Below are 230,686 nucleotides of genomic sequence, written 5' to 3'. Positions count from 1 at the left end.
TGGCGAATGGTGCAGGTACCAAGACTACGGCTATTTTAACCGATATGAACCAAGTATTGGCTTCATCGGCAGGTAATGCGTTAGAGGTGCGTGAAGCCATACGCTTTTTAACTGGTGAATATCGTAACCCTCGCTTATTTGAGGTAACCATGGCCTCGTGTATTGAGATGTTACTGTTGGCTAAATTAGCCAACGATCCTCAAGACGCACGTACCAAGTTACAAGCCGTGCTCGATAACGGACAAGCGGCAGAAAGGTTTGGAAAAATGGTGGCAGGACTGGGTGGCCCTCATGACTTGATTGAAAATTATCAACGTTATTTAGACAAAGCGCAGGTGATCAAACCGGTTTATGCTGAGCAAAGCGGTGTCGTCTCTGCTATGGATACCCGCGCGATTGGTATGGCGGTCGTCAGTATGGGCGGTGGACGACGAGTGGCAACTGATGCCATCGATTATGCCGTAGGTTTTGATCAATTTATCCGTTTAGGTGAAAGAGCAGACCACACCACACCACTGGCGGTGATTCATGCCCGCAGTGAAGCACAATGGCATTCTGCTGCGAAAGTACTTCAACAAGCCGTTAAGATTGGCGGCAATTATCAAGAAACTCCGGAAATCTATCGTCAAATTCGACCTGAAGATGTGTAACTCCGGTGAGGAAAAATAATGAAAAGAACATTTATATTAGTTTTAGACTCCTTTGGTATTGGTGCGGCACCTGATGCTGAAAAATTTGGTGATGTTGGCGCTGATACTTTAGGTCATATTGCCGAGCAGTGCCAACAAGGCAAAGCCGATAATGCCGATCGCCAAGGGCCTTTATGTTTACCTAATCTCTCCAAGTTAGGGTTAGCGATGGCACACAAAGAAGCTACAGGACAATTTGCCCCAGGGTTGGATCAACGCGCGGACATTATCGGTGCTTATGGACACGCCGCTGAACTCTCTTCTGGTAAAGATACCCCATCAGGGCATTGGGAAATTGCGGGTGTACCCGTGTTGTTCGAATGGGGCTATTTTAGTGATAAAGAAAACAGCTTCCCTACCGAGCTAACCGATCGCATTTTAAAGCGTGCTGGTTTGGCGGGATTTCTTGGTAATTGCCACGCATCAGGGACGCAAGTGCTTGATGATCTTGGGGAAGAGCATATGGCGACGGGTAAGCCAATTTTCTATACCTCAGCCGATTCAGTATTTCAAATTGCTTGTCATGAAGAGACATTTGGTTTAGATCGTCTGCTTGAATTGTGCCAAATTGCTCGTGAAGAGTTAGCCGATTACAACATTGGTCGGGTGATCGCTCGTCCGTTTGTTGGTGCAGGTAAAGGACAATTTGAACGGACTGGTAACCGCCGCGATCTTTCCGTCGAGCCACCTTCAGCAACCGTATTACAGAAATTAGTTGAAGAAAAACAAGGACAAGTGGTTTCGATTGGTAAAATTGCTGATATTTACGCTAACTGTGGAATTACTAAGAAAGTGAAAGCGACAGGCATTCCTGCACTGTTTGATGCCACGGTGGAGCAAATTCAGCAAGCGGGTGATAACACCATCGTCTTTACCAATTTTGTTGATTTTGATTCAGCTTATGGGCATCGTCGTGATGTGGCCGGTTATGCGGCGGCACTGGAATACTTTGATCGACGTTTACCTGAAATTCTTGCCCAGATGCAAGCTGATGATCTGCTAATACTCACTGCGGATCATGGTTGTGATCCTACTTGGATGGGAACAGATCATACGCGAGAGCACATTCCGGTACTGGTCTTTGGCCAAAAAGTGGCTCCAGGGACATTAGGTTTGCGAGAAACCTTTGCTGATATCGGACAAAGCATTGCGCATTATTTTGGCCTATCTGCGATGGATTACGGAAAAAACTTTTTATAATTATTAATAACAGATAAAAAGTGAACGAAGGCTCAGCTCAATCGGTTGGTTGAGTTGAGCAAAAAACGTTACTAGCGAGATTTTGCCTAATTTATGCTAAGGTCAACAGACCCTAGGGTGGGTTAGAAAAACGCAACATAGGAAAATAAAAATATGGCAACTCCACATATTAATGCTCAGTTGGGTGATTTTGCAGACGTTGTACTTATGCCAGGGGATCCACTACGGGCCAAGTTCATTGCAGAAACTTTTCTTGAAGAGGTCGTACAAGTATGTGACGTCCGTAATATGTTTGGTTATACCGGAACCTACAAAGGTCGCAAAGTCTCAGTGATGGGCCACGGCATGGGGATCCCTTCTTGCTCTATTTATGTGACTGAGCTGATTAAAGACTTTGGGGTCAAAAAAATTATTCGTGTCGGCAGCTGTGGTGCCGTTAACGAAGGAATTAAAGTGCGTGATGTCGTTATCGGTATGGGCGCGTGTACGGATTCGAAAGTGAATCGTATTCGTTTCAAAGATCATGACTTTGCTGCTATTGCAGATTACAAAATGGTCAAAGCGGCCGAAGAAGCGGCGAAAGCTCGCGGTATTGATGTGAAGGTCGGTAATTTATTCTCTGCTGAACTGTTTTATACCCCAGATCCTGACATGTTTGAGGTGATGGATAAATATGGTATTGTCGGAGTTGAGATGGAAGCGGCTGGGATCTATGGCGTTGCAGCGGAATATGGCGCTAAAGCACTCGCGATTTGTACCGTGTCTGATCACATTAAAACCGGTGAACAAACTACCTCTGAAGAGCGTCAAACCACCTTTAATGAAATGATTGAAATCGCATTAGATTCGATTCTTATTGGTGACCAAGTGAACTTTTAATTAAGCGATTAAGTTTGAGATGGAAAAGTTAAGCCTCAGCGAAGCGCTGGGGCTTTTTAGTGGGTCTGTTTCAGTAACCAGTTTTCACTCACTGATTTTGACTTTAATTGGTGACGTAATAGTAAGGTGATCAATACACCACTAATAAAACTCATCAGTAACATCAAATACATATAACGATCACTTTTACGATAATGATGATCGGAAATAGCAGTCACTTTACCTGTTTCAAAGGTAAGGCGAACAAAACCAATGATATTCCCATCATGCAGGACTGGCTCTACCAATTGTTGTCGGCCAATACTTGCTGTTTGTAAAGGCGTATCTAACCCTAATACTTCGCGAGCACTGAGTGCGGCATCACTGGCTGCCAGTTTCACACCTTCCGCATCATAAATGGTTGCATCAAAAACTAAACGTTCCTGCGCGAGTTGGTTGGTGAGGGCTAACAAACGCTCTTGATCTTGTTCGGCCAACATCGCACTTGCAGAAAGAGAGGCTTGGTTGATCAATACCTTGGTTAATGTCTCCAGTTGTTTAGCCTGAATACGTTCATTGCCTTTACTAATGACCACGCTATTTTGAATGGTGACCAAAAACATCACGATCAATAACAGCATGACGAAACCGCGTAATACGACACGAAATGAAAAAAGTGAGCCATCCATAGACAGTTAACCTGAAAAAATCACACTTAACCCATATTGAGACTTGCGTTTTCAAATTGCAATAGGGTAACGTCTTGCAATCATAACAAAGGAAAGTGGACATGGACGCTGTAAAAACGTTACGCATTAGAAAACATACCTCCTTGCTGAATCGTCTTCCTGAAACACGCTTTGCAACACAATTGGATAAAAAAAAGGCCAATTGGATCGTCTTTGCTGAACAGTTAACGCCACAGCAATTTGAAGATATCGATTTTTTCACAGGGCAATACACTGCCATTGTTGAAACATGGAAAGTGGGGCCTTATGAGGTTGCACTCATGGCGGGAGAACTTTCGATTGAGCATCAAACCATCTTGCAAAATTTAAAGCTCGATTATGCGCGCATTGATGAAGTGCCCGATCTTTCTAAACCCGGCTTGATCGTTTTTGATATGGATTCAACCGCGATTCAAATAGAGTGCATTGATGAAATTGCTAAACTGGCCGGCGTCGGTGATGAAGTGGCGCAAGTGACGGAACGAGCAATGCAGGGAGAGCTGGATTTTGAACAAAGTTTACGGCAACGGGTTGGCAAGTTACGTGGGGCTGACGCGGCTATTTTAGCCTCCGTGCGTGATCATCTCCCTTTAATGCCAGAACTGCCCGAATTGATTCACACACTACAACAATTAGGCTGGAAAACGGCAATTGCTTCCGGTGGTTTTACCTATTTTTCCGATCACCTCCAGCAGCAACTTGGCTTTGATTATGCACAATCAAATCAGTTGGAAATCGTCGATGGAAAACTGACAGGTCAAGTCATTGGTCAGGTGGTTGGCGCTCAAACCAAAGCCGATATTTTACTTGAGCTTACCGAGACATTTGCTCTTGAGCAGCATAACACGGTTGCTGTTGGTGATGGTGCGAATGATTTGTTGATGATGAAAACGGCTGGGCTTGGAATTGCCTACCATGCCAAACCGAAAGTGGAGGCACAAGCTCAAACAGCGATACGCCATAGTAATTTGGGAGGAGTGCTGTGTATTTTGTCTGCGGGCTTAGTAAAACAGCAAAAAGTCAGTTGGAAAGCGCAGCCATCCATCGATACTGATTAAAAAATCATAACGAGCACAGAGAGAAGCTCGTTATGATAAAAACAGAAGAGGTGTTATGGCTTGATTTCTAAACGAGTCAAAACCTCTTCTGTTATATCAGCAAGCTCTCCATAACCCACGATCGAACCGATCTCTTTTTCCAAATTTTTTGCTTGGCTTAAATTAATTAAAGCCAGCTCATTGAGATCACTTTGTAATAAAGTCGTGAACGGATCAAAAACAGGAGCTGCACAAATTCGAAGAACGTAAAGTTCTCCCATTTCTTTACCTTTGCGGATAAATTCAACTCGTTCTTTTAGTGAATCAAACTCATGCAACAGACGAGACTCAACGGATTGAATACGGTCGGCAAATTTAACCGCTGCGATATACACTTCATGATAATGAGCTTCTGCTTTCTCGATTCGGCGCATTGGTGAGGCAAGTAATGTGTTGGTATGGCCTTTAAAAATAGGTTCAAGAGACAAATGATCACTCTCTCCAAGTTTGGCGAGCAAGGTCAGGTGAGGGGGGAGTGGGTAGTTAACACCAATGACTTTAGGTCTTAGGTTAACGCCGACTTTATCGACAAATATCGGAGAACTGACCATTTTATCGAGCAAGATATTATGTAGCCCTTCAAGGAGAGCGGGGCTTGGTAATTGTTCTTTTTGCGGTAGCAACTTATCTTGATTATGTTCGATAATACTATTAAAAAAGGCGATGCTTTTCATTGTTGCCGAATTTTCCTCAATCATGAGTTGTAAGCGTCGTCCTTCTGGACCAATACGAATGACCTGATAGGGAAGAGCATCGAGCGGTAAGTTGGAGTCATACAGCTTAAGTTCATGGTAGTTAATCTGAACTTTGTCGCCCGCTTTAAGCGCGACCGGTTTATCAAGAATAATGCTTAAGCCTCGTTTAGAGAGATCAACCGTAACGCCTTCGGCAATCACCTGTTTTTGCATTTTTAATTGCAATGGGGTACGAAAACGGTACCTCGGTTCTTTACGTCGTGAGCGAGCATCAAAGTAGATTCCCATCGGTTTACCAACCACTTGACGTGTGTGGCGAAATGCATTTAATTCATTGGCAGCGAGTTTAGGCTTTTCAACCAGTAAATAATCGGTTGCTGCACTGGCATCAGCAATCTCTTGTAGTATTCCGCAGTGCGTCAGTTGATTTGAATGTTCAGCCAGTTCTTTGGCATGTAGTGCTAGCTCTTGGCGTTCTTGATTGGAGAGTTCAAACATGGTGAGCTGAAACGCCTTCCAACTCTCCTTTTTGGCCCCAACATGCCAAAATAGTTTTCGATGAGCGGGGTGCGCCTCGGGCATCATCATCGAAAAAAATAAGGTTTTATCTTGGTGTTGATGTTTAAACGCATACAGTACGTTTCCGCTATCGGCAACCCCAGGTTGGGTGAGTAAGGACATCCGAGAGCGATTAAAAACACTGCCTAGCATTTGTTGGTTACGTTCGTCATGCCAATATTGCCATGTCGGTTGATTATGCTCTGTTAGAAGTACCAGTTTTAAATCATTACCACTAAAAAAGAGGGGGAGGTTACAGGTGTGCTTAAGATAAGTATGTTCGTATCCCCTTGTTCGGGCTCGAATAATTTTATCTTGATTGTCGTGACGAGCTTTTTGATGATTGCTGGCTAAAACCTCATTAATGATATTTTCAACAAGAGTTGTTTCGGTCAGCTTTAACGTTCGTAGAAACTTGACGGCGTCATTATCATAAGAGTCATCAATAGCCAGAATTCGATACTCTACCGTTTCGGTTATGCCGGGTATGGTTAACGTTTTTTCAAGTTCGCTAAAACGAACTTGAATCACTTGGCCTAGTTTGTAGTTAAATGCCGCTGGAACTTTAAATTTCCCCCCAGAGGCCGATAAGTCAACGCTGATACCATGCAGAAACTGATCATTGAGGGTTATTTGAACCTGTGTAGCTAGCTTTAAACGATTTTCTTGCCGTTGTAGGTCGTAACCAAGTGTTATTGCTTCGACCTGAAAAGAGGCACTAGTGGCGGATGAGGATTTTGATCCGTCATTCCGTTGTTTCATCACTCGGAAATTATTATGCGTATTGTAGAGGTTTTCCCAAACGCCTTCCGTATAGCCACCAAACTTTTTAATGCCTTTGTGGTAAGCATTAAACGCAACATCATCAAGCCAATGTTTACGGCCATCTAAATCATATTCTCGGCACTCTCCCTGCACTTTTCCTCGTAAGTCGATGATTTTTGAACAAGGAGCCATTACTCTGTTGAGCTCCATCTTAACTAAAAGTTTGACAGAAGGAGGTTGACCATCTGTTATCTGAGATAGTAGGTACTCAAAATCGGGTGAGTGGTACACCGGAATGAGTTGTTCAGCGAAAGAGAGGATTTCGGATTGCTGCATACGTTTCTAGTAAAGTGAATCTCTGTTAGAGTGAGCCGCTACTGATTTATCGGCGTTACTGCTTTAATCTTTAGAGGTTTATGTGAGTAACATAACTATGATGTTAGTCTATAGTGCAGTGATTTAACTTTTTCATAAACCTTTTAGTTCACAGTTCAGATAAGTTTTGAGGATTCATGGCAAAAGCGAAACGCGCTTATGTGTGTAACGAATGTGGGGCAGATTTTCCACGCTGGCAGGGGCAGTGTAATGCATGTGGGGCCTGGAATACCATTTCTGAAGTACGCTTAGCGGCTTCTCCTCAGGTGGCTCGTCATGAGCGCTTGATGGGGTATGCAGGCGGTGCGGCGGAAACACAAGTACAAACTCTATCGGAGATTGATCTTCAGGAAGTTCCCCGCTTTAGTAGTGGTTTTAAAGAGTTTGATCGAGTTTTAGGTGGTGGCGTTGTACCCGGAGCGGCCATTTTAATCGGCGGAAATCCTGGAGCCGGTAAGTCAACATTGCTACTACAAACCATGTGTTTGCTTTCTGCTCAGATGCCCACGTTATACGTGACAGGAGAGGAGTCATTACAACAAGTCGCGATGCGCGCAGCTCGGCTTGGATTACCGAAGGAGCATTTAAAAATGCTCTCTGAAACCAATGTTGATCGCGTTTGTCAGATCGCCGAAAAAGAGCAACCTCGCATCATGGTGATTGATTCAATCCAAGTGATGCATGTCGCTGATGTTCAGTCTTCTCCTGGCAGTGTTGCTCAAGTTCGAGAGTCGGCAACAGCCTTGACACGTTACGCGAAACAAAATAATGTCGCGGTGTTTATTGTTGGCCATGTCACCAAAGATGGTACTCTGGCAGGTCCAAAAGTACTGGAGCACATTATCGATTGCTCTGTGCTTCTTGATGGTGGTGCTGATAGCCGCTTTCGAACTTTGCGAAGTCATAAAAACCGCTTTGGGGCGGTTAATGAGCTGGGCGTGTTTGCTATGACCGGGCAAGGCTTGCGAGAAGTGAGCAATCCTTCAGCAATCTTTTTATCTCGCGGAGAAGAAGCAACCTCAGGGAGTTCTGTCATGGTGGTTTGGGAAGGAACTCGCCCACTATTGGTTGAAATTCAAGCATTGGTGGATTATTCCCAGTTAGCAAATCCTAGACGAGTCGCGGTTGGCTTAGAGCAAAACCGGCTGTCACTCTTGTTAGCGGTATTACATAAACATGGTGGCTTACAAATGGCCGATCAGGACGTGTTTGTAAATGTTGTTGGTGGGGTGAAGGTGACAGAAACCAGTGCTGACCTTGCCTTACTGATGGCCTTGCTATCGAGTTTTCGGGATAAGCCTTTACCTAAAGATGTGGTCGTGTTCGGTGAAGTTGGCTTGGCTGGTGAAATACGTCCTGTTCCAAGCGGACAAGAGCGGCTTAATGAGGCTTTTAAACATGGTTTTACGAAAGCAATTGTGCCTATTGCTAACATGCCCAAAAATGGAATTACTGGTATGCAGATACATGGCGTGAGAAAGTTATCGGAAGCGATTAGTGCTTTTGATGAACTTTAAATCTGGGCTACACGACCAATCAGCAGGATTTTCTTAATGGTGGTGTGTGATGGCGAAGTAAATTTCACCGATCTTTACTCGCGTCTTTCGCCGCTATCACCTATATTTCATCAGCAATAGACAATCATTAACTATTTTTTTTCAGCAAGCGTAAGCAGGGCTATCAGTCTTGACAGATTGTGATATACTCTGCGCGCACTTTATACCTTATTAACAGAGTAAGACAATGACCGACTTATCAAAATACAGAAACATTGGTATTTTTGCTCACGTAGATGCGGGGAAAACTACCTCTACCGAGCGTATCCTAAAGCTAACTGGTAAAATCCATAAAATGGGTGACAGTCACGACGGTACGACCACCACTGACTTTATGGAACAGGAAGCTGAACGTGGTATTACTATCCAGTCGGCTGCGACTACTTGTTTCTGGAAAGATCACCGCCTAAACATCATCGATACTCCTGGACACGTAGACTTCACTATTGAAGTTTATCGTTCTTTGAAAGTTCTTGACGGTGGTATCGGTGTATTCTGTGGTTCTGGTGGTGTTGAACCTCAATCAGAAACCAACTGGCGTTATGCTGATGACTCACACGTATCACGGATTATTTTCGTCAATAAACTGGACCGTATGGGTGCAGATTTCTACCGTGTCGTTGATCAAGTGAAGAATGTTCTTGGCGCTACACCACTTGTGATGACTCTACCTATCGGTATCGAAGACGATTTCAAAGGCGTAGTCGATGTACTGAGCCAAAAAGCATACATTTGGGATGATTCAGGCTTACCAGAAAACTACGAAGTTACTGATATTCCAGCTGATATGGTTGAGAAAGCGGCTGAATACCGTGAGCTGTTGATTGAAACTGCTGTTGAGATGGATGATGAACTCATGATGGCTTACATGGAAGGTGAAGAACCTTCTCTAGAAGACATCAAACGTTGTATTCGTAAAGGTACTCGTGATCTAGCATTCTTCCCAACTTACTGTGGTTCTGCTTACAAAAACAAAGGTATGCAGCTTATCCTAGATGCAGTTGTTGATTACCTACCATCGCCAACTGAAGTTGATCCTCAGCCTCTGACTGATCCTGAAACGGGTGAAGCAACAGGTAAAGTTGCGACAGTCTCTGCTGATGAGCCACTACGCGCGCTTGCGTTTAAGATCATGGATGACCGTTTTGGTGCCTTGACCTTTATCCGTATCTACTCAGGTAAGATGAAAAAAGGCGACACCATTCTTAACAGTGCTACAGGTAAAACTGAACGTATCGGCCGTATGGTTGAAATGCACGCTGACCAACGTAACGAAATTGATTCTGCGCAAGCGGGTGACATCATCGCTGTTGTTGGCATGAAGAACGTTCAAACTGGTCACACTCTTTGTGATCCAAAGCACGAATGTACGCTAGAACCAATGATCTTCCCAGATCCAGTTATCTCTATCGCGGTTAAGCCTAAAGATAAAAATGGTTCAGAGAAAATGGGTATTGCGATCGGTAAAATGGTTGCAGAAGATCCATCATTCCAAGTTGAAACTGACGAAGATTCAGGCGAAACCATCCTTAAAGGTATGGGTGAACTTCACCTAGATATCAAAGTTGATATCCTGAAACGTACTTATGGTGTTGAGCTAGAAGTCGGTGCACCGCAAGTTGCTTATCGTGAGACAATCACCAAAGCGGTTGAAGATAGCTACACACACAAGAAACAGTCTGGTGGTTCTGGTCAGTTCGGTAAGATTGATTACCGTATCAAGCCTGGTGAACTAAATTCTGGTTTCACTTTCAAATCAACGGTTGTTGGTGGTAACGTTCCTAAGGAATTCTGGCCAGCAATCGAAAAAGGTTTTGCAGGCATGATGCAAGAGGGTGTTCTTGCTGGCTTCCCAACTCTGGACGTTGAAGTTGAACTATTTGATGGTGGCTTCCACGCAGTGGACTCATCTGCAATCGCATTTGAAATCGCGGCGAAAGGTGCATTCCGTCAATCTATGCCTAAAGCGGGCCCACAACTTCTTGAGCCTATCATGAAAGTTGACGTGTTCACTCCAGACGATCACGTCGGTGACGTTATCGGTGACTTAAACCGTCGTCGCGGTATGATCAAAGACCAAGAAGCGGGTGTAACTGGCGTTCGTGTTAAAGCTGACGTTCCACTATCTGAAATGTTTGGTTATATCGGTACGCTACGTACAATGACATCTGGTCGTGGTCAGTTCTCTATGGAGTTCTCACACTACGCACCATGTCCAGCTAACGTTGCTGAAGCCGTGATTGCTGACGTTAAAGCGAAAAAAGAGAAGAAGTAATTCTTTAATTTAGATGCTTAAAAAGCCCCATCAGTAAAGCTGATGGGGCTTTTTTATGGAGCTGATTTTGTTATTCGATGCTAAACCTAAATTTCTGCTTTATTATCGAGCCAACAATAAGATTATTAGTTTCTCGTTTGCACGTTATTTTTCCCAGACGATCAATTGATCTTTTGGCCAGTTTTGTCCGACTTCATGATATTTTTGTTCTAATACGTGCCGTTTTATTTTTAAAGTTGGCGTCAGAATACCATTATCAATACTCCAAGGATCTTTAATCATCAACACCCCTTTTATCTGTTCATGAGATTCAAGTTGCGCATTGATTTTATCGATCACTTTTTTTGTGCTTCTTTCATAGCGAGCTTTATCAAAATGAGGAAAGTTGTGAGGCACAACGAGTAAAATGGGGGCTGGTAAACCAAGACCGATCAAACAGAGCATTTCTACCCGGCTGTATTCAAAGAGTTTATTTTCAATCGGTACTGGAGAGACAAATTTTCCTTTTGCTGTTTTAAAGGTATCTTTAATTCGGCCTTGGATAGTTAAGTAGCCATCAGCATCAATATTTCCTTTATCACCCGTGTGTAGCCAACCGTCACTATCAAATGCTTCCTTCGTCGCGGTATCATTTTTGTAGTATCCAGAGAACACTCCTTTGCTATGCACCAGTATTTCTCCTTCATCGGTAATTTTTAGACGAATACCTGGGCCGGAGTGACCAACCGTGCCTATTTTATCGGCTCTAAAAGGATAATTAAGTGTGCTATAAGCAAAAGACTCTGTCATCCCCCAAGCTTCAGTGATACTGAGTCCAACACTGTGATACCACTTAAGTAATGCAGGCGAGACGGGGGCTGAACCACAACCGAGTACCCGAGCTTTGTTTAAACCAAGCCCATCGGCTAATTTTCGTTTGATTAAGCTATTTACTAACGGAATTTTGAGTAAAATATCGAGTTTTCTCTGTGGCAATTTATCTTGAATGCGTTGCTGAAACAGAGTCCATAGCCTAGGTACGGAGATAAATAGCGTTGGACGCTGCATTTTTACATCTTCAATAAACGTATCTAAGGATTCAGGAAATGCGGTTAAGACACCGCCTTGAATTGAGGTACCAAAGACATAAACTCGTTCGGTAATATGAGCGAGTGGGAGGTAGGAAAACAGCCTATCTTCTTTTTCAATGCCAATCTGGTTGATCAATTGTTGTACTGACCAAGAAAAAGCACCATAGGTGAGCATAGCTCCTTTTGGCAAGCCTGATGTGCCGGATGTGTATACCAAAGACATCAGTTTATCATCGTAATGTTGTGGTCGTTCTTCACTGGGTAAATGTTGCTTTATTAAGTCATGATATTGATATTGGCATTGAGGAGCAGAAGGATAGGGTAACGCAATACTGAGTAAATCAGGCATCTCCTCTAATACTTGGGTTGTGGCTTTCGCATCATCAAGTTTACCGGCAATTAATATTTTACTTTCACTGTGACGGATACAATATTCAATGGTATCAGAGCCTGCTGTAGGAAAAATTGGAACACTGACATAATCGCCGAGCATCATCGCTAGATCGCAGATAAACCATTCAGCACAGTTTTTAGAGATTAATGCTATTTTATCTCCAGGTTCCGCGCCTAAAGCTCGCAATGCTGAAACAAGCCTTAATGCGCTATCAGCGACTTGAGAAAATGTGAACTCAACAAATTCGCGATTGATAATTTGTCGGAGATACACATCGTGAGGACGAGTTTGTGCCCAAGTTAAAATCATTTCATTGGGTGGCGGGAGAGCACAAGTTGTTTGGCTTAACTTGTTAGGATGGTTCATTCTCTAACTCCATGTTTGATTTGTTATATTTATGTTAATTAACTATAAATGTAGCACAGGAGTCAGAGGATGTTAGTGGAATTAACTCACATTTATTGCCTATGGCCGATTTTTATAATTTAAATAAAAGTATTATTTTTTTAACAACAGACCCTAGTTATCGATCTTGCGGATCGACTTCTGGATAAGCTTCAATGACCCGTTTAATATAATCCTGATGATAACGCAGTGCATTAACGCAATGTTTATCTAATTTACCAGCGTTCACCATTTTCTCTAATTCTAATAAGGCAAAAGGGATCGACCACGCTTGTTTATAAGGCCGATGATTGGTTAAGGCATCAAAAATATTGGCAACAGCAATAATCCGAGCCGAGATAGGAATGGATTCTTCAGTTAATCCATAAGGGTAGCCACTGCCATCAAGAAACTCATGGTGATAAGCCACAATTTCTTTAAGAATAGACACGCTAGGATGTTCTGGCGAGCCGATCTCATCAATGATTTGGTTAATGATCTCAATCCCCTTCTCTACATGCTGATTTAATAACACTCGTTCATCATGACCTAGAGCGCTCGGTTTATTTAAAAGTTGGCTTGGAACTGACAGTTTTCCGATGTCATGGCATTTAGAAAATTGGCTAATATGTTCGATCAGTTCATCATCTAATTGATAAATACTCGCCACTTCTAAAGCTATTACCCGAGCAAAACGGCTGATCCGCTCTTTGTGTGCTCTAGACTCTTGCCAATGTTCAACTGATTTTTCATTCATCTCAGTGGCAGCAGTGATCAGTGAATGGACTAAATCATATTCAGAGCTAACGACAAAACGAATGATGTCAATAAAAGGTTTGAGAGTGGTATATTTTTCCGGATTAAAAGCATTTTTTTCACAAGAATTAAGAAAGATAAACCCAATAAAGGTTTGCGCGTGATAAACAGGTAAGGCCAAAGAGGACTGAAAACCTTGTGCGATTAACCAACGGTTATGCGGATGGGTCGAATTGAGTTCGTGCGGTAGGTCATTAATATAACGAACTTCTCCGGATTCAATACACTGCCTTAGTGAAGGTAAGTCATTCAAAACGCAAGAGTAATGGGCGAGTTCAAGGCCGTTTAATGTGCTACCCGCGTATGTTTTTAATTCATCATGCTCGGCATCGTATAGCGCAAAAGAGAGGCGTGCAATCATTGGATCGTGGGTGATGATCCGCTGATGAATATGAGACAATTGATGATTTAACGTTCCAGCAATAGCAAAGAAGTCATGTAAATCGTTATTCTCCATATCGGTGCCATCCTTCTTGTTGGTGCGATTATTTTCTATTTTATGCCGTTCAACTAGGGGTATACCCTTCCTACTTGAAGCTGCAGGGGGGCTACGTTCGTTCACCCCAATTACATAGCTTGCCTATCTTCATGGAGATTATGAGAACCATCCGTGGCTCTCACTAAAGGCCAGCCTACGGCTGTTCAAATTTTCCCAGATAAATTTGTCACTCACTTGCTGCCTACCTGCAACGCCAAGTTGTTTGGGTATAGTCGCTTATTTTAGTTTAGGCGATAAAATGAGAACTAACCGATCTACTCAGCAAAAATTCCCTTCTTTTTACCCAATTAATGCCAACCCTAATCCACAGAGAAGATAAAAACCAACGAGGCCAAGAATTGGCCAGCGGGCGATCTTCCATAATCCATAGCCGATAATCAGTAAAGCTGCGTCTATCGGCACTAAAACCGAACTGATGAAAACCGGTTGATAGAGTGCGGCAAGTAATAGCCCGACTACAGCAGCGTTCACTCCGCTTAGTGCACCAGAAACTAAGGGCTGGTTAGATAATGTTTGCCAATTTTTTAATACACTCAGTAAGAGTAAAAAACCCGGCAGAAAAATGGCAGCGGTTGCGATAAGCGATCCCCAAATAGGAGCGTCGGGAAATAGATGACCGCCTAAATACGTTGCGAGTGTAAACATTGGCCCAGGTACCGCTTGAGCCGCAGCATAGCCAGTTAAAAACGTATCGGTAGAGATTTGGTCTGCGAGTAAACCTTGCAATAGAGGCATCACCACATGCCCACCACCAAACACTAAGCTGCCAGCATAAAAAAACGTTTCAAATAAGGCTAGGATAGGTTGATCCTGAGTTAGCCAAGGAAGCCCAATGAAGAGAGCAGCGAAAAGTAGCATCGGCCACCAGTTAAGGCTAAATTTAGTTGAATTAAAAGATGAGTGTGGTTTTTGTAGCCAGCCCATGCCGACCATAGCGGCAAATATCAATATGCCAATTTGGGAGAAAATTCCAGGAAAGAGTAGTAAAGTGACCGCACTGATTAAGCATAGGCTATGAGTTAAATTACGGCGACAAAAGCTTTGATACATTCCCCAAGTAGCATCGGCGACCACCAGTACGGCGAGTAATTTTAAACCGTGGATCAGGTGATCAAACAGTGGATGGTTAAGCCATTGTTGACTAACGACGCCTAATAATAGCATTAAAAATATGGAAGGAAGCGTAAAGCCAAGAAAAGCAAGACTGGCACCGATTAATCCCCCACGCTGATAACCAATAGCAAAACCAACTTGGCTTGACCCTGGCCCAGGTAAAAACTGACTTAAAGCAACCAGTTGAGCGTACTGTTGATCGCTTAGCCACTGACGTTGAGCCACAAAGGTTTGGCGAAAATAGCCAATATGAGCGGCGGGGCCACCAAAACAGATCCAGCCTAAAATAAAAAAAGTTTTAAATATTTCCCACATAAGGCATTCCTTTATTCACGTGAGACGATACCAATGGGTCTACTTATTCAATCAATGAACAACGATCCTTGCGTGGCTGGCATGGTTCTCCCGAAATCAGCAAACCTATTCTGTGGTAACTCACTGATTCGTTAGAAACCGTAAACGACGTAAAATCCAAAATTCTAGAATGAAAATGGCGACTAAACTGCCACAAAATAATGCAAATGCGAACGGTGATTCTGTTCCAGGTATTCCCCCCACATTGACGCCTAGCAAGCCAGTTAAAAAGCTAGTGGGTAAAAAAATAGCGGCAATAACTGAAAAAAGGTAAGTATTTTGATTCATTCTTTCTGCGTGATATTGACGAAGTTCACCCTTGATAATTTCGAGTTCACTCAGAAAAAAGTCTAATGTTTCATTGATACGAATGATGGTATTGACACTATGACGCAAACGTAGCTGTTTTGTGGTTGCGAGTAAACTGCTTGAGGATTGATAATCATCGATAGCGTATTGTTGAGGTTTAATAAAGCGTTTTATTTTCAGTAAAGCTTTATGGGTTTCGATCAGTGGGAGGCTTAGTTCTGTTTCGTCATCAAATAAGGTGATCTTCTCTTCTACTGAATCGAGGTAATCATCAATATTTTTGTTCAGCCCATCAATAATGGATAGGATTAGGTCGGCGAGGTTTTTAGGGCCATTTCCCTTGGTTAATAAGTCATGTATTTCAGTAAGGGTTTTTGATGGAATTTTCCTGCTGGTGATCAAAGCGCCTTGATAATAGAGCATACGAATACTTATCATATCGGAAGGATCGGCGTGTTTATTGAGATTGATTCCGCGTAAAATCAGTAAAAAGTTTTGCTCATCATACTGTTCAAATAATGGGCGGGTGTCTTCGGCCAGTAAACTGTCGACGATAGAAGGTGGAATGGTATTATCGAGTAACCAGCTGCGCAGCCCTTCTTTATCGCGTTGGCAGTGATACCAGTGATTTGCTTTAATTGCTTGAGGCATCTGTCGGGAACACGATATCGGATGAGGACTGAATTCCCAGTGAGCGATAAGATCATCCATCTCTCTTTCCTTTTGTAAAAATAAACCCAAGTACTTTTATAAAGGAGTCCTTGGGTCAGAGTCAAACATGGTTATATCAAACATGGTTATATCAAACATGGTTATGTTAAACATGATTATCTCAGTTTAACTTGAAGTTGCCCCAGTGGTTGCAACTCCAAGCCTTCAGCGGTGAGATAAGACGTTTAAAAGCCACGCATCTGAATACGACGTAAAAACTCAGTCATGATTCGGTCGTACAGTAACTCACCAAGAAAAGCATCTTCAACGTGATGATCAATACTGGGGTTGTCGTTCACCTCAATCACATACACTTGGCCATCAATCTCTTTAAGGTCGACACCATAGAATCCGCTACCGATCAGGTTTGCCGCCTTGACCGCAATGTCGACAACTGGTTTTGGTACTTGTTTTAAGTCCAGTGTTTCGAAGCCACCAGAAGAGACTCTGCCACTACTATGGTGTTGATAAATCTGCCAATGGCCACGGCTCATCATATATTTACAAGCATAAATCGCCTGGCGATTTATAACCCCGATTTGCCAATCAAAATCAGTCGGCATAAAGGCTTGAGCTAAAATCAAGGCACTTTTTTTAAACAACGTATTTGCTTCTTTTTCTAGCTCTTGCTCATCGCGTACTTTGACTACGCCTCGTGAGAAGGCACCGTCTGGAATTTTTAACACCATTGGAAAATCAAGCTGCCCCATCAGGTAGCTTTTCCATTGCGTATCAAAGCCTTGCACGATGACACTTTTGGGTGCAGGAACGTGATTACGCTGTAATAACTCGGTTAAAAAAACCTTATTAGTACATTTCATGATCGACTCAGAGTCATCCATCACAATTAATCCCATTTTTTCTGCTGTTTTGGCAAAACGATAGGTGTAGTTACTAATATTGGTGGTGGCTCGAATAAATAACCCATCAAATTCGCCAAGTCGGGAGAGATCGTCTGGAGAGAGTCGTTCTAAGTTCATTCCTAACCGATTGGCGGCTCGGCGGAAATGTTTTAACGCTGAGGCATCGGAGGGGGGCATTTTTTCCTCTTCATCCACCAACATAGCGATATCGTATCGGTATTTTTTTTCTTGTTTCGGTTTTCGCCAAATTTTGCTCGAGAAAAGTTCTAGCGATTCAATAAAAAAATCCTGTTCGCTATCTTGTAAGTCTTGGAAAGGGAAGGGGGCAATCTTATGGATTTGCCATTGACCGTGAATTTTATTCATATCCAGTTCTATAACGGGCACCATAAATTGTTCAAACAAACGTTGAGCCAGTTTCTCTAGCCCTTTTTCTGGTGTACGGCCAAAATAGATTTTACAATGAATTGCCTCAATATTTTTACATAGCTTATTGAGTTTAACCAATCCAGATGAAAGTAAGAAAGGTTGGTTAATGTCATTAATCGCCATCACCCTCGGAATCACTCGATGACCTCGGGCTTCGGCTAATAAAGAGCAGTAATACCCAGTACTCATATAATCGTAATCGCGACATAAATTGACCACTTGTACGCTACGCTGGGTCGATTTCCATTCTGCTTCTAGGTATTGGTCAACGCTAACTACTTGTTCTGAAGGGAAATATTGTTGCCAATCACTGGCTTGATCGGTCACGATTAAAAGGTTTGCCATGGCTATATTCTTCCTAAATCAATAGGTCTATGATTGAAACACAATCTTACCAACCACTTTTTCATCCAATGAGGACGTCGTATGGACTTTCGTCTTGCGAAAAGTGCTGATCTCGCTGCGCTTAATGCGTTAGAACAACAGCTGTTTGAGGGAGACAAAATTTCTCCGCGTCAAATGAAGCGTTTTTTACACTCCAGTCACTCGGTACTCTTTGTCGCCGATTCTGGTGACCAGTTAGCTGGTTATGCTTTGCTACTATTTCATCAAGGTACACAGCTCTCAAGGTTGTATTCGATTGCCGTTAAACCCGATTTCAGAGGCCGGAGGATTGCTCAAATGCTGGTTGAGCAATGCGAGCGTGCCGCTCTTGATCAAGGCTTTACTACATTACGGCTAGAAGTGCGTGAAGACAATATACCCGCGATAAAATTGTATGAAAGAATGGGTTATCAAACCTTGAAATGTTTGATCCATTATTATGATGATTTATGTGATGGACGCCGGATGCAAAAGCGCTTAATTCCACACGGGCCGAAAGTTTTGCTCCCGATGCCGCTTTATGTACAAACGACGCCATTTACCTGTGGAGCGGCTTGTTTATTGATGAGCTTCTCTGGTTTGGATGCTTGTTTTCAACCCAGTCGAACACAAGAGCTGCAATTGTGGCGTGAAGCTACCACGATTTTTATGGCGGCAGGTCACGGTGGTTGTAGTGGGCAAGGTTTAGCATTAGCAGCGGCAAAACGCGGGTTTCATGTTGAGTTGTGGAGTCAGTCACAAGGCATTCCTTTTATCGACAGCGTTCGAGATGCGAATAAAAAAACCGTAATAGAGTTAGTTCACCAAGACTTTTGTCAGCAACTCCATGAGCAAGCGGTTGATATTATTGATGCACCACCGAGTCAGTCGCAATTCGAAGTGTGGATCAATCAGGGTGCTTGTGTTTTATTGCTTATTAGTACCTATCGTTTTGATGGGAAAAAGGAACCCCATTGGATAGTACTGAGCGGCATGAGTGAGAAGTTTTTCTTTTTCCACGATCCCCATGCTGAGTCTGAGCAGCATGCGATAGGGTCGGCTTATGTGCCTGTGGGGAAAAAAGCCTTATCGCAAATTATAGGCTTTGGCAAACAAAAACAGATTGCTTGTGTTGTGATCAGTCGAGCTAAGAGCGATCAGCAAACGACTGGCAATATATAGGGCCAGAGAACACCGGCCCTAGTCATGAGTGAGTTAATGTTATTAATTATATAACAAAATCAATTAGTTATTACTATGTAGTTCGCTATTGAGTTGCACGGCAGATTTGTTCGCTAAGCATTCCACTTGACCGGTTTGTGAGTTACGACGGAAAAGTAGATCAGAAACCCCAGCCAGTTCACGAGCTTTGATGGTTTCGACTTCATTGCCTTCTTTATCTAGCATACGAACTTTGGTTCCAGCGGTGACATAAAGGCCGGACTCAATGGTGCAGCGATCACCTAATGGGAAGCCAAGGCCAGCATTGGCACCGAGCAGAGAGTTTTCACCAATAGACACCACGACTTTTCCTCCACCAGAGAGCGTGCCCATAATCGAAGCACCACCACCGATATCGGAGCCATTGCCGACCATCACACCAGCCGAGATACGCCCTTCAACCATGCTTACTCCGGTAGTTCCGGCATTAAAGTTGATAAAACCTTCGTGCATAACCGTGGTTCCCTCGCCAACGTGAGCGCCTAGGCGAACGCGAGCGGTATCAGCAATACGAACCCCGGCAGGGACAATGTAATCAACCATTTTCGGGAATTTATCTACACAATCGACACTCAATGAACGCCCCGCTAAACGAGCATCAATTTGGCGTTCTGCCAGTTCAGGAAGGTCAATTGGCCCTTCGTTGGTCCACGCAATATTATGTAGCAAACCAAAAATACCTTCGAGCACTGTGCCATGAGGCTGGACTAGGCGGTGTGAAATGAGTTGAAGTTTTAAGAAGCCTTCAGCCACGGTTTGTGGTTTATCATCCGTGGCGAGAATCACCAATACTAACGGCTGAGTAGATTTTGCCGCTTTATCGGCCAAGGCAGCATTAGCCGCTTGACCATTGGCCGCAAAAGCATTAGCTAATTGGGCGCTTTGTTCTGCTGATATTTCTAAAGCTTGGTTGCCTTGTTGATAGCCTGAAATGTTCGCCAAAGCACTAACGAGCGCATCACTTGGGTTAAGAACAGGATGAGGGAAAAATGCCTCAATAATTTTTCCGTTACGATTTTTTGTGGCCGTACCAAAGCCAAGGGCAAAATTCGCCATGTGAGTTCTCCATAAATAAGGGCTTAATTCCATCATATTGTTGATGACTTAATGTGGCCACTCATACATTGGTTAATGTTGACTAACTTTGTTGGTGAGCGGCGTTATTGCGATGTTAAAAGATATCTTAAAGAGAGTCTGAACGGGAAGAAAGGGGGGATGATTGATCCGTCTGTAGACCGATACCTTTTGTCTTTTTAACGATAGATATGTCTTGTTAGATAGAAAAACCGCTGCGAGGCAACGGTTTAACAGGCTTAAGCGGCATCATCGACGGGTTCATCGCTCTTGACTGCTTTCGGTTTTTTCGGTGGAGTGGGTTTACGTTTTGCACCCAGAGCGATTAACACCTCTTCTTTATTTTGTGCCAAGAAAAGAGCGAGTTCTTCTTGCTTGCTTTCTTCGTCGATCAGAGCGCTTTTACCTAACAGCTCAAATAACTCATCTGCCATATCCAGCATTTTGTCATAAGCGTCAGCTTCGGCTTTCGAGGTAAATGTCATTTTCTCTTCTCCGTTGCGCTCCACCACGTACTTAACGATGACGGCCATGGTTCATCCTCTACATTGTGCTAAAAAAATTACTGGCTTTTTATACAGTTTTTGTGGAGTAAAGTCCAGATAAGCCACTAAAATTGAGAGGTCAGCCGGGCCACTGGTGACAAAACGCGATAAAGTTTTTTAGTAGTGGATTTTGGTATTTTTCTTTATGAACCAGTACCCAAAATCGACGTTTCATATCCAGTGGTACGTTCAATAGACGAACTCGCCCATCGTTGAGTGCACATTGTGCGGCTAATTGTGACAGGCACCCTAGCCCCAGACCCGCAGACACACTATTGATCAATGCCTCGGTAGTATTGAGTTCGAAACTTTCTTGCCATTGCTCAATGCGAGGCGCAATCACCCGCATAAAAAACTCTCGAGAGCCAGAGCCAGATTCGCGTAATACCCACTGGCTTTGTTCAAAATCAGCGACACGAATATCGGCTTTCTTAACCAGTGGATGCGAAGGAGAGCAAATAATGCACATTTGATCATGGGCAAACTCTTTGGCCAGCAATTCAGGGTGTAATGTTTTTCCTTCGATTAAGGCGACATCAAGTTCGTAATCGACTAATTTTTGGCAAATCAGTGCCGTATTGGAGATAAACAAACTTTGCGCATAATGATCAAATTGCTGTCGAAAAGCACTTAATAAGTAGGGAGCAACTTGATTTCCAATTGTATCACTGGCTCCAATTCGTAACTGACCAGAGAGGGTGCTGTCTTCATCAAAGAGATGATGAAGATCTTTTGCTCGGCCCAGCAGCTCATCAGCGAAAGGAAGTAGCTTGTGGCCTTCTTGGTTGAGAATTAGTCGATTATTAACTCTATCGAACAATGCATGCCCTAATTGCTTTTCCAATTCAGCTAACGCCATGCTCACGGCCGCTTTGGAAAGAAATAATGACTCAGCGGCTGCGGTCAAAGTTTTATGCTGGGTAATCATCATAAAGACGTTGAGTTGCTTTAGTGAAATAGGGAAACTCATAGGCGTTTACTTTTATTGAACGTTTGTTATAAATAATTAGATATATTCAAACATTAAGCAAGCGTATTATGCCGTCAATTAGCAATGGTGTTGTGTATTGAGGTCGATATGATTCAAGCAGCAAAAACAAAAGTGATGGGAGCGCCAACCCCCATGGCAGGTTTGGCTCTCGGTATTGCCAGCTTAGGTTGGAGCTGGGAAAATGCGGCGGATTTACATGGGGTCGGCCAGTGGTCTGGTGCGGCAATTGCCAGTGTTTTATTGTTGATTTTGGCGATGAAGTTTTTATGGCATAACCATGCATTACGAGAAGATTTAGCGCATCCAGTGGTCGGTAGTGTGGTACCGACATTTGCTATGGCGTCTATGGTGGTGTCACATTCCGTCGGGCAGTTTTTTCCTATGGCGGGGGATAGCCTTTGGTTATTGGCAGTAGTGTTACATGTGATTTTTTTGGTCAGTTTTACTTACCATCGCGCCAAAGCATTTGAACTACACCATATGGTGCCCAGTTGGTTTGTGCCTCCTGTGGGGATTATTGTGGCAGATGTTTCTTTTTCAGGAAACCCAGCACTAGCACCGATTGCCCAAGGTGCCCTGCTGTTTGGTATGGTGGTTTATGCTGTCATGTTACCGATGATGATTTATCGCTTTATGTTCACGCATGAAGTACCTGATGCGGCCAAACCAACTTTAGCAATTTTAGCTGCACCTGCAAGCTTATCGTTAGCGGGCTACTTAACCGTAACCGCTGAACCATCGCCAGTCATTATTGCGCTGCTGTTTGGAATAGCGGTTTTAATGACAGCCATCATTTACTTGGCTTTTACTCAGTTGCTGCGTTTGCCCTTCAGTCCAGGTTATGCAGCGTTTACTTTCCCAATGGTTATCGGTGCAACAGCACTATTTAAAATGACCCATTGGATGGAAAAGGTTTCTGTCGCGCCACATTATATTGAACAGGTACATCTGTTGGCTGTTGGTGAGTTAATGATCGCTACTTTGGTTGTGGGTTATGTCGCATTGCGCTATCTGATGTTTTATCTTCCCGCTCGAACTGTGGTCAGTCAGGCCTAATTTTAATGGTTTAGGTCAGGAACATTATTCAGTTAAATGCACTTATGCTACTCTGCTCTTTACCAAGGGCTACGTAGTGTGAGTGCATTGTGTTTACGGTTTACCACTCTAATCATATCGAAACACTAAAAATTCTTTTAGTGCATCTGATCAAAAATGATCCGCTCAATCATCCTTTTCGTAAAGAACATATTTTGGTGCAAAGCACAGGGATGTCTCAATGGCTCAAAATGGCGTTAGCCAAAGAGATGGGGGTCGCGGCTAACATTGAATTTCCGCTTCCCGCCAGTTTTATTTGGCAGATGTTTACGACAATTATTCCCCATGTTCCAACGCGCAGTGTTTTTAACAAGCAAACCATGAGTTGGAAGTTAATGCGCTTATTGCCAGACTTACTTGATTTGCCAGCTTTTGCACCACTACGTCGTTATTTAACTGAGGATTCAGATCAAGCTAAACGTTATCAATTGGCTGAAAAAATTGCCGATATTTTTGACGGTTATCTGGTTTACCGTCCAGATTGGATCGCCGCTTGGGAGGCGGATCAAACTGTTGCAGAAATCGAAGACGAGCATCCTTGGCAGCCTATCTTATGGAAAGCCTTGTACGATGACACCCTTGCTCAAGGTCAATCTCATTATCATCGAGCCAATCTTTACCAAACTTTTATTGATCAACTGCAAAGTGGTCACATTCCGCTCGAACAATTGCCGAAGCGGTTATTTATTTTTGGTATCTCTTCTTTACCTCCTCGTTATTTAGATGCTCTAAAAGCTATCGGTGAACATATTGATGTGCACTTGATGTTTACTAACCCTTGTCAGCATTATTGGGGAGAGATCCGAGATCACCACTATCTTTCTCGACTTGAAACGCAACGACGAAAAAAAATAGCGCTGGCTGAGCAACAATTGATGGTGAGTGGTGAGGCATCCCCATTGAAAGGAAATATCAGTGACTATTTAAGTGACGATCTCCATACACAGCAAGCCATAGGGCACAGTTTGCTGGCATCTTTAGGAAAATTGGGAAGAGATAATCTGTTTTTACTAGAGCAGAGCCAGAATGAAGAGTTGGAACTTTTTATTGATATTCCGCGCGATAGCTTGTTGCATCATATTCAGGCGGATATTTTACACCTACAAGAGCATCATAATGATCAGTGGTTAGCCAGTAGTGAACATAAACCCGCGCTTGAACACGGTGATGATTCACTGACTCTGCACCTGTGTCATAGCCCGATGCGAGAGGTTGAAGTGTTGCACGATCAACTATTGGCAATGTTTGATCGTGATCCATCACTTAAGCCGCGAGATGTGATTGTAATGGTTGCGGATATTGATGCTTATAGCCCATACATACAAGCGGTGTTTGGCAATGCGCCGGGAGAGCGGTTTATTCCTTATTCGATTTCTGATCGTGCTAGTACTCAAGAAAGCCCGATACTGCATGCTTTCATGCAGTGGGTATCTTTGCCCCTGTCCCGTTGTTTAGCTTCTGAGTTGTTAGAGTTATTAGAAACGCCTGCGGTATTGGCGCGCTTTGATATCAGTGAAGAAGAGTTTGCTATTGCTAAGCATTGGGTGGAAGAAAGCGGCATTCGCTGGGGGTTGAATGGTGAAACGGCGCAAGAGTTTGACTTACCCGCCACGGAACAAAATACGTGGCAGTTTGGTATTCAACGTATGTTACTCGGTTATGCGATGTCAAGCAGTGCGAGCATTGTTGATGTGGGTGAGATGCCGCTTGCCCCTTACAATGAAGTGCAAGGTATGAGTGCTGAATTAGCGGGTAAGTTAGCCCATTTTATCCAAACGGTCAGTGAGTATCGTTGGCGTTTAGCCCAAACTCAATCGATTACGGAGTGGCGCGAGACCCTTTCACAATTATTAGCGGATGGTTTTTGGGTCGACATTTCCGCTGAAATCGCTTTACAGTCGATCCATGAAACCTTAGCAGTGCTACAAGACACACTACAGGAGGCGGGTTATCAACAAGCTATTGCACCGGCCATCCTTCGTCAATATCTGCACAATCAATTATCAAGTATACGTGTTAGCCCTCGGTTTTTAGCCGGTCAAGTTAATTTTTGTACCCTAATGCCGATGCGTTCTATCCCTTTTAATGTAGTCTGTTTACTTGGTATGAATGACGGTGTTTATCCCCGTACCATGCCAGCAGAAGGGTTTGATTTGATGCGCCGACGGATCCGGCCGGGTGATCGTTCTCGACGTGATGATGATCGTTATCTGTTTTTAGAGGCAATTTTATCGGCACAACAGCGGCTTTATATCAGCTACGTTGGTCGCTCAATACAGGACAACAGTATCAAAGCACCTTCAGTTCTGGTGAGTGAACTATTGGAATATTGCCAGCAAAACTACTGTTTGCAGGGGGACGAAACCTTACCTAGCGATGAATCGGGTGAAAAGTTATTAACTCAATTGACGCTACAACATGCCATGGTTCCATTTAGTCCGCAGGCTTTTGAGGGGCAAATGAAAAGCTATGCCAAAGAGTGGTTACCCGCCGCATTGCGACAAGGCTCTACGAGTTTAGCTTTTAACCAGCCAGTTGACGATTATCTGCTGGGAGTGAGTTATCCTCTTGAGTTAGATTGGGTTGAACTGCAACGTTTTTGGCGCTTACCCGTGCGCTATTTTTTTCAACGCCGATTAAAAGTCACTTTTGAGGCTCCGCTCAATGTACTTAAAGATGAGGAGCCTTTCGCGTTAAATGGTTTGGCGAGTTATCAGTTACGCGATGAGTTATTGGCGACGTTACTTAATCAGCCACAGTCGTTGGCAAGGGAAGAAGTATTAAACGTGTTTGCCGCTCAGCAACGTGCGCAAGGACGTTTGCCAATCGGCGCTTTTGGTGCTTTAGAGTTAGAGACGAATCGTGTTCAAGCGGAAGCTTTATTCGATTGCATTCATACGTTATGTCAACAGCCACAGCCTGATGTTGAAATATCCATGACATTGCATCCATTCGGCGCGGATAAACCGATATGGTTAACGGGGTGGCTGACGCAAGTGTATCAATCGGGTTTGGTGCGCTATCGTAGCGGAGCGATTCGCGCACAAGATCTCCTCGCCGCTTGGCTTGATCACTTAGTTTTTGCTGCCATGGGCTATCAAGCTGTCACGCACCTGATTGGTTATGATCGTAAAGAGGGAGTCACTCACTATTGTTTTCCAATTTTGGCAGAGACTACCGAGGCCCAAACGCGATTAACAGAATTAGTATCCTTATATTATCAAGGGATGACCGCACCTTTACCTTACTTTCCTAAAACGGCTTTAGCGGCGGTGGAAGCCGGATTTAGCCGTGGGAAATGGGTTGAGGATGAACAAAAAGCGCTGAAAAAAATGGCAGATACTTTTAACGAGAGTTACTCCTCACCAGGTGAAGGAAGTAATGATTACATTGCTCGAATTTGGCCTGAATGGAATGATGAACTGGCCAAACAGGTGCGCTTATTGGCCAGCTTGGTGATTCAACCAGCAAGGTTATCGCGGCAAGATAGCGCGGATCAAAAAGAGTAAGGTGGCCGCCAGTAAATCATTATTAGTGTAGGGCGTTTGCTGTACGGCCACAGGTCAGAGGGACCAGAATGGTTGAGAAGTTGTTAGCTGTACTCCATTAATGCGGCGCAGTGTAATCGGTTGCTATGCACTGCACCGTGAGTCAGCTCTCATATCTTTCGGTACTCAGGCGTTTCAGCTTGAGCAGATAGAAGAATTCAATCCAGATCACATTCGTATTCATAGATATCTCAAAGCAGAGTAGCAGAGTAAATGATGAGTAATATCGACACTATTGTCCCGCTCCCGTTAGATACTTTAACGTTTCCTTTGCATGGAGCAAGGTTAATTGAAGCTTCGGCGGGTACAGGAAAAACCTTTACCATTGCCGGGTTATATTTGCGACTACTTTTAGGACACGGCACTCTGCAGACTCGGCACAACCAAGCGTTGACCGTAGACCAGATTTTAGTGGTGACCTTTACCGAAGCGGCGACCGCTGAGTTAAGAGATCGAATTCGTCGTCGTATTCATGAGGCTCGTATCGCTTTTAGCCGTGGTAGTAGTCATGATCCGGTCGTTAAACCGTTACTTGAACAGATCACCGATCATGCTTTTGCTGCTCAGCTTCTATTGAATGCTGAGCGACAGATGGATCAAGCGGCGATCTATACCATCCATGGTTTTTGTCAGCGTATGTTGACCCAGAATGCGTTTGAATCAGGAATGCGTTTTGATCATGAATTTATTACCGATGAAAGCCAATTAAAAGCGCAAGTCGTGGCCGACTACTGGCGGCGACAATTTTACCCACTTCCGATTAACCTTGCTGGAGAAATTCGCCGTTTATGGCCTTCACCTCAAGCCTTACTAGATAGCATTGGCCGATATTTAAGTGGTGAAGCCCTTTGTTTTATTCCCCCCATGATGAGTGACGATCTTGCCGCATTACATCAGAGTCAGTTGGCAAAAATAGAAGCGGTGAAACAGCAATGGCGAGCCGTTGAACAAGACATTGAGACGATCATTAGCCATTCAGATGTGAATAAACGGAGCTATACAAAAAAATCGTTACCGGAATGGATTAAGCGCGTTTCCTCTTGGGCGGCTAGTGCGACAATCACTTATGATATTCCCGATGTATTGAGTCGTTTTTCTCAATCGGTTCTTATTGAAAAAACGCCGAAAGGAAATGCACCTCATCATCCATTATTTGTCACTATTGACTCTTTTCTTGCTCAACCGGTCGGTTTACAGGGGCCTTTGATGGCTCATGCCATAACGGTTTGTCGACAGTTATTATCTAACGCAAAATCGAGCCAGCAATGGCTCTCTTTTGATGATTTATTGAGCCAATTATCAGCTTCCCTTGCGCAAGATGAACAAGGGATATTAGCAGAGCGAATTCGTCAGTTGTATCCGGTGGCGATGATTGATGAGTTCCAAGACACTGATCCATTGCAGTACCATATTTTTAGCCACGTCTATTTGGCGCATCCGACCTGCGGTTGGTTTATGATCGGTGATCCTAAACAGGCTATTTATGCCTTTCGTGGTGCTGATATTTTTACCTATATTACCGCAAGAAATCAGGTTACAGCTCATTACACATTAGGTACTAACTGGCGTTCTAGCGCGCAAATGGTGGCAGCGGTGAACCAGTTATTTACTCAGCCAGATAGCCCTTTTATTTATGATAAAGACATTCCCTTTTACCCGGTACAGGCTAGCCCGAAAGCGTCGCAAAAGCAGTGGTTTTTAGCAGGGCAAGTTCAGCCAGCATTAACATATTGGTATCAGCAGGCTGATGCACCGGTGAGTAAAGGGGACTACCAAAAAATCATGGCGGACGCGACTGCCAGTCAGATTCAGAAACTATTAACAGCCGCTCAGCAGGGAGAGGCTTATTTTGAGCTACATCGAGCTATCGAACCGGCAAACATTGCGGTACTCGTGCGTACTGGCAGTGAAGGGCGTTTAATTCAACAAGCGTTGGCACAGCAAGGCATTGCCAGTGTTTATCTTTCAAATCGAGACAGCGTTTTTAGCAGTGTGGTTGCCGCAGATATTCAGCGCTTGTTGCTGGCTGTTTTACATCCAGAAGATGAAAAAGCGTTACGTAGTGCACTCGCTTCCCCCCTGTTCGCCCTGAATGCCGCTCAGTTAGATTTACTCAATAATGATGAAAATGAGTGGGAAACGGTACAACATGAATTCAAGTATTATCGAAAGCTTTGGCAAGAGCGTGGTGTGCTACCCATGTTACGCTCAGTATTGAGCCAGCGACATATAGCAGAACGCTGGCTTGCTGAGACCCATGGTGAGCGGCAACTGACCGATTTTATGCACTTGAGTGAGTTACTGCAACAAGCGACTCAAATGCTTGAAAGTGATCATGGTTTATTGCGCTGGTTCGCTCAATCGATCGAGGATGCTCAAGCGGGCAGTAGCCATGATGATGCGATGTTGCGCCTTGAATCAGAGCGAAACCTGGTGCAAATCGTCACCATTCATAAATCGAAAGGGCTTGAATATGACTTGGTTTTTTTACCTTTTGCCTTGAGCTATCGGGTTGCGCAAGAAGGAAAATATTATGACCTGACCAGCGGTAAAACCGTACTTGATATGATGAAAAGTGATGCCGCCTTACAGCAAGCTGATAAAGAACGATTAGCGGAAGATTTGCGCCTTATCTATGTCGCGCTAACTCGCGCCGTTTATGGCTGCTTTGTTGGCGTTGCACCGCTGCGTAATGGACGTTCAACCAAAGAGCCGACCGGGGTACATTTAAGTGCTCTAGGATATTTATTGCAAAACGGGCAACTGGGAGACATTGCTACCTTGACTCGCGTCCTATCTCAGCAGGTGACGCTTAATTCTGTGGTGGTCACCGACCCTCCAGAGCCGCAACTTGAACCTTTTAGTCCATTCAATGTGTCACAACCAGAGCTTAGTGCTGAAACGTTACAAGTTTCGATTGACCGTTCATGGCGTGTAACCAGCTATTCTGGATTACTAAAGCAAGGGACACCTCGACAAGAAGGTGTACTTGAACCGATAGGGTTTGATATTGATTCGGCCGGAGAGCAAGATGAGCGTTTGCTGACTGACGGCAGTGAACGCAGCATTTTTACTTTTCCTCGTGGTGCCACTCCCGGTACCTTTTTACACGCGATCTTCGAAGATGTTGAGTTTACTGAGTCAGCATATAGTGAGAACAATCGAATGACGATTGAAAGCTTAATGGCGCGTTATCAAATTGAGCCTGAGTGGCTTGAGGTCTTGCAAAACCTGGTTGAAACGGTGTTAAGTACCCCGTTGGATGGTCAAGCGTTATCTCTTAACCAAATGGCCCCAACACAGCGCTTAACGGAGATGGAGTTTCTCTTACCGATTGAACTATTAACCGCCCCAGAACTCAATCGAATGGCGCATCGTTATGATCCATTATCTGCTCAAGCGGGGGAGTTGGGATTTTATCCAGTGCAAGGTATGTTGAAAGGGTTTATCGACTTAGTTTTTGAATATAAAGGTAAATACTATCTATTAGACTGGAAATCAAACCATTTGGGAGATGAGCGGCAGGCCTATCAAGGCGAGTCGCTTGAGCGGGCGATGGTTGAGCATCGCTATGATCTGCAATATCAGTTATACACATTAGCGCTGCATCGTTTTTTGCGTAGCCGTTTAGCCGATTATGATTATCAGGTTCATTTTGGGGGCGTGTATTATCTCTTTTTACGCGGCATGGATGGGCAATCGCCCTGTGGCGTGTTTTATGCCAAACCGAGTTTTGAATTTATTCAGTCTCTAGAGCGAGCGATTGATGGTCAGACTGCATTACCGCCGGTTAATGACTTAGGACAGATGGAGTTTGATTTATGATTGAGCAGCCATTAATTCAATTAATGCAATGGGTTAAACAGGGTACGTTGCGTCAGCTTGATTATCAATTTGCACGATTTATGCTTGGGTGCGTGAAAAAGCAGGCTTTATCTAGCCAGCAGCAACAGATGTTATTGTTCATTAGTGCTGCCATCAGTGCCGAATTAGGCCGAGGACATATCTGCTTGCCTTTATTTGACCAGTGTGGTCAAAAAACAGCCTTAGCCAGTAAGCTTGGCTTGCATGGCAACTTGGGCGAGGCCGTTAACGAACTGTGGTATTCGATTGACTGGCAAGCGCTGGTCACGCAATGTTCAATCATCGGTGCCCAACAGGATGTTGTGCCGTTAATTTTTGATGGACGGCGTTTATATCTACATCGGTACTGGCAGTATGAAGCGACGTTGGCTGAATATTTACAAAGCTTTGGTACACCAATGAGCTTAAAGCTTCCCATGGTTCAAAACCTTAAGTCGTGTTTAGATGAGTTATTTGCCCGAAACTACCAAGCGCTCTTTATGGCGTTACAGGATCAACATGATTCTTCGGTAATTCGCCAACGTTTGGTTTGTGATTGGTTAGATGTGGTGGAAGAAGAGGCGCTTGATTGGCAAGCAATTGACGCGGTATTGGTTCGCGCTCAAAGAGCTAGTGATCTGGTCTTATTGGATGAATTAGTCCCAGAGCGTTGCTGCATAAATTGGCAGAAGGTGGCGGCGGCCATTGCCCTGACTCGTCGGTTTGCCGTTATTTCAGGCGGGCCGGGAACCGGGAAAACGACCACCGTAACTAAACTACTGGCCGCTTTAGTTCGTCAAGCTCATCAACAAGGTAAAACACCACTGATTAAATTAGTGGCACCAACGGGCAAAGCGGCCGCTCGTTTAACCGAATCGATTGGACAAGCGGTGGCAAAATTAGCCATTGATCCTGCTCTGAAAGCTCGAATACCGACCGAATCGAGTACGTTACATCGATTGCTTGGTGCTATTCCACAAAGTGCTGAATTTCGTCATCACCGTAAAAATCCATTACATGTGGATATATTGGTGGTAGATGAAGCCTCCATGGTCGATTTACCCATGATGAGTAAATTAGTCGAAGCCTTACCTATACATGCACAGCTCATTCTACTGGGGGATAAAGATCAACTTGCTTCAGTAGAGGCCGGAGCAGTATTGGGCGATATTTGCAGTTTTGTATCACAAGGATATTCAATGTCTCAGCGCCAGCGATTGGCTGAGCTGACCGGATTTTCCTGTTTAACTTCTTACTCGACCCGAGCGTTGACTCATCCGTTGGCCGATAGTTTATGTATGCTGCAAAAAAGTTATCGTTTTGATGCCCGATCAGGGATCGGGCAACTGGCCAAAGCGATCAACTGTGGTGATGTTGAAAAACTTCATCAGGTTTGGCAGCAAGGCTTTTGTGATATTGAGCATTTTCCGATCACCAGTGACAATTACCGACATCTATTGCAGACCTTGGTGGAGGCTTACTCGGGCTATTTACAGCGGATGAATCAGTCGTACAGCGATCCATTAGGCCAGCCAGAATCAATGCAGCACAAAGCACAAGCCGTTTTAACAGCCTTTAGCCGTTGTCGATTATTATGTGCCGTACGAGAGGGACAGTTTGGTGTCCAAGGCCTGAACTTACGTATTGAACGCGCACTAGCGGCGCAAAAACAGATTCAATACCAAGATGAACAATGGTATGCCGGGCGACCAATTATGATTAGCCAAAATGATCATGCTCTCGGGTTGTATAACGGTGATATTGGTGTCTGCTTGCCCGATGACAATGATCCTAATCGGCGACTCAAGGTTTATTTTGAGTTACCAAATGGCCAGATAAAAGCCGTATTACCGAGCCGAGTTCCTGCCCATGAAACCGCCTATGCGATGACGATTCATAAATCGCAAGGCAGTGAATTTGATTTCACGCTATTAATTTTACCTCCAAATGTTAGCCCTATCATGACGCGTGAGCTTATTTACACCGCAGTAACGCGAGCAAAACAACGCCTAGCACTTTATGCCGATATGGCCGTACTCAAACGATGTATTACAGTAAAAACAGAGCGCGCCAGTGGTTTGGTCGAACGGTTAATGCAAGCGGAAGATTAACCGTTGATAGCCTTGCTTGAGAAGTAATAGGGATTGATTAAGCTTGTAGAGCTTTTGTGAAGGTAATATTGCGGATTTTATAGCGTTCTTTTGATTCTAATAAAAAGCGTTGTAGATTTTCACAGACAGGAAAGACACAATGAACATCTAAACCTTCTAAAAAATGGTTATCTGCCATATCCCAAAAGCTTTGCAGCGAGTTACAAATTACGGTTTTCATAGATATTATGCTCTTAATTACTGGTACGAGTAGTAAAAGCCATCCATGCGACGTCTAAATCATCTATTTAGACTAGCCTATCCATCTCTTTTTTTTGCTGTTTTGTATGAGTGGATAATGTGTCCTATTGGTGTGAAAAAGTAGATCTAAATCACATCGAAGCGAATTGTACACAGTTGCATAAGCATTGCAAGTGATCATTTTATGTACAGAGTATCTAGAGCGACAAAATTAAGATCTTAGAGCGTCGTTGATAGTTATACAGGCTTTGTTTGGCCATCGGTAAGCGTTCAACTCCCACCTCAATGAATCCTTGCTCTCTAAACCAGTGTAGGCTATGCGTCGTTAATACGAATAAATGATGAATACCCATTTTTTTTGCTTGATTTTTCATATGGTTGAGTAGTAATAAACCCCGGTCGCCATCTCGATATTCAGGGTGAATCGCGACACAGGCCATTTCAGCCATTCCTTCGTTAGAGTAAGGGTAAAGTGCAGCACAGCCAATCAATAAGCTATCTTTTTCAATAATAGTAAATTGATGAATCTCTTGCTCAAGTTGCTCGCGAGAGCGACGGACTAAAATACCTTGTTCTTCAAGTGGGCGAATTAAATCAAAAATACCGCCAATATCATCAATCTGTGCTTGACGAACTTGTTCTGCACTGGCCATGACAATTTGTGTGCCGATCCCATCAAAAGAAAATAGCTCTTGGATTAAAGCGCCGTCTTCTTTGTAGCTAATTAAATGGCTACGCGGAACTCCTGCTCGGCAAGCGGTAATGGCTGCACGTAAAAAACGTAGGGTACCGGTTGAATCTTCATGAGGAGCGTGGGTGGTTTCTAATTGTGTCATTAAGGTTTCGACTTCGCTGGGAAATAGCTCGGCGATAGAATTTCCCTGCGGGTCAATAATCCCTTGTTCTGCACAAAAGCCAATTAACTTATCGGCTTTTAATCGAATAGCAACTTGTGTGGCCACTTCTTCAGAAAGGAGATTAAAGCATTCGCCAGTCACTGAGCTAGCGATGGGGCCCAATAATACGATTGAACCTTGATTGAGTGTTCGGTTAATTCCGTCAATATCAATACGACGGATGCGGCCACTGTGACAATAATCGATGCCATCATCGATCCCCAAAGGCTGAGAGATAACAAAATTACCGCTCACGACATTGAGTTGTGTACCGGCCATTGGGGTATTGTTTAAGCTCATTGAAAGCCGAGCAGTAATCGCCAGTTGCAACTGCCCTGCCGCCTGCATGACCAAACTGAGCGCTTCTTCATCCGTGATCCGAATGCCTTTATGGTAAGGTGTTGTGCGTTGGTGAGTGGCTAAGATTTGATTGATTTGTGGTCGCGCGCCATGCACGAGGACTATTTTGATCCCAAGGCTATGCAGTAGCGCAATATCACTAATTATATTGGAAAAGTTTTTATCGGCAATCGCTTCACCACCTAACATGATGACCATGATTTTTCCACGATGCGCATTCACGTAAGGCGCTGACTGTCTAAACCCTTTCACGAGGGCGGTACTGCGAATTTTCATAGTGAGCACTTGGTTTATTAATTATGCTTAAATAATGACTTTTTATTCACTCGTAAGCAAGTGTTTTTCCTCCCAATGTGAGGGACCTTGTGAGCGGCAGCTAAGTTCATTTATTTTTCAAATCATTTCGCTGCAAATGATTTATCCGCTAACATTATGGCTGTGCTTTTATGGGCATGATTTGTGGCTTTTATGTATACTAATTAAGCATGGTTTTTGTTTTTCTTATTTCAATTATCAATTGGTTGATGCCGGCATGCTCGCGGTGGTTGTACCCAAAGAGGGCTATGTATTGAAAAAACAAATAAAGTTATTGAAAAAACACAAAAGTCTTGAACGATTGCTGATGCTGGTGGCGTTGCTAGGAACACTTGGCGCTATCTTACTCTACAGCAATCTATGGGGGCGTATTTCGGAGCAATTTCAACCAGCAAAGAGCGAGATTCATGGCGTCTGGATTGAGCAAAATGTTGCCCCCTATGCAGCCCAGCATATCGAAATACGCGATGAGGCAATTATGATGAATGGGCATCTGGTTGCGACTCATTACTCATATAATGGCCGTCTATTAACGTTTTATGTTGGCGATCAAAAGGTCGAGTATCAAATGTTGAATGCAGCCAGTACCGAAATGAAGCTGATGTCATCTCATCACTATAAGCCTATTTTTCAATTGTCAGGAAAACATAAAAAACCACTTCGCTAACGATTCTGTCATTGCTCTTCGCAGAGGAGTTTGTCATGCTTTTCGTTCATACCCAAGATGGATAGATCCCAGTGATAAAACGTTTTTTTTCTTACGCTATGTTGGCACTCTTATTTGGTTGTGCACAACCCACAGATCGAGCGCAGCAGTATTTGGATGATCAATTGCCACAAATTTTAAATAAAGTGGATGCTGTTACTTCTAATTCTCCTCGTGATTTCAGTGCGTTTGCCGAACAAAGTGAACAAGTCGTCACTCGTTCTGCCGCTATGGCGGCCATTTATCAATCATTGTATGAAAAGCTGAATGAATGGGTTTTGCAAAGTGGTGATCCGGCTGAGCTGGCCCAGTTTGGCGTCCAAATGGCACAGCTGGGAGGCGGTGATAAGCAAGGTAACGTGTTATTTACCGGGTATTTTTCTCCAGTCATGGAGCTTCGTCATCGTCCGGATGAGGTGTTTCGTTACCCCGTTTACGCATTACCAGAGTGCGGTGATGAGTGTCCAACCCGCGCTGACATATACGCAGGTGCTTTAGAAGGGCAAGGGCTAGAGCTTGGGTATGCTGCTAACTTAATTGATCCGTTTATTATGGAAGTGCAAGGAAGTGGTTTTGTTCATTTTGAGGATGACGATACGCTAGAATATTTTGCTTATGCTGGGAAAAATAACCGAGCGTATGTCAGTATTGGACGCGTTTTGATTGAGCGTGGTTTGGTGAAACGGGCCGATATGTCTTTAAAAGCGATTAAAGAATGGGTACTTGCCAATGATGAAGCGACGGTGAAAGAGCTGTTAGAGCAGAACCCGTCCTATGTTTTTTTCCGGCCGAATGCAGCCGCGCCAGTAACCGGCAGTGCTGGGATTCCATTATTACCGCTGGCATCGGTGGCGGGTGACAGAACCCTATTCCCCATGGGCACGCCAATTTTAGCTGAAGTTCCACTATTAAATGCTGATGGCACTTGGTCGGGAACACACCAACTGAGGCTATTGATCGTGCTTGATACCGGCGGTGCGGTAAAACAAAACCATCTCGATTTATACCATGGCATGGGCCCAAGAGCTGGAATAGAAGCGGGTCATTACAAGCATTTTGGCCGCGTGTGGAAATTAGGTTTAGATAACTCGCCCACTCAAGCGCCTTGGTCGCTGCCTCCTGAAAAGCGGGAGTAGCTTGCGAAACTAGACTTTTGAGTAAAGAGTACGTATAAATCGCACTCTTTCTTTTTGGCTTTTATAGTGGTGGAAGCTTGTTATGCGTGAACTCGAAACGCCTGCCTCAGACAGTTATAACCAACGTTTTGGTGGAACCCGTCGATTATATGGTCACAGTGAAGTGGAAATTTTACGTGCTGCACATGTGTGTGTGATTGGTATTGGTGGGGTCGGTTCATGGGCTGTGGAAGCGCTGGCACGTTCTGGTATCGGTGCATTAACTTTGATTGATATGGACGATGTGTGTGTCACGAATATTAATCGACAAATTCATGCCATGAACGGTACGGTCGGGCAGAGCAAAATTGAAGTGATGGCGGATCGTGTTCAACGGATTAACCCTGAATGTCAAATCCATTTGATTGATGATTTTATCAGCCCTGACAATCAGCATCTTTATTTGAGTAAAGATTTTGATTACGTACTCGATGCGATTGATAGCTTACCGGCTAAAGCATCGTTGCTGGCTTATTGCCGCAGCCATAAAATAAAAGTGATCACCGTCGGTGGTGCGGGTGGGCAGACGGATCCCACGCAAATTAAAGTGGCAGATTTAACCAAGACGATTCAAGATCCTTTAGCGAAAAAACTCAAAGACCGTTTGCGTCGCCATCATCATTTTCCAACCAATCCGGCCCGTAAATTTGGTATTGAGTGCGTTTTTTCGACCGAACAGCTTAAATATCCTCAAGCGGATGGTTCGGTTTGTGCGGTAAAATCAACCGCGGAAGGCCCCAAGCGTATGGACTGCGCCAGTGGTTTTGGCGCTGCTACGGTGGTAACGGCCAGTTTTGGTTTTGTCGCAGTTGCTCGTATCATTGAGAAATTGATTCAAAAGCATCGCGCTTAATCGATTGAATTATTTTTATTTTTTATTATTAACCCGCTGATTTTTATCATTGGAGATAGAGCATGCTTTTTCCTTCTCACCCCTTTGGTTCAGAGATTACCAGTGATGATGTCCTGGTTGTGATGCAGACCCTACAAGGCTGGGAAGCGCGTTATCGACAGTTGATCCTGTGGGGGAAGCTGTTACCTGCTATGCCAGAAGCATTAAAGAGTGAGCAAGTGAGTGTCGCAGGGTGCGAGAGCCAGGTTTGGTTAGTCAGTCAACAGCAAGAGGGGGTATGGCATTTTTGTGCTGATTCAGATGCTCGTATTGTGCGGGGGCTGATTGCTTTATTGCTGGCTGCTTTTGAGGGCAAAACCAAAGAGCAGATCCTCAGTTTTGATATTGATGGTTATTTCTCCCAACTTGGCTTATTGGCTCATTTAAGCCCATCTCGGGGAAATGGTTTAAAAGCCATGGCGGATAAAATCTTGCAAGATCTAGGATAACCCCGCCCTAAATCTTGCCCAATTATCCTACAATATTTCAACGGCTTTATGGAGTGCATGGATAAATTGCTCTACATCTTGTTCGTTGTTGTATATTCCAAATGAAATGCGTACCGTACCTTGTAAGCCAAATGCTTCCATGAGCGGGTGTGCACAGTGATGGCCCGCTCGTACCGCAATCCCTTGTTGATCCAATAAGGTAGCAACATCTTGATGATGCACGCCCTGTAAAATAAAACTGATAATGCTGGATTGGGGTTGGTAGCCAATCACCTTGACATCCTCTATTTCACAGAGCGCCGCATAGGTTTTGCTCTGTAACTCATGCAGATGTTGTAACACCGCAGGCTTAGGAAAAGCTTGATACCACTCAATCGCACAGGCGAGCGCTAATGCGCCAGCCACATTGGGCGTTCCCGCTTCAAATTTTCCCGGTAGGTCGGCATAAGTCGTGCCGGAAAAAGAGACTTTATCCACCATCTTTCCGCCGCCATGCCAAGGCGGCATCGAGTTTAATAAGTCGGTTTTGCCATACAGCACTCCAATTCCGGTTGGGGCGTACAGTTTATGGCCGGAGAACACATAGAAATCGGCATTAAGTTCAGTAACATCCACCTTCTCATGGACAATGCCTTGCGCCCCATCGACTACCACAATGGCACCAATATCATGGGCCGCTTTAATCACTGACTCGATTGGATTACGTGCTCCTGTCACATTGGTCACATGAGCCAGTGAGACGATTTTACATTGCGGCGTAAGTTTTTGATAAAAAGCGTTTAAATCAAATTCTCCTTGCTCAGTCATTGGGATTTTGACCACTTTAGCTCCCGTTTGCTGGGCAACCATTTGCCAAGGCACGATATTGGCGTGATGCTCTGTTTCACAAAGCAGTATTTCGTCTCTCGGAAGTAACGTATTACGAGCATAGCTTTGGGCTATCAGATTGAGCGCTTCAGTCGCGCCTCGTGTCCAAATGATATTGCAGCTCTGCTTTGCGCCGATAAACTCTGCGACACAGTGTCGTGCGGCTTCGAACTGTGAAGTGGCTTGAGCCGTTAAGGCGTGGCTTCCCCGATGAACATTGGCATTATGTGTTGCATAATAATGGCTCAAGGTATCAATCACGCATTGTGGTTTTTGAGTGGTGGCCGCGCTGTCTAAATAAACCAGCGGTGCTTGATTGATCTGCTGTGTTAATGCGGGAAATTGCCCACGGATGGCGGTGATATCTAACATAGGAAATTATTCTTCGCTTAATTTTTCGTAGTGCAGTTGAGGAAGGGGAACTAAAGGAAGTGCAACTTGTTTTGCCACCGCTTTTCCTGATAGTTGAGCAATAATTTCTATCGCAAATTCGAGTGCGCTACCCGGCCCTTGGCTCGTCAGTAAGTTATGGTTAACATCAAAGGTCACTCGCCGGTTACGCCAGCGATCTTGAGAAATCTGATTTTGAAAACTGGGGTAAGCGGTCATGATCGCCTTAGGGTATAACTGATGATGCTCTAAAACCACGGCAGGTGAGGCACAAATGGCGGCCACCAGACGACCATCGTATTTTTGCTGTCTAAGAATTTCGACTAACAAGGTACTATCGCGTAATACTTCCGCTCCCTTGAGCCCACCTGGGAGAACAACAGCGGAAAATTCTTCATCGGCCACATCAACCAGTTGGCACTCGGCTGTCAGTATAATCCCCCGAGATCCAAGCACGTTTAATTGGCCTGAAAAATCGGCGCTGGCGATAATCACTTCATAATCGGCACGACGTAAAATATCAATGATGGTGACCGCTTCTAGTTCTTCTGTTCCAGGAGCAATCGGGACCAATATGCGTTTTTTCATGACGGTATCCAACTTGTTTCTATTGAGCGAATGTGCTGATACAACTTCAGATGCGTTGGCATCATCAGCCCATGCTGCTGAGCTTTTTGCACCACATAGCCAGTGATAAAGTCTATCTCGGTTTGGCGACGATAAACAACATCTTGCTGCATGGAGGAGTAATTTTTTGCCGTTGCTGTGATGACTTGATCAATCGTGTGGGTTAATTCCATTTTATGGCAGGGTATCTGTTCGGCTTGCATGACAGGGATGAGTTCATCGATAAGTTGTTCAATGATTGAGCGATAATGAGGTTGTGCAAGCTCTCCATTGCGGCATTGATGAATCGCGGTGAGTGGGTTGATCACACAATTGATCGCCAGTTTGTGCCACAGCGCGTGAGTAATGGTGTGATTCCAAGTGACAGTGGGTAGTGCGTTATCCAACACTTGTGCTAAAAAAGAACACGGTTCGCCGAGCGGATTATAGGCTCCAAGTTGGGTTATGCCTTGTCCGGTATGCATTACATGGTGAGGTGTTTTTTTCTGAGCGCCGTGTGTTGTGGTGGCGAGAATAACAGGATGTGGGCTGATGTATTTGTCCAAGGTATCCAGCGCTCCCATGCCATTATGCATAAAAATGAGCATGGTCTCTGGCGCTAAGTGAGGAAGTAACGGCGTCAAGGCTTGAGCAACTTGCCATGCTTTAACGGTGATCAATACCGCATCAGCATCAGACAGGGTGGCAGGTTGGTTATAAGCATAAGAGATCGCTGGGTCATCATCTTGAGCGATTGACCACTGCTGACAAGGTTGCGTTCCCCATAGCGCGACACGATGGCCAGAACGTTGTAATTGGTAAGCCCATAAACTGCCAATGGCTCCAGGGCCGAGGATTATTATATTCATCATCTCTTCATAAACATATGTTCTATTCATAGCGAATGAAAATGCTATTTTACCTTCATTATCTATTTCATATCACAGAAGTTAATTGAATTTTCCTTTAAATTACATCAACTATGTGACTTTAAGCTAAATAAGGAAATAAAGTTATGCGATGTAACCGTCTTCTACTTGCCAGTAGTATTGCGCTAGCACTACTGGGATGCAGCCAAAGTGATATCCAGCCCTCTAAAGACAGCGTTTTTGATCTCACTATTGCCCATATTAACGACACACATTCTAGTTTTGATCCTGTCCGTTCTAGTTTTTACATTAATAACCAGCGCGTGTATAACGAATTTGGCGGGCACCCTCGTATTCTAACTAAAGCGAATGAGTATCGAGCAGAAGCGGAAAAACAAAACAACAGCATGTTATTTCTGCATGGTGGCGATGCTTGGCAAGGAAGCGCTTACTTCAAAATCAATGAAGGTGCAATGAATGCAGACATTCTCAGTCGTATGGGGATCGATGCGATGGCATTAGGCAATCATGAATTTGATTTAAACAACAAAAAACTCAATGAGTTTTTAAATCAGATCAATTTCCCCGTACTGGCCGCTAACATTGATGCGAGTATGGATAACGATCTCAAAGATCAAACCAATTTAAAACCTTATGTTATTTATGCTTTTGATGGATTTAACAAGCAACGCATTGATGACGTAAAGCAGCTACCTAAAGACAAACCTCTTGTGGCGGTATTTGGTATCGCGTTGGATGACATGCCGAATATTGCCCCGAATACCGGTGATCTGCAATTTTTTGATATGGTCACTTCAGCTCAAGCTACGGTCAATGAGCTGCAATCGTTAGGGGTGAATAATATTATTGCGGTCACCCATGTCGGGAATGCCGTTGATCTAGATATTGCTAGTAAAGTGGATGGTATTGATCTGATTGTTGGTGGGCACTCACACACTTTGTTGGGAGATTTTACCAATTTAGGATTAAGTAATAATGGCATTTATGCCCAGTTAGTGACCAACCCTAACGGTGCCAGTAAAACCTGTGTCGTACAAGCCGGAGAATTCGCTCAAGCGATTGGGAAAACGAAGGTAAGTTTTGATGCTCAAGGTGAATTAGTTTCGTGTGCAGGACAGAATACCTTACTCAGTAATGATGAATTTTATCATCAAGCGAATCGCCAAACCGAAAGCGCGTTCAGTGACAGCGAAAAAAGCAAAGCCATTCGTTTTATCGAGCGTCAACGTAACATTGCCATTGCCGCCGAACAGGCGCAGTTGAGAAAGCATATTGATTCGCACTATAAACCGGCCGTCGAGCAAGCTTATGGTGAGGTGATTGCCAATGTGCCACAGGAAATTCGTCATGCTCGTCGACCTGGCGATAATAATTCAGATCAGCACGGTTCTCGGGTTGCTCCGATTGTTGCCTTAGGGCAATATTATTGGGCTGCCAGTGATGAAGTGGCTCAAGTCACTGGCATGAAAGTCGATTTTGCTTTAACGGGAGCGGGTGGAATTCGCACCAATATTAGTGAAGGTGAATATCGAGAAGGGGATGTAACGCTTGAAATGCTGCCTTTCGCTAACTTTATGTCGGTTGTGCCAGTGAAAGGCTCGGTGATTAAGGCGTTGATTAGCAAAACGGTCACTGACACATTACCACCAAGTGCGCATGCCGGAAAGTTCCCTTACGGCGGAAACTTGCGTTATGTGTTTGATGAAACGGTTGCACATCAAAAAGGTCAATTATCGCAGATCGAAGTCAATACCGGTTCGTTAGAGCAGCCAGTCTGGACCCCATTGCAGGACGACCAAACCTATAATGTGGCGATGAATAGCTATAATGCCACGGGGAATGATGGTTGGACACCACTGTTTGACGCGCAAAAAACAGAAACCGGTCGAGTGGATTTAGCCTACGTGAATGGAAAATTAACCGCCTTCCCAGTTAGCCATATCGAAGAAGTTGACGGACGCTATCAAGTTCGTTACCAATCTCAACCGCTTAACTGTAAGGCTGAGCATGTGTTGTGTAATACCGATGCGCGTGCCGTCGTGAAATATATTGCTGAACAGCAGCCTATTTTACAAGCATTAGATTATCCGGTCGTGACACTCAATCGAATAAAATAATCACGTAATTTACTCATTAAATAAAAGTGACTGATTAAATAAAAAGCGCCTTTTCTGTATCAGAGAGGCGCTTTTTTATAACGAGCAAAAAATAATCTGCTATTTATTAAATCATTTTTCTTGATGCTGTTATCAATCAATAGTTGAGTATTGGTCATTATTTTGTTCATGAAATAAACGATACGCGACCAAATGAACTGTCTACTTTTTATTGCCATTTGAAAATTTAATATGAGTATTGTTGCGCTTATTTTTGTTACTAAATTTCAATAAAATCAAAGGGAAACGTTTGCTTTTTACTGCTAATTTTTTATTGATGAGAGCTTTATCACGATATTAAGAAAACTTTATCAATTTTGAACTTTATTTTCTTTAGTTAACACATTGTATTTAAAGGGTTTTGTTGTTTCTTGCTTCAGGGTTGTATTTTTTTTGAGCTTTTTATATGAATTTTGATCACAAAAAATAAATATTAATAAGGTTAAAATTGCATTTCATTGTGATGAGACACTCATTTTGTAAGAACCTCTCTTTATAGCAAGGAAAATGGCATGCGAGTAATAAACTCCCGAAAATCAGTGCTACCTTTGGCACTGTCCGCTGTATTTTTAGCTTTACCTATGATGAGCCAAGCAGCTCGAGTTTATAACGCCGAAAATGGCGATTATATGGATGTATTTGGTGAAGTTGGTGTTGGTGGCTATTTCGGCAATAAAACCAAATATAAACAATACCACTCAGATGATTCTTTTATTGATGACACATTCGCTACATTCGGCTCGAAAGGCCGTGTGAGCATTTTTGATTACCGTATCGAATTAGATTACGAGCGTGAAAATTGGCGCGGTGGTACAGGTGATATGGTGCTGCATATCGATAAAGCTTGGCTGGGTTATCGATATAGCCCTTACCACTATGTGGAATTTGGTTTAACGGATACTGCATTTGATGATTATGATGCTTACGGTGATTTAACATTTGATACCGGTGCGGAGACGGGAGAAGCCGGCGACCAAGCTAAAACCATAAAATATGAAGGTAACTATCAGAAGTTTGCCGTAGGGGTTTCTTACAGCTATAAAGGTGAATCTTCATCAGGCCAAGCTCAAGGCAATATTACCAATGGCTATGTGGGTTACTTTGGTGATGAATTTTCAATGGTGCTTGGTGCAGAGCGTCGTAATGGCTCTTCTGGTGAGTCGAAATATGGTTTGTTTAAACTGTACGGTGTTGGATTACGCTATGCGGTGACTGAACAATTGTTACTTGGCCTAAATGGCTTTATTGAATATGAAGAAATCGGTGAGTGTACGACCACTTCCGATCCTTGGGTCGATCCGGCGATTAAAGTCTGTAATCGCTATCAAGAATTTAAGAACCAAGGCGGTTTAGCTTCTTTCCAATATAGCTTGAATGAGCGTTGGGATGTGGTTGGTTCAGTTAACTATGAAGCCTATAAAGATTGGGATAGAGGAAGCCAGCAGTGGGGCGGCGATGTCGAGCTATGGGAAGCGATGGGACGCAGTCGTAGCTTCCAAACTATTGGGGTACGTTATAAACCGAGTCGCGCTTCTGTGATTGAAGTGGAAGGCAATATCGGTGAAGCCTACCAAGATGTTTATGCCAAAGCGAAAGTCTTTTTCTAACCGGCTCTGTGAAGAATCAAGGATATACTTATGAAACATAAAATGTCTCTCCTGGCATTAGCGGTTGGTAGCTCATTGGCCGCCCCCGCGTTTGCCGATATTAATGATATTGTCATTGCACGTTATCTTGAAGGATCGGGCTTTAATAAAGCGATTGAAATTACCAATGTGGGTAGTGATGCGCATACTTTTGAAAATACCGCCTTATATATGGATGGCAATGGTGGTTCCTACTTTCAAGAAATTAACCGCCTCAATGGTGTTACATTGGCTGCCGGAGCTTCAATTGTTATCCACCATAAAGATCTGAATGCGGATATTGCATCGACTATTCCTGCTGGTGCCAAACTTAAAGTGGCTGATGTGAGCTTTAATGGTGATGATGCCTTATTTATTGCTTATCCGATTACCCCATCTTGTGGTGATGAATCTGATTGCAAAATTGATGATGAGGCAAAGAAAACTGAATATCGCAGCAAAACGCATGATATTGTCGGCATCTCTGGTGAAGAATGGGGCAAAGATCAGACCTTCGTACGCAATACCGGCAATGAGTCTAAACCAAGTGCGGTCTTTAAAGCGGATGAGTGGAATTCATCGGCCAAAGATTCACCAGAAGGTTTAGGCTCTGGATTATCCGGCGCAATTATTCCTCCAGAACCGGAAGTCGGTGTTTGTGAAGGACAGACTCTGACACCAACGTATGCGATTCAGGGTGATGGCTGGCATTCACCTATGGTGGATGTCGAGAATAAAAAATACATCAGCGATGGCGAGTATTTTGTTCAAGGTGTGGTGGTGGCAGCAACCACTGGCTTGACCAAAGGTTATTACATCCAAGATAAAGATGGTGATGGCAACGCTAAAACCTCTGATGGGCTACTGGTGACCTTTTCAGGGGCAAAAGACGAGCATGTAGGGCAAACCTTATGTTTCCAAGGTCGAGTTGAAGAGTTTTATGGCCGTACTCAGCTGAAAACCACCGTCAATAAATTCCAAGTGATGGACGCAACGGTCAATAAAATCGCTCCAACCCCTATTACTGTGATTCCTGAATTGGACACTGAAGATGGAAAATTGTCCTTCCGTGCAACACTAGAGCGTTATGAAGGGATGTTAGTTACTTTGCCGGAAGATATGAATTCTGAGCTAGAGGGTAAACAAGATATGCGGGTCAGCCGCACCTTTAGTTTTGATTATGCTCCGCGAAGAAGCAACATGGTGATTGCCTATGAACGGCCCAATATGCATCCGAACCAGTTAGCCGCCGCTGGCTCTGAAGCGTCAAAAGCCGCAATACGTGAAAACCAAGACCGCCGAGTGTTTGTTGAAAGTGATGCAAAAGCGGATAGTGAGATTCCTTACTTCCCAGCTTGGAATGCCAATCCAAACGCCAACGCAATCCGTGTCAATGACAGTGTTGTGGATATGCGCGGTGTCTTAGATTATAGCTATAATGAATACCGATTGATTTTGCCAGAAAGCAGTGATTTTATTGTCACAAAAGCAAACTTTAAATCAAATAATAGTGCGCGACAAAACAAACCGAGTTTACAAACTAAGGTGGCTGCCGATGAGTTTGTATTACGCGTGGGCTCGAAAAACGTATTAAACTTTTTCAACTCGCCATTTAAAGGGGACTATAACTCTCATGGATTAAATCGTGGCGCAGAAAGCCAAGTGGAATTTGAGCTGCAAAAAGCCAAATTAGTTGAAGCGCTATATGGCATGAATGCTGATGTTGTCGGCTTGATGGAAGTAGAAAATAACGGTTTTGGTCACTATGGTGCGATTAAAGAGTTGGTTGATGCGCTGAACGATAAGTATACTGAAGATCGTTATTCCAAAAGACATTATGACAACTACGTAGGCAATCGCTATACCTTTGTTGCTTTTGATACCAATGGTGATCGAATGATCACGGCAGAAGATACCGTAGGTTCTGATGCGATTACTACCGGTTTGATTTATCGTCCGAGTAAGGTGACCTTGGAAGAGGTGGATATTATTCCTATGCCACGTCAAGAAGCCCCCGCATTGACAGACGATAATGGTAATGTGATCACCAATAGTAAAGGCGAATTGATCGGCAGTGGTCGAGCTTACCAACGTGATTCGTTAACGGGAACCTTCTTAGTACATAATACCGGTAAAAAACTAACGGTTTCAGTCAACCATTTAAAATCAAAAGGTTCGGCGTGTTGGGAAGATTTCCAAGTTAAGGATAATAACAACAATCCTATTGATGTCGATAAGCAAGGTAACTGCGAGAACTTCCGTGTTGCAGGGGCCGTTCAATTAGGTGAACAATTAGCTAAACGTTATCCAGATAATGATCGTATCATTATGGGGGACTTAAACTCGTATGCTAAAGAAGATCCTATGCTCGTTTTGACCAGCAATCCGACAAATAAAGTATTGACGGCGGCTCGTGATACTTGGATTGGTAATCAACCTCAATTTGGTTCTAATGGTGCTGTGATTACTCGTTCTTTTGGGTATACCAATGCGGTACACATGATGGATGAGAAGAAAGGTCGCCAGCCAAGCTGGAGTTACTCTTACAACGATGAAATTGGCTCGTTAGACCATATGTTGGTTAGCCCTGGTTTGAAATCACGCGTGGTGGATGCAATTGACTGGAACATTAACAGTTCAGAAACTCCGCTGTTTGATTATCAAAAACGAAATGCTGGTGACAATCCTGGTATTTTCCACGGTACTGATAAAGATTACAGTGCGCCCAAAGTCACCGCCTTCCGTTCATCGGATCATGATCCTGTGATTATGGCGTTATCGTATAAATATGCTGAACCAGGTTCACAGCCAGTGCGCTTTACCATTGATAGTAGCCGAGTCGATATTCCATTTGTTGTCAATGCCGATGCTAAAAAAGACGATAAAGCTTATTTAGTCATCACGAGCGGTTTGAAATCAAATGATAAACCTCAGATCCCTGTGGTTGGCTTGAAAAAAGATGGCCTTCAAACGGTAAGTTTTAACGTGGCGAATTTACCACGTGGTGAATACACCGTTCGCATGTATCTAATGCGTCAAGATGTTGAAGATGATCAAGCCGTTACGAAAGCCAATGACGCTGAAGTAACTTGGTCTGAAGTGGCTGGTTCTAGTAAAGAAATGACGATTGAAGTTGCTAAAACCGATGGTATCAGTACGGGTAAAGTTGCTGTGCCAAGCTATGATGGCTCAGGTTCAGGTGGCTCACTGGGTGGCTTTGGCCTCTTGTCTTTACTGACATTTGGCTGGTTACGTCGCTCTCGCCGTACACACTAACTGAGTAATCTTGTTATTTATAAGCCGCTCTTGGATAGAGCGGCTTTTTCTATTTATGCGGCATAGAGGCTGAGGAGCTTTGGTTTTGTCTTTTTCCGCTATATGATGAGTCCATGGTTCGCACAATTGTAAGCATTCATGTCTCAGCTTGTTGATAAAAAAACCTTTTTAAGTATTTTTACGATTGTTTTTTTGCCGATGTTTTTAGCGGCGGTGGATCAAACATTATTAGCAACGGCAACCCCTGCAATCGTCAGTGATCTGGGAGATATGCAGCTTTCTTCATGGATTGCAGTGGGCTATATGTTGGCGGGGGCGGCCTCGGTTCCTATTTACGGCTGGCTGGGCGATCAATACGGTCGTAAGAAAATGCTGACGATTGCGTTAATCATTTTTGGTGGGGGCTCGGTGGTGAGTGCGCTGGCTGGTCACATGCAATGGCTGGTAGCAGGGCGAATTATTCAAGGGTTGGGCAGTGGGGGGTTAATGAGCCTATCACAAGCCTTAATTGGGGAGTTAGTGGCTCCGCGCCAACGTGCACGCTTCCAAGGTTATTTTTCTTCCTTATTTGCTTTAGCCAGTATTGGTGGGCCGGTGATGGGAGGCGTGATCGTCACTTATTTAACCTGGCATTGGTTATTTTGGATTAACCTACCTTTGATTGGCGTTGCGATTTATCGTTTATCGAAATTGACTTCAACCGTGAATAAGGCGCAGAAAACCGAAATTGATTTTTTCGGACTAATCCTATTTCCGAGTTTAATGACGGTGATTATTTATTGGTTGTCTGCGGGAGGGCACTATTTTGCGTGGGGCTCTTTACTTAGCCTGACCTTACTCGGGGTGTTTCTCGGGTTACTACTGGTGTTCATCTGGCAACAACACTCGGTGAAACATTCGTTTTTACCTTTAGCACTTTTAGTGCGCAAAGAAATTTATATTCCTCTTATTTCGACTTTTTTATTTGCGGCTTGTTTGTTTGCTTTGGTGTTTTTCCTACCTATTTTTTTACAAGTTGGGCTAGGGGTGAATGCCGCGAGAGCGGGGCTACTGTTAATGCCACTTTCTGCAGGAATAATCAGTGGTTCTTATATCACAGGCAAAACCATTGCCTACACGGGAGTACCGAAGTGGTTACCTGTGGTGGGGATGTCGATCACTGGTTTGGGCTTTTTTCTGCTCGCCATGATAGATCCTACACCTTATTGGGTTAGTGGACTGGCATGTTGTTGTGGGCTGGGGCTAGGTTCGGTGATGCCTTCAACGCAAGTGCTGATTCAAACCCTCGCTGGCAGAGAGAGTTTAGGACGAATCACTTCAATGGCAGCCCTGTCACGTTCACTGGGGGCATCAGTAGGAACGGCGGTATTTGGCAGTTTGATTTACTCACAAATCCCCGGTTTTAATGCACAAAGTTCGTTGCAAACATTATTAGATACCCCACAATCGGTGATTATTCACGCTTTTCAAACGGGGTATTTATTGGCGGCAGGTTTGGCATTTTTATGTGTGCTGAATGCGCTGCGTGCACCGCACATTCAATTGGATGATTATAGTTAGCTGGATAAAATAAACCCCAGAACGTTATGTCTGGGGCTTTTATTAAGCAAGGCCTTGAATCACGACGAATTTTTCTAATAGCTGTTCTTCGGTTTCAATATGCTCGGGGTCAGTGATAATGCAATTGGTGATAGGACAAACCGATTGACACGTTGGCTTGTCGTAATGCCCTTTGCATTCAGTACATAAATCGGGGTTGATCTGATAAAGATCATCCCCCATCGAAATCGCATGGTTTGGGCATTCCGGTTCACACATGTCACAATTAGTGCATTTGGCTGTGATCAAAAGCGCCATAATTATTTACCTGTTGGATTACGCGTATCTTGACCGACGTTTAAGTTGCGCATCAGTAGAGCATAGTCAAGGTTCAAATCGTCTGGTACCGGAATAAACACAAAGTGACCGTTACCTTTTGCATCATCAATAGATTCGGCTTTACGGTTTTCCATACTTTCAAGGGTAAAGACGACATTGCCTTTCGGTGTCATCAATTCTAGGCTATCACCGACGCAGAATTTGTTCTTCACTTCAACTTCAGCCAGGTGGCCACGACGTTTTCCGGTAAACTCACCGACAAACTGTTGGCTGTCAGAGACCGAGTAACCATAGTCGTAATTTTGATAAGCATCATGGGTATGGCGGCGCAAGAAACCTTCGGTATAACCGCGATGCGCTAAGCTCTCAAGGGTTCCCATTAAACTTTCATCAAATGGTTTGCCGGCTACCGCATCATCAATCGCTTTGCGATACACTTGCGCCGTCCGAGCGCAGTAGTAGAACGACTTGGTACGGCCTTCAATTTTTAAAGAATGCACGCCCATTTGAGTTAAGCGCTCAACGTGTTGTACTGCGCGTAAGTCTTTCGAGTTCATGATGTAAGTACCATGTTCATCTTCATAGGCGGCCATTTTTTCATCTGGACGATGGCTTTCTGAAAGCAGAACCACTTCATCACTTGGCTTACCTAACCCAATGGTATTGTCTGGGCGTTCGCTCTGCACTTCAATCGGTTGAGCCGCGTTGGGATCGAATTGTTCAACAATTTGTCCAGTCTCATCTTCTTTGCCTTGCTCAACTTTGTATTCCCAACGGCAAGCATTGGTGCAAGTGCCTTGGTTTGGATCGCGTTTATTGATGTAACCCGAAAGAAGGCAGCGACCAGAATAGGCCATGCACAGTGCGCCATGAACAAAAATTTCGATCTCCATCTCTGGGCATTTTTCACGAATCTCTTCAATTTCTTCTAAAGAGAGTTCACGCGATAAAATCACCCGTTCAACCCCTTGAGTTGACCAAAATTTCACGGTTGCCCAGTTGACGGCATTGGCTTGTACCGAGAGGTGAATCGCCATTTCTGGGAAGGCTTCTCTAACCATCATAATCAGGCCGGGATCAGACATAATTAATGCATCTGGGCCCATATCAATGACCGGCTTTAAGTCACGAATAAAGGTTTTTAATTTGGAGTTATGGGGCTGAATATTACATACCACATAGAACTTCTTACCTTGAGCATGCGCTTCGTTAATGCCGATTTGTAGGTTTTCGTGGTTAAATTCGTTATTACGCACCCGTAAGCTATAGCGAGGCTGGCCCGCATAGACGGCATCAGCACCATAGGCAAAGGCATAACGCATATTTTTAAGGCTACCCGCTGGTGACAGTAGCTCTGGAACGAAGGGGGTTTTTATACTCATCATTTGTTTCTCAATCTGATCTCAAGTCAGGCCAATACCACCTGATGGTATTGGAAAAGGCGCAAATTTTACGCTAAAAAGCATAGCCTGACTATAGTTCGCGAGAGAAAGCGAGCGAATAAAGAAAAATCATCACAAAGGAGAGGCTCTTGGTTGCAAGAGCCTGAATTGACATTAAGCGTCAGCGTGAGGAAGCCCGCCGAGTACGTCAAATAAATTAGGAAGAAATACCGAAAATTCACCACACATTAATGAGAAATCGGCATCAAAGCGAGCGGCTTGATCGTCTCTGGGGATATCTTCATTTTGATCTTTCAGCTCATCACTGAAGGCTAAGCGTTTTAAGCTACAGTCGTCTGCTAGAATAAAGCTAATTCTATCTTGCCAGTTGAGCGCAAGTTTAGTGACTACTTTGTTGGCCTGAATATGGCTGAGGATCTCATCACTCGATAGCTCTTGTTTCTTACAACGAATGGTCGCACCATCATCAAGAATGGATTTTAGCTCAGCTTCATCAAGTAAGTTAAAGCCCTGTGGCAAGTTGCCTTCTTTAACCCATTGAGTCATGGTGGTTTCCACCGCAACTTCAGGGATCGCAGGCACCACCGGTAAACTGCCCATGGTTTTACGCAGTAGTGCTAGCACGTCTTCGGCTTTTTTATAACTACTCGCATCAACGAGAACTAGGCCCGCTTTAGGCATAATTAAAACGTACGTATAGTGGCTACGGCTAAACGCTCGCGGCAGCAGATCGATGACGATCTCTTCTTTTAAGTTGTCTTTTTCTTTTTTCTTCAGTGGGCGGCCTTCTTCGACCTCCAGACTTTCAACTTTGGCACTTAACGACTCTTTGATCACCGATGCGGGTAACATTTTTTCTTCTTTTTTCGCACAGATCAAAATGCGATCTTCACTAACATGGGTCATCATGTCGCCATGTTTACCCAGTGCATGGACCCAGCCAAATTTTTGTTTATCTTGGCTGGAGCAGGGGGTAAAACGAAACTCGGCCAGTTGCTGTTCCAGTTGATCGGCATTGAACTGGATATCACGATTCACACGATAAACCATACAGTTTTTAAACCACATATTACCCTTCTTTCTCTTGTTGAAAATTTTGTCATCATAGGGGATTTTCAACTTAAAGTCTTACCGAATTGTGAAAAAACCACAGAGGATTGGTTTTGTGTCACATGGAACTGAATTGGTGACGTTTATATTAAAATTTGTTTGCAATGGTCACAAAAGTGTCATAAATATTTCCCATAATGCATAATGTTGATTAATAACAAAGGTTATTTAATTATGTCGAGAAGGATTCTGGTGGTTGAAGACGAAGCGCCGATTCGTGAAATGCTGTGCTTTGTTCTTGAACAAAAAGGCTATCAGGCGGTGGAAGCAGAAGATTACGATACCGCGGTCAGTAAATTAGCCGAACCGTTTCCAGACCTTGTGCTGCTTGACTGGATGTTACCGGGGGGCAGCGGTATAAACTTTATTAAACACATGAAGCGAGAAGAGCTTACCCGAAATATTCCGGTTGTGATGTTAACGGCGCGTGGTGAAGAAGAAGATAAAGTTCGTGGTTTGGAAGTGGGCGCAGATGATTACATCACCAAACCTTTTTCACCTAAAGAGCTTGTGGCTCGGTTAAAAGCGGTCATTCGCCGAGTTACGCCAACGGCGTTGGAAGAGGTGATTGATGTGCAAGGGCTGAAGTTAGATCCGGTTTCGCATCGGGTGACCGCCAATGATCAGCCGTTGGAGATGGGGCCAACAGAATTTAAGATGCTACACTTTTTTATGACCCACCAAGAGCGGGTGTATAGCCGTGAGCAATTGCTGAATAACATCTGGGGCACGAATGTCTATGTGGAAGATAGAACGGTCGATGTGCATATTCGGCGTTTACGTAAAGCGTTGGAAGAGGCGGGGCACGATAAACTGATTCAAACGGTACGTGGCGCAGGTTATCGTTTTTCAATAAAAGCTTAATAAGATCAACGATGGAGTATTATGGTTGAGCGTTTGACTTGGAAGAAGCTGGCTTGGGAGCTGGCTTTTTTTTATCTGCCTTGGGTGGTGGTCGGGTGGTTTTTTGGCCATATGCCTTGGTTGCTGCTGGCGGCAACAGTGTTGCAACTGGTTTGGCATTTGCACAACCAAGTGCGTTTTTCTGCTTGGTTATGGGATGAGAAGCGCTTAACCCCTCCCTCGGGGTCTGGTAACTGGGAATCGCTGTTTAATGGCATTTACCGTTTGCAGCAACGTCAGCGCAAAAAACGCAAAGAACTCACCAATTTAATTCGTCGTTTTCGCAATGGGGCTGAATCATTACCTGATGCCGTGGTGGTTTTTCGTTCGGAAGGCAATATTGTGTGGTGTAACCGCTTAGCGCAGTATCTGCTTGGCTTTCGTTGGCCAGATGATGCAGGGCAGCCAATCACCAACTTGATTCGTACGCCCGATTTCATTAAATATTTAACAAAAGATGACTTTTCTGAACCGCTGACTATGCGTTCTCCCCTTAATGTCGAGCGATCACTTGAATTGCGTATTGTCCCTTATACCGAAGGAGAACATTTGATGGTGGTGCGTGATGTGACTCAGTTAAAGCAATTAGAGGGCATGCGGCGCAACTTTTTTGCTAACGTTTCTCATGAATTACGCACGCCGATGACGGTTTTGCAAGGGTATTTGGAGATGACCGAAGATCCCGATTTACTGGTTGGGCCGATGTGGACTAAAGCGCATGGTGTGATGACTGAACAGTTGAATCGAATGTCGAGTTTGGTGAATCAATTGCTGACTTTATCGAAAATAGAAGCTTCGCCCATTCATGAATTAGATCAAGTGGTCGATGTGCCTACGATGCTCGAAGTGCTGGAAAAAGAAGCGGTAAGTTTAAGTGGAGAGCATGCTCACAAGATTCATTTTGTGGTCGACAAGCAATTAAAAGTATTGGCAGATGACGATCAGCTACGCAGTGCGATATCTAACTTAGTGTATAACGCGGTGAAATATACCCCACCGGGTGCTGAAATCAATGTGCGCTGGTTTGAAAGTTCACAGGGGGCTTGTCTTGAAGTGCAAGACACGGGTGAAGGTATTGAGCCACAACATTTGCACCGCTTAACTGAGCGTTTTTATCGGGTCGATAAAGCACGTTCTCGTGATACCGGAGGCAGTGGCTTAGGGTTGGCAATTGTGAAGCATGCATTATCTCACCATGATTCGCATTTAGATATTCACAGTGAAGTGGGGGTCGGAAGCCGTTTTTCTTTTGTTTTACCGAAGCGCTTGGTGGTGCGATGAGATTGGGTCGATTACTGATATTGGTTTTTTTGAGCCTGCAAACTAGTCTGGGGTATGGTCAGGAGCTGACTAGCTATCAGAAAACAAGCGGGGTTGCTGGGAGTTTACTGTCGGTCGGATCTGATACTTTAGCGGGGGTGATGACCTTATGGGTAGAAGAGTTTAATCGGTTATATCCGAATGTTAATGCGCAAGTACAAGCCTCCGGATCCTCTACCGCGCCCCCTGCATTAACCGAAGGAACGGCACAATTTGGCCCCATGAGCCGCCCAATGCGAAATCGAGAAATTGAGGCGTTTGAGCGAGCCTACGGATACCAACCGACCGAGTTACGGGTGGCCATTGACGCGGTGGGTCTATTTGTTCATCGTGATAATCCAATCGAAGGGCTTAACTTTGCTCAGCTTGACCGTATTTTTTCCAGTACCTTACGCTGTGGTGCGAGTCAATCGGTAGAAAATTGGTCACAGTTAGGGCTTTCTTTTCCTTGGGCTAAGCGTCGTATGCAACTATTTGGACGTAATTCAGTGTCTGGAACCTACGGCTACTTTAAACAACAAGCTTTGTGTGGTGGGGATTTTAAAGCAAATGTGAATGAGCAACCCGGTTCGGCATCGGTTGTGCAGGCGGTGGCTTCATCGATCAATACACTTGGTTATTCAGGCGTTGGATATCGCGTTTCTGGCGTGAGGTTAATTCCTGTTGCTCGGCAGGGGCGTGACTATGTTGATCCGACGCTCGATAATATTTTATCCGGTCGTTATCCGCTCTCACGTTACTTGTATGTGTATATTAATAAGCATCCAGCACGCCCTTTAACCCCAGTTGAACGTGAATTTATTCGTTTTATTTTTTCCAAACAAGGGCAAGCATTAGTCAGTAAAGATGGTTACTTACCGATTTCTGCTCAGTTGGCTGAACAAGAGTTGGCGAAAGTCGGTATTAAGTAGTCGGTGTGCTGTTGCTCCTTTAAAAGGTTAGAGTCCAGCCAACGTGACGCCAATATGCCTGCTCACAAATTAGATCGGCGTGCAGAAGTTTATTGTTTTCTAACCAGTGGTTTTCAGTGCTGGATAACTGCCATTCACCATCGTCAACAATTAAATGCAGATCCGGGAGTGGATCATCATTTCGCTGACCATTAACCACAATGGCTAAACGTAAAACCTGAATTAAGCCAATAATATGATTTTTCTTAAATAAGCTAAACTCACTCATTTCTCCCAATTTGAGCGCTTTACGTTGAAAACGGGCTAGCGTAGCGAGTACACGTTGTTGCTCACTATTAAACCCAGGCATATTGGTGTGCTGTAAGATATAAGCTGAGTGGCGGTGAAACGCTTGTAAATTGATGCTTAACCCGACTTCATGCAACAAGGCTGCCCATTCCAAAAGAGAAAATAGCTCACTGTTATGTTTTAAGCCTAAACTCTCGCTCACTTGAGCGAGAAACTCTTTGGCATAGCCTTTGACTTTAGCGGCATGCTCTAAGTCGACTAGGTGTTTGCTGGCAAGATGTTCGGTGGTACGAAGCCGGATATCGGTGTATTTAAAGCGCTCTTCCATTTCATACAGTAGGCCTTCGCGCAATGCGCCATCGGAAAAATTCATTGCTTTCATGTTCAAGGCGCTAAAAATGGCGGTTAAGATAGCAACCCCTGCGGCAAATACCGGTTTTCTATCCTCGGTGAGGCCTTCCAATTGAATTTCATCAATATGGTGCCACTCACATAGTTTATCGGTCAGTTTATTTAATCGTTGCTGGGTGATGACGCCATCTTCGGCACCTAACCCGGCCAACACTTCATTGATGGCTTTGATGGTTCCTGATGAGCCAAACGCGACTTGCCAGCCTTTTTTGCGGTATTTACTGGCGATAGATTCGAGTTTTTGCTCTGCGGCTAGAATCGCTTGAGCAAATTTTTTCTTGGAAAGCTTACCATTGGTAAAAAAACGCTCGGTATAGCTGACACACCCCATTTGTTTACTATTGACTAACTCTGCTTCAAAGCCCTTTCCTATCACCAGCTCTGTGCTTCCTCCACCAATATCTATGACTAACATTGAGTCAGCTTGGGGTTGAGTATGGGCGACACCGAGATAAATCAGGCGAGCTTCTTCACTACCAGGGATGATTTCGATCGGGAATGGGATCACATCACGGGCACGCTGTAAAAAAAGGTGTGCGTTATTGGCTTGGCGAAGCGTATGGGTTGCAGCAATGCGTACATTATCAGAAGTAAAGCCTTGCAGGCGTTCAGCAAACATGGCTAAACACTCAAGCCCTCGCTCCATGGCAGCATGATCTAAGTTTTTTTGTTCATCGAGGCCAGCGGCTAAACGAACACGTTGTTTATGGCGACTGATCAGTTGCAAATCTTGCTCGACGACTTTTGCGACCACCATATGAAAACTATTTGAGCCTAGATCAATCGCAGCGATTTCACGGCTTGTTGGTGGTTCTAAGACGTTATCTAGTGGTGCTGTATTCATGCTGCTCTAGGTGTCCTTTGCTTTTGCGCGTCTCTCTTTCTATCTGTTTAAGATAGTCATAAATTGCTAATTGTGAGCGAATTTTCTTACGATTGCCCCGTTTGACATAGCGATTGCTCATTTCTTTGTCGATAACGCGAGCTTTTACCGTATCGGTAAACTGGATATTGAGGATATCGATAATTCGCTGTTTTAAGCGAGCATCTCGCACTGGAGCGGTCACCTCGATTCTATGATCGAGGTTACGCGTCATCCAGTCAGCGGATGAAATATAGACTAATGGATTCCCCTCGTTGTGAGTAATGAGCACTCGCGGGTGTTCTAAGAAGCGATCAACAATACTGATGATAGAGATGTTATCACTGACACCCGTGACACCGGGAACGAGTGAACACATTCCTCGAATAATCATTTTAATGTGAACACCAGAGCTACTTGCACCATACAGTTTATTGATCAATCCCTTATCGACTAAGTTATTCACTTTAATGATAATTTCGGCTTTTTTGCCTTGTTTAGCATTGGCGATTTCGGCATCAATTAATCGATACAACTGCGTTCGGCTATTGCGTGGAGAAACTAACAAATGGTTAAATTTAACTGGGCGAAATGGATTTTCAATATAACCAAAGACGTTACGGACTTCAGTGGTGAGTTCTTTATCTGCGGTAAGTAGCGAGAAGTCAGTATAAATACGTGCGGTTTTTTCATGAAAATTTCCGGTGCCAATATGGGCGTAGCGGATGAGTTCTTTCTCTTCCCGACGAGTAATCAACAGTAATTTAGCGTGAATTTTCATCCCTGGGACACCAAAGATGACGTTAACTCCTGCTTCTGTGAGTACGCGAGACCACTCAATATTGGCTTCTTCATCAAACCGAGCTTGTAGTTCGACCACCACCACGACGCGTTTTCCATTATGTACGGCATCAATTAATGAGTTCATTAATCGTGAATCTTTTGCGACGCGATAAATATTAATTTTTATGCTGATGACCTTCGGGTCAAAGGAGGCTTGCCGCACGAGTTCAGTGATGTGTTCAAAGGTATGATAAGGGTAGTGCAGTAAAATATCTTGCGCTCGAATTGCATCAAAGGCATTGAGATACCCATCGAAATCGGCACATTTTAGCGGCGGTAAAGGGCGGTTTTCTAGGTAGTCACGTCCGACATTCGGGAAGGCAATGAAGTCTTTAAAGTTATGGTAGCGACCACCGGGTAATAGACTATCATAATGGGATATTTTCAGTTTTTCACATAGGAAGTTGAGCATCGCCTGTGGCATTTCTCGCTCATAGACAAAGCGCACAGGCATGGCGGTTAAGCGTTGGCTTAACCCTTCGGAAAGCTGCTCTAATAAACTGTATTCGACTTCTCGACTTAAATCGTACTCCGCATCACGAGTCATTTTCATCGCATAGCCCGCGAGGGTATCGTAGTCGAAAAAACCACGGAAAATGTCGTCTAAACAGTAGCGGATGATATTATCTAATAAAATAATCGTTTTGCGCCCTTTGCCTTTTTGCTCGGGTACCATAACAAAACGAGGCAGATGATCGGTCGGGATTTCAATAAGCGCATAGCTTGAGTGTTCACCTTTTTTAAGGTCCACAGCAATATAGGCGTATTCATCTTTTAGAAATTGTAAAACATCAATATCGTCGCGCATCAGCAAAGGCGTAATATGAGGTAGTACCTGTTTATAAAAATATTTACTGATCCACCGTTGTTGAACACTATCGAGCTGGGTTTCATTGACTAAAAAAATTCGTCGCCGAGCCATTTCGAGAATGATGTCATTATAGAGGTTGTCAAAGTCTTGATTGAGTTTAAAGGCTTTATTTTGCATCCGTGTTAACAAATGCTTTGAGGTGTCTTTCACCCCTTGTTCTCGGTGGATTAAAATGCGCCTTTTAACATCTGAGAAACGTACCTTGTAAAATTCATCTAAGTTATTGGAGAATATGCCTAAAAACCGAATTCTTTCGACTAAAGGAACGCTTTTATCTGCGGCTTCTTGTAAGACGCGTTCATTAAACGAGAGCCAACTTAACTCTTTATCGATATACAGCTTTTCCGTGCTCATTCATCTTGTCCTTCACGACGGTTCGTTACTTTTATTTTATGCAAACTAAGTAAGTTATATGACACATTTATTGCAAAACACGTTAGTATGTAGAGTTGTTTTATTTTCAGTCGGTTATTGTGATCTGTAATATAATTGTCACGTATTTGAAATAGAATTTTGTTGTTAAACCGCAATGATATCCCAGCAACTTGGCGTTGCAGGTTGGTGACAAGTGAGCCAATTGCCATAAGCGAGATAATGAAGCAATGGAAGAACATGAACGTCGCTAACCGCTTTAGCTGCAAGTCCAAAAGGTGTCATCCATGATTGCCCCTAAACGTGTGTCACTCTGGTGTTTAGCCAGTGAAATAAAAAAGGATTGATGATATTCATGGCTTACGTCGAATTCTCATTACAAGAACGCGATCGTAAACGGTTGATTAAAGACCGTATGATTCGCTTCGCTGTAACGTGTGGCGGTGTCAGTGTATTAGGGGCGTTGATCTTAATTTTTGTCTATCTAGCCTTGGTGGCGCTACCTTTGTTTGGTGACGCAAAGCTTCAGCCGAATGTTGCTCGACAGGCGCTGGCTAATATTGAACCTCAAATCTTAGCGATTGATGATTACGGTGAGCATTTTTTTGTCGTTGGTCAACAAGGGCAAAGCCAATTTTGGTCACTGCAGCCATCAAACGAGCCGGTTTGGGCGCAAACCTTACCGTTTACTCCGCAATGGATTGTGCCGGGAAACCCTCAAGAAGGTTGGTTTTTAACCGTAGACAGTCAGTATCAACCTCAAATTGCTCGTCCTCTTTTCCATTATTCGGTCGAAAAACAAGGGCGAAGATTTACTCCTCAACTTGAGTTTCGAGCGATTCCTGAAGGGATGACTGTTGCACCCACCGAGCAGAAGATTCGTTTATTGAGTTTTGCGGTAACACAAGCGAATACCTATTTTGCAAGTTATCTCAGTGATGGCCGAGTGATGGTTCGTTCGGTGTCAGCAGGCTCAACGTTAGTTCAAGAAGCCGTATTAGCGCAGCGTTACTCACATCTTGATCAGTTAATGATGACTCCGGACGGAAAAACACTGTATCTACGCCAGGGCGCTTTATTATCGGTTATTCAACAAGAAGGGCCACATTATCGATTACGTGAACAGGTGGATCTGAGTCAAGCTCAAACGGAGCTTACCGTGTCAACGATGACCTTGTTATCCGGTGCTTATTCGTTATTGGTTACTTATGATAATGGCTTGGTGAGTCAATGGTTTGATGTATTAGAGAATGGAAAAAGGGCGTTAACATCGATTCGTCATTTTGATTTAGCTCCTCATATCCAGTTGCTGCTACCGGACACCAACCGCAAAGGGTTTTATACCTTTTATCCTAATGGCACACTGCAGAGCCATTATACAACCAGTGAAAAATTGGTGTTATTTGAGCGTGTATTACCACAGGCTCCTCGCCTTGCCGCGATGTCAAATAACGAGCGTTATTTGATCATGTTTAGTTCAGGAAGTGTACAAGTTGCCAAAGTTGATAATCCTCATCCGGAAATTTCGTTTCATTCGTTATGGCGTAAAGTTTGGTATGAAAGTTATCCTGAGCCTGAGTTTATTTGGCAATCCACTTCAGCCGATAATGATTTTGAAGCCAAATTAAGCTTGGTGCCAATTGCTTTTGGCACACTAAAAGCCGCTTTTTATGCGATGCTTTTTGCGGTGCCGATTGCGGTATTGGCTGCTATTTATACCGCATATTTTATGGCACCGTCTATGCGCCGTGTGGTCAAGCCGACGATTGAACTGATGGAAGCATTACCCACCGTGATCATCGGTTTTTTAGCGGGGTTATGGCTTGCACCTATTATTGAAAACCATCTGACAGCGGTCGTATTGCTGCTGATCATATTACCTTTATCGACCGTGTTGATAGGGCTGATTGGCGCTTGGATACCTAAGCGTTTGGTCGGCCGAGGGCTAGCGGCATGGCATGCTTTAGTTTTGATGCCGTGCTTGTTGGCGATCATGAGTTTGACTTTAGCCTATAGCCAAGAGTTAGAGCAGCTCTTGTTTGCCGGTGATATTTTACTTTATTTGCAAGAACGTGGGATGGGGTTTGACCAGCGTAATGCGCTTGTGGTGGGGATGGCGATGGGGTTTGCGGTGATCCCGACGATTTTTACCATTGCTGAAGATGCGATTTTCTCTGTTCCTAAGCATTTATCGGATGGATCGTTAGCATTAGGAGCGACTGCTTGGCAAACCTTACTTCGGGTGGTGCTTTTAACGGCAAGCCCCGGGATTTTTTCTGCGGTCATGATGGGATTGGGCAGAGCGGTTGGTGAAACGATGATCGTGTTGATGGCGACCGGGAATACTCCTATTTTAGACTGGAATATTTTGCAAGGAATGCGCACCTTATCGGCTAATATTGCGGTTGAATTGCCGGAGTCTGAAGTTGCGAGTTCCCATTACCGAATTTTATTCTTATCCGCTTTATTGTTATTTCTGTTTACTTTTGTAGTTAACTCATTAGCTGAGTGGGTGCGTCAGCGCTTACGCACCCGCTATCGCTCTTTATGATCAGGAGGCGTGATGAAAGTGTTACAGGCATTTAAAACTGGCACGCCCTGGATATGGTTAACCGGCGGTGCGGTGAGTATTAGCCTAATTTCTGTTTTGATGCTTTTATTGTTGATTGGCTGGAAAGGGTTAAATTATTTTTGGCCTGCTCCTCTCTATCAATGGCAAACTGAACAAAGGCAACGTTTGATTGGGCAATTGTATGCGAGTGAAGCCGTTTCTATTAACCATTTGCATCAACTGGGTATCGCCGCAGGTGATGAGGAGCGACCGGTACAACGGCTGAACATTAAGGTGGCTAATCGTGAACGTTATGATGCGGATTTTATTTCAATTTTAGACAGTAAGCTTTCTGCACCGATCCAGCCTTCGGGTTGGTTAGTGATGGAGCGTACACGTGATGGACAGTTTTTTGGTAAGCCGGTCGGTTTTGAGCCAGAAGATACTCAGCATCCGATTGAGGTTGTTGATTGGTTAGCTCAAGCATTTGCAGAGGCTCAACAAATCAGAGCACAAATTGATCATCTCGTTCATCAATCGATTCGTCCGCTTGGTCATCAATTGGAAGGGTTGCGTATCAAAAAGCAACAAGCACTTAAGCAACCTAAAAATGGACAAGAGGTAGCTACTCTTTCACAGCAAATTCAGCAAGTTGAACGTGACTTGTTCGATGCTGAACAGACGTTAGATCAACGGCGTCAGCAGTTGGATAGCCAAGCCTTATTGGTAGAAGAGATGGGGGGGGAAATCGTTCGTATTCCACTCAGTCATATTTTGGATTACTGGTATCCAAACGATATGAATCATGGGCAAAAACTGCGTCAGTGGGGAAAACAATTATGGCGCTTTTTATCGGATAATCCGCGAGAGTCTAATTCGGAAGGTGGAGTTTTCCCAGCCATTTTTGGAACCGTATTATTGGTGTTGCTAATGTCTATTATTGTCATGCCATTGGGAGTGATTGCAGCCGTTTATTTACACGAATATGCGCAAGATAATCCGTTTACCCGCTTGATTCGTGTTGCCGTAATTAACCTAGCGGGAGTTCCTTCAATTGTGTATGGGGTATTTGGTTTAGGTTTTTTTGTTTATACCATTGGCTCGAGCATCGATAATCTATTTTATTCTGATCGCCTTCCTGCTCCCACTTTTGGTACGCCGGGGCTATTATGGGCCTCGCTCACCTTAGCGGTATTGACTCTACCTGTGGTGATTGTGACAACCGAAGAAGGTTTAACCCGTATTCCAGCATCTGTTCGTCACGGATCGTTAGCGTTAGGCGCAACCCAGTTTGAGACGATTTGGCGTATCGTGTTACCGATGGCAAGCCCTGCGATCATCACCGGATTGATTCTAGCGATTGCCCGTGCCGCAGGAGAGGTTGCCCCATTGATGTTAGTCGGCGCGGTAAAATTGGCTTCGAATTTACCAGTGGATGGTGAATTTCCCTTTGTGCATTTAGAGCGAAAGTTTATGCATTTAGGTTTTCATATTTATGATGTAGGGTTTCAAACGACCAACATTGAAGCGGCTCGCCCTTTAGTGTATGCCACCGCCTTTCTATTGGTGACCGTGGTGGTGAGTTTAAACTTAACCGCGATACACATTCGCAATAATTTACGAGAGAAATACCGAACGTTAGGACAAGATTAAGCATGTTTTCTGCCACTCAAACATTAGGTTATCAGCCTCCTTTGGATGTGAATAACTTAACCGATCAGCAAACCGCCATTGCTATTGAAGGGTTGAGTTTGTATTACCAGCAAGCGCAGGCGTTAAACGATATTTCGATGCGTATTCCCAAAGGGCAAGTCACGGCTTTTATCGGCCCATCCGGTTGTGGAAAATCGACTTTACTGCGCTGCATCAATCGAATGAATGATTTGGTTGAAGGTTGTCGTATCGAAGGAGCGGTGAGATTGCATGGCAAAAATGTTTATGCCCCGAATGTCGATGTCCCGGCTTTGCGTCGTCGGGTTGGTATGGTGTTTCAGCGGCCTAATCCTTTCCCGAAGTCTATTTATGAAAATGTGATTTATGGGTTACGCTTACAAGGGATCAAAAATAGTCGTATTCTTGATGATGCTGCGGAGCATGCGTTACGATCCGCGGCGTTATGGGATGAGGTGAAGCATCGTTTGGACGAGAATGCCTTTGGGTTATCGGGGGGGCAACAGCAGCGATTAGTCATTGCACGAGCGATTGCTATTGAGCCTGAGGTGTTGTTACTGGATGAGCCGACTTCTGCGTTAGACCCGATCTCAACTTTAACAATTGAAGAATTGATCCACGAATTAAAAAACAAATATACCGTAGTGATTGTGACGCATAATATGCAACAAGCTGCTAGAGTCAGCGATCATACGGCATTTATTCACATGGGCAAACTTATCGAATATTCCGATACGGACTCGATCTTTACTTCGCCATTGAAAAAACAAACCGAAGACTACATTACGGGCCGATACGGGTAATTGAGCATCAGATAGGAAGTAAATATGCAGCTAGGACGACACATCTCTGGGCAATTTAATATCGAACTGGAGTCGATTCGTACCCATGTGCTAACCATGGGAGGGCTGGTCGAGCAACAGTTGTCTTTTGCTATGCAAGCGCTGCATAAGGATGATGTTGATCTAGCCCGTAAAGTGGTCAGTGAAGATCATAAAGTCAATGAAATGGAAGTGTCGATTGATGAAGCCTGCACTCGAATTATTGCTAAGCGCCAGCCGACAGCGAAAGATCTCCGGTTGATTATGGCCATTATTAAAACGATCACTGACCTAGAGCGGATTGGTGATGTCGCGACCAAGATGGCTTATGTGGTCATTGAAAGTCCAAATATTAAACAGCGTCAATTCCAAGTTTCTTTAGAACCGCTTTGTCGTCAAGCGATAGCAATGTTGCACCAAGTGCTTGATGCTTTTGCGCGAATGGATGTAGAGGCCGCGGCAGAGGTATATAAACAAGACGATAAATTGGATAAAGAATATGAAGCGGTCATTCGTCAATTAATGACTTATATGATGGAGGATCCAAAAAATATTCCTCATATTTTACAGGTCATGTGGTCTGCTCGCGCGATTGAGCGGGTTGGGGATCGCTGCCAGAATATTTGTGAATACATCATCTATTTTGTAAAAGGCAAAGATGTTCGCCATTTGGGCGAACAATCGATAGATGATGCTCTGCGTTAAAGCGCCTGAAGTTGCTTAGCCACTTCAGCGATCGCTTGTGAATTGGTGACTGGGATAACAAAATCATCAATATCAGCTTGTCCCATCTTTGCGTGGGTCGTCTGAAGTTGCATGCAACTGGCGCGAGTCGTTTTACCGGATAAATGCACTTCTTGTACGCCAGTGTGTTGGATAATCCGAGCCACGTTTTTTGCATGGAGTCCCGCTCCGGCCATAATTTTTATACGACCTTGAGCTAGCGTTACCATATCGGCTAGGGTGTCAATGCCATCTTCAACTTGAGCTGCGAGACCAGAGGTTAAGACCCGTTCAAAACCGAGTTCAATGATCGTGCTCAATGCTTGCTGAACATTAACACATTGATCGATTGCTCGATGAAAAGTGATACCTAACCCACGTTGCTTGGCATGTTGAACTAGCCGAGCATTGTGCTCATGATGGATTTCACCTTGCGCGGTTAATACACCAAACACCACCCCTTGTAGCCCTGCATTGGCTGCGGCATCGATATCATCCAACATCACAGCGATCTCTTCTTGATTATAAAGAAAATCACCTTGGCGGGGACGAATCATGGCATAGATAGGAATCTCAGATATTCTGGCACTCTGTATCATCAATCCATAACTCGGGGTTAATCCGCCCAAGGCTAAGGAAGAGCAAAGCTCAATACGCGTTGCGCCGCCTTGAATGGCATAGTGCAATGATTCTACATTATCAATACAAACTTCGAGTTGATAGTTCATGGCCTGTCTCATCCGTTTTTAGGAGGCAGAATTTTAACAGCCATGTTCTCACAAGTCTGTCTCTTAAAGAGCCGAATCGAGGTAAAGTTATCGGTTTTGTTTTTCCTCATTATGTTCTTCACCAGCATAAAAAGCCCAAAGCAAATGGCTTTGGGCTTTGAGGACTTTACTTAATAACTGATTGGCGTTGCGTTATCGCTTTATTATATGTCCAACCATTAACCCGAGTTGAGCACGGGTTATCTGTTTGTGGGATTATTTTTTACCCAAGTCGTCAGTGTGTTCAGAAAGGTAAGCTGCGACGCCTGCAGGGCTGTCTTTCATGCCTGCTTTACCTTCTTCCCACTGGGCTGGGCATACTTCACCGTGTTTTTGGTGGAAATTTAACGCGTCAACCATGCGTAGCATTTCGTCGATGTTACGACCTAGAGGAAGATCGTTGACGACTTGGTGACGAACCACACCGTCTTCGTCGATAAGGAATGAACCGCGGAAAGCAACACCGGCTTCAGGATGTTCAACATCGTATGCTTTAACGATTTCGTGTTTAACGTCAGCAACCAGTGGGTATTTCACTTGGCCAATGCCGCCATTTTCGATAGCAGTGTTACGCCATGCGTTATGTGAGAATTGAGAATCGATAGAGACACCGATTACTTCAACGCCTTTGGCTTGGAAGTCTTCAAAACGCTTATCAAACGCGATCAGCTCTGAAGGACAAACAAAAGTGAAATCAAGTGGATAGAAGAAAACAACGGCTTTCTTACCTTTAGTAAACTCTGCGAAGTTGAATGTATCAACGATTTCACCGTTACCAAGAACAGCTGCAGCAGTAAAATCAGGGGCTTGACGACCTACGAGTACCATTTTTTGCTCCTAAGAATGATGATCAATGCTAGACAACACCAGATTGTGTTATCCAGTCCTTGTGTATTCGAGACAAACTATAGTACAGAGTGTAGTATGAAAAAAAGCGAATTAAATAGATTAAGTTAATCGAAAAAAACGATTGAATAAGAACGTGGAAATTATGAATAAGTGGCCAAGTTTAAAGCAGTTACATTACCTAATCACCTTACACGAAACGCGACATTTTAGCGAAGCGGCAGCACGTTGTTTTGTTAGCCAATCGACTTTAAGCAAGGGCATTCAAAATTTAGAAGCATTAATTGGTTGTCCCTTGTATGAAAAGCAGGATAAGAAAAGCCCTTTGGTTTTTACTCATGCCGGTGAGTTGGTGGTGAAACGGGGGCGGGAGTTACTCGCAAAAGGGAAAGATCTTTTAGAACTAGGGCAACAGTGCCAAAACGGCCCGATGGAAGGACAATTAAAGTTAGGCTGTATTCCTACTATTGCTCCTTTTTTACTGTGTGATCTGGTTCAAGAGCTTAATATTCGTTATCCCAAGCTTCATCTATTGCTGCGCGAAGACACTACAGCTCACCTTCTCCATGCATTACGTTTAGGTGAGCTAGATGTATTGATTCTCGCGTTACCGATTGATATTGGCCAAATGGAGAGCCGTATTGTTGGACGAGATCCTTTTCGAATGGTGATTAGTCGTCAACAAGCAGACGGTATTCGAGTTCCCATTAAGTATGATGATTTGCCGGATGAATCGGTTTTTTTACTAGAGCATGAGCATTGTTTAACTGAGCATGCGGTATCGGCTTGTCAATTAACAGATAAAGAGAAGATCAATCCATTTACCGCTACCAGTTTACACACATTAGTACAAATGGTGGCTAACGGACTTGGTACAACTTTTATTCCACAAATGGCCATTGATCATGGTTTGTTAGAGAATCAAAATTTGGTTGTTATTGATCCGCCGGGTCAACAAGCTTATCGCGAAATTGGTCTGGTATGGCGGCCGAGTTCATCTCGTCACCTTACTTTTGAGCAATTAGCGGATGTGGTGGCAGAGCTATTATAGCGTTTAGTCGTAGGCAAAATTTTGCCATTAACCAATATAAGTGCGCTGTTGTAGTGCGCTTTTTTAGTATTTTATACTATTGGTGACCGTTTGATTGTCAAATTTTACAGTAATAAATTTTTGAAGCTTTCATAAAATAGTAAAAATTCACACCGTTAATTTTACATAAATAACAGACATCCCTGTTTAAACCTGCTGATATTTTCTCTCTCTCACTCCTGCTGTCATTGAGATTATTCAACTCAGCCACCTTCTGCTTGTCTGTTTTAAGCCTTTTTATTCTGCTTTCTTTTGGTAATTAAATTACGTAATAAGTTACATTTTTAATCGGTTGGGTGTGATCAGGGTTGAAACGGAATAAAACTTCGAATTTAACCAATTGATAACTTTTACTCTTTTATAGTAAAGCCTTATAGGGTAAGGTTTAAATCAAGTTTTAATACTAATGTCTAGCTTGGGATGGCTTGTGTTTTGGTCAATTTTAAGAGACGGTATAAAGACTAAAACAGCCTAGAATAAGAAATATCAAAAGCAATAATTTGTAGTTTTAAAGTTACAAATGTATTTTGCCAACTCAATAAGGAAAATGGTTATGCTTGCTCAAACTTCAGAGACGTCACAATTACACGATCAACATCCCAATTCCGAAGCTCGGCTTGAGGTGGTGGGGACTTTGTCTCCTGAGCATCAGGCTATTTTCCCACCAGCAGCTCAAACCTTCTTAACCGCGTTATGTGGGCAATTTGCTTCACGAGTGGACACTTTACTGAGCGAGCGAGAGCGTCAGCAATCGTGGATTGATCAAGGTAATCTGCCGGATTTTTTAGCTCAAACACAAGAGATTCGCGAAGGGAGCTGGAAAATTCTTGGTATACCCCAAGATCTCCAAGATCGCCGAGTGGAAATTACCGGACCGACTGAACGCAAGATGGTGATTAACGCGTTAAATGCCAACGTGAAAGTATTTATGGCCGACTTTGAAGATTCTATGGCACCCGCTTGGGATAAGATATTGGATGGCCAGGTGAATTTACGTGATGCCGTCAATGGAACGATCAGTTATAGCAATCCAGATAATGGCAAGGTGTACCAATTAACAGGGCATCCAGCGGTGTTAATTTGTCGGGTGCGAGGATTGCATCTGAAAGAAAAACATGTCTCTTTTGCAGGGCAAGCGATTCCAGGTTCTTTATTTGATTTTGCGTTGTACTTCTTCAATAACTATCAAGCTTTACTCAAAAAAGGCAGTGGCCCTTACTTCTATCTTCCTAAGCTACAAGCATACCAAGAAGCACAGTGGTGGAGTGAGGTATTCCATTTTACAGAAGATTATTTTGGTTTAGATACTGGGACGATTAAAGCCACCGTGTTAATTGAAACCTTACCTGCTGTTTTTCAGATGGATGAAATTCTCTTTGCTCTCAAAGAACATATTGTTGGGCTTAATTGTGGGCGTTGGGATTATATCTTTAGCTATATCAAAACGTTGAAAAAACACCCTGATCGTATATTGCCCGATCGTCAAGTGGTGACGATGGATAAGCCATTTTTAAATGCTTATTCGCGACTCTTGATCTATACCTGTCATCGACGAGGTGCGTTGGCAATGGGAGGGATGGCTGCCTTCATTCCAGCAAAAGATCCGGCAGTCAATGCGCAAGTGTTGGAAAAAATACGGCATGACAAAATGCTGGAAGCGGAAAATGGTCATGATGGTACTTGGGTCGCTCACCCTGGCCTTGCTGATACGGCAATGGAGGTTTTTAATCATGTTTTGGGTGAGCGAGATAATCAGTTGGATGTCACTCGAATGTCTGATGCCCCAATCCATGCCGAGGATCTGCTTCAGCCTTGTGATGGCCCCCGAAGTGAAGATGGAATGCGGCATAACATTCGGGTTGCGCTGCAATACATCGAAGCTTGGATTTCAGGCAATGGTTGTGTCCCAATCTATGGCTTAATGGAAGATGCGGCAACCGCTGAAATTTCCCGAGCCTCTATTTGGCAATGGATTCAACACGGAAAAACTTTAGATAACGGACAGGTGGTAACGAAAGACTTGTTCCGTACTTATCTCGCGCAAGAAATTGAAGTCGTGAAAGCCGAAATAGGCGAGGAACGTTTTACTCATGGACGCTTTACGGAAGCGGCTGACTTGATGGAGCGTTTAACCACCAGCGATGAGTTAAGCAACTTTTTAACCATACCGGGTTATGACTACTTAGCTTAGCCATCTTCGCTTAGTCATCACATGAACACTTAACGTGAAACACAATCTTCAAAATCAGCCAGCATGGATCTGATGGCGAAAAGGAAGCAACAGACGTGGATATTGTAGCCACCTATTACAAGAGGGATAGATTATGACATTGACTCGCCGCCAACAAATTGAAGCACTAGAAAAAGAGTGGGCAACCAACCCGCGTTGGAAAAACGTTAAACGAACCTACAGTGCGGAAGACGTAGTGAATTTACGGGGATCGGTGACTCCAGCTAATACCATTGCGCAGCGTGGAGCGGATAAACTTTGGTCACTGGTAAATGGTGACGCTAAAAAAGGTTATGTGAATTGTCTAGGTGCATTGACTGGTGGACAAGCGGTTCAGCAAGCCAAAGCGGGAATTGAAGCGATTTATCTTTCAGGATGGCAAGTGGCGGCAGATAATAATACCGCAGGTACCATGTATCCTGATCAATCGTTATATCCGGTTGATTCGGTACCGAGTGTGGTTAAACGGATCAATAACGCTTTTCGTCGTGCAGACCAAATACAGTGGTCAAATGGTAAATCGCCTCAGGATGAAGGTGGAATCGATTATTTTCTTCCTATCGTTGCTGATGCTGAAGCGGGGTTTGGTGGGGTACTCAATGCTTACGAATTGATGAAATCGATGATCGAGGCGGGAGCGGCAGGTGTCCATTTTGAAGATCAATTAGCATCGGTGAAGAAGTGTGGCCATATGGGCGGAAAAGTACTGGTTCCGACTCAAGAGGCAGTTCAAAAATTGATCGCTGCACGTTTAGCGGCAGATGTATCCGGCACCACGACACTCGTGATTGCACGAACGGATGCCAATGCAGCAGATCTTCTGACTTCGGATTGCGACCCTTATGATGCGGATTTTATTGTCGGAGAGCGTACCGCTGAAGGTTTCTATCGGGTCAGAGCTGGGATTGATCAAGCGATTTCTCGCGGGCTTGCGTACGCGCCTTATGCCGATTTAGTGTGGTGTGAAACAGCGAAACCGGATCTCGAAGAAGCTCGTAAATTTGCAGAGGCGATTCTTGCACAATATCCTGAACAACTATTGGCTTATAACTGTTCTCCTTCCTTTAACTGGGAAAAGAACTTAGACGCTGAGACGATTGCGAAATTCCAGCAAGAGTTGGCGGATATGGGCTATAAATATCAGTTTATTACTTTGGCTGGGATTCATAACATGTGGTTTAACATGTTTGAACTGGCTCATGCTTATGCACAAGGCGAAGGAATGCGCCACTATGTGGAAATGGTACAACGCAAAGAGTTTGCAGCGGCAGAAAAAGGCTATACGTTTGTTGCTCATCAGCAAGAGGTAGGAACTGGATACTTTGATAAGATGACCAATACGATTCAAGGAGGGGCATCTTCTGTCACAGCGCTAACTGGGTCGACTGAAGAAGATCAATTTTAATGGTATTCAAAGAGAGTACGCTTTAATCATCTGAAAAGATGACGATACTCACTGCTGTTGCGACACAATTTGAGCGGCGAGAGCCGCTCTTTTCTTGCTCAGAGAAGCGGTATATTGTCTAACCGTTGAATGAGCGTTTAACTGGCATTAAATGTAATCGCGAAAGGCCAACAGACCTTAGAGGAGATTATCTTCCATACTTTCATCCAACTCGATTTCATCAGGCTCTGCATCCTCTTGCAATTCAAGGAGATTAATTGCAATGGTTACAAAGTCGCTATCGGTGATGATTCCCACTAATTCACCTTTTGATACCACAGGTAAGCAGCCAACTTTATGCCTTTGCATATATTTGGCGCTCTCTTTTAAACCCGCTTGAGGCGCAACTGACATCACTCCAGTATGCATTACTTGATAGATAGGGGTTTCTTCCGTGTATGAAGCCTCAGTTTGTTGGTTATATAAACTCGATTCTTGGGCCGAGAGGACGTCTCGATGTGTGACCACGCCGAGTAGTTTACGGTTGGCATCAACAATGGGAATATGACGAATATCCAAAGCCTCCATCATATGCCGAGCATCACCCAGAGTGTGTGTACGCAACAAGGTGTGTGGGTTGCGTGTCATCATGTCTTCAACCTTGATCATAACCAACTCCTTTTTCTATTTTTTATCGTTAAGCCTGTTTTTATCTGTAAGCACGTATCTGTAAGCACGGTAGTATAACGATGCTTTGTCTGTTGAACATTTATCCTCTAGCTAAACTATAGTGTTTTTATTGCAAAATATCTGAGAGTTCAGTCTGTTTTTATCAGCAAGCAACAGAGAGTCGCTGGTCACTTTTGATTACACTCTATTGCTTGGTTTATTGATCAACAGGTTGTACAAGCCTGTATCTTAATACCGCTAAGGTATATACTGTCGCGCCGCGAAATAAACCATCGCTAATTTAACGAACTAAGAAAGAGTCATGCAAGTTTCAGATTTTTATTTTGATCTCCCGGATGAGTTGATCGCTCGTTATCCGAAGGAGCAAAGAACCTCAAGCCGTCTTTTACGCTTAGATGGTAATACGGGATCTCTGGTAGATGGCACATTTACCGATGTTTTACACTACGTAGAGCCGGGGGATTTGCTGGTATTTAACAATACGCGAGTCATTCCTGCTCGAATGTTTGGCCGTAAAGTCACCGGTGGCAAAATAGAAGTGTTGGTTGAGCGAATGTTGGATGAACATTCTATTTTAGCCCATGTACGTAGCTCTAAGCCCCCCAAACCCGGAGCTGAACTTTATTTGGGAGAGCAAGATGAATACCATGCAACCATGATCGCTCGCCATGATGCGTTGTTTGAGATTCATTTTAGTGCGCAAACGCCGGTATTAGAAATCCTTAACCATATTGGTCATATGCCGCTTCCTCCTTATATTGATCGTCCGGATGAAGAGGCGGATAAAGAGCGCTATCAAACGGTTTATAACCAAAAACCGGGAGCCGTCGCGGCACCAACCGCTGGTTTACATTTTGACCAAGCTTTGCTTGAGCAAATTAAAGCCAAAGGGGTTGAATTTGCCTATGTGACCTTGCATGTAGGGGCTGGGACATTCCAACCGGTGCGGGTAGAAAACATCCAGGATCACCATATGCATGCCGAATATGTCGAAGTACCACAAGAGGTGGTTGAAGCGATTGCGGCGACAAAGGCCCGAGGAGGGCGGATCATCGCGGTTGGCACCACATCAGTACGTTCATTGGAAAGTGCAGCGCAAGATGCATTGAAGAAGGGAACGGCACTGGTTCCTTTTTTTGGTGATACGGATATATTTATTTTCCCTGGATACCAATATCAGCTCGTCGACGGTTTGATCACCAATTTTCATTTACCAGAATCAACTTTAATTATGTTAGTCAGCGCTTTTGCTGGCTATGAACATACCATGGCTGCCTATCGACATGCTGTAGCGCAAAAATATCGCTTCTTTAGTTATGGTGATGCCATGTTTATTGATAAAAAATTGGACTAATTTTGTCCTGAACTTTTAGACCGTCAGACTGTTTCTCTGACATTGGAGGCTTTGTGAAATTAACGTTTGAGCTAAAAAAGAAGAATGGCAATGCGCGCCGAGGTCAATTGACTTTTGAACGTGGCACCGTGCAAACCCCTGCGTTTATGCCAGTCGGTACTTATGGTACGGTGAAGGGAATGACTCCAGAAGAAGTCGCAGATACAGGGGCTGAAATTCTATTGGGTAACACATTCCATTTATGGCTTCGTCCAGGACAAGAAGTGATGAAAATGCATGGGGACTTGCATGATTTTATGAACTGGAAAGGCCCGATTTTGACTGACTCGGGCGGTTTCCAAGTGTTTAGTTTGGGAGATATTCGTAAGATTACCGAGGAAGGGGTTCATTTTCGTAACCCAGTCAATGGTTCGAAAATTTTTATGGATGCAGAAAAATCCATGGAAATTCAAAAGGATTTAGGGTCTGATATTGTTATGATTTTTGACGAATGTACCCCTTATCCGGCTACTCATGACGAAGCGAAAAAGTCGATGGAAATGTCTTTGCGTTGGGCGCAGCGTTCTCGAGATCACTTTGATAAACTAGAAAATCCGAATTCACTATTTGGGATTGTTCAAGGTGGCGTCTATGAGGATTTACGCGATGTTTCTGTGAAAGGGTTAACGGAAATCGGTTTTGATGGTTATGCCGTGGGCGGTTTAGCAGTTGGAGAACCTAAACAAGATATGCATCGAATCCTTGAGCACACGTGTCCGCAGCTTCCTGAAGATAAGCCCCGTTACTTGATGGGTGTCGGTAAACCGGAAGATTTAGTAGAAGGCGTTCGCCGTGGGATTGACATGTTTGACTGCGTTATGCCGACCCGAAATGCCCGTAATGGTCACTTATTTGTGACTGGTGGTGTGATCAAGATCCGTAATGCGGCACATAAAACCGATACAACCCCTCTCGATCCGCATTGTGACTGTTACACTTGCAAAAATTATTCTAAATCGTACTTACACCATTTGGATCGCTGTAATGAGATTCTCGGTGCGCGTTTGAATACCATCCATAACTTGCGCTACTACCAGCGCCTAATGGCGAGTATTCGCAGTGCGATTGATGAAGATCGCTTTGAGCAGTTTGTGGTGGAGTTTTACGCACGTCGTGAACGTGACGTTCCCCCGTTACAAACTGAACAAGTATAATTGTGTACACCGAGATCAATTTATCCTTATCATGGCTTGAATTTATCTTGGTGTATCCCAATACCAATAATATTACAAACAATAACTTAGAGGACGTTTCTCAATGAGTCTAATTTCTGTCGCTCATGCAGCAGGTGAAGGTACATCACAAGGTGGTGGTTTCGAAATGCTGATCATGCTTGGTATGTTTGCGGTGATTTTCTATTTTATGATTTTCCGCCCACAGTCTAAACGTGTTAAAGAGCATAAAAACTTGATGGCCTCTATGGCGAAAGGAGATGAAGTGCTCACCAGTGGTGGGTTGGTTGGCAAAATCACTAAAATTGCTGATGATAATGACTTTATTTCAATTGAATTGAATCACGCCAATGAAGTTGTGATCAAAAAAGACTTCGTCACTGCAGTGTTACCTAAAGGTACGCTTAAATCTCTGTAAAACAGCTAGAGGATCCTCGCTGTGTTAAACCGTTATCCGTTATGGAAGTATTTAATGGTCGTGTTTGCCATTGCCATTTCCGCTTTATATGCACTTCCAAATCTGTACGGTGAAGATCCGGCTATTCAAATTACAGGGGCGCGAGGCGCCTCTGTAGATATGTCAACGCTGGATGCTGTCACTCAGGCGCTCGATAAAGCGCATCTTTCTCATAAATCCATTGCTCTTGAAAATGGTTCCATTCTTGTCCGCTTTAATGATACCGATACGCAGATCAGCGCACGCGATATGATTAATGAGGCGCTTGGTAGCGATACTATTGTAGCTTTAAACCTCGCCCCTTCGACACCGAGTTGGCTGGAGTCAATTGGTGCTGCTCCGATGAAGTTGGGGCTTGACCTTCGTGGTGGTGTTCACTTCCTGATGGAAGTAGATATGGACGCTGCGATGGACAAACTGGTCAACCAACAAGAAGAGGCATTTCGTAGTGAGCTTCGTGATGAAAAAATTCGTTATCGAGCTATCCGCGCACAAGCCGACTCGGTTGAGTTGATTTTGCGCGATGCCGATCAACTGACTCAAGCGAAGCAACTTCTCGAGCCGAACCATCGCGATATGACGTTTGTGACTTCAGAAAATGATGGCCGTTTTGTGCTACAAGCTAAGTTTACTGAAGCGCGTTTACAAGAGATTCGTAATTACGCGGTTGAGCAAAATATCACTATTTTACGTAACCGAGTGAATGAGCTAGGGGTTGCAGAACCTTTGGTTCAGCGCCAAGGTGCAACACGTATTGTGGTAGAACTGCCCGGTGTACAAGATACAGCTCGAGCCAAAGAAATCTTAGGTGCGACGGCGACGCTTGAATTCCGCGAAGTCGATTCTAGTGCTGATCTTGCCGCAGCAGCAGCAGGGCGTGTGCCAGCTGGGAGCGAGGTGAAACTTGACCGAGATGGTCGCCCAGTCGTATTAAAAAGACGGGTAATTTTAGGCGGTTCAAGTATTACTGATGCGAGTTCTAGTACCGATGAATATGGTCGTCCTCAGGTGAATATTTCTCTTGATAGTGAAGGCGGCAGTAAAATGGCCGCATTTTCAAGAAATAATATTGGCAAGCTAATGGCGACCGTCTTTGCTGAATATAAAGACAGTGGCGAACGTCATGCCGATGGTAAAGTCATTCTTGAAAAACACGAAGAGGTGATTAACCAAGCGACGATTCAGTCGGCATTAGGTCGCAACTTCCGAATTACCGGAATTGATTCTGTTTCAGAAGCGCATAACTTAGCGCTGCTACTGCGTGCTGGTGCCTTGATCGCACCGATTTCGATTGTCGAAGAGCGAACGATTGGTCCTTCAATGGGGCAGCAAAACATTGATATGGGCATTCAAGCCTGTGTTTGGGGTTTGTTGGCGGTGATGATCTTTACCGCGCTTTACTATCGTAAATTTGGCTTAATTGCTAACGTGGCTTTGGTTTCAAACCTTGTGTTAATTATCGGTGTGATGTCGATGATTCCGGGCGCAACCATGACCTTACCGGGTATTGCGGGTATCGTTTTAACGGTCGGTATGGCGGTGGATGCAAACGTACTTATCTTCGAGCGTATTCGAGAAGAGCTACGGGAAGGTCGTAATCCTCAGCAAGCGATTCACCAAGGGTATGCGAATGCCTTTAGTACCATTGCGGATGCTAACATTACTACGCTAATCACAGCGATTATCTTGTTTGCTGTGGGTACTGGCGCGATTAAAGGTTTTGCGGTGACGCTGTCTATCGGTATTTTAACCTCCATGTTTACTGCAATTATTGGCACTCGTTGTATTGTCAATTTATTGTATGGCGGTAAACGTATCAACAAATTGTCGATCTAAGGCTAGGAATCATTATGTTTCAAATTCTTAAAGCAGAGAAAACGATCGACTTTATGCGTTGGTCGAAACTTACGTTTCTCTTATCATTATTAATGGTTGGAGCCTCGATTTTTACCTTAGCGACGAAGGGATTAAATTGGGGGTTAGATTTCACAGGGGGAACTCTGATTGAGGTGGGTTTTGAGCAGCCCGCACATTTAGACCAAATTCGTGATGCACTAGAGGCGAAGGGTTTTGGCGATGCCACGGTGCAAAACTTTGGTTCAGCACGCGATGTCATGGTTCGTTTACGCCCACGGGAAGGTATTGCTGGCGAAACGCTGGGTAATCAAATCCTCAGTGCGATTGAAGAAGGTACTGGTGAGCATGTCGACATGCGACGTATTGAATTCGTTGGGCCGAATGTTGGCGATGAACTCGCAGAGGCGGGAGGATTGGCAATCCTCGCTTCATTGATCTGTATTTTGCTTTATGTCTCGATGCGTTTTGAGTGGCGTCTTGCGTCTGGTGCGGTACTTTCACTTGCTCACGATGTGATGATTACGCTCGGTATTTTCTCGTTCCTTCAAATCGAAATTGATCTGACCATTGTGGCGGCGTTGCTAACGGTCGTTGGTTATTCATTGAATGATACCATCGTTGTATTTGACCGGATTCGAGAAAACTTTCGCAAACTCCGTAAAGGTGAACCCGTAGAGGTTATTAATAACTCGATTACTCAGACGTTAAGTCGAACCTTAATTACCTCTGGGACGACCTTATTTGTTGTTATTGCTCTGTTTGTCCAAGGTGGGGCGAATATTCATGGTTTTGCGACGGCGTTGTTGCTCGGTATTACCGTGGGGACTTATTCCTCCATCTATGTTGCTTCTGCCTTATCCTTGAAGCTAGGGATTACGCGTGAACATCTTCTACCTCAGCAGGTAGAAAAAGAAGGTGCACAACTCGATGAGTTACCGTAATCGAGCATAACAGATAACGATAAAAAAACCGCTGACTTGTGCAGCGGTTTTTTGTTATAGCCTTCGGTGTCGTTATTTTAAAATCGCACTATTACCATTGTCTCGGATATGCTGAAGCAGAGCCTTCACGCCTCGTGGACTTGAGCCAACGATATTACCTGATTGCATGTAGTTAGTACCGCCTGCGAAATCAGTCAAAATTGCCCCCGCTTCACGAGCAATCAATTCGCCAGCGGCCATGTCCCATGGTTTTAATCCAAGCTCAAAATAGCCATCAACACGGTTTGAGGCTAGGTAGCAAAGATCCAATGCTGCAGAGCCTGTACGACGAAAATCAGCACACTCGACAAAGAGTGAAGAAACGATGTTGATATAAGATTCTGAATGTTGTTTTTGCTTAAATGGGAAACCGGTGGCGAGTACAGCACCTTGGAGATCTTTTAGCGGTTTAACGCGAATACGAGCATTATTTAATTGAGCACCAGAGCCACGTTGAGCAGTAAATAACTCATTTAACATCGGGTCATAAACACATGCCACTTCAGTTCTGCCTTTCATGCGTACCGCAATTGAAACAGCGAAATGTGGTAAACCTTTCACAAAGTTAGTGGTGCCATCCAGTGGGTCGATGATCCATTGTACGTCTTTATCTTTACCTTCGATAAGACCGCTTTCTTCTGCCACGATACAGTGTTCAGGATAAGAGCTTTGAATGGTGGCAATGATCATTGCTTCGGCTTCTTTGTCTACATTAGTAACAAAGTCATTGGTGCCTTTTTGAATGGATTCAATTTTGTCAGCATTTTCTAGAGATTTAGCAATATGATTGCCTGCTTTTCGCGCTGCGCGAATAGCAATATTTAGCATAGGATGCATACGAGTTTCCCAACGGATGTTAAAGAACGAAAAAGCGGAGCGGAGTATAGCAAAACTACGACAAAAAGGAAGTGGTTATTTTTTGCTCGACCAATGCATAAAGAGAGAAAGGGTCTGACCATTTTAGTCAAGTTTATGTTAGGCTATGGCGATTAAATCTAAGCGACTTGATGCCTTTTCTGCTGGTATGTGTTGCAGATGTGGCTGTTCTTCAATTATCGCGTTTATCGATGCTGATAAAAATCGCGTTATTCATCATCGAACAGTAACTTGAAGTGAGATGCATCACTAAATCAATTCGTGGATTAAAAAGTTGTTTAGGTATATTCAATAGGCTCTGTTCATCTTATGTTAGATAATGTAAAAGTCGTTTTAGTTGGAACTTCTCATTCTGGAAATATTGGTTCAGCTGCTAGAGCTATGAAAGTGATGGGATTGAGTCAACTGGTTTTGGTTGATCCGCAATGTGAAATTGATGCCCAAGCAATGGCTTTAGCGGCCGGAGCGAGTGATATAGCACTCAACGCAAAGGTGACCAAAACCTTGAGTGAAGCCGTCGAGGATTGTCCGTTAGTCGTGGGAAGTAGTGCACGTTCTCGAACCTTAGAATGGCCGATGCTCACACCTCGTCAGTGTGGTAAAAAATTTGCAATTGAAGGAAAAAACCACTCGGTTGCCGTCGTTTTTGGGCGTGAACGGACAGGGTTAACCAATGAAGAGCTGCAACGTTGCCATTATCATGTGTGTATCCCTGCCAACCCTGAATACAGCTCATTGAATTTAGCAATGGCCGTTCAAACGATATGCTATGAGATTCGCGTCGCTTATTTAACTCAACAGCAAACACAGTTTTCTCCGCCGAGTGAGGTGGATTACCCTCGACATAAAGAGCTGGAAATGTTTTATCAGCATTTAGAAACTGTGCTGTTAACAACCGATTTTATCTCTCTTCAACAACCGGGTCAGGTGATGAATAAGTTGCGACGTTTATTTAGTCGAGCGCGTCCTGAATCTCAAGAAATTAATATTTTAAGAGGAATTCTGACCGCAGTAGAAAAGTCGTTAATCGATAAGTCGCAATGATTATGACCACTAAATTGAAGGGGTTAAATACCTGACTAAATTGGTCAACTAAATACTTGACCAATTTAGTCAGGTATGAAAGAATGTATTCTACATAGTCAATGTGGATACAGTGTGATATGAGACTTACATCTAAAGGAAGATACGCGGTGACAGCCATGTTAGATGTGGCTCTACATTCGCAGCAAACCCCAGTACCATTAGCGGATATTTCTGAACGGCAAGGCATTTCGCTGTCGTATTTAGAGCAGCTATTTTCTAAATTGCGTAAAGCAGGCTTGGTTGCTAGTGTCCGAGGCCCTGGCGGCGGTTATCGATTAGGTGCTGATGCCGACACCATTTCAATTGGTATTGTAATTGCTGCGGTTGATGAGTCGGTTGATGCGACAAAATGTAGCGGTAGAGGTGATTGCCAAGGTGGCATGCGCTGTCTTACCCACACATTATGGCGTGATTTAAGCTCACGTATTAGTGACTTCTTAAATAACATCACTCTTGGTGAGTTAATGATGGATAATGAAGTCTTACAAATTTCCGACCGACAAGGTATGGACCTTTCGGTTAACCAAGGGTTCGGCCATAAAAATTCTAAATCTGTCACGATTGGTGCCGCCCCCCTTGGCCTTAACGTTCGCTCATAGCGGCAATGTTTTACACTGGAGTAGAAAATGAAACTGCCTATTTATTTAGACTATTCAGCAACATGCCCTGTAGATCCTCGGGTTGCTGAAAAGATGGTTCAGTACATGACGATGGATGGAACGTTTGGTAACCCAGCGTCGCGATCGCATCGTTATGGCTGGCAGGCAGAAGAGGCTGTCGATACGGCTCGTGAGCAAATCGCTGATCTATTGAATGCGGATCCGCGTGAAATTGTTTTTACGTCCGGTGCAACCGAATCTGATAATTTAGCGATTAAAGGTGCTGCGCATTTTTATGCAAAGCAAGGTAAGCATATTATTACATGTAAAACCGAGCATAAGGCAGTTCTTGATACCACTCGCCAATTGGAACGTGAAGGGTTTGAAGTTACTTACCTTGAGCCGGAAAGTAACGGCTTAATCGATATAAATAAATTAGCTGAAGCCATGCGTGATGACACAATTCTTGTGTCGATTATGCATGTTAATAATGAAATTGGCGTGATTCAAGATATTGCTGCCATTGGTGAGTTATGTCGCTCACGGAAAATCATTTTTCATGTCGACGCTGCTCAATCAGCAGGTAAAATTGCCATTGATGTTCAGGCGATGAAAGTTGATTTAATTTCATTATCAGCACATAAAATTTATGGCCCCAAAGGGATTGGCGCATTATATATTCGTCGCAAACCACGCATTCGACTTGAAGCGCAAATGCACGGTGGCGGTCATGAACGTGGTTTTCGTTCGGGAACCTTACCAACCCATCAAATCGTTGGTATGGGCGAAGCGTTCCGTATTGCCAAGCTAGAGATGAAGCAAGACTATGATCATGCAAAGACGCTTCGTGAACGGTTATTGAATGGTGTGAAAGAGATGGAAGCGGTAACCATTAATGGTGATCTCGACCAGCGAGTTCCTCATAACCTCAATATCAGTTTTGCCTTTGTCGAAGGTGAATCCTTGTTAATGGCATTAAAAGATCTAGCGGTATCTTCTGGTAGTGCGTGTACTTCTGCCAGCTTAGAACCTTCCTACGTCTTACGTGCCTTAGGTTTAGATGATGAATTAGCACACAGCTCTATTCGTTTCTCATTCGGTCGTTTTACGACAGAAGAAGAGATAGACTACGCGATCGAATTAATTCGTGTCGCGGTAAATAAACTACGCGACATGTCTCCTCTATGGGATATGTATAAAGAAGGAGTGGATTTAAACAGTGTTGAGTGGGCTCATCACTAATTATTCCACCAGTATAGAGGATGCGAGGTAACTATCATGGCATACAGCGAAAAAGTTATTGATCACTACGAGAATCCACGTAACGTTGGTTCTTTTGATAAAGAAGATCCATCCATCGGGAGCGGTATGGTTGGTGCCCCCGCCTGTGGTGATGTGATGCGACTGCAAATCAAAGTGTCTCCTGAAGGCATTATTGAAGATGCAAAATTTAAAACTTATGGATGCGGTAGTGCTATCGCATCGAGTTCCTTAGTCACTGAATGGGTCAAAGGGAAATCAATCGATGAAGCGGCATCGATTAAAAATGCCGAAATCGCAGAAGAGTTAGAACTACCACCGGTAAAAGTGCATTGTTCTATTTTAGCTGAAGATGCGATTAAAGCGGCCGTTGCCGATTATAAGAAAAAACACCAATAGTCATTTATTTAGGAGCAGAGTTTCTGCTCCTACTCTTTTATTCATTGACCAGCAAGGTTGTAGTATGGCCATAACGTTAACAGAAACCGCAGCAAATCGAGTTCAATCATTTCTAGATAGCCGAGGAAAAGGGCTCGGTTTACGCTTAGGAGTGAAAACGACAGGATGCTCAGGTATGGCGTATGTGCTCGAATTTGTTGATGAGCTAAACGAAGATGATCAAGTTTTCGAAGATCACGGAGTCAAAGTGATTATTGATGCGAAAAGTTTAGTCTATCTAGATGGCACTGAACTTGATTATAAAAAAGAAGGCTTGAATGAAGGCTTTGAATTCAATAATCCGAATGCAAAAAGTGAATGTGGTTGTGGGGAAAGCTTCAATGTTTAATGGCAGACACCGTTAGTTTGATCATCAATAAGTCATCAGATACTTTTTTAGGGCATAAGAGAAACGCCATCCATTGATCCAGCGTTAGCGACGGTAGAAGGACCAAAAACTAATGAATTATTTTGAACTATTTGGGCTACCAACTCAGTATCAACTGGATGGTAGCCTTCTTTCTTCTCAGTTCCGTGAGTTGCAAAAACGATTTCACCCAGATAATTTTGCAACCGCATCTGAGCGTGATCGTCTGATGGCGGTACAAAAAGCGACCGAAATTAACGATGCTTATCAAGTATTGAAAAATCCAATTGCTCGTGCTGAATATTTGCTAACGCAATATGACATAACCTTAGCCGGAGAACAGCAAACCTTGCAAGACGCCCACTTTTTGATGGAACAAATGGAACTAAGGGAAGAGCTGGAATTATTAGCACAAGCTCCCAATGAAGATGCACTATGGGCTTTTGAAACCCAAGTTACACAGTCTTATCAAGCGCATTTACAACAGGTCGAGCTTGAACTAAATAGCGAACAGTGGCAGCAGGCCGCTGATACTGTCCGTAAATTAAAATTTATTGCCAAATTAAAAACTGAAATAGAACGAGTCGAAGAAAAACTGCTCGGCTAATTCAAATAAAAGGACCGATCCATGGCATTACTTCAAATTGCAGAACCCGGTCAAAGTTCGGCCCCTCACCAACATAAATTGGCCGCGGGGATCGACTTGGGGACAACTAACTCTCTAGTCGCCTCTGTTCGAAGCGGCATTGCGACGCCTTTAGCCGATGAACAAGGCCGGAAGATTCTACCTTCGGTTGTGCATTACGCTCATGAACAGACGTTGGTTGGTGATGTTGCGCGTGAGCATGCAGAGCATGATCCTGCGCATACCATCATCTCGGTGAAACGTCTGATTGGTCGTTCGCTAAAAGATATCGAAACCCGTTATACCCAATTGCCTTATCACTTTAAATCGAGTGAACAAGGTTTACCTATGATTCAAACCCCACAAGGGGATAAAAATCCGATTCAAGTCTCTGCCGACATTTTGAAAAAGCTCGCTGAGCGAGCACAGAATCACTTAGGTGGTGAACTGGCAGGGGTAGTGATTACGGTTCCAGCATACTTTGATGATGCTCAGCGGGCAGGCACCAAAGACGCGGCCAATCTCGCTGGATTACACGTTTTACGCCTACTCAATGAGCCGACCGCTGCGGCAATCGCTTATGGGCTAGACTCTGGCCAAGAAGGCGTTATTGCCGTTTATGATTTAGGTGGTGGAACCTTTGATATTTCGATTTTACGCTTATCAAAAGGTGTGTTCGAAGTCTTAGCAACGGGGGGCGATTCCGCTTTAGGTGGTGATGATTTCGACCACCTTATTGCCGAATATTTGCAAACCGAAATTGGCTTATCCGCACCACTGAGTGCGGATAGACGCCGAGTGTTGCTCGATACCGCAACGCAAGCAAAAATCGCCTTAACTGAGCAAGATAAAACCAATATCGAAGTTTTCGGTTGGCAAGGAGAGCTAACGCGCAGCACGTTAAATGAGTTGATCCAACCACTGATCAAAAAAACGCTACTGTCGTGTCGTCGGGCATTGAAAGATGCTCAGGTCAGTGCGAAAGAGGTCTTGCAAGTGGTCATGGTTGGTGGATCAACCCGTACACCATTAGTTCGAGAATTAGTGGGGGAATTTTTTGGTCGCCCCCCTCTTACCGAGATTAACCCGGATGAAGTGGTCTCGATTGGCGCTGCGATTCAAGCTGACATATTAGTCGGTAATAAACCCGATGCAGAAATGTTGCTATTGGATGTTATTCCCCTCTCATTAGGCATTGAAACCATGGGGGGATTGGTGGAAAAAATCATTCCACGGAATACCACCATTCCGGTTGCTCGCGCCCAAGAATTTACCACATTTAAGGATGGACAAACGGCCATGAGCGTCCATATCGTGCAAGGAGAGCGTGAGTTGGTGGATGACTGTCGGTCACTCGCTCGATTTTCATTAAAAGGCATTCCCCCAATGACTGCTGGTGCGGCTCACATTCGAGTGACCTACCAAGTGGATGCGGACGGCTTACTCTCTGTCACCGCTATGGAAAAAAGCACAGGGGTTCAAGCTGAAATACAAGTTAAGCCTTCCTACGGCTTAAGCGATACCGAAGTGGCTGAAATGCTAAAAGAGTCGATGGCTTATGCTAAAGAAGACATGCAAACCCGGGCTCTGGTTGAACAAAAAGTTGAAGCGGATCGGGTGATTGAGGGCTTAATTGCCGCGATGCAAGCCGATGGTGACGAGCTATTGACAGCTCAAGAGCGTGAAACATTACTTGTCGCCATAGAATCGCTCATTGAACTTCGCAATGGCGACGACGCTGATGCCATTGAGCAAGGGATTAAAGAGACGGATAAAGTGAGCCAAGCGTTTGCTTCCCGTCGTATGGATAAATCCATTCGAGCGGCATTAGCTGGCCACTCTGTTGATGAAATTTGAGAGAAAAAATATGCCGAAAATTATCGTATTGCCTCATGATACTTTATGCCCCGATGGTGCGGTTTTGGATGCCAATCGTGGTGACAGTGTGCTTGATGTAGCCTTAAAAAATGGTATTCATATTGAACATGCTTGTGAGAAATCTTGTGCTTGTACTACCTGTCATGTCGTTATCCGTGAAGGGTTTGATTCTTTAGATGAGAGTGACGAGCTTGAAGATGATATGTTAGATAAAGCTTGGGGGTTAGAGCCCGAATCTCGTTTGAGTTGCCAAGCAAAAGTGGCTGATGAAGATTTAGTGATCGAAATTCCCAAATATTCACTGAATCACGCGAAAGAAGATCATTAATTTATGCTCATTCCCTCATTTTTTATCTAAAGGGGATGAATTACACTAGGGAGCTTGTTATGAAATGGACAGACTCACGGGACATTGCCATTGAACTTTGTGAACAATATCCTGATGTCGAACCTCAAAATGTACGCTTTACTGATCTACACCAATGGATTTTAGATTTGGATGATTTTAATGATGATCCTGATCGTTCAAATGAAAAAATTCTTGAAGCTATTATCCTGTGTTGGATGGATGAGCGAGATTAAAATCCACGCTCAAATTTGAGTCGAGTGAGTATGCTAAAAAGCGGGCCTGATGGTCCGTTTTTTTATCAAGTAACCACTTTTTACAGAAAAAGTACCTTTAAAAGTGAATCATTTGGTATGGTCGAGAATATAGTCCAGTGATTGGCTAAAGCGATCATATCGCCAAACGACTTGGAGCGGCAGGTTCTCGGCCAGTGAGTTTATCCCTATCAGCATAGACCGACTATATGATTGGATAAACAAACCCAGCCCACATCACTGCATCTGCAAGTTAAAATGGTATAAAGAGTATTTGGAATAACATCATATAAAAAGACAAGGAGAAACCATGTCTACACCAATGTCGGTACGAATTAGTTTAGAACCAGCCCTGCCTCAGTGGGGAGAAAAAGCACTGATTTCATTTTCCGAACAAGCTGCTGTCATCCATCTTACGACAGCCAATGATATTGACAGCATTCAACGTGCGGCGCGTAAATTTGATAATCAAGGATTACGCCATCTATCTTTACAAGGCAATGAGTGGACGCTTGAAACCATTTGGGCATTCTATCAAGGCTATCGTGATGCGAAGAAGAAGAATGTACTGGAATGGAGCGAGCTAGAAAAAACCGCACAAACAGAGTTGCAAGCTCGTATTAAAGTTGCCGATTGGACACGAGACATCATCAATAAAAGCGCAGAAGAGGTCGCCCCGCGTCAACTGGCGACCATGGCCGCAGAATTTATCAAATCATTAGCGCCAGAGCAGGTTTCTTATCGTATCGTCAAAGATAAAGATCTATTAACGGAAGGCTGGGAAGGTATTTTTGCAGTAGGCCGAGGCTCAGAACGCACCTCTGCAATGTTACAATTAGATTTTAACCCGACAGGTGATGAGAATGCGCCAGTTTTCGCTTGTCTCGTCGGGAAGGGAATTACATTTGATTCAGGTGGTTACAGCTTAAAACCATCGAATTTTATGTCTGCCATGAAATCAGATATGGGGGGAGCGGCGACCATCACAGGGGCTCTTGGGCTGGCGATGATGCGAGGCGTAAATAAAAGAATTAAGCTGATTTTATGCTGTGCTGAAAATATGGTTTCTGGACGAGCGCTGAAATTAGGTGATGTGATTACTTATAAAAATGGTAAAACGGTAGAAATCATGAATACCGATGCCGAAGGACGCTTGGTTTTGGCTGATGGGCTTATTTATGCCTCAGAACAAAAACCTACGCTCATTATTGATTGTGCGACGCTGACCGGAGCGGCGAAAAATGCGTTAGGTAATGATTACCATGCCATGCTTAGCTTTGATGAGTCATTAGCGCATCAAGCTCTTAATGCCGCTAAAGAAGAGCACGAAGGCTTATGGCCTTTGCCTTTAGCTGAATTTCACCGTGATATGCTACCGTCTAATTTTGCCGATTTATCTAACATCTCATCGGGCGATTACTCACCAGGAGCGAGTACCGCAGCGGCATTCTTATCTTATTTTGTTGATAATTATCAACAAGGATGGTTGCATTTTGACTGTGCTGGAACTTATCGTAAATCGGCGAGTGACAAATGGCCCGCTGGAGCAACCGCGATGGGAGTTAAAACGCTTGCACGGCTACTAGTAGAACAGGCGAAATAATTTTTCATCTTCCTATCATAAAGGAAATAGAAGCCTATTAAGTTAGGCTTCTTATAACGATAAGAACTAGAAGGATATTTAATGGCTCTTGAAAAAACATTTTCTATTATTAAACCGGATGCAGTAAAGCGTAACTTAATTGGTGAAATTTATCACCGTATTGAGCAAGCAGGGCTACGGATCATTGCCGCTAAAATGGTGCACTTAACCGAGCAGCAAGCGAGTGGTTTTTATGCTGAGCATGAGGGCAAACCCTTTTTTGCTGAATTGAAAAAATTCATGACATCAGGCCCGATCATGGTTCAGGTACTTGAGGGAGAAAATGCGATTTCTCGCTATCGAGAGTTAATGGGAACCACTAACCCAGAAGATGCTGCTTGTGGTACGCTACGAGCTGATTATGCCTTGAGTATGCGTTATAACTCGGTGCATGGCAGTGATAGCCCAGAGTCAGCGGCGCGTGAAATCGAGTTTTTCTTTCCTGAAAGTGAAATTTGCTTACGATTAGATTCTTGATTTTTTAATCGTTTTATTTAAAGGCCCTCGGTGTAATCGGGCCTTTTGTGTGTATCAGGTTTAGTCAACAGGCCCTAGGGATAACGTGTCAAACACCTACTTATGGCAAGGTTTTTCGGCTCTTGTCGCGACTGCATAAAGGCTGTACAATTCGCGCCCTTAATTCTTGTTCCATCTCTGAGAGGCCACATGACCATGCAAAAAGTCAATCTACTCGATTTTGATCGTAAAGGCTTACGTACCTACTTTGCTGAAGAGTTAGGTGAAAAAGCTTTTCGTGCCGATCAAGTCATGAAGTGGATCTATCACTTTGGTTGTGATGACTTTGAAAAAATGACCAATATCAACAAGACATTACGCGAGAAATTACAAGCAAATTGCGAAATTAAAGCCCCTTATGTCTCTCAGGCTCAGCACTCTAATGATGGAACGATAAAATGGGCGATGCGTGTTGGAGATCAAGATGTTGAAACCGTCTATATCCCAGAGGAAGACCGTGCCACCTTGTGTGTCTCCTCTCAAGTTGGCTGTGCATTAGAATGTAAATTCTGTTCAACGGCTCAGCAAGGTTTTAACCGAAATCTACGTGTATCTGAAATTATTGGCCAAGTTTGGCGGGCTGCGCGTGAAATCGGTTTAGAAAAAGAAACAGGCCGACGTCCTATTACCAATGTGGTGATGATGGGGATGGGGGAACCTCTGTTGAACATGAAAAACCTGATCCCAGCGTTAGAAATTATGTTAGATGATCTAGGTTTTGGGTTATCAAAACGCCGTGTCACCGTCTCGACCTCTGGTGTGGTGTCTGGACTCGATCAAATGACGGGACAAATTGACGTCGCCTTAGCGATTTCTTTACATGCTCCCAATGATCAATTGCGTAGCGATATTATGCCGATCAATGATCGGTGGAATATCCAAGATTTCTTGGCATCAGTTCGTCGTTATATTGCTTCATCCAATGCTAACCGTGGCAAAGTAACGGTAGAGTATGTCTTGCTTGATCATGTTAATGACGGCACCGAGCACGCGCATGAACTGGCTCAATTAATGAAAGATACGCCTTGTAAGATCAACTTAATCCCGTTTAACCCTTATCCTGGTTCGCCTTATAAAAAACCAAGCAATTCAAGGATTGATCGTTTCCAAAAAACGCTGATGCAATATGAACATACGGTAACAGTCCGTAAAACGCGAGGCGATGATATTGATGCTGCATGTGGACAATTAGTGGGAGAGGTTATCGACCGAACTAAGCGGACAAAATTGAAGGCACAGGCAGAGCAAATGATTCCAGTCAAAGCAATTTAATCTATGAGATAAGGCAGATTCAGTTCTGCCTTATCGGGAATACCGATGTCCCAATAAGTCCAATGATCATCCTCTTATTTTAACATTGACCCTGTTTGGGGCGTGTTTTTGTTACGTTTTCATGTCAATTTAACGAAAAATATTGACCTGGCTGTAATTTCTTTCCCAAATCAATGTTGTTTAGCGCTTAATATCCATTAGAATGATTTCTAACACTGCGTTCGAGTTTAATATCGAATAGAATATACGTGATATCCCAATCGCTTGGGGATTAGGACAACGCTTATTCGCCCTATTGATTAAAATATGGTGAGCTATTTAGCAAAGTCATTGCTTGCAAGTGAAAAAGGATCATTAAATTTTCCCTGTTCAAGTTACGCTTGCTTTACGCAACGAACAATCAATATAAAAACAAGCCAAAGCACGTGACGTGAACAAGAACATAAGAGATTAGTACTGCGGATGAACACAGAACAAGACAACAGCATCGACAATAAGCCATTAATACAACCGGGAACTTTACTGAAACAGAAGCGTGAGGCATTAGGGCTTAGCCAAAAGCAGATCGCTGATCGTTTGCGTTTGCGGGTCGCTATTATTCGCAATATCGAAGAGAATCAGTTTGATTCTGATTTAGTCTCGACTTTTATTCGTGGTTATCTGCGCTCTTATGCGAGAGCCGTGGGTGTTAATGAACTCGATATTATGGATGCTTATGAAGCCAATTGTGCAAGCGAGCCTCAAGAACAAAAAATGCAGAGTTTTTCTCGCAAGACCAAGCGCGCTAAACACGATAATCGCATTATGACCATTACTTGGATTATTGTTTTGGTGATTATTGGTATGTCTTCACTCTGGTGGTGGCAAAACAATCAGCAAGACAGCTTGTTACCAGCCAATAATCTCCCCATTAACTCAAATGAAATCGATACTGCACCACCAGTGGTTGAGGCGAGTTCTGAATTTGCTACGGTAAGCGAATTAACTCAAGCGCAAGAGCAAGAGGCATCAACGAGTGATATTGAAGCGATTGAGCCTGTTGAACCCATTGCTTCCATTGAGGATGACGCTGAAGCTCAAGTTATTGCTGATCAAACGATAGCCGCTGTAGAAACGGTGCCCAATAATCTACTTACAATGCATTTTTCTGCAGATTGTTGGATTCAAGTTAAAGATGCCACGGGGAAAACGTTATCGACCGGAATAAAAAAAGCCGGTCAAACCGTCAATTTACAGGGAGAAACACCCCTACAAGTTATTCTTGGTGCGCCTGAGGGCGTTTCCGTTACATTTGCGAGTGAACCTATCGACCTTTCTGGGTATACTTCAGGTAAAGTAGCTAGATTCACCTTACCTTAGACAATATTATGCAATACGAGTCTCCTATCAAACGTCGCCCATCGACACGTATTTATGTGGGTGATGTACCCATTGGCGATGGTGCCCCCATCGCCGTACAATCCATGACTAACACCAGAACAACGGATGTAGCAGCCACGGTTGCTCAGATCAAAGCGTTGGAAAAAGTAGGCGCTGATATCGTACGGGTATCGGTTCCGACAATGGATGCCGCAGAAGCATTTAGGCTGATTAAACAACAAGTCTCGGTTCCTTTAGTGGCTGACATTCATTTCGATTACCGTATTGCGCTAAAAGTCGCAGAGTACGGTGTCGACTGCTTGCGAATTAATCCTGGTAACATTGGCAACGAGGATCGGATTCGTTCGGTGGTTGATTGTGCCCGTGATAAAGGCATCCCAATTCGCATTGGCGTAAATGGTGGATCGCTAGAAAAAGAGATCCAGATGAAATATGGCGAGCCAACTCCTGAAGCTCTCGTCGAGTCGGCAATGCGCCATGTGGATATTCTTGATCGGCTAAACTTCGATCAATTCAAAGTTAGTGTAAAGGCCTCGGATGTTTTTCTCGCTGTTGATTCCTATCGATTACTCGCGACCAAAATTGACCAGCCGCTGCATTTAGGCATTACGGAAGCCGGTGGTGCTCGTGCCGGTTCAGTCAAGTCGGCGGTTGGCTTAGGTATGTTACTCGCGGAGGGGATTGGTGACACGCTACGTATTTCTTTAGCGGCTAATCCAGTTGAAGAGATCAAAGTGGGGTTTGATATTCTTAAATCTTTACGTATCCGCTCTCGAGGGATTAACTTCATCGCTTGTCCTAGCTGTTCTCGTCAAGAGTTTGATGTGATTGGCACCGTCAATGCACTTGAACAGCGATTAGAAGATGTTTTAACTCCGATGGATGTTTCCATTATTGGCTGTGTAGTCAATGGCCCCGGAGAAGCAGAAGTTTCTCATTTAGGGCTTGCGGGTAGTAATAAAAAAAGTGCCTTTTATGAAGATGGCGTGCGTCAAAAAGAGCGTTTTGATAACGATGATCTCGTTGCTCAACTTGAAGCCAAAATTCGCGCCAAAGCCGCTCAATTAGATGCAAACAATCGCATCGATATTCAGCAACTCGAACAAGATTAATCTCAACGATATTACGGTAAGTACAGTGGCAAAGACTATTCAAGCAATTCGAGGTATGAACGACTGCCTCCCAACTCAGTCTCCGCTTTGGCAAAAAGTGGAAGGCGTAGTAAAAAACGTGATCAGCGCATACGGCTACAGTGAAGTGCGTATGCCGATCGTTGAGATGACGCATCTATTTAGCCGCGCGATTGGCGAAGTGACCGATGTGGTTGAAAAAGAGATGTACACTTTTGAAGATCGCAATGGGGATAGCTTAACGCTGCGTCCAGAGGGAACGGCTGGTTGTGTTCGTTCTGGGATTGAAAATGGCCTACTGTATAACCAAGAACAACGCTTATGGTACATGGGGCCAATGTTCCGTCACGAGCGGCCACAAAAGGGTCGTTATCGTCAATTTCATCAATGCGGTGTGGAAGTCTTTGGTATTGATGGGCCAGATGTCGATGCGGAACTGATCATGATGACTGCGCGTTTATGGCGTGAACTCGGCATTGCTAATCATGTTCGTTTGGAACTGAACTCGATCGGCTCATTAGAGGCCCGAGCGAATTATCGTAGTGCATTAATTGATTATTTAGAGCAATACCAAGCCATCTTAGATGATGATTGTAAACGCCGTATGTACACCAACCCCTTGCGTGTTTTAGATACAAAGAATCCAGAGGTACAAGCGGTATTAGGTGATGCGCCTAAGCTTTCTGACTATCTGGATTTCGATTCTAAACAACATTTTGCAGGGTTATGTGAACTTCTTGACGCAGCTGGTATCGAATATACCGTCAATGAACGTTTGGTCCGTGGGTTGGATTATTATAATCGAACCGTATTTGAATGGATCACAGAAAGTTTAGGGGCGCAGGGCACGGTGTGTGGTGGTGGCCGCTATGATGGACTGGTTGAGCAACTTGGTGGAAAACCAACCCCGGCGGTGGGTTTCGCGATGGGGCTTGAGCGCTTGGTATTGATGATGGAAACGTTGGGCAATACAGACGTTCGTCGTCAGGTCGATGTTTATGTTGTCACTGCGGGTGAAGGCACCATGATGGCGGGTATGAAACTGGCTGAGCATTTGCGTGAACAGTTGCCAGGACTACGAGTCATGAATCACTGTGGTGGTGGTAGCTTTAAAAAACAATTTAAGCGTGCTGATAAAGTCGGTGCAGCGGTTGCGTTGGTTTTAGGTGAAAATGAAGTCCTAGAGCAAACCGTTGTGCTAAAAGATTTACTTGGTGGGGAACAAACCACCTTCTCTCAAAATGAGATTGCAAGCCAGTTGGCGCATCTTATCGAACAACACTAATTTTTGAGATTTCTGATTTTAAGAGGACAGGAAGTGGAACTCTACGATACCGAAGAACAACAAGTTGAAGCAATCAAAGATTGGTGGAAAGAAAACGGTAAAGCGGTCATTTTAGGTGCCGTTATTGGTTTAGGTGGACTGTTTGGTTGGCGTTATTACCAGCAGTCTGTGATTGCTGGGCAAGAAGCAGCTTCAGAAAACTACACCCAGGTTATGCAGAACTTAGCGCAAAAAGGCGTTGAGGCTGAATCAGACATACAGCGTTTTATTGCAAGCCACAATCAATCGGAATATGCCGTGTTAGCTGCCATGCAGTTAGCTAAAATACAGGTTGAAGCCGGTCATTTGGATGAAGCATTAGCGCAACTTGAATGGGCTAAAAATACGACCCAAGATGCCGCGCTAAAACCACTGTTGAGCTATCGTGTTGCTCGCTTACAGGCAGAGCAAGGGCAAAGTGATGATGCTCTGGCTGAGCTTGCCACAATAAAAGAGCAAAGTTGGGCTGGGCGAGTGGCTGAGCTACGTGGTGATATCGCTTTGCGTATGGGTGACAAAGACACAGCTTATACTGCTTATACTGAAGCTCAGCAAGCGAGTGACGCGAGCCAAACCTTGCAAATAAAACTGGATGATCTAGCCAGATAAGGGCATGACTTGATGAAGAAAATGTTCAACAAAGTGCTTTTGTCAGCGGCCATGTTAGGAGCATTGGTCGGGTGCTCAGGCGAAGAAGAAAATATCATCATGGCTCCTCTTCCGCTGGTTAAGAGTGAATTTACCCCACAATCCGTGTGGCGCAGTTCGATCGGAGATGGGGTGGGGCATTATTTTTCAAACCTTGCTCCAGAATACGCTTACGATAAGATTTTTGTCGCCAACCGTGAAGGGGAAGTGAAAGCGCTGAATCCTGAAAATGGGCAGCCATTCTGGCGCGTTCGTCTTCAAGGTGACGTTCCTGCTCGTCTTTCTGGCGGTATCACTGCCGCTTATGGACAACTATTTATTGGCAGTGAGAATGGCGAAGTCATTGCGTTGGATGCTGAGAGTGGCAATGTTAATTGGCGGGCAAATATCGAAGGTGAAGTGCTGGCTCCGGTAGCCGCGGATAATAATTTTATTATCGCCAATAGCAGCCGAGGAATCTTAGTGGCTTTAGATGCTAGCACGGGCGAACAAAAGTGGACCATAAGTACCGATGTACCAAGCCTCACGTTACGTGGTGATAGCCAACCTGTCACAACATCAGGCGGAGTTTTTTGGGGCACACCGAGTGGCCGTCTTGCGGCTGCAATTGTTGAACGAGGCCAACTGATTTGGCAGTTACCGGTCGGGCAGCCTAAAGGCGCAACAGAAATCGATCGACTTGTGGATGTGGATGCAGCACCACTGATTATTGGTGCTAACTTATACACGATCGGCTTTAATGGCCAATTGATGGCTATTGATTTACGTTCAGGAAATCCGCTATGGAAACGTAACTATTCATCAACAACCAACATGGCCAGTGATGGTAGTCGCTTATTTTTGATTACTGATAAAGATCATGTTGTTGCTGTCGATGCGCGAAGCGGTACCGAATTGTGGAGCAATAAGCAGTTAGAACATCGTTTATTAACGGCACCTAAAATTATTGATGGTTATGTGGTTGTTGGGGACAGCGAAGGCTATTTACATTGGTTTGATCGTGGCAGTGGTGAATTTGTCGCACAACAACTCATTCATAAAAGTGGTTTTGCAGTCGGACCGTTGGCTTTAGATGACGGATACCTAGTGATCACACGGGATGGTAAAATAAAGAAACTGACGATCCGTCAATAAATCGTGATACAATTCATAGTTGGCTCCTAGCTGGAAACAGTTGGGAGCCGTTTTGTTGAAATAAACCTTGAGTTTATATACCCAAATGACTTGTGAATACTAAGCTTAATTACAAAGTCGCGAAGTTATTTCAGTATAATTACATAAGAAAAGAATCATTAGTGAGGTTGTTATGATACCTGTTGTTGCTCTTGTTGGGCGTCCTAATGTAGGTAAATCGACGCTATTTAACCGACTCACCCGTACACGAGATGCACTGGTAGCGGACTTTCCTGGTTTAACACGTGATCGAAAATACGGTCAAGCTAAGTTAGGTGAACATGAATTTATTGTGATTGATACTGGTGGTATTGATGGCAGTGAAGAAGGTGTAGAAACCAAGATGGCGCAGCAATCGTTAGCGGCGATTGATGAAGCGGATGTCGTCCTATTTATGGTTGATGGCCGTGCTGGACTGACGGTTGCTGATGAAGCCATTGCCCAGCATTTACGTCGAATTGAAAAGCATGCCATTTTAGTGGTCAATAAAGTTGACGGTATTGATGCGGATTCCGCTAGCGCGGAATTTTGGCAGTTAGGCATGGGCCAGCAAATGTACCATATTGCGGCAGCACATGGCCGTGGTGTGGGAGCATTGATTGATCGAGTTTTGAGTCCTTTAGCTGAGCAGATGCTTGAGCAAGGTGGTGAACTAGAAGATTTAACTCAATTTGAAGACCATGAGCCAGAGCAAGTTGATTATACCGAAGAAGAAGCGGAAGCGGTCTATCAACGTTTGCAAGATCAACCCATTAAGTTAGCGATCATTGGACGACCTAATGTGGGGAAATCGACCTTAACCAATCGTATTTTGGGGGAGGAGCGAGTGGTGGTTTATGACATGCCAGGTACCACGAGAGACTCGATTTATATTCCCATGCAGCGTGATGAGCGTGAATATGTACTGATCGATACCGCGGGAGTTCGCCGCCGCAAACGTATTAATGAAACGGTAGAAAAATTTTCTGTCGTCAAAACCTTAAAAGCAATAGAAGATGCTAACGTTGTTCTACTTGTTGTCGATGCTCGAGAAAATATCTCTGATCAAGATCTAAGCTTGCTAGGGTTTGCGCTTAATGCTGGGCGCTCTATCGTCATTGCTGTCAATAAATGGGATGGGTTGACCACTGATATTAAAGAGCAAGTGAAGAAAGAGTTGGATCGTCGTTTAGGCTTTGTCGATTTTGCTCGTATTCACTTTATTTCTGCTTTACATGGAACGGGTGTTGGACACTTGTTTGAGTCCGTACAAGAAGCTTATCGATCTGCGACCACTCGTGTGGGTACATCAGTACTGACACGCATTATGAAGATGGCAACCGATGATCACCAACCGCCTTTAATCCGTGGTCGACGCGTGAAGCTCAAATATGCTCATGCTGGTGGATATAATCCACCGATTATTGTTATTCACGGTAACCAAGTGAATGACTTACCAGATTCGTATAAACGTTATTTAATGAACTACTACCGTAAATCATTAGATATTATGGGAACTCCGATTCGAATTCAGTTCCAAAATAGTGAAAACCCATTTGAGACCAAATCAAATAAATTGACTTTATCCCAAGAGCGTAAACGTAAACGCTTAATGAATATGGTCAAAGATCGTCGTAAATAAACCTTAAAAACCCAAGCATTGTGCTTGGGTTTTTCTTTATCTTTTCTTAGTTCTTGCCTTACACCTCTCTGTTTTGTACTGTTTTGATCGCTGCTTTTATTTTCCTTATTCAGGTGGCAGCGTGACTTTGGGCACCTGCCTACGATTCACCTATTTGTCATATTTTTCCTAGTGAGATCACTTAATGATCGTTTTATTAAATTCTAATAATTGGAGTATTTTTGTTTTAATTGGTTTTTTTATCTGTTTAAAATCCAAATGCAGAATATGTAACTTATGCTTTCGGTGTGTGGTGATATAAATGTTCTTTTTGCTGGTGATCGCTGATCATGCTGAAGAAAGCAAAAGATCAGCCTATGATCGCTTCTATTTGGGCGGGGAGATCATTTTCAGCGCCAATGTACGATCTAAATCCGTTCGATTTGTACTCTTAAGCTATAGCTATTATGATTCAAGAAAAAATAGCATCGGAAATAAACCATGAATGAATTATGTCCGCAGTGTGCGGATACATTAAAGTGGGATGGCCAGTATCACTGCGTGAGTTGTCAGGTTCACTATAAAAAAATAGCGCATTGTCCTGATTGTGATCAAGAGTTAGCAAAACTCCAAGCATGTGGCGCTGCTAACTACTTTTGTAATCGGTGCAATGAGTTGAAATCTAAATCGCGGGTTCGTGCTGAATTTCAGAAAATCGACTAATTTACTGTGGAATGTATCGCTTCTTGTGCAAGTCGTGTCACAAGTTTATCGCCCGTTTTGACTTCATCTGCACGGCGGATCACTTTTCCTTGCTCATTTTGAGTGATTGAATAACCACGCGATAAAGTGGCTAATGGGCTGACGGTATGCAGTTTGTCAATCAGTAGCGTATAACGATGACGAGAGGTAACGAGGGCTCGTTCCATTGCGGCTGTTAATTGGCGTTCGCATAAATTCAAGCGGTATTTTTGAGCTTGTAGCTGCTTTTCTGGAGACAGTCGTTGCAGATGATGGTATGAGTTTACAACCTGTTGATGCGCGGTCGACAAACGGCGTTGGATGGCTCTTTCTAAACGAAAGTTTAGCTCGTCTAATTGTTGTTGTTGACGTTGTAACCGATGAATCGGGTGGTGCTTATCCAACTGATGTTGTCGCTGTTTAAGGCCGGTGTATTGCTGAGTTAAATAGTAGCGCATGCCACTTGCTAATTTATGTTGATAATTAGCAAATGTTTGTTTTTTATGGCTATTATCTCGACTAACCATTTCAGCGGCCGCTGACGGAGTTGGGGCTCGCATGTCTGCAACGAAATCTGCAATCGTGACATCAATTTCATGCCCAACGGCACTAATAACCGGAATTTCACTCGCCGCAATAGTTCGAGCCACGATTTCATGATTAAAGCACCATAAATCTTCTAACGAGCCACCACCGCGTCCCACGATCAATACATCACATTCTGCGCGAGAATTAGCACAGCCAATGGCCTGAGCAATACTGATTGCAGCTTCACTACCTTGCACTATGGTCGGATAAATAATGATCGGCAGGCTTGGATCGCGGCGTTTCAGCACCTGCAAAATATCGTGCAGAGCAGCTCCGGTTTTTGAGGTGATCACGCCCACACAGCGCGGGTGTTCTGGCAGTGGTTTTTTGAGTGATTGCGCAAATAACCCTTCTGCGGCCAGTTGCATTTTGAGTTGTTCAAATTCTTGTTGTAGCCGTCCATCGCCTTCAGGCTGCATGCTTTCAATGATAATTTGATAATCACCACGAGGCTCATACAAAGAGAGCCTAGCTTTGACTAACACTTGTTGGCCGTTCTGAGGCTTAAAACGAACAAGACGGTTATTCCCTTTGAACATGGCACATTTCACTTGGGCGCGATTATCTTTCAGGCTTAAATACCAGTGGCCAGAAACAGGTGCAGAAAAATTAGAAATTTCGCCGATTAACCATATAACGCCCATCTCATTTTCGAGCAACAACCGGACTTCTGCATTTAGGCGGGAAACAGTATAAATATTTTGATTAGTCAAGGAGGGCACCGCTAATTGAACCAGACGTGAGTATGGAAATTAGCGGCAATATAATACATAGCAAGGGGTGGATTGCAAATTAAAATTAAAAAAATGAGTGGTCAATCGATTGCTCTGGGCGTATAATCCGTCCGCAATATCAAATCTAAATCCCTTTATTATGCGAAACGATAAAGTGGATTTAATACTCTTTAACATCTATGTTGTGAGATATTGCAAATGCTACGAATTGCTAAAGAAGCACTAACCTTCGATGACGTTTTACTCGTTCCTGCACACTCTACTGTTCTGCCGAACACAGCCGATCTTCGCACTCGACTTACCAAAAACATCACGCTAAATATTCCTATGATTTCAGCGTCTATGGATACAGTAACAGAAGCGCGCCTAGCAATTGCTCTTGCACAAGAAGGTGGTTTGGGCTTTATCCATAAAAATATGTCCATTGAACAGCAAGCTGAAGAAGTCCGCCAAGTTAAGATCTTTGAAGCGGGTATCGTCACCAACCCAGTTACAGTTCGTCCAGATGCAACGATTGCCGATGTCATGAGCTTAACCAAAAAACATGGTTTTGCTGGCTTCCCTGTGGTGTCTGAAAATCACGAATTGGTTGGCATCATTACCGGGCGAGACGTTCGTTTTGTGACAGACCTTTCTAAATCGGTTTCAGATGTGATGACACCGAAAGATCGCCTAGCAACGATTAAAGAAGGCGCTTCTCGTGAAGACGTTCAAGAACGGATGCATAAAGCGCGTGTTGAAAAAGTTCTTGTCGTCAATGACGATTTCCAATTAACCGGTATGATCACGGCAAAAGATTTCTATAAAGCAGAAAGTAAACCCAATGCTTGTAAAGATGAGCAAGGTCGCTTACGGGTTGGTGCAGCTGTTGGAGCCGCTCCTGGCAATGAAGAGCGCGTGAAAGCGTTAGTGGAAGCTGGCGTGGATGTCTTACTGATCGATTCTTCTCATGGTCATTCTGAAGGTGTACTGCAACGTATTCGTGAAACTCGAGCGGCTTATCCTGATCTCGATATTATCGGTGGTAATGTCGCAACAGCGGAAGGTGCTCGCGCATTGATTGAAGCTGGTGTTAGTGCGGTTAAAGTGGGTATTGGCCCTGGGTCTATCTGTACCACACGTATTGTGACTGGGGTTGGTGTTCCTCAAGTGACTGCCATTGCCGATGCGGCGGGTGTTGCCAATGAGTATGGTATCCCTGTTATTGCTGATGGTGGCATTCGTTTCTCGGGTGATATTTCAAAAGCGATTGCTGCCGGCGCATCTTGTGTGATGGTTGGCTCCATGTTTGCTGGCACCGAAGAAGCACCCGGTGAAGTGATCCTGTATCAAGGTCGTTCTTATAAAGCTTACCGTGGCATGGGATCGCTTGGTGCGATGTCTAAAGGCTCTTCTGATCGTTACTTCCAAACCGATAATGCGGCAGACAAATTAGTTCCTGAAGGTATTGAAGGCCGTATTGCTTATAAAGGCCTCCTTAAAGAGATCGTCCATCAACAGATGGGGGGGCTTCGTTCATGCATGGGGCTAACCGGATCGGCAAGTATTGAAGCACTGCGTACGCAAGCACAATTTGTCCGTATTTCAGGAGCGGGCATGAAAGAGTCTCACGTCCATGACGTACAGATTTCAAAAGAAGCCCCTAATTATCGTATGGGTTAAACGTAAACGTTTGCTTTTTTCCTTGATGACCTATCGAGAGGCGGGTAGACTCGCCTCCGTTTCTTAATTTAGCTGATAAGATTGCTTAATAATGACCAAGAATATTCATGATCAACGAATCCTTATTCTAGACTTCGGTTCTCAATATACTCAACTGGTAGCTCGTCGTGTCCGTGAAATCGGGGTGTACTGCGAATTATGGAGCTGGGATGTCGCAGCAGCCGATATTCGAGAGTTTAACCCTGACGGCATTATTTTGTCTGGTGGCCCTGAAAGCGTAACTGAGCTTAACTCACCTCGCGCACCTCAATATGTATTTGATTCAGGCGTGCCAGTCTTTGGTGTGTGCTATGGCATGCAAACCATGGCTGAGCAGTTGGGGGGCCGCGTGGCTAGCTCAAACGAGCGTGAGTTCGGCTACGCACAAGTTAATGTTTCAGGCCAGTCGGCACTATTTAAAGATCTTGAAGCAATTCAAGATGTTTGGATGAGTCACGGTGATAAAGTGGTGGAAATTCCAGCCGATTTCGTAAAAATTGGTGAAACCGAAACTTGCCCATACGCAGCAATGGCCAATGAAGAGAAGAAATACTATGGGGTTCAGTTCCACCCAGAAGTAACGCATACTAAAAATGGCCTAAAAATGCTCGAGAATTTTGTACTCGATATTTGTGGTTGTGAGCGACTATGGACTTCTGAATCCATCATTGAAGATGCGATTGCCCGTATTAAAGCGCAAGTGGGTGATGATGAAGTGATCCTCGGCCTTTCTGGTGGGGTCGATTCTTCTGTCGTTGCGATGCTAGTCCACCGTGCGATTGGCGATAAACTGACTTGTGTCTTCGTCGACAACGGCCTACTACGTCTCAATGAAGGCCAACAAGTGATGGACATGTTTGGCAATAAATTTGGCCTAAACATCATCAAAGTGGATGCGGAAGAACGCTTCCTATCAGCTTTAGAAGGCAAAGCAGATCCTGAAGAGAAACGTAAAACCATTGGCCATGTTTTTGTTGAAGTCTTTGATGAACAAGCTAAAAAACTTAAAAATGCCAAATGGTTAGCACAAGGCACGATTTATCCAGATGTAATTGAGTCAGCTGCATCAAAAACGGGTAAAGCGCATGTCATCAAATCACATCACAACGTAGGTGGTTTACCTGACGACATGGAAATGGGGCTAGTTGAGCCATTACGCGAACTGTTTAAAGATGAAGTGCGTAAGATTGGCCTAGAGCTTGGTTTGCCATACAACATGCTTTATCGTCATCCATTCCCAGGGCCAGGCCTTGGTGTGCGTGTACTGGGCGAAATTAAGAAAGAGTATTGCGATTTGCTACGTCGTGCTGACGCTATCTTTATTGAAGAGCTGCACAATGCCGATTTGTACAATAAAGTATCGCAAGCGTTTACCGTTTTCTTACCCGTGCGCTCGGTTGGCGTAATGGGTGATGGCCGTAAATACGACTGGGTTGTGTCACTACGTGCAGTTGAAACGATCGACTTTATGACCGCTCATTGGGCGCATTTACCTTATGATTTCTTAGGTAAGGTGTCGAATCGAATCATCAATGAAGTCGATGGCATTTCTCGCGTGGTGTATGACATCTCCGGTAAGCCACCTGCGACCATTGAGTGGGAGTAGGCTTAGTTGTAAAAACTAGCCAAGTCCTTATAAAATAAAAATGCCAGTCAGTATTATTGACTGGCATTTTTTATGGTTGTATCAGTTCACAGCGATGAAGGCGTTCTATTTTGGGAGATAGAGGCAGCACAACACCGGATACGGCCAGAAGATAAAAGCGATTGCCGTTAAAATGGAGGTATTCCCAAACAGGTTGGCTGGGCGTGCTTATAAGGACATGATGAGATCGGTCGATCAAATAGACAAAATGAGCGCTGGCCGTTTGGCCGACGCAAGTAATTAGAAAGCACACGGGCCGGTTATGGCGATCACACTGATTATTGTGAAGCTGTAACTAGTTTCTGGACATAAGTTTGCTATCGATTTTACTAAATTAGTAAAGCGTGCATTACCTCAACTGAGGTAAAGCCTTTTGATTCCACCGCATCAAAAGCTCATATATAACTATCGGGTACTTAGCAAACGAGGGGCTTATGACACTTTCACAACTTCTTTTTGACTTAAGTAACTAGGTGCCTCTAATATGAGGTGAGCTATCAATTCGTTTCATAATAACTTTACTTGATTAGTTTCCTTTGAATAACGAATTTTTCCACCGACTATTGATATAAAAATGAATAAGAGTGTTTTTAAGATCCTTTTCAATCTAACGAAAAAACAACCTTGGCTTGAAGATAAAGTTGATGAATTACAAGAGCTTCTGTTTTCAGATTGTAATTCGGAAGAGGAACGAGAGCTGATTCTTGAACTACTAGAGAGGTTCACGCATGTTTCTTACGAAAGATTCAGCGAACTAATAAATATGTTAGTTGAAGATATTGCAACAGATCCTAACTTGGAAGATAAGACGACTCAAGTTGTAGCAATGACTGGTGACTATAGTTCGGATAGCGCACAGTTTGTTACTTATGCTCTAAAAGCGCCATTTGAAAAAATGAAGTGGCGAGAACATATCACCGTCACTAATTTTCAACGCGCATATAAAGAGTTCAACAGGCACGGAAAGAAGCACACCAATATAGTGCTAGTGGATGAGTTTGTCGGTAGTGGTAAAACGATTGTTGGTAGGGTCAATACACTCAAAAAACTCTTTAACGACAATGGTGTTACAAATATTAAGATTTACGTAAAAGTCATTGCAGCATCAAGCATTGGAGTCAAGAAGGCTAAAGAGTCTGATGTAGACTTAACGTCATATCTTGTTTTAGAACAAGGTATATCTGAGCATAATGATGCGGCTGAAACAGCAAGAAAATTAGCACTGATGGATAGGTTAGAGAGTATATTATCAACATCCTATAAGAATAGAGCGCTGCCATGTCGAGGCTATGGCGGTACAGAGTCTTTGTACACAAGGGATGACGGTAATACACCAAATAGTGTTTTTCCTATCTTTTGGTGGCCATTTTTCAAAGATAACACTGCACGCGAAACACTGCTTATTCGCGCTATGGGAGATGCATGATGACGAAGCTTAAACCGATGGAGATTAAAGCACTAAACGCCTTATGGAAATCAGCCAAAGGTCTTGATGCATTTAGCTTTTTTCGGCGTCTAGATTTTTCTTTTACGGATTACTCTAAAACAGTTCGATCTCTCTGTGACAAAGCCTTAATAAAAGAAGCCGCCGATGATTTCTTTTTAATCACTCCAGATGGTATTGCATGTCTCACCCAAAAAAGTTTACAACAAAAAGAACGACCGTGGAGGACTGTTCCTGATAGGTTTTTATCGAAGAAGGTCTCCACATCTGACTTTTATGTTCCAAGTCTTTGTTTATTAGACGAGAAGACTTTTAAAACGCACTAGTTTCATATACATTAGTGTCTGGCTTGTAGAAGCTAGTACGTTGGAGTGTAGTCGCTCTCAGGTTAAGGTTGGCGTTAACCACTTACTTACGATTTTCGAAAAGATAAAAATCGTAAGTAAGCGTGAATAGCTTCGCTATTCTTACGGCATTTAAATCTCACATATTTCGCGAGCGAAATCTGCAAGATTTAAATGTAGGTGCGTAGTATAGAAGGTAGCTTCTACAAGTCATTTCAAACATACTATGAATAAAAAACAAGAGCTTGAAATAAATAACTGGGAATTATTCTTTGTTGATAGAGGTATATCTGAACACCTAATTGCTCAGTACATGCCTTATGTGCGAAACCTTATCCAAGCCAATTTGCCAGTCATATTTGAAATTGAGCACCTATCTAAACTGATGGGTGTTGAGCTTAATGAGCTCCAGAAAATGATCGCGAATTCAAGTCGCTTCTATCGAGAGTTTTCAATACCAAAGAAACGTGGTGGTAGAAGACTTGTCTCAGCGCCATATCCATCCCTCCTGATGTGCCAAACTTGGATATACGAAAACATATTAAAAACAATACCCGTTCACTTTTGCTGTCATGCATATAGAGAAAAAAGATCTATTATCAGCAATGCAACACCCCACCTAGGTCAAACAGCTATCTTAAAGATGGATATGGAGGAATTTTTTCCCTCCATTCCTATAAATTGGGTAATTAGACTTTTTTCAAACCTGGGGTATTCGCACAATGTCTCATATTACTTAGCATCCATTTGCTGCTTGTATGGTGTACTTCCACAAGGAGCCTCAACAAGTCCCGCTTTGAGCAATATCTTACTTAGGCACTTAGATAATAGGCTATACAAACTTTCAAAGAAATATAGCCTGAACTACACAAGGTATGCCGATGACTTAACCTTTTCAGGTGACTACATTCCCCACAAGGTTATCGACATCATATCGGATGTAATCACTAATACTGGCCTATCCCTCAATAAACAAAAGACAAGCTTAATAATTGGTGATAAGCAAAAAATTGTCACAGGAATATCTGTGCAAGGCGATCGTCTTACTTTACCTCGTTCTTCTAGACGCCAAATAAAGCAAGAGATTCATTACATAAGACAATATGGACTAGTATCCCATATCAGCAAACATAAGATTAAGAATCCTTATTATCTTCAGTCGCTAGAGGGGAAACTAAGGTTTTGGCTACAAATCGAACCTGACAACAAGTTTGCATCTGAAAGCCTATTGTTTATCTCTGCGTCGCAGAAAAACTAAGCCAAATTATTGGACGATGAAATGTACAACTCATCATTGCTGACACGTTTTGGGGCAAAAGTGAGTTTTGAGTTGAGCTACAAGAGTCAGTACCGCTTACTCTGACTCGATATTGAGGTTGCGTTATTTGGTTGAAGATTTGCTCGGCTTTAAGCCAGGAGTATTTCCTGGTGTTTTTTTATTGTCACGCCGACGCTGATCTGGCTTACCGGTCGACTTAGCTATTGGTTTTGGTCCTGGTTTTAAACCCATGATTTGATCCTTTTACTTAACGAGGTTATTCCGCTTTGTATAATCTTTGGGCAGTATTGATGGCTTTCAAGATGTGTATGAAAAACAATCTCAAAATATCCCCAAGGTCTCTTGCTGGTAACTCACGTTTTGATGCGTTTTAAAAATGTACTGCGATAAGTTGGAGGCACAAGATGGATAGAATTACCTCGGGTTCGTGATGGCTGAGTGTTGAAGAGAAACAAGAGCCTCGTTGTGGTATGCAAGAATCCTCAGCTGGGCCAGAGCAGAACTAAAACGTCGACGAGACGCAAAAAATAAAAAAATCCACGCATGGTATTGAGAAAGGCTACCTTTATAACCATCTGTTATATAAGCTTATTTCCTGCTTATTGATATTCGAATCGCGTAGGCTTTGTGGTAAAAACTAGCCAAGTCTTTATAAAATAAAAAATGCCAGTAGCTAGAAAGCTACGGATGATTTTGGGTGGTGACAATGAGTATTAAAATCTGGTATTAAAACCGTTGTTCTTCATAAGTATGCTGGGTTGGATGTTTGATATGATGCATTATTTCATGGAAAGCCGCTGAGCTTTGTCCATTGCTTTGATTGAGCTGGTGGCACTCATGAATCAAACTCTTGAGATATGTCCATTGATTTCTGGCCTTGATATTAAGCTCTGAGGGAAGCGCATTACAAATGCGTTGGACACTGTGTTCATGAATGGGAAGCCCAAGTTTGCGTAGATGCAAACTTCGCTCAGTGGCATGATGACTTAGCTGATTGAGTATCGGGATTTGCTGAGCTACGTTGTCGTTTAATGCCACGCTATCAAATGTGAGGTAAATAGATTTTTGTTCTCTAAGTAGCTCTAGCAGCTGTTGGTATAGTTTTATATCGATGCTAATACTGTTAATAACGGCTTGAATTCGTTGAACTTTGGGTGATGCCATCGTGATATCCTCAATGATAGTCTTACTCGTGTCCCGTATAAAATTGCATTAGCGCTTTTGATAATGCTTTTGAGTCTAGGCTTAATTGACCGTTTGTCAGCGCATTTCTAACTTGCTCTACTTTTGCCATGTCGATGTCTGGAAGAGCGGCCATCTCTTTCTGAGCATGCTCGATTGCTGTTGTGTCCACTTGCACCTGATGCTCTGGTGTTTTGGCTCTAGTTGGCATGTCGACCGTTTTTGTTGTTGTTTGCTGCAAGCTTGTGTGAGATACGTTCCCACCGGCTATTTTATCAATTTTCATGTCATTATCCTCAATCATCCTCTCCTATTGTACTTAGGCGGCCAACAGATGACGATAGTTAAATCGAAATTATGATTTTAAGCTTCAGCTTATTTTTATGTTGAAAGGTATACCCAAACAACTTGGCGTTGCTGGTCGGCGGCAAGTGAGTAACAAATGTGAACAGCCGTAGGCTGGCCTTTGATGAGAGCCACGGATGGCTCTCATCATCCCCATGAGCATAGACAGGCGATGTGATTGGGGTGAACGAACGTAGCCAACACCGCTGCGGCTTCAAGTAGGAAGGGGATATAAAATTGCTTTGTTATTCACGGCCGTGAATATGGATCACTAGAATCGGAAATCAAAATAGCGTTTTTGCTTGATTTTTTCCGGTTACGACGGCACGAATAACGTTTCCTGAACTGATATTTTGTACCTCAATTTGTTTGCCTAAGTATCCATCTTCTAAAGCAATTCCTTTTGTGGTTGCGATAAATCCATCTTTGTTAGCAATTAAAATAATTTCATTACCTTTTTCGATCACGGCGGAGACTTGTACATCACTTTGGCTCAACACGGTGCCACCTCGTATGCGTCTGATGGTTTCGAGACCGATAGCTTGGTTAGGGTCGGTGTAGAAGCTGTCTTGCTTGGTTAATGTTCGACGTTCTACTTTTAGATCGGCGGCAGAGAGTGTGGTATTTCGGTTGATGGTTTTATCTGTTACGACGACAGGTAAAGAGATGCTGGCTTTTATGGTGACATTAATACGCCAAGTATTATTAAGGTCATTACAACTGATGGCACGTTTTAGGTTTCCGATAGGCAGTGAATGATAATCTCGGGTTGAAATAAAAAGGCGTTTTGTACACTTAGGCAAATGCTGGACTGACTTAGGTAGCCATAATTCGTAATTTAGCCGGTAGTGCTGCCAATGTTCATTGCGGGCATAATCGTGCACTTCTTGTTCAAACTGGCTTGAGACATATTGTTTGATTTGGTTTTCAGTCTGGGCTTCCATCGCTAAGCTTGGCAGAGTAAAAAACAACCAGACAGCAAGTAGCATGGTATGGATGGGGTGGCGTTTACCTTGCTTCCTACTGACTTTTTTTGTTTCCGCGTTGCGGAAGTTTGCTTTCCTTTCTTTTTTATAACTCATTGAAAAAAATAACTTATTTGATTGGCATGTATTTTGATTCTTATTAAGTCAGACCGTAAACGACTTAAAGGAAACTTGAATGGCGATCTCATTTGATAGTGCTCTGGGTGTTCATACCGATGCTCTCAACTTTCGTGTTCAGCGTACCAAAGTCCTGGCCAGTAACCTAGCAAATGTTGATACCCCAGGATATTTGGCCAAAGATTTAAGTTTTACAACTGTTATGGATCAGCACTCATCTGGCCGTATAAGTCAACCTAGAGCTAGGTTTGAAGTGCAAACTCAGTACGCCGTCCCTTATCAAAACAGTAAAGATGGGAATACCGTAGAGCTGAGCGTTGAGCAAGCTAAGTTCACGAAAAATAATATGGATTTTCAAACCAGTCTGACTTTTCTGAATATGAAATTCAATGGGCTGGCGAAAGCAATTGAAGGACGTTAACCATGTCATTTAATGATATTTATTCTGTTACCGGTTCGGCGATGAATGCACAGACAGTGCGATTAAATACCATTGCCAGTAACCTAGCAAATGCCGATGCGGTATCTGCAAATCCAAATGATGCCTATAAGGCGTTAAAGCCTGTTTTTGCCACGGTGTATAACAAGACACAACTGGCCCCAGAAAGTAACAGCTATCCGAGCGGGGAAGTACGCATTGTTGATGTCGTACAAAGTGCTGGGCAAGCGGAAAAACGCTTTGAGCCACATCATCCTTTAGCGAATGATGAAGGCTACGTTTTCTATCCAGATATTGATGTTGTCGCCGAGATGGCGGATATGATGTCGGCCACTCGTAGTTTTGAAACCAACGTTGAAGTGCTTGCGAATGTAAAAAGTATGCAACAAGGTTTACTTAAGTTAGGGCAGGGTAGTTAATGAGTCTTGCCCAATACACGGCTTTTTCGGCAGATATTCCAGTAGCATCGACTAATTATGAGACGCCAAAAGTTGCAGCTAACCCTCAGGATCCCAACGGAGGCACTGCTTTGCAAAATGAGTTTATCAATCTTATGGTCGCTCAAATTAAAAATCAGGATCCTCTAAACCCGTTAGATGGGACGGAATACGTCAGTCAGTTAGCGCAGTTTTCTCAAGTTCGCAGTATGGAAAATATGTCCAGCTTGATGAAAAACAGCATGGTTTTACTAGATAACATGCAAGTGCTTTCAACCGCTAGTTTAGTTGGGCAAACAGTCTATGTGGTCGCCAACGAATTTCAACTGGATGATGAGGCGCAGCATGGGCGAATTGAGCTTGAGCATGCGTCGAATCAAGTCAACCTGATGATCAAAGATGAGTTCGGGCAACAAACGAAAGTTTCGCTTGGCGCTCATGCCGCCGGTGATCTCGATTTCTCTATTGATCCAAAGAAACTGGGTTTAAAACCGGGCAAATACACCATCTCTGTTGAGGTACAAGAGGGACAAACTCGTCCTAATATGCTGCTAGCGGGCAAAGTTGAACAAGTTCGTATCCCAAGTAACGGTGGGGCAGCGCTTGTTAACGTCCAAGGTGTTGGTTCAATCCCTTTTTATCAAATCTCCCAGTTTGGTGCCTAACCCGATAAGGAAAAAAGTCAATTATGAGCTTTAACATTGCACTTAGTGGTTTAAATGCCACGAACTCTGAATTGAATACAATCAGTAACAATATTGCGAATGCGTCGACATTTGGTTTTAAAGGTGCTCGAACTGAATTTTCATCAGTTTATAGCGGTATGCAAGCGAGTGGCGTTGAAGTCGCTTCAATTTCGCAAAATTTCGATAAAAACGGCTCGGTGATCAACACGGGGCGGGCAATGGATATTGCAATTAATGGTAATGGTTTTTTTGTCACCAAAGATCATTCAGGGCAAACTCTGTATACTCGCGCGGGGATTTTTGCTCCCGATAAGGACAATTATGTTGTCGCTAACAACGGTGCAAAGCTGCAAGGTTACAGTGTTGATAGCAAAAACCAGCTTTTGTCGGGTATGGTGGGTGATATTAAAATTTCGAATGCCTCACTGGGTGCAGAAGCGACCGACAAAATCGACTTTGTGGCTAATTTTGATGTGACCTCTCCTGTCATTACCGCACCATTCAATGCAAGCGATCCGAAGACATTTAACTCCTCTTATACCACCAAGGTGTACGACTCTTTGGGTAACGGCCACACGGTGACTCAGTATTTTACTAAGACCGCTGATAATACGTGGCAAATCAATATGGAAGTCGATGGCGGAAGTACGGCGTTGACCGCTCCCACTAAAGCTCAAACAGTAACCTTTGATGCTGAAGGTAAAATGGCTAGCCCTTCCTCACCATTTAACATCGCATTTAATGCCTCAGGCGCAAATCCTGTAAGTCTAGCCGTCGATCTAACAGGCACAACGCAATTTGGCGCAGCATTTAGTGTGAGCAAAAATAATCCAAATGGTTATGGCGCTGGTGAATTGAAGGGCATTCGCGTTGAGGATAATGGTGAAGTTTATGCAACTTATACTAATGGTCAATCACTATTACAAGGGCAAGTGGTCTTAGCTGATTTTGCCAATCCTCAAGGTTTAACCAAAGTGAGTGGGACGGCGTGGACACAAAGTTTTAGTTCTGGTTCGCCAGCCGTTGGCACCCCAAGAACTGGCGTACTTGGCAACTTAACCCCTGGGGCGTTAGAAGGGTCTAATGTGGATTTAACCAATGAGCTAGTAAGTTTAATGACCGCTCAGCGTAACTATCAAGCTAATGCGAAAACCATTTCAACCAGCGATAAGTTAACACAAGCCTTATTTAATGCAGTTTAACGGAATTTGATATGGATAGTTTGTTATTTACCGCCACTTCCGGTGCAACTCGAGCCTTGAAAGCTCAGCATGTTCACTCCAATAACTTGTCAAATGCGGATACGGCAGGTTTTCGTGCCGATATGGAAAGGGTGCAAAGTTTGCCCGTTGAAGGGGTTGGGTTTGATGGCCGCACTATGGTCGTAACCAACTCCGCCTCTACCCGTTTCGATGCGGGGGATTTGATAAAAACAGGTCGACCGCTTGATGTGGCCATGCGCGGAAAAGGGTTCTTTGCGGTTGAAACGCCAGCGGGAAATGAAGCTTATACCCGTGCGGGGAACATTAATGTCGATAGTTTTGGTGTGATGAGCATCAATGGTTTTCCTGTCTTGGGTGAAAATGGTGCACTTGTACTGCCTGATTACCAGAATGTAGAAATTAGTGAACGGGGCCTTGTGTCTGTTACACCACCGGGAGGTGGTGCAAAAATAGAGGTGGGTACATTAAAACGGGTCAACCCACCGGAAGGGCGCTTGCAAAAAGAGAGTGACAGTCTGTTACACAGCATTGATGGTGTTCCTTTCCCGGTCGATGAAACCGTTCAATTGGCCCCCGAGCATTTGGAAGGAAGTAACGTCTCTGCCATCAATGAACTATTGAGTGTGATGTCTTTGACTCGCAATTTTGAGATGCAGGTGCGGATGATGAAAACCGCTGAGACATTGGCTCAAGCCGGTAACAAATTAATGGCAGCGAGATAACGCTAACCTCTGTAGGAGAGACACAATGCATTCAGCATTATGGGTAAGTAAAACGGGTATGGCAGCCCAAGATACTAAAATGACAGCCATTTCGAATAACTTAGCCAACGTAAACACGGTTGGCTTTAAACGCGATCGCGTTGTATTTGAAGACTTATTTTACAGTATTCAACGCCAACCGGGCGCGCAAGTTGATCAGATTAATGAGTTACCAACCGGCGTTCAGCTCGGTAGCGGTGTTCGTGTGGTGGGCACACAAAAAGTCTTTACTCAAGGGAATACCCAAAATACTAGCCAACAGTTTGACCTCGCGGTTATGGGGCAAGGTTTTTTTCAGATCGAAAACACCGATGGCCAAATAATGTATACCCGTAATGGGCAATTTCATATCAATTCAGAAGGTTTGATGGTGAATAGCCAAGGTCTACCGTTGGAGCCGCAAATTCAAGTTCCAGATAACGCTGTTGCAGTCTCTGTTGGCGTTGATGGTACGGTAACCTCGGTCAGCAATGATGATCCGACACCACAGCAGCTTGGACAAATTACTCTAGCTAAGTTTATTAATCCGGCGGGCTTGGAAGCGGTAGGTGGAAACCTGTTTAAAGAAACTGAGGCCAGTGGGCCAGCCAATGAATTGATTGCTGGAGAAGATGGAGTGGGTCAGATTAAACAGGGCTCATTAGAAGGTTCGAATGTTCAGGTAGTTGAAGAAATGGTCGATATGATTACTACTCAACGAGCCTACGAAATGAATGCGAAAGTGGTTTCTGCTGCGGATGATATGCTCAAGTTTGTCGCGCAATCGATGTAAACAATAGGGTGATGGTGAAAGAGAACGTGATGAAAATATTTTCCCGCGCTTGGGTTGTTGGTGCATTACTTTTGGTTGGCTGCTCTGGCCTACCAGAGCTGGTTCCTCCTTCGCCAAACAGTGAAGAATATGCGCCGCCAAAACTCGATTACACTTTACCTGAAGCGAAGTCAGGCAGTCTTTATCGTCACCAGTATACGATGACTCTGTTTCAAGATCGTCGGGCTTATCGAGTTGGTGATATTCTGACGGTTTTACTTTCTGAAGAAACGGAATCGAGTAAAAAAGCCGGAACCCAATTTGGCAAGAAATCCGGGGTGAACTTGGGCGTGCCGACCATTGGCGGCAAAGTCATTGATGAGTTGGGCGTTAGCATTGATGGCAATCGTAGCTTTGATGGTAGCGCTTCCAGTTCGCAAGGAAATAAATTACAAGGTGCCATCACCGTGACCGTACATGAAGTCTTACCCAATGGTGTTTTGCGTATCAGTGGTGAGAAGTGGCTAAGACTCAATCAAGGCGATGAATTTATTCGCTTAACGGGCATCATTCGAGTGGATGATATCAGTCGGAGTAATCAGGTTTCATCGAAAAGAATTGGTGATGCAAGAATTACCTATTCTGGTCGCGGTGCCTTGGCGGATAGTAATGCTTCAGGTTGGTTAACGCGATTCTTTAATAGCCCTTGGGTGCCTTTCTAATGAAACAAATCAAAATCTTTCTTTCAGTATTTCTCATCGGGTTGGTGTTGGGTATGGCACCGGTAACTCAAGCGGAAAACAAAATAGCGTTAATGGATTTGGTTGATGTGCAAGGTATTCGGCAAAACCAATTAGTCGGCTATGGGTTGGTGGTTGGTCTTGATGGGCAGGGTGACCGCAATCAAGTTAAATTCACCTCACAATCCATCACCAACATGCTTCGTCAGTTTGGTGTGCAAATCGACGAAAGCATGGATCCTAAACTAAAAAACGTTGCCTCAGTGAGCGTGACCGCTTCCGTTGATCCCATGGCTGGGCTAGGACAAACGCTTGATGTCGTCATCTCTTCTATTGGCGATGCAAAAAGCTTGCGAGGAGGAACATTACTCTTAACGCCGTTACGAGGAATTGATGGCGAAGTGTATGCCGTTGCGCAAGGCAATGTTGTCGTTGGGGGGTTATCGGTTGAAGGAAGGAGCGGTTCTAAAGTTCAGCAGAATATCGCTACCGTAGGGCGCATTCCTAGTGGGGCAACTCTAGAGCGAGAGATTGCCACCGACTTCAATGAACGTGAAGAAATCACCCTCAATCTACGCAAACCTAGTTTTACCACAGCCAAGAATATCGCTCGTGAAATTAACAACACTTTTGGCCCTAATGTCGCTAAAGCCATTAATAAGGCACGGGTAGAGATGCGAGCGCCGATGGATACACAGCAACGCGTGGTTATGATGTCGATGCTAGAAGAAATGAGTGTGACAGAGGGAAGAAAACCTGCGCGTATTGTCTTCAATTCTCGCACTGGCACGGTCGTGATTGGGCAAAATGTGAAGGTGGCAGAAGCCGCCGTTAGTCATGGTAATCTTACGGTGCGTATTTCGGAATCACAACAGGTGAGTCAACCGAATGCCTTTGCTGATGGTGAAACCAAGGTCGTAAATCAGAGCGATATTGATATCAATGAAGAGCAAGCCCAGATGGTGATCTGGCCCCCAGGTACAGACATTAATACTATTGTTAATGCAGTCAATAGCTTAGGAGCGACTCCCAGTGATTTAATGTCAATTTTACAAGCCTTGAACGAAGCGGGCGCACTGAATGCTGAATTAGTCGTAATTTAAAAGGGAGCCAAGATGAAATTAGACACCAACCCAGAATCGTCTCAATTGGGTAACATCTTGTACCACGACAATAATGCCTTGAATCAAATCAAAAGTAGTCGTGATGATAAAGCCGCTATTGAAGCGGTTGCTGGGCAATTTGAAGCCATGTTCTTACAAATGGTATTACGCCAGATGCGTAGCAGCAGTGATGTGTTAGCCGATAAAGACAACCCTTTTGTTAGTAAGCAACAAGGTATGTTCTTAGATATGTATGATGGACAGTTAGCGATAGAGTTAGCCAAAAAACAAAGTTCAGGGATTGCTAACCTGTTAGTACAACAACTGAGTCCATCAATGCGTGAAGTTGAGCTAACCGGCAGCATGGCGATAGAGCCTGCCAATGAAATTAAGTTCTCCCCTATCGGGTTAGCGCCGGCAGGAAGGTCGCCACACGATAATCACGCTGAGCAAAGCGTCAACTCGGCGATTAACGTTAACGCAGAAGCGGTCGCCTCTGTTAAGCAAGTACTAAATGAGGTTGGCATGACGACGGCGTTTTCTCAACCACTTGTTCGAAAAATGGAGCTGTAGATGAGTCTCGTTAATATTGCCTTGTCGGGTCTGAATGCCAACCGTGTCGCGCTAGAGATAACCGCGCAGAATGTCGCTAACGTCAATACTGCTGGCTATAGTCGTCAACAGGCGGTACATGCCGCGATTGGCTCTGGTACTTATGATCGACTCAGCCCTGGCTCAGGCGTCGAAGTCACCAGTATTCGTCGGGTAACTGAACAATTTTTAGTGAAACAAACGTGGTTAACGAACAGCCTTGCAGGTTATGCTTCAAGTTATACCAATAGCATGAGTCAACTTGAGAACACCTTGTCTGCTGATGGTTTTAGTATTTCAGCTGGGTTAGATACCTTATTTACTTCGCTCAATGATGCAACGGTTAAACCTGAATCGATTCCTTACCGTCAACAAATTATCAATGAGTCAGAAGCGTTATCGCATCGTTTCCATACCCTCAGCCAATCATTGCATCATCAGCATAAGGATATCAGCGACCAGCAAAATGCTGCGATATTGCACGCCAATAGTTTGATGAGCAATATTGCGGATACCAACAAACAGATCGCTGAAATGCAAGGCACCGGAGGTAATCCTGCCCAATTATTGGATGCCCGAGATGCGTTAATTGGCGAGCTTGCTCAAGTGCTCGAAGTCAGAACAACCGATCAACCAGACGGCACGTTACAAGTGACGTTAGCATCAGGACAACCGTTAGTGATAGGTGCAGAAGCGGCGAAACTCAAAGCGATTCCCGATCCTGCTGATCCCTATATGGCGGATTTGCAGGTGGAATTTGGTAAGCAAAATTTTGCTATCTCTCATGCGGTTGGTGGCAAGTTAGGGGCGTTAGTTGATTATCAACATGACGTGTTAAAGCCAAATCAACGGGCGCTCGATGATATGGCTCAATCGTTGGCTGATGAATTTAATCATATTCTTGCGACGGGGAAAGATCTGAACGCAAACACAGGTAAGCCGTTATTTCAGTACGACCCCACCAACCCTGCCGCAAGCTTAAGCATTACCGATATTCAACCTGAAGAATTGGCTTTTTCTGAAGATGGAACACCTGGTAACTCCGGTGTGTTGAGCCACTTAATCGAATTAAGTAATAAAGCGGTGAGCGTAACAGGTTACGGTTCTTTAAGCTTGAATGATGCATTCACTGCCATGGTCGGGCAAACCGCGATCAAGGCCAGACAAGCAACTGCAGATTTTGATGCCAAAACAACAATGAATAAACAAGCGATTGCGGCTAGAGACAATGTCAGTGCCGTCAATAGCGATGAAGAAGCGGCAAATTTAATGGTATTTATTAATGCTCATAACGCGAATATGAAAGTGATCAGCAAAGCCAACGAGCTTTTCGATTCCGTTCTTCAACTAGTCTAAAAAGGAAGTTTTGATGCGAATCAGTGATAGCCAATTTAGCCAAATTATGTTGCAAAGTTTGCAAGGTAATAATGCGGGTTTGGGGCAAGTCTTACAACAAATGTCAACCAGTGACCGTTTAACGAAGATTTCGGATGATCCGATGGCATCGATTAAGCTGCTAAATCTTGAACGGGAAGGGAGTGCAATCGATCAATATCAATCTAATATTGCGAATGTTAAAACGACACTTTCTCGTCAAGAAACGCATTTAGATTCTGTCAATGAAAGTTTAAAAAGTATTCGCGACCTTGTGTTGTGGGGAGCAAATGGTTCACTTACCGATGTTGATCGCGATGGAATGGTGACGGAACTTAAAAGTTTAAGGGATGCGGTTGAATCGTCCTTTAATGCTCAAGATGAAGAAGGGCATTATCTATTTTCGGGAACCAAAACCAATAAACCAGCGATACAACATAGTGGCGGGGCATATATTGTCGATGGAAACAGCGATAAGCGCGTGGTTACTGTGGCTAAAGGCGTAACAATGGAATCAAATGTCACCGCGAAGGAGATCCTTGAGCTGGGTGGCGGGAATAATGTTCTTAACCAAATTGATACGCTGATTAGCGAATTTGCGGCTCCGAGTGCAAATTTTCAGGCAACGGTAGACGCGACGCTGAGCGTGATTGATCAAACCTCGGCAAATGTTTTAGGAGCAATGACCAATATTGGTGGGCGTTATAACAACCTAGACTTGCTCAATAGTGCTCATGGTGAGAACAAGTTGTTTGTTGATAAAGTCAGCAGTGATTTATCCGCGCTTGATTATGGTGAGGCTTCCGTTCGTTTGAGTAAATATCTTGCTGCGTTGCAAGCCACTCAGGCCAGTTATGTCAAAATCAATGAACTTAGTTTGTTTGATCGGTTATAAGGTTAACAAGTTTTATGGTAATGAGCACGGTGAAGGTTAAGCCGCATGGTATTCGATTGGCGGGGCAAGAGCAGCCGCCAATAACACCGATTCGTTCAGCGAATTTAAACAGTAAGATTACCCCGCCTTTATCCACTGTTCAGGCTGCTCCTATCTCAGCCTATTCTGTTTCTGGTTTTTTGTTGACACAAGGTCAACAGCAAGCAACTTCTGTGCAAATTGCCTCAAAGTCCTTGCAAACGATGGGGAAAGAGCTGACAGGGATGAAGCGACTGTTAACCCAAGCTTTAAATGGCGGCCCACAAAGTGGGCCAGCTAAGCAAGATGAGTTAATCAAGTCCAAGAATACGCTGCATCAGGCTTTACAACAGGCTCAATTTGATGGCAAAAGGGTGGTCGATAATCAGCTGAACTTAAACTTGGATAACGCTGATATCCGTCGCTTTTCAATCCCAGGATTAAATATTCATCGACTAAATGAAAAGGCAGAGCATGTTCGGTTAGACTTTCCACAAGGTCAATCGGTGATGATCCAATTTGATGGCCAATCGGACGGTAAGCGGATGGTTAGCATGCTTGACCGTAGTGTGATTCCGATGGGAATGAGAGCATCGTTGAGTGACGATGGCAGCATCGTATTTGAGGCACAAGAAGGGCTTTATCATCAAATGCAGCAGCGGGTACTGGTAACGGGCCAAGGGCATCGTTTTCCCGCGGGGCAAGCTAACGCGATTCATTTGAAAGCGGAGCCAGAAGGTGTCTCAGAATTAATGTTTGATTTAGGGTCGCGTGAGGGAATCAAGCAATCGATATCTAAAATTAATCAGCATTTGAATCGTGTTCATGCCAGTTTGCATCAAGCTAAGTTATTTCATAGTCAGCTTCACACCCAAATGCAGTCCTTGCAAACGCAAACAAACCTTGCCTCAACGGCTCAGGTAAACGACATGTTAGCGGGGTTTATTCACGCATCAGAACATTTTACTGGCACATTCCAAGCCATGAATGCTCAAGCAAATGTACGGCGTCATAGCGTAGTCGCATTACTTAAATAGCGCATCATGGGTTTATACTTGGGTGGATGATATGGTCAATCGATCGGCGACTGACGGTGATCAGGAGCCCGATCCACTGCTTAAAATTAAACCGTGCTTTTATACTAAAAAGAAAAAATACAGAAAACAGACAAATGCCAATAAGGTCGCCGATAAGATAGGATAAATGATGTAGGAATCTTGTCTTTTGGTTCTTTGAAAACAGATAAATGTGAGCAATACATTGTAAATGAGCAGCAGTAGGCTAATCAATGTGCCACTATTGAGTGATAAATTCCATAATTGAGTTAAAAAGAACCCAAGCAAAAGATAGTCTAAAATGATTAACCACAGAAAGACTTTTTTTAAGCCATCTTTTTTAGCAAGTTGATTGGGTTCTGAATACATAGCGGCACTCAAAAAGAGAGAGTAGATATATTAAAAGAATAGGCCACTGTTGACAGTGACCTATGTTTTATATTTCTTTCAACGGGTTAGCTTTAGTGTTATCGCTCGCATCAGAAGAGACTTCTTTGCGTAGAACCGGTTGGTTAAATTCAGCTTTCTCTTTGGCTTTTTGTAGCGCAGAGTCATCTTGATGGCCAAAAAATGTATCTAACACCGCGGCGGCGGGCGTGGTCAGCACAAACAGCTCAACTCTTCGGTTTTCACTTGAGTCGGGTTCCGCTTGGTTGAGTAAGGCACGATCAGACATACCCGTGACTTGCATCACCCGTTCCTCAGGCATTCCGCCAGCGACTAAGGTTTTTCTTGCCATGTCGGCTCGATTGGCTGACAGAGCCCAATTAGACTGCTTACCTACCTGATGCCTAAAGGGGGTAGCATCGGTATGACCACTGATGATTAATGGGTTGCTGATGCGTTGAAACACCGGAGCCAATTCCAAGAGTAAATCTTCAAAAAAAGGCGTTAGTTTTGCCCCTCCTCGACTAAACATATGCTGTTTATAATCATCTTGCAGAACCACTCTCAAGCCTTGTGGTGTAATGGTGACATTAACATTACCCTGAGCGCTTATTTGAGCCATCATTTCATTAATCACCTTCGCAAGTAAGGCTAATTGCTCTTGGGTATCAAACGAGCCCGGTATAAGTGAGTCGCTCTCAGGCCCGTCAGCATTGCCCTGAAAAAATGAACTTACGACATGGTTTGAATTGTGTCGACTTAATACTGACGAATCTTGAGCCAAATCAATCGGTGAAATGCTTTGTGCGGTATCGAACGGATTACCATAGCTTTGATCAAAAAAACTTGAACTGTTAAGGTGAGCGACAATGGCTTTGCGCTCATCTTGATCAACAACTTGTAATACCCATAAAACGAGAAATAAGGCCATTAATGCGATCATAAAATCAGCAAAGGCGACTTTCCATGCGCCGCCATGATGTTCATCATGGCCGTGCTTTTTAGCGCGTTTAAAGACCACATGTTCTTGTTTTTGCATTAACCCTCCTGTTCAGCTAACCATTTTTCCATCTGATTGAAGGTCGGTTTTATGTCTAGCTGAATATGTTTACGCCCTGCGTCGATGGCAAGTAGTGTCGGCTTTTTGGCAATGTAAGCGACCAAGGTTGCTCGCACACACTCAAATGCAGACATATCGCGTTTTACTCGTTGCGCCATCGCATTACTGGTTGGGTCTAAAAAACAGTAACAGCCAAAAATACCAATAAATGTGCCGACAAGGGCGGCAGCAACGTGATAGCCAATCAGAGCAATTGAGCCATCAATCGCTTGCATTGTAATGATAATGCCACCAACAGCGGCCAATATACCAAAGCCCGGTAGTGCTTCTGCTGTTCTTTGCAATGAACGGGAAGGAAGCAGAAGATCCGTTTGAATTGCTTCGATTTCTTGTTCTAGTAATCCTTCTAATTCATGAGGCGACATTTGTCCCATTGCCATTAAACGTAAATTGTCGGTAATGAAAGAAACGAGTCTGAAGTCACGTGAAACACGCGAATATTGCGCAAAAATTGGGCTTTGTTCTGGGGTTTCAATATGAGTGTCGAGAGACTTAAAGCCAGAGCTGCGAATGGTTTCAAGTAGAACTTGTAACAGTGCCATCAATTCCATGTAATATTCACGTTCATCTTTGGGGGCTGACAAGATCATGCGCAGTTGTCGCCGCATTTCTTTTAATACTTGCGGGGGGTTACCGACAATGGTTGCTCCGATAGCTGCGCCACCGATAATTAAAATTTCAGCGGGTTGCCAAATAGCTAGCATACTACCGCCTGCCCACATATAACCGCCGAAAACACTCATGAGGATGATGAGTGCACCAAAAATTTTTTGCATGAGTAACTCCTAAGAAGTCAGGTAATGATTAAGTTGTTTGAGTGCTTGTTTGTGCAGTTGACATATCCTTGGTGGGGTGAGATTTAGCACCAAAGCAATTTCATGTAAGTTAAGTTCATGCTGATAGAATAATGTCAGTATCAGTTGGTCGCGTTTGGTCAATTGTTGAATGGCGGACTCAAGACTACGACGAGTGTGTTCATGCTCCATGCCATCATAATCACCACCAAATTGAGCATGACTGTTCATTTCGAGTAATTGATCAAGGCTTTGCATTTCACCCGCTAAGGCTGCATTTTGACGAGCATAATAATCTTGCTCGTCAGTGCCGAGCGCTTTAATTATTTCTGCATCAGTTGGCGGTCGGCCCAATGTTCGGGTCAGATCTCGAGTAACATCATTGAGTTCGTGTGCTTCCTGACGTGTTTTTCGTGAGCGCCAATCTAGTCGTCGTAGCTCATCTAAAATCGCCCCTCGAATTCGACATACGGCAAAGGCTGGGAAATTAGGGTCTTGAATATCGCCATAACGTCGTCCCGCCTCAATTAAAGCCATTAGACCGATTTGCTGCATGTCTTCGATACCACAATGCGTCGTCGCATGGACACGAAGTTGGTTTACGATTCGCTTAACAATGATCTGATGCTTTTGAAGTAACTCGTATTCATCGATTTTGTGATTCGATGTTGGGATCTGTTCTGTCGTTACATATTCGTCTTGAAAGTTCAGATCTAGCATAAATGAACTCCGTTATTGCACGACATATTTGGTTAATAAAACATCATCAATTGCTGAGATGATGGGGGTTCCTGAAAATGCTTTCAGTAACGTTTCTTTAACTTCTTTTTGTAGGGTTTCGATCGTTCCGGCTTGTTGCAGTTCGTCAAATGTTTTATGACTAAACAGCTTGAGCAATGAGTTCTGAATGATAGGCATATAGTTATCAATTTCTTTAATCTGCTCAGGTCTACGCGTTTCAATAGCCAGCTCTAACATCACAAAATGTGTTTGTTGTTTTTTACCTTTAACGGTGAGCACGACTCGGTCGAGAGAGTGGAAGGTTCGCTCTTTAGCCTCTTGTTCCTTTCCGCCTGCAAACGGTAGTGGGGCGTTTCCAATTAGGCTCTGGATAATGTTTTCTTCTCCAGTGTGTTTTAAGTACCAAACACCACCAACAACGGTGCCGACAGAAACGAGAGCACTGGTGATGAGCATAGCGAAAATCATGGCGAACATTTGTGGTTTGGTCATCATCTTATCCTCGATAACGAATTAGGCTTGAGTATTGAGCCAGTGTTCTGAATTTGTATCCATTGCGGAATGTGCTTCGTTAGCGGACACTCTCGCGGCAAAAATAGGGGTATTTTCCTCTTTTTGCGATGGATAGTGGTTTGGTTGACCACCGCCTTGTCCTGTCCCTATATTGACCTCGACATGGACGAAGTTTTGTTGTTGCAGCTCAGCACGTAAACGTTCAGATATTTGAGTTAATGCCTCGCGTGTTGCTGTGCTATTGGCGTTGATCTGAACATTGAGTTTATCGCCGTCAACACGCACCAATAGTTCCAGTTTTCCTAGCTCGGGTGGATCAAGGCGGATTTTTGCTTCTTGCATATGTTGTTGAGCTTGCAATGTGACTCGGTCATGGAGTACTTGCAGCATTTGCTCTCCCCACTTTCCAGCTTGGGTATCGATCTGTATGGATGCCCATTGTGAGCCAGAGGCTGGCAATGGTGTCACTGGTGTGTCTATGGCTGGGCCTGCATGATTGACCATGGGCGCGATAAGTGGGGAAGGTAAATTTCCCATCGCACTCAAAGAGCTCTGATTTTCCGTTTGAACTGATTTTATGATGTGGCTGGTTTGGGCTGACCATAATTCTGGTGATAGTGGTTGTGTCGCTTCCATCGGTACCAAGGGCGTAAATTTAGTTTCCGTGCTTAGCGAAGCCATCATGGGGGGTAAGCGTGTTGATGCGTTTTCATGCGTATTGAGCGGATCATGGGCGATCCTTTGCCAAAATGAGGAATAACCTTGCTCAGGGATTTCTTGCGTTGGTAAGGCACCACCAGTACTCAATGTTGGAAGAGGGATCGATTGTGCAAATGGAGCTTCTGGGAGCTGTGTAGCATCGGTGAGGTGGAGATCATCGATAGCGATTTGATATTGGCTATCCTCAAACTTTAGCTCATCCGTGCTTGACCCTGTATTGGATTGGCGTAGATATTGTCCAAAGGCGGGCATAGAGCCCGATAGCGACGGTTCACTGGTATTTTTGCCAATTTTAGGAGTGTCCAAATCTTGCGAAGAAACGGCAGAACTGGGCGATGAAATAGCGATCATTCGATTATCTCCATTGGCATTGAGAGTTGATAAGCCATGGCTCGTTCTTGTTGCGCATCAAGCATAAGCATGTCTTGTTTTAACTGTTTAGTGGCGACGTTTAGCGCAGTAAATGCAGCCATATGTGCGGCTTTTAATCGTTGCCATTCTGCACCGAGTTCAGGATCACTAAGCGCTGATCGTTGGGTTGAAAGCAGCGTCCTGACTTTGGCATCATAATGATGTAAAGCCTCCCAATCTGAGGCTTTTTGTGCGGCGTCGATTCGTTGGGCTAACTGAAGCAGGTAGCTTGATAGAAGGTTATGCTTGTTTGCCAAAGTTGACCCAGCCTTCTCGAATATTACGCATGACATGTTCTACATTGCTGAGTCGCGCAGCCTCATTTTGTACACTGGCGGTATAAAGCTCAACCTGACAAAAATCATAAAGTTGGTGAAGGTTTTGTGCGATTTCTCCGCCATTTTCTTCATCTAATGCGCTGGTTAATCCAATAAGAATATTCATGCATTTGTTGATACCAATCCCTTTTTCGGCCAAACGACCAGCGGTGAGGTGGCCACGTACACGTTCTAATTCATCCAATAAGCCATCAATCAGCATAACGACTAATTGATGCGGGGTCGCAGCAGCGGCTTGTGCATCAAGGTCGACTTGTTGGTATGAATCGTAGCCTGAATCCAGTAGCATAAATAGCTCTCCTAATGGGTTTGACCAAACATCGACATGGTCTGGTTCATTTGAGTCATTAAAGTGTTCATTTGGGTAAATTGTTTTAGATAGCGTTTATAAGAAGTATCGTATTTCCGTTCTAGGGTGGTTTGTTTGTCGGCAATTCGATCCATACTTGAACGTAGCGCTTCTTTACGGGAGCTAAATAGTCCCGATGAAAATTTTAAAAATGGTTCGGCCATGTTATCGAGACGATCTAACAGCGCATCCTTGCCATTAAACATGGCTTCAATTCCGGCACTGTTGTTTTTTTGTGCTTCTTTGAAACGCTCATTGTTGACGGAAAGTTTGCCATCTCGACTTGAGGTGATGCCCACATCACTGAGACGCATGCCATTGAATTCATTTCGAGTAATGGCAGTTAATTGGCTTTGAATTGAACGTAGCGTTGGATCATTTGCTAAGGCACCACGTTGTTTATTCTCTCCACCGATTCGGCCATACTCATCGAGTGTAGAGACTAAGTTATTGTAGGTTTCAATAAATTTATCGACCTGTTCTTTTGTCCCGTCATTATCTGGGCCAACCTCTAAGCTAATAGGCGACTCACCAGCGCTTTGCGCCTTAGTGACGGTCATATCGACGCCATCAATGACGCCTTCGAATTGATTACTTGCGTTCGTGAGCTTTAGCCCTGTATTTTGTGTGCCTAACCAAATCACCGCATCCTGAGGTGCGCTGATTTCCGTTGTATTGAGGAAAGCGTCTTCAAACCAAGTTTGTCCTGTGCCACTGGCACTGACATTAATGCTATTGGTTACCCCGGTTTTAGTACTCGATAACATGAAATGAGTTTGCCCGTTAGAGCGGACTAAGGTAGCGTTCACTCCTGGGTTATCATCATGGTTATTGATGGTAGTGACCAGTTCAGCCATCGTTGCTTGGCCATCACCATCACGATCGACGCTAGCCAGTTCGACATTCATAGTTTTGCCATCAATTGTAAAATCCAATGTTCCTGTGGCTGGAATTAAGCTTGTCGCCTGTAAATCATCAGGCATGTCTGTTGCGAGTTGATGAGCGCTGGCTACTTGTTCAATAAAAACTTGGTAGTGGCCAGGAAGAGCATTGGCATTGGCGTTACTACTAAAGAAGCCTTCTTGAGACAGGGTCGCTGAATTTTTTACGATGCCACTGGTACTGTTATTCATTTCATTAACCGCGGTGCGAAATTCTCGCAATGCACTTTCTACTTTTCCCAGTGCTGTCAGTTGCGTTTGATAGCGGTCTGACTGGTTTTTATAACGTTGCTGAAATGCTTGTACATCGTAAGTGGCCAATTGCGTGGCCATTGAAATTGGATCGATTGAACTCATGAGGTCATTCCTTATCTCATCTATATTTTGGTCATGCAAATCGAACAATAATGTCGAGACTTATTACTGAGATTAATTGTTAACGCAAAATGTGTGCCTAATATTTATTCATATAAAATCAAAGCGTTAATGTTATTTGTGTCTGTTTGCGGAAGTATGAATTCCTCTTGTGATGTTCCGCACTTCCGATAACTTGCGCTATAGTCGGGTTATTTTTTCTTTTGGGTTGATGTGATTAAAAAACCTCCCGATGGGAGGTTTTGGGATACAGAATGACAGCTTCGCATTAACGAAGTAGAGACATCGCCATACCTGGTAGTTGGTTGGTTTGAGACAATACGGTGGTGCCCGCTTGCATCAACATTTGGTTCTTCGTCATGTTCGATGATTCAACCGCGAAGTCTGCATCGATGATACGACCTTTAGCTGCTGTGGTGTTCTCAACCATGTTGCCAAGGTTAGTCATCGTGTGCTCTAGGCGGTTAATGTTGGCACCAAATTGAGCACGACTTGCACCGATATCTTCAATTAGACCTGCTGCGCCACTGATTTTATCCAGTGCGGCTTTGGCTTTCGTTGCATCATCAATACCATCGGTAATAGCGGCATCTGCAAGTGTGGCTGCAACTTTTTTAACGCTTGCTGAGGCATCGACATCCAGTTTTTCAGCAGAAGAGGCTCCAATTTGAAAGCTCACCGCACCAGCTTCGAAGGCTCCGTCTGTCGCTAGGAGTTTTTGGCCACCAAAAGAGGTGTTGCTCATGATGTTATTAAGCTCAGCGGTTAGCTGTTTAAATTCAGTGTCCATCGCAGTGCGGTCAGCAGTACTGTTTGAGCCGTTGAGTGATTGGGTCGCCAAATCGTTCATGCGGTAAACGATGTTGGTCATTTCATCCATCGCACCTTCTGCCGTTTGCATCATAGAGATGCCATCTTGTGCATTACGCATCGCAACATTCATGCCACGAGACTGAGCTTCAAGGCGGTTGGCGATTTGTAGACCAGCGGCGTCATCAGCAGCTGAATTGACACGAAAACCGGTGCTCAAACGCTCCATGGCGGTATTTAAAAGACCACTTGTGTTGTTTAGTGTGTTCTGAGTAACAAGTGAAGCGTAGTTAGTGTGCATCGATAAAGCCATCTTAAGTCTCCTTGGGTTCTTAATTATTTTTTCAGGCTTCGGGAAATTCCCTAGCTATTGACTAGAGGCGGATGATTGGCCAAGAAGATTAATTAAAAATGAAGAAATTTTTTTATTTATCCAATTTTGCTTGGTTTTAGTGACGTTTATTCCAATGTTGGAGCTTTAAATGAGACGGATGATGGTATATCACTGAAATAGCCAAAGTAATAACTGGCTCCTAAGAGTCGATAGTGGTTGAGTTCATTTTGATTGGCGACTCGGCTTGCTACCCATGTGTAACGATATTTTCTTAAGAATCGCGCAATCGGTAAAAACGCTTCTCTGTGTGTTTTGTCTTCTAAATTGACGACTAATTTGATCATGTCTGGTTTAAAGGCATGAATGCGGTCTAAGTCAGGTTGATTGGTGGAGACTTCTATCCAGAGTAAAAAAGCATTTTCGCGTAGTTTTTCGATAAGTTCAGCGCAATGATCGCTATGATACGCAGTGCTATCTAATTGTATTGACGGGATAATATGCTTGAAGGCTTTGGCGTGATGTTCGATAGCCTGATTGAGATAGCGTGTGCCACTTTCCCATAATAGTGCACTTATCCGAATAGGAACCACTACGTTACTGATCAGATCGGGGTGAAAGGTTTCCATTTGAAACTGTGCCTGACGAATGGCTAAATAAAGGCTGTAGAGATCTAAACATAACACCATGGTTTCTGATAAATCAAAGTGGTAAACACTTTGTTCACCAGAGTAGCCAAAACGTAGTGTGAGGTGTTGAAATTCAACTTCCCCCGAATGCGCTTGCCGGATTGCTTGGCAAGCGTGTCGAATATCCTGATTAATAAAAGCGTCATACACAATTTTATCGTCATCAGTGGTGATGTTTTGCTTCATTAATTTGCATAAATGCAAATAGATTGCTTGTGCTGAAGTGAGATTAGCCAAGATTTCCTACCACATTGATTTGTTTATTTTCAGGAATTTCATTATAGGATAAAACGGCTAGACCTTGCGTGAAAGTACGTGCGTATCGAGCCAGTAAGGGACGTAATTGCGGCATAACTAATAAAATTGGCGTCAGTCCTTGTTGTTTTAACTGTTGCTTGATCAAAGGTAAGTTCTGTTGAAATTGCCTTAAGATATTCGGTTCAATCGGGAAACTATCGAGCATTGTCGGCCCATTTTGTTGTGCTTGCTGTAGTGAAGTGAGCAGGATTTGTTCTAACTCATCGGAAAGTGCATAAACACTGATTTGGTCTTTTTTTCCGGCGATTAAGTTGACTAACGTTCGACGTAACGTGCAGCGAACGTCGGAAGCGAGCAAGATAGGATCTTTGGTATTTTCTGAGCACTCTAACATGGTATTGGCAATACTACGGATGTCTTTCAGTGGTACTTGGTCGAGCAACAGCTGGCGGTATACTTTTAATTGCTGAGCAGGGGTTAAGGCTGCGCTGAGCGCTTCCGCTAGTTTAGGGGCTTGAGCCATTAAACGGTGGTTCATTGCTTCAACATCATCGTGAGTGAAAAGATCGGCAAGGTTAGTTTTCATCACTTTACTAATGTGGGTTGCAATAACGGTCGAGTCGTCAACAACTTGGTAACCCATATTTAGCGCTTTTGCTTTATCGTTATGCACAATCCAAATAGCAGGTAACTGATAGGCGGGATCACTGCCCAATATACCGTCAATTTCACCATAGGTTTCACCGACGGCAATCGCCATGAGCCTATCTGGTTCGATAAAGCCCTCCTCAATGACTTCGCCATTTAAGGCAATGGTGTATTGATTGGGTTTTAATGCCAAGTTGTCTCGGATTCGTACTTCAGGAAGTAAAAAACCAACTTGTTCCGATAGATTGCGTCTTACACCCCGAATGCGTTGAGTCAGTGGAGCCCCTTGTTCTTTATTGACTAGGTGTACGAGACGATAACCAAGTGATAGCGCGAGGGTGTGTATATGAGGAATGTCGTCCCAAGTCAGTTGGCTTTCTTCCTCGTGCATCGCTTGGGATATGGCTTCTATTTGCCCCATTTGATGGTCTTGGACTGGTTTTTTCATTTGCCGCCAGCCAGCAAATCCAAGCACGGCTGAAAAGGTAAAAAATGCGACATGCGGCATACCGGGCACACTACCGATGATGACCATAATGCCAGCAACAGTAAACAACGTGGCTGGGGTTGCCAATAATTGTTTGTGCATGGTTTCTGACATACCGTTGTCAGTGTCATTAATTCGGGTAACGATGATGGCAGCAGCGGTTGCTAGCAGTAGTGACGGAATTTGTGCAACCAGACCATCACCAATGGTGAGTAGGGCATAGGTTTTAAATGCTTCAGAGGCAGAAAGGCCATGTTCAAACACACCAATGCTGATACCTCCGATAATATTGATAAATAAGATCAGTAGGCCAGCAACGGCATCTCCCCGAACAAACTTAGAAGCACCGTCCATTGAACCATGAAAGTCGGCCTCGTTTGCTACTTCTTTGCGCCTTGATTTCGCGGTTTCTTGATCAATTAATCCAGCGTTTAAATCGGCATCAATCGCCATCTGTTTTCCGGGCAGAGCATCGAGAGTAAAGCGGGCAGATACCTCGGAGATACGTTCGCCGCCTTTTGTGATCACAACGAAGTTAATGATCATCAAAATAACAAAAACCACCATACCCACGACATAGTTACCACCAATAACCACCTCACCGAAAGCTTGAATGACTTTACCGGCTGCGTCTCCACCGTTGTGCCCTTCAAGTAATACAATCCGAGTTGATGCAACGTTCAATGTCAGTCGTAAGAGTGTTGCAACCAGCAACAGGGTTGGAAAGATAGAGAAATCAAGAGGTCTCTTTGCGGTTGTACTGACGAGCAAAACCAAAATGGCGAGAACAATATTGAAGGTAAAGAGAGCATCCAGCAATAATGGTGGCAGTGGCAAGATGACCATCGCTAATACCATCAACAATACAATGGGTATGCCGATGTAGCCTTTTGTGGAAGTTTGGATCTGTTGTAACCGGTTAAGCATGCTCAGGTATCCTTGGGTAAACACGGGTTAATCAGTGTTGCAGGTGTTTAGGTATCGAGAAAATGGGTAATGGATGGGGTTTTTTACCCGCGCCTTTGCGAAAAGCCTTTAATTGCAATACGTAGGTCAGAATATGAGCGACAGCAATATAAAGTTGACTTGGAATCGCTTGTTCGATGGCGGTTGTATGATAAATGGATCGAGTCAACGGTGGAGCATGAATAATTTCCACATGATTTTCTCGGGCAATTCTTTGAATGTGAAGGGCGGTTTCATCTACTCCCTTTGCCACCACAAATGGCGCTTCAGCTAGGTTAGTGTCGTACTTTAATGCCACCGCGTAGTGAGTTGGGTTAGTGATGATGACATCGGCAGTGGGAACCATTTTTTCGATTTTACGGCGTGCAAATTGCTGTTGTATCTGACGAATGCGCTGTTTGATCTCGGGGCGACCTTCGTTATTCTTAAACTCTTCTTTTAGCTCTTGCTTTGTCATTTTTAGCTGTTTTAAGTGTTCCCATCGTTGGTAAGGGACATCAATCACACCAAAGATCAACAAAGCAAATCCCATCAAGAGCAGGCCATCAAATAAAATAGACATGATTATTGTCACGCCTTGGTTGAGTGGTAAATTTTGCATACCTAACAAGGGTTGGAGGTGATTATCTAAATAACCATACAACATGGCAAAAATCACACTGACCTTGAGGGTGGATTTTATTAGCTCAACCAAAGAGCGAGTTGAAAACATGCGTTTTAGCCCGGAAAGTGGGTTGAGTTTGCTTAACTTGGGGAGCACATTGGCAGGACGAAATAGCCAGCCTCCCAGTAACAATGTACTAGCGATGCTGACCACAATAATGACCACAAACATGGGGAGTAGCAGTTCAATCAGTATGGCGAGAGTTTGGCCCAATTGTTCGATCATTTGATTTGGCGAGGCCAGATCGTCTTTGGTCAATGTCATGTTGTAACGAAATATGCCGATGATACGTTGGCAAATTTGCGGAAATTGCGCATAAAAGTAGAGGGTAACGGCTAAGAAAATGACCGCGGTTGTCAATTCTTTTGCGCGTGGAATTTGCCCCTCCTGTCTTGCCTTTTTTATTTTTTGCGGGGAGGCTTTTTCGGTTTTATCCTGTGACGATTGATCGCTCATACTCCCCCCATCATAAAGCGATGCAAATACTGCAACGCATCGTGAACTAAGATGGTATAACGGCTTGGTACACCTGAGATGGAAATCAGTACACTAAATAAGCCCAGCAGCATCGTCATTGGAAACCCCAGTGCGTATATATTTAATGCTGGCGCGGCACGGTTCATCACACCAAAGCTGAGATTGGCAAGTAACATCGATACGATCGCCGGTAATGCAAGGGCGAGCGCTGACGTAAACATCCACCCAAAAATATTGATCACTCCTTGTATAGACAGGAGAGAGAGACCAGAGCCGACCGGCCAGACCACAAAGCTTTGAATTAAAATATCAATAACGAGCAAATGCCCCTCTAAGGCTAAAAATAGCAAGGTAGAAAATAGTAAGAAAACGCGGCCTAAAATAGCGACAGAGAGCCCATTGACAGGGTCATTCATCATTGCCATGCCTAGCCCCATTTGCAATGAAACAATTTGGCCTAGCATGGTGAAAATAGTGAAAAGCAGGTGGAGAATTAAACCAAACATCATGCCCCAGATGGCTTGTTCAAAAGCTAAAAATAAAGAGGTGAGAGAGAATAACTCCACTTCAGGCATCGCTGGCATGAGAGGGGCTGAAATCACGACAATCGATAATGCCAATAAGCTCCGTACCCAAACGGGGATCAGCGCATCGCCTAAAAAAGGCATTGAGATAAAGACAGCACCAATACGAAAAAAAGGCCACCATAATTGACCAAGCAGCGCAGAAAGTTCAGTAAAGGTGAAGGCCATTAACCGATCATCCCCGGAATGTTATGGAATAAGTAATCAAACAGTTCCATAATGTTGCGCAGCATCCAGTGCCCAGCAAAAATAACCATAAGCAGCGTGACTAAGAGCTTAGGAAGAAAGCTTAATGTTTGTTCGTTAATTTGCGTGGCGGCTTGAAATACCGCGATGCCTAACCCCAAAATAAGGCCGGGAACCACTAAAACCGCCACGATCAATATGATCATCCAGACTGCATCTGTAAATAAGGTCACGGTCATTTCTGGTGTCATGAGCGATTTCTCCTTGTTAGCCAAAACTGGCAGATAAGGTGCCAACCGTCATCGCCCACCCATCAACTAAAACGAACACCATCAATTTGAAAGGCAACGAGACGATCAGCGGCGATAGCATCATCATCCCCATCGCCATGAGTACACTGGCAACGACCAAATCAATCACAAGGAAAGGAATAAACAGCATAAAACCGATCTGAAAAGCGGTTTTTAATTCGCTAATCACAAAGGCAGGAAGTACAACAGCAAAGGAAATATCTTCCACCTTTTGGTTTATGGGTTCATTAGCAATGCGCAGCATTTGTTCTAGAGCGCTTTGATGCGTTTGAGCAAGCATAAAATTTCTAACCGGCTGCTCAGCTATCGCAAATGCTTGAACGAGCGTTATTTCGCCATCATCATAAGGTTGAAAAGCATTCTCGTAGATGTCAGACCAAACCGGTCTCATGATCAAAATACTCAGTGAGAGTGCGATACCGACAAGCACTCGGTTCGGCGGGCTTTGCTGCAAACCTAAAGCCTGCCTGAGAATGGCTAATACAACGATAATCCGGGTAAAGCTTGTAGCCATTAAAACAAAAGCAGGCAAGAAGCTTAATGCCGTCATTAATAACAGGATCTGTAATTTGACACTGTATTCTTGCTGTGTTTGGCCATCACTCACCGATAGAAAAGTCACCCCACCTTCGGTGGCAAATGTTGGAAATGACATCATGCTCAATAACAAGATTGCCATCCATAGTGTGCGGTTTGAGCCGATTGATATGCTTTGGTTTATCACGGTTTATTGACCGACACCAGCTAAGGCTGAATCAAGAACATCGATAAGTCTTAAGCCATACTTGTCATTAATCACCACCACTTCGGCATGTCCCATGAGAGCACCGTTAACTTTAACATCCAGTGGTTCACCATTGAGTTTGTCTAACTCAAGCACAGTACCTTCACCTGCTTTCATCAAGTCGCCTAGAGCAATTTCTTTACTTGCAACCTCTAAAGTAACGGTGACCGGAATATGTTTAAAGAAGCTGAGATCCCGTTCAGTCACCGTCGCTGCAGTGGTAGAGACCTCGGCATCAAGATCTTCAAGTTGAAAGTTATCAAAGTTAATATCGTCGGTGTCGAACGTGGTGTTATCAAAAGATTCGCTCATGAGTGCGATTCCCTATTTTGGTTAAAAATCAATACGAGTTGGCCGTCGTTTTCAGCAACGCGACCGGAAAAAAGCGTTTGGTTACCAATGCTTAAAGGAACGTTATTTAGAAGCTCGATGGGCAAAATATCTTCCGCCTGAAGTTGTATAACCTCACTCAACGGCATGGTTTTTTTGGCTAGTATCGCGTTAAGACGTACAGGAGTAGACATTAACGCTGTTTTGAACGGCAAGGTGAGATCTGACTGCGATTGAAGTTCAAATTGGTCGATAAGTGTTTGTATTAATTGTCCATCCAATTTCAGGTGGATCAAACCGACACATTCATTCAGCGTCACAGTGATTTGCACATCAAGACCAATGCCACTTGTGGGCTGGAAATGATCATGTTGCCACATATGACTTGGCGCTAACCAATCGCCCATTAACTTACTGATTTTTTCTTGGATCCGGATGTCACTGCTTGTTAAAGACAACGTTGTGCGCGCTACCGGTGCACCATAAAAGCGATCAGCCAGTGTTATTAATAGTGCTGTATCAGTATGAATATAGATCAAACCACCGGCTTGATGCCGCAATGTCGAGGTGTGAGCCGCTTCCATTTCTGCTGGTGAAAAAGAGTGTAACTCGACAGCCTGCAACTGCGATTCAATTTGGTTGGTTTTTAGCCATTTCTGTAGCTCATGAGTTAAGCCATTACAAGACTCTGAAATTAAGTCAAACAATTTTTCACGTATAATGTGAATTGGTTTGCCTAATAATTCTACATTTAAAATCTGCTCGTCTGAATTAGCCATTTAAACTCTGCTTTACCTATATTTTGCTTTATTTTAACAAATGGTATTTATTTCCGGTTTGAACGACAGTTTACACAGGGTTATTTATTTTTTATTAGCTCGATATTTTGATAATGTGACATTGCTTCACGTTTTGACATTGGCTTGACAAAGTGTTGTTCAATTAAACTCCAAAAAAAGGTAATTTACTCACCATTAATTAGATAACAAAAATAATTTGTTTTTTGAGCGTTTTGACGTTTTTTTATACTTGGTGGTATTTGTCTGTTAAAAGCCGTTTTGTATAAAATCGTCATGATGGTTTGAATCTTATTGAGCAACGGATCTTGCTTTAAAAATAGACAGTAGAAAGCAAGGATGTTGGCTCAGGTTAAGGTTTTTATATGACATTTTATGGCCTAAAAAACAGTAATAAGGCATATCTAAACATCTTCTCAAAATCATCGAATAATCAGAAGTATCAAAAGATGAAAAATTTTTTTACATTGTTTTTTGCTGCTTATTTATTATTTTTTTCGATGATCTTATATGCTTCTGAAAATAAAATTAATATACCAATGGATTTGTCTGACTGGTCATTTCAAGGAAGTCAATTGGAATGTAATTTAATTCACTCGGAAGTTCCGCAGGGGAAGTTTTATTTCCGCTCGGTTTCTAATAGTGATATTTCTTTTGTGGCAAAAGTAAGTGGTAATGATAAATGGAGTCAAGCTGAACTCCAGAGTATTCAAGCACCATGGCAAAGAGATTCTAAAGTTTTAGTGATCGAAACGCTTGAGCCCAAAAAACACCAAACAACATTTAGATTTAATCAGCGTATTGTTGAGCTTTTAGGTGATATACAACATGGCCGTTGGATCCAATTATCCTTCACTGGAAATCAAGGTTCCATGACATTAATTGTGCCGACAATTCATAGCCAATCATCACTTGAGTTGTTTAATCACTGCCGTTCAGAACTGCCGAAAATGACCTTTGCTCAAGCGCGAGACGTTGTCTTGTGGTTTGCTTCTGGGCAAATCGCATTGTCGCCTGATCAAGTCCAGCAACTGGACGCCTTAAGCAGTTATATCAACAAGGATTCTCGCATCAACCGAATTTTGATTGATGGATATACCGATAATCTCGGTTCATCAGCGTCGAATCTTGTTGTCGCTAGGAAACGAGCAGAGACAGTAGCACAAGCGCTTATTCAATTGGGCGTGGATAAAACCCTGATTGAGATAAGAGCGCATGGCTCGCGTTATCCTATTGCAAACAATCAGACGGTTGGTGGAAGAGCGAAAAATCGGCGCGTTACACTGAGGCTGGTGAAAGGTAATGAAGACGTCGTTCCTTACGATCAACATGACACACAAATGATAAAAGGTAATGGTTGAATGATGGCGAAGATGGAAGTTTTATTGGTTGAGCCAAATGATGCTTTTGCTCAGCCTGTTTTAAATGTCTTACACAAGGCTGGCTATGCTCCTCGCCACGCTCGTACCGGACGCAGTGCTTTATTAGAAACGCGAGCCAAAATTACCTTGGTAAGCTCTAACCTACCCGATATGTGTATTCGGGAGTTTGTCGCGTGTCATCAAAAGCACTCTCACTCAGGTGTGGTGATTGCTATTGTTGAGCAAGAGCAAGGCATTTTGGCGGCAGAGACAATGAAAGCGGGAGCAACCGACTATTTGTTACGCCCATTTGAAACGAATCAGCTTGTGAGTTTACTGACTCGAGTTGAAGCACTGGAAAAGCCTCTCGCCAATATTGTTGCTGAATCTTGGCGAAGTAAGCAGGTTTTGCAACTAGCCCATCGTGCTGCTTGTACTTCTGCCAGTGTGCTGATTACTGGTGAGTCTGGTACCGGTAAAGAAGTGTTAGCTCGTTATATACATGAACACAGTGCCTGTGCAACAGGGCCTTTTATTGCTGTTAACTGTGCGGCCATTCCAGAATCGATGTTAGAAGCGGTCTTATTTGGTCATGTTAAAGGGGCTTTTACCGGAGCTACCACTTCACAAAGTGGTAAATTTGAAGAAGCCCATGGTGGAACCATTTTACTTGATGAAATCGGTGATATGTCGCCGGCGGTTCAAGCTAAGTTATTACGTGTACTTCAAGAGCGTCAGGTGGAAAGAGTTGGCAGCCACAAAGTGATTGATCTTGATATCCGAATCATTGCAGCGACCAATAAAAATCTATGTGAGGAAGTGCAAAAAGGAACTTTTCGTGAAGATCTCTATTACCGTTTAGACGTACTTCCGCTGCATTGGCCACCATTAAGAGAGCGTAAGGAAGATATTTTACCAATTAGCCATTTCTTTATCGAAAAATATCAAGGGCGCAGTCAATGTTATCTGTCTCAAGATGCGGTCGTCGCGTTGAGTCAATACCACTGGCCTGGAAATATTCGAGAATTAGAAAACGTTATTCAGCGAGCACTGATCATGCGTCATGGTGATTATATTACTGCTCCAGATTTGATGTTGCCGGTGGAATTGGCGGTTCAAGCATCCTCAGTAGATCGTGTCGCCAGTTTTGGACATATCGAAGCGAAAAAACAAGCCGAGTTTCAGTTTATTTTGGATAAGTTACGCCAGTTTGGTGGTAATCGTACAAAAACCGCTGATGCGCTCGGAGTCACGACTCGTGCTTTAAGATACAAGCTTGCGGCGATGCGTGAGTATGGGATCGATTTACAATCAGTACTTGGCTCGGCAGCCTAAAGGAGAAATATGATGGCTAGTCAACCATTAAATAATGCAGTATCCGCAGAGCAGCTCATGCTTTCTAAAATGGACATCATGCGTACGCATGTCCAACAACCTGAATTTATTGTTAAGGCCAATCCATTGGATGTCAAAGACCTAAACCCTCCGCTCTCTTTTTCACAAGCGATAACCAATGTATTAGATACGGTCAACCAACATCAGTCTGTCGCGAGTCAAAAGATGGCTGAGGTTGATAGCGGGCTAAGTGATGATTTAACCGGGGCAATGATCGCAAGTCAAAAAGCCAGTTTGTCCTTTAGTGCCTTAATGCAAGTTCGCAATAAGGTGGTCACTTCCTTTGAAGATATTATGAAGATGCCGGTGTAATAATGGCTGAATTATCGACTCAGGTGGCAGGAGCGGCCACCATTCAACCCGCTGTGACTCCAACAGCGCAAGCAAGCTCGCTAAAAGGCATGGGTGACCTTTCTTTTAAAATCAAAAAATTATGGTCTAGTAGCCAGCGAAACTTAGTGCTTTCTGCTGTGCTAGCGGCGATTGTGGCGGCGATCATTGTTGTTGCGCTTTGGAGTTCTTCGCAAAGTTTTAGGCCTTTATACAGCCAGCAAGAGCGCTTTGATATTGGAGAGATCATCTCCGTACTTGAAAATGAAGGTATCAGTTACCGCATGCAAGAGCAAAATGGGCAAGTACTTGTGCCCGAAGGTGATGTTGCTCGGATTCGAATGCTGCTTGCAACTAAAGGGGTCAAAGCAAAATTGCCAACAGGGTTAGATTCGCTGAAAGAAGATAGCTCTTTGGGAACCAGTCAATTTATGGAAACTGCCCGCTATAAGCATGGTTTAGAGGGGGAGTTGGTCCGTACGATCATTTCACTCAATGCGGTATCTAATGCTCGAGTTCACTTGGCGATTCCTCGTCAAACGCTTTTTGTTCGCCAGAATACAGAGAATCCATCGGCTTCTGTGATGTTGGAGTTGAAACCCGGTGAATACTTAAAACCGGATCAAGTCGAAGCGATTATTAACTTGATCGTTGGTAGCGTAACAGGAATGAAACCGGAGTTTGTTTCGGTCATCGACCAATATGGACGACTGTTGAGTGCCGATGTTGCCTCGCTAGAAACAGGCAAAGTGAACGTTAAATTCTTGGAATACCAAAAAAATGTTGAAAAACAAGTCATTCAACGTGCATCTGACATGCTGACACCGATTGTGGGGCCAAGTAATTTTCGAGTACAAGTGACGGCGCATATGAATTTTAGCCAGATCGAAGAAACACAAGAGATTGTCGATGACTCGCCGGTAGTACGCAGTGAACACAGTATCCAAAGCAATGTTATTGACCAGATTGCGTTGGGTATCCCCGGCTCACTCAGTAATAAACCCCCCGTAACCGGTGCTAAAGCGAAAACGCAGGCCAAGGAAAGCCAAAATACCAATGCTCGCTCAGAGATTAATCGACAATTCGCGCTTGGTAGCAGTATTCGTCGTACTCAATATCAACAGGGACAAGTTGAAAAATTGAATGTTTCTGTACTGATTAACTCACAAGCCTCCCCTGATGGGAACGCTTGGACTGAGAGTGAAAAAACACAGATCTTGAATATGTTGATGGATGCGGTTGGCATCACTGAAGAGCGAGGTGATCGCTTGAGTCTGATGAGCTTCAACTTTACACCAATGGATATCGAAGCCACCCCAGCCTTGCCTTGGTGGCAAGATCCAACCGTGCAGCAACCGATTCGTTATGTCATTGGTGGTGTGTTGTGTATGGCGATGATTCTCTTTGTGTTACGACCATTGATTATGCATCTCACCGGTGCCGATCAGCGTAAGCAAGAACTTGAGTTGTCTGAACCACAAGAAGAAGTCACTTATGACAATGTTCAAACCCGAGAAGAGCGTGAACACGAAGCCACATTGAATCGACGTTTGGCTGAAAAAGGTATCGCAGTTTCATCCGGTCTAGATGTCAACAGTGACATGTTACCGCCCTCTGGTTCACCGCTTGAAATTCAATTGAAGCATTTGCAGCTCATCGCAAATGAAGAGCCTGAGCGGGTAGCTGAAGTATTAAAACAATGGATAAATGTGAATGAACACAGTGCAGTCGACGCAAAAGCAGACGCTTAGTCATGTAGAGCAGACCGCTCTTGTCTTATTAGGAATGGGCGAAGACGCTGCAGCGAAAGTCCTGCAGCATTTTAATCGGGATGAAACTCAGCGAGTGACCCGAGCCATGGCTCGATTGAGCAGTATCAAGAGCGATATGGCAAGAGTAATCATCCAACATTTTTTTGAAGATTTTCGTGAACACAGTGGCATCCGTGGCGCTTCTAAAGAGTATTTATCAAATACTTTGCGTAAAGCGCTTGGTAACGATTTAGCCAAAGGGTTATTGAATAATCTTTACGGGGATGAGATTCGCAATAATATGCAGCGACTGCAATGGGTAGATGCGGAAGTATTAGCCCGTTTTATTGCCAATGAACATCCGCAAATGCAGGCGATTTTTCTGGCTTATTTACCCGCAGACAGTTCATCGGCAGTATTGAAGTTTTTGCCAGCCGATTACCACGATGAATTGCTGTTCCGTATCGCACGGTTGCAAGATATTGATCATCAGGTTACTGCCGATTTGAATGATTTGATTGAGCGTTGTATTGAGCAGGTTTCAACCAGTCAGAGCGCCCCGTTAACGGGGGTTAAGCAGGTTGCCGATATCATCAATCGCTTTGAAGGTGATCGCGCTTCATTGATGGAGATGCTCAAACTACATGATGAAGACGTGGTGCGTGAAATTGAACAGAATATGTTTGATTTCATGATATTGGCTCGTCAAAAAGAAGAAACCATGGACGTGTTAGTACAACAGGTTCCGATGGAGCTGTGGGCTGTCGCCTTGAAAGGAGCAGACATTACCTTACAGCAAGCCATTAAGCGTTCGATGCCCCAGCGCATGGTTAAAGCTCTAGAAGATGACATGCAAATGCGAGGTGCGGTTGGCTTAAGCCGTGTCGAGCGGGCTCGTCAAGAGATCATGGAATTGATCCGTGAACTCAGTGAAGCGGGCGAAATAGAATTACTGTTATACCAAGAGCCAACGGTGGAGTAGTAACATGGCTGATTCTACCAATATGTTCATGGCAAAAAAAATGCGCTTATCCCCAGCGGCTTATCGTCGTCATCGGTTTCCACCTTTAGCGCAAGCGAATACGATTGATGAGCGATTGAGTCTAGAGAGTGAACAGCCAACGTCGCCAATTGACTTACAGCAACGTTTAGAAGCGGGCTTTCAGCAAGGAATGGAGCAAGGCCATGAAGAGGGATTTCGTCAGGGATTAGACCAAGGCGTTCAGCAAGGAGTGCTTGAAGGACAGAAAGAAGGTTTCCAAAAAGGATTTGTTTCCGGTGAACAAGCAGGAAAAAAAATGTTCACAGAGGCGGTTCAACCGGTTCATGAGTTATATAAAGCATTATCGCGTTGGCAAGTCGAAAAAGAACAACAACAGCGCCATGTTATTTGTCAGTTGGTACAAAAGGTAGCCCAGCAAGTGATTCGTGCTGAGTTAACTTTGATGCCGCAGCAAATTCTAGCCTTAGTCGATGAGACGTTAGACGCGATGCCGGGTAAACATGAGACCGTGACGGTTTATCTTAACCCGCAAGATTTAGAACGTATTACTCAGATTAATACGGAGCTAGCAGCAAGCTGGAAGCTGGTTGCTAAACCGGAGTTGCCAGTGGGAGGGTGTCATCTAGTGACTGAGGATGCAGAAGCCGATGCCAGTTGCCATTCTCGCCTAGAAGATTGTATGGATAATATCAAGCAACATCTTTTAGACGAAGTGGTGCTTCCGCAGGCAGACGTTGTTAATGAGTAATCCTGCATTTCGAGATTTGTTAAATGAGCGAATGAGTGAGGCCATTGCCTCGCTGGATTCAGTGCCTATTGCTCGAGTTACCGGTCGACTAGTCAAAGTGAGCGGTTTAATGCTGCAAGCTGTTGGTTGCCGTTTTAAGTTGGAACAGCGTTGTTTGGTTGAGACTGATGAAGGCGATATGATCGAAGCTCAGGTAGTAGGGTTTGACCATACCGTTGCTTATTTGATGCCGATTCGCCGTTTAGGCGGCTTATTTGCGGGAGCGAAAGTGATTCCGCTTGATGGCGATAGTACCGTGCAATTAAGTAGTCAATGGCTCGGCCGTGTCGTCAATGGCCTTGGTGAAGCGTTGGATGACGGGCCTGCATTAAAAGGCGGTGAGCGAGTCTCTCTTGAACCCAAGCCAATTAACCCATTAAAACGCCGCTCAGTCGATACCCCTCTTAATGTTGGGGTCAGGGCGATCAATGGGTTGCTAACAGTGGGAAAAGGTCAACGAATTGGCCTGATGGCTGGTAGTGGCGTGGGAAAAAGCGTTTTAATGGGAATGATCACGCAAAATACCGAGGCGGATGTTATCGTTGTCGGCTTAATTGGTGAGCGGGGCAGAGAAGTCAGGGAGTTTGTTGAACGTAACTTTACCCCAGAAACGCGTCGAAAAGCGATTGTTATTGCCGCCCCTGCTGATGAATCACCGTTAATGCGATTACGTGCCACTTTATTATGCCATCGTGTGGCGGAATATTTCCGCGATCAAGGCAAGGATGTACTACTGTTGATGGATTCATTAACTCGTTACGCCATGGCTCAGCGTGAAATTGCTTTATCGCTAGGTGAACCACCGGCATCAAGAGGATATCCACCGTCAGTTTTTGGCATGCTTCCACAATTACTTGAGAGAGCGGGCAATAGCGATAATCTACATGGCAGCATGACGGCAATTTACACGGTGTTAGCCGAAGGGGATGATCAGCAAGATCCGGTGGTGGATTCTGCTCGCGCTATCCTTGATGGGCACATTGTCTTGTCACGTCAGCTCGCCGAACAAGGGCACTATCCTGCAATTGACATCAATGCTTCAATCAGTCGCTGTATGACTGCGTGCACGCAAGATACCCACAATACCATTGCTAATCAATTCAGGTTGCTTTATTCAAATTACCTGCAAGTAAAAGAATTACTGCCATTAGGGGGGTATCAACCAGGGCAAGATCCTGAACTGGATCGCTCGGTAGCGATTTACCCTCAGTTAAGAAACTACTTACAACAAGCCGCGAATGAATCGGTCGACTATTCGACTAGCTTGACTCAGCTTGCTCAGTTATTTCAATCACAGTCGGTGATAAATGATGGAAGCTAAGCTAAAAGCTGTTGGTAAATTGCAATTGATGGAAGAAAAACAGCGTGATCGGATCGGGGTAGTACTTGATGAGACTCGGCAACGGCACGCTCATTTACAGACCCAACTCGAAAAATTGTCTGCGCTGAAGCATGATTCCAGTCAATCAGCATTGATGACGCCAAGATTAAATAGCACGACATTGATGAATTTAAATCGAGTTGATCAAATGCTCCAAAAATTGCTCTTGCACCATGAACATGAACAAGCAGTGATTGAAGCACAGTGCTCGTCGATGCAAAAACAGCTAGCCCATAAGCATGCTCGAGTTCAAGGGCTAGAAAAAGTCCTTGATCGCTGGCGAGCGAAGCAGCGTTATGAAAAAGCGAAGAAAGAGCAAAAACTGATAGAAGATATCATCAATTCGCGTTTGAAGAGAAAAACACCATAGTCAAGTGACAGTGAATGATGCCATCATCTCTTCGCGGTGTCGTTTATCATCAATGGAAATGGCCCTAGCGGGAATTTATACATACGGTTGCATTGTTTGTCTGTTGATATAATATTCATACATCAACAATGCCTGTTCCTAAATGCAAGCTAAGGGATCGACAATCACATAGGGAGAAAACGCTTGGTTATTACATTAATTGCACTTGCTGCATTGCTGTATGGATTTTATGCCACGAGGCGACTATCCAAATTAGAACTTCGGCTTTCTTTGCTTGAACGTCAATTACGGTTGCTGCATAGCCAATTGTTTAATCCAACTGAGCGTACTCAAGCCTCGCCCGATCCTGCAGAGTCTGTTGCTGATGCTCAACCTAGTATGCCATCCGCTCGTGTTGATAACGCTCCTTCGCCAAGCGATTGTTCAAACTATGAACAAGAGACGGTCATTGAAAAACAGCCTGCGTTATCTGAGACAAGATCAACAGAACGTGTATCTGTCTCGAGTTTAGTTACCCATGAGAAAAGCTGGCTTGAAAAACAAGCCGGTCGTTTTGTTGCGAATTTTAGAGAGCATTGGCTCGTTTGGATTGGTGCACTTGCTATGTTGGTTGGCAGTGGTTATCTGGTGCAGGTGATTGGCAGTCAGATTGAGTTTTCTCCATTGATGAGAGTTCTGTTGGCTGCGGCTCTTTCTCTGACGGTTATTTTTGCTGGCGAATGGTTTCATCGTCGAGAGCAAACAGTGCAAACGCGTGCGATGCGCTGGAAAGAGTTTACCTACGTTCCCGCCGCCGTTACTGCGACGGGATTAATGGGCGTGTACTGTACCGTTATTTTTGCTTTTATTCTTTACCAAATGCTGAGCCCCGGCCTTTCTCTGCTGATTCTTGCCGTTGCTGCGCTAACTAGCTTGGCATTGTCTATGCGCCAAGGGCCTTTAATGGCAGTGCTGGGGTTGATCGGCGGGTATTCAGCACCACTGTGGATCAATAGTAGTGAGCCTAATTATTTTCTTTTAGCCGGTTACATTGCATTCATTTCTATCGCTGCCACATTATTAATGCAATTTATGCGTAAAGCGTGGTTAGCACCAAGTATTGCGTTACCTCATATGGTATGGATGGTAATGATGATTGCGTGGATACCACAACAACTGCTTTTCTCCTGGCTTATCCTTTACCTTTCTTTGACGCTCTATCTTATTTTTCTTGTCCCGAGAATGGGGTGGTTGCTTCATCCTCGCTATCGTCATTGCCAAAGGCGTTGGTCTCACTCGCCTGTTTTTATTTCCGTTGCGATGACCTTGATGGTGCTGCAATCGGTCACCAAAATCGATCAATTGACGCTATTACACATTTTTTATTTTTACGGACTCTTGATGGCGGTCATTTGTCTACCAGCCCTACGTAAAACGTGGTCATTACGAGTGTTTCTCCCAACAATAATTGCCGGTGCTGTGGCTGTTTTTGCTCTTACGCTGGTATGTGATGCGCTTTATCCATTACAGTGGCAATCGGTGATTTGGTCGGTTTTCGCCCTTTGTATAGTGTTGATTGGTCTACGTTTGTTTAGTCAGGCTCGGCATGATAGTTCAGCGTTTACAACTCGAACATTACTAATATTAGTACCACTTATCAGCCTGATTAGTCTGGTTTATTTAGATGTATTTATTCCTGATTATGCTTGGTCTTGGACTGTTTTTTCGCTGTGCATTGCTGGAGGATATTATCTGCTAGCTCGACGTTTTCATTCATTAAGCGAGCATTGCTCTGGTATCGTGCATGGAATGGTTGTTGGTTGTTTATGGGTGTGGCTGAATGACATTGAGTTGACCATGGCCATTGCGGTTCAGATCCTAGTGATGACGATGCAGATCCAGCATCGAATTTTCTCACCTGCTAGCTGGATAGTGAAGGTTGCAATGAGTGTATTAGTGCTCCGCTTGACGTTGTTACCTTTTGTTCCCGCGTGGCAACCAGCGGCAAACGCTAATTGGCTTTGGGGTGTCGTTAGTTATTTCCCGGCATTATTTATCCTGATATATGCCCGCACTCGATTAAAAATAATTAACACAGAACTGTCTAACTGGTTTGAAGGTGCCTGTTTGCATCTGCTACTAATGGCACTGTTTACCCAAACCCATTATGCGCTTACTGGACAATATGGTTATTGGGGGGCGATTGATTTTACCTCAGCAATTATTTTCGCCAATCAGGCGTTAGTGATGGGTTTAATATACAGTTATCGGAGCCAGTTTGCGCAAAAACTGACGCCAATTTATCAAGGATATAGTTACTTACTATGGGGCGTTTTCGCTGGCTTGATGCTATTACTCAATACCTTTGAATCTCCACTTTGGGTCAACCATGTATCGGCTCAAGCGCTGCCAATTGTCAACATATTGACTTTAGGTTGGCTATTACCAGCCTCGATTCTCGCCGTCGTGGTAGCTAAACGCTGGCCAACTTTAGCGATTCAACGTCAGTGGCTTGCTATTACGAGCGCAATATTGGCTGCACTTTGGTTGGGGATGTCGATACGCCAATTCTGGCAGTCTACATCAATGACATTATGGCAACCGACCGGGATGGCCGAATTATTCAGCTATTCAATGGCCGGTTTATTGGTCGGTGGTGTATTGACTTGGTATGCGGCGACTCGTCATGTCCCTATTTTGCAACGGGTTGGTGTCGCGATATTGGCTGGCGTCGCGCTAAAAGTCTTTTTATGGGATGTCAGCTCGCTTAATGGCTTTTGGCGTGCGGTGAGCTTTTTAGGTTTGGGTGCATCGTTAATTGCGCTCGGTTGGTTGTTTCAAAAGCTTAACCGATCATTAATCTCGACTACTGAGGCGCAGAGTTTGAAACCTTAAGCCGTGTCAGTGATTAAGAGGTGTCTCGCATTTGGATAAATAATTTACATTGATTCATCAATCATCATTAGTTCAATACTATGCTCAGTGAGGATGATTTTGTTGTAATGTGATGAAGGATGTGAAGATGTTTAAAAGAAAAACGGTTGCATGGTTGTGCGGGGTCGGCGCGTTCCCCGTTTGTGCTGCAATGAATATCCAACCTGATCCTGAAACGCCAGATGGTTATCTTATCGCTCGTTCTGATTTGCAAGCGGTCGAAAAAGAAAAAACAGCGAATCCGATGTATGCCATATGGGCAAATGCTTTAGCAACTCGGCCCAACTCAGTCGTCGAGGCGATTGAACCGGGCCAAGCGACAAACCCCGACAACGTGCAACGTGTGGAACGGGTTTTTCCTGAACATGAGTGGAATTTTCTCACTCATATGGCCGCTCCTGAATACACCTATACCCGATTTTTAAGAGCCATTGGCAAGTTTCCCGCTTTTTGTGGTGATTACAGCGATGGACGTGATGCCGATGCGATTTGTAAAAAGTCGCTGATCACGGCTTTTGCGCATTTTGCCCAAGAAACGGGGGGCCATATTGCGAAAGACAATATTTCCGATAATCCACTTGGATTGGAAGAGTGGCAGCAAGCGCTTGTCCATGTTCGGGAAATGGGCTGGTCGGAAGGACAACTCGGTTATACCACCGGGTGTGGGCAAAATGATTGGCAAAATCGCAAATGGCCTTGTGGTGATGGACAAGGTTATTTTGGTCGTGGAGCCAAGCAACTTTCTTACCATTTTAACTACGGCGCATTTTCTGAAGTGATGTTTGATGGGGATGCTTCTGTACTACTAAATAATCCCGGATTAGTCGCCGACTCTTGGCTTAATCTTGCTTCAGCAATTTGGTTTTTCTTAACGCCGCAAGCGCCTAAACCGGCAATGTTACATGTTATTGATAGGACGTGGGTTCCTTCTCAGCGTGAATTAGACGCAGGTATTGGTTATGGATTTGGCACCACCATCAATGTGATTAATGGTGGTATCGAGTGTGGTGAACAAAATAAAAACAAAGGCCAGCCCGTTAATCGGATCCGTTATTGGGAAGGTTTGGCTGAACACTATCAGATCCCAATTGAAGCGGATGAGCAGAATACTTGCTGGCAACAAACGCCTTATGGCAGCTTAAACTTAAATGGCGCAACGGATGTATTATATACCAATTGGGATGGTAACTGGCGCTATTATCCAGACCGTCCTGGTGGTTATTCATTTGAATGTAACTTAGTTGGATTTCAGACGGCATACTCAGCATTAGTTGAAGGGGATTATGAAAAGTGCGTAACTAATTTGTATCAGTCACACGCCAGCTGGCCTAAGGTACGTGTGGTTGATGAATTAACGCCAACAGAGCCAGAACAGCCGAGTGAACCACCGATTGATGGTGTTGAGGTATGGCAAGCGAATAAGATTTACTATGCCGGGGATCAAGTTACCTATGAAGGCGCGATTTATCAGGTGAAATGGTGGTCACAAGGAAATCTTCCCTCTCAAGGAGACCCATGGTTTTTAGTTCAATCTTAAGCGATTGATACTTTTAGCCAATCCCTTCGGGCTGTGTTTGTGGCCCCTTTCTACCGCGCTCAGGTAGAGTCACGACATTTTAAAGACTCTACCTTGTATAAAGATTCTACCTTGTATAAAGACACCACAAACTGCTGCAAACATCAGCTCGAAAGCTAAGAAATCGGGCTGAAATTTCTTCTATCTTCTACGTTATTCTTCTATATAATTCGGCCTGCTTTTGGGAATCTAATTTTTCAATAATGAGTTTTTCTTTTTCATGACTTGTTCAATAGAATCCGCGCGCTTTTTTATTAACATTTTTGTAAGGTAATTTGCATGTCTACTCAATTAGCTAACCCAGCACCACTAGGTTTGATGGGGTTCGGTATGACAACCATTCTGCTCAATATCCATAATGCAGGGTTCTTTCCGATTGATTCGATGATTTTAGCCATGGGTATTTTTTACGGCGGTCTTAGCCAAGTCATTGTTGGCATCATGTGTTTTAAACGAGGTGATACCTTCGGCACGACGGCCTTTACTTCTTATGGTCTGTTCTGGCTCACGCTGGTGGGGCTGATTGTTATGCCCTATATGGGATTACCTGCCAGCTCGGCCTACTCTATGGGCTGGTATTTACTTTTATGGGGGATCTTCACTGGCTTTATGTTTATTGGTTCACTCTGTTACCCTGTTGCGAAACAAGTGGTGTTTGGTTCTTTAACGATTTTGTTTGCCTTACTCGCGATTCGTGATTTCACGGGCAGTGAATTCATTGGTGTGATTGCCGGTTTTGAAGGGATTTTCTGTGGTGCAAGTGCGATTTATTTTGCTATGGCACAAGTGATTAACCATGAGTATGGACGCACTATTTTACCGATTGGTGCTAAGAAAAAAGAGGTAGCGCCGGTGACGCAAAAGGTCGCCGCTTAATAATGGTCAACGAAAAGGGAAACGACGAGGTTTCCCTTTTGACGATGGATGAGTAGATGGTTGAGGTGATTTTTATTTTACATCAGCTAATTTTTCTAGTACTCGGATAAGCAATTGAATACGTGGCTCAATAGAGTCTAATTGCAAATATTCTTTCTCACTGTGGAACCCTGCACCGACGGGGCCAAAACCGTCTAATGTTGGAATACCTAAAATAGCGGTTGCATTGGCATCGGAACCGCCTCCAACTGCTTGCCAGTTTACCTCGATGCCGATTTCTTGGCCTGCCTGCTCGACTATTTGCATTAGTGATTCGGTTTGAGGGCTTGGAACCATCGATGGCTTATAGGCTTCACGTTGCAAGTTAATGGTCACGCCATCAATAAAAGGCGTCGTTAACCATTGATGGAGTTGTTGATCCAATGCGCTATATTCGTCATTGTCCCAAAAACGGACATCGATGATTGCCTGAGCTTTTTCTGGAACGATATTGGCTCCAGCCCCTCCGGAAACCATACCGACATTCAGGGTCGTACCTGATTCAAAGTTGGTTAAACGATTGGCAGCTAAAATCCAGTGTGCCATTTCTGTAATGGCACTGCGCCCTTTTTCTGGTTCATTACCTGCGTGTGCTGCGAGGCCGGTAAATTCAAGTTTATAACGAGCCATTCCTTTACGTGCTTTAACTAAGCTACCATCGGCACGAGCGGCTTCAGCAACTAAAACATGGCGTGATTTTTTAGCCACTTGTTGTAACCATTGACTGGAATATAACGATCCGATCTCCTCATCTGGATTCATACAGATACAAATCGATAATTTGTCTAAAACGGCAGGATTAAGATGACGCATTGCAAAAACAATATTAAGTAGGCCCGATTTCATATCAGATACGCCTGGACCGTAAGCTTTATGCTGATCGATGGTCATCGGGCGTTGACTAGCGGTTCCCGGTGCAAAAACAGTATCCATGTGGCCAATCAACATCACATCAATATTATCGTTCTGCGGTTGATTACGAATCTCTAAACCGATACCAGCTTTATCACAGTCAACCTGGGTGACTTGCCAGCCGGGCAGTGCTAGAAACTTAGCTTCAAATTGTTCGGCGATATATTTGATACCATCAAGCGTATAAGTACCACAGTCTACATTGATGAGTGGACGTAATTCATCTAAATATTCTGCTAATGAGAATGACATAATTGACTCCTAAACCAATAAATTCATAACTAACATTGCACCGAAGGCATTCAAAATAGAGATAATGATCATAATTGGAATGTAGCGACCTTCTGTACCAATAGCCCCCATAATTCGGCCAATGTATTGAACTTGTGAGCCCATTAAATAAATAGCAGGCGCGAGTATCGCGATATGTTCACCGGTTAAAATACCTTGGTCAAAAAGCGTTATCACCACGCCGACAGCACCCCCCATGGACATCCAAGCGCCAATCAAGACAGCCGCTGCTTCACCGGGTAAACCAAATAGTGCCATGATGGGTGAGAATAAAACGCCAATAAGGTCAAGAGCCCCCGTTATCTGTAATGCTTTGATAATGACAAAAGCCATCAGCACATTGGGGACGGTTGAGGTTGTTGCAATGACCCAACCTTTTTTGGCTCCCTCAACAAATACATCGGTTACCATAGGTTTTTTTGTCGAAGGGGATGAAGTTTTTGCTGGGTTGCTCATGGTTAAACCCTCCCTTTGGGGGGATGAGTGGCTGTGGGAGGTGTATCTTTTCCTTCTGTTAGATTTAAATAAATACGGAAAATATTGGCACCAATAATTTTAAAAATAAACATGACGGCAATGGCTAAACCAATAGACGAGGTCACGGCTAAGGAACCATCAGCGAGCGTTAGGGTAAAAAGAACGGCTCCAGATGAAAAGAAATTAACGATAGTGGCTCCTGCCGTAAACTGAAACATAGTAAATATATCGGTTTCTCTTTTGCTAATATGTCCTTCATCTTTTAGTTTACGTGTCATTGCTGCCCCCGCATCGGTACTTTGCAAAGAAGCAATGAGCGCTAAACCAGTATTGCCTGGAATATTCATGAGTGGGCGTAGAAGAGGCGTTAATAATTTTCGAGCGGCATCAAGAGCGCCGTATTGTTCAAGAACATTGATCATCCCCAAAGCAAACATCACGGTAGGAATGAGTGAAAGAGCAAAGATGAATCCATCTCGAGCACCACTCCCACCATGACCACGAAAAGAGGTGGTAGCGGTTTGCACTCCATCGGCAGTTTCACTCACGCTATAGGCGACTTTGCCGAATGAACCGTTCAGTGTGGTGAAGTCAAATACACCATACCATTGATTGGATTGCAGCAATCCGGAAAAAAACATCACCGCAAATGCTAAGGCGAGATAACTGGCCCAAGTTACTTTTCTTTCAGGTGCAATAGGATTTGTCATAGTAAAGCCCTATATCAGTAAAGACAGTATTCATCTTCTCTTGTCTTGGTGCTTATAAGGATGATCCGTGTCAATGGAATGAATGAATGGCGGTTTGGCTTATTATTGGTTTTAAGTTTTGTGATTACTATCAAATATAAAATATTCCACTTATATTCTGCGTGATTTACCTTGCTTTTATAAAGCAAGGTTGGTAACAACCTCAATGAGATAAATGAAAATGCATGAGTATCAATTTAACCTAAGGGGAGGGTGACGAATCAGTTTGAGATATTACGCTGTGAGTCATTCAAAAAAATTGATTGAGTTGAACATGAAACAGAGGATGGGTAATGAAAAATGTCCGGTACAATTGTGGCAAGATATAAAGGAGAGGATGAAAAATGATGATGTATCACGCCCATGTTTATTTTGATTTACCTCAGCAGCCATTAGCGGATGCTTTGCAGCACAGAATCATGACCGAATGTAGTGACAAGATTCGCGCAATGTTTCCATTGGTTCCTCGTTTAGTCGGGCCGCACCGCAAGCCGATGTTTGAAATTCACTTCACGGAACAGCAAAAATCCTTGATTGATTGGCTGGATAAGGCTCGCGGCGATCTAAGTGTGTTGATCCATCCAGTTTCAGGGGATGATGCTTACGATCATAGTGCAACACAAGTTCGATGGTTAGGAACTATACTCGGTGTTAACTTAGATAAACTTGGTTAATTCGTTTAAAGGTGTTATCTGCATAAGGATGCTATTGATTGAACCGCGAGGGGATAAAAAATTGGTAGGCTCGCTTAATTTTAGGTTGACTTTCAACCAGTTGAGCAATACCATTTCGCACGCTTAAACACGGTAGATGACATCATTTAGTATCACACTTTTCCGTTAATCTACCTATTCCAGTTAATTTTTCGAGGTACAACAGAAACCTATGGACTCGTCGAGTAGTCGAATATCACAGTATGGTCTTTTCGATGGTTCGAAAACACCAACGGTTTCTTATTAACCTGCCGCTAAATTTTTAGCTTATGTCAGGTAATAAAAATCTTGGCAAAGCGAACTCTTCTTTTTCTTCCATCGTTAATTCCATACGTTAATACTTTGCGTTAAAGCATATATGCCTAACGTAACCTATGACTGATGCTCATATTTTGAGCCGACACGTCGTTACCAAAACAAGAATATAAGCGATTCAAACTTCGCTTATTTGGTTATTGGGTTTCTTTGTCCTGAGCTCAACTCAGGAGAAACAAAAATGACAACATTTCGTCTTAACCGTATTTCTCAGGTTAAAAAAGCACGTACACCAGTGCAACATGCAGTACAAAGCCATATAAAAAGGGAGTTTTTTGGGGTGAGTATTGATTTAACGGTTGGCGAAGTTATCGCCATGTTGAAAGGCTGTACATCGTTTTTATCAACGTTACATGTGGTGGTGCTAATAAACAGTAATAGCGAATATCAAGGCCTTGTTTCAATGAAAAGCCTATTGTTTGCCGAACCAACGGAACCTGTTTCATCTTTATGCCAAGGCGTACATCATTACACTTTTGCCTTAGATGAAGATTATCCTGCTGCATTAAAGCTACGTCAAAGTCGTTGGCCAGTGTTGCCTGTGTTGGATAGCCGACACCGTGTGGTGGGCATGTTAGATATATCGGCTGCACGTACGATTATTCACCGTCAAGCAGAATTTAATACACCGACGGTGTTACAACCATCAGGCTGGAAGCGATTGGTTCGTTTCTGGAACTAATCGTATGAGGATTTTTCGATGCAAACCACAATCATGACTCAAGCCTTGATGGCACTTTATTTCAGTCAAAATCAACAAGATATACAGCAGTTTATTCAGCAGCATCCTTTAGCGGATTGCGCAGAGGCTTTTACTCAATTATTAACTGAGCAAAAACTCACCAGCAAACAGGTTGGTCAATTATTACTATTGCTACCTTTAGAAAAACAAGCAGCCTTATTCGGCTATTTTTCTTTGGGATGGCAAGAAAAGCTAGCGGAACAATTCGAGGCGCAAGAGCTAGCGCAACTCACTGAATTAATGCCTCACGATGAGCGAGCGGATTTACTGACCCAATTAGAGCCAGAATTTCAGCACCAAGTGCTGCAACAAATGGATGATGAAGATCGGCGAGATATTGAACGGTTAGTTTCGTACCCTGAAGATTGTGTCGGGGCTGTCATGACCTCTGACTTTGCCACGCTCACTGCTCAGCAAACCGTAGAAGAAGCCATTAATCAACTGCGGAAAATTGCCAGTGAACGGGAAACCATTTATCAAGCGTATGTGGTTGATGAACAAATGCGTTTGCAAGGTACGGTATCATTGCGAGATTTGGTTATCTCAGAGCCGAGTTTAACCGTCGCAGAAATCATGACGCAAGTGCTGATCTTTGTCCGAGTCGATGAAGCGCAGAATGTGGCTGCCCAGGCGATCAGTAAGTATGACTTACTCGCGTTACCTGTGTTAGATCATCAAAATCGTATGGTCGGTATTGTGACCTATGATGATGCGATGGACGTGGCGGAAGAAGAAGCGGATCGACATATTCATAAGTCAGCAGCTGTTGATTTTGCTGGTAATTTAAAAGAAGCCTCGGTTGGATTAATGTACCGTAAGCGGGTTTTTTGGTTGGTGTTACTGGTCTTTGGTAACTTGTTCTCTGGTGCAGGTATCGCCTACTTTGAAGATACCATTCAAGCTTATGTCGCGCTGGTTTTCTTCTTACCCCTGTTGATTGGTAGTAGTGGTAATGCGGGGGCACAATCGGCAACCTTGATGGTTCGAGCGATTGCCACCGGTGAAGTGATTGGTAAAGACTGGGCTAAAATGCTGGCGAAAGAGCTATTTATCGCCGGTTTACTCGGTATCACGATGGCGATTGCGGTCTCGCTACTTGGCTTATGGCGCGGCGGCCCTCAAATTGCTCTTGTGGTGGCGTTAACCATGCAAATCGTGGTGGTGGTTGGTTCATTGGTGGGGATGTCATTGCCGTTTATTCTCAGTAAACTTAAGTTTGATCCAGCGTCTGCCAGTGCGCCACTGGTCACCACCATTGCCGATGCGGTCGGGGTTATCATCTATTTCACGGTCGCGACCAGTATTCTCGATTTTCCAGTTAATGCTTAAACATGAGTAAGGCCGCGGAATCATTTGAGAGAGAATAGCAATAGGGAAAGTCGCTCAACTCTGCTAGAATTCCGCGCCTTGTTACCTTCATATAAGGCCATCATAATAATGACAGATCAAGAACGAATTGAGTTACAACAAAATAATCCGCTCCACGGTCTTAAGTTAGACATATTATTGCAAGAGTTGGTCGATTATTATGGTTGGGATATCTTAGACGCCGCTATGCGGTTTAATTGTTTTCATACCAATCCATCGATAGCGAGTAGCGTTAAATATCTAAAGAAAACCGATTGGGCAAGAGAGAAGCTAGAGAACTTTTATCTATATCGATTTAAACGTATGCCAAGGGCTTCTGCTGAAGAGTATGATCTATCTCCTCGGGCTCGAACATTTCCTCATGGCCTTCAACCGAAACAACCCATGGCGTTGACGGTTGATTCAATTTTAAAATCACAAGCCAAAGCAGCATCATCGCATAAAGAACGAGCGGCACGAGAACGCCATTTACGCCGTTGATGACTAATAAATTGAGTCATTAGGTAAATAAAAAGCCCAATGTGTTAATTCATATTGGGCTTTTTATTTTGCTCGTCAAACAACTGTGATTTCCTCAACGAAATGTGCAACGCCTCTTTTGTATAGTCTTTCACTCATTTATGTAAAGGACGGTTATGATGAAGAAATATTGTCCAATTGGGGTTGTGGCTCTAAGTGGTGCGTTATTGTGTGCGGGGCTCAATGCTCAATCACTTTCGCCGCATGATTTTCCTGACGGAAAAACCTGGCTGGAACATGCTCAACAAGGGCTCGCTCCCTATTGGATGATGCCAAGCGCTCAAGGCATCCCAATGGGAAACTTTCCCACCTTTCGATGTGATAATGGGCAAATTTTAGATGTCACTAAAGTATGCCAAGAGCTAAATAAAAATTGGATTACACCCTATTTTGGTCGTGAGTATACACGGATGAAATCTCGGCAGACGTATGCTTATGGTGTGCTTTATCACTTAACTGGTGATCCCCATGCTTTACAATTAGCTAAGGCAGGTACTGAATATTTAATGAATCAATTGCAAGATAAAGAGCATGGCGGCTTTATCAGCTTTACTGAGCATGGTCAGGCGGGCTTAGAATGGCAACAACGAACCTCGCAAGATCAAGCATATGCTCTGGTAGGGCTTGCCATGTATTATTATTTAACGCGTGATCCAGAGGTTGAAAAAGTACTTATTAACCAACAGCGTTTTATTTTTGATAACTATCGGCTTGATGATGGCAAAGGGTTAGCTTGGGTACTTAAGGATGGTGATGGTGAAAGTACTAAACAGCGTGAATTAGTTGCGCAACTCGATCAAATTAATGGTTATTTATTGTTGGTTGCTCCTCTGCTCCCAGAGCCCCATAAAAGCCGTTGGCTGGCCGATTTATCTTGGTTAACCGATACGATGTTAAAGCAATACTATGCCCCACAAGAACAACGCTTTTATGGGGCGATTCATCATCCAGCGGTGATGGATCAGCAAGCGAAACATAATGATTTTGGACACACGATTAAAGCGTATTGGATGACTTACCTGACCGGCGAACTATTACAGCGACAAGATTGGCAAAAACTCGCCAAGCAAGGTATGCAACATATCATTGAACAAGCACAATATGTTCCCAATTACGCGGATATTAAAGGGTTTGTTCCAGAAATGACGCAAGAGCAGTGGCAAGCCAGTTCGATCAAAGCATGGCGTAATCGACCATTCAGTTATGGTATCTCTTCTTGGGAATGGGCTGAACTTGATCAAGCGGCAATGACCCTTTCATTACTTGAAGATCAAGTTAAGCCGGTATTACAGTCAACAGCTAAAGCCTTTATGCAGGTTTGGGTTGATGATCAATATGGTGGGGTTGGATTAAATCCGAAATCAACCAAGGCGTTTCACTGGGGCAATGGATACCATCAGTTTGAACACGCTCTTGTAGGCTATTTAACCGCGCAACAGCTTAACCAACGCCCTGCGAGGCTGTATTTTGCGATCGATGATCCTCAGTCGTATCAACTTTCGCCCTATTATTTTCAAGGGCAGATAAAAAGTCAGCAGCGATTAACTACGGTGAATGGATTGCCTCGCTGGCAAGTTGAGTTTACTGCGATCAAACCGTAATCGGCTCCCTTAACGGTTTAATCACTAATACCAGTATTAATATTAACCAATAGAAGGTTACATTATTTTGCTCTAATAACTCGGATGATTGATCGGTTCAGTGTACAAATACTAGTCTATGAGCAAGCTTATGTTCTACAATCAGAACAAGAAAATAATTCTGTTTACTTTTTGTCTCTCAAGGTTAACGCAAGATAGCCGATACAAAAGTATTCAAGAGTTTGATGAAATAGTTAGGCTAGGGAGCCAAGGATGTTTAAATCGTTTCGCGCAAAAATCACAGCGATCAGTGTCGCTTTAATTGTGATTTCACTAATAGTCACTGCTGTTTTGAGCATTCGTGTCAGTTCGGATACTCTTCGAGCTCAAATAACACGTAATTTACAACAGCAATTACAATCGCAATCCAATGCTATCGCTAATTGGATGAAGGAACGTAAAGCAATGATCACGGCGACAGGCAAGGTGATTGAGCAAACGGATTCTCTTTCGGCGTTGAAACAATTGAGTGAGGGCGGCGGCTTTTTAGCCACTTATCTTGCTAGACCAAATGGCTCGGCGATTTTCTCTGATGAATGGCAGCCGCCGAGTGATTATAATCCGCTTTCTCGTGAATGGTATCGATTAGCAACTCAGCAAAGTGGTGTGTTGGCTACCGTGCCTTATCTTGATGCGAGTGGTGAAAATCGTTTAGTGGTGACGTTTAGCCATGGTCTAGGCCCCAATGCAAATCGAGGTGTCATTGCTGGTGATGTGCCACTGACTTTTATTATCGATACTGTACGTGACATTGCCCCAACACGTCATAGTTTTGCCTTTTTAACCAATAGTGCAGGCAAGATTATTGCGCATCCTAATCCAGACATGACGTTAAAAAGTTTGCGCGATCTTAATCCTAGCTTAACTCAAACGATGTTGACTGATATTCAAAACAAAGGAGATCGTGAACTGGATCTGCAAGGACAAGCGATTTATCTCACCAGTCAATCGATCCCAGGGACTAACTGGTCGCTCAATATCGCGTTAGATAAACAAGATGCTTTATCGGGGCTCTATAGCATGATTCGATGGACAATCATTGTTGTCATCATTATTGGCGTGGTAGCTGCTGCGATTATGTGGTTTTTTAGCGCATCAGGCTTTAAACGATTGCAAGAAGTTAGCTTGGCAATGACGGATATCGGTCAAGGTGAAGGTGATTTAACTCAGAGAATCGCCGCACAAGGTGATGACGAAATTGCCACCATAGCTAAGGCATTTAATGCATTTGTTGAAAAAATTCATCGATTAGTTAAGGAAGTCAATAATACGGCTCAATCCGTTTCTGCGGCATCAACGACATTAGCCGATATTACTCAACAAAGTGCCGGAGTGGTTGCCCAACAAAGCTCTGAGACGGAGCAAGTGGCCACCGCGATGAATGAAATGACAGCAACCGTACAAGAAGTGGCCAGCCATGCCAGTGAAGCGGCAAGTCAGGCATCAGAGGCGGATACACAAACCAAACAAGGCCAAACCTTATTACGCGAAACACTGCAACAACTGAAAAATCTAGATGATACCTTGCAAGGTAGCAGTACAACCATTGCTGAATTACAAAACGGTACACAAGATATTGTTGGGATGCTAGATGTCATTAGCTCTGTTTCTGAGCAAACCAATTTGTTGGCTTTGAATGCGGCAATTGAAGCAGCTCGAGCGGGTGAGCATGGACGAGGTTTTGCGGTGGTTGCTGATGAAGTTCGAGGTCTGGCTGGCCGAACACAAGAAAGCACTCAGCAAATCCAAGAGGTGGTTGACCGGCTCTTTAAGCAAACAGAGAATGTGGTTAGCGTAATGTCACAAAGTCGCTCTGCTGCGCAAACAACGGTTACAAAGGCTGAAGACATGGCTGCGCGGTTAGAGCAAATTAACCAAGCTGTGACCCTGATTGCTGATATGAATTTACAAATTGCGACTGCGGCTGAAGAGCAGTCTTCCGTTGCTGAGTTGATTAACCAAAATGTTGTTAATATAAATGATCTCTCTTCTCAAACAGAACAAGCATCGCATAACTTAATGGATGCTACGCAGTCATTAAGTGCGCAGGCGAGTCAACTGCATGAGCAAGTCTCACAATTCAAAATTTAACGGATAGAGTCTATTAAAAGGGGCGAGAAGCCCCTTTTATATGCTTAGTGAATAATGCCTTGATCTTTCGCCATTTGGTTGGCCATTTTGGGGGCTTGCCATAAGCAAGGAAGTAAAATAAGTGAAGCAGGAACCGCTGTGATCACAATAAAAGACTGTAATGCCGAAATACCGCCCTCTCCCATAGAAATAAGCACAATCGCCATCGCGCCCATGACGATCCCCCAAAAAGCACGAATCGCCGCATTAGGATTTGTATCACCACTGATTACGACACTAATGGTATAGGTCATGGAATCACCAGTGGTGACAATGAAGGTTGTTGTTAATACTAGAAATAACAAAGAAACTAACAAAGGAAATGGTAACTGAGCGGTGATTGCTAATAAGGCACCAGGAAGATTAAATCCTTCAAAACCTTGTGCGATCACGCCAGGGTTTGCTAACTCAAAGGCCAAGCCGCTACCGCCAACAATACTAAACCAGAAGCAGGTAATGAGTGGAGCGGCAATACTAATCGCCAGAATTAATTGACGTAACGTTCGTCCACGAGATATTCGAGCAATAAAAATGGCCATCATTGGCCCATATCCAATAAACCAACCCCAGAAAAATACAGTCCACCAACTTAACCAGTCGGTATCAGCACGAAACATTGCCATCGGAACAAAATTATCGATCATTGAAGCAACGCCTTGCATGTAACCATCAATAATAAAATGGGTTGGCCCTGCAATCAGAATAAATAACACTAACCCAACCGCGAGAATGATGTTGTAACGGCTAATTATTTGAATGCCTTTACTTAAGCCACTTAAGGCTGAAAAGGTATACAGTGCCATAGCGAATAAAATAACAATAATTTGTGTGGTAAAGCTATCAGGAATACCAAACAACGCATTAAGAGCGTAGCTAATCTGTAATCCGAGAAATCCGATGGGACCAATGGTTCCTGCAGCAACAGCAATAATACTGAGCGCATCAATGGTATTGGCTATCCAACCGTTAACGGCTCGTTGACCAAGAATGGGATAGAGTAGTGTGCGTGGTTTTAGCGGTAGTCCTTTGTCGTAGTGTAGATGCATTAATACGATCGATGAAAGGCAGCCTAAAATAGCCCAAGCTAAAAAACCCCAATGCATAAAAGATTGCGAGAGGGCATTAATCGCCATTTTTTGAGGCGATGCGGCACCAAAGATCGGCGGAGCACTGACAAAATGGGCTATTGGTTCGGCGGCAGCCCAAAAAACACCTCCGCCTGCCAGCAAGGTACAGAGAATGATGGATAGCCATTTGAAGTTATCCAGCTCTGGTATGCTAAGGCCTCCCAATCGAACCGAGCCAGTTTGTGTTACCGCCAGTGCTAACCCAATCACAAAGTTTGCCAATAATAGCAATTGCCAAAAAGCGCCAAATCCTTGGGTTGCATAGTGAAAACCAGAGTCAATCAGGGAGGTAAGCAATGAAGGGTTCGTGAGGGCTAATAATACGAACAAGGAAAGAAAACTACCACTGAGCCATAAGACAGGGTTATTAAGCTCGAGTTTTTTTTGTAATGAATGAGAGGAGGTCTGAGGGGGATGAGTGGCTGAGTAATCCGATGCGCTCATACAAGGTGCTTCGGTATTCAAATAAACTTTAGACATAAAAACTCGCTGTTAGCTCTGAAAAATCAGGTTGTGTGTAAAATGCTCAACTGTATATTGTGAGGTAAATCATAAAACTGAGCATAATAACATAAATTAGGTTGATAATGCATCCGTATTGCTAATCCAATAATGCATTTAGTATCCATGATTAAAGTAATTGAGGGTAAGAAAAAGAGCTGAGTGGAAAATAAATAGGAAAGTATGCTATCGGTTATCTTCTTGCTACTTGAATCTGTAGCGGTGTTGGTTACGTTCTTTCACCCTAATCACATCGCCTGTCTATGCGCATGGGGATGGTGAGAGCCATCCGCGGCTCTCACCCAACTAACACTTCGATTTATTTAGAAATATAGCACCAAGCAGAGAGAGGCTGCGGGGTGTGGATGGGCTTATTTGGCTGCAAACTCTTCGATGGCTCCGAGGGCTTGTGTGCCATAGGTAAATGATGGGCCTCCTCCCATCAGCACCGCGACATTGATCACTTCGACTAACTCAGCTTTAGTGGCTCCTGCTTTTAGTGCGGCAAATACATGAGCAGCAATACAGCCCTCACAACGTGCAGCAATGCCAATGGCTAACGCAATCATCTCTTTGGTTTTAAGTTCCAGTTCTCCAGGTGCCATGGCAGCTTTATGAAGCTGCATAAATGCAGCAAGGGTATCAGGGCTTTGCTGCTTATAGCTTCGACCCAGGGTATTTTGTTCTTTGAGCAGTTCAGTATAAGACTTCATTGAGTGTTCCTTTTTTAGTATTATCTAAATAAGATTTATCTAATATAATAAACAGCTCTGAAAAAAGCAAGTGCAATTAATTCAATATCTAAGATTTGTTCATCTATTTTTATTATATGTTTATTTATTGCTTTAATTCTTTATTTAATTTTTGCTTGAGAGTGATTTTTATTACCAAAATTTATTTAGCCTTTTATAGATGTGGATCAATTTCGACCTTAAGATTTATTATTCACAATAACCACAAAATAACTATGATTACTCATAAATAAACGAGGATGTGAAAGAAGCTTCCCCGAGCCACCTCTATGATAGGAAATAAGCCGTATTTCGGTTTAACTTAAGGACAAGATCGAAAGGAGGGGCAATTCCTTTCGGCGTCATCAGAGGAAATCAATAGCTTGTTTGGCAACCTCTCTATCGCTGTATGTATACAGTTATATTGCGTGGGTAATGTCAATTATGATTAAAAACCGATTTAAAGCTTTATTGTCGCCGGATGTCACGCGACGCGGATTTATTAAATCCAGTTCGATGCTCGGTGGGCTCGCGGCCGTCACCAGTGCCCTTCCTTTTAAATCTTCTTTTGTTCAAGCCAAAGAAACGCCCATCAAAGCCGATGAAAAAGTGGTATGGAGTGCGTGTACGGTTAACTGTGGTAGCCGTTGCCCGCTTCGTATGCATGTTGTCGATGGTGAGATCAAATGGGTTGAGACGGACAATACTGGTACAGATAACTATGCGGCAAAAGATGTACAGGTTCGTGCTTGTTTACGTGGCCGTTCTATGCGTCGTCGAGTTTATAATCCAGATCGTCTCAAATACCCATTAAAACGGGTAGGGAAACGAGGTGAAGGTAAATTTAAGCGCATCAGTTGGGAAGAAGCCTACAACGAGATTGCGAATAATTTACAACGTATTATCGATGATTACGGTAATGAAGCGGTATACCTTAACTATGGTACCGGGACATTAGGTGGAACGGTAACTCGCTCTTGGCCACCAGGTAAAACCTTGATTGCTCGGTTGATGAATTTAAAAGGTGGTTATTTAAATCATTATGGTGACTACTCAACAGCACAAATTGCTGAGGGATTAAATTATACCTATGGTGGCTGGGCATACGGTAACTCTTTTTCTGATTTGGAAAACGCCAAACTGATTGTGCAATTTGGTAATAACCCTGCAGAGACGCGTATGTCTGGTGGTGGGTTAATCCATCATTATGTAGAGAGTAAAGCGAAATCTCAGGCGCGGACGATTATTATTGATCCACGTTATACCGATACAGCAGGTGGCCGAGAAGATGAATGGATTCCTATCCGCCCAGGTACCGATGCGGCATTTATTTCTGCCATGGCGTATGTGATGATCAAAGAAGATTTGGTCGATCAACCTTTCTTAGATAAATACTGCGTGGGTTACGATGAAAAAACGTTGCCAGCTTCAGCTCCGGCCAACAGTGACTACAAATCGTATATTTTAGGATTAGGTGCAGATAAAACCCCAAAAACACCAGAATGGGCAGCGTCGATTACCGGAATTCCGGTCGATGTGATCATTAAAACCGCACGCGAGATCGGTTCAACCAAACCTTGTGCCATTCACCAAGGTTGGGGGTTACAACGTACCGCTGCCGGTGAAATTGCTTCTCGTGCCGTAGCGATGTTGGCAATTTTAACCGGAAATGTCGGCATTAATGGTGGTGGAACTGGTGCTCGTGAGTCGGATTACAGCATCCCATTTGTGCGTTTCCCTACCTTAGAAAACCCAGTGAAAACCGCTATCTCTATGTTCCTCTGGACGGATGCGATTGTGCGAGGCCCAGAAATGACGGCCTTAAAAGATGGGGTTCGTGGTAAAGATAAGTTGGATGTGCCGATTAAGTTTATCTGGAACTATGCTGGCAACTGTTTAATTAACCAACATGCGGATATCAACCGTACTCATGACATTCTGCAAGATGACACGGCTTGTGAAATGATAGTGGTGATTGATAACCATATGACGGCTTCTGCCAAATATGCTGATATCGTATTGCCAGATTTGACGACCTCTGAACAAGCTGATTTCTGTATGGATGGTAAAGCGGCCAATATGCCGTATTTCATTTATGCCGACCAAGCGATTAAGCCGCAATTTGAAGCGCGGGGGATTTATGAAATTTGTTCCGAGCTGGCTAAACGTCTTGGTGTGGAAGAGGCCTTTACCGAGGGACGAGATCAAGAAGGTTGGTTGCGTCATTTATATGCGGAAACACGCAAACTTGATCCTAGCTTGCCTGATTTTGAAACGGTTCGTCAGCAAGGCATTGTGAAGCGCACTGACCCGAATGGCCATTATGTGGCGTATAAAGCTTTCCGTGACGATCCGCAGAACAATCCATTATCAACGCCTTCTGGAAAAATTGAAATTTATTCAGAACGGTTGGCAGAAATCGCTGCAACGTGGGAACTTCCTGAAGGGGATGTGATTCATCCACTGCCGGTTTATACCTCAACCTTTGAAGGATGGGATGATCCAAAACGTTCACAGTATCCATTGCAATTAACAGGTTTTCATTTTAAAGCTCGTGTCCATTCGACATACGGCAATGTTGATATTTTAAAAGAAGCGGCTCGTCAAGAAATGTGGATTAACCCAATTGATGCCCAAATTCGTGGGATTAAAAACGGTGATCGGGTGCGTATTTTTAATGATCGTGGAGAAACGCATATTCATGCTAAGGTCACCCCACGGATTATTCCTGGTGTTGTTGCATTAGGCGAAGGCGCTTGGTACACGCCCGATGGACGAAAAGTCGATCAAGCGGGCTCGATTAATGTGTTGACAACTCAACGGCCGAGTCCGTTGGCTAAAGGTAACCCTCAGCATACTAATCTTGTTCAAGTTCAGCGCGTATAACCCAAGGATTAACTTATGAAACAGTATGGTTTTTATATTGATTCCAGCAAATGTACGGGCTGTAAAACGTGTCAGCTCTCTTGTAAAGACAATAAAGACTTAGGCGTTGGTGTGAATTTCCGCCGTGTATACGACTATGAAGGGGGAAATTGGGTCGTTGAAGGAGAAACCTTCCGCCAAGACGTTTTTTCTTACTACCTTTCTATCGCTTGTAACCATTGTGATGAGCCTGCGTGTACCAAGGTTTGTCCATCCGGCGCAATGCATAAACGTGAAGATGGTTTTGTGATTGTGGATGAAAGTGTTTGTATTGGCTGTAAGTTATGTGCGATGTCTTGTCCTTACGGTGCACCGCAGTACAACGAAGAAAAAGGTCATATGACCAAGTGTGATGGTTGTTATGAGCGAGTTGCACAAGGTTTAGAGCCGATTTGTGTTGGCTCTTGTCCACTAAGAGCGTTAGAGTTTGGGCCCATTGATGAATTAAGAGCGAAATATGGCATTAATGCGGATGTGGCACCATTGCCTTCTTCTCTTATTACGAAGCCAAATATTGTGATTAAACCGAATAAAAATGCCCGACCCACGGGTGATCAAACGGGTTTCTTAGCAAATCCGAAGGAGGTATAAGATGGCTTGGCATGAATTTCCACTGATGATCTTTACCGTCTTTGCTCAAACCGCAGTAGGGGCCTTTTTATTGGTTTGTTTAATGCTTTTATTTGGTCGTCCGAGTGAACAGCAAAAAGCAGCAATGATTAAAAGCTTATTTTTTGTTTGGGTCTTGATGGGGATTGGCTTCGCTGCATCGACTTTTCATTTGGGGAGTCCACTGCGTGCCTTCAATGCTTTTAACCGAGTTGGCCATGCTTGGTTGTCGAATGAAATCTTAACCGGGAGTGTTTTCTTTGCGTTAGGCGGATTGTTCTGGTTGCTTAGTGTTTTGAACTTGGCTTCAGCAGCATTACGCAAAGGCTTGATGTTGGCTGCCATGGTGATGGGAATCTTCTTTATGTATGCCATGGCCCGTTTGTATATGATTGAAACGGTTCCAACTTGGAATACCGTTTATACACCATTAAGCTTTATTTTAACGGCGGTGATTGCGGGAAGTATTTTTGCTTGCGCATTATTAACCGGATCTGGATACCGCACCAATATGGTTGAAAAACAGTTACCTATTTTGGGTGGACTGGGTGTCATTGCGAGTATACTAGTCAGTTTTACACAGTTGCATGAGTTAGCACATATCCATACTTCGATTATTTCGGCTTCAGAGTTGCTACCTAATATCGGTATGCTCAAAGCGATTCAATACTTATTATTAGTCGTGGCGCTAGTGTTATGGTGGAGGCCGACTTGGCAACGATCTCAACGCGCATTGGTACCGATTTTAATGGGGACTGTGTGTGTGTTATTCGCTGAGTTTTTAGGTCGTGGTATTTTCTACAGCTTACATATGACCGTTGGTTTATAACCTCACGTCAATCAATACGTAAGAAGGAGGCTGAAGCCTCCTTCTTTGTAGATAAAGAGTGTTTATTTATATGAATGAAATTATTACGTTGAGTTCTGTTTTAGGCAGTTTATTGTATTACCCGCTATCGCATCCTAATAACCAAGAAATATTACAACAGTTGACCCATTGGCCTGACGACGATCATCCTTTTATTGATCTACTTTTTGCTCTAAAAAAAGAAACGCCCGAAGCGATCGTAGAAGATTATCAACAGCTTTTTGAAGGCAGAGAAACCATGTTAGCGCCCCCTTGGGGATCGGTTTATTTAGATAAAGAACAGGTTATTTTTGGTGAAACAACGTTAGCGCTTCGCTCTTTCTTGCGCCAACATCAACTTGAAATTGATACTGGATTACGTGAACCAGAGGATCATTTTGGGCTAATGTTAATGCTACTGAGCCAACTGCTTCGCGATGATGCAAGCCAAAAGAGTGGTAAAGTATTACTGTCTCATCATCTGTTACCTTGGGGTTACCGTTACCTCACGTTGCTGAGACAGTCAGCAACAACACAAACGTATCAATGTTTGGCCGAGATTGCCCAGCAGTGGTTAGAGTATTTACAACAAGCTTTTTCAGTTCAGGCGGTAACGATGAAACTCTATCGATAGTTCTAGGATAAAAGATGAAGATAGTGATCGCCCCCGATTCATTTAAAGAAAGCTTAACCGCGAAACAAGTGAGCCAAGCTATTAAAACGGGGTTAAAACGAGTATGGCCAGAGGCAGAATTTGTCTGTATTCCCGTTGCTGATGGTGGCGAAGGGACGGTTCAAGCCTTGGTGGATGCAACAGGCGGTAAGTTGGTGCTCACTGAAGTGAATGCTCCTTTAGGCAATCAGGTCGAGGCTGTTTATGGTGTGCTGGGAGACGGTAAAACTGCCGTTATCGAGATGGCTCAAGCCAGTGGGCTTAATCTAGTACCGAACCAACGGCGGGATCCCAAATTGACCAGTAGTTATGGCACGGGTCAATTAGTGAAACATGCATTAGATGCTGGAATAAGACGTTTCATGATTGGTTTAGGCGGTAGTGCCACCAATGATGCTGGCAGCGGTATGCTCGCTGCTTTAGGTGTGAAATTTTATAATCAAAATGGCGATGAGTTTGCTCCTTCAGGGCTAGCGCTAACTGAGTTATCCCGAATTGATATTTCAGATTTAGATGCTCGGCTAGCGCTGTGTGAAATATTTGTCGCTTGTGATGTCGATAATCCACTTTGCGGTGACAGGGGAGCCTCGGCAGTGTTTGGCCCCCAAAAAGGTGCTAGTGCTGAAGACGTGATAACGCTTGATCAAGCGTTATACAACTTTGGCTTATTCACTGAACAAGTGACGGGTCATCATGTACTTTCTGTAAAAGGTTCCGGTGCTGCCGGAGGGATGGGGGCAGCATGGATGGCCTATACTCCAGCGATAGTGAAATCAGGCATTGATATGGTGCTTGATACGGTAGGATTAGCTGAAAAACTAGTTGATACTGATATCGTATTTACCGGTGAAGGATGCATTGATCAGCAAACCATTTATGGCAAAACGCCGGTAGGAGTGGCTAAGCTTGCCAAAGCATTCAATATTCCGGTTATTGCGGTGGCCGGTTGTACGGGAGAGAATTATCAAGCGGTTTATCAGCACTGCATCGATGCGGTTTTTCCTTGTACGCCTCGAGCCATGAGCCTACCAGAAGCATTAGCGGAAGCTGAAGTTAACCTCATCAACACCGCTGAAAGTGTTGGGCGTTTATGGCAGCTATCGCGATGTTACTGAAAATACAGGGTATATACCCAAACAACTTGGAGTTGCAAGTAGGCGATAAGTGAGTGACAAATTTGTCTGGAACAAATTTGAACAGCCGTGGCCAATATCGCTGCAGATTCAAGTAGCAAGAGTATGCATAACGCTTTAAAACAGAATGTGACTCATCGCGTTTGAATAAATTTGCTGTAGGTACTGACTCGACCGTTGATGTACTCAATACCGCAGTGAATGCTGTGTTCGTTATGGCCAACAATCTGGTATTCGACAATAAATTCACCGCTGATCACTTTAATAAATAACAAACCGTCGATGACTTTCCACAATCCTTGCAGTGTTTTTTCACCAAACAGATCTTGCTCGACCAACGTGCCATTGGACTTTAAATGCAAGGCAGAAGAAAAACCGTCCACATTCACTTTTACCCAAGTATGCTGGTGGGCCTCAAAGCTTAATATTTTGCGTCGACATTTGACCCACTCTATCAGCGCTTGTTCTTGGGTTGACGTCAGTGTGGGGAGCGCTTCCATTTCTAACAGGGTGTGATGCTTTTCATACCAGAAGAGTTGTAAGTGAAGTAATTTCATTGGTTCTCAGAGTGTTATGCATCGGGGCGTTATCAAGAGGCAACTCTGCGCGATTGTGTTGGCGATGTCAACATTTGCCAAGAAAAGAGACCGCGCTCACGGGGGAGGCTAGCGCGGCCTTATCCAAGTTCAGGATGAAGAATGCATAAAAGCACGATTTATTGATTGAATAAAGGAGCTATAGGTTAAATAAACGAGGTAAATCTGCGGCGTCACACGCTTGGTTTAACCGTTGTTGAGCGGTACGAATGTCGCGCTGCCAATCTTCATTTTGTGCCCACATCTCAATCACCATCGGCACAACGCAGTGTGTCTTTTTCAAGGTTTGGAAAATGGCGTCGAAATTAACCTCTCCTTGCCCAATCACTAAATCTCGAAACTGTCCAGCGTAGTTTGGGGTGACACAATAGGTATCTTTAAGATGGATCTGCGTGATGTGTGGCATACCAAGCGCCAATTCTGTGCATACATCGTAGTTCCAACCTGAAATGTTGCCTACATCTGGATACGCCATAAAATAGGGTGAGGGTACTTGCCGCTTTAGAATTTCGAATTTGCTCAGTGAGTTAAGATAGCGGGTATCCATGATCTCCACCGCCAGCATCACGCCAGCACGCTCGGCCAGTTTGGCGGCAAGCTGCATGCCTTCAATGAAGCGTTGATGAGTTTCTTCATTAGCGGGTTCGTAATAGACATCATAGCCTGCGAGTTGAATGGTGCGAATGCCCAGTTTGTAAGCTAAGGTAATCGCTTTTTCCATGTGCAGAATAGCTTGCTCTCTAATCGCGGGGTCTGACGAGCCAAAAGGAAACTTACGGTGCGCACTTAGACACATTGATTGCAGCGGGATTTGGTATTGCTCACACCATCTTCGTAGCTGATAGATGGTTGCATCATCCCAGTCTAAGCGTTGACGACGTTCATCTGACTCATCGACGGATATCTCTAAAAAATCAAACCCCAGTTCTTTTGTTGTGGCGAGCTTTTCTTCCCAACAGAAATGATTGGGGAGCGCTTTTTCATACAACCCGATACGTTGGCGTGGCAAATGCTGATACATACGGCCTCCTAGCACCAAAAACGATCGATTTGACTGCGCAGTGCTTCGGCCGTGACGCGACCTTTTTCACCGACCAATGCACGCCCTGCAATGAAGGTTTTGGCCTTAATACCTTCAAATAAATAGAGATCTTCTGGCACGATGCCGCCTGTGATGGAAAGCTCAAGCCCCATATCGGATAGCGTTCGCATCTTCTCAACATCTTCGCTTGTCCAACCAATACCGGCCAGTTCGGCATCTCTTGAACGGTGATAAATGGCTTGAGTGATACCAAGGTCAATCCACGCTTGTGCATCAGCAAAGGTCCAGTTGCCGTAAATTTCGATTTGGATTTCGCCATCCAGTTCATCAGCGACTTTCTTACACGCGCTGATGGTGGCGATATGCGCTGCGGCAGAAACGGTGATCCAATCTGCGCCAGCTTCAAATGCCATCCGCGCTAAAATAGCGCCGCCATCGGTGGTTTTCATATCGCACACTAGAATATGGTCAGGGTGATTATGGCGTAACGTTTTGACGGCCTTCATACCTTCAGCAAAGGCGAGGATGGTGCCGACTTCGATGACATCCACAAAGCTTGCTACGTTTTTTGCTACTTCGATGGCAGAAATAAGGTCAGTTTGGTCGAGCGCGATTTGGATCATTGGTTTAGTCATGAGAGTTATCCTTCAATTTTGTCACGGATCAAACGGGCGAGCCCGTCTTGATTGTTATCGGTTGTACAAATCAGATTGGCGTGGGACTTCACCGTATCGTCGGCATTGAGCATTGCCACGCCGAGCCCGGCGTAGTCGAGCATTGAAATATCATTATGGTTATCACCGACGGCCAGTACGTGATTGGCATGGTAGCCAAGCGATTGCACATATTCAGCCAAGCGCTGACCTTTACTGTTACCTTTGGCAGCAAAGTCGATGCGATTCGACCATGAACGCTCACCGTTGAATGTCTCTTGTACCCAAGCTTGTTGGGCAAGTCGTTCAACGGAACTCGGTAGCCCTTCAACCACAAATTTCCAAATAAACGTTTCTTGCTCGACGCGGTGACGAAACGAGTCAATTTGTTCGATTTTAGGTTGTGCTGCAGGTGGGTACTGGCTGGCCCACTTTTCTAACGCTTGCATGTAGGCGATTGGGCTACGCTTGGAATAGGTCATCGCGTCGGTCACATACATCACCAATTTCATTTGAAACTCTTTAGCCAAAGCGAGAAAGCTCAACGCATCGTGTTTGGGGATGGCATTGTGCTTGAGCACTTTTTCATTTTGGTAGTCATACACATAGGTGCCGTTACAGCAGATGATGGGGGTTGTGAGCCCCAATTCTTGATAATAGGGTTTCGCTGCCGTGTGGTGACGGCCAGTCACAATCACCACGTGACAGTGTTGCTGCGCCTGTTGAATCGCCCGTTTTAATTGTGGATGAATGGTGTGTTCATCAGTCAACACCGTGCCATCAAGATCGAGCGCGAGAACTTTATACATAGCCGCTACCTTTGGCCGTAGTAAGCGTTATCACCATGCTTACGTTGATAGTGTTTATCGGATAATTCCGGTTGAATTTTGATGCCACTGTTGAGCGAACGAGTCGCTAGCGCCATGGCGGAAATCTCCTCCAATACGACGGCATTATGAACTGCATCGTTAGCATCTTTGCCCCAAGAGAAAGGAGCATGCCCAGCGACAATCACGCTTGGCACCGCCATCGGATCAATGCGCCGATGTGTGAACTCTTCGATGATCACAAGGCCGGTATTTTTCTCATATTGGCCAGCGATTTCATCGCAAGAAAGTTTGCGTGTGCAGGGGATGTCACCGTAAAAATAATCGGCGTGAGTGGTTCCTAAAGCAGGAATGTCAATGCCCGCTTGCGCCCAAATGGTGGCACTACGCGAATGAGTGTGTACCACGCCGCCAATCTCTGGATAAGCTTTATAGAGTTCAAGGTGAGTGGCGGTATCACTGGATGGATTGAGCTTGCCTTCTACAATCGCGCCATTAAGGTCAACGATCACCATGTCATCGACTTTCATCACATCGTATTCCACACCAGAAGGTTTGATGGCGATGACGCCCTTTTCGCGGTCTATTTCTGACACATTACCCCAAGTGAAAGTGACTAAACCGTATTGGGGAAGCTTAAGGTTCGCCGCAAATACTCGCTGTTTTAGTTCGCTATACATGACATCCTCACTCGACCAATTGCGTCGCTAACGCTTGATCAATCACTTGGTAAACATCCTGCGCGGTACGACAACGGCGCAGTTTATCGAGATCAACACCAGTCTCGCTCTCTTCATCATCCAGCACTTGGGTTACTTCCATTAATCCTTCCATATGCTGATCAGACGAGCTACCAGCCAAGGTGATCAGCACATCGACCGGTTCATCTTCGCCATCAAAATAGACAGGCGTTTGTAGCGTCACTAAAGCAAAGGCGGTTTTGATCACGCCATTTTCTGGGCGAGCATGAGGCAGGGCAAGATTCGGCGCGATGACGATGTACGGGCCTAATTGTTCAACGCTGCTGATGATCGCATCGTGATAGCAGGGGTGGATGGCTCCTGATTTGATCAGCCTATCCGTACCGATTTTGATCGCCTCTTGCCAAGTACTCGCCTTTGCATTTAATTGAATGGAGTCATTGTCGATCAGTGATTGTTTTAGTCCCATGGTTCTATCTCCAGAGTGGGTGCCAGTGCGTCTGGCACCTATTGTTTTTGTACCTATCGTTTTTGTGCTTATCGTTTGGTCGTCAATAGCTATTTCAACGTGACAAAGTTTTTATCGATGATGTCGAGCAACTCATCACCAAAAGAGTTCGGATTCAGCATGTTTTGTACCCCGAGCACAAATTTGCCTTCTCCGGCCTCCATCTCACCAGAGAGATGTTTTGATGAGACGATAATATCGGTGGTGGCGAGCTTAGATTTATAATCAGACACTGCGCAGGAATCCATCACGTGTGGAATGCCTTTCTTCTCTAGATACTTACCGATTTTCATCTTCATCATCATTGAGGAGCCTTGTCCATTGCCACACACCGCTAAAATGCTGACCGGGCGTACGCCATCACTGACTTTCAGTGCTTGTTCGACGGCGGCGATGACTTCTGGCTCGTCACTGATGTTTACCAAACCTTGTGCATCTTCCTCTTCACGCAGTTTTTTAGAGGCGAAGAACATGTACACACCAGCCAATGCAATTAGCACAAAGAAGAATAGTTTTGAGACGGATAAGCCTTGCATGATCGGTGGGAAGACTAGCGCCCAGTCGGCCATGCCCATCCAGCCACTGAATTCGGTGCCGTATTGGTTGAAGATGTGAATGGCCCATGCTGAGCCAACGACTTCGATGATACCCATCACAAAACAGATCTTCATAACCGCGCGCCAGCCGCCAAAGTGGTTGGCAAACACACCAATGGTTGCGTTGGAGAAGAACATCGGAATAAAGCCGGGAATGATCATGATCGGTGCATCAAAAGCGAGCATGGCCAGCACCGCGGTAAATTGACCAATCGCGCCCCACATGAAACCAAACACCATGGCATTAGGTGAAAATGCGTAGATAGCGGCGCAGTCAATGGCTAACACCGCGTTAGGGATGACGCGCTCTGAGATGCCTTTAAAGGCTTCAGACAGTTCAGCAACGAACATGCGCACCCCTGCAACAATCACTTGGATCGCTACCGCAAATTTAAGGCCAGTTTCCAGAATGTAGATAGACCAATGGGTTTTGCCCGCCATCGCTTGCAGGTTGTCTAAACCAAAGGAGAGCAAAATTATGCCGAAAAATAACGTCATCACAATCGCGGTAGCGGCAATGCTGTCGTGGAAAATGTGCAACCATTTAGGCAGTTCAAGGTGGTCGACACTGTCTTTTTTGTCGCCCAACTTGGGGGCAACCTTAACCGCAATCCAAGATGCCACTTGCTGTTGGTGGCCGATGGAGAAACCGGCACCGCCTGTAACTTCTTCAGTGGGTTTGAACATAATGTTGGAGGAGATCGACCAGTAAAGCGCCATCAAAACAGCCGAATAAAGGATGGTTTCCCACATGCTCGCACCGAGTACAAGGTAGAACACGGCAATCAATCCCGCTTGCTGGAACATAATGTGTCCCGTTAGCATGATGGTACGAATGCCCGTGTAGCGACGCAGTAAAACCAGCAAAATATTAATCGCCAGTGCCAGTAGTACGGTATAGCCGACCCAAGAATAATCATCCCCCATGATTTCCATGGTCGCCATCATCGAGGTGTACGGGTCGATCACCGAGCCGGTTAAACCATGATATTCCGATAATTTCTCAATCACAGGCTTAAAGCCTGCCACTAAGGTTCCTGCACCCACTTGTACCAACATAAAGCCGACGATAGTTTTGATCGACCCTTTGATGATGGTGGTGGCGTCTCTTCTTAATAACCAATACCCGATAAGGGTGACTAAGCCCAGCAGCAAAGGTGCTTTAGTCATAACTTGGCTATAAAAAATGTAGAAGATATCGTAGATGAACTGCATATCTTTACCCCTTGATTCTCTATTTATCGTTATGTGTATTCCCGTCTTACTCGAAGCTGGGTGTAGGTCAGAGTGGATCAGCAAGGTGATGCTGATTTCCATCTTGTTTTGCTCACGAAATAGACTTTACCAATCAAAAGTAATCATTCAATGCTCATTTGTGATTATTTTGATTTTTATCAATTTCTGCACCAAGTGGAGCTGTTATTTGATACTTAAATCACGGTTTTTGTGATAAATTTAATAAAATCAATTAGTTGTGTTTTATTGTGATTGAAAAGGAAGTTTTGTTCTTCGAATATTTGACATTGTGATGGCTGCGAAATAGAATCAAAACAAATCATAAATAATCACCAAGTAATCACTTGATGAAAAAATAAGGTGATAACCATGAATGAAGTACAAAGACATAACGAGATACTGTCTTTGCTAGACAATATGCGCACCATCAATGTTGCGCACATCATTGAAAAATTTAACGTCTCTCCGGCCACGGCTCGGCGCGATATTTCTAAGTTAGATGAGCTAGGTAAGCTGAAGAAAGTCCGCAACGGCGCTGAACGTTTAGAAAATCGCAAGCGTGCTTGGACACCATTAAATATCGACACTACAGAGCATTTCCATGAAAAATCACACATTGCCATGGCTGCGGCTAAGCTCTGCAAACCCGGTGACAGTGTAGTGATTAACTGCGGTTCGACCGCCTTCTTACTCGGTAAAGAGCTGTGTGGCCAAGATGTTCAAATTGTGACTAACTATTTTCCACTGGCCAGTTATTTGATTAATGAAGATCACGACGATGTGATCATCATTGGTGGGCAGTACAACAAAGCACAAAACATTTTCCTCAACCCCGCCCCTGACTCGTTAGGCGGCTACGCTGGACACTGGATGTTCACCAGTGGCAAAGGGCTGACGGAAAATGGCCTCTACAAAACCGATATGCTCACCGCCGTTGCCGAGCAACAGATGCTGGAACAAATTGGCAAGTTAGTGGTGGTGGTGGACAGCTCTAAAGTGGGGCAGCGTACCGGCATGTTATTTTGTCCGGCTAATAAAATTGACATTGTTATCACTGGTAAGGCGGCCGAGCCGCAAGTTATCCAAGCACTACAACAGCAAGGGACAGAAGTGATTCTGGTATAGAAAGCACTTCGCTCTACAGATTCTAATAATAAACACAGGCTCAGTGTCTTCACTTTCGATGAAGACGCTTGGCTCCCTACATCCAAAATTTGTCTAACTGATCGTGAAATAAAAGGTGTTGTTATGAGTAAAATTGATGAAATCACACGCGATTCATGGGTTCTAAGTACCTTTCCTGAGTGGGGAACTTGGCTGAATGAAGAGATAGAAAAGACCGAGGTGGAAGCTAACACCTTTGCTATGTGGTGGCTCGGGTGTACCGGTATTTGGCTAAAAAGTGCTGGAAATACCAATATTTCGATCGATTTTTGGTGTGGAACGGGTAAGAAAACTCAAAAAAATCCGCTTATGAACCCACAACACCAAATGATGCGGATGGGGGGCGTGCGTGAACTGCAACCCAACTTAAGAACTTCGCCTTTTGTGTTGGACCCGTTTGGCATCAAAGAGATTGATGCGGTGTTGGCGACGCATGATCACGCTGACCATATCGATATTAATGTCGCAGCGGCAGTGCTGCAAAACTGTGGTGAACATGTGAAATTTATTGGGCCACAAGCCTGCGTTGATCTGTGGCAAGGCTGGGGAGTACCGAGTGAGCGCTGCATTGTGGCGAAAGTGGGTGATTGCATTGAAGTTGGTGATATTAATGTTCGAGTACTGGACTCGTTTGACCGCACTGCGTTGATCACGCTACCTAAAGGTGTTTCATCTTATGATAAGGCGATTCTTGATGGTATGGATGATCGCGCGGTCAACTATTTGATTGAAACCTCAGGTGGTTCAATCTATCACTCGGGTGATTCACATTATTCAAACTATTATGCAAAACATGGTAACGACTACAAGATTGATGTGGCGCTACTCTCATACGGTGAAAACCCACGTGGTGTGACCGATAAAATGACCTCTTCTGATATTTTACGTGCCGGAGAGTCATTAAATTGTGAAGTGGTGATCCCATTCCATCACGATATTTGGGCTAACTTCCAAAATGACCCACGTGAAATTGAAGTATTGTGGCAAATGAAAAAAGATCGCCTGCAATACGGTTTTGCTCCTTTCTTCTGGCAAGTCGGTGGCAAATATACTTACCCAACCGATAAAGGGCGTATGCATTATCAACATTTCAGGGGCTTTAGAGATATTTTCGTTGATGAGCCAGAACTGCCATACAAGGCCTTTTTATAAGACGGTAAACTGCGCCATCCTAAGTTAGGATGGCGGTTTGTTGTATAGAGATCCCTACTGTGCTGGGAGTAGTAAAGCTTTCGGCTATGAATCAGTTATAAAACTTCTTTCAATTTGTTAAAACATCTTACCAGAAGCGTTAGCGGAAGCAGAAGTAAACCTCAGTAATATTGCTGAAGATATTGCTCGCTTATGGTTGATCTCTCAGCGTGGTGAATAATGGAGAGCGGCTGTTTATTCGGTCATCATTTGGTGTACTGACTCTCGGAAGATGATGGATGCAGAGGTATCAATCGCAACGGCTTTTTCATGTTCTCCAAGAATGTTAAGAATCGCTTTTTGTGTTAGTGCTTTAAGAGGAATATTCACACTGGTTAAACTGGGAGAAAGATACTCACCGACGTTACTGTTATCAAACCCAACTACAGACATCTCTTCTGGTAAGCTTAATCCCGCCTTCTTGAAAGCTTTGCTTGCACCAATCGCCATATCATCATTACAAGCGAGTACCGCAGTGACTTGCACCGACGTCTCTAGCAATCGTTGTGCCGCTAAATATCCCCCTTCTAGAGTCCAGTTTCCTTGCTGTTCTCGCTCACATTGATACGGTAAGTGATATTTTGCCAGCACATCTCGGTAAGCTTGATAACGCTGCTTATCTGTACCTGAGCAGACATTACCGCGAATAATCGCAATGTGTTTATGCCCTTGCCCAACAATGTATTCCATCATCTTTACTGCGCTTTGATAGTGATCGGTGGTGATGGCGTATTGGGGTAGCTCTTCTATGTCATGGTTGATCACCATGATCGGTATATCAGCGTTCGATATAATGGAGGCGAGTTCTTTATCATTCAGATATTTGGGATAAATAATGATGCCAGTGCAGCACATATCCAAAAGAAAATTGATGGCGTGCCGCTCTTCAACCTTGCTGCGTTTTCCATCTGTCATCACCAGTTGATGACCTGAATCTTCACAAAATGAGGCTGCATGGTACATCAATGAAGAAAAATAAGGCCCGTCAAAGAGTACGTTTGCAATCACAAAACCAATAAAGTTCGTCTGACGTGATGAGAGGCTTTGAGCCAAAATATTGGGCCTGTATCCCGTGTCTTTAATGGCTTCAAATACTCGGCTTACCAACTCTGGGCGGACAATGTTTTTACCATTTAGCACTCTAGATACCGTTGATTTGGATACGCCGGCTTTATTTGCTACATCTAACATCGTCACTGCCATGGAAAACCCTCAGTTATAAAAGACATCTTACGGAAAGACGCATTGGCAATAAAACCAATGCGCCACCCTTTTCAGACGGTTATCTAAAACTCAATCTTTTCACCATTGGTTGAAATCACTTGTTTATACCAGTCAAAGGATTTCTTACGTTTTCGCTCTAGAGTTCCGCTTCCATCATTATGTTTATCGACATAGATAAAGCCATAGCGTTTTTTCATTTCACCTGTAGTAAATGATACTAAATCGATACATCCCCATGGCGTATATCCGAGTAGATCGACACCATCAATACTTACCGCTTTGCTCATTTCATGAATGTGCGCCTTGAGGTATTCGATACGATAATCATCATTGATAGAGCCATCTTGCTCGATGTTATCGACCGCACCAAAGCCATTTTCAACGATAAACAGAGGGACTTCGTATCTCTCATACAGTGCTGCTAAACAATAACGAAGGCCTGTTGGGTCGATAGGCCACCCCCAATCGCTGGATTTGATATAAGGATTTGGTACCGAATTTTCATGGCCACCATCCATACTTTCTTCCGTTGACTGTGAAGCGGTGGAATCTAGAGTGTTAGACATGTAGTAACTAAAACCCAAGTAATCCGCTTTGCCTTCTTTTAAGATCTGCTTATCCTCTGGATGCATTTCGATACGGTAACCTTTCAATTCCCAATCACGTTTGGCGTATGCCGGATAGTGACCACGGACCATAACATCAGAAAATAGGTAACGATCGCGCATTGCGCATTGCGCTAACATGACATCTTCAGGTTTTGAACTTCTTGGATAAAAAGGAACCATGGCACACATGGCGCCAATTTTCATATTAGGGTTGATCTCATGCCCTTTTTTCACGACCAATGCGCTGGCCACAAATTGGTGGTGCACGACTTGGTACATCGCTTCTTGAGGCCGCTCAAAATCGGAAAATTTAACGCCAGAACACATCCAGCCAAAAATATCGGCTGATACGTTCGCTTGGTTGTTGATTTCGTTAAACGTCATCCAATATTTAACTTTATTTTTGTATCTTTCCATCACCACCGTTGAGTAGTGAACGAAGAAATCGATCACTTTGCGGTTCATCCAGCCGCCATACTGTTTTGCTAGATGGTATGGCATTTCAAAGTGGCTCAACGTAATGACGGGTTCAATGCCATATTTTAGCAATTCATCAAAGAGATCATCATAGAAGGCTAAACCGGCTTCACAGGGCTCCATTTCATCGCCATTGGGAAAAATACGCGTCCAGGCAATGCTGGTACGAAAACACTTAAAGCCCATCTCAGCAAAAAGTTTAATGTCATCTTTGTAACGGTGATAAAAATCAATCGCAACTTGGTTTGGATAATTTTCTCCCGCCAGCACGCCGTCGGTAATTCTTCGCTGAACACCATGTTCACCAGCTGTTAAAACATCAACAACACTGACGCCTTTTCCGTTAGCGTCCCATCCGCCTTCTAGTTGGTGTGCAGCGACCGCGCCGCCCCATAGGAAATCTTCTGGAAATGTATTACTCATATTATTGCTCATTGTGTTAACTGAATTAGTGGTTGTCCGAACTGAATTTGATTGCTTTCTTGTTTATTGATATTCAAACAAAATTCATCACTGTTCAGTACGATAAATGGGGTGGTTAGGTCATAACCCGAATTTTTAATCGCTTGGCAATCAAATTGAATCAGAGGGTCGCCAGCTTTCACTTTCTGGTTTAAAACGACTTTGGTTTCAAAATATTGGCCTTTTAGGTTAACGGTATTAAGCCCAACGTGAATCAGAATATTGGCACCATTTTCACAGGTCATTCCTACTGCATGGTGACTGTCAATCACCGAGGAGATGATGGCATCACAGGGGGCTTTAATTACCCCATCCACGGGTTTTATCGCTACACCATCTCCAAGTAACTTAGAAGAGAAGCTAGGATCATTGACCTCTTCTAGTGCGATTAACTCACCTTTTGCTGGGCTAATCAGGGTCATCGTGACTTTAGGTGTTACGGTTGCCTCTGATGATGGCGCGGGTGTTTTCTGCGCGTCATCTTCAGCAATAGAATCTTGAAAACCAATAATATTGATCAGGATGAAAGTCGTGACAATGGTGACACCAACACCTAACGCCATACCGATGAAAGATTGAGGGTTACCCACATTGATTGCATTCATCGCGGTTAAAAGGCCGGGTAACCCAGCATACGCGTAGTAATATGTACCAAATAAGCTTGCAACAAGAGCGCCAGCTGCTCCTCCTACACAACCACAAATAAAGGGTTTTTTAAGACGCAGCGTCACCCCATACAGTGTTGGCTCTGTGATACCAAATATCGCAGTGATACCCGCAGAAAAAGAGGTAGCTTTAAGAGCTTGATGACGAGACTTAAATGCAACGGCAAAAGCCGCCGCCATTTGAGCAATGACTGCCATAGACTGGAACGCTTGGAAAGAATCTCGACCGTACATATCAAAGTTAGCCATGATCACAGGAGTAATTCCCCAGTGAACGCCAAACACCACCACCATCTGCCAAATGCCACCAATCAGTGCCGCCGCAAGAGGAGGGAAAGCTTCAAATAGCCAGTTATAGCCATGAGCCACCCCTTCTGCAGCGGTACTAGAGACCGGGCCAATCAGAACAAGAGTTAAGGGTACCACAATAATTACACACACGAGTGGCGTCAGCAGTTCACTTACCATAGCAGGAATCACGCGTTTGGCATATCTTTCAACGTATGATAATCCCCAGATCATAAATATGGGTGGCAGCACTGATGAGGTATAAACCGTTTTGGCTAATGGAAAAGAGAGAAAAGTGATCACTTCTCCGTTGCTAATTTGGGCAGCAATGGCAGCCCAATCTGGGTTTATGAGTACGCAGCTACAGAATACGGCAATAAAAGGATTGCAATTAAAGTGTTTAGAAGCCGTAATGGCGATGAACACAGGTAAAAATGCAAAAGGGGTCCATGACATAAAATTAAGTACCGCAAATGTACCTGTTGAGGTAAATGTGGGGACAAAATATTTAACCACAATCAAGAAACCTTGCAGTAAACCTGCTGCGGCAAGAATGTACACGATAGGGGCAAAAATCGCAGACATCGATGCGATAACGGCATCTAAGATTCGAACTTTTTGGCCATCACTATTGAGTTTACTCGGGTCAACCAAGCCAACCATATGTTCGTAAACATCGGAAACATGTGTACCGATGACGACTTGAAATTGCCCTCCACTCTCAACAACCGTGATAACTCCCGTTAATTTTTCTACTTTATCTTTTGCATTTTTGGGGGTGTTTTTGAGCACCATTCGAAGACGTGTTGCACAACGTGTAAAGCTGACAACATTCTCTTGCCCACCGACATGGTTCAGGATGTCATTGGCGAGCTTTTGATAATCTCTTATTTTTGCCATTAGTTTCACCTCAGGTTGTAGGGTATGAGGTGATGGTTATTTCTGAAACCAGTTTCAGCCATTTGCCTTTTTGCGTTCCGTGCGTTAGATCACGATAAAAAACGTGTTGAGATAAAAGCTCGCTCATAAGCTAATGGTGGGGCGGACTGCTACGTATGGCGATCATGATTTTCTCACGATGAGGGGATTTTCGCTTTGCGGTGGTGATTCTGATAGAACTCCTTTTGAATGATTTCATTTATTTGAAAAATTTCATTCCCGTATTGTCTATTTTTAATTGTTTTGTGTGATTATCTTCACATATGTATATGGAATTAAATTTTAATCCTATGGGGATTAATTATAAATATTTAATTTAACATTATGATTTTATTGTTTTATTGTTTTATTTTTTGATTTTATTTCTTTCATGTCTTTTTGATGTTTTAAATGTGAAATATCACTTACTTTTCATTTTTTTCATTATATACAATTTGCGTTATGAGGTTTTGATGATTTGAGAAATAGTGTTAGGGGGATATTATCGTTGTTAACTTTTTCTCTTCTTTGTAATTTTGGCATGTAAGTGCCATTTTTTATCCTTAAAATAATAAAGAGTTATGATATGTCGCTTAATTTGATTGTTTCTAGAGTTTATTTGGGATTTTTTGTTATTATTTTTATGATGTTATTTTCTGCTGTGGTTTTATTTAGTGGTAATGAGAAGTTAACATCTAATATAGAATTTATGACACAAGAGTCTACTCCTCTGATGCTACATTCAGGTGAGCTGACCATTCGTTTTTTAAATATTAATCGAAGTTTGAATTCATACTTGTCTGCCATGTATATCGATGAGCTTGAGCCTTTAAAAGACGCGGTGAATTTGAGTGTGCAACGTTATAAAAAACAGCTTGACTGGTTTGAAACGAAAGCAAGTCAGGATCCGGGGATTCCTGATTTTCTAATAAAAATAAAAGAGAAAACAAATGAAAGTTTTAGGAATATTACTCAGATCTTAGAGAATTATGCACGTTATCTTGAATTGAGAGAAGAAAATAGTTACCAACAAACGTTGTTTCAATCTCTCGCTATTCAGTTAAATAGTAATTTACTCGGTAACCTTGCAAAAACAACGCATGATGAAGAACGTGAAGTGGTGGAAGCACTTCTTACACAAGTTGGGCTACTGCTTGGAGAAGTCAATGAGGCCTTTTCATTACAAGATGTCATGGAAACTCGGGCGATAGAACGCCGTTTTAATGGCCGAAAAGAGCGATTTGATGAGGCTATCTTACAGTTTAAATCTTCATCGCCAGCATTTTTTCAGCAAAGTGAAGCATCGTTAACACTGTTGGAACAGCAAATTTTTTCTCCAAGTGGAACATTGGCTCAACATGTCGAGGTTGTTGAGCTTTATGACCAGTTACAGCGTCAACGAGAAAGCATAAAACAGGATATTGACACTCAATTGAAAAATATTGATGCCTTGTCAGCCTATGCGGCCCAAACTGCTGAGCTGCGCTATCTTGAATCGTCCTCCCAAGCAGAAAAAACATTGATGACTCTCATTATTGTGTCATTAGTTTCAGTCGTCATGGCGTTATTGATTGGGCTCAGTATTGCCAATATGATCCGTAAGCCAAGTCAACGCTTGCAAGAGGTTCTTGATAAAGTAGCCTCGAAGGATTTGACTCAAAGAATCCAATTATCCACAAATAATGAACTCGGTAGAGTATCAACCAAAGTCAACTTAGTCATTGATGATTTGTCTCATATCATCAGGCAAATACGAGGATCAGCGACTCAGTTAAATGGTGCCTCATTAGAGAACCAGCAAACGAGCGAGGCGTTAAATCTCACCATCGCTGAACAAACATCGCAAACGGCATTGATAGCAACAGCAATGGAGGAAATTGAATCAGCGGTAAATAACATCGCTTGTTCAGCCAATCAAACATTAGCCATAGTGACCGCCTCTGTGGGGGATTCCACTTCTGGGCAGGCCATGATGCAGAAAAATGTTCAACTATTGAACCAGTTATCACAGCGTCTTAATGACTCAACCCAAACCATCCACCAGCTAGAAAGTGAGAGTGTGGGGATAGAATCGATTCTTGATGTCATTTCTGGTATTTCTGAGCAAACCAATTTGTTAGCGCTGAATGCCGCCATCGAAGCGGCGAGGGCCGGAGAGCAAGGTCGAGGTTTTTCTGTGGTGGCGGATGAAGTCAGAGTGTTAGCCGCTAAAACAACCGCAAGTACCCAAGAAATTCAACTTAAAATTGAACAGTTACAACATTGTGCTGCTTTAGCCGTTAAGCAAATCACCACCTGTGTTAGTGATATGGCTAATTGCATTACCCATACTAATGATGTCAGCGTATCGCTGAGTCACGTACATGCACAACTGAATCAAATAGAAGATCGCAGCCATCAAATTGCCTCGGCAACGACCCAGCATCAATCGGTAGCTGAAGAAGTGACGCACAATGTGAACCATATACAGGTGCTCGCCAATCAAAATTTACTCCGTTCCAAACAATTAAGTGCACACAGTCAACACCTTGAAAAAATGGCTGATCATCAAGCGCAACTCACGGAATTATTTACGTTACCTAAGTGTATCGAGTAAGGAAATATTATTTATATCCATTAGTTTATGTAATTTTTTGTGATTTTTTATTTGTATTTATTGATGAACGGTATGCCATGAAACTCTTTCATGGTGTGAAATGAAACTGCAAGGGCTTTCAATTTTTGCGGAATTATCAAAGTTAGGCCAGATTTTCCCGTGATTAACCTCACATTCCATTGAACGCGGATCTTGAATACTTACCTTGTAAGCGATTTCAAGTATGAGGTTCTCTTGGTCACTATTAAGCATGTATCCGAACTAGCTGGCGTTTCTCAAGCAACCGTCTCAAGAGTGGTGAATGGAACAACTCGCGTTAGCCATGATAAGAAGTTGAAAGTTGAAAAAGCCATTAAAGAGCTGGGTTATCGCCCTAATTCCATCGCTCAAGCTTTAGCGTCTAGCCGAACGGGGAGCGTTGGTATTGTGGTTCCAGAATTGGGGGGCTCGTTCTTCTCTGGCATTTTACACAGCATTGAAGGGCATTTACGTCGCTTTGGGTATCACGCCGTTGTGACTGCAGGGTCAAATACCGAGCAAGGTCAACGGGAGTCGGTGGAATTTTTACTTGGACGCCGAGTGGATGCGCTGATCCTCCATACGCAACAATTAAGTGATGACTATTTGATCGCTTTAGAAGAGCGGGGCGTTCCTATTGTCCTAATCAACCGAGTGATTCCTGAAATGCTCACCAGTTGTATCGATATTGACAATGAGGAGGGTGGAAAGTTAGCGACTCAGTACCTCTTACAAATGGGGCATACATACATAGCTTGTATTACCGGGCCTCTTGATAAGTCCGATGCACGGGGGCGATTACAAGGGTATCGACGCGCTTTAGAAGAAGCGGGGCTGGAATACCGTGATGCACTGGTGCTGGAAGCGGGCTTTACGGAAGAAACGGGCGTTAGCGCCATGAAGAAATTGCTAAAACGAGGGGGGCGATTTACCGCTGTCTTTGCTTCCAATGATCACATGGCATTTGGCGCATTTGAAGTGTTGAAAAGAAAAGGATTTTCAGTTCCTGAGGATATTTCTTTAGTTGGCTTTGACAATATTCTGTTTACTCGTTACCTCACACCAGGATTAACCACGGTTAATTTTCCTATTGAAGAAATGAGTACAGAAGCTGTGCAGTTAACCATTCAAAAACTTAATAAAAATAAATGTGATGTGAATTTTAAACTTTCACCCGCTTTAGTGGTGAGGAATTCCGTCAAGGACTTACTTAAAACTCTATAAATATTTAAGGATAAATGATGAAACTTAAGACTCTCGTGCTATCCAGTGCCGTTGCCTTAGGGCTTGCTGCAACCGCGACGGCGGCAAATCAATCCATTCGTTTTGACGGGTTCCCTGATTTTGACAGTAGCCTAAAAGTATTATTACCGGATTTTGAAAAGAAGACCGGAATAAAGGTGGATTACTTAATGAATAATCATGGTGATCATCATACAAAGTTAACCACTAACCTCGCTACAGGTTCTGGAGCTGGAGATGTGATTGTTGTAGATGTAGAAAAAATTGGACCTTTCGTTGCTTCTGGTGGCCTTGTCAATTTATCTAAACAATATGGAGCCGATAAATATGAAGAACGTTTTGCCCCTTATGCATGGGCTCAAGGTAAAGGTGCAGATGGTGATATGTACGGTATTCCGGTGGATTTAGGGCCCGGAGTTATGTATTACCGAACGGATGTTTTTAAACAAGCCGGAATCGATATTAATGAAGTGATTAAAAGCTGGGATTCTTATATTGCCGCAGGCGAGAAGCTGAAAGCGTTAAATATTCAGTTAATTCCATCAGCGGCAGATGTTGCTCAAGCGATTATTTTTACAACGGTTCCTGAAGGTGAAGGGCTTTATTTTGATAAAGCTGGCAACCCGGTGGTGACTTCAGAACGTTTTGTTCATGCGTTTGAAGTGGCTAAAGAAATACGTGATAAAGGGCTGGATGGTCGAATTCTTGCTTGGTCTAACGAATGGTATGAAGGTTTTCGTAATGCCACTTTTGCGACTCAGTTATCCGGCGCTTGGTTGCTTGGTCATTTAAATAACTGGATTGCGCCAGATACGGCCGGTAAATGGGCCGTATCACATTTGCCAGATGGTATCTACGGCAGTTGGGGTGGCTCTTTTCTCTCGATTCCTACTCAGTCTGATCACCAAGATGAAGCGTGGAAATTGATCGAATACATGACAACCGATCGTGAAGTTCAATTAAAACACTTTGAAACGATAGCGGCCTTCCCTGCCAATGTAACGACTTACGATGATGTCTTATTTGAAGAAGAAGTAGCTTTTCTCGGTGGGCAAAAAGCACGTTTAGTTTTTGCTGATGTCGCTAAAAATATTAAGCCAGTACAACCGGCAAGAGGTGATCATGTTGCTCGTTCCATCGTGCTTGAGAATGCCTTGATGGAAGTTCTGGATGAAGACAAAGACATCAAAACGGCACTAAAAGAAGCCGAACGTTTAATTTTGCGTCGCACACGTAATCTTTAAGAATGAATTTTTCAGGGAAGCTTATTTAATCGGCTTCCCTGCGTAAGAGGTCGTTATGATGAAGTTTTTAGCAAGTAATAGCATGGGAAAATGGTCGGTTAATCGTTTTTTTAATCTTAATTTGAAAGCGCTTACACCGTACGGTTTTCTACTGCCATTTTTGTGTATTTTTTCTATTTTTGGCATTTTTCCTTTACTTTTTTCCGTGTATCTCTCTTTCCATGCTTGGAATCCTGTGGAAGGTTTGGATGCAATGAAGTATGTGGGACTTGAGAATTATCACATTGCGTTAACCGATCCGTGGCTCTGGCGTTCATTAAAAAATACGTTTTGGTTAGCCATTACTTCAGGCGTTGCTCAGCACTTAATTGCTATTCCTGTTGCTTATATTCTAGTTTCAATGGGGGATCGTTTACGCCATTGGTTAACCTCTGCCTATTTTTTACCTTATATCACCTCGACGGTGGCTGCCTCACTGATCTTTTTCAACATGTACTCGCCAACGTCTGGGATCATTAACCAAAGCTTAATCGTGCTAGCAGATAGTACAGTATTCGGTTGGGCATTTTCGTGGGTCAACGATTTTCAGCCTATCCGCTGGCTTGATGACGCGACATTGGTAAAACCTTCCATTGCTATCATGGTGTTCTGGAAATATACCGGTTTCAACATCGTGCTCTATACCACGGGGTTAATGACGATTCCTAAAGATATTCTGGAAGCGGCTCGCATGGATGGTGCAAATGCTGTTCGTCGTTTTTGGTATGTCTCACTTCCTATGATTCGCCCCTTTGTGTTCTTTGCTGTCACGATGACGATCATTGGTAACTTACAGTTATTCGAAGAACCTTTCGTACTGACACGAGGAACTGGGGGAACGGGGCAATCCGGGTTAACCATTTCTATGTATCTCTACAAAGTGGGTTGGGAGTGGTTAGAGATGGGGACGGCCTCGGCAATTTCTTGGCTGCTCTTTGCACTGATAGCTGCATGTACCATGGTTCAATTTTTCTTCTTTGGCAAGAAAGGGTTAGGAGAGCAGTAAGATGTCTACAGATTATATAGCGAAGAAAGCTTCACCTTTAATGACATTGAAGCTGAGTGATAGAGCCATTGAAGTACTGACGAAAGTCTTGATGGTGATTTTAGCCGTGATCCTTATTATTTCTGCCATTGTCACCGTATTTCCTTTTGTTTGGTCGGCTCTGCTGTCAACGCGTGATCGCACGGAAATTTTTGGGACAGGGATCAGTTTTGCGATAGGAGATAGCTTGGCGATCAACTACGCAAGATTGCAAGAGATCATGCCATTTTGGCAGGCGATGTTTAACTCTATTTATGTGGCCTTTCTGGGGACAAGCATCTCACTGCTATTTTGCAGTATGGGTGGGTACGCTTTTGGCGTGTTTCAATTTAGAGGAAAAAAGATACTGTTTGGTATGCTAGTCGGGTCAATGATGATTCCGCCTGTATTGAGCTTAATTCCTTACTTCATGATTATTAAGTTTATCGGTTTACTGGATAACCATATTGCTGTCTGGCTTCCGTTTACTACAACGCCTTTTGGCATCTTTCTTATGCGTCAACATGTAGTGGCTTCCATTCCTAAAGAGTTATTAGAAGCGGCGAAATTAGATGGTGCCGGTCAGTTAAGAACTTATTGGAGCGTGGTGTTGCCCTTGATGAAACCCGCTTTGGCTACCTTGGCTATCGTACAATTTGTGTTTTTCTGGAACATGTTTATGCAGCCTCTGGTGGTATTAACCACACCTGAAAATTATGTGATTACCCAAGCCCTTCGAAGTGTTCAAGGGATCCCAAATACCCCTTGGGGGGCGGTGATGTTGGGAACCACCATTTCGATTTTACCCTTAGTAGTGACTTACTTATTTGCTTCGAAACAGATGATCAGTGGTCTCACCTCTGGTGCAGTAAAAGGTTAGATTTAAAGGTTATGAAAATGAATAAATATGAACTTCCCAAAGCTTCTCCGTTACGCAGCAGAGCGTTTGTTTTCGGTGTTGCCACTTCCTCTTATCAGATTGAAGGGGGCGTTGCAGAAGGGGGGCGGACTCCTTCGATATGGGATACATTTTGTAGAAGACCGGGAAAAGTCGATAAAGGCGATAATGGTGACATTGCGTGTGATCATTACCACCGTTGGAAGCAAGATATTGAAATGATTAGTAACTTAGGCGTGGATGCTTACCGTTTATCCATCGCTTGGCCCCGTATTCTACCAGAGGACGGGGTAATTAATCCGCAAGGCTTACATTTTTATGAGCAGATCATTGATGAGTGCCATGCTCGTGGTATGAAAGTCTACGTTACCCTTTATCATTGGGACCTTCCCCAATACTTAGAGGATAAAGGAGGATGGCTTAACCGTGAAACTGCCTATAAGTTTGCTGATTATGCCGATGTTGTGAGCCGCTACTTTGGCGATAAAATTGACGTTTATACCACATTAAATGAACCCTTTGTCGCGGCTTTTCTCGGCTATCGTTGGGGCGTTCATGCCCCAGGAATAAAAGGTGAACGCGAGGGCTTTTTGGCTTCGCATCATTTGATGCTTGGTCATGGTTTGGCTATGCCCATTTTGCGCAAGAATGCTCCCAAATCCCAACATGGTATCGTTTTTAATGCCTCACCGGCTTACCCTCATCGTGAGAAAGATCAAGGCGCGGCTAATTATTCTGATGCAGAAAATTATCATTGGTTTATTGATCCCGTATTAAAAGGGGAATATCCCTCATTAGTTGTTGATCGGCAACAGGCCAATATGCCCATGATATTGGAAGGCGATCTCGACATTATTTCAGCGCCTGTTGATTACATTGGAATTAATTATTATACACGCAACGTCGTACGTTATAACGAGAGCGGTGATATCGAAACGGTTAAACACTCAGAGAGTGAACATACTTATATTGGGTGGGAAATCTACCCGCAAGGTTTAACGGATCTTCTGGTACGCTTAAAAGAGCGCTATAGCAACTTGCCACCTATTTATATTACGGAAAATGGCGCGGCGAATGATGATCAGTGTATTGATGGGCAAGTGAATGATGAGCAGCGTGTTCGCTATTTTCAAGAACATCTCAATGCGGTGGATAAAGCAATAGAAGCTGGAGTTCGAGTTGATGGCTATTTTGCTTGGAGTTTAATGGATAATTTTGAATGGGCATTTGGTTATTGCCAACGTTTTGGCATGGTTTATGTCGACTATCAAACACAAGAACGGACACTGAAAAATAGCGCTATTGCTTATCAGAATATGCTGTTAGAGCGCGCAGAGGAGAATAAGTAATGGCTAAAGTTGAATTTAGAAATATTAAAAAATCCTTTGGTAAGGTTGATGTGGTTAAGCACTTTAATTTTACCGTGAATGATGGTGAGTTTGTGGTCTTTCTTGGCCCTTCTGGTTGTGGAAAATCGACCACATTACGTATGCTCGCTGGGCTTGAAACGATTACCTCTGGTGATATTTATGTCGGGGATAAATTAATTAATAAAGTGGATGCGAAAGACAGAGATTTAGCCATGGTCTTTCAAAGTTATGCGCTTTATCCCCATATGACCGTCTACGAAAATATCGCTTTTGCTTTAAAACTTAAAGGCATGGCAAAAGCCGATATTGATGTTGAAGTTCGCAGAGCCGCTAAAATGCTGGAGCTGGAACCTTTACTGGATAGAAAACCGAAAGAGTTATCTGGTGGTCAGCGACAAAGGGTGGCGATGGGGCGAGCTATGGTTCGGACACCGAAAGTCTTTTTATTTGATGAACCACTTTCTAACCTAGATGCCAAACTGCGTGGTGTAATGCGTGAAGAAATTAAGCATCTTCACCGTGAATTAAAAACCACCACCATTTACGTCACGCACGATCAAATTGAAGCCATGACACTGGCTGATCGAATCGTGATACTTAAAGATGGTTATGTTGCTCAGGTAGGGACGCCAACGGATGTATTTCAGCGGCCTGCTAATAAATTTGTTGCCCAATTTATTGGCAGCCCATCAATGAATATGTTGGATGCCAAACTCATTAATCAAGATAATGTATTTTATATTGAGCTTGGCAATATTCATATTCCACTTCCTGATCGATTTAAAGCGCATGCTTCCAAAAATTTGGCGCTGCATTTAGGTATTCGCCCAACCGATATTCATTTACGAGCAGAGCAGGTTGACCATAACCGTGTATTGCCTTTCCCAGTAAAAATTAAAGATAAAGAGCTACTGGGAGCGAGCATTCTTTTGAAAACAGAAATTGCAGGCCAGCCATTGATGGTGGAAACACAGGCGGCCGAAGTGACCGTTGATGAGCTAACACTGCATTTGGATCTGGATGCGATTCACTTATTTGATGCCTTAAGTGAAAACTCTTTGGCGAGTTAGTTATCCCCAGTTAGCTTAATAGCATTGATGGATTAAACAGTATTTTGCTTCTTCTTTTTGGAAGAGGCGAGGGAGAGTGATGATGAAATTTGGATATTTTGACGATAAGAATAAAGAATACGTCGCAACCACACCGTGTACCCCGATTAAATGGTGTAATTATGTGGGTACGTTAAATTTTGGCGGCTTGGTGGATAGTAATGGTGGAGTGCTGTTGTGTAAGGGGGACCCAGCACTCAATCGCATCACCAAATATATCGCCCAGCTGCCAAACTCCGATTTTAAAGGCTCAACGCTGTATCTAAAGGTGCGTAATCAAGAAGGGAAAGTCACGATTTTTTCTCCATTTTATACGCCGACCTTGACACCGTTGGATAAGTTTGAAAACCATACAGGGCTGTCTTATACCACTATCGTTGCTGAGGCTTATGGTATTCGATGTGAAAGCACCTTTTTTGTACCCAAACATGATCCGGTTTTGCTCCAAGATATTAAAGTGACCAATATCTCAGGGGAAGAATTACATATTGATGTAGTGCCTGTTTTTGAATTCACCCATTTTGATGCATTAAAGCAATTGGTCAATGCTGATTGGGTTCCCCAGACCATGATCTTACAAGCTCACCAGCAAGAAAGTGGACATACGGTGTTGGAGCAATACGCTTTTATGAAGCGAGATTATGCGGTGAATTTATTAACGGCTGATCGCCCTGCCACTTCATTTGATGGTGATCGTCAAAAATTTCTTGGCAACTTAGGCTATGGGGGCTGGGCGTCACCTGAGGCTTTGAATCATCTTGAGTTGACGAATAGTGAATGCTTACGTGGTGACAATATCGGCGCTTTAAACCTACGTTTAGGCTGGATAAAACCACAACAAACTGAGCGTACGGTTGTGCAATTGACACAGATGGAAAGTCTTGAGGTTGCGCAGCCTATCTTGGCCAAGTATCGGAACCATGCTGAGGTCGATAAGGCATTTGCGGATCTTGCGATATTCTGGGAGGAGTACTTATCGACACTTCAAGTTGAAACTCCCGATCCTGCAATGAACTCTATGCTGAATGTGCATAATCCTCGTCAGTGTCATACCACCAAAAACTGGTCACGCTATTTATCTCTCTATCAATTGGGGTATGGAGCGCGTGGCATTGGGTTTCGTGATTCATCACAAGATATTCTCGGTGTGATAGCCCATATGCCAGAAGAGGCCCGTGAATTTATTGAACGCTTATTGTCGGTTCAAAATATCGATGGCTCTGCGATGCACCAATTCTTTCCTTCCACAATGGAGGCCAATGGGGGGGATTCTCGTGAGGAAGAAGATAGGCCCGATTATTATGGCGATGACCATTTATGGATCATTTATGCGGTGACTCAATATATTAAAGAAACTGGCAATGCGGATTTCTTAAATATCAACATCCCCTATTATCAAAAAGATAAGCAAGGGCAGCCTATCGAAACAGGCTCGGTATGGGATCATTTATGCCGTGCTCTCTTATTTACCGAAACGCATACAGGTCAGCATGGGCTCCCCTTACTGGGATTTGCCGATTGGAACGATACCGTGAACTTACCTACTGGGGCTGAGTCATTAATGGTCGCTAATATGTATGGTAAAGCCTTATTAGATATGCTTGACCTGTGTGAACTTCGTGGAGAGGTTTCACTCGCGCAACACTATCAGGCTCAATATGAAAAAATGCAGCGTCTTTTTAATCAATATGGTTGGGATGGTGCGTGGTTTATCCGTTATTTTGATGAAAAAGGTGCGCCTGTTGGTTCTCATCTCAATCAGCAAGGGCAGATCTACACAAATGCACAAAGCTGGCCAGTTATTTCAGGGTTTGCTACGCCAGAGCGAGCAACGCAAGCCCTCAATTCTGTCTATAAAAAATTAAATACGGCGAACGGTATTAAGCTGTCAACACCGGGTTATAACGGGTTTGATCCTGATCTTGGTGGTATTTCTACCTATCCACCAGGGGCGAAAGAAAATGGGGGAATTTTCTTACACGCGAACCCATGGGTCATGATCGCTGAAGCCAAAATGGGCAATGGTGATCGCGCTTATGAGTATTATCGACAAATCAACCCAGCGTCGAAAAACGATCAGATAGACGTTTTTGAATCAGAGCCTTATTGCTATCCACAAAACATATTGGGTGATGAACATCCACAATTTGGCCTTGGACGTAATGCATGGTTATCGGGGACTTCTTCATGGACATATGTCGCTGGCACTCAATGGATACTGGGGATTCGTCCTGAGATTGATGGCCTAGTGATTGACCCATGTATTCCCTGTGATTGGCCTCAATTTAACGTTCGCCGCCAATTTCGAGGAGCTCAGTATGACATTCATGTGCTAAACCCGCATGGGGTGAGTAAAGGGGGTGTAGAGATGCGAGTTGATGGTGTGGCGATTCAAGGCAATAAAGCTCCCGTATTTACTGATGGTGAACATTATATTGAAGTAATATTAGGTGCATAATAAAAGGGCACAAAGGTGCCCTTACGATGCCCAAATCAAGCTCGGTATATGGCTTGGCATTGCCAATGAAATATTTGTTGCTGATGTGGCGCAAGTTCTAATAACCCGAGTTGATTATTAAAGGCATCAGCAGGGCATGTCATAGGTTCAATTGCAATAGAGGCTTCGTTATTTGGGGTATAGAGCTGAAGATAAGGATAGCTAGGATCTTGTTGATAAAGCAGTTCGGCAGAGTGATCGTTTCGATGGAAAGTTAATGGAATCGGTTGATGGCTATCGAATGAAAAACAGTGATTTAAAGCGACATTCTTGAGAGACGCACCATGAGCAAATTGGCAGTAAGGTTGGAACTCTCCATTGGGAAGATCGTTAACATGCTTTACCTCATTGCACGCTGGCATGGTTAGAGCGCACTGGTTAAGCGGAACGCCCAATGAAAAGTAAGGATGCCAAGCATCACCAAAAGGTAAGGGGGATTGCCCTTGGTTTTCGACAGTGGTTGTGCAGCTTAATAAGCCATCGGTCGTGATATGGAGCCTTATATCTAACTGAAAGGCAAAAGGGTATCCCGGATGCAGACAAGGGGTGGTGAAGCGAAGTGTAATTTCTGCATCTTGTTTTGTGGCATTGGAATGAATGAGTGTAAAGGGTTGATTGTAGAGCAAGCCATGTACGGCATGTTCAGACCAAGGGAAGTTAGCGGGTAACTGATAATGACTCCCCGCGTAATGATAGCGGCCTTGATTGAGGCGATTGGGAAAAGGAAAGAGTTTAGCACTGCGTGAATAATAGGGATGAAAATTAAGTAATTCATCACTATTTTGATAGCCGGATATAAATGAGAATGGACTATGATTTACTGTGAATTTATTCACTATCGCTCCAAACTCATTAATGATATGCAGTTCTATTCCATAATTTGGATTGCTAATGATGATGTTATCAAATAATCCAAATTTCCCTTTTTTAATTTTAAACATTGTTAGTATCTCCATTTTTTATAGATAGTAACAAGTGAAATGAATTATTCAATATTGGATTTTGATTATGATAAATAAAATTCCATATACAAGTTATAGTGGCGTAGCCAGTGAACTGTGTAGCCAAGGAGAAGCGGCTGAATTTATTCAACCTTGGTATACACCGATATCAACAACACCTAATAATACGGGGATGGCTGTCGGGGGAATTGGTTCTACATTTACACTAACCCCAAAAGGGGAAACCCCAAATTTTAGCTTTATTCCTGGTGTTTATATTGACTGTTCAGAAGAAGGTATTAATTTTAATGATTTTTATCTTTCTGTGATGGATGATTTAGATATTGAACATCTGAGCATTCCTAACCTTGTAGAATTAGAGCGTTTTCTTGAATTTTATCCAGTAAAATTTGATGGAGTAAGATTACTGGTTGATAATGAAGGTCAAACTTTAGAAAGAATTAAATCTGGGTTAAATAACGTAAACTTCTATATTGATAATCAAGCTGAATTTGAACGCTGGAATATAGAATTTACTGAGAAAACACAACGATTGATTCATGAGAACCCTCGCTCTCTTAACACTCAACTGTGGGTCGCAATGGATTTCTTTAGTGGGCGGCTTATCAATAACTCAGCAAAGGTTTCATCACTAACGACTCAATCATTGGGAGCCATTGAGGCCTTGAGTGCCGAAGAGATTCACTACCAAGCCTTATACCCAACGGCACTGTATGACTATCAACATTTTGATGGAATAGGTGTTAAACGGAAAGTGGTTTCCCCCATAGTTAAAGGGGATAAAAAGCTGTGTTCTTTACCGCTACACTGGAACCAGTTTGCATTCGAAAATCGTTCTACGAAAACTCAGTTAATCACCTTAGCCCAACCGTTTGAAAACCTGATTGGCTCGACGTATCAAAAGCATCGCCAAGGCGTTCAGGATTCCGCTTGTTCCTTAGTGCGCAATACGATAAAGCAGCAACACAATCTAAAACAAATAAAGAGCAATGATGCTCAGTTTGTCGGGGTGAGTTTACGAAGCGATTCACCTTATCCTTCTGATATTGAAGGAGAAGTACTGTATGGCATTGTAGTGAAAGAAGAAGATGTAAATTTAGGAAGAGTGACGATTACGGTTAAACCTTCCCTGTATAAAGCAAAGTTAGAGCAAGAGCTACTTTCGGCCTTAAATACCGGGCGTACTAATACCCATTTTGATTATGGTACTTACAGTGGTCGAGAACCATTAGTGTCTTTGGTGGTGGTTCAAATTGAATTACAACCCGGAGAATCACTAGACTTACGTTTTTTACAGGTGATGGATCACAGTAAAATCTGGTTGGATTATTGGTGGTCAGAAAAAGCCTATAGCCAGTTTTTTACGAAAACTGACCGAGCTACCCGCATGGCAGAAGCCGTTTTACCTCAACTTGCCATGATTGAAGATAAAATAACTCAGCAGCAAGTCAATTTTTTAGATTTAGCGAATCAGCAGTTTAGTGACAAGTCATGTGCCCAGCACTTTGCTACGATGGCGATGAATACTCTCTCTTTCCTTGCTGAATCGACGGTTTGGGATAAAGAGGATCGTTTTCTAGTCAAAGAGTGTGTGGATTACCCCTTCTTCAACTCCTTGGATGTCTATTTTTATGGTTCTTTCGCTATTCTTTATCTATTGCCCGAGCTTGATGGGCAAGTGATGCAAGCTTTTGCTCAGGCAATTTTGTCTTCCGACAATAGCCCTCGGCGTTACTGGGAATATGCGGATAAGCCTTTTGCAGACCTGATGGATAAAAAATATGCGGGAGTTCGAGCCGAGTATGGTGCTGTGATCCATGACTTAGGGAGCCCCTTTGATATTAAGCCAGATGCGTATAACTGGCACAATGTCAAAGAGTGGAAAGATCTTGCGCCTAAATTTGTTTTAATGGTCTACCGACACTATCAGCACACAGGCGATAAATACGTTGTTGAGGCTTGCTGGCCTGCAGTGAAAGAGAGCCTCAATTATTTGTCTTCTTTAATTGAAGAAGGAGACTCCTTACCGTTAGTACATGGCACCGATGATACGTTTGATAATCTCGCCTCTCATGGCATTGCTATTTATTGTGCGAGTTTGTGGGTCGCTGGTCTTCAAGTGGCTGGGTATTTAGCTGATATTATGGGAGAAAATGGCCTTTCTGTTGAATATCAGCAGCGAGCAAACACCGCTTTGGAGACTTTAGAGAAGAGTTTGTGGGATGAGCGGCAAGGCTACTACCATTTTTATGCGACGCCGATTCAAGCGAATCATTTAACAGGAACGGATTTTCAGCCATTAAAACAGTTAGGGCTTGTTTTGTCGGGAGAGAAAGTTTCCGATAAGCAGTTATTAAATGACTATCTCAATGTTACCGATGAAAAAAGTACCTTGTCAAAATTCGAGCAGAGATTGGAAAAAAAACAGCACTTATTAGCAACTGCACCATTAGCTTTTAGCCGTGAATATCAGGTGATGGTACTCGATTCTGATAACAGTTTCGGTGACGCCTTAGTGGCGGATACTTACTTAAAACTTATGGGGTTAAAGGGGCTATTTTCTGCTGAGCGGGTCAGCAGAACGTTAGACTTTATTTATCAAACCAATTTCTTAAACAATAGCCCACATCTTGGGGTTGCCAATATGACGCTGGCAGATGGGGCTCCCCATGATGCTTTTCAGGCGCAAGATGTTTGGGGGGGGGTACAATTTAGTGTTGCAAGTGCTTTAAAGCTGGCGGGTAAATCGCAGCAAGCTGAACGCTTACTCAATACGGTTTATGACACGCTTTATCACTCTGCCAAAATTCCTTTTGCTGCGCCTGAAGGGTTTAACGGTTCTGCTAAAGTGACAGAAAGAGAGTTGAAGAGCTTGTTATCTTTGAGTCATGAGCAGGCGAGAGCATGTTTACAATCCCTAAAGGCGATTTGTGCGCTTCGAGGTGATGGACGAGTGAATCCCGAAATACGGTTAGATAAAAAGCGTTTCATGCGTTGTTTTGAGTCGGAGGAAATGGATAAAGTATTGATTGAAAAGCTGTATCAATGGCTTATCCAAAATAGTATGAAGTACACAGCTGGCCGGTATTTCAGACCAGGGATGATTTTCTCTTATCTTTATTGTTAATGTTAATAACGTAAAGGGTTGATTTTTATCGACCCTTTTTCTTCACTAATCCCCAGTGTTATGCTAGAAGAATTAATCGATATAAGTTTGATTAATACATTAGGTCGTTATATGGACAAAATGAATAAAAATAAAGCGCCTACCGCTTACGAAGTGGCAAAGCTTGCCAATGTCTCCCCCAGTACCGTTTCACGATATTTTAATCGAACCTCTTATGTATCGAGCGATAAAACGGAAAAGATAGAGGATGCTATCCGCTCACTAGGGTATAAACCTCAAGTATATGTGGACAAATTAGCCAAAACACGTTCAATGACGATTGGTGTTCTGGTTCAAAACCCTGATAGCCCTTATACCAGTAGTATCTTAATTGATATGGAAAAGGTGCTTGCTGAGCATGGTTATTCTTTATTAATGTCGGTTAATAGCTGGCAAGAAAAACTCGTCTGTTATTCTTTAGATTATCTGTTAAAAAGTGATGTGGATGCCATCATCATTATTTCTGGTAATGTAGATAAGGCTCTAATTTTTAAATGTGCCGAAAAAATCCCTGTGGTTGCTGTTGGATATAATATTGTGGGAAATAATATTCAGTCCATTGCATTGGATAATACCATGGGAGGCTATATGGCTACGTTGCACTTAATTCAGTTAGGCCATGTGAATATCGCGCATCTGAAAGGTTTACCCAATCATGAAGACGCTATCTCTCGTTTTCATGGTTATCAAAAAGCATTGGATGAGGCTGGTATTGCATTTAAGAAAAAACTCGTTTTAGAAGGGGACTTTAGTATCAAAACCGGCTATGAGAGAACCGTAGAACTCATTCAATCTCAAGTCTATTTTTCTGCCATATTTGCGGCAAATGATTTAACGGCTTATGGTGCAATTAAAGCACTGCATGATCATGGATATAATGTTCCTGATGATATTTCTGTCATTGGTTTTGATGATTTACCCACCTCTCCTTATTTTACCCCTTCACTCACTACATTACGGCAACCGCTCGATGAAATTGGTGCCATTAGTGCTCAATGTATTTTGAAACTTTTGTGTGGAGAAGAGGAAAGAGTTCGGCTTCCTCCTATTAGCCTCATAGCGAGGGAATCTACAAAGTCTCGTTATCGATAATCAGTTAAAGAAAAGCCGAAAATGGCATCTATTCTCGGCTCTCTTTACTTAATGAATGTTACTTAATGAGTTTTCGTTACTGAGCTGTTTCGTCTAAGAAACTGACGGCCCAGAAGAAAGGGGCGTTCCAGTTGATGGTAATCTCATTAAGTGTCCAAGCACCAATATCATCTTTCCAGCAAGTTTGCCCAATGCATTTCCCTTTCATTGATGAAGCAACGGGGTCGCTGAAATTGATGGAGTTTGGACCTCCAGACATCACACCGGGTGCTACCAATGGCGACTCACTATCAACGGGATGTGCCCAGAAACGGTGATGCGGGTTAAGTAGCGGACGGCTTCCATAACCAGAAACATAAGATTGATCGAGCGGGTTGCGTCCTAAGATATAGTCCATAGCATCAATGATGCCTTGTATATACTTAGGATTTTTCGTGAAATCATAGGCAATGCCTAAGAAAATACTACGATTCATTAGGTTTGAATTGGAACCCCATGGATATTCTTCCGTATGGTAGGGAATACGATAACCTTCTTTCTCTATGGATTGATGATAAGTATCCGCCGTTTTAATAATGTTAGATCGTGCTTTTTCTATGTCCTTCGCTGGTAAATGATTAGGTACAAGGGCAAGCGTTAATGTCCCTGCGCCACTGACACCTTGCCAGTAAAGATCACCAGTTGCATCAATATCTCCTTTAGGTGTTGCTAAATAGTAAGGTGAAGATTGAAGCGCTTTTTTGTACTCCACTTTCCCTGTCGTGGTAAATAACTCAGCTGCTGCCCAATAGAATTCATCATCCATTTCTGTGTCGTCATATGGGCCGGATCCGACAAAATTATCGTAAGCATAAATGTTCTTATGTTGATGAGCCGCTTTCCATGCTTTTTCTGCTGAAGTTAAGCACTGTTGAGCATAGGCAGGATCCAAGTCTTTCCATACTCGAGCGCATTGTGCAGCGGTCGCGGCTAAGTTTAGCGTCGCAGCTGTGGTTGGGTAACTTAAAAAACGATCACGTGTATTTTTGTGGGGAGGGAGTGGCATACCGGTCCAGACATCATCAGCAATCTTATGGAAAGCCATTCCGCTGGCATCAATTTTCGTGAGTTTCAAACGATCTAATTGGTGAGATTGATCGCCTACAGGTACCCATATCTGGCTATTTTCAGGCACTTGCATAGCCATTAAAAAGTCCATCATCCAGCGTGACTCATCAAGTAAGTCATTGTATTTATTTTTATTTTCTGGAATTTTTACTTGCCCGTCGGCAAAGGCACTGAGGTGGTTAGGGTTAGCGAATTTTTCTCTTTCGTAATAATTGACGAGTGTCCATAGTGAGATACCACCATTGACAACATATTTGCCGTGGTCTCCAGCATCATACCAGCCACCAGTTACATCTAAAGTGAGATCACATCCAGGCCAGTGATTACCTTTCGCATCGGTTTGATTAAAACAAGTGACGACTTCAGGTCGATGTCCAGCGGGGCGAGCTAAATCCGCTCTTTGCACATATTCAGGAAGAATATCAATCCCGCTGCGCTGTTGATAGAAGAAGGAGAGCGCGTCATATTTCATTTCGCTATAAAGTGTATTACCAATAGCAAATGGATGGCTTCGCTCACCATCCACTTCTAATCTTGCTTTGAGCATCGGTGTTTGAATATGACTGAAATCAATCCATTGAACCAGTTCTCCCGAGGCTTTATTTAAGCCAAAGGGTGTGGTCTTACCTTCAGCAACCACTGAGTGGTTAGCGTCTAATAATTTCCAAGTAACGGGGGTTCTTTTCGAGGTTGCCACCGTCGCATGTTTAGGGCCATGAATAAAATAGCCGACTTGGTTTACTCTGACATTAGCCAGATCTGCGTCTTTAATATATTGAGGGCCTGATAGGACGATATCTTTTACACATACCGTTGTCGGCTCTTCGGTACCCATCTGAAACTGAAGTTGAACGTTATCATCATTATCTGAGGGTTTGAATGAAAATTGGAATGCTTTAAGTTCTTGATTTAAATTGATATCGTTAATCAAATGGTTCGTATAAGGCGCACCATTGTGCTGAACTAAGGTTTTAACGTTGGTGGTTTGGTGTGCCAGTGCGTGAAATTGTAGATGATAATCCTCTCCTTTTTTTAAAGCGAGTCCGGACTGCCCAAGGATAACATCCCATGAATTTTTTCCCTTTTCGGTAAAAGTGATACAGCCCATCTCATCGGCGGATTGCAATACCGCACCGGCGGCCCACCATCCATCTGTTCCTTGTGAAAAGTTTCCATTCGTGAGCAAATTTTCTTGGTAATGAGTGGATGTCGCCGAGTCTACAGCACAGCCACTCAAGCCAATAAAACTTGAACTCACCATAGCAACGATACTTAACCGTTTTTTATTCATTTTAACCTCTTGAATTTAAAAAGATATAGATAGGTTTTCTGTTGTAATGATTGTTAACCTCACAATAAATGAAAGGTTTAATTATATTTTAATCTGTATAAATAGGTCATTTTGATAAAACGATATGTTGGTTAATAATGCAAGTTGTATTTTATAAAATGTGAAGGTGATTACTATTTATATTTTTATATACCATTGGTTTTTTAAAAGTTATTTATCGATTCAAGAAATTATTTCATGGCTATGATGGAAGTGTGATTAGATTCTTTTTTTTATTTTTTTGTTATTAATTAAAAAATACTTTTAAGGCATGGATATAGACAATTTTTTATAAATGTCATTAAAGTTTGTTTATCAATCCAAGGGAGAAACAAAGAGATTTTGAAGTTCATACTTTGTTATCGATGACGATCAACGTATACCGTGTGTATACCTTATTTAGGATAAGAGGTTAAGAATGCTCACAAATCTTCGGTTTTGTACACATGCCATATTACTCAATATATTATTTGTTTCTTCCAGTTTTGCTCTAGATTGGAGCGGAATAAATTGGCTTATTTCGGATGGTTGGAAAAACGAAGGAAGTGAATTCGATTGCGTATGGCAATCTCAAAATGTTTGGATGGAATCTAATTTACTTATTATGCATGCTAAATTAGAGCCCTATGGGAAAAGTTGTTCGGAAATTCGGACTTACCAATATGTTCGCCGTGGACGTTATGAAGTTGAAATGCAGGCCGGTGCCGTACCGGGAACCATTAGTTCATTTTTTACCTATACCGGTGAGGCTGGTTCATCAAGCCACTATGAAGTTGATATTGAATTGATGGGAGGAACGAATTTATTACATACTAATATATGGATACAAGGCCAACAGTTCCCTGTAGATATCGATTTAGGACAATATGGAATGTCTATCTGGAGTATGGAAAAATATGCTTTTTCCATTGATGAACATGGTGTGACATGGGAAGTGTTTAGCCGATATCATAATCATTGGGTTCAGGTAAGACGAGCCAATAAAAGGGTAACCAGTTATATGCAGTTATTTATTAATAACTGGATAAGTGCTAACCCTCATTTTCCACCGAGTCATTATAATGGCTATCCCGCTTATGCTAAATATCGAATGGTTAGATTTTTTCCTTATGAGTAAGATTTTGAAAAGGTTATTAAAACAATGAGAGTATTAAATTATTATGAAACGAATAACTAAAAAATCTATTGTTATCCCTTTGCTACCGATAATAATCGCAGGGTGTAATTTTGATAAAGAGATAAAACAACTTGATGTTCAACAAAGCGATGAATCAAAACTGTTTGGTGTCAGCGCAATAACGGGTATTTCTCCTTGGATTCAATCTGAGAGTGATAATTGGAATGTTATGCAGGTTAGCCAGACCCCAGTGAGCATGACAGGTATTGATGCTGTATTGATCAATAATCATGGTCAGAATGATACGGCAGACATTCAGATCACTGGTACACAAAGTCGCATATTTCTGTTGAAATCTGAGTCAGCCATGAACCTGAAGCGGTATCAGGCTGGGTATATAGAGTTTAAGATTCGCTCTAAAAGCGCGGTGCCTTCATCGATGACGGTCTCAATTGATAATGAATGGCCAAACCGAAGCAGTTTAGTGTTGAATGATGTGTTATCGGGTGGGGGAAGTTGGGAAACACTGACTGTACCCATTCAGTGCTTGCAACCTTTTGATGGAGCGGTTGCTATTAATTTAAGCCAAGTGGGGAACCCTTTCCATCTTGATATTAAAGAAACCTTTGACTACGAAATTACCGATATTATGTATCGGTTAACGACAGAGCGAGAAACGGTCGTTAATCCTGATAGTTGTGAGGTAGGAGCAGGGAGCGGTGTGAATCAAGCGCCTTCTTTAGAGAGTGGACACCTAGCATTATACTACTCGGGGGATAGCACTCAGGCACAAGATTATACGTCATCTTATCCCATTAATTCTTTTGGCTTTGATGTAGAAGAAGAGAATCAAGTGGTGAATGTATTTGCTTCTGATAATGGAGGGGTTTTCCTTGGAAGTGAGGATTCTGATAAGGATTTCTCTGAATATAAAGAAGATTTCATGACTCTAGATTTAAAAGTAAAAAACTATGGGGAGACGAATGGTATTCAAGTTCGCATGGACGGAGAAAGTGAAGAATTTGGCCGGTTTTTCACGGTAGATAATAATATATTGCCATCGGATAATGAGTGGTATCGCTGTCAATTTCCGATACCACTATTAATTCCTGAAGATAATTTAAATTTAGTCAAAAAGTCATTATATCTATCTGGCCCATGGGATAGTATGAATGAATTAGAATTTTCATTCACGAATGTAGCTATAAAAAATGAGGGAGAAAATTATAATCCGGCATCTCCTTGTATTAAACTGTAAATATTAATCATTCTTACAGGAAGTAATAACAAATAAAGACAATTAGCTTTAAGCTTATAAAGCTAGTCGATGCTGCCTGTTTATTATACTGGTGTGCTTTATATAAAGCACACCTTGATATAAAATAACCATTACAATAATAGGGACAAAAAATGAAAGTGATAAAATTAATTCCTGCCTGTATTGCTATGAGTGCTGCTTTTTTATCAAATACCACACTTGCTGAAAATATAGAAGGGTTCAATTTTACAGGGTATGCTCGCTATGGTGCAGCATTTCAAAGTAGTGATGAAAAAAATGTGAGTACAGCGGGTGCATTAAATGGTAATGCGACAGGACGTTTAGGTAATGAAAATAATGGCGGAGAGTTCAGTTTATCGAGAACCTTCACCAGTGATCAAGGCGCTACTTGGGAAGTGGTTGCTATGTTTGATCACTATTCGGATGAGTCTTGGGCAACCAATGGTGGAGTGAAACTCAAAAAAGCTTACGCTAGTGTGACGAATTTTCTTTCCTCTCAACCAGAAATGCGTGTCTGGGCTGGGCGTGACTTCCACCAACGGCCACAAACGGATCTGAATGATTATTTCTGGATGACTCATGATGGGCAAGGTGGTGGTTTTTATAACCTTAATTTAGGGGGCATAAAACTGGATCTGAATGCCATTGCTCAAGTCGAAGGCGATATGGTTGGAGATAATGGGAAATATGCAATCACCTCTAAATTGCATGGAATAAAACTGTTTGATACAGCCAACCTCTCTTTATATGTCAACTATGGTTTTGCTTCAGATAAGGCCAAAGAGCAATCGTATTATGATACGGATGCTTACCAGATTGCTGCTGAACTTGCTATGAGTGGACACCAATTATTATTCCGTTATGCAAATAATTCAAAAGACAGTGTTTTTGATTTAGTTGAAGATCAAGAAGCTTGGTTAGTGAGTTTTAATGGTGCTAAAAACTTTTCTGAGAAAGTAGGTATACAATATTTAGCAGCATATCAATTTTTAGATGTCGCTGACCACAATGATCGAGCTAATTATAATGTAATTATTCGTCCAACTTATGCATGGGATAGTATTAATTCAACTTGGTTAGAGGGGGGATATAGCCTTGTTGATTATAAAGATGTTGATGCAAAAAATAGTTCATGGAAAGTCACACTTTCTCAGAATATTGCTATTGGTTCTCAAACTTGGGCTCGACCAATGTTACGTTTTTATACCACCGTCGGTAGTGCAGACAACGAATATGTTGGCTTTGATTCATCAAACGGAGAAATGAAATCAACTCGCTTGGATACTTTAACATTTGGAGCGATGTTTGAAGCTTGGTGGTAATCTTTACTATATAAATTAAGAACGACTTTTTCTCTTTTGAATCGTTAAAGAAAATAAACATCAACCTTATTTATTCAGAAGTGAGGTTGATGTTTTATTGATAATAATAAATATTGCTGTTTATTGTCAGTAATATTGATAAAGGTAATCTTATGCTTTTTAGTAAATTTATTTCGCCTTGTGTGGTGATACTAACGCTTATTTTAACTATGGGTTGTGGCTCTGGTGGTTCTGACAATAAGGATATCATCACTTTAGATAGTCAATATTACAAGGATATTTATCACTGGAATATGAGTAAAGGACTTAGTTTTAGCTTACTTGGTCGTGGTATTAATATGGGGAATTTTCTTGAATCCCCAAATTATGAGGGAGAGTGGAATAATGGTCTTACTATTCAAGCTAGTGATTTTAAAAACATAAGCCAATCCGGTTTTGCTAGCGTAAGAATTCCTGTTCGCTGGAATGCTCATACTTTATTAACGGATCCTTACACGATTGAAGAGGCTTTTATGGCACGAGTTCAAGAAGTGGTTGATCAAGCGATTCAAGAAGGCTTAAAAGTCATTATCAACGCACATCATTTTGACGAATTATTTTACGATAATAAAAATTTTGAATTTCACCGTTCACGCTTGCTGGCATTTTGGGATCAAATATCTAAACGTTTTCCTCTTAATCAATATGATGTAGATCAACTGATTTTTGAATTTCTTAATGAGCCTCATGGCAATGTGACAGTGATTGAATGGAATCATTTAATTGCAGAACTGACGGAACGTTTATGGATAACTAATGCAAATACTCAAAATAATATCTTAGGACAACGTAAAGTCATGATAGGTACTGCTGATTGGGGAGGGCCCTCTAAGTTATATCAACTAGCTTTGCCGAGTCGCTCTAATGTGAAAAATACCATTATTACTGTGCATTTTTATGAACCATTTGCATTTACCCATCAGGGCGCATCATGGGTTGATGGAGCTAAAGCATGGATTGGTACACGTTGGATTGGTTCTGAACCCGATCAGCAAGTCTTATTTGATTATTTAGACTCGATTGAGGCGTGGAATACTCAGATTGGTCATGGGTTTGAAATTAATATTGGTGAATTTGGTGTATTTAGCCAACATTCTAAGCCTGAAGATCAACGAGCATGGACCGCTTTTATTGCAAGAGAAGCTGAAAAACGGGGGTTTAGCTGGCACTATTGGGAATACAGTTCTGGTTTTGGCGCTTATGATCCCGATTCAGAAAAATGGCGAACAGCATTACTTGAAGGACTTATACCTGAAAGCACTGATCACTAGATTTTGAGCCAAGACGAGTCGATATCCCTTCTGACGCCTGCTCCCACTTGTAGCTTTCTTTGTCTTTATACGCTCGGCCAGCTTGCATGACGATTATTCTGACCATATAAAGTGATCTCGTGTCCATTGTTTTGCTCAATAAGACCAACGACATGCTGCTCTGGTGCAAATAGCAATAATGAATGAGCGTGCGCATACCACCTAGCTTGGTGTGAGAAAATGTTTCTTATTCCCATTACTATGAATTCACATTGAAAACATCGTGACTGACCTTGTAGTTATATCAAAATAGATCAGATCGAGATTTATCAGTTAAGTTCAAAGTAGGTTGCTGGTGGGAGTTGAAATTATTTCTCATTTTTCATGAATTCAGTGGCTTACATTGGTGTTGCCAATTTGGTGTTGTACATCAATTTCCTACTGCAAAAGGAACTGAACCCGCGTCCATGTATTCCTAAATCATTTAAAAATGTTAGCTTGTTATAGCAATTCAATCTAAATGAATAGCGCTGATACTGAGCATTTTACCCATCCCCACCATCCATTAACAGGGATTTTAACGCATCGGGAGAAGAAGGGAGTAGTCTAAAGCTTATGAATTAGTCATTAATGTTATGAGTAAAAAATTACTCATAACATTGATTCTTAGATGTTAATGAGTATTTTCTTACTCACTTAGCTTTTATCTAGATCTCTGAGGTGATCAAGTAAGTATTCTGTGTAGTAAAGCGGCATCACGATGTGCTCTTTCTCTGTTGCTGGAGAGCCTTGAGTACCTGTAAGTTTGATGGTCTTGTGGGGTTTGCACTTCTCGATGTAGGATTGCAATGATTTCGCACGGGTTCGCTTACCGCTTTTTACTTCTACAGGTACGATTCGACCTAGGTCATCAGCGATAATGAACTCTATCTCTGCTCTTGCGTCTCCCCAAGAGAAGCTTGGTTCCATACCTAGCGCAGCGATTTCCTGTTGAACATAGTTTTCGGCGATATATCCCTTGTATTCATAGCCTTGCTGTTTGATTTCACGGTAACCAGTGCCTAGCATATGGTTCAATAGCCCGACATCAAAGAGAAATATTTTAACCGTATTTTCCTTTTGATAAGCAGCTAAAGGAGAACGAGGCTGCCCTTCTATAGGATGATTTTTTAAAGCAAGCCGACACTTGTGAAGCCATGTGATCGCACTTTCATATTCAGTATAGCGAGACTTGCGCTCGTGAACTCCCTTGAATTTAAACCGTTTAACGGAGTCGTCGAATACCGAAGATAGTTGAGCGGGAATGCTTCGAAATACAGACTCGATTAGCTGTGCATCCACTTTTCCAGAGTACTTTCCGAAATCACGCATGTAGCCCTCAATTAAGTTCCTATGGACTTCAGACACGGCTGCAATGCGTTCAATAATACTGAGTTCTGAGTTTTCGAACCATGAGTTTACGGCTTCAGGCATGCCGCCAACAAAATAATAATCGGTCAGTAGTTCGATTAATTTTGTATGAGCCGCTGAAGAATTCAGCTTTTGGTCAAACGCTTTTTGCAGTGCTTTTTCTCCTGATGCCCACAAGAATTCTCTGAAGGTCAGCGGCCTTAAGTTATGCTGCTCAACTTTTCCAACGGGAAAGGACGTGAGCAATCCGATATTTGAACCACTGGCAGCAACATAAGCTTTGGGAGCCTTTTCTGCAAAGTACTTAAGAGAGGTGACCGCTCTTGGACATTCACCAATTTCATCTAAAATAAGAAGATCTGTCGATGGTTCGAAGATTTTTCCTGTTAAGAGTTCAATGTTGGTGATGATGTCATCGGGGTTTAGAGAGCCTGAAAAAGCTTCAATTAACTCAGGGCTTTCTAGGAAATCGATTCTTATGACATTTTCGAATGTACTTCCTAATAGTTCCTGTAATAGGAATGTTTTACCAGTTTGTCTAGCACCGTCAATCAGCAAGGGTTTCCTTGTCGGCTTGTCTTTCCAGGTGAGTAGGTTTTCAAGTAGTGTTCGTTTCATCTAGCCACCTCAGTTGAAGTACTTATCTGGTTGAGTGTGTATTACACAAAAATGCGCAATTAAATGCAATATAAAACATTTTAACGCGCATTAAAATGCTTTACTTGACATTTTTATGCGCGTAAAAGTGTATCTATTGATGTGCGCATGATTATGTGTGGTGGGGGGGCGAGTCGCGGTGATGAGTATATGGTGAGTGATTCATACTCAGTATAACCAACGACGTTATCAAGTGTTTATTTTGATGGTAATACTTAAGTAATTGTTATTGATGGTTTTATGGTTTGTCTGAAATTGAATAATCAAAACAACAAGGTAAAAAGCTGCGTCATGTTATGGCAGAATTGGTGAGGTCTCGATTTAAACATCCTAAGGAATATTATGAATATCCAGCAAGTTTTTGAAGAGTTAGAAAAAACGAGTGACTTTGAACTATTTCGGATCAAATCAGCCATAGAGAAAGTTTTAGAAGATCCAGATAGAGCAAAGGCTTTAAAAGCCAAAATGACGGTAGGTATGGAGGTGGAATATTTTTGTACTGAACGAAATCATTCTGTGCTTTGTAGTATATTGAAAGTCGGCAGGACTCGGGTGGCGATCCGTGAGAAAGAAACAGGTAAAGGTTGGTCATTGCCCTTTTACTTTTTGAACCTTGATCACATTGATACTGAGTTAATATCAAATAAAGCTGTAGGGCTGTCGAAGGCTGAGCTGTCTATCGGTCAAACAGTGGGCTTTATCAGTAGTCGAGACAACCAAGAGTATATTGGACAAGTTTCCAAACTAAACCCCAAGAGAACGGTTGTATTAGTTGCTAATACGGCTTGGACAGTACCGTATTCAATGCTATTCCCAGTGCTAGATTCAGAAGCGGGTCTGGTGAAACAAACATTGATACTTGGAGGTAATGTCGTGGAATAGTGTTTAGCGGCGTTCATTTTTTTTGTTTGTGCATAAAAAATGATCAGTTCCTTCAACCTTGCGGCTCGCGTGAGCAAAGTGCCATTGCTTTTCTTCACCTTGTCTCGCAATCAGTGGTGTATGGCAAGAAGGGCATATACAGCTGCAATTTTTCCCTCGCACAACCATCTATCAGCACCACAATATGAGCAGGTGTTATCTGAAGCGCATGCGAAGTACGTCGTTGGGATCAGTGCAACACTTGAAAGGCGAGATGGGCATCAAATATTCGTGGGTTCGATGAAGAAAAAGCAGCAAGCTGAGGTGATGTCGAAGCTAGACAGTACACAATTCATTGTTGCCACAGGACGTTTTGTCGGAGAGGGCTTTGACCTTCCACGCCTAGATACTTTGATATTGGCGTTGCCTGTGTCTTGGAAAGGATCGTTAATCCAATATGTAGGGCGAATACAGCGTGATTACAAAGGAAAAGAGGAGGTGAAAGTGATCGACTATGTTGATGCAAAAATTCCAATGCTGCTCAGGATGTTCAATAAGCGAGAAAAAGGGTATCGGGCACTTGGTTTTTTATCAGAATCAATAATCCAAGAGCAATTGATTTAGTCTTGGTTTTACCTCGATATCTAACAGGGTTCGATAAACGCTAGGGTCTGTTTATCTTTCGAGCTGATTTTTGCAACAGTTTGTGGCTTCTTTGTACAAGGCAGAGGCTTTGAAATGTAGTTATTCTACCTGAGAAGCCGATAACGCCGTAGAAAGGAGCTACAAACGCTGCCCGAAGGGTTCGGCTAAAAGTGTTTTACTCTTTGTTGAGAGGTGTTTTGCCTAGAATAACTAAGCTACAAACCTCTCGCCGCGATTAAAACACTTTTATCTCGAACAAAATTTAACCGCGAAAGATAAATAGACCCTAGTAACATCGGGAATTGCCCAGCATAGTTACTTTTTGGCCTGTTTTTGTTCAGCCCTAGCCTCTTCTACTCGTTTTCGACGAATTTCTTTAGGGTCGGCCAATAAAGGACGATAAATTTCAATTCGGTCATGATCACGCACTGTAGCATCAAGCTTGACGCTACGGCTAAATATACCCACTTTATTTTTTGTTAAGTCAATATCGGGAAATGCTTGTAAAATCCCCGATTGCTGAATAATTTCTTCCACCGTCATAGCATCGTTGACTACCAAAGTAATCACCCGCTGCTCATGAGGCAAAGCATAAACCACCTCGACGTGGATCATTTCAGATTCAATACTCATCACGCATATACCTGCTTGGCGCGTTTAGTAAAAGCATTTACCATATTACTAGTTAGCTCATTGAAAACCTTTCCAAAAGCAATCTCGACCATTTTACTAGCGAACTCAAACTCTAGCTTTAATTCCACTTTACATGCTCGCTCATCTAAAGGCGTAAAATACCACCCGCCTTTTAATGCTCGAAATGGGCCGTCAACTAAACTCATAAGAATAGACTGTCCATGAGTTAGATGATTTTCTGTAGTAAAGGTTTTACTTATTCCCGCTTTTGAGACATCGAGAGAAGCCACCATTTTATTTGGGGAAGATTCCAATATCCGTGTTCCTGAACACCCAGGTAAAAAGTCTGGATAACTTTCTACATCATTAACCAAATGAAACATTTGTTCTGCACTAAACGCAACCAGAGCAGAACGACTCACTTGCTTCATTGTTATCCCCTTTATAAACACTCAATAACGCTGAAACTGATTGTACGTTTATCCCCTGTTTACCTCAAGTTAAGACCAACTAAGACCTCGCAATAAAGAATGAAGCGCTGAACAGCTTGAAGTTATCAGGCGATCCCCTTATGCTACATCAAGAAAAACATTCCCTTACGTTCGACCAATCCGTATAATGCACCCACTATGGTAAAGAAAAAATCAACGAAAAAAGCGGGTAGCAACACTATCGCGCTCAATAAAAAAGCTCGCCATGAATACTTCATTGAAGATGAGGTAGAAGCAGGGTTGGAGCTTCAGGGTTGGGAAGTAAAATCCCTTCGCCAAGGAAAAGCCAATATTGCAGAAAGCTACGTTTTCTTGCGAGACGGAGAAGCTTTTATCTCCGGTATGAGTATTACGCCATTGCAACAAGCTTGCACGCATGTTGTGGCCAATCCAACGCGTGTAAGAAAGTTACTCCTTTCTCGGCGTGAGTTAGACAATTTATTTGGCCGCATAAATCGAGAGGGAATGACACTTATCGCTCTCTCTTTGTATTGGTCGCGTTCTTGGGTCAAACTAAAAATCGGCGTAGCTAAAGGTAAAAAACTGCACGATAAGCGAGATGATCTAAAAGATAAAGATTGGCAGCGCCAAAAAGCGCGTGTCATGAAAAGTGCGTTGCGTTAATTGTAACCACTTAAACAATTGATGCTAGACAGAATCTTGGATTCTGGTACTATGCACCAACTACCTCTGGGGCTGATTCTGGATTCGACGGGAATTTTGCAGTCTGAGGTGCATGCCGAGGTGCGGTAGGCCTCGTTAACAAACCGCAAAAAAATAGTCGCAAACGACGAAAACTACGCACTAGCAGCTTAATACCCTGCTGAGAGCCTCTTTGCCCTAGCTTCCGCACGTAAGACGGGGAACAACAAAGAGTCAAAACCAAACGCGCTAGCCCGGATTTTCCCACCTGAGAGATGAACGGCGAATTATAATTCAGGTTAGTCATTCATTAGCGTGTCGGTTCGCAGGTGGATGGCGAAATTAAAGATCGACTAAGCATGTAGTACCAATGATGAATGATTTTCGGACGCGGGTTCAAATCCCGCCAGCTCCACCAATCACTAGTAACGGGACGTCTCAGGACGTCCCGTTTTCTTGTATAGAGAAAACCCCCAGCTAGGCTGGGGGTTCTGTAAAGCTTACAGCTATAAGTCAGTTATATAACCCCTTTCAATTTGATAAAAACGTCTTGTGGTCTGGCAACTGCAAGAGTTAATTAAGAATTGAAAGGGGGTCCCAATGGGGGACGAAAAGAGCTTAGCGCATACGCGATGGAACTGTAAATATCATGTGGTTTTTGCCCCTAAGTATCGAAGGCAGGTGTTCTATGGTGAGAAACGAAGGGCAGTAGGCGAGATACTTAGAAAGCTATGTGAATGGAAAAAAGTGAATATTATTGAAGCGGAATGCTGCGTAGATCATATTCATATGCTTTTAGAGATACCACCTAAGATGAGTGTTTCATCCTTTATGGGGTATTTGAAAGGAAAAAGTAGCCTGATGCTCTATGAGCGATTTGGTGATTTGAAGTTTAAGTACAGGAATCGGGAATTTTGGAATCGAGGGTATTATGTCGATACGGTAGGAAAAAATACCGGCAAAATACAAAGTTACATAAAGCACCAACTAGAGCAGGATAAAATGGGAGAGCAATTGTCGATCCCGTATTCAGGTAGCCCGTTTACGGGCCGCAGGGAATAGTCATATGCAAATGTCAGATCACTATGCGCCTGCTAGGGCGCAGCCAGTAGGAGAGCCTTATAGGCGCATATGAAAAACCACCGGCTATGCCGGTGGATACTTTTTTTCTAAACCCTTGTCCTAGCTACATCTATGGCTAACATTGAAGGAACTCGGCTTTCATGTTGATTCGCTGCCATCCTCTGTGTACTCACAGAACTATGGGTCTAAAGCAAACAAGCAATATTTAAAAGCTTACAGAGAAGCGTTAATCAATGCCATTATGCAAGCTGTCGATTTAAGCAAGCATGACGTGAAACGGCTTATGGTGGCAGATAAGCGCACAGCCAGTGACAACGCTGCCATCTCGAAACATACAATCAAAAGCTACTATCAGCTGACTGAAGTCACGAAAGAGGATGTCGAGTTTCATTTCCTGTTTTCCAAGAACAGAAAGCTCTTCGACAAGCTGTTTTCGATTCCAGCGCCAAACGAAGATAACAGCAAGTACTCAACATATCGCCGCTTGGCGAATTTAATCAATGAGAGTCTGTTCAACGGACACCAGTTTAATTCTCAATCACCTTCTATCATGCTCCATAGAGCGCAGATTTTAGGGAGTGTTAATCTGATGATCGAGAATCGGGACTTAGTCAATTGGGCACTGCACAAAGATACTCACATTCCCTTATCGCTCAACACAAACAGCACGACAAATAAAAAGATGCTATATTTTGGGCAACTCATGAAGTCTCTGGGGTCGAACCCTTCGGGCAGCGTTTGTAGCTCCTTTCTACGGCGTTATCGGCTTCTCAGGTAGAATAACTACATTTCAAAGCCTCTGGCTTGTATAAAGAAGCCACAAACTGCTGCAAAAATCAGCTCGAAAGATAAATAGACCCTAGCAGTGTATCATCGGGAAGTTTCCTTGTGCGCGATAATTCTAAGATTAGTTTAAGTTTGAGCGTTGAGTCCTATCTGCCTCTGCCTCTGCTGGTTGGTACGTGCGGATATTGACTAGTTGAGGCCTTCAAAAAAGGCATCACTTTGTTGGAAGTCTCCGGAGATGGTGGCTAATAGCCCAGAATCGTTGAAATTAACGATTAAGTTTTTTTGAATTGATGGATTATGTCCTGGCGTATGGTGATAAATATAATACCAAGTATTTGGATAACCATTTTCGATCAGCATTGGCGAACCAAGCACAAAACGAACTTGTTCCTTGGTCATGCCAAATCTTAATTGTTCTACCGCTTGTTGTTCAACATAATTACCTTGGTTGATATCGATTCGGTATACTAAACGTTCAAGGACGGAGCAGCCGGATAGCAATGTGGCTGCGAGGGGGATGGCAATAAGCCACTTGGTTAATTGCATATTAAATTCTACTGCCAGTAAGAGTCAAAACTAAGTCGATAATAAACAAGCACCGAGCAGATGTAAAAAACTTCACTCTCCTCGGCGCTAATTAAGACTATAAATTTTGAATTAGGTTGCAAAGATTTTTCTACATGGTGGCTTTTTAAGCCGCAACCAGCAGTTCTTTTGCATTAGCCAGTGTTGATTCGGTGATTTGACTTCCACCCAACAAACGAGCCAGTTCAGCGACTCTTTGTTCGGTATTCAATTTGATCATTTGTGTTTCTGTTTTTCCGGCTTTGGTTTGTTTTGCTACAAAAAGTTGATGATGACCACAGCCAGCAACTTGTGGAAGATGAGTGACACAGAGTACTTGGGTCGACTCGCCTAGCTTACGCAGCATTTTTCCGACCACAGCAGCTGTTGGCCCGGAAATACCAACATCGACTTCATCAAATATTAAGCTTGGAGTGTCAATTTTCTGAGCCGTAATGACTTGAATCGCTAAAGAAATACGCGACAGTTCACCACCGGAAGCCACTTTAGCCATCGGTTGTAATGGTTGACCTGGATTGGTTGAGACTAAAAACGTGACATGATCAAACCCAAGTGGAGAGGGTTGCCCTTGATGTTGAACCACGTCAATTTTAAATTGTGCCTTTTCCATACTCAGCTCATGCATGCTAAGACTGATCAGCTTATCTAACTCTTTGGCGTAACGACTGCGTGATTTGTGGAGTTTTTCTGCGCAGTTTGCAAAGGCTTGGTAGTGACGGGCGACTTCATTTTCTTGTTGTTGTATTTTTTCTTCTGAATGATCGAGTTGAGCGATTTGTTGTAATAATAACTGATGATGGGCATAAAGCTCTTCTGGTAGTACATGATGTTTACGGGCTAATGAAAGTACCCGTGAATAGCGTTCTTCCACATAAACCATTCGTTCAGGATCTACATCAATGTTAGCGAGGTAAGCTCGTAGCTCATTATTGGCTTCCTCTAATTGGATGACCGCTTCACTTAACATATTTGGAAGGCTGTTTAACTGGTTATCCATTTCAGCTAACTCCATGACCGTATGACTGACAGATTGGAGGATGCTTAGAGCATTGATTTCCTCGCTTTCATCAAGCAAATTGATTGCTTTTTGGCAATTGAGTGCGAGATCTCCGCTATTGGTTAAACGTTTATGTTCTTGCTCTAGTTGAATAAATTCTTCTGCACCAATCGCTAACTCGTTTAGTTCTTTAATTTGATATTCCAACAATTGGAGTTGAGCTTGATTTTGTTGGCTGCTTTCTCGCAATTGTTTCAGGTGGTGGTTGGCTTGACACCAATGTTGGTAGGCGAGGTGAGTCTGTTTTAATAGATTATGGTGGCCTGCATACTGATCCAGCATCGAGAGCTGTTGTTCCGGTTTCATTAATTGTTGATGGGCATGCTGTCCATGAATATTAATTAACAATTGTCCGATTGCTTTAAGCTGAGAAAGTGGGACCGGGCTACCATTGATGAACGCTCTAGAACGCCCATCTTTATTAATAATTCGGCGTAAAATACATTCTTGGCCATCGAGTAAGTCATTGTCTTCTAACCAGCGGGTCGCATGTAGGTTATTATCTAGCATAAACGATGCACTGACTTCAGTTTTTTCTTCATTTTGGCGAACCATACTGGCTTCGGCTCGGCCACCAAGACACAAGCTAAGAGCATCAATAGCGATGGACTTGCCTGCTCCGGTTTCTCCGGTGATGGTTGTCATCCCCTTTGAAAGTTCAAGTTGCAGAGATTTTACAATAGCAAAGTTATTTACACTTAAATGAGCCAGCATTTTAGCACCTGTACAATTTAACAATACTGTATAAAGATTCAGTATATACTGTTTTTTTATACAGTAAAGTTATATGGGTGAAAAATTTTGCGTGGTGTGATGCTGTGTGAAATGGTTTAAAATAATTTGCTTGACCAACCCAGTTTATTCCGTAAAACACGATAATAGCTATAATCTTGAGGATGGATGAGCTTCAATACATTAGCACTTTGATAAATATGAACTTCATCGCCAGGAGATACAGGTAAAGATACCTGCCCATCACAACTGACTTCTTGAGTGCCTCGGTTATCGGGCGACACCACTAATTTAATGCGACGTTCACCGTCGACAACGAGAGGTCGGGAAGATAGGGTATGAGGAAACATCGGAACGAGTGTGATGGCATTCAAGCTGGGAGATAATATCGGCCCTCCTCCAGACAGTGAATATGCAGTCGATCCTGTGGGTGTCGAAATAATTAACCCATCAGAGCGTTGAGAAAAAGCGAAGTTATCATCAATATAGACTTCAAATTCAATCATATGGGCAATTTTTCCAGGGTGTAGAACCGCCTCATTCAAGGCTGAGTTATGACTTTTGATTTGTCCATGACGGTGAATCTCGGCTTCAAGTAAAAAACGGGTTTCTTGCAAATAATGCCCATCCAGTACGCTGCCCAACTCGTTTTGAAAATTGTCAGGATTGAGATCGGTGAGAAAGCCTAAATTACCTCGGTTAACACCGATGACGGAGATATCAAAACGAGATAGAACTCGAGCCGCTCCCAACATATTGCCATCACCCCCGACGACAATAGCTAAATCGGCCTTATTTCCTAATTCAATTAAGCTGGCAAAGTGTGTTTGAGGAATATCGGTGAGAATTTCACGTAAGCGATCATCAATAAAGACCGATTTCCCGAGCGCAGTAAGCCAGAGATAAATCTCTTTATGTGTTTGAATTGCTTTTTGATCTCTTGGTTTTCCAATGATAGCGATCACGTCAAATGGATTTTTCATACGCTTTCCAACCGAATTAGGCTTGAATCAGAATTCTTCATCCCCATAATAAAGGCAAGTTATGCTTTTATGCGAATTTTTGTGTCAAAAACCTAGATAATTTGATGCTTAAACACCATCGTGATGAGAATTCTGGAGATATCATGAGCAACGAAGAAAATAAAATCAAAGAGGAAGAGCTACAGCAAGAAGCGGTTGATGTAGAGGCTGAAATTGTTGGTAGTGATGAAGATATCGATTGGAATCAAGATGTTGAACCAGAAGAGTTAAGTGAGCAAGAGAGTAAAATTGCTCAATTAGAGGCGGCTTTATTGGCCAGTGAAGCTCGAGTGAAAGAACAGCAAGAAAGCGTCCTTCGCGCTCGTGCCGATGTTGAAAATATGCGTCGTCGTTCTGAACAAGAGATCGATAAAGCGCGTAAATATGCGTTAGGACGTTTTGTTGAAGAATTATTACCCGTGTTGGATAACTTAGAACGCGCGATCCAAGCGGTAGATAATGAAAATGAAGCGATCAAACCCTTTTTAGAAGGTGTTGAATTAACTCATAAAACCTTTGTTGACGCAGTAGCAAAATTTGGGGTAACGGTGATTAATCCTGAAGGTGAAGCGTTTAACCCTGAATATCATCAAGCAATGTCTATTCAAGAAAGTCCAGATCATCAATCAAATACCGTTATGTTTGTGATGCAAAAAGGCTATGAATTGAATGGTCGAGTTGTACGTCCTGCGATGGTGATGGTGGCTAAATAAGCGTGTTGTCTATTTTACGGACACATTTAAATCAGCGAGGTCTTAAGGCTTCGCTTTTTATTATAAAATTCAAATTTTTTTTCATGTTCCCCTTGAAAAGAGGTTGTTCACCCCTATTTAAAGGGCATACGAGAAACAAACATCCACGTTTTTGTTTGTGAGTGGGGTTGAAACCCAATTCTCCATCCCCACATTAGGGATATACAGCAAAACGAACATATAGAATTATTTCGGAGATAGCCTGATGGGTAAAATCATTGGTATTGACTTAGGTACTACTAACTCATGTGTAGCCGTACTCGACGGTGACAAACCTCGCGTAATTGAAAACGCCGAGGGTGAGCGCACCACCCCATCTGTGATTGCTTATACAGATGGTGAAACACTCGTTGGTCAGCCAGCAAAACGTCAAGCTGTAACCAACCCTGAAAATACATTATTTGCGATTAAACGTTTGATTGGTCGTCGTTTCGAAGACGAAGAAGTTCAGCGTGATATCGAAATCATGCCGTATAAAATCGTTCGTGCAGATAACGGCGATGCATGGGTAGAAGCGAAAGGCCAAAAAATGGCTGCGCCTCAGGTTTCTGCTGAAATTCTGAAAAAAATGAAGAAAACAGCAGAAGATTACCTCGGTGAGAAAGTGACGGGTGCGGTTATTACCGTTCCTGCTTACTTTAACGATGCTCAGCGCCAAGCCACTAAAGATGCGGGCCGCATCGCGGGTCTTGAAGTTAAACGTATTATTAACGAACCAACGGCAGCTGCGCTTGCTTATGGCCTTGATAAACAAGGTGGTGATCGCACAATCGCCGTTTATGACCTCGGTGGTGGTACGTTTGATATTTCGATTATTGAAATCGATGAGGTTGAAGGCGAAAAAACATTCGAAGTATTGGCGACCAATGGTGATACACACCTAGGTGGTGAAGACTTTGATAACCGCATGATTAACTACCTCGTTGATGAGTTTAACAAAGAGCAAGGGATCAACTTGAAACATGATCCACTTGCAATGCAGCGTCTAAAAGAAGCGGCAGAGAAAGCGAAGATCGAACTTTCTTCAGCACAGCAAACCGATGTCAACCTGCCTTATATTACGGCAGATGCAACGGGGCCTAAACACATGAACATCAAAGTGACTCGGGCTAAATTAGAGTCATTGGTTGAAGATTTAGTTCAACGCTCTTTAGACCCATTGAAAGTGGCACTAGCGGATGCTGACCTTTCAGTCAATGACATCACTGATGTTATCTTGGTGGGTGGTCAAACTCGTATGCCGTTAGTTCAGAAAAAAGTGGCTGAGTTCTTTGGTAAAGAAGCGCGCAAAGATGTTAACCCTGATGAAGCGGTTGCAGTGGGTGCGGCTGTTCAAGGTGGCGTTCTTGCGGGTGATGTAAAAGACGTTCTATTACTTGACGTGACACCTTTGTCTCTAGGTATTGAGACTATGGGTGGCGTGATGACAAAACTGATTGAGAAAAATACCACGATTCCAACCAAAGCGAATCAAGTATTCTCAACTGCTGAAGATAACCAAAGTGCTGTTACCATTCATGTTTTACAAGGTGAGCGTAAGCAAGCTATGTATAACAAGTCTCTGGGTCAGTTTAACCTTGAAGGTATTAACCCAGCGCCTCGTGGTATGCCACAAATTGAGGTGACGTTTGACTTGGACGCTGATGGTATTTTACATGTGTCAGCGAAAGATAAACAAACGGGTAAAGAGCAAAATATCACCATCCAAGCTTCTGGCGGTTTGAGTGATGAAGAAATCGAAAAAATGGTTCAAGAAGCAGAAGCCAATAAAGAAGCGGACAAGAAGTTCGAAGAGTTAGCGACTGCACGTAACCAAGCGGATCAAATGATTCACGCAACGCGTAAGCAAATTGAAGAAGCCGGTGATGCTCTGCCTACGGATGAAAAAGAGAAAATTGAAGCAGCCATTAGTGAGCTAGAAACTGCGAAGAAAGGTGAAGATAAAGCCGAAATCGACGCAAAAGTTCAAGCCCTAATGACCGCAGCTCAAAAATTGATGGAAATCGCTCAGCAGCAAGCACAGGCACAAGGTGCGAATGCTGAACAGCAAGCAGCACAAGACGACGTCGTTGATGCTGAGTTTGAAGAAGTTAAAGACGATAAGAAATAATTTTTCTTAATCTCCGTTCGCTTTGGTAGCTAACGGGAGTCTTACGGTCTTGCTTGCGGGCGTTTGGGGTAACTCTTACGCCCGTAAGTTTGTCATTATCTTTGTGTCTATAAAGATAAAGGACAAGCCTAAAACCTTTATCTATATCGATACAACCACCAAGCGGTCAGTCCGTTTGCAGTAACAATTGGTGACTTAAAACATGTCAAAACGTGATTTTTACGAAGTATTAGGCGTTAGCCGTGATGCCTCAGAGCGCGATATTAAAAAGGCCTATAAGCGCCTAGCGATGAAATACCACCCAGACCGTAATCCGGGTGATGCCAGTGCTGCGGATAAGTTTAAAGAAGTAAAAGAAGCGTATGAGATTCTGACTGATCCGCAGAAAAAAGCCGCTTATGATCAATACGGGCACCGAGCTTTTGAACAAGGTGCTGGTGGTTTTGGTGGCGGTGGCTTCAGTGGTGGCGGTGCTGATTTTGGCGATATCTTTGGTGATGTGTTTGGTGATATTTTTGGTGGTGGACGCCGCGGTGGTTCGCCTCGGCCTCAACGCGGATCTGACTTGCGCTACAACATGGAATTAACTTTGGAAGAGGCAGTTCGAGGTTGTAGCAAAGAAATTGAAGTTCCAACATTGGTTCATTGTGATAGTTGCGATGGCTCTGGAGCGAAAAAAGGCAGTACACCGGAAACCTGTCCGACCTGTCATGGTCATGGTCAAGTTCAAATGCGGCAAGGTTTCTTTGCCGTTCAGCAAACCTGCCCAACTTGTCATGGCAAAGGTAAGATCATCAAAGATCCATGCAATGTTTGTCATGGCCAAGGTCGAAAACAGAAAAGTAAAACTTTGAATGTTAAAATCCCAGCAGGAGTGGATACTGGCGATCGCATTCGTTTAGCCAATGAAGGTGAAGCCGGAGAAATGGGTGCACCAGCGGGTGATTTATATGTGCAAGTGCATGTAAAAGAACACCATATCTTTGAACGGGACGGTAATAATTTGTACTGTGAAGTCCCGGTAAGTTTTGCTATGGCCGCTTTGGGTGGTGAAGTTGAAGTCCCCACGTTGGATGGCCGTGTGAATCTTAAAGTTCCTGAAGAAACGCAAACCGGACGTATGTTCCGTATGCGTGGTAAAGGGGTGAAAAGTGTGCGCGGAGGGGCAATTGGTGATTTGATTGTGAAACTAGTGGTTGAAACCCCCGTTAAACTCAGCGCTCGTCAAAAAGAATTGCTCCGGGAATTGGAAGATTCTTGTGGAGGAGAGGCCGCCAATAAGCACAAGCCAAAGTCTGAAGGTTTTTTCAATGGGGTGAAGAAGTTTTTTGATGATCTAACCAGTTAATCTGATCCCTTATTTGCTCAAAAAGCCCTAGTTTGCTTACGTCAACTAGGGCTTTTTATGTTTAAAACCGCTACCAGCAAGAGGTTGGTTGTCGCTCTCCGGTACTTTTTAATTCAAGCTTTGAATAGCGTTTTCCTTGACATTCATCGGTATCTTGTCCTTTGGAAGCGAGAGGGGTGGCTGAAATCGTATAGCTTGCATGGCTGATCTCAATCGCCAAGGCGTAGCGTTCCGGATCAGAATCGCATACGCTACATTTCCCTCCCGACAAAAGACCATGACTGGAATACCCTAAGTCATAATGCTCTTCTAAATAGAGCTGTATTTTTGCCATATCGGCTATTGCTTGAGTACGGTGAGCCTCTTTGACATATTGGGTATATGCTGGGTAGGCAATACCAGCAAGAATGCCAACGATGGCGACGGCTATCATTAATTCGACCAACGTCATACCTTGAGCGAACCTATCTGATCTGTTGCATTTATTTGTTCGAATCATGTCCATTCGTTCCATTAATCTATCTTTTCCTATTGTTAGTAGCTGTTAGCATCAAAGCAAGTTGATTCAGTTATGTCTCACTGTTTGCAAAGGATTTTGAGAAATGGTTCGCGGCTTCACCTTATTAGAACTACTGATAACGGTCAGTGTACTGGCCGTTATGCTTACGTTTTCCGCACCGAATTTTACCAATATAAATCAGCAGACCAAGATGGTTACGTTAGCTGATGAGTTACACGGTTTTTTTATTCAAGCAAAATCGGAAGCGGTGTTTCGCGGGCAAGATTTATGGGTTCATATTGAAGGGATGCCATCTACCACTGGAGAGTGGCGGTTGATACTCTCTTCTTCTTCGGTTTTACCTCCAGCAAACTCACCGGAGATCATTGCGGTATTATCGGGTGAGCGTTATCGAAACCTGTTTATAGACAACACCGATTCGATTAATTCAGTGAAATTTGACTATGTTATGGGTAATCCGGTTCAGGCTGGCAGTCTCACATTGAAAAAGCATTTTCAAGATAGTGATGGCATTAAAGTCATTATTCATAATCGAGCAGGGCGTATCAAAGTGTGTAGTCTCTCTGGGGAAAACTATGGCTTTACTAAGTGTTAAACCAAAGCAGTCAGGAAGCAGTTTGATTGAATTTATGATTGCAGGGCTGGTGGGGGCGATCGCTTTAGGAATGATAGGAAGTCTGTTTTTATCCAATCAACGAGCCTCGCTACAACGCAGTAAAGAGATTATGCTGCTACAACAAATGAGTGTGGTGCTACACCAGATGAAAAGTGATGTAATGCGCGCAGGGTACGATCATTTGGATACCCATTCACTGAAACTTTCTGGTGCGGTTGGCCTTTTTATTACAGAACCGGAACTCGTCGGTTATGCCTATCAACATCCGGCAGCGGTTAGCGCTAGTGTCAGTAATACGGTGTATCGTTTAGATAAAAATAACCTGAAATATTGTCAAAAAAGTAGTACAGCCCCCTTGCCTGCAACTTCAGCGGCAACCGGGTGTTTTAATTTGTTTGATCCCAAGCAGATTAAAGTGACTCAATTTTCGGTGCAACATGATCTTGTCGCAGGAGAAAGCACTCAAAGTGGCATGCTTTCAATCGTTTTAGCTGCCTCTTTGGTGAAAGCACCATCAGTGTCTCAACAGATGAGCTTACGTTTGATGCAGAGGAATTGGCAATGAACAGTCGCTTTCAGCAGGGGGTTGCCACCTTACTGATTACCTCGGTACTACTTGCGGTGGCTTTAGTACTTACTTTAGGTTCATATAAAACGCTGTTTTATCAAATTAAGCGAGCTCAGAATGAAGTGAAAGCTCGTCAACAATATTGGGTGGCTGAAGGTGGGCTAGAGTGCATTTTTAGCTTAACCAAACTGACGCAATCTTTACCTGATGCTAGTCAATATAGTGAGTGTAATGCATTAGGCCCAATAACATTTAGCTATACACAGCCAACGTTTAAGCAGCAACGCGTGACAGCACAATACGGTTTTAGTCATGTTCATAAAACTCTGACTTATCCGGCTGCCGCTTCTGGTGTATTGAGAGCCACCTCAAACTTGTATTTTTCTGGTGGCTTATCCATGTTGGCGGATCCCGGAGCCCATTTAGAGGGCGATAAGTGGGCTTGTACTATGTTGCGGTATAGTCGGGATTTTGTCGTGCATGGTACGGTACAAAATAAAGGATTAAGTGACGCTCATCCGCCTTATGCTGGTTTTCCCCGAGGTCAATATTGTGATTCAGATTATCTCACCAGTACCAGTGCTAATTACGCGATGCCCAGTAACTTAAAAAAAGATTTTATTAAAGATGTCAATCAGACCCCTTTTGAGGATTTATTTGGTGAAATGCGACAAGATTGGTTCAAAATCATGTCCGATAGCCACTTTAGTAAAATCTCAGCGAGCAATTTAGTTGATAGCAGTGGCAAAATGCTATTTACCCAACAAAGCTTGCCCTCTTCAGCGGTGGTTCCTGATTGTGGGAGCAAAATTAAGAACAAGATTATTGCTGGGCAAGACCTCATTTGGGTTTATGGCAGTTGTCATTTGGGAGAAAGTGATTTAACGGCTATTGGTCAGGCGATCAATTCAGCGAGTGGCTTAGATGGCATTATTTTAGTCGTGCATAATGGACTGCTCTCGACCCATGGCGCTTTAACGTTTAAAGGAATGATCTACCACTTTATTTCGAATGCCACCGACGGAACGCCAGAGTTTATCCCCACCAGTACACTATGGAACAGCTTTAATCCAACGCAAGCCGATCTATTAAAAGCGTCGACCGCATCATTGGCGAATATTTCGTTGAATAATACGGCTTATTTTCAAAATGGCGCTTTTTATCCTACGGGGGGGTATGTGATGGATGCCCCTGACACTTATGCCGTATTTAACTCTGCGATGGATTTTTTGTTTAACCGAGACGCAATTGATACGCCACTGCGTAAGATTCGTCAGTTTAAATGGGTACAGGGATCGTGGTATGCGCAATAAACAGTTTGGATTTAGCTTAATTGAAGTGATGATTTCATTTGTTTTGATTGGCGTTGGAGCCTTGGGGCTAGTTAAACTACAAGCCTATATTGAGCAAAGAGCGGATTTTGCCATGCACAGTATTCAGGCGCTTAATCTCGCAGAGCAAAAACTAGAATGGTTTCGTACCCGTGGTGCATTAAGTGTCTCCTCCGCACTTCCTGTGGCTAACTATACCGATGATCTAGTCACTGGGGAAGATAGTAGTCACCCTATTTATACGCTTCATTGGGATGTTCCTTCCGTGACATTATCCGGCTCGCTGAAAACCATCGTGATACAAGCTTCTTGGTTTGATCGCCATGGCCAAGTTCAACAAATTGAATTGAAAACCATGCTTTCTCAATACAGTGAATTTGATTAGTTTTTTCGTTTATAAGGCGGTTAAAGTCATCGTTAAATGCAGCCGATGTAAATTTTTGTGGCCCAGTTATCGGTTTGTACCAGATATTGAGATGAGCTGTGTTTTGTTTGTTGCTATATTGTGTCGTTAATTTGAAATGTGTCTCTGGATGTTTCTGTTCAATTGAAATTTTATGCTTATCTATAGGTTATTTTATAGAATATATCCATGCGTGATCTGCTATAAATCGTCTCAATGATAGGCAAATAAGAGACAATCATCATTCAAAGCCAACAAAGCATCCATAATAAGGCTCACAATCACAACATCTATTAGGATTTATTCATGAGTAACCAAGCCGTAAATTTATCACCATCAGGTAAATCTAGCCGGATTGATGGTTTTTTAAATATTATCGAGCGGGTCGGGAATAAAATTCCCGACCCTGCTATTTTATTCTTTTGGGCATTGATCATCGTCTGGCTCTCTTCTGCTTTACTCTCCCATATTGATTTTGATCTGATAAACCCTAGAACGGGAGAAGCACTAAAAGTCACCAATCTATTGACAGGAACAGCGCTGGCAAGTTTTTTGGCCAATATGGTTAGTACGTTTACCAGCTTTGCCCCATTAGGTATTGTTCTTGTGGCCATGCTTGGTGTTGGGGTGGCTGATTCATCTGGTTTTATTACCACCGGATTGAAAAAAATGCTCAACATTACCCCAGCCAGATTATTGACTCCAATGTTGATCTTAGTTGCCATTGTCTCTCATACTGCCGCGGATGCTGGATATGTATTGGTGATTCCATTGGGAGGGATCATATTCCATGCTGCAGGCCGACACCCTTTAGCTGGTATTGCCGCTGCATTTGCCGGAGTATCGGGTGGTTTCTCTGCTAATTTTATTCCCTCAGGGATTGATCCACTTTTAGCTGGTTTTACTCAAACCTCAGCACAAATTCTTGATCAAACCTATCAAGTGAATCCTTTAGCAAATATCTTTTTTACTGGGTTATCTTCTATTCTGATTGTCGCAATTGGTTGGTATGTCACAGAAAAAATTATTGAACCACGACTGAATCAGGTACCTGTCGATGAGGATGCAGAAACGGCTCCTGATTTAGGATCGTTTTCTGCTATTGAATCAAAAGCTTTTCGTTATGCTGGTGGTGCGATGTTACTAGGAATTGCGCTACTGGTGGCCGCATTGTGGCCAGAGACATCGGCATTACGTTCACGAGAAGGCGAGTTGACCGCTTTTTCTGCGCCCATTATGAAATCAATTGTGCCGCTGATTTTTATACTCTTTATTATTCCAGGTGTTGTTTATGGACGAGTCACTGGGAATTTTCGTACCAGTAATGATGTTATTAAAGCCATGTCCTCGACCATGTCGACGATGGGCGCGTATATTGTGATGGCTTTCTTCTGTGCGCAATTTTTATCTGCGTTTAGTCATTCGAATATCGGAACCATGCTCGCTTTATATGGGGCTGAAGGGCTAAAAGCGTTAAACCTTCCTGGGCAAGCAACGATCGTTGGGATGATTTTATTAACAGCGATAGTGAACCTATTAGTTGGGTCTGCATCAGCTAAATGGGCATTGATTGGACCGATTCTCGTTCCGATGTTGATGGCGGTAGGTATTTCACCTGAGCTGTCTCAAGCGGCCTACCGTGTGGGTGATTCAGTTTCGAATATTATCTCACCTCTGATGGTGTTCTTCCCTCTGGTGGTTGTTTATTGCCAGCGTTATGTGAAAGGGACGGGTATTGGTACATTGGCCTCATTGATGATGCCATACTCGATAGCGATGCTAGTTGGTTGGTCTATTTTCCTACTTGTGTACTGGGCATTAGGTATACCACTGGGGATTCAGGCTCCGTATACCTATTCGCTGTAAATAAACATAAAGAGCCCGTAGATACGGGCTCTTTATGGCAAGGATAACGAAGAGATATCCATCCACTTGGAATCAACTGCAGTTTTTGGTGGCGTTCGTTCACCACCCATCACAGTATGTCTATGCCCACGAACTGACTCTTTTGCCTCTGATCTGCCATCCCTCGTTATTAGATATATACCCTTCCTACTTGCCGCCTACCTGTAACGCCAAGTTGTTTGGGTATCGCCTCACTTTTATCACCTTAACCAATCAATCTGCTCGCGGTATAATCTCGCTAAACCAATCATGAGGTACGTATGATAGAAATAACAGAGCCTTTTACTCAACAAGATGAAATCTTTATGCGCAGAGCGTTGCAGTTAGCAGCGCAGGCCGAGTCAGAAGGAGAGGTACCTGTTGGTGCTGTATTAGTTAAAAATGGGGAAATTATTGCCGAAGGTTGGAACCGCTCGATTAGCCATCACGATGCGACAGGGCACGCCGAAATTCAAGTCATTCGTCAAGCTGGAAAGGTTTTACAAAATTATCGCTTAGCGGAGACAACCTTATATGTCACGTTAGAACCTTGCCCGATGTGCGCTGGAGCGCTATTACATAGCCGAGTGAAGCGAATTGTCTATGGTGCGCCTGATTTAAAAGCAGGTGCGGCTGGTACGGTGCTCGACCTTTTTGCCAGCCAAGCGGCGTACCATTATGCCACTATTGAAAAAGGGTTATTGGAAGATGAATGCCGTGACCAACTGCAGGCCTTTTTCAAACGGCGAAGAAAAGAGATTAAAGCCAACAAACAGCAACAAACAGATCGGGAAAAAACTAAATCGAGTGGGTAAGCAAACACCTATGTTATAGATGTTTGCTTTTGACGTTAATCGATTAATTGAACAAATGCTCGATGGCGAGCTAATACTTTTTTCTTTGTATTGGCCAGCATGCGTCGACGACGGTTAGCTGATACCGCTTTATTAAAGAGCTTTGATTGACGTTTACGTCGTAGCATAAAACGCCTCCTACTGCAGATATAAGAACAACCTTACTTAGACATCTCTGTCTTTTATCATGTAATACCAAGGTGAATGGTTTGACGTTGTGTCTGTAAGGAACCAAAAATAAAAGTTTATCAACCTTTTGTTACCGTTGATTTTCACTGGTTTTTTATTTTTTACAAGCGACAAGGGTCACACTATGGTTCAACATCTCATTTGAATAGATATGATTTCGAACGATAAAAATCAAGGGAGTAGAGCGTGATTTTTGACCGTTATGGCGCTGAAATTTACTTTGAGAGCGACATCCGCGGTTGATTTCTCGCAGGCTTTAGTCCTGATCGGTTTCAGGGCTCTGGGCCTCGCTATTTGTTTGATCAGCTTGAGCCTCACTATCTATCGACTCTTCTGTAACCGTAATGACCAGTAAATCTTCCGTTCCGGTCTCTAATTCAGTATTAGGATGCGGTTCCAGATGGCCAATAATACTTTGATAGTAGCGACGAATATTTTCTACATAAGTACGAGCTTCATCGCCACGCGCATAGCCGTAGCGCGTTTGAGTGAAATATTTTTTTTGACGTAAGAGGGGTAGGCGATCTTTGACATCGGCCCAAGCATCCGGAGAACCACCTTGTTGTTTGGTTAATCGGCGTGCATCCATCATGTGCCCATAGCCAACATTATAGGAAGCGAGCGCAAACCAAATCTTTTCATGCTGCGGTATACTATCTGGGATTCTCGCAACCATTCGTCGTAAGTATTCAACACCACCGCGAACCGATTGCTCAGGATTGAGTCGATTGGTTACCCCGACACTGCGTGCTGTGGGTAGTGTGAGCATCATCATTCCTCTCACTCCTGTCGGTGATTTGGCGCTTGGGTTCCAATGTGATTCTTGATAGGCCACGGCAGCAATCAATCGCCAGTCAAATTCTTCTGAATATTTTTGAAATAAGGGTATCCATTTAGGTAGGCGAGTGTCTAAAGCTCGAATAAACGCTCGAGTATCAACGTAATCGAAATTACCCACATGACCGATATACTTCTCCTCTAGTGAAGCGAGTGCACCGGATTGTTTTAATGTACCAAAAAACTCAATCACTAATGCATAGAGACTTTCATCATCAGAGCGACGCATAAACCAAGAAATAGGCTGATCTTCCGTCATTTCAAAAGCGGTCGCAATATCTGGATAAATGCGCTGTGATAGCGATATCTCCACTGAGTCAGCCATGGTAAAGAGTAACTCACCTTTAGAGACTTGTTTGAGAAGCTCACTGACATCGGCATTATTGTCGATTTGATATTTAAAATCAGGCTGTGATGCTTTAATCGCCGCTAAGGTACTGGTGAAGTGAGTATCATTGACAATTTTAAAAATGGGTTGCTGACTATTTTGTGCCAGCAGTTCATCTTGTTTGGCTAATAATTGGTTAATGTTGCGAGGACGCCATTGGCCCGGTTTATATACCACTTGCTGAGACACATAGTAGTAAGCAGGCCCGGCGCGGTACTCTTTTAAACGAGATTCCGATTGGCTTAATCCTGCTGCGATAATATCAATCTCACCATTTTTAAGGGCGGGGAAGAGGCTAGAAAGCCGGTAGGCCGGTTTCATTTCTAACCGAACCCCTAATTCACGGGCAAACTCACGCGCCAGTTCATAATCAAGCCCTGATGGGCCTTCAGGGCCAATATAGTAAGATAATTGATTATTGAGCGTGCCAACCCGGAGAACACCGCGAGCGCGAATTTGCTCCAATTCACTTTGAGGATCAGAGTCAATTTGACAACCCGCCATCAAGAGTGTGAGGCAAATAAGCCATAAGTTGCGACCAAAAGACGCGCCAGGGAATACAGTCATTAATTTGAGATCTCTTACATCAATTACTGCCTTTATACCAAACCCCAGCGTCAAGGCAAAGTTTAGACGTTATTCTTTGCGTGATGAACAGATGAGAGTGTTTGAAATGCGCCATCATGCAAATTTAACAAAAAATGACGCAAACGGTTGCTTTTGGTGTTACGTCACAAAAAGAAATCCTTTATAATGCCCACGCAATGACGAGGTGACACTGGCATAGGTTTTATTAAACACCACTAACGTATTGTAATTAATTGAATTTATGCCAATTTCATCTTAATCACTTGTATATAGAGACCTAAGCACATGAGAATTTTGCGTGGCTCCCCGGCGCTTTCTGAGTTTCGAGTTCAAAAATTGCTTGAAACATGTCGTGAACAAACCCTACCAGTGACTGGCATCTATGCTGAGTTTATGCATTTTGCTGATCTAAAAGCAGAGTTAGAGGCTTCTGATCTGAGTAAACTAGAGAAGCTCCTAACTTACGGTCCCACTATTCAAGAGCACCAACCGCAAGGTTTACTACTGCTGGTTACTCCTCGTCCTGGGACGATCTCACCTTGGTCTTCTAAAGCAACTGATATTGCCCATAACTGTGGTTTAACTCAAGTCAAACGGCTTGAGCGAGGAACCGCTTATTATATTACCAGTGAAGAGCCTTTGTCGGAGTCGCAACGGACAAAACTCGCTGCGCTTATTCATGACAGAATGATGGAAACGGTATTTACCGAACTGGATGCCGCAGCAGCTCTATTTCGTGTGGCTGAACCCGCCCCCATGTCTCAAGTCGATATTTTGACGGGAGGCCGCACTGCACTTGAAGAAGCAAACGTTTTCCTTGGGCTGGCGTTAGCGGAAGATGAAATAGATTATCTGGTTGAAAGCTTTATTAAGTTAGGGCGTAATCCTAATGATATTGAGCTAATGATGTTTGCTCAGGCTAATTCAGAGCATTGCCGCCATAAAATTTTTAATGCCGATTGGACCATTGACGGGGTTGAGCAGCCCAAATCACTGTTCAAGATGATTAAAAATACCTTCGAAGTGACGCCAGATCATGTGCTGTCTGCTTATAAAGATAACGCAGCAGTGATGACGGGTTCAAAAGTGGGTCGCTTTTTTCCGGATCCCAATTCTCGTCAGTATGGTTACCACCATGAAGATGCGCATATCTTAATGAAGGTTGAAACCCATAATCATCCAACCGCTATTTCACCTTGGCCGGGAGCGGCTACTGGATCTGGTGGTGAAATTCGTGACGAAGGCGCAACCGGCATTGGTGGTAAGCCGAAAGCTGGGTTGGTGGGTTTTACCGTTTCTAACTTACGTATTCCTGGGTTTGTTCAACCATGGGAGAGTGATTTTGGTAAGCCAAGCCGAATTGTTTCGGCATTAGACATTATGCTAGAAGGCCCTCTGGGGGGCGCAGCATTTAATAACGAATTTGGTCGTCCGAACTTATTAGGGTACTTCCGTACTTATGAAGAGAAAGTTACCTCGCATGCCGGGGAAGAGGTGCGAGGTTATCATAAGCCGATCATGATCGCAGGGGGGATGGGAAATATTCGAGCGGAGCATGTACAGAAAAAAACGATCCCCGTCGGTGCTAAATTAATTGTGTTAGGTGGCCCAGCGATGAATATCGGCCTTGGTGGTGGTGCAGCCTCATCCATGGCTTCCGGTCAATCAGCAGAAGATCTCGATTTTGCTTCAGTTCAACGTGAAAACCCAGAAATGGAGCGTCGTTGCCAAGAGGTGATCGACCGCTGCTGGCAAATGGGCGAGGCTAACCCTATCGCCTTTATCCATGATGTCGGTGCTGGTGGCATTTCAAATGCACTGCCTGAATTAGTTAATGATGGCGATCGTGGTGGAGTCTTCCAATTGCGTGATGTACCGAATGATGAACCCGGCATGAGCCCACTGGAAATCTGGTGTAATGAGTCACAAGAGCGCTATGTGATGGCGGTGTCTCCTGAAAATATGCCGGTGTTTGATGCGATATGCCGACGTGAACGTGCTCCTTATGCCGTGGTCGGTGAGGCCACTGAAACGCGTCATTTGACGCTGGAAGATAGCCATTTTGATAACACGCCGATTGATATGCCCATGGATATTTTATTGGGTAAACCACCGAAAATGTACCGTGATGCGGTAACTCAGAAGGTCATCAGTCCTACACTTGATCGCCGTGGTATTGAAGTAAATGAAGCACTGGATCGCGTACTGCGTTTACCTGCCGTAGCGGAAAAAACCTTCTTGATTACCATTGGTGACCGTTCGGTAACCGGTTTGGTCGCTCGGGACCAAATGGTCGGGCCATGGCAAATTCCTGTGGCAAACTGCGCGGTAACCGCAGCCAGTTTTGATACTTATCATGGTGAAGCGATGTCGATGGGTGAACGCACTCCCGTTGCTTTGCTCGATTTTGCCGCTTCGGCACGTTTAGCGGTCGGAGAATCACTCACCAATATTGCGGCGACCGATATCGGGGATATTAAACACATTAAACTCTCGGCTAACTGGATGTCGCCAGCGGGTCACCCCGGTGAAGATGCTGGTCTTTATCAAGCGGTTAAAGCGGTAGGCGAAGAGCTGTGTCCTGCGCTGGGATTAACCATCCCGGTTGGTAAAGATTCCATGTCGATGAAGACCAAGTGGCAAGAACATGGTGAGCCAAAAGAGGTGACCTCACCCCTTTCATTGATCATCACCGCTTTTGCTCGTGTTGACGATGTGCGCAATACCGTGACACCGCAATTGAGAACTGATCAAGGTGACAGTTGCTTGCTGCTGATTGACTTAGGTCATGGTCAAAATCGCCTTGGAGCAACTGCATTAGCGCAAGTTTATAAGCAACTGGGTGATAAACCTGCTGATGTGGATAATGCTGAGCAGCTCAAAGGATTTTTCGATGCGATGCAAACCCTCGTTCGTACCCAGCAATTGCTGGCTTATCATGATAAAGGGGATGGCGGTTTAGTGGTGACGCTAGCCGAAATGGCCTTTGCAGGGCATTGCGGCATCACCGCCAATATTGAAACCTTGGGTGATGATGCGCTTGCGGCGTTATTCAATGAGGAGCTAGGCGCGGTTATCCAAGTCAAACATGATGGACTGGATGATGTGCTTTCTGTTCTGGCTGGGCATGGATTAGCCGACTGCTCACACGTGATTGGTGCCGTTGAATGTTCTGATAAGTTTGTGATTAACCAAGGTACTCAAACCTTGATTGAGCGTTCTCGAACTGAATTACGGACCATCTGGGCAGAAACGACGCATAAGATGCAAGCGCTGCGTGATAACCCTGCTTGTGCTGAGCAAGAATTTGTCGCTAAACAAGAGAATAATGACCCCGGTTTGAATGTCTCGCTCTCTTTTGATGTGAAGCAAGACGTTGCAGCACCTTATATTGCGCAAGGGATAAAACCTAAAATGGCCATTTTGCGTGAGCAAGGGGTTAACTCTCATGTTGAAATGGCGGCGGCCTTTGATCGCGCTGGCTTCCATGCCATTGATGTACATATGAGTGATATTTTAACAGGCCAAGCGGTATTGGATGAGTATCAAGGTCTGGTGGCTTGTGGTGGCTTCTCTTATGGCGACGTGCTAGGGGCCGGTGAAGGCTGGGCAAAATCGGTGTTGTTCAATACACAAGCGCGTGATCAGTTTGAAGGGTTCTTTAATCGTCAAGATACTTTCTCACTCGGGGTGTGTAATGGGTGTCAGATGCTCTCTAACTTAAAAGAGTTAATTCCCGGTGCCGATTTATGGCCACGGTTTGTGCGTAATGAATCAGAACGGTTTGAAGCTCGCTTTAGCTTAGTGGAAGTACAAAAATCCAATTCATTATTCTTTGCGGATATGGCGGGCTCTCGCATGCCGATTGCGGTTTCTCATGGTGAAGGTCGAGTGGAAGTTCGTGATGATGCGCATTTAGTCGCTATTGAACAGTCAGGTACGATTGCGATACGTTTTGTCGATAATTTCGGTCAGCCAACCCAGCAGTATCCGAATAATCCGAACGGTTCACCGAATGCGATTACTGGCTTAACCACTCAAGATGGTCGCGTCACGATTATGATGCCACACCCAGAGCGAGTGTTCCGCACTGTTGCCAACTCATGGCACCCCGATAATTGGGGGGAAAATGGTGCTTGGATGCGAATGTTCCAAAATGCCCGTAAATATTTAGGGTAATGAATGAGGGCCTAGGTTTCTAGGCCTTTTCTTTTGTTAGCGAAATTGTCCAGCGTCAGGTAAAAATTCAAAGCCAGCACTGGCTAAACGCGCTTCGAGCTTTGTGCGGTCAATATCAAAATAAGCCACAAGCTTATCCAAATCTCCCTCAAATTCATCACGCAATTTCATGTTGACAATACTCATCAACATAATGGGATCCATACTGGCAAAGTTATTGAGATTCATTTTTAGTCCTCAAAATCAGAAATCAGTAGGTTTGCCGCTGCGAATGCGGCTTTTTCTCGGGTCTCTTTCGGTAAAGAGGTATCGGCTGCAACTTCATTGAGTGCTCGAATAGCGCAGGAAATGGCTTGTGGGATATAGGCTTGATCGCCACTGCCAATCTGTGCGTAGAGTTCGCGCACTAAGTCACAACAAGCGTAAACTTGCATGGTTTGTTCCTATTTTTATCAATGATAACTGTTCTCGATAATACACAGAGAGCAACAGAAATACAAAACTCTCACCTTGCGTTGGCACAACGTAATGACAGGATGAGCGGGCTATAAGCCGCCTCTGTTCTTTTATCGAGAGGAAAGTAGGGTAAATGGTTAAAGATAAATAAAAAGGCTGCGACAAAGCAGCCTTTAGGAGTAACCACAAGGAAATTAAACCAATTGTGCTTGAATAAAGCTGACAATATTGGCCATCGGCACGGCGGATTTTTCTCCACTACGACGATGTTTATATTCAAAGTTACCTTCATCCATACTGCGATCACCAATAATGATCGTGTGAGGAATACCAATTAGCTCCATATCTGAGAACATCACACCTGGGCGTTCTTTACGATCGTCAAACAGAACATCAATACCGGCTGCAGTTAGTTCAGCGTATAATTTTTCTGCTGCTGCTTGAACGCGTTCAGATTTGTGCATATTCATTGGTACGATGGCCACTTGGAAAGGAGCAATGGCGTCAGGCCAGATGATGCCGTATTTATCGTTGTTTTGCTCGATAGCCGAAGCCACCACACGTGAGACACCAATACCGTAACATCCCATCTCTAAAATCGTGTGTTTACCATTGGAGTCGAGTACACCACAGTTCATTTTCTCAGAATAGTTGGTACCCAGTTGGAAGATATGACCGACTTCGATACCTCGCTTAAGCTGTAAAGTTCCTTTTCCACATGGGCTCGGATCGCCTTCCACGACATTACGCAAATCTTTCACTTTACCTAGCTCAACATCACGGCCCCAGTTGATACCAAAGTAGTGTTTTCCATCAATGTTTGCGCCAGCAGCAAAATCACTCATCACCGCGACACTACGATCGACGATAAAGGGTAATTCAAGGCCAACAGGACCAAGCGAACCAGGGCCTGCACCAATCAGAGCGCGGATTTCTTCTTCATTTGCCATTTCAAGCGGTGAAGCCACTTCAGGAAGATTTTCTGCTTTAATTTCGTTCAGTTCATGATCGCCACGAATGATCAGGGCAATAATAGGTGCTTCAATGTCATCAGACGCTTTCACAAACAGCGTTTTAACGGTTTTTTCGATAGGCAGGCCGTGTTGCTCAACCAATTCTGCTATGGTTTTTGCATTCGGCGTGTCAACCAGTGTCATCGTTTGAGTTGGCGCAGCACGTTCAACTGCTGGGGCAACGGCTTCTGCTTTTTCAATGTTTGCTGCGTAATCTGACTC

At 43.5% G+C, this 230,686-nt stretch carries 199 protein-coding genes, 1 other RNA gene and 1 pseudogene (2 of these 201 only partly in view); 124 read left to right on the top strand and 77 right to left on the bottom strand.

Annotated elements, in window-relative coordinates; genetic code table 11:
* The 3 genes from deoA to deoD all read left to right on the top strand — a co-directional run.
* A protein-coding gene (gene deoA, locus FKN05_RS06850; protein ID WP_161427063.1) for a thymidine phosphorylase crosses the window boundary here: on the top strand, positions 1–650 show its end. Its footprint begins 694 nt before the window's first position; the window shows 650 of its 1,344 coding nt (coding positions 695–1,344); its start codon lies off the left edge, out of view; it ends in the stop codon at positions 648–650.
* Between the two features lie 18 nt (positions 651–668).
* Complete coding sequence (locus FKN05_RS06845; protein ID WP_170887153.1) at positions 669–1,889, top strand: phosphopentomutase; 1,221 nt, start codon at positions 669–671, stop codon at positions 1,887–1,889.
* A 153-nt stretch (positions 1,890–2,042) separates the two neighbouring features.
* Positions 2,043–2,768 (top strand): purine-nucleoside phosphorylase, encoded by a 726-nt coding sequence (deoD, locus tag FKN05_RS06840; RefSeq protein ID WP_170887152.1) that lies wholly within the window; start codon positions 2,043–2,045, stop codon positions 2,766–2,768.
* Between the two features lie 56 nt (positions 2,769–2,824).
* On the opposite strand, the gene FKN05_RS06835 is transcribed toward deoD, so the two are convergent.
* Positions 2,825–3,436, bottom strand: a complete 612-nt coding sequence (locus FKN05_RS06835) for a YtjB family periplasmic protein (RefSeq protein WP_099611857.1) — start codon at positions 3,434–3,436, stop codon at positions 2,825–2,827.
* Positions 3,437–3,537: 101 nt separating this feature from the next.
* On the opposite strand from FKN05_RS06835, the gene serB reads away from it, so the two are divergent.
* Positions 3,538–4,533 carry a phosphoserine phosphatase gene (gene serB, locus FKN05_RS06830; protein ID WP_170887151.1) on the top strand — a complete coding sequence of 332 codons (996 nt, stop codon included), beginning with the start codon at positions 3,538–3,540 and terminating at the stop codon, positions 4,531–4,533.
* Positions 4,534–4,586: 53 nt separating this feature from the next.
* On the opposite strand, the gene FKN05_RS06825 is transcribed toward serB, so the two are convergent.
* Positions 4,587–6,926 (bottom strand): PilZ domain-containing protein, encoded by a 2,340-nt coding sequence (locus FKN05_RS06825; protein ID WP_099611858.1) that lies wholly within the window; start codon positions 6,924–6,926, stop codon positions 4,587–4,589.
* A gap of 176 nt (positions 6,927–7,102) precedes the next feature.
* Between FKN05_RS06825 and radA the strand changes: the two genes are divergently transcribed.
* Positions 7,103–8,482, top strand: coding sequence for a DNA repair protein RadA (gene radA, locus FKN05_RS06820; RefSeq protein ID WP_099611859.1), 1,380 nt, complete (start codon positions 7,103–7,105; stop codon positions 8,480–8,482).
* Between the two features lie 226 nt (positions 8,483–8,708).
* Complete coding sequence (gene fusA, locus FKN05_RS06815; protein WP_099611860.1) at positions 8,709–10,796, top strand: elongation factor G; 2,088 nt, start codon at positions 8,709–8,711, stop codon at positions 10,794–10,796.
* A gap of 144 nt (positions 10,797–10,940) precedes the next feature.
* Here the strand turns inward: fusA and FKN05_RS06810 are convergent, their stop codons facing one another.
* From FKN05_RS06810 to FKN05_RS06790, 5 genes are all read right to left on the bottom strand, one after another.
* Positions 10,941–12,626, bottom strand: a complete 1,686-nt coding sequence (locus tag FKN05_RS06810; protein WP_099611861.1) for an AMP-binding protein — start codon at positions 12,624–12,626, stop codon at positions 10,941–10,943.
* A 157-nt stretch (positions 12,627–12,783) separates the two neighbouring features.
* Positions 12,784–13,917 (bottom strand): HD-GYP domain-containing protein, encoded by a 1,134-nt coding sequence (locus FKN05_RS06805; RefSeq protein ID WP_170887150.1) that lies wholly within the window; start codon positions 13,915–13,917, stop codon positions 12,784–12,786.
* 321 nt (positions 13,918–14,238) lie between these two features.
* On the bottom strand, positions 14,239–15,387 hold the full coding sequence (gene chrA, locus FKN05_RS06800; RefSeq protein WP_099611863.1) for a chromate efflux transporter: 1,149 nt from the start codon (positions 15,385–15,387) through the stop codon (positions 14,239–14,241).
* 120 nt (positions 15,388–15,507) lie between these two features.
* Positions 15,508–16,446 (bottom strand): zinc transporter ZntB, encoded by a 939-nt coding sequence (locus FKN05_RS06795; protein ID WP_099611864.1) that lies wholly within the window; start codon positions 16,444–16,446, stop codon positions 15,508–15,510.
* A gap of 185 nt (positions 16,447–16,631) precedes the next feature.
* Positions 16,632–18,083, bottom strand: a complete 1,452-nt coding sequence (locus FKN05_RS06790) for a RimK family ATP-grasp domain-containing protein (RefSeq protein WP_170887149.1) — start codon at positions 18,081–18,083, stop codon at positions 16,632–16,634.
* 81 nt (positions 18,084–18,164) lie between these two features.
* Here FKN05_RS06790 and FKN05_RS06785 point away from each other — a divergent pair, with 81 nt between their 5' ends.
* Positions 18,165–19,283 (top strand): GNAT family N-acetyltransferase/peptidase C39 family protein, encoded by a 1,119-nt coding sequence (locus FKN05_RS06785; RefSeq protein WP_170887148.1) that lies wholly within the window; start codon positions 18,165–18,167, stop codon positions 19,281–19,283.
* 63 nt (positions 19,284–19,346) lie between these two features.
* Here FKN05_RS06785 and dapD read toward each other — a convergent pair whose 3' ends face one another.
* From dapD to FKN05_RS06770, 3 genes are all read right to left on the bottom strand, one after another.
* A complete protein-coding gene (dapD, locus tag FKN05_RS06780) occupies positions 19,347–20,378 on the bottom strand; it encodes a 2,3,4,5-tetrahydropyridine-2,6-dicarboxylate N-succinyltransferase (protein ID WP_099611866.1) in 1,032 nt (343 codons plus the stop codon).
* Between the two features lie 257 nt (positions 20,379–20,635).
* Complete coding sequence (locus tag FKN05_RS06775; protein ID WP_099611867.1) at positions 20,636–20,929, bottom strand: YebG family protein; 294 nt, start codon at positions 20,927–20,929, stop codon at positions 20,636–20,638.
* Between the two features lie 91 nt (positions 20,930–21,020).
* Positions 21,021–21,911, bottom strand: a complete 891-nt coding sequence (locus FKN05_RS06770; protein ID WP_099611868.1) for a LysR family transcriptional regulator — start codon at positions 21,909–21,911, stop codon at positions 21,021–21,023.
* 108 nt (positions 21,912–22,019) lie between these two features.
* On the opposite strand from FKN05_RS06770, the gene FKN05_RS06765 reads away from it, so the two are divergent.
* The 4 genes from FKN05_RS06765 to recD all read left to right on the top strand — a co-directional run bounded on the left by FKN05_RS06765 (position 22,020) and on the right by recD (position 32,529).
* The gene (locus tag FKN05_RS06765) at positions 22,020–22,988 is read left to right on the top strand and encodes a TDT family transporter (protein WP_099611869.1); all 969 of its coding nucleotides are present in this window, start codon (positions 22,020–22,022) and stop codon (positions 22,986–22,988) included.
* 89 nt (positions 22,989–23,077) lie between these two features.
* Positions 23,078–26,536, top strand: coding sequence for an exodeoxyribonuclease V subunit gamma (gene recC, locus FKN05_RS06760; protein ID WP_170887147.1), 3,459 nt, complete (start codon positions 23,078–23,080; stop codon positions 26,534–26,536).
* A 255-nt stretch (positions 26,537–26,791) separates the two neighbouring features.
* Complete coding sequence (gene recB / locus FKN05_RS06755) at positions 26,792–30,400, top strand: exodeoxyribonuclease V subunit beta (RefSeq protein WP_170887252.1); 3,609 nt, start codon at positions 26,792–26,794, stop codon at positions 30,398–30,400.
* A complete protein-coding gene (recD, locus tag FKN05_RS06750) occupies positions 30,397–32,529 on the top strand; it encodes an exodeoxyribonuclease V subunit alpha (RefSeq protein WP_170887146.1) in 2,133 nt (710 codons plus the stop codon). Before recB ends, recD begins: the two co-directional genes overlap by 4 nt.
* A 37-nt stretch (positions 32,530–32,566) precedes the next feature.
* Here recD and FKN05_RS06745 read toward each other — a convergent pair whose 3' ends face one another.
* Positions 32,567–32,749, bottom strand: a complete 183-nt coding sequence (locus tag FKN05_RS06745) for a hypothetical protein (RefSeq protein WP_099611871.1) — start codon at positions 32,747–32,749, stop codon at positions 32,567–32,569.
* A gap of 217 nt (positions 32,750–32,966) precedes the next feature.
* Positions 32,967–34,301: an amino-acid N-acetyltransferase gene (gene argA, locus FKN05_RS06740; protein WP_099611872.1), complete on the bottom strand. Its 1,335-nt coding sequence runs from the start codon at positions 34,299–34,301 to the stop codon at positions 32,967–32,969.
* A 34-nt stretch (positions 34,302–34,335) separates the two neighbouring features.
* On the opposite strand from argA, the gene FKN05_RS16900 reads away from it, so the two are divergent.
* From FKN05_RS16900 to csdE, 4 genes are all read left to right on the top strand, one after another.
* Positions 34,336–35,007 carry a DUF2850 domain-containing protein gene (locus FKN05_RS16900; protein WP_245869310.1) on the top strand — a complete coding sequence of 224 codons (672 nt, stop codon included), beginning with the start codon at positions 34,336–34,338 and terminating at the stop codon, positions 35,005–35,007.
* A gap of 71 nt (positions 35,008–35,078) precedes the next feature.
* The gene (gene mltA / locus FKN05_RS06730; RefSeq protein ID WP_170887145.1) at positions 35,079–36,182 is read left to right on the top strand and encodes a murein transglycosylase A; all 1,104 of its coding nucleotides are present in this window, start codon (positions 35,079–35,081) and stop codon (positions 36,180–36,182) included.
* Between the two features lie 82 nt (positions 36,183–36,264).
* Positions 36,265–37,074 carry a tRNA cyclic N6-threonylcarbamoyladenosine(37) synthase TcdA gene (tcdA, locus tag FKN05_RS06725; RefSeq protein ID WP_161426795.1) on the top strand — a complete coding sequence of 270 codons (810 nt, stop codon included), beginning with the start codon at positions 36,265–36,267 and terminating at the stop codon, positions 37,072–37,074.
* A 62-nt stretch (positions 37,075–37,136) separates the two neighbouring features.
* A complete protein-coding gene (gene csdE / locus FKN05_RS06720) occupies positions 37,137–37,562 on the top strand; it encodes a cysteine desulfurase sulfur acceptor subunit CsdE (protein ID WP_099611873.1) in 426 nt (141 codons plus the stop codon).
* Positions 37,563–37,589: 27 nt separating this feature from the next.
* Here csdE and FKN05_RS06715 read toward each other — a convergent pair whose 3' ends face one another.
* Genes FKN05_RS06715 through panE form a run of 3 tightly spaced genes read right to left on the bottom strand, consistent with a single transcriptional unit; the run spans position 37,590 to position 40,294 of the window.
* The gene (locus FKN05_RS06715; RefSeq protein ID WP_170887144.1) at positions 37,590–38,801 is read right to left on the bottom strand and encodes an aminotransferase class V-fold PLP-dependent enzyme; all 1,212 of its coding nucleotides are present in this window, start codon (positions 38,799–38,801) and stop codon (positions 37,590–37,592) included.
* 6 nt (positions 38,802–38,807) lie between these two features.
* Positions 38,808–39,407, bottom strand: a complete 600-nt coding sequence (locus FKN05_RS06710) for a DJ-1 family glyoxalase III (protein WP_099611874.1) — start codon at positions 39,405–39,407, stop codon at positions 38,808–38,810.
* Positions 39,404–40,294 carry a 2-dehydropantoate 2-reductase gene (gene panE, locus FKN05_RS06705; RefSeq protein WP_170887143.1) on the bottom strand — a complete coding sequence of 297 codons (891 nt, stop codon included), beginning with the start codon at positions 40,292–40,294 and terminating at the stop codon, positions 39,404–39,406. Before panE ends, FKN05_RS06710 begins: the two co-directional genes overlap by 4 nt.
* A 146-nt stretch (positions 40,295–40,440) precedes the next feature.
* Between panE and FKN05_RS06700 the strand changes: the two genes are divergently transcribed.
* The 4 genes from FKN05_RS06700 (at position 40,441) to FKN05_RS06685 (ending at position 48,932) form a co-directional block, all read left to right on the top strand.
* A complete protein-coding gene (locus FKN05_RS06700; RefSeq protein WP_099611875.1) occupies positions 40,441–42,432 on the top strand; it encodes a bifunctional metallophosphatase/5'-nucleotidase in 1,992 nt (663 codons plus the stop codon).
* Between the two features lie 551 nt (positions 42,433–42,983).
* Positions 42,984–44,078, top strand: coding sequence for a porin (locus FKN05_RS06695; RefSeq protein ID WP_245869332.1), 1,095 nt, complete (start codon positions 42,984–42,986; stop codon positions 44,076–44,078).
* Between the two features lie 30 nt (positions 44,079–44,108).
* Positions 44,109–47,372, top strand: a complete 3,264-nt coding sequence (locus tag FKN05_RS06690; protein WP_170887142.1) for an ExeM/NucH family extracellular endonuclease — start codon at positions 44,109–44,111, stop codon at positions 47,370–47,372.
* A gap of 138 nt (positions 47,373–47,510) precedes the next feature.
* Entirely contained in the window at positions 47,511–48,932 is a 1,422-nt protein-coding gene (locus tag FKN05_RS06685) for an MDR family MFS transporter (protein WP_170887141.1), read from the top strand.
* A 42-nt stretch (positions 48,933–48,974) separates the two neighbouring features.
* Here FKN05_RS06685 and FKN05_RS06680 read toward each other — a convergent pair whose 3' ends face one another.
* The 3 genes from FKN05_RS06680 to rdgC all read right to left on the bottom strand — a co-directional run bounded on the left by FKN05_RS06680 (position 48,975) and on the right by rdgC (position 51,721).
* Entirely contained in the window at positions 48,975–49,229 is a 255-nt protein-coding gene (locus tag FKN05_RS06680) for a YfhL family 4Fe-4S dicluster ferredoxin (protein ID WP_099611877.1), read from the bottom strand.
* 2 nt (positions 49,230–49,231) lie between these two features.
* Positions 49,232–50,632, bottom strand: coding sequence for a prephenate-dependent tRNA uridine(34) hydroxylase TrhP (gene trhP, locus FKN05_RS06675; protein WP_099612033.1), 1,401 nt, complete (start codon positions 50,630–50,632; stop codon positions 49,232–49,234).
* A 174-nt stretch (positions 50,633–50,806) separates the two neighbouring features.
* A complete protein-coding gene (gene rdgC, locus FKN05_RS06670; protein ID WP_099611878.1) occupies positions 50,807–51,721 on the bottom strand; it encodes a recombination-associated protein RdgC in 915 nt (304 codons plus the stop codon).
* 216 nt (positions 51,722–51,937) lie between these two features.
* Between rdgC and phoB the strand changes: the two genes are divergently transcribed.
* The 3 genes from phoB to FKN05_RS06655 are packed head-to-tail and all read left to right on the top strand — an operon-like array spanning position 51,938 to position 54,897.
* Positions 51,938–52,627: a phosphate regulon transcriptional regulator PhoB gene (gene phoB, locus FKN05_RS06665; protein WP_099612034.1), complete on the top strand. Its 690-nt coding sequence runs from the start codon at positions 51,938–51,940 to the stop codon at positions 52,625–52,627.
* 21 nt (positions 52,628–52,648) lie between these two features.
* Complete coding sequence (phoR, locus tag FKN05_RS06660; protein WP_099611879.1) at positions 52,649–53,947, top strand: phosphate regulon sensor histidine kinase PhoR; 1,299 nt, start codon at positions 52,649–52,651, stop codon at positions 53,945–53,947.
* Complete coding sequence (locus FKN05_RS06655) at positions 53,944–54,897, top strand: PstS family phosphate ABC transporter substrate-binding protein (protein WP_099611880.1); 954 nt, start codon at positions 53,944–53,946, stop codon at positions 54,895–54,897. Before phoR ends, FKN05_RS06655 begins: the two co-directional genes overlap by 4 nt.
* A gap of 19 nt (positions 54,898–54,916) precedes the next feature.
* Here FKN05_RS06655 and ppx read toward each other — a convergent pair whose 3' ends face one another.
* Positions 54,917–56,440, bottom strand: a complete 1,524-nt coding sequence (ppx, locus tag FKN05_RS06650; protein WP_099611881.1) for an exopolyphosphatase — start codon at positions 56,438–56,440, stop codon at positions 54,917–54,919.
* The gene (ppk1, locus tag FKN05_RS06645; RefSeq protein WP_099611882.1) at positions 56,418–58,526 is read right to left on the bottom strand and encodes a polyphosphate kinase 1; all 2,109 of its coding nucleotides are present in this window, start codon (positions 58,524–58,526) and stop codon (positions 56,418–56,420) included. Before ppk1 ends, ppx begins: the two co-directional genes overlap by 23 nt.
* Before the next feature lie 373 nt (positions 58,527–58,899).
* On the opposite strand from ppk1, the gene FKN05_RS06640 reads away from it, so the two are divergent.
* Genes FKN05_RS06640 through phoU form a run of 4 tightly spaced genes read left to right on the top strand, consistent with a single transcriptional unit; the run spans position 58,900 to position 64,292 of the window.
* Positions 58,900–61,095, top strand: a complete 2,196-nt coding sequence (locus FKN05_RS06640; protein ID WP_170887140.1) for an ABC transporter permease subunit — start codon at positions 58,900–58,902, stop codon at positions 61,093–61,095.
* 18 nt (positions 61,096–61,113) lie between these two features.
* The gene (gene pstA / locus FKN05_RS06635; protein WP_170887251.1) at positions 61,114–62,748 is read left to right on the top strand and encodes a phosphate ABC transporter permease PstA; all 1,635 of its coding nucleotides are present in this window, start codon (positions 61,114–61,116) and stop codon (positions 62,746–62,748) included.
* A 2-nt stretch (positions 62,749–62,750) separates the two neighbouring features.
* Positions 62,751–63,569 (top strand): phosphate ABC transporter ATP-binding protein PstB, encoded by an 819-nt coding sequence (gene pstB, locus FKN05_RS06630; RefSeq protein ID WP_099611884.1) that lies wholly within the window; start codon positions 62,751–62,753, stop codon positions 63,567–63,569.
* 24 nt (positions 63,570–63,593) lie between these two features.
* Positions 63,594–64,292 (top strand): phosphate signaling complex protein PhoU, encoded by a 699-nt coding sequence (phoU, locus tag FKN05_RS06625; protein WP_099611885.1) that lies wholly within the window; start codon positions 63,594–63,596, stop codon positions 64,290–64,292.
* Here the strand turns inward: phoU and FKN05_RS06620 are convergent.
* Entirely contained in the window at positions 64,289–65,038 is a 750-nt protein-coding gene (locus tag FKN05_RS06620) for a copper homeostasis protein CutC (RefSeq protein WP_099611886.1), read from the bottom strand. The two genes, phoU and FKN05_RS06620, sit on opposite strands and share 4 nt — an antisense overlap.
* 255 nt (positions 65,039–65,293) lie before the next feature.
* Positions 65,294–65,905, bottom strand: a complete 612-nt coding sequence (locus FKN05_RS06615; RefSeq protein ID WP_099611887.1) for a peroxiredoxin C — start codon at positions 65,903–65,905, stop codon at positions 65,294–65,296.
* Positions 65,906–66,068: 163 nt separating this feature from the next.
* Between FKN05_RS06615 and FKN05_RS06610 the strand changes: the two genes are divergently transcribed.
* The 3 genes from FKN05_RS06610 to aceA all read left to right on the top strand — a co-directional run bounded on the left by FKN05_RS06610 (position 66,069) and on the right by aceA (position 70,648).
* The gene (locus FKN05_RS06610) at positions 66,069–66,974 is read left to right on the top strand and encodes a hydrogen peroxide-inducible genes activator (protein ID WP_161427770.1); all 906 of its coding nucleotides are present in this window, start codon (positions 66,069–66,071) and stop codon (positions 66,972–66,974) included.
* Between the two features lie 592 nt (positions 66,975–67,566).
* Positions 67,567–69,204: a malate synthase A gene (gene aceB / locus FKN05_RS06605; RefSeq protein WP_170887139.1), complete on the top strand. Its 1,638-nt coding sequence runs from the start codon at positions 67,567–67,569 to the stop codon at positions 69,202–69,204.
* Positions 69,205–69,337: 133 nt separating this feature from the next.
* Positions 69,338–70,648 (top strand): isocitrate lyase, encoded by a 1,311-nt coding sequence (gene aceA / locus FKN05_RS06600; protein ID WP_099611889.1) that lies wholly within the window; start codon positions 69,338–69,340, stop codon positions 70,646–70,648.
* A 177-nt stretch (positions 70,649–70,825) separates the two neighbouring features.
* Here the strand turns inward: aceA and FKN05_RS06595 are convergent, their stop codons facing one another.
* Positions 70,826–71,296 carry a CBS domain-containing protein gene (locus tag FKN05_RS06595; RefSeq protein WP_099611890.1) on the bottom strand — a complete coding sequence of 157 codons (471 nt, stop codon included), beginning with the start codon at positions 71,294–71,296 and terminating at the stop codon, positions 70,826–70,828.
* 322 nt (positions 71,297–71,618) lie between these two features.
* Here FKN05_RS06595 and queA point away from each other — a divergent pair, with 322 nt between their 5' ends.
* From queA to secF, 5 genes are all read left to right on the top strand, one after another.
* The gene (gene queA, locus FKN05_RS06590) at positions 71,619–72,671 is read left to right on the top strand and encodes a tRNA preQ1(34) S-adenosylmethionine ribosyltransferase-isomerase QueA (protein ID WP_170887138.1); all 1,053 of its coding nucleotides are present in this window, start codon (positions 71,619–71,621) and stop codon (positions 72,669–72,671) included.
* 53 nt (positions 72,672–72,724) lie between these two features.
* Positions 72,725–73,864, top strand: coding sequence for a tRNA guanosine(34) transglycosylase Tgt (gene tgt, locus FKN05_RS06585; RefSeq protein ID WP_099611892.1), 1,140 nt, complete (start codon positions 72,725–72,727; stop codon positions 73,862–73,864).
* Between the two features lie 103 nt (positions 73,865–73,967).
* Positions 73,968–74,300, top strand: coding sequence for a preprotein translocase subunit YajC (gene yajC, locus FKN05_RS06580; RefSeq protein ID WP_099611893.1), 333 nt, complete (start codon positions 73,968–73,970; stop codon positions 74,298–74,300).
* Positions 74,301–74,321: 21 nt separating this feature from the next.
* A complete protein-coding gene (gene secD, locus FKN05_RS06575) occupies positions 74,322–76,175 on the top strand; it encodes a protein translocase subunit SecD (protein WP_170887137.1) in 1,854 nt (617 codons plus the stop codon).
* Positions 76,176–76,189: 14 nt separating this feature from the next.
* On the top strand, positions 76,190–77,137 hold the full coding sequence (gene secF, locus FKN05_RS06570; RefSeq protein WP_161427721.1) for a protein translocase subunit SecF: 948 nt from the start codon (positions 76,190–76,192) through the stop codon (positions 77,135–77,137).
* A gap of 72 nt (positions 77,138–77,209) precedes the next feature.
* Here the strand turns inward: secF and suhB are convergent, their stop codons facing one another.
* Positions 77,210–78,013, bottom strand: coding sequence for an inositol-1-monophosphatase (suhB, locus tag FKN05_RS06565; RefSeq protein WP_099611895.1), 804 nt, complete (start codon positions 78,011–78,013; stop codon positions 77,210–77,212).
* 348 nt (positions 78,014–78,361) lie between these two features.
* Here suhB and trmJ point away from each other — a divergent pair, with 348 nt between their 5' ends.
* From trmJ to FKN05_RS06470, 19 genes are all read left to right on the top strand, one after another.
* Positions 78,362–79,096, top strand: coding sequence for a tRNA (cytosine(32)/uridine(32)-2'-O)-methyltransferase TrmJ (trmJ, locus tag FKN05_RS06560; protein ID WP_099611896.1), 735 nt, complete (start codon positions 78,362–78,364; stop codon positions 79,094–79,096).
* 119 nt (positions 79,097–79,215) lie between these two features.
* Positions 79,216–79,737, top strand: coding sequence for a Fe-S cluster assembly transcriptional regulator IscR (gene iscR / locus FKN05_RS06555; RefSeq protein WP_099611897.1), 522 nt, complete (start codon positions 79,216–79,218; stop codon positions 79,735–79,737).
* 27 nt (positions 79,738–79,764) lie between these two features.
* On the top strand, positions 79,765–80,979 hold the full coding sequence (locus FKN05_RS06550; RefSeq protein WP_099611898.1) for an IscS subfamily cysteine desulfurase: 1,215 nt from the start codon (positions 79,765–79,767) through the stop codon (positions 80,977–80,979).
* A 36-nt stretch (positions 80,980–81,015) separates the two neighbouring features.
* Positions 81,016–81,396, top strand: coding sequence for a Fe-S cluster assembly scaffold IscU (gene iscU / locus FKN05_RS06545; protein WP_099611899.1), 381 nt, complete (start codon positions 81,016–81,018; stop codon positions 81,394–81,396).
* Between the two features lie 64 nt (positions 81,397–81,460).
* Positions 81,461–81,784: an iron-sulfur cluster assembly protein IscA gene (gene iscA / locus FKN05_RS06540; protein WP_099611900.1), complete on the top strand. Its 324-nt coding sequence runs from the start codon at positions 81,461–81,463 to the stop codon at positions 81,782–81,784.
* Between the two features lie 112 nt (positions 81,785–81,896).
* Positions 81,897–82,409, top strand: coding sequence for a co-chaperone HscB (hscB, locus tag FKN05_RS06535; RefSeq protein ID WP_099611901.1), 513 nt, complete (start codon positions 81,897–81,899; stop codon positions 82,407–82,409).
* Between the two features lie 21 nt (positions 82,410–82,430).
* Positions 82,431–84,284: a Fe-S protein assembly chaperone HscA gene (gene hscA / locus FKN05_RS06530; protein ID WP_099611902.1), complete on the top strand. Its 1,854-nt coding sequence runs from the start codon at positions 82,431–82,433 to the stop codon at positions 84,282–84,284.
* A 10-nt stretch (positions 84,285–84,294) separates the two neighbouring features.
* Complete coding sequence (fdx, locus tag FKN05_RS06525) at positions 84,295–84,633, top strand: ISC system 2Fe-2S type ferredoxin (RefSeq protein ID WP_161427920.1); 339 nt, start codon at positions 84,295–84,297, stop codon at positions 84,631–84,633.
* 59 nt (positions 84,634–84,692) lie between these two features.
* Positions 84,693–84,887: a Fe-S cluster assembly protein IscX gene (gene iscX / locus FKN05_RS06520; RefSeq protein WP_099611904.1), complete on the top strand. Its 195-nt coding sequence runs from the start codon at positions 84,693–84,695 to the stop codon at positions 84,885–84,887.
* Between the two features lie 328 nt (positions 84,888–85,215).
* Entirely contained in the window at positions 85,216–86,508 is a 1,293-nt protein-coding gene (pepB, locus tag FKN05_RS06515; protein ID WP_099611905.1) for an aminopeptidase PepB, read from the top strand.
* Positions 86,509–86,589: 81 nt separating this feature from the next.
* Positions 86,590–87,024 (top strand): nucleoside-diphosphate kinase, encoded by a 435-nt coding sequence (gene ndk, locus FKN05_RS06510; protein WP_161427919.1) that lies wholly within the window; start codon positions 86,590–86,592, stop codon positions 87,022–87,024.
* Positions 87,025–87,213: 189 nt separating this feature from the next.
* Positions 87,214–88,335 carry a dual-specificity RNA methyltransferase RlmN gene (gene rlmN, locus FKN05_RS06505; protein WP_099611907.1) on the top strand — a complete coding sequence of 374 codons (1,122 nt, stop codon included), beginning with the start codon at positions 87,214–87,216 and terminating at the stop codon, positions 88,333–88,335.
* 462 nt (positions 88,336–88,797) lie between these two features.
* Positions 88,798–89,694 (top strand): RodZ domain-containing protein, encoded by an 897-nt coding sequence (locus FKN05_RS06500; protein ID WP_170887136.1) that lies wholly within the window; start codon positions 88,798–88,800, stop codon positions 89,692–89,694.
* A gap of 8 nt (positions 89,695–89,702) precedes the next feature.
* A complete protein-coding gene (gene ispG / locus FKN05_RS06495) occupies positions 89,703–90,827 on the top strand; it encodes a flavodoxin-dependent (E)-4-hydroxy-3-methylbut-2-enyl-diphosphate synthase (RefSeq protein WP_099611909.1) in 1,125 nt (374 codons plus the stop codon).
* Positions 90,828–90,852: 25 nt separating this feature from the next.
* The gene (gene hisS, locus FKN05_RS06490) at positions 90,853–92,130 is read left to right on the top strand and encodes a histidine--tRNA ligase (protein WP_170887135.1); all 1,278 of its coding nucleotides are present in this window, start codon (positions 90,853–90,855) and stop codon (positions 92,128–92,130) included.
* A gap of 33 nt (positions 92,131–92,163) precedes the next feature.
* Positions 92,164–92,778 (top strand): YfgM family protein, encoded by a 615-nt coding sequence (locus FKN05_RS06485; RefSeq protein ID WP_099611910.1) that lies wholly within the window; start codon positions 92,164–92,166, stop codon positions 92,776–92,778.
* Positions 92,779–92,790: 12 nt separating this feature from the next.
* Positions 92,791–93,951: an outer membrane protein assembly factor BamB gene (gene bamB, locus FKN05_RS06480; RefSeq protein ID WP_161427916.1), complete on the top strand. Its 1,161-nt coding sequence runs from the start codon at positions 92,791–92,793 to the stop codon at positions 93,949–93,951.
* Between the two features lie 172 nt (positions 93,952–94,123).
* A complete protein-coding gene (gene der, locus FKN05_RS06475; protein ID WP_099611912.1) occupies positions 94,124–95,611 on the top strand; it encodes a ribosome biogenesis GTPase Der in 1,488 nt (495 codons plus the stop codon).
* A gap of 480 nt (positions 95,612–96,091) precedes the next feature.
* Positions 96,092–96,313, top strand: a complete 222-nt coding sequence (locus FKN05_RS06470) for a zinc ribbon domain-containing protein (protein ID WP_161427915.1) — start codon at positions 96,092–96,094, stop codon at positions 96,311–96,313.
* On the opposite strand, the gene xseA is transcribed toward FKN05_RS06470, so the two are convergent.
* A complete protein-coding gene (gene xseA / locus FKN05_RS06465) occupies positions 96,310–97,641 on the bottom strand; it encodes an exodeoxyribonuclease VII large subunit (RefSeq protein WP_170887134.1) in 1,332 nt (443 codons plus the stop codon). The two genes, FKN05_RS06470 and xseA, sit on opposite strands and share 4 nt — an antisense overlap.
* A gap of 210 nt (positions 97,642–97,851) precedes the next feature.
* Between xseA and guaB the strand changes: the two genes are divergently transcribed.
* The 5 genes from guaB (at position 97,852) to FKN05_RS06440 (ending at position 104,045) form a co-directional block, all read left to right on the top strand.
* A complete protein-coding gene (guaB, locus tag FKN05_RS06460) occupies positions 97,852–99,315 on the top strand; it encodes an IMP dehydrogenase (protein WP_170887133.1) in 1,464 nt (487 codons plus the stop codon).
* 91 nt (positions 99,316–99,406) lie between these two features.
* Positions 99,407–100,960, top strand: coding sequence for a glutamine-hydrolyzing GMP synthase (gene guaA / locus FKN05_RS06455; protein ID WP_161427913.1), 1,554 nt, complete (start codon positions 99,407–99,409; stop codon positions 100,958–100,960).
* A gap of 613 nt (positions 100,961–101,573) precedes the next feature.
* A complete protein-coding gene (locus FKN05_RS06450) occupies positions 101,574–102,425 on the top strand; it encodes a phosphoribosyltransferase-like protein (RefSeq protein WP_170887132.1) in 852 nt (283 codons plus the stop codon).
* A complete protein-coding gene (locus FKN05_RS06445) occupies positions 102,422–102,769 on the top strand; it encodes a hypothetical protein (protein WP_170887131.1) in 348 nt (115 codons plus the stop codon). Before FKN05_RS06450 ends, FKN05_RS06445 begins: the two co-directional genes overlap by 4 nt.
* A 244-nt stretch (positions 102,770–103,013) precedes the next feature.
* The gene (locus tag FKN05_RS06440; RefSeq protein ID WP_170887130.1) at positions 103,014–104,045 is read left to right on the top strand and encodes a retron St85 family RNA-directed DNA polymerase; all 1,032 of its coding nucleotides are present in this window, start codon (positions 103,014–103,016) and stop codon (positions 104,043–104,045) included.
* Between the two features lie 747 nt (positions 104,046–104,792).
* On the opposite strand, the gene flgN is transcribed toward FKN05_RS06440, so the two are convergent.
* The 3 genes from flgN to flgA form a co-directional block, all read right to left on the bottom strand.
* A complete protein-coding gene (gene flgN / locus FKN05_RS06435; RefSeq protein ID WP_170887129.1) occupies positions 104,793–105,230 on the bottom strand; it encodes a flagellar protein FlgN in 438 nt (145 codons plus the stop codon).
* A 22-nt stretch (positions 105,231–105,252) separates the two neighbouring features.
* The gene (gene flgM, locus FKN05_RS06430; protein ID WP_161428351.1) at positions 105,253–105,534 is read right to left on the bottom strand and encodes a flagellar biosynthesis anti-sigma factor FlgM; all 282 of its coding nucleotides are present in this window, start codon (positions 105,532–105,534) and stop codon (positions 105,253–105,255) included.
* Positions 105,535–105,877: 343 nt separating this feature from the next.
* Positions 105,878–106,675 (bottom strand): flagellar basal body P-ring formation chaperone FlgA, encoded by a 798-nt coding sequence (gene flgA, locus FKN05_RS06425; RefSeq protein WP_170887128.1) that lies wholly within the window; start codon positions 106,673–106,675, stop codon positions 105,878–105,880.
* 79 nt (positions 106,676–106,754) lie between these two features.
* Between flgA and flgB the strand changes: the two genes are divergently transcribed.
* The 12 genes from flgB to FKN05_RS06365 are packed head-to-tail and all read left to right on the top strand — an operon-like array spanning position 106,755 to position 116,751.
* Entirely contained in the window at positions 106,755–107,117 is a 363-nt protein-coding gene (gene flgB / locus FKN05_RS06420; protein ID WP_099611921.1) for a flagellar basal body rod protein FlgB, read from the top strand.
* Positions 107,118–107,119: 2 nt separating this feature from the next.
* Complete coding sequence (flgC, locus tag FKN05_RS06415; protein ID WP_161428353.1) at positions 107,120–107,554, top strand: flagellar basal body rod protein FlgC; 435 nt, start codon at positions 107,120–107,122, stop codon at positions 107,552–107,554.
* Positions 107,554–108,237: a flagellar hook assembly protein FlgD gene (gene flgD, locus FKN05_RS06410; protein ID WP_170887127.1), complete on the top strand. Its 684-nt coding sequence runs from the start codon at positions 107,554–107,556 to the stop codon at positions 108,235–108,237. The genes flgC and flgD overlap by 1 nt, the downstream gene beginning before the upstream one ends.
* Positions 108,238–108,260: 23 nt before the next feature.
* A complete protein-coding gene (gene flgE / locus FKN05_RS06405) occupies positions 108,261–109,460 on the top strand; it encodes a flagellar hook protein FlgE (RefSeq protein ID WP_170887126.1) in 1,200 nt (399 codons plus the stop codon).
* Between the two features lie 11 nt (positions 109,461–109,471).
* The gene (locus FKN05_RS06400) at positions 109,472–110,203 is read left to right on the top strand and encodes a flagellar basal-body rod protein FlgF (protein ID WP_099611925.1); all 732 of its coding nucleotides are present in this window, start codon (positions 109,472–109,474) and stop codon (positions 110,201–110,203) included.
* A 25-nt stretch (positions 110,204–110,228) separates the two neighbouring features.
* Positions 110,229–111,014, top strand: coding sequence for a flagellar basal-body rod protein FlgG (gene flgG, locus FKN05_RS06395; RefSeq protein WP_099611926.1), 786 nt, complete (start codon positions 110,229–110,231; stop codon positions 111,012–111,014).
* Positions 111,015–111,043: 29 nt separating this feature from the next.
* Positions 111,044–111,715 carry a flagellar basal body L-ring protein FlgH gene (flgH, locus tag FKN05_RS06390; RefSeq protein WP_099611927.1) on the top strand — a complete coding sequence of 224 codons (672 nt, stop codon included), beginning with the start codon at positions 111,044–111,046 and terminating at the stop codon, positions 111,713–111,715.
* Positions 111,715–112,836 carry a flagellar basal body P-ring protein FlgI gene (locus FKN05_RS06385; RefSeq protein ID WP_170887125.1) on the top strand — a complete coding sequence of 374 codons (1,122 nt, stop codon included), beginning with the start codon at positions 111,715–111,717 and terminating at the stop codon, positions 112,834–112,836. Before flgH ends, FKN05_RS06385 begins: the two co-directional genes overlap by 1 nt.
* A 12-nt stretch (positions 112,837–112,848) precedes the next feature.
* Positions 112,849–113,409, top strand: coding sequence for a rod-binding protein (locus tag FKN05_RS06380; RefSeq protein WP_170887124.1), 561 nt, complete (start codon positions 112,849–112,851; stop codon positions 113,407–113,409).
* Positions 113,410–114,783 (top strand): flagellar hook-associated protein FlgK, encoded by a 1,374-nt coding sequence (gene flgK / locus FKN05_RS06375; protein WP_170887123.1) that lies wholly within the window; start codon positions 113,410–113,412, stop codon positions 114,781–114,783. It abuts the gene before it with no gap.
* A 13-nt stretch (positions 114,784–114,796) separates the two neighbouring features.
* Positions 114,797–115,696 (top strand): flagellar hook-associated protein FlgL, encoded by a 900-nt coding sequence (gene flgL / locus FKN05_RS06370; RefSeq protein WP_099611931.1) that lies wholly within the window; start codon positions 114,797–114,799, stop codon positions 115,694–115,696.
* 14 nt (positions 115,697–115,710) lie between these two features.
* Positions 115,711–116,751 (top strand): flagellin, encoded by a 1,041-nt coding sequence (locus tag FKN05_RS06365; protein ID WP_170887122.1) that lies wholly within the window; start codon positions 115,711–115,713, stop codon positions 116,749–116,751.
* Positions 116,752–116,850: 99 nt separating this feature from the next.
* On the opposite strand, the gene FKN05_RS06360 is transcribed toward FKN05_RS06365, so the two are convergent.
* From FKN05_RS06360 to FKN05_RS06275, 18 genes are all read right to left on the bottom strand, one after another.
* Entirely contained in the window at positions 116,851–117,138 is a 288-nt protein-coding gene (locus tag FKN05_RS06360; RefSeq protein ID WP_099611932.1) for a hypothetical protein, read from the bottom strand.
* 67 nt (positions 117,139–117,205) lie between these two features.
* Complete coding sequence (locus FKN05_RS06355) at positions 117,206–118,195, bottom strand: flagellar motor protein MotB (RefSeq protein ID WP_170887121.1); 990 nt, start codon at positions 118,193–118,195, stop codon at positions 117,206–117,208.
* On the bottom strand, positions 118,195–119,052 hold the full coding sequence (gene motA / locus FKN05_RS06350; protein WP_099611934.1) for a flagellar motor stator protein MotA: 858 nt from the start codon (positions 119,050–119,052) through the stop codon (positions 118,195–118,197). The genes FKN05_RS06355 and motA overlap by 1 nt, the downstream gene beginning before the upstream one ends.
* A 9-nt stretch (positions 119,053–119,061) precedes the next feature.
* Positions 119,062–119,790 carry a FliA/WhiG family RNA polymerase sigma factor gene (locus FKN05_RS06345; RefSeq protein WP_161428360.1) on the bottom strand — a complete coding sequence of 243 codons (729 nt, stop codon included), beginning with the start codon at positions 119,788–119,790 and terminating at the stop codon, positions 119,062–119,064.
* 12 nt (positions 119,791–119,802) lie between these two features.
* On the bottom strand, positions 119,803–120,303 hold the full coding sequence (locus tag FKN05_RS06340) for a flagellar basal body-associated FliL family protein (protein ID WP_099611936.1): 501 nt from the start codon (positions 120,301–120,303) through the stop codon (positions 119,803–119,805).
* A 21-nt stretch (positions 120,304–120,324) separates the two neighbouring features.
* Positions 120,325–121,395: a flagellar hook-length control protein FliK gene (locus FKN05_RS06335; RefSeq protein ID WP_249339272.1), complete on the bottom strand. Its 1,071-nt coding sequence runs from the start codon at positions 121,393–121,395 to the stop codon at positions 120,325–120,327.
* Positions 121,392–121,712, bottom strand: coding sequence for a LafD (locus FKN05_RS06330; RefSeq protein ID WP_099611937.1), 321 nt, complete (start codon positions 121,710–121,712; stop codon positions 121,392–121,394). Before FKN05_RS06330 ends, FKN05_RS06335 begins: the two co-directional genes overlap by 4 nt.
* Positions 121,696–122,082 carry a flagellar export chaperone FliS gene (gene fliS / locus FKN05_RS06325; protein ID WP_099611938.1) on the bottom strand — a complete coding sequence of 129 codons (387 nt, stop codon included), beginning with the start codon at positions 122,080–122,082 and terminating at the stop codon, positions 121,696–121,698. Before fliS ends, FKN05_RS06330 begins: the two co-directional genes overlap by 17 nt.
* 11 nt (positions 122,083–122,093) lie before the next feature.
* Complete coding sequence (gene fliD, locus FKN05_RS06320; RefSeq protein WP_170887120.1) at positions 122,094–123,440, bottom strand: flagellar filament capping protein FliD; 1,347 nt, start codon at positions 123,438–123,440, stop codon at positions 122,094–122,096.
* Positions 123,441–123,726: 286 nt separating this feature from the next.
* Positions 123,727–124,581, bottom strand: a complete 855-nt coding sequence (gene lafA, locus FKN05_RS06315) for a lateral flagellin LafA (RefSeq protein WP_170887119.1) — start codon at positions 124,579–124,581, stop codon at positions 123,727–123,729.
* Between the two features lie 146 nt (positions 124,582–124,727).
* Positions 124,728–125,525: an EAL domain-containing protein gene (locus FKN05_RS06310; RefSeq protein WP_161428363.1), complete on the bottom strand. Its 798-nt coding sequence runs from the start codon at positions 125,523–125,525 to the stop codon at positions 124,728–124,730.
* Positions 125,518–127,608 carry a flagellar biosynthesis protein FlhA gene (flhA, locus tag FKN05_RS06305; RefSeq protein ID WP_170887118.1) on the bottom strand — a complete coding sequence of 697 codons (2,091 nt, stop codon included), beginning with the start codon at positions 127,606–127,608 and terminating at the stop codon, positions 125,518–125,520. The genes FKN05_RS06310 and flhA overlap by 8 nt, the downstream gene beginning before the upstream one ends.
* A 31-nt stretch (positions 127,609–127,639) precedes the next feature.
* Positions 127,640–128,767, bottom strand: coding sequence for a flagellar biosynthesis protein FlhB (flhB, locus tag FKN05_RS06300; RefSeq protein ID WP_099611943.1), 1,128 nt, complete (start codon positions 128,765–128,767; stop codon positions 127,640–127,642).
* Positions 128,764–129,540, bottom strand: coding sequence for a flagellar biosynthetic protein FliR (fliR, locus tag FKN05_RS06295; protein WP_161428366.1), 777 nt, complete (start codon positions 129,538–129,540; stop codon positions 128,764–128,766). Before fliR ends, flhB begins: the two co-directional genes overlap by 4 nt.
* The gene (gene fliQ, locus FKN05_RS06290; RefSeq protein WP_161428367.1) at positions 129,540–129,809 is read right to left on the bottom strand and encodes a flagellar biosynthesis protein FliQ; all 270 of its coding nucleotides are present in this window, start codon (positions 129,807–129,809) and stop codon (positions 129,540–129,542) included. Before fliQ ends, fliR begins: the two co-directional genes overlap by 1 nt.
* 16 nt (positions 129,810–129,825) lie before the next feature.
* Positions 129,826–130,527 (bottom strand): flagellar type III secretion system pore protein FliP, encoded by a 702-nt coding sequence (fliP, locus tag FKN05_RS06285; RefSeq protein WP_428767380.1) that lies wholly within the window; start codon positions 130,525–130,527, stop codon positions 129,826–129,828.
* 69 nt (positions 130,528–130,596) lie between these two features.
* Positions 130,597–130,965 carry a flagellar motor switch protein FliN gene (gene fliN / locus FKN05_RS06280; protein WP_161428368.1) on the bottom strand — a complete coding sequence of 123 codons (369 nt, stop codon included), beginning with the start codon at positions 130,963–130,965 and terminating at the stop codon, positions 130,597–130,599.
* Complete coding sequence (locus FKN05_RS06275) at positions 130,962–131,762, bottom strand: FliM/FliN family flagellar motor switch protein (RefSeq protein WP_099611948.1); 801 nt, start codon at positions 131,760–131,762, stop codon at positions 130,962–130,964. The genes fliN and FKN05_RS06275 overlap by 4 nt, the downstream gene beginning before the upstream one ends.
* A gap of 383 nt (positions 131,763–132,145) precedes the next feature.
* Here FKN05_RS06275 and FKN05_RS06270 point away from each other — a divergent pair, with 383 nt between their 5' ends.
* From FKN05_RS06270 to FKN05_RS06220, 11 genes are all read left to right on the top strand, one after another.
* Positions 132,146–133,141: a MotY family protein gene (locus FKN05_RS06270; RefSeq protein ID WP_161439518.1), complete on the top strand. Its 996-nt coding sequence runs from the start codon at positions 132,146–132,148 to the stop codon at positions 133,139–133,141.
* A 3-nt stretch (positions 133,142–133,144) separates the two neighbouring features.
* Entirely contained in the window at positions 133,145–134,476 is a 1,332-nt protein-coding gene (locus FKN05_RS06265) for a sigma-54-dependent transcriptional regulator (protein WP_161427746.1), read from the top strand.
* A gap of 12 nt (positions 134,477–134,488) precedes the next feature.
* Positions 134,489–134,848, top strand: coding sequence for a flagellar hook-basal body complex protein FliE (gene fliE, locus FKN05_RS06260; RefSeq protein WP_099611951.1), 360 nt, complete (start codon positions 134,489–134,491; stop codon positions 134,846–134,848).
* A 2-nt stretch (positions 134,849–134,850) separates the two neighbouring features.
* On the top strand, positions 134,851–136,617 hold the full coding sequence (fliF, locus tag FKN05_RS06255; protein WP_170887117.1) for a flagellar basal-body MS-ring/collar protein FliF: 1,767 nt from the start codon (positions 134,851–134,853) through the stop codon (positions 136,615–136,617).
* Complete coding sequence (locus FKN05_RS06250; protein WP_099611953.1) at positions 136,580–137,599, top strand: flagellar motor switch protein FliG; 1,020 nt, start codon at positions 136,580–136,582, stop codon at positions 137,597–137,599. Before fliF ends, FKN05_RS06250 begins: the two co-directional genes overlap by 38 nt.
* Before the next feature lie 40 nt (positions 137,600–137,639).
* On the top strand, positions 137,640–138,368 hold the full coding sequence (fliH, locus tag FKN05_RS06245; RefSeq protein ID WP_170887249.1) for a flagellar assembly protein FliH: 729 nt from the start codon (positions 137,640–137,642) through the stop codon (positions 138,366–138,368).
* Entirely contained in the window at positions 138,361–139,728 is a 1,368-nt protein-coding gene (locus tag FKN05_RS06240) for a FliI/YscN family ATPase (protein ID WP_170887116.1), read from the top strand. The genes fliH and FKN05_RS06240 overlap by 8 nt, the downstream gene beginning before the upstream one ends.
* Complete coding sequence (gene fliJ / locus FKN05_RS06235) at positions 139,718–140,158, top strand: flagellar export protein FliJ (protein ID WP_170887248.1); 441 nt, start codon at positions 139,718–139,720, stop codon at positions 140,156–140,158. The genes FKN05_RS06240 and fliJ overlap by 11 nt, the downstream gene beginning before the upstream one ends.
* A 378-nt stretch (positions 140,159–140,536) precedes the next feature.
* Positions 140,537–143,032 carry a DUF2339 domain-containing protein gene (locus tag FKN05_RS06230; RefSeq protein WP_524540896.1) on the top strand — a complete coding sequence of 832 codons (2,496 nt, stop codon included), beginning with the start codon at positions 140,537–140,539 and terminating at the stop codon, positions 143,030–143,032.
* Between the two features lie 127 nt (positions 143,033–143,159).
* On the top strand, positions 143,160–144,608 hold the full coding sequence (locus FKN05_RS06225) for a chitinase (RefSeq protein WP_170887114.1): 1,449 nt from the start codon (positions 143,160–143,162) through the stop codon (positions 144,606–144,608).
* A gap of 318 nt (positions 144,609–144,926) precedes the next feature.
* A complete protein-coding gene (locus tag FKN05_RS06220) occupies positions 144,927–145,523 on the top strand; it encodes an acetate uptake transporter (RefSeq protein ID WP_161428541.1) in 597 nt (198 codons plus the stop codon).
* A 72-nt stretch (positions 145,524–145,595) separates the two neighbouring features.
* On the opposite strand, the gene FKN05_RS06215 is transcribed toward FKN05_RS06220, so the two are convergent.
* From FKN05_RS06215 to FKN05_RS06205, 3 genes are read right to left on the bottom strand one after another with little or no spacing between them, the layout of a single operon-like run.
* Complete coding sequence (locus tag FKN05_RS06215; RefSeq protein ID WP_170887113.1) at positions 145,596–146,726, bottom strand: M20 family metallopeptidase; 1,131 nt, start codon at positions 146,724–146,726, stop codon at positions 145,596–145,598.
* Positions 146,727–146,735: 9 nt separating this feature from the next.
* Positions 146,736–147,221, bottom strand: coding sequence for a YjiG family protein (locus FKN05_RS06210; RefSeq protein ID WP_161428543.1), 486 nt, complete (start codon positions 147,219–147,221; stop codon positions 146,736–146,738).
* Positions 147,222–147,223: 2 nt separating this feature from the next.
* Positions 147,224–147,952 carry a nucleoside recognition domain-containing protein gene (locus tag FKN05_RS06205; protein ID WP_170887112.1) on the bottom strand — a complete coding sequence of 243 codons (729 nt, stop codon included), beginning with the start codon at positions 147,950–147,952 and terminating at the stop codon, positions 147,224–147,226.
* A gap of 389 nt (positions 147,953–148,341) precedes the next feature.
* Between FKN05_RS06205 and FKN05_RS06200 the strand changes: the two genes are divergently transcribed.
* The 6 genes from FKN05_RS06200 (at position 148,342) to FKN05_RS06175 (ending at position 155,379) form a co-directional block, all read left to right on the top strand.
* Positions 148,342–148,665: a DOPA 4,5-dioxygenase family protein gene (locus FKN05_RS06200; protein ID WP_099612040.1), complete on the top strand. Its 324-nt coding sequence runs from the start codon at positions 148,342–148,344 to the stop codon at positions 148,663–148,665.
* A gap of 535 nt (positions 148,666–149,200) precedes the next feature.
* Positions 149,201–149,701 carry a CBS domain-containing protein gene (locus tag FKN05_RS06195; protein ID WP_099611960.1) on the top strand — a complete coding sequence of 167 codons (501 nt, stop codon included), beginning with the start codon at positions 149,201–149,203 and terminating at the stop codon, positions 149,699–149,701.
* Between the two features lie 18 nt (positions 149,702–149,719).
* A complete protein-coding gene (gene mgtE / locus FKN05_RS06190; RefSeq protein ID WP_170887111.1) occupies positions 149,720–151,090 on the top strand; it encodes a magnesium transporter in 1,371 nt (456 codons plus the stop codon).
* Between the two features lie 108 nt (positions 151,091–151,198).
* The gene (locus FKN05_RS06185) at positions 151,199–151,609 is read left to right on the top strand and encodes a VF530 family protein (RefSeq protein WP_170887110.1); all 411 of its coding nucleotides are present in this window, start codon (positions 151,199–151,201) and stop codon (positions 151,607–151,609) included.
* Positions 151,610–151,764: 155 nt separating this feature from the next.
* Positions 151,765–153,249, top strand: a complete 1,485-nt coding sequence (locus FKN05_RS06180) for an AGE family epimerase/isomerase (RefSeq protein ID WP_170887109.1) — start codon at positions 151,765–151,767, stop codon at positions 153,247–153,249.
* Positions 153,250–153,501: 252 nt separating this feature from the next.
* Positions 153,502–155,379 (top strand): methyl-accepting chemotaxis protein, encoded by a 1,878-nt coding sequence (locus tag FKN05_RS06175; protein WP_170887108.1) that lies wholly within the window; start codon positions 153,502–153,504, stop codon positions 155,377–155,379.
* Positions 155,380–155,423: 44 nt separating this feature from the next.
* On the opposite strand, the gene FKN05_RS06170 is transcribed toward FKN05_RS06175, so the two are convergent.
* Together FKN05_RS06170 and FKN05_RS06165 are read right to left on the bottom strand one after the other, a co-directional pair.
* The gene (locus FKN05_RS06170) at positions 155,424–157,025 is read right to left on the bottom strand and encodes a BCCT family transporter (protein WP_161427520.1); all 1,602 of its coding nucleotides are present in this window, start codon (positions 157,023–157,025) and stop codon (positions 155,424–155,426) included.
* Between the two features lie 392 nt (positions 157,026–157,417).
* Positions 157,418–157,759, bottom strand: coding sequence for a carboxymuconolactone decarboxylase family protein (locus tag FKN05_RS06165; RefSeq protein WP_099611962.1), 342 nt, complete (start codon positions 157,757–157,759; stop codon positions 157,418–157,420).
* A 462-nt stretch (positions 157,760–158,221) separates the two neighbouring features.
* Between FKN05_RS06165 and FKN05_RS06160 the strand changes: the two genes are divergently transcribed.
* The 5 genes from FKN05_RS06160 to FKN05_RS06140 all read left to right on the top strand — a co-directional run bounded on the left by FKN05_RS06160 (position 158,222) and on the right by FKN05_RS06140 (position 163,946).
* On the top strand, positions 158,222–160,663 hold the full coding sequence (locus tag FKN05_RS06160) for a DmsA/YnfE/YnfF family dimethyl sulfoxide reductase (protein WP_161427035.1): 2,442 nt from the start codon (positions 158,222–158,224) through the stop codon (positions 160,661–160,663).
* Positions 160,664–160,678: 15 nt separating this feature from the next.
* Entirely contained in the window at positions 160,679–161,293 is a 615-nt protein-coding gene (locus tag FKN05_RS06155; protein WP_099611963.1) for a DMSO/selenate family reductase complex B subunit, read from the top strand.
* A 1-nt stretch (position 161,294) separates the two neighbouring features.
* Positions 161,295–162,140, top strand: coding sequence for a dimethyl sulfoxide reductase anchor subunit family protein (locus tag FKN05_RS06150; RefSeq protein ID WP_170887107.1), 846 nt, complete (start codon positions 161,295–161,297; stop codon positions 162,138–162,140).
* 70 nt (positions 162,141–162,210) lie between these two features.
* Entirely contained in the window at positions 162,211–162,792 is a 582-nt protein-coding gene (dmsD, locus tag FKN05_RS06145) for a Tat proofreading chaperone DmsD (RefSeq protein WP_157928702.1), read from the top strand.
* A 14-nt stretch (positions 162,793–162,806) separates the two neighbouring features.
* Positions 162,807–163,946: a glycerate kinase gene (locus tag FKN05_RS06140; RefSeq protein ID WP_170887106.1), complete on the top strand. Its 1,140-nt coding sequence runs from the start codon at positions 162,807–162,809 to the stop codon at positions 163,944–163,946.
* Between the two features lie 152 nt (positions 163,947–164,098).
* Here the strand turns inward: FKN05_RS06140 and FKN05_RS06135 are convergent, their stop codons facing one another.
* The 7 genes from FKN05_RS06135 to FKN05_RS06105 all read right to left on the bottom strand — a co-directional run bounded on the left by FKN05_RS06135 (position 164,099) and on the right by FKN05_RS06105 (position 170,102).
* A complete protein-coding gene (locus tag FKN05_RS06135; RefSeq protein ID WP_099611967.1) occupies positions 164,099–164,521 on the bottom strand; it encodes a hypothetical protein in 423 nt (140 codons plus the stop codon).
* Positions 164,522–164,699: 178 nt separating this feature from the next.
* A complete protein-coding gene (locus tag FKN05_RS06130) occupies positions 164,700–165,581 on the bottom strand; it encodes an L-ribulose-5-phosphate 3-epimerase (RefSeq protein ID WP_099611968.1) in 882 nt (293 codons plus the stop codon).
* An 8-nt stretch (positions 165,582–165,589) separates the two neighbouring features.
* Positions 165,590–166,237 (bottom strand): 3-keto-L-gulonate-6-phosphate decarboxylase UlaD, encoded by a 648-nt coding sequence (locus FKN05_RS06125; RefSeq protein WP_010316854.1) that lies wholly within the window; start codon positions 166,235–166,237, stop codon positions 165,590–165,592.
* A 5-nt stretch (positions 166,238–166,242) separates the two neighbouring features.
* The gene (locus FKN05_RS06120; protein ID WP_099611970.1) at positions 166,243–167,064 is read right to left on the bottom strand and encodes a pyridoxal phosphatase; all 822 of its coding nucleotides are present in this window, start codon (positions 167,062–167,064) and stop codon (positions 166,243–166,245) included.
* Positions 167,065–167,069: 5 nt separating this feature from the next.
* The gene (gene araD / locus FKN05_RS06115; RefSeq protein WP_170887105.1) at positions 167,070–167,762 is read right to left on the bottom strand and encodes an L-ribulose-5-phosphate 4-epimerase; all 693 of its coding nucleotides are present in this window, start codon (positions 167,760–167,762) and stop codon (positions 167,070–167,072) included.
* A 7-nt stretch (positions 167,763–167,769) separates the two neighbouring features.
* Complete coding sequence (locus FKN05_RS06110) at positions 167,770–168,252, bottom strand: PTS sugar transporter subunit IIA (RefSeq protein WP_170887104.1); 483 nt, start codon at positions 168,250–168,252, stop codon at positions 167,770–167,772.
* A gap of 89 nt (positions 168,253–168,341) precedes the next feature.
* Complete coding sequence (locus FKN05_RS06105; RefSeq protein WP_170887103.1) at positions 168,342–170,102, bottom strand: PTS ascorbate-specific subunit IIBC; 1,761 nt, start codon at positions 170,100–170,102, stop codon at positions 168,342–168,344.
* Between the two features lie 390 nt (positions 170,103–170,492).
* Here FKN05_RS06105 and ulaR point away from each other — a divergent pair, with 390 nt between their 5' ends.
* Both ulaR and ulaG read left to right on the top strand, forming a co-directional pair.
* On the top strand, positions 170,493–171,248 hold the full coding sequence (ulaR, locus tag FKN05_RS06100) for an HTH-type transcriptional regulator UlaR (protein WP_170887102.1): 756 nt from the start codon (positions 170,493–170,495) through the stop codon (positions 171,246–171,248).
* A gap of 123 nt (positions 171,249–171,371) precedes the next feature.
* Positions 171,372–172,439, top strand: a complete 1,068-nt coding sequence (gene ulaG, locus FKN05_RS06095; RefSeq protein ID WP_099611975.1) for an L-ascorbate 6-phosphate lactonase — start codon at positions 171,372–171,374, stop codon at positions 172,437–172,439.
* 234 nt (positions 172,440–172,673) lie between these two features.
* On the opposite strand, the gene FKN05_RS06090 is transcribed toward ulaG, so the two are convergent.
* The 3 genes from FKN05_RS06090 to FKN05_RS06080 form a co-directional block, all read right to left on the bottom strand.
* Positions 172,674–173,681 (bottom strand): LacI family DNA-binding transcriptional regulator, encoded by a 1,008-nt coding sequence (locus tag FKN05_RS06090; protein WP_170887101.1) that lies wholly within the window; start codon positions 173,679–173,681, stop codon positions 172,674–172,676.
* An 83-nt stretch (positions 173,682–173,764) separates the two neighbouring features.
* On the bottom strand, positions 173,765–175,210 hold the full coding sequence (locus tag FKN05_RS06085; protein WP_170887100.1) for a 6-phospho-beta-glucosidase: 1,446 nt from the start codon (positions 175,208–175,210) through the stop codon (positions 173,765–173,767).
* Positions 175,211–175,218: 8 nt separating this feature from the next.
* Entirely contained in the window at positions 175,219–177,102 is a 1,884-nt protein-coding gene (locus FKN05_RS06080) for a glucose PTS transporter subunit IIA (protein WP_170887099.1), read from the bottom strand.
* Positions 177,103–177,706: 604 nt separating this feature from the next.
* On the opposite strand from FKN05_RS06080, the gene FKN05_RS06075 reads away from it, so the two are divergent.
* The 8 genes from FKN05_RS06075 (at position 177,707) to FKN05_RS06040 (ending at position 189,118) form a co-directional block, all read left to right on the top strand.
* Complete coding sequence (locus FKN05_RS06075) at positions 177,707–179,716, top strand: methyl-accepting chemotaxis protein (protein ID WP_170887098.1); 2,010 nt, start codon at positions 177,707–177,709, stop codon at positions 179,714–179,716.
* A 234-nt stretch (positions 179,717–179,950) separates the two neighbouring features.
* Positions 179,951–180,958 (top strand): LacI family DNA-binding transcriptional regulator, encoded by a 1,008-nt coding sequence (locus FKN05_RS06070; RefSeq protein WP_170887097.1) that lies wholly within the window; start codon positions 179,951–179,953, stop codon positions 180,956–180,958.
* A 17-nt stretch (positions 180,959–180,975) separates the two neighbouring features.
* Positions 180,976–182,220, top strand: a complete 1,245-nt coding sequence (locus FKN05_RS06065) for an extracellular solute-binding protein (RefSeq protein ID WP_170887247.1) — start codon at positions 180,976–180,978, stop codon at positions 182,218–182,220.
* Positions 182,221–182,278: 58 nt separating this feature from the next.
* Positions 182,279–183,265, top strand: coding sequence for a carbohydrate ABC transporter permease (locus tag FKN05_RS06060; RefSeq protein WP_170887246.1), 987 nt, complete (start codon positions 182,279–182,281; stop codon positions 183,263–183,265).
* 40 nt (positions 183,266–183,305) lie between these two features.
* On the top strand, positions 183,306–184,163 hold the full coding sequence (locus FKN05_RS06055; RefSeq protein WP_524540895.1) for a carbohydrate ABC transporter permease: 858 nt from the start codon (positions 183,306–183,308) through the stop codon (positions 184,161–184,163).
* 17 nt (positions 184,164–184,180) lie between these two features.
* The gene (locus FKN05_RS06050) at positions 184,181–185,530 is read left to right on the top strand and encodes a GH1 family beta-glucosidase (protein ID WP_170887095.1); all 1,350 of its coding nucleotides are present in this window, start codon (positions 184,181–184,183) and stop codon (positions 185,528–185,530) included.
* Complete coding sequence (locus tag FKN05_RS06045) at positions 185,530–186,621, top strand: ABC transporter ATP-binding protein (RefSeq protein ID WP_170887094.1); 1,092 nt, start codon at positions 185,530–185,532, stop codon at positions 186,619–186,621. Before FKN05_RS06050 ends, FKN05_RS06045 begins: the two co-directional genes overlap by 1 nt.
* 79 nt (positions 186,622–186,700) lie before the next feature.
* Positions 186,701–189,118, top strand: coding sequence for a glycoside hydrolase family 94 protein (locus tag FKN05_RS06040; protein WP_170887093.1), 2,418 nt, complete (start codon positions 186,701–186,703; stop codon positions 189,116–189,118).
* Between the two features lie 35 nt (positions 189,119–189,153).
* On the opposite strand, the gene FKN05_RS06035 is transcribed toward FKN05_RS06040, so the two are convergent.
* A complete protein-coding gene (locus tag FKN05_RS06035; RefSeq protein ID WP_170887092.1) occupies positions 189,154–190,098 on the bottom strand; it encodes an aldose epimerase family protein in 945 nt (314 codons plus the stop codon).
* A gap of 67 nt (positions 190,099–190,165) precedes the next feature.
* Between FKN05_RS06035 and FKN05_RS06030 the strand changes: the two genes are divergently transcribed.
* Both FKN05_RS06030 and FKN05_RS06025 read left to right on the top strand, forming a co-directional pair.
* The gene (locus FKN05_RS06030; protein ID WP_170887091.1) at positions 190,166–193,246 is read left to right on the top strand and encodes a GH116 family glycosyl hydrolase; all 3,081 of its coding nucleotides are present in this window, start codon (positions 190,166–190,168) and stop codon (positions 193,244–193,246) included.
* A 111-nt stretch (positions 193,247–193,357) separates the two neighbouring features.
* Positions 193,358–194,377: a LacI family DNA-binding transcriptional regulator gene (locus FKN05_RS06025; protein WP_524540890.1), complete on the top strand. Its 1,020-nt coding sequence runs from the start codon at positions 193,358–193,360 to the stop codon at positions 194,375–194,377.
* 76 nt (positions 194,378–194,453) lie between these two features.
* Here the strand turns inward: FKN05_RS06025 and FKN05_RS06020 are convergent, their stop codons facing one another.
* On the bottom strand, positions 194,454–196,775 hold the full coding sequence (locus FKN05_RS06020) for a glycoside hydrolase family 9 protein (RefSeq protein WP_170887090.1): 2,322 nt from the start codon (positions 196,773–196,775) through the stop codon (positions 194,454–194,456).
* Positions 196,776–197,232: 457 nt separating this feature from the next.
* Here FKN05_RS06020 and FKN05_RS06015 point away from each other — a divergent pair, with 457 nt between their 5' ends.
* From FKN05_RS06015 to FKN05_RS06000, 4 genes are all read left to right on the top strand, one after another.
* A complete protein-coding gene (locus FKN05_RS06015; protein WP_170887089.1) occupies positions 197,233–197,931 on the top strand; it encodes a family 16 glycosylhydrolase in 699 nt (232 codons plus the stop codon).
* Positions 197,932–197,974: 43 nt separating this feature from the next.
* On the top strand, positions 197,975–199,189 hold the full coding sequence (locus tag FKN05_RS06010; protein ID WP_170887088.1) for a putative glycoside hydrolase: 1,215 nt from the start codon (positions 197,975–197,977) through the stop codon (positions 199,187–199,189).
* 152 nt (positions 199,190–199,341) lie between these two features.
* Complete coding sequence (locus tag FKN05_RS06005) at positions 199,342–200,532, top strand: carbohydrate porin (protein WP_170887087.1); 1,191 nt, start codon at positions 199,342–199,344, stop codon at positions 200,530–200,532.
* A 152-nt stretch (positions 200,533–200,684) separates the two neighbouring features.
* The gene (locus FKN05_RS06000; protein WP_170887086.1) at positions 200,685–201,842 is read left to right on the top strand and encodes a cellulase family glycosylhydrolase; all 1,158 of its coding nucleotides are present in this window, start codon (positions 200,685–200,687) and stop codon (positions 201,840–201,842) included.
* Positions 201,843–201,849: 7 nt separating this feature from the next.
* Here FKN05_RS06000 and FKN05_RS16605 read toward each other — a convergent pair.
* Together FKN05_RS16605 and FKN05_RS05995 are read right to left on the bottom strand one after the other, a co-directional pair.
* A pseudogene (locus FKN05_RS16605) lies at positions 201,850–202,030 on the bottom strand (IS4 family transposase); the annotation flags it as partial.
* Positions 202,031–202,517: 487 nt separating this feature from the next.
* The gene (locus tag FKN05_RS05995) at positions 202,518–203,849 is read right to left on the bottom strand and encodes an ATP-binding protein (RefSeq protein ID WP_170887085.1); all 1,332 of its coding nucleotides are present in this window, start codon (positions 203,847–203,849) and stop codon (positions 202,518–202,520) included.
* 381 nt (positions 203,850–204,230) lie between these two features.
* Between FKN05_RS05995 and FKN05_RS05990 the strand changes: the two genes are divergently transcribed.
* On the top strand, positions 204,231–204,770 hold the full coding sequence (locus tag FKN05_RS05990) for a hypothetical protein (protein ID WP_170887084.1): 540 nt from the start codon (positions 204,231–204,233) through the stop codon (positions 204,768–204,770).
* Between the two features lie 3 nt (positions 204,771–204,773).
* Here FKN05_RS05990 and FKN05_RS05985 read toward each other — a convergent pair whose 3' ends face one another.
* Entirely contained in the window at positions 204,774–204,938 is a 165-nt protein-coding gene (locus FKN05_RS05985; RefSeq protein ID WP_524540889.1) for a competence protein CoiA family protein, read from the bottom strand.
* Between FKN05_RS05985 and FKN05_RS16765 the strand changes: the two genes are divergently transcribed.
* Positions 204,891–205,373: a DEAD/DEAH box helicase gene (locus tag FKN05_RS16765; RefSeq protein WP_272870131.1), complete on the top strand. Its 483-nt coding sequence runs from the start codon at positions 204,891–204,893 to the stop codon at positions 205,371–205,373. The genes FKN05_RS05985 and FKN05_RS16765 overlap by 48 nt on opposite strands.
* A gap of 336 nt (positions 205,374–205,709) precedes the next feature.
* Here FKN05_RS16765 and FKN05_RS05975 read toward each other — a convergent pair whose 3' ends face one another.
* Together FKN05_RS05975 and FKN05_RS05970 are read right to left on the bottom strand one after the other, a co-directional pair.
* Entirely contained in the window at positions 205,710–206,027 is a 318-nt protein-coding gene (locus FKN05_RS05975; protein ID WP_170887083.1) for an RnfH family protein, read from the bottom strand.
* Positions 206,027–206,458, bottom strand: coding sequence for an SRPBCC family protein (locus tag FKN05_RS05970; protein ID WP_170887082.1), 432 nt, complete (start codon positions 206,456–206,458; stop codon positions 206,027–206,029). The genes FKN05_RS05975 and FKN05_RS05970 overlap by 1 nt, the downstream gene beginning before the upstream one ends.
* Before the next feature lie 198 nt (positions 206,459–206,656).
* Between FKN05_RS05970 and smpB the strand changes: the two genes are divergently transcribed.
* The 4 genes from smpB to FKN05_RS05950 all read left to right on the top strand — a co-directional run bounded on the left by smpB (position 206,657) and on the right by FKN05_RS05950 (position 209,021).
* Positions 206,657–207,142: an SsrA-binding protein SmpB gene (gene smpB, locus FKN05_RS05965; protein WP_099611977.1), complete on the top strand. Its 486-nt coding sequence runs from the start codon at positions 206,657–206,659 to the stop codon at positions 207,140–207,142.
* Positions 207,143–207,210: 68 nt separating this feature from the next.
* Positions 207,211–207,578, top strand: a transfer-messenger RNA (tmRNA) gene (gene ssrA, locus FKN05_RS05960).
* Positions 207,579–207,760: 182 nt separating this feature from the next.
* Positions 207,761–208,222 (top strand): IS200/IS605 family transposase, encoded by a 462-nt coding sequence (gene tnpA / locus FKN05_RS05955; RefSeq protein WP_170887081.1) that lies wholly within the window; start codon positions 207,761–207,763, stop codon positions 208,220–208,222.
* 142 nt (positions 208,223–208,364) lie between these two features.
* Positions 208,365–209,021 (top strand): hypothetical protein, encoded by a 657-nt coding sequence (locus FKN05_RS05950; RefSeq protein WP_249339271.1) that lies wholly within the window; start codon positions 208,365–208,367, stop codon positions 209,019–209,021.
* A gap of 197 nt (positions 209,022–209,218) precedes the next feature.
* Here the strand turns inward: FKN05_RS05950 and bamE are convergent, their stop codons facing one another.
* From bamE to nadK, 3 genes are all read right to left on the bottom strand, one after another.
* Positions 209,219–209,578 carry an outer membrane protein assembly factor BamE gene (gene bamE / locus FKN05_RS05945; protein ID WP_099611980.1) on the bottom strand — a complete coding sequence of 120 codons (360 nt, stop codon included), beginning with the start codon at positions 209,576–209,578 and terminating at the stop codon, positions 209,219–209,221.
* Positions 209,579–209,723: 145 nt separating this feature from the next.
* Complete coding sequence (gene recN, locus FKN05_RS05940) at positions 209,724–211,388, bottom strand: DNA repair protein RecN (RefSeq protein WP_170887080.1); 1,665 nt, start codon at positions 211,386–211,388, stop codon at positions 209,724–209,726.
* A gap of 116 nt (positions 211,389–211,504) precedes the next feature.
* A complete protein-coding gene (gene nadK, locus FKN05_RS05935; RefSeq protein ID WP_170887079.1) occupies positions 211,505–212,389 on the bottom strand; it encodes an NAD(+) kinase in 885 nt (294 codons plus the stop codon).
* 143 nt (positions 212,390–212,532) lie between these two features.
* Here nadK and grpE point away from each other — a divergent pair, with 143 nt between their 5' ends.
* From grpE to dnaJ, 3 genes are all read left to right on the top strand, one after another.
* Positions 212,533–213,141, top strand: a complete 609-nt coding sequence (gene grpE / locus FKN05_RS05930; RefSeq protein WP_161428188.1) for a nucleotide exchange factor GrpE — start codon at positions 212,533–212,535, stop codon at positions 213,139–213,141.
* 244 nt (positions 213,142–213,385) lie between these two features.
* Positions 213,386–215,290 (top strand): molecular chaperone DnaK, encoded by a 1,905-nt coding sequence (gene dnaK / locus FKN05_RS05925; RefSeq protein ID WP_099611982.1) that lies wholly within the window; start codon positions 213,386–213,388, stop codon positions 215,288–215,290.
* A 202-nt stretch (positions 215,291–215,492) separates the two neighbouring features.
* Positions 215,493–216,638 (top strand): molecular chaperone DnaJ, encoded by a 1,146-nt coding sequence (dnaJ, locus tag FKN05_RS05920; RefSeq protein ID WP_099611983.1) that lies wholly within the window; start codon positions 215,493–215,495, stop codon positions 216,636–216,638.
* Between the two features lie 70 nt (positions 216,639–216,708).
* Here the strand turns inward: dnaJ and FKN05_RS05915 are convergent, their stop codons facing one another.
* The gene (locus tag FKN05_RS05915) at positions 216,709–217,143 is read right to left on the bottom strand and encodes a type IV pilin protein (protein ID WP_170887244.1); all 435 of its coding nucleotides are present in this window, start codon (positions 217,141–217,143) and stop codon (positions 216,709–216,711) included.
* A 97-nt stretch (positions 217,144–217,240) separates the two neighbouring features.
* Here FKN05_RS05915 and FKN05_RS05910 point away from each other — a divergent pair, with 97 nt between their 5' ends.
* The 6 genes from FKN05_RS05910 (at position 217,241) to tadA (ending at position 222,775) form a co-directional block, all read left to right on the top strand.
* A complete protein-coding gene (locus tag FKN05_RS05910; protein ID WP_099611984.1) occupies positions 217,241–217,753 on the top strand; it encodes a GspH/FimT family pseudopilin in 513 nt (170 codons plus the stop codon).
* Entirely contained in the window at positions 217,734–218,339 is a 606-nt protein-coding gene (locus tag FKN05_RS05905; protein ID WP_170887078.1) for a pilus assembly protein PilW, read from the top strand. Before FKN05_RS05910 ends, FKN05_RS05905 begins: the two co-directional genes overlap by 20 nt.
* Entirely contained in the window at positions 218,336–219,655 is a 1,320-nt protein-coding gene (locus tag FKN05_RS05900) for a hypothetical protein (protein ID WP_161427165.1), read from the top strand. The genes FKN05_RS05905 and FKN05_RS05900 overlap by 4 nt, the downstream gene beginning before the upstream one ends.
* Positions 219,645–220,058 carry a type IV pilus modification PilV family protein gene (locus tag FKN05_RS05895; RefSeq protein WP_099611986.1) on the top strand — a complete coding sequence of 138 codons (414 nt, stop codon included), beginning with the start codon at positions 219,645–219,647 and terminating at the stop codon, positions 220,056–220,058. The genes FKN05_RS05900 and FKN05_RS05895 overlap by 11 nt, the downstream gene beginning before the upstream one ends.
* Positions 220,059–220,382: 324 nt before the next feature.
* A complete protein-coding gene (locus tag FKN05_RS05890) occupies positions 220,383–221,942 on the top strand; it encodes an AbgT family transporter (protein ID WP_170887077.1) in 1,560 nt (519 codons plus the stop codon).
* Positions 221,943–222,241: 299 nt separating this feature from the next.
* Positions 222,242–222,775, top strand: a complete 534-nt coding sequence (gene tadA, locus FKN05_RS05885; RefSeq protein WP_161427990.1) for a tRNA adenosine(34) deaminase TadA — start codon at positions 222,242–222,244, stop codon at positions 222,773–222,775.
* 35 nt (positions 222,776–222,810) lie between these two features.
* Here the strand turns inward: tadA and FKN05_RS16760 are convergent, their stop codons facing one another.
* Positions 222,811–222,942, bottom strand: coding sequence for a hypothetical protein (locus tag FKN05_RS16760; RefSeq protein WP_272870130.1), 132 nt, complete (start codon positions 222,940–222,942; stop codon positions 222,811–222,813).
* Positions 222,943–223,259: 317 nt separating this feature from the next.
* Positions 223,260–224,795, bottom strand: a complete 1,536-nt coding sequence (gene mltF / locus FKN05_RS05880; protein ID WP_170887076.1) for a membrane-bound lytic murein transglycosylase MltF — start codon at positions 224,793–224,795, stop codon at positions 223,260–223,262.
* Positions 224,796–225,101: 306 nt separating this feature from the next.
* Between mltF and purL the strand changes: the two genes are divergently transcribed.
* Positions 225,102–228,995: a phosphoribosylformylglycinamidine synthase gene (gene purL, locus FKN05_RS05875; RefSeq protein ID WP_170887075.1), complete on the top strand. Its 3,894-nt coding sequence runs from the start codon at positions 225,102–225,104 to the stop codon at positions 228,993–228,995.
* A gap of 36 nt (positions 228,996–229,031) precedes the next feature.
* On the opposite strand, the gene FKN05_RS05870 is transcribed toward purL, so the two are convergent.
* The 3 genes from FKN05_RS05870 to FKN05_RS05860 form a co-directional block, all read right to left on the bottom strand.
* Positions 229,032–229,223: a DUF4250 domain-containing protein gene (locus FKN05_RS05870; RefSeq protein ID WP_161427992.1), complete on the bottom strand. Its 192-nt coding sequence runs from the start codon at positions 229,221–229,223 to the stop codon at positions 229,032–229,034.
* Positions 229,224–229,225: 2 nt separating this feature from the next.
* Positions 229,226–229,429, bottom strand: coding sequence for a YaeP family protein (locus FKN05_RS05865; RefSeq protein WP_099611991.1), 204 nt, complete (start codon positions 229,427–229,429; stop codon positions 229,226–229,228).
* Positions 229,430–229,645: 216 nt separating this feature from the next.
* Positions 229,646–230,686 carry the 3' portion of a proline--tRNA ligase gene (locus tag FKN05_RS05860; RefSeq protein ID WP_170887074.1) on the bottom strand. The gene runs 675 nt beyond the window's last position, so only the last 1,041 of its 1,716 coding nucleotides appear in the window; the start codon falls outside the window, past its right edge — the gene reads right to left on this strand; the stop codon is at positions 229,646–229,648.

It is taken from the genome of Vibrio sp. 1-1(7), assembly GCF_013048485.1.
Lineage (GTDB): Bacteria > Pseudomonadota > Gammaproteobacteria > Enterobacterales > Vibrionaceae > Vibrio > Vibrio fujianensis.
Note: the sequence above shows the minus strand (reverse complement) of the source record. Positions and strands in the feature narration are given on the sequence as shown.

Coding starts and splice junctions, on each gene's coding strand:
- ndk (WP_161427919.1), top strand. CDS start 86,590: ATGGCTCTTGAAAAAACATTTTCTATTATTAAACCGGATGCAGTAAAG.
- FKN05_RS06805 (WP_170887150.1), bottom strand. CDS start 13,917: ATGGAGAATAACGATTTACATGACTTCTTTGCTATTGCTGGAACGTTA.
- phoU (WP_099611885.1), top strand. CDS start 63,594: ATGCAGCTAGGACGACACATCTCTGGGCAATTTAATATCGAACTGGAG.
- bamE (WP_099611980.1), bottom strand. CDS start 209,578: ATGCAATTAACCAAGTGGCTTATTGCCATCCCCCTCGCAGCCACATTG.
- tadA (WP_161427990.1), top strand. CDS start 222,242: ATGATAGAAATAACAGAGCCTTTTACTCAACAAGATGAAATCTTTATG.
- FKN05_RS06685 (WP_170887141.1), top strand. CDS start 47,511: ATGTCTCAGCTTGTTGATAAAAAAACCTTTTTAAGTATTTTTACGATT.
- FKN05_RS06640 (WP_170887140.1), top strand. CDS start 58,900: ATGGCTTACGTCGAATTCTCATTACAAGAACGCGATCGTAAACGGTTG.
- FKN05_RS06180 (WP_170887109.1), top strand. CDS start 151,765: ATGATGAAGAAATATTGTCCAATTGGGGTTGTGGCTCTAAGTGGTGCG.
- FKN05_RS06550 (WP_099611898.1), top strand. CDS start 79,765: ATGAAACTGCCTATTTATTTAGACTATTCAGCAACATGCCCTGTAGAT.
- rdgC (WP_099611878.1), bottom strand. CDS start 51,721: ATGTGGTTTAAAAACTGTATGGTTTATCGTGTGAATCGTGATATCCAG.
- FKN05_RS06170 (WP_161427520.1), bottom strand. CDS start 157,025: ATGTCTAAAGTTTATTTGAATACCGAAGCACCTTGTATGAGCGCATCG.
- flgA (WP_170887128.1), bottom strand. CDS start 106,675: ATGAGTTATAAAAAAGAAAGGAAAGCAAACTTCCGCAACGCGGAAACA.
- FKN05_RS06845 (WP_170887153.1), top strand. CDS start 669: ATGAAAAGAACATTTATATTAGTTTTAGACTCCTTTGGTATTGGTGCG.
- ispG (WP_099611909.1), top strand. CDS start 89,703: ATGCAATACGAGTCTCCTATCAAACGTCGCCCATCGACACGTATTTAT.
- motA (WP_099611934.1), bottom strand. CDS start 119,052: ATGCAAAAAATTTTTGGTGCACTCATCATCCTCATGAGTGTTTTCGGC.
- FKN05_RS06200 (WP_099612040.1), top strand. CDS start 148,342: ATGTATCACGCCCATGTTTATTTTGATTTACCTCAGCAGCCATTAGCG.
- fliP (WP_428767380.1), bottom strand. CDS start 130,527: ATGATGTCATTTCCAACATTTGCCACCGAAGGTGGGGTGACTTTTCTA.
- FKN05_RS06075 (WP_170887098.1), top strand. CDS start 177,707: ATGTCGCTTAATTTGATTGTTTCTAGAGTTTATTTGGGATTTTTTGTT.
- FKN05_RS06125 (WP_010316854.1), bottom strand. CDS start 166,237: ATGACTAAACCAATGATCCAAATCGCGCTCGACCAAACTGACCTTATT.
- FKN05_RS06210 (WP_161428543.1), bottom strand. CDS start 147,221: ATGAGCAACCCAGCAAAAACTTCATCCCCTTCGACAAAAAAACCTATG.
- FKN05_RS06010 (WP_170887088.1), top strand. CDS start 197,975: ATGAAACGAATAACTAAAAAATCTATTGTTATCCCTTTGCTACCGATA.
- FKN05_RS06745 (WP_099611871.1), bottom strand. CDS start 32,749: ATGAAAACCGTAATTTGTAACTCGCTGCAAAGCTTTTGGGATATGGCA.
- ppx (WP_099611881.1), bottom strand. CDS start 56,440: ATGAATACAGCACCACTAGATAACGTCTTAGAACCACCAACAAGCCGT.
- FKN05_RS06795 (WP_099611864.1), bottom strand. CDS start 16,446: ATGGATGATCTTATCGCTCACTGGGAATTCAGTCCTCATCCGATATCG.
- FKN05_RS06175 (WP_170887108.1), top strand. CDS start 153,502: ATGTTTAAATCGTTTCGCGCAAAAATCACAGCGATCAGTGTCGCTTTA.
- FKN05_RS06385 (WP_170887125.1), top strand. CDS start 111,715: ATGAAACAAATCAAAATCTTTCTTTCAGTATTTCTCATCGGGTTGGTG.
- FKN05_RS16900 (WP_245869310.1), top strand. CDS start 34,336: ATGACTTTTTATTCACTCGTAAGCAAGTGTTTTTCCTCCCAATGTGAG.
- trhP (WP_099612033.1), bottom strand. CDS start 50,632: ATGAGTATAAAAACCCCCTTCGTTCCAGAGCTACTGTCACCAGCGGGT.
- FKN05_RS06225 (WP_170887114.1), top strand. CDS start 143,160: ATGTTTAAAAGAAAAACGGTTGCATGGTTGTGCGGGGTCGGCGCGTTC.
- FKN05_RS06205 (WP_170887112.1), bottom strand. CDS start 147,952: ATGACAAATCCTATTGCACCTGAAAGAAAAGTAACTTGGGCCAGTTAT.
- dnaK (WP_099611982.1), top strand. CDS start 213,386: ATGGGTAAAATCATTGGTATTGACTTAGGTACTACTAACTCATGTGTA.
- ppk1 (WP_099611882.1), bottom strand. CDS start 58,526: ATGAGCACGGAAAAGCTGTATATCGATAAAGAGTTAAGTTGGCTCTCG.
- dnaJ (WP_099611983.1), top strand. CDS start 215,493: ATGTCAAAACGTGATTTTTACGAAGTATTAGGCGTTAGCCGTGATGCC.
- bamB (WP_161427916.1), top strand. CDS start 92,791: ATGAAGAAAATGTTCAACAAAGTGCTTTTGTCAGCGGCCATGTTAGGA.
- flgB (WP_099611921.1), top strand. CDS start 106,755: ATGGCGATCTCATTTGATAGTGCTCTGGGTGTTCATACCGATGCTCTC.
- FKN05_RS05900 (WP_161427165.1), top strand. CDS start 218,336: ATGAACAGTCGCTTTCAGCAGGGGGTTGCCACCTTACTGATTACCTCG.
- FKN05_RS05870 (WP_161427992.1), bottom strand. CDS start 229,223: ATGAATCTCAATAACTTTGCCAGTATGGATCCCATTATGTTGATGAGT.
- FKN05_RS06155 (WP_099611963.1), top strand. CDS start 160,679: ATGAAACAGTATGGTTTTTATATTGATTCCAGCAAATGTACGGGCTGT.
- FKN05_RS06110 (WP_170887104.1), bottom strand. CDS start 168,252: ATGGGACTAAAACAATCACTGATCGACAATGACTCCATTCAATTAAAT.
- FKN05_RS06185 (WP_170887110.1), top strand. CDS start 151,199: ATGACAGATCAAGAACGAATTGAGTTACAACAAAATAATCCGCTCCAC.
- FKN05_RS06230 (WP_524540896.1), top strand. CDS start 140,537: ATGCCATCCGCTCGTGTTGATAACGCTCCTTCGCCAAGCGATTGTTCA.
- fliN (WP_161428368.1), bottom strand. CDS start 130,965: ATGAGCGAATCTTTTGATAACACCACGTTCGACACCGACGATATTAAC.
- dmsD (WP_157928702.1), top strand. CDS start 162,211: ATGAATGAAATTATTACGTTGAGTTCTGTTTTAGGCAGTTTATTGTAT.
- FKN05_RS06340 (WP_099611936.1), bottom strand. CDS start 120,303: ATGACCAAACCACAAATGTTCGCCATGATTTTCGCTATGCTCATCACC.
- FKN05_RS06165 (WP_099611962.1), bottom strand. CDS start 157,759: ATGAAGTCTTATACTGAACTGCTCAAAGAACAAAATACCCTGGGTCGA.
- FKN05_RS06360 (WP_099611932.1), bottom strand. CDS start 117,138: ATGTATTCAGAACCCAATCAACTTGCTAAAAAAGATGGCTTAAAAAAA.
- aceB (WP_170887139.1), top strand. CDS start 67,567: ATGCTTGCTCAAACTTCAGAGACGTCACAATTACACGATCAACATCCC.
- FKN05_RS06655 (WP_099611880.1), top strand. CDS start 53,944: ATGAGATTGGGTCGATTACTGATATTGGTTTTTTTGAGCCTGCAAACT.
- der (WP_099611912.1), top strand. CDS start 94,124: ATGATACCTGTTGTTGCTCTTGTTGGGCGTCCTAATGTAGGTAAATCG.
- flgD (WP_170887127.1), top strand. CDS start 107,554: ATGAGTCTTGCCCAATACACGGCTTTTTCGGCAGATATTCCAGTAGCA.
- FKN05_RS06085 (WP_170887100.1), bottom strand. CDS start 175,210: ATGAGTAATACATTTCCAGAAGATTTCCTATGGGGCGGCGCGGTCGCT.
- FKN05_RS05985 (WP_524540889.1), bottom strand. CDS start 204,938: ATGGTTGTGCGAGGGAAAAATTGCAGCTGTATATGCCCTTCTTGCCAT.
- FKN05_RS06005 (WP_170887087.1), top strand. CDS start 199,342: ATGAAAGTGATAAAATTAATTCCTGCCTGTATTGCTATGAGTGCTGCT.
- FKN05_RS06040 (WP_170887093.1), top strand. CDS start 186,701: ATGATGAAATTTGGATATTTTGACGATAAGAATAAAGAATACGTCGCA.
- FKN05_RS16760 (WP_272870130.1), bottom strand. CDS start 222,942: ATGCTACGACGTAAACGTCAATCAAAGCTCTTTAATAAAGCGGTATCA.
- FKN05_RS06470 (WP_161427915.1), top strand. CDS start 96,092: ATGAATGAATTATGTCCGCAGTGTGCGGATACATTAAAGTGGGATGGC.
- FKN05_RS05915 (WP_170887244.1), bottom strand. CDS start 217,143: ATGGACATGATTCGAACAAATAAATGCAACAGATCAGATAGGTTCGCT.
- FKN05_RS06275 (WP_099611948.1), bottom strand. CDS start 131,762: ATGGCTAATTCAGACGAGCAGATTTTAAATGTAGAATTATTAGGCAAA.
- guaA (WP_161427913.1), top strand. CDS start 99,407: ATGACCAAGAATATTCATGATCAACGAATCCTTATTCTAGACTTCGGT.
- flgK (WP_170887123.1), top strand. CDS start 113,410: ATGAGTCTCGTTAATATTGCCTTGTCGGGTCTGAATGCCAACCGTGTC.
- FKN05_RS06450 (WP_170887132.1), top strand. CDS start 101,574: ATGAATAAGAGTGTTTTTAAGATCCTTTTCAATCTAACGAAAAAACAA.
- rlmN (WP_099611907.1), top strand. CDS start 87,214: ATGACCATGCAAAAAGTCAATCTACTCGATTTTGATCGTAAAGGCTTA.
- recB (WP_170887252.1), top strand. CDS start 26,792: ATGAGTAATATCGACACTATTGTCCCGCTCCCGTTAGATACTTTAACG.
- FKN05_RS06090 (WP_170887101.1), bottom strand. CDS start 173,681: ATGGCAGTGACGATGTTAGATGTAGCAAATAAAGCCGGCGTATCCAAA.
- FKN05_RS06785 (WP_170887148.1), top strand. CDS start 18,165: ATGGACTTTCGTCTTGCGAAAAGTGCTGATCTCGCTGCGCTTAATGCG.
- fliQ (WP_161428367.1), bottom strand. CDS start 129,809: ATGACACCAGAAATGACCGTGACCTTATTTACAGATGCAGTCTGGATG.
- FKN05_RS05970 (WP_170887082.1), bottom strand. CDS start 206,458: ATGAAGCAAGTGAGTCGTTCTGCTCTGGTTGCGTTTAGTGCAGAACAA.
- FKN05_RS06080 (WP_170887099.1), bottom strand. CDS start 177,102: ATGGCAAAAATAAGAGATTATCAAAAGCTCGCCAATGACATCCTGAAC.
- FKN05_RS06030 (WP_170887091.1), top strand. CDS start 190,166: ATGATAAATAAAATTCCATATACAAGTTATAGTGGCGTAGCCAGTGAA.
- iscR (WP_099611897.1), top strand. CDS start 79,216: ATGAGACTTACATCTAAAGGAAGATACGCGGTGACAGCCATGTTAGAT.
- FKN05_RS06440 (WP_170887130.1), top strand. CDS start 103,014: ATGAATAAAAAACAAGAGCTTGAAATAAATAACTGGGAATTATTCTTT.
- FKN05_RS06015 (WP_170887089.1), top strand. CDS start 197,233: ATGCTCACAAATCTTCGGTTTTGTACACATGCCATATTACTCAATATA.
- csdE (WP_099611873.1), top strand. CDS start 37,137: ATGCTTTTTCCTTCTCACCCCTTTGGTTCAGAGATTACCAGTGATGAT.
- FKN05_RS06690 (WP_170887142.1), top strand. CDS start 44,109: ATGAAACATAAAATGTCTCTCCTGGCATTAGCGGTTGGTAGCTCATTG.
- grpE (WP_161428188.1), top strand. CDS start 212,533: ATGAGCAACGAAGAAAATAAAATCAAAGAGGAAGAGCTACAGCAAGAA.
- recN (WP_170887080.1), bottom strand. CDS start 211,388: ATGCTGGCTCATTTAAGTGTAAATAACTTTGCTATTGTAAAATCTCTG.
- FKN05_RS05975 (WP_170887083.1), bottom strand. CDS start 206,027: ATGAGTATTGAATCTGAAATGATCCACGTCGAGGTGGTTTATGCTTTG.
- ulaG (WP_099611975.1), top strand. CDS start 171,372: ATGAGTAAAATTGATGAAATCACACGCGATTCATGGGTTCTAAGTACC.
- FKN05_RS06400 (WP_099611925.1), top strand. CDS start 109,472: ATGGATAGTTTGTTATTTACCGCCACTTCCGGTGCAACTCGAGCCTTG.
- tnpA (WP_170887081.1), top strand. CDS start 207,761: ATGGGGGACGAAAAGAGCTTAGCGCATACGCGATGGAACTGTAAATAT.
- panE (WP_170887143.1), bottom strand. CDS start 40,294: ATGAATATAATAATCCTCGGCCCTGGAGCCATTGGCAGTTTATGGGCT.
- pepB (WP_099611905.1), top strand. CDS start 85,216: ATGTCTACACCAATGTCGGTACGAATTAGTTTAGAACCAGCCCTGCCT.
- FKN05_RS05910 (WP_099611984.1), top strand. CDS start 217,241: ATGGTTCGCGGCTTCACCTTATTAGAACTACTGATAACGGTCAGTGTA.
- hscA (WP_099611902.1), top strand. CDS start 82,431: ATGGCATTACTTCAAATTGCAGAACCCGGTCAAAGTTCGGCCCCTCAC.
- FKN05_RS06335 (WP_249339272.1), bottom strand. CDS start 121,395: ATGATCGCTATTTCATCGCCCAGTTCTGCCGTTTCTTCGCAAGATTTG.
- nadK (WP_170887079.1), bottom strand. CDS start 212,389: ATGAAAAATCCATTTGACGTGATCGCTATCATTGGAAAACCAAGAGAT.
- phoB (WP_099612034.1), top strand. CDS start 51,938: ATGTCGAGAAGGATTCTGGTGGTTGAAGACGAAGCGCCGATTCGTGAA.
- smpB (WP_099611977.1), top strand. CDS start 206,657: ATGGTAAAGAAAAAATCAACGAAAAAAGCGGGTAGCAACACTATCGCG.
- FKN05_RS16765 (WP_272870131.1), top strand. CDS start 204,891: ATGGCAAGAAGGGCATATACAGCTGCAATTTTTCCCTCGCACAACCAT.
- FKN05_RS06695 (WP_245869332.1), top strand. CDS start 42,984: ATGCGAGTAATAAACTCCCGAAAATCAGTGCTACCTTTGGCACTGTCC.
- FKN05_RS05990 (WP_170887084.1), top strand. CDS start 204,231: ATGAATATCCAGCAAGTTTTTGAAGAGTTAGAAAAAACGAGTGACTTT.
- ulaR (WP_170887102.1), top strand. CDS start 170,493: ATGAATGAAGTACAAAGACATAACGAGATACTGTCTTTGCTAGACAAT.
- FKN05_RS06265 (WP_161427746.1), top strand. CDS start 133,145: ATGGCGAAGATGGAAGTTTTATTGGTTGAGCCAAATGATGCTTTTGCT.
- FKN05_RS06025 (WP_524540890.1), top strand. CDS start 193,358: ATGGACAAAATGAATAAAAATAAAGCGCCTACCGCTTACGAAGTGGCA.
- FKN05_RS05890 (WP_170887077.1), top strand. CDS start 220,383: ATGAGTAACCAAGCCGTAAATTTATCACCATCAGGTAAATCTAGCCGG.
- tcdA (WP_161426795.1), top strand. CDS start 36,265: ATGCGTGAACTCGAAACGCCTGCCTCAGACAGTTATAACCAACGTTTT.
- FKN05_RS06195 (WP_099611960.1), top strand. CDS start 149,201: ATGACAACATTTCGTCTTAACCGTATTTCTCAGGTTAAAAAAGCACGT.
- FKN05_RS06765 (WP_099611869.1), top strand. CDS start 22,020: ATGATTCAAGCAGCAAAAACAAAAGTGATGGGAGCGCCAACCCCCATG.
- FKN05_RS06135 (WP_099611967.1), bottom strand. CDS start 164,521: ATGAAATTACTTCACTTACAACTCTTCTGGTATGAAAAGCATCACACC.
- mgtE (WP_170887111.1), top strand. CDS start 149,720: ATGCAAACCACAATCATGACTCAAGCCTTGATGGCACTTTATTTCAGT.
- FKN05_RS05995 (WP_170887085.1), bottom strand. CDS start 203,849: ATGAAACGAACACTACTTGAAAACCTACTCACCTGGAAAGACAAGCCG.
- iscU (WP_099611899.1), top strand. CDS start 81,016: ATGGCATACAGCGAAAAAGTTATTGATCACTACGAGAATCCACGTAAC.
- FKN05_RS06715 (WP_170887144.1), bottom strand. CDS start 38,801: ATGTTAGATATCACCGCCATCCGTGGGCAATTTCCCGCATTAACACAG.
- FKN05_RS06790 (WP_170887149.1), bottom strand. CDS start 18,083: ATGGCAAACCTTTTAATCGTGACCGATCAAGCCAGTGATTGGCAACAA.
- chrA (WP_099611863.1), bottom strand. CDS start 15,387: ATGTGGGAAATATTTAAAACTTTTTTTATTTTAGGCTGGATCTGTTTT.
- FKN05_RS06595 (WP_099611890.1), bottom strand. CDS start 71,296: ATGATCAAGGTTGAAGACATGATGACACGCAACCCACACACCTTGTTG.
- FKN05_RS05865 (WP_099611991.1), bottom strand. CDS start 229,429: ATGCAAGTTTACGCTTGTTGTGACTTAGTGCGCGAACTCTACGCACAG.
- FKN05_RS06130 (WP_099611968.1), bottom strand. CDS start 165,581: ATGTATCAGCATTTGCCACGCCAACGTATCGGGTTGTATGAAAAAGCG.
- FKN05_RS06380 (WP_170887124.1), top strand. CDS start 112,849: ATGAAATTAGACACCAACCCAGAATCGTCTCAATTGGGTAACATCTTG.
- FKN05_RS06045 (WP_170887094.1), top strand. CDS start 185,530: ATGGCTAAAGTTGAATTTAGAAATATTAAAAAATCCTTTGGTAAGGTT.
- FKN05_RS06060 (WP_170887246.1), top strand. CDS start 182,279: ATGAAGTTTTTAGCAAGTAATAGCATGGGAAAATGGTCGGTTAATCGT.
- fliE (WP_099611951.1), top strand. CDS start 134,489: ATGGCTAGTCAACCATTAAATAATGCAGTATCCGCAGAGCAGCTCATG.
- fliF (WP_170887117.1), top strand. CDS start 134,851: ATGGCTGAATTATCGACTCAGGTGGCAGGAGCGGCCACCATTCAACCC.
- FKN05_RS05905 (WP_170887078.1), top strand. CDS start 217,734: ATGGCTTTACTAAGTGTTAAACCAAAGCAGTCAGGAAGCAGTTTGATT.
- FKN05_RS06140 (WP_170887106.1), top strand. CDS start 162,807: ATGAAGATAGTGATCGCCCCCGATTCATTTAAAGAAAGCTTAACCGCG.
- FKN05_RS06050 (WP_170887095.1), top strand. CDS start 184,181: ATGAATAAATATGAACTTCCCAAAGCTTCTCCGTTACGCAGCAGAGCG.
- flhA (WP_170887118.1), bottom strand. CDS start 127,608: ATGCTTAACCGGTTACAACAGATCCAAACTTCCACAAAAGGCTACATC.
- flhB (WP_099611943.1), bottom strand. CDS start 128,767: ATGAGCGATCAATCGTCACAGGATAAAACCGAAAAAGCCTCCCCGCAA.
- FKN05_RS06835 (WP_099611857.1), bottom strand. CDS start 3,436: ATGGATGGCTCACTTTTTTCATTTCGTGTCGTATTACGCGGTTTCGTC.
- yajC (WP_099611893.1), top strand. CDS start 73,968: ATGAGTCTAATTTCTGTCGCTCATGCAGCAGGTGAAGGTACATCACAA.
- deoD (WP_170887152.1), top strand. CDS start 2,043: ATGGCAACTCCACATATTAATGCTCAGTTGGGTGATTTTGCAGACGTT.
- flgL (WP_099611931.1), top strand. CDS start 114,797: ATGCGAATCAGTGATAGCCAATTTAGCCAAATTATGTTGCAAAGTTTG.
- FKN05_RS06150 (WP_170887107.1), top strand. CDS start 161,295: ATGGCTTGGCATGAATTTCCACTGATGATCTTTACCGTCTTTGCTCAA.
- argA (WP_099611872.1), bottom strand. CDS start 34,301: ATGAAAATTCGCAGTACCGCCCTCGTGAAAGGGTTTAGACAGTCAGCG.
- FKN05_RS06345 (WP_161428360.1), bottom strand. CDS start 119,790: ATGCTAGATCTGAACTTTCAAGACGAATATGTAACGACAGAACAGATC.
- FKN05_RS06825 (WP_099611858.1), bottom strand. CDS start 6,926: ATGCAGCAATCCGAAATCCTCTCTTTCGCTGAACAACTCATTCCGGTG.
- fliR (WP_161428366.1), bottom strand. CDS start 129,540: ATGGCCTTCACCTTTACTGAACTTTCTGCGCTGCTTGGTCAATTATGG.
- fdx (WP_161427920.1), top strand. CDS start 84,295: ATGCCGAAAATTATCGTATTGCCTCATGATACTTTATGCCCCGATGGT.
- FKN05_RS06680 (WP_099611877.1), bottom strand. CDS start 49,229: ATGGCGCTTTTGATCACAGCCAAATGCACTAATTGTGACATGTGTGAA.
- FKN05_RS06770 (WP_099611868.1), bottom strand. CDS start 21,911: ATGAGTTTCCCTATTTCACTAAAGCAACTCAACGTCTTTATGATGATT.
- FKN05_RS06220 (WP_161428541.1), top strand. CDS start 144,927: ATGTCTACTCAATTAGCTAACCCAGCACCACTAGGTTTGATGGGGTTC.
- FKN05_RS06105 (WP_170887103.1), bottom strand. CDS start 170,102: ATGCAGTTCATCTACGATATCTTCTACATTTTTTATAGCCAAGTTATG.
- fliJ (WP_170887248.1), top strand. CDS start 139,718: ATGGAAGCTAAGCTAAAAGCTGTTGGTAAATTGCAATTGATGGAAGAA.
- lafA (WP_170887119.1), bottom strand. CDS start 124,581: ATGGCTTTATCGATGCACACTAACTACGCTTCACTTGTTACTCAGAAC.
- FKN05_RS06445 (WP_170887131.1), top strand. CDS start 102,422: ATGATGACGAAGCTTAAACCGATGGAGATTAAAGCACTAAACGCCTTA.
- FKN05_RS06000 (WP_170887086.1), top strand. CDS start 200,685: ATGCTTTTTAGTAAATTTATTTCGCCTTGTGTGGTGATACTAACGCTT.
- trmJ (WP_099611896.1), top strand. CDS start 78,362: ATGTTAGATAATGTAAAAGTCGTTTTAGTTGGAACTTCTCATTCTGGA.
- flgM (WP_161428351.1), bottom strand. CDS start 105,534: ATGAAAATTGATAAAATAGCCGGTGGGAACGTATCTCACACAAGCTTG.
- FKN05_RS06270 (WP_161439518.1), top strand. CDS start 132,146: ATGACATTTTATGGCCTAAAAAACAGTAATAAGGCATATCTAAACATC.
- FKN05_RS06620 (WP_099611886.1), bottom strand. CDS start 65,038: ATGAACTATCAACTCGAAGTTTGTATTGATAATGTAGAATCATTGCAC.
- FKN05_RS06065 (WP_170887247.1), top strand. CDS start 180,976: ATGAAACTTAAGACTCTCGTGCTATCCAGTGCCGTTGCCTTAGGGCTT.
- radA (WP_099611859.1), top strand. CDS start 7,103: ATGGCAAAAGCGAAACGCGCTTATGTGTGTAACGAATGTGGGGCAGAT.
- mltF (WP_170887076.1), bottom strand. CDS start 224,795: ATGACTGTATTCCCTGGCGCGTCTTTTGGTCGCAACTTATGGCTTATT.
- FKN05_RS06240 (WP_170887116.1), top strand. CDS start 138,361: ATGAGTAATCCTGCATTTCGAGATTTGTTAAATGAGCGAATGAGTGAG.
- flgN (WP_170887129.1), bottom strand. CDS start 105,230: ATGGCATCACCCAAAGTTCAACGAATTCAAGCCGTTATTAACAGTATT.
- iscA (WP_099611900.1), top strand. CDS start 81,461: ATGGCCATAACGTTAACAGAAACCGCAGCAAATCGAGTTCAATCATTT.
- fusA (WP_099611860.1), top strand. CDS start 8,709: ATGACCGACTTATCAAAATACAGAAACATTGGTATTTTTGCTCACGTA.
- fliH (WP_170887249.1), top strand. CDS start 137,640: ATGCGCTTATCCCCAGCGGCTTATCGTCGTCATCGGTTTCCACCTTTA.
- FKN05_RS06810 (WP_099611861.1), bottom strand. CDS start 12,626: ATGAACCATCCTAACAAGTTAAGCCAAACAACTTGTGCTCTCCCGCCA.
- FKN05_RS06160 (WP_161427035.1), top strand. CDS start 158,222: ATGATTAAAAACCGATTTAAAGCTTTATTGTCGCCGGATGTCACGCGA.
- FKN05_RS06365 (WP_170887122.1), top strand. CDS start 115,711: ATGGTAATGAGCACGGTGAAGGTTAAGCCGCATGGTATTCGATTGGCG.
- purL (WP_170887075.1), top strand. CDS start 225,102: ATGAGAATTTTGCGTGGCTCCCCGGCGCTTTCTGAGTTTCGAGTTCAA.
- FKN05_RS06700 (WP_099611875.1), top strand. CDS start 40,441: ATGCGATGTAACCGTCTTCTACTTGCCAGTAGTATTGCGCTAGCACTA.
- FKN05_RS06500 (WP_170887136.1), top strand. CDS start 88,798: ATGAACACAGAACAAGACAACAGCATCGACAATAAGCCATTAATACAA.
- fliS (WP_099611938.1), bottom strand. CDS start 122,082: ATGCTACTGGATTCAGGCTACGATTCATACCAACAAGTCGACCTTGAT.
- phoR (WP_099611879.1), top strand. CDS start 52,649: ATGGTTGAGCGTTTGACTTGGAAGAAGCTGGCTTGGGAGCTGGCTTTT.
- flgG (WP_099611926.1), top strand. CDS start 110,229: ATGCATTCAGCATTATGGGTAAGTAAAACGGGTATGGCAGCCCAAGAT.
- hscB (WP_099611901.1), top strand. CDS start 81,897: ATGAATTATTTTGAACTATTTGGGCTACCAACTCAGTATCAACTGGAT.
- flgH (WP_099611927.1), top strand. CDS start 111,044: ATGAAAATATTTTCCCGCGCTTGGGTTGTTGGTGCATTACTTTTGGTT.
- FKN05_RS06055 (WP_524540895.1), top strand. CDS start 183,306: ATGACATTGAAGCTGAGTGATAGAGCCATTGAAGTACTGACGAAAGTC.
- FKN05_RS06215 (WP_170887113.1), bottom strand. CDS start 146,726: ATGTCATTCTCATTAGCAGAATATTTAGATGAATTACGTCCACTCATC.
- dapD (WP_099611866.1), bottom strand. CDS start 20,378: ATGGCGAATTTTGCCCTTGGCTTTGGTACGGCCACAAAAAATCGTAAC.
- FKN05_RS06775 (WP_099611867.1), bottom strand. CDS start 20,929: ATGGCCGTCATCGTTAAGTACGTGGTGGAGCGCAACGGAGAAGAGAAA.
- FKN05_RS06035 (WP_170887092.1), bottom strand. CDS start 190,098: ATGTTTAAAATTAAAAAAGGGAAATTTGGATTATTTGATAACATCATC.
- FKN05_RS06120 (WP_099611970.1), bottom strand. CDS start 167,064: ATGTATAAAGTTCTCGCGCTCGATCTTGATGGCACGGTGTTGACTGAT.
- guaB (WP_170887133.1), top strand. CDS start 97,852: ATGCTACGAATTGCTAAAGAAGCACTAACCTTCGATGACGTTTTACTC.
- FKN05_RS06710 (WP_099611874.1), bottom strand. CDS start 39,407: ATGAAAAAACGCATATTGGTCCCGATTGCTCCTGGAACAGAAGAACTA.
- fliD (WP_170887120.1), bottom strand. CDS start 123,440: ATGAGTTCAATCGATCCAATTTCAATGGCCACGCAATTGGCCACTTAC.
- suhB (WP_099611895.1), bottom strand. CDS start 78,013: ATGCATCCTATGCTAAATATTGCTATTCGCGCAGCGCGAAAAGCAGGC.
- FKN05_RS06355 (WP_170887121.1), bottom strand. CDS start 118,195: ATGCAAAAACAAGAACATGTGGTCTTTAAACGCGCTAAAAAGCACGGC.
- FKN05_RS06615 (WP_099611887.1), bottom strand. CDS start 65,905: ATGGTACTCGTAGGTCGTCAAGCCCCTGATTTTACTGCTGCAGCTGTT.
- araD (WP_170887105.1), bottom strand. CDS start 167,762: ATGTATAGCGAACTAAAACAGCGAGTATTTGCGGCGAACCTTAAGCTT.
- recD (WP_170887146.1), top strand. CDS start 30,397: ATGATTGAGCAGCCATTAATTCAATTAATGCAATGGGTTAAACAGGGT.
- FKN05_RS06250 (WP_099611953.1), top strand. CDS start 136,580: ATGAACACAGTGCAGTCGACGCAAAAGCAGACGCTTAGTCATGTAGAG.
- queA (WP_170887138.1), top strand. CDS start 71,619: ATGCAAGTTTCAGATTTTTATTTTGATCTCCCGGATGAGTTGATCGCT.
- secF (WP_161427721.1), top strand. CDS start 76,190: ATGTTTCAAATTCTTAAAGCAGAGAAAACGATCGACTTTATGCGTTGG.
- serB (WP_170887151.1), top strand. CDS start 3,538: ATGGACGCTGTAAAAACGTTACGCATTAGAAAACATACCTCCTTGCTG.
- pstB (WP_099611884.1), top strand. CDS start 62,751: ATGTTTTCTGCCACTCAAACATTAGGTTATCAGCCTCCTTTGGATGTG.
- aceA (WP_099611889.1), top strand. CDS start 69,338: ATGACATTGACTCGCCGCCAACAAATTGAAGCACTAGAAAAAGAGTGG.
- flgE (WP_170887126.1), top strand. CDS start 108,261: ATGAGCTTTAACATTGCACTTAGTGGTTTAAATGCCACGAACTCTGAA.
- flgC (WP_161428353.1), top strand. CDS start 107,120: ATGTCATTTAATGATATTTATTCTGTTACCGGTTCGGCGATGAATGCA.
- FKN05_RS06610 (WP_161427770.1), top strand. CDS start 66,069: ATGAATAAGTGGCCAAGTTTAAAGCAGTTACATTACCTAATCACCTTA.
- FKN05_RS06020 (WP_170887090.1), bottom strand. CDS start 196,775: ATGAATAAAAAACGGTTAAGTATCGTTGCTATGGTGAGTTCAAGTTTT.
- FKN05_RS05895 (WP_099611986.1), top strand. CDS start 219,645: ATGCGCAATAAACAGTTTGGATTTAGCTTAATTGAAGTGATGATTTCA.
- iscX (WP_099611904.1), top strand. CDS start 84,693: ATGAAATGGACAGACTCACGGGACATTGCCATTGAACTTTGTGAACAA.